This is a genomic window from Paenibacillus sp. JJ1683 (genome assembly GCF_053006485.1).
The window spans coordinates 1,336,201-1,566,886 of the sequence record NZ_CM129820.1; the positions used below are offsets into that span (position 1 = coordinate 1,336,201).

The following is a 230,686-nucleotide window of genomic DNA, read 5'->3' on the forward strand; positions in this document are numbered from 1 at the left end:
ATTTTCGGCCGCAAGCTGATTGAAACCAAATTAGTGAAGATCACCTATAACATGATTTATCGAAAACGGATGGAACTCATTCAACGAGTGCTGCACAGCTCTTATGACAAATTAGAACGCATGGACAATGGCAAAATTTTAGCCACTTTAAATAATGATACGGAGATGGTCGGCTTCTCGGCTAATGTGGCGGTCGGGTTCGCAACCAGCTTGCTGACTGTCATCTGCTGCTTTGTTTATCTCGGTACGATTTCGTTTTGGGGAACAATTCTCTCGCTGGTCGTGATTGCGGTGATTGCCGCATTTTATAGCCTTGTCAGCGGTACGGCTAACCGTTATTGGGAAGAGGCGAGGGATACCCAAAACGTATATTTGGGGTTTATCGATCACATGCTCAAAGGCTTTAAAGAGCTTAGTATGCATGGTCGCAAAAAGGCGGAGTTCGGGAGCGATTTTCAGGATAGCTGTGAACAGTATCGGCAAAAACGCTCGGTGTCCCGTATTAAATTTACCAATGCGCTGGTGCTGGGCGAAACGCTGCTGATTTTAATTTTAGGTGTAGTAACCTTTGTGTTCCCGACGATTTTCCCGAACATAAAGGATTACACATTAATTCAATTTGTTGTCGTGTTTCTATATTTGATTGGACCGATCAACGGGTTGTTGCAGGCTGTGCCGGAGTTGTTCCAGATTCGGACCTCATGGCGAAGAATTAAAACCTTTATTGCGGAAATGCCAACTAATGACAGTGGAGAAGTACATGATACTGCGAGTGTGGTGGATGAAGAGGTTGCTGTGGAACGCATTGGTTTTCACAATCTTAGCTTTGAGTACAGCAACGTGACTGGAGAGTCCAGCTTTGTGGTTGGACCTATTACGCTGGAGGCCGCTAAAGGACAGATCATTTTTATTACAGGCGGCAACGGCAGTGGTAAAACAACGCTTGCCAAGCTAATGACCGCTCTTTACCCGCCACAAACGGGATACATCACGATCAATGGAGAAGCCATTGACCCACGTACCTCGGGCGAGTATTTCTCCACCGTGTTCTCTGATTTCCATTTGTTTGAGCGTTTGTACGACATTGATTATAAGGAAAAGCAATCTGACATTGAGCGTTATCTGAAAAGGCTGGGATTGGAGGATAAAGTAACGGTTAAGGATGGATATTTTAGCACGCTCAAGCTATCTGGCGGCCAGCGGAAGCGGCTTGCGCTGTTGATCTGTTATCTGGAGAATCGACCTGTATATTTGTTTGACGAATGGGCTGCGGATCAAGATCCAGAGTTCCGAAAGTTCTTTTACCATACACTTCTGCCTGAAATGAAGGCGGCAGGCAAAATTGTTTTCGCCATCACGCATGATGACCATTATTTTCATACCGCAGACCGCCTGTTGAAGATGGAAATGGGACAGATGAAGGAACTGGAAGTACTGAGTGCTGAAGTCAGTGGCTCATAACCAATCCATTCAAATTTATAAAAAAGTGTGGGCTTAAACATGCAAAACTACATTGTTGTCAAAGGCGCTAGACAGCATAACCTGAAAAATATCTCTATGCGGATTCCGCGGGATCAATTGGTCGTCTTCACGGGAGTAAGCGGCTCAGGGAAATCGTCACTAGTGTTCAATACACTATATGCAGAAGGACGGCGACGCTTAATGGAGTCGCTGTCCGCATATGAGCGAATGGGCTTGCGAAAAACGGAAGATGCGGATGTGGACTTGATCGAAGGGCTGTCTCCAGCAATTGCGATGGAGCAAAAGACGTTGTCCCGGAACCCAAGGTCTACTGTGGGAACATTGACCGAGCTTTCTTCTTATGTGCGGTTATTGTTTTCTCGAACAAGTCAGGCCGTTTGTCCCTATTGCCGGGAAGCATTGCCTGTTCAGAACAGAAAGAAAATCACAGAGCAGGTACTCCAATATCCATCTGATACATCTATTGATGTATATGCGCCAATTCTTTCCATGCCACATGGCGGGCCTGTAGCGTTGCTGAAGGAAATACGAAAAAAGGGCTATACCCAGTTAAATTGGAACCAAAAATTGCTGGATGTACAGCAAGCAGAAGTTTTGTTCTCCAGCATGTCTCCACAGGTAGTACACCTAGGAAAAGAGTACAACCGGCTGGAGGTACTGGTTGGTCGAGTGACGATTTCAAATTCCGTGGAGCAAGTCAAAGATATTCAAGTTTTGGTAGACAAGGCGCTGGATGTGGGAGACGGATGGATGCAAATTCGACCTATGGTCGATAAACGATCTGCATGTACTCCAAACTCCGGGTGTTGCCGTTGCGGAATGATGGTCAGTGAAATCTCGGCAGGAGCTTTTTCATCCAATAGTCCTCTGGGTGCTTGTCCGACATGTACAGGACTTGGCACACATTATGAAGTGAATCTCGAACGTGTGATTCCTGATCGATCCAAAAGTGTGGCCGAAGGAGCGATCCACCTGCTTGGCTGGCAATGCGAGAAAGAGAAATTTCATAAAAATCGAAAAATTTTAGAGGGACTGGCGACCCGGTATCATTTTGACCTGAATACGGCGGTAAAGGATCTGCCGAATGAGGCGTTATACGCTGTGCTATACGGTACTCAAGGGGAAAAGATTGCCATTGAGAATCCTGCTACAGGTGGCAAGTCAATGCATGAAAAATTTGCGGGCATTGTGAATCTCATTTATGAGCGCTTCAACGCTAATGCCAAGGACGAAATGAGCGCCATGAAAGCGGAAGATAAGGAAGTCATGAGAGAACAAGTATGTCCGAGCTGCGGAGGAGCCCGTTTGAAGGCAGAACGTCTTCTGTATCGTGTAGGGGATCAAACAATCCGTGATTTTTCGAATATGCCGTTAGTTGAGCTGCATGCATACTGCGATGAACTACTGCGAGCGGCCCCCCGATTTTTCCAGAGTCTTGCGGCTGTGGCACAGCCTATTTTACAGGAAATGAAGACTCGTCTGGCATTGCTGCTCGACATGGGACTGGACTACTTGAGTCTGAACCGTCCGGTGACGATGCTCTCGGGTGGTGAATCGCAGCGCGTACGCTTGACCACTCAACTAAGTTCAGGACTGATGGGGATGATCTACATTTTGGATGAACCCAGTGTCGGATTGCACCCGAAGGATACCGGCAAAATGATAGCCATGCTTCACAGGCTACGGGATTTGGGAAACACCATCTTGGTCGTCGAACATGATGAAGAGATTATGGCCCAAGCGGATTATCTTGTGGATATTGGACCTGGTGCAGGAGCGCTCGGTGGTGAAATTGTGGCACAGGGGACGGTGGAACAAGTCATGAGCAATCCCAATTCTTTGACGGGACAATATTTGGCCGGCCGGCGAGGTATTCCATTGCCCTCAAGGCGGAGAAAGGCTCGTGACGGGAATTATCTGGAGGTGCTGGGAGCGAGGGAAAATAATCTACAGAACCTGAACATACGCATACCGCTCGGTTGCTTGGTTTGTGTCACAGGGGTATCCGGATCAGGGAAAACCACGCTGGTTCATAACGTTATATATGAAAAATTGCGTGCTCTTCTGGATGGTAAGCCTGCATATCTGAAGCACGATGTAGAGATGAAAGGAGAAGCGTCGATTGATCAGGTGATTTGTATCGATCAGAAGCCAATTGGACGAACATCGCGATCCACTCCGGCTACCTATGTGGGGGTGTTTGACGCTATCCGTAAGTTGTTTGCCAGGACTGAAAGAGCCAGACAGCTGCAACGGAAGGATGCACATCTTAGCTTCAATTCACCGGGTGGACGCTGTGAAGTTTGTTCAGGACTCGGGGTGATCGTCACTGAAATGCAGTTTATGTCTGACGTTGAAATGATGTGCGAGACGTGCCGGGGCAGACGCTACAGCGAAGATATACTGGCCATTACATATCAAGAGAAGAATATTGCGGATGTATTGGAGATGAGTATTGAAGAAGCTGCAGTTTTCTTTGCTGACCAGCCTGTTATTTACAGCAAGCTGAAGCTTATGAACCAACTGGGTCTTGGTTATATGAAGCTGGGTCAGTCTGCAACGACATTATCTGGCGGGGAAGCCCAGCGTATTAAGCTGGTGGAGGAGCTAGGTCAGTTAAAAAAGGGGCGCAGCCAGTTATACATCTTGGATGAACCGACCACAGGCTTGCATCCTGACGATATCCAGCGTCTGCTAACCATCCTTCAACAGCTCGTAGATGAGGGTAATACCGTCCTCATCATTGAACATAATCTGCATTTGATCAAAACGGCAGATTATGTGTTGGATCTTGGTCCCGAGGGAGGGACCAGAGGTGGACAGCTGGTGGTGGCTGGAACCCCTGAGCAGGTTGCAGCCTGTGTGCATTCCCATACCGGCTCATTTTTGCGTAATGTCGGAATGGATTTCAACGAGGACGAGGTGAGAGCATGAGTAACAGATTGGACCATTTACGAATTCTTCCGACAGGCCCCTTAAATTATTATTTGCAAAAGCGATACAACGATCTGCCATGGGTGCACAAGTTTGGCTTGGATCATATCAAGGTGAAAGGTGATTTTCTGCTCATCCATGCGTGGAAGCCTGGGTATGTGAAGCTAACACGGGAGCAGGCGAGTCACTTCAAAGCAGCCATTGAAAAAGGAGAGAATCCAGAGGACAAGCTTCCTAAGTTGCCGGAAGCCTGGTTAGTGGACGGGGAAGATGAGCCTGATGTAGAAGGACTCTTGGCTAAGGTTATCGTGCCCGAGTTGTTTGAACTTCTCTCCCCGGAAAATCTTAAAGAGGACGTAACCAGTCCGCAATCTATCCGGTTAAGAGCTATTTTGGAGCAGGTCGCTGAGCATGTACCTGTTTTTCCAGCCATTCAGAATCCCTATGAGCTGCGTCGTTTTCTGGAGGTCGTGAAGCGCCAAAAGCCTAAAACAGTCGTTGAGATCGGGACAGCCAGCGGCGGCGTATTTTATTGCTTGAGCCAACTGGCCGACCCGGAAGCCCTGCTCGTCAGTATTGATTATCCGGGTGGACCGTATGGAGGTGGTCAGGATGACAATGAGGTGCAGCTTTACTCCAGTTTCGGCAGCGCGAAACAGCAGTTTTCTTTTATTCGCGATCGTTCATTTCACTGCTCGACCAAACAGGATTTAAAAAAGGTTCTGGGAAATCGCCAGATTGACCTTCTATTTATTGATGGAGATCATTCCTACGGTGGTGTGAGTTCGGATTTCCGCATGTATCAAGAACTGGTGGCACCGGGCGGCATGATTGCTTTTCATGATATCAGCATGCGACCTGAGACGTGGGGAAGAGGTTACGATGTTGGCGTTTTTTGGGACGAAGTGAAACAAAGTTATCCGTCCTTTCAGGAATTTGTAGACCCAACAGGCTGTCGAGAACCGTTTATCCGTCACCCGCAAGAGGGACTATTCGCATATGGGATTGGCACTATCATTCAAATGTAAGGGGGAACAACCATGAGCCACCGTCCATTGAACAAAACACGTGTGGAGGATGTTATTGGTTTGACTCCCATGCAGGAAGGGATGCTCTACCACTATTTGCGGGACAAGGACACAGGAGCTTATTTTGAACAATACAGCTACACGCTACGTGGCCAGCTTGATCTGTCTGTCTGCTGTGAGGCGTGGAAATGGACGGTTCAACAGCATGAGGTGCTGAGAAGCGTATTTCGCTGGGAAAAGATCCAGAACCCGGTTCAGATTATCTTAAAAGGACGCGTACTATCTTTCGCTTTCCATGACCTCACAGAAATGGAGGAGATGGAGCAAGAGACGATAATACAGGAACTGCGCGCAGCGGACCGTGCTGTAGGATTTGACCTGTCCGAGGGTCCACTACTGCGGATTACAGTGTTTAGGCTAATGAATGATCGTCATATCATGATGGTCAGCAACCATCATATCGTGATGGATGGCTGGAGTAATGGCATTGTGCTGGGTGAGTTTATCCGCGCATATCATACGCTGCGTGCAGGCCGAGAACCGGAACAGATAAGCAAGCCGCATTTCCGAGAGTACGTGAAATGGCTTGGAAAGCAGGATAAGAGCGGAAGGAAGGCATTTTGGCAAGCTTATCTGGCTGGATATGAAGCTCAGCCCCTGTACCTGCTTGATACCACTTCTGCCCCAAAAATAAGCGATACGGCTTGCGAATCGTATATATTGCCGCCAGATCTGGTGAATGAGCTGGAAACTGTCGCGAAGGAAGAATCGGTAACGATAGGTACCCTTTTTACAGCGGCTTGGGGCGTTCTGCTGCAAAAGGTTAGCGGTCGGCAAGACGTGCTTTTCGGCACAACAGTATCTGGCCGCTCCAGCAGCTTGCCTGGAATTGAACGAATGGTAGGTCTTCTGATGAACACGGTTCCTATGCGGTTGCAGTCTGGGAATAGCGATACGCTGCAACAAGCGCTGCTCGATGTTCAGCAAGCGAGTATAGCGAGGCAGCCTTACGAAACAACACCGCTTGTGGATATACAAACCTACGGAAATTTCAGAAGCACAGAGCCTCTATTTGATACATTGCTCGTGATTGAAAATTATCCGCTGGAGATCAATCGACAAAGTGAATTGACCTTGGAATCCTTTGCCGGGCATAGCGTAACGGATTATTCACTTCTAGTGAGTATTCATCAAATGGAGCAAACAGCCATCCAAATGTTGTATCAGCCTTCAACATATGAAACATCGACAATAGAACTCTTATGTGAACGTTATGTCGCTTTACTCAGGCTGATGGTTACAGAAAGAGATTGTGCTATTCAGGATATTCACTCCTTGACGGAGATGGAAAAGGGACTGCAAGAGGTCTGGGCGATTGAATTTGATTATAGCCCGGATACTTTGAAAAGGGGTGTATGAAGATGAGAAAGCCGAAGGACTGGGAACAAATGGATTCCTATCAATGGATGACTACGAAGGAAACTGCCCACTATTACCGACTCATTGCTAATTTAATGAAGGAAATTCACGCCAAAATTCCGGATGAACAGTATCATTTGGACAAAGTAGCGACAGAAACGGATATTCGTGAGGAAAACTTTCAAGGGAAAAACTACCAACGCGCAGTCATGTATTTAATGTCGAACGGATGCGAGTGGGCTCTGAAAAATGGAAACGGCTGCACCATGTGCGGTCATTTAGCCAAGCAAACGCGCAAAGACGGCCCTCTATCCGCCCATTATTATTTGGAGCAATTTCGGAAGGAGTTCAATCGGATTGATTTTACCAAATATCCTTTACTCAATCTGTATAATAACGGCTCCATTCTCAACGACAATGAAGTTCCAGCTGAAGCATTGTGGGAGATCATACGCATGGTTGGGGAAAAGCCCGAAATCAAAATGCTGGTTATTGAAACCAGACCCGAGTTTGTAACGCAGGAAAATATGGCGGAAATTAAGCGCCTTTTACCGGATAAGCATGTGGAAGTCGCCATGGGACTTGAAATGATTGATGATTTTTTGCGGTATGTATGCATAAACAAGGGCTTTTCATTAAAACAATTTGACAAGGCCGCCCGCTTGGTGACTCAGGAGCTAAATTTACGCAGCTATGTGTTGCTGAAGCCGCCTTTTATTACGGAACAAGAGGCTATCGAGCATGCCGTACAAACGATTGAACATGCTTTTGAGATCGGTACGACGACTGTTTCACTGGAAAGCTGTACCGTACAGGATTATACACTGGTGCAGTATTTAAGTGATCAAGAGGCCTATAAACCGGCATGGCTCTGGAGCATCGTTGAGGTGGTAAAACGGACGGCGCATTTGGGGAAGATCATCGTCGGATTGTTCCAATTTTATCCTTCTCCTGTCGGGGTGCCTTACAATTGCCCGCAATGCAGTGATCGAGTGATGGAGGCGTTGAAGGAGTATAATCACACTCTTGATCCAAGCGTTCTGGAGCATCTGGATTGCAGCTGCAAGGCGGAATGGGAGAAAGAATTGAAGCACGTGCATCCTCCTTTTGAGGAGAGACTGAGTATTTTGAATAGTGAATTAATCAAGTAGTCCACCAATTAAAGATTATGTGGATTCGTCAGCTCATGAAGGCCGGGAACGGTTGACAGAGAGGGGAGTGTGTATGGACAAGAGTACGCATCTGAAAGACCGGATCATTGAAGAATATTGGATGAAAAAATGGTCTCAAGATCTGCCGCGGGAATTATTGCCTGTAAGCAAAAGCAAGTCTAACTATCAACCGGGAGCACGCAGGGAAACGTTAGAACGGGTTATTCCCAGGGAGACAATCCGCCAACTGGATCAAATGTCGAAAGGCTCGGAGCTGGGACGTTTTATTTTGTTCCTGACGGCGCTGTCAGGGCTTCTTCATCGCTATTCGCAGTCAGAAGATATATGTATTGGCACGACGACGCTTGTACAGGCCCAACCCAAGCCAGGAAATCTACTTTTTCTCAAGCCTCGGGTTCAAGGAAGTCGAACGTGGCGTGAACTTAACGAAGACATGAAGGTCGAGTTTTCCCGAACATTGAATCATCAGGCTGATTCTTTGTCCCTTCTCTATGACAAGTGGACATCTCTTCATGGAAGAGAGCTGCAAGAACTGTGGCAACTGGCATGTGTCGATGAGGGATTACAAACGGCGGTCGATGACCTGGATCGATTCGATCTGATGGTCAAGCTTGTACCGAACGAAGAAGAAGGTCGGATACTGCAACTCGTTTATCGACCTGAGGTGTACTCGTTGTCCCTACTCGAATCCTTTGCTGCCAACTTGCTGTATGTTCTGGAACAGTGGCCTGAGAAATCGGCGGTTTCTCTGGAGGATGATGCGGCAGAAATGCTGGCTCCACAGCAACGAGAGCTTCTAGTAAAGGGCTTAAATCAGACGGCTGTAGAACTGACGGATGTGAATATGCTGCATCAGTTGTTCGAAGAACAGGTGGTACAAACGCCTGAGCAAGCTGCTGTAGTCGAAGCAGAATATTGCATTAGTTACAGAGAGCTAAATGCAAGAGCCAATCAACTTGCCCGTGCTTTACAACGTCATGGAGTGGGTCCAGATGATATTGTCGGCATCATGACTGAGCCGACGGTGGAGATTATCGTGGCAATCCTGGCGGTACTAAAGGCAGGAGGGGCGTATTGTCCGATAGATCCGGCGTTTCCAGCAGAGCGGGTACAGCAGCTTTTTACGGATAGTCGGATGGAGTTGCTGATCTCACCGCCACAGTATGTGGATGCCCATCCTTTTCAAGGAACAGTGCTTGATCTGTCCAATCCCGCCTTCTATACAGGCGAGACGTCCAATCTGCCAGTTCAAGGCAGACCTGATCATATGGCGTATGTCATATATACATCAGGCTCGACTGGAACGCCCAAAGGCGTGATGATAGAGCATCGACATATTGTTAATCAATTGGCTGGGCTGAAACGCAGCTATGATTTCCATGAACGGTTGAGGCATGTTTTGATGGCTCCATTCACATTCGATCCTTCTGTGCAGCAGATTTTTTTGCCTTTAGCTACCGGAGGAACATTGTATCTGGTTCCGAAAGAAGCCAAGACAGATCCAAGCGCCTTTTGGGGATTGGTACGGAAGGAACGGATTAATGTGTTAAATACCGTACCTTCACTAATGGAAGTGCTGTTGGAGCAGGCACCGGATATTGAGCATCCCTTTGCTTTTATCATCATGGCAGGTGAGGTTTGTAGCGGGCAACTGGCACAGCAATTACGCGATAAGCTGAACATAGACAAGCTGTTTAACATTTACGGCCCGACAGAAGCGGCTATTAATACGACTTTGTATGAATGCCAACCTGTAGAGCAACGGGCAACTCTACCGATAGGCAAGCCGCTATTAAATTATCAGGTGTATGTTCTAGATCCACGGCAACGCTTGCTGCCCTTTGGGGCGACTGGAGAGCTGTTCATCGCTGGAGCTGGATTGGCGCGAGGATACTTATACAATCCACGCTTGACGGACGAACGCTTTGTGCCGAACCCGTTTGGAACCCAAACAGATCGGATGTATAAAACAGGCGATCTGGTGAGATGGTTGCCAGACGATAATCTGGAATTTATCGGCAGATCGGATGATCAGGTTAAAATCCGAGGAATGCGTGTGGAACTGGGAGAGATTGAGTCTCTTCTCAGAAGTCATCCGTCTATCAAAGAAGCGGTGGTCATCCCGCATGGATCAGGGGAGCACACCGAGGAACTTGCAGCCTTTTATACATTGAAGAGGCTGAAGACCTCGAAAGAATCTCCGTTAGGAACCAATGACATCCAATTGTACCTGAAGCAATATGTACCGGACTATATGGTTCCGGCACATGTAGTTTGTCTGGAGTCCATGCCTGTCACGGCAAATGGCAAGGTGGATAAAAAGGCGCTGCCTTTGCAACGGATTGGAGTAGCCCATACTCGTGCATATGTGGCACCACGTAATGAGTTGGAGGAACAACTGGCGGATATCTGGAAGAAGTTGCTGTCCGTGCCTGCCGTTAGTGTGGAGGACAGTTTTTTTGAAGCAGGTGGCAACTCGTTGTCTATCGTGCGACTGCAAAGCAGAATCCACCATTTACTGAAGACTCAGCTGACCATTCCGCAGCTTTTTACACATCATACGATCGCGATGCAGGCCCAAATCATTCAGTCCGGCGGTGTGGAGAAACCTATCAAACCCCTTCGCGAAATGGATACAAGACGGCAACATATCCACAGGGCTGAGCTTGGAGCCAAGGGAAGACACGGTGATGTTGCTGTGATTGGCATGGCTTGTCGTTTTCCCATGGCGGACAGTTGCGATGCCTTCTGGGACAATCTGTGTCGTGAAGTGGATGCTGTTCGCGACATTCCAACTCATCGGTTACAAGATATAGTTCATGGTTCAGATAATGTAGCTGGACAGTTAGGCTCGTTGCCGCAAGGGGCATATCTGGAGCAAATTGATGGATTCGATGCATCATTTTTTCATATAGCTCCTAATGAAGCACGAATGATGGACCCGCAGCAGCGCCTGCTGTTACAAGTTGTTTGGGAAGCAATGATGAATGCGGGATACTCGGAAAAAGAGGTGTACGGGTCGAAGACGGGAGTATTTGTAGGAACAGGTACACCGCAATATTTGGACCTGATGCCACAGATTGAGCCCTCTGCTATACCGGGGAATTTACAAGCTGTGATTGCCGGTAGGATTGCTTATGTCTTTAATTGGACAGGCCCGGCAGAGGTCATTAACACGGCCTGTTCCTCTTCACTCATGGCTGTGCATCATGCGGTACAGGAGATCACGTCTGGTGGCTGCGAAATGGCTGTGGCTGGCGGTGTCAATTTGTACCTGTCGATGGTAGATGAAAATCTCTTCAACATGGGAATCGCCGCGCCTGATGGCAAGACGAAAGCGTACGACGCATCGGCGGACGGTACAGGTGGTGGCGAAGGAGTAGGTGCTGTTGTACTCAAGTCACTGGAGCAGGCCGTGGCTGATGGTGATTATATTTACGCAGTGATCAAAGGAAGCGCGGCTAACTCGGATGGGCGATCCAACGGAATGACCGCTCCTAATGCCGCTGCGCAGGCTGATGTGATTGAGGAAGCCTGGAAGCGCGCGGGGATTGATCCAGAGACAATTTCATATATCGAGACACATGGAACAGGCACCAAGCTAGGCGATCCTATTGAAATGGAAGGCATTGCGCGGGCTTTTGGACGCTATACAAATCGTAAACAGTTCTGTGCGGTAGGATCGGTCAAGAGCAATATCGGGCATCTGGATTCAGCAGCAGGGATTGCCGGGTTTATGAAGGCAGTGCTGGCCATGACCAAACGCCAGATTCCAGCATCCCTTCATTTTAAAGTGCCTAACCCGCATATTGATTTTGTCAATTCTCCGGTTTATGTCGCTCCGTCACTTCAGGAATGGATGCCTGAATGCGGGATTCGTCGTGCAGGTATAAGCTCATTTGGTCTGAGCGGAACGAATTGCCATGTTGTATTGGAGGAATATACGCTCCAAAGAGAAGCTCCGCCTCCGGGCGAAGAATATTTGTTCACTTTGTCTGCCCGGACCGAACAAGCGCTCTACGCTTATGCCGAGAGGTTTGCGGCTTATTTGGGAAATAACCACGAAGCTTTGGCAGACATTTGTTACTGCACCAATATCAGTCGTGGAAACGATGCTTATCGTTTGGCTACCGTCGTCAGCTCGCAGGAAGAATTACAGCGTAAACTCAAGCTGTTTGCAGAGCAGGGCGATCAAAATGCGGCTTCCATATTACTAGATCGCGAACGAATATACGTAAATACGATAGGCAAAACAGGGGGAAATCCAGCGCCGTACAGAGTCCAGCCTGCGGAATCACTGGAACGTTTGGTGGAGGCTTATATGCAGGGCAGTGAGCTGGAGTGGGATGACTATTATCGCGGACAGAACCGGGTGCGTGTCCCTCTTCCAGGCTACCCGTTTGAAGAGAAGCGCTACTGGGTTGAACCTAAAGTTCAGCAATCACCGGATGTACCAGCCAGTGCGGAATTGATCGCTGACACGCAGAAGGGAGCTCCTGATTTCTGGCAGGCTACCGAGATGGTTTTTCAATTCGGTGAACGGTTATTGGAGGAGAGCGGATTCGCGGTAGTCCAGGGATATAAAGAGGCGGTTGATGAATTTGCGGCCCAGCTTATCATCGAACTATTCAGGCAATGGGGGACGCTCACGGAACCTGGAAAAGTATACAAAGAGTCTGAAATGCTGCATACAATAGGGATCACCTCCACATATCAGCGTCTCTTCCGGTTCATGCTGCGTTTCGTAGAGAAGCAGGGCCACGTACGCTTGGACGGTGAAAATATAATGCTGACCGTTGATCAGTCAGTTCCCGATCTGTCGGTGTTATGTACCCAATACATCGAGCAATATCCGGCATTTGCTGGAACCTTCAAGGTGTTGAAGTATTGTCTGGACGCCTATCCGGCTGTATTAACGGGGAAAAGATCGCCTTTGAGTGTACTGTTTCCCGATGGCACACCGCAATTTCTGGCGGGCTTTGCCAATCAGGGACGTACCCTGGGCGATCTGTGTGAGACGATGGCGCTGGACGCATTAAAGCAGCATATTTTAGCACAAGCGGGAAAACGGCTCCGCATTTTGGAAGTCGGGGCTGGCTCGGGAACGGTGGGTAAGGTGCTTTTTCCAGCCATAGCAGGTCTCCAAGTGGAGTATTGCTATACCGATTTGGGACGAGGCATCATTTTGGAAGCACAAAAGCAGTTTGCAGCGTATCCGTTTGTTCAATATCAAACTTTTAATATTGAAGAGGATCCTTTGGCGCAAGGCTTTGTGCCAGAACAGTTTGATATCATTATTGGTCTGAATGTGATTCATGCTACGAGCCGTTTACGAACCTCCTTGTCTCAGTTGAAAAAGGTACTTGCCCCTGGTGGAGCCCTGTTTATGATCGAAAAGGTGCAGAATGAGCCTGCAGAAAATCTCGTGTGGGGAATGACAGAGGGATGGTGGCTGTTCGAGGATCAGGATATACGAAAGGATTCTCCACTGGTTCCGACGGAAACATGGGAGCAGTTGTTGAAGGAAGAGCAATTCACGGAAGTACGGACCTTCCCTGTGCGTTTGCCCAACCGGGACAAGGCAGAGACCGCATTGATTATCGGTCGAATGAGTGAACAAGCACAGGTAAGTACAATCGAAAATTTAATGTACCGTGTTCGCTGGACTCCAAAAGAACTGAAGAAGACAAGAGAAGGTGCACTGGCTCAGGGAAACTGGCTAATCTTTAAAGACAAGCTGGGGATTGGTGACGAGCTGGCGCTTCGCTTGACGCATTCTGGTCATCAGGTGGTGATCGTAGAGACGGGGCAAATGTTTGAAAAACTGAGCCATCATCAATACACCATCCGGGCAGGAGTAGAAGCAGATTACCTTCAACTCATGAGTGAACTGAGACAACGGAATCAGCGCTTGAACGGTATCGTTCATTTCTGGACCTGCACAGATCCCCCTTCAACTCCAGTCGATATCGAAACTGTTGATGTTGCTTTGGAGTCAGGTGTTTATAGCCTTTATTTTCTGACAAAAGCATTACTGCATCAGGGCTTACATGAAACGCTCGATTTGCGAGTGGTTTCGAACTTTACACAGCGGATCTCGGATGAACAGTATATATCACCTGAAAAATCTGCGATTCACGGTTTAGTCAAAGTCATTTCTCAAGAGCATCCACAATTGCAATGTTTCGGACTGGATGTTGATACGATCCATCACACAAGGGAGCAAGTTGCGGATCTGATCATGACCGAGCTGCAAGAAAATAAAACAGACTCGTTCGTTGTCATCCGTCAGGAACGATATATCCAAGGCATGGCCCGTCTGGAATCGGACATGGTAAGCACCCCGGATACTCGGAATCATCTGAATACTCCAGCTCGGCGTTCCGTCACCATTCGTCCGGGTGCGGTGTATATCGTGACTGGTGGTGCAGGAGGCTTGGGACTTGAGGTCTGCCGGTATTTGTCCCAGCAAGCCCCGATCCATCTGGTCATTCTGAATCGGACAGAGCTGCCGGAAAAAGAGCATTGGTCACAAATTATAAATGATCCGGTGGAAAGACAAGCTGATGCTGCAACTTATCGTAAGTTGTCAGCCTTTGTAGATATGGAAAAATACGGATCGCAGGTCCATTACTACGCGGGGGATGTGTCTGATTTTAGGCAGATGCAGCTGGTTTTTGACAATGTACAAGCTCGTTTTGGTCCCATTAAAGGAGTGGTTCATTGCGCAGCAGCTAGCGGCGATACCAGCCGGCCGCTGGAAGTTCAGAATAGGGATGACTTTGGGAAGGTACTTTGCCCCAAAATTCATGGCACGTTAGTACTGGATAAGCTTCTTGCTGAGCGAGAGACAGATTTCTTCGTTCTCTTCTCTTCGGTAGCTTCGCTATGGGGCGGAGCTGGCGGTGGGGATTATGCGGCTGCCAACACTTTTATGGATGCCTTCAGCGCACAGCGGAACATGCGGGGGCAAACGACGTTGGCAATCAACTGGTACGCATGGGAGGGACTTACAGGACCAGGCTGTATGGATTATATGCCTGTACCGGATGCACTGGCTGCTTTCCACATGAGCTTGTCTTGTCCGCTGGATCAAGTGGCTATCGGCAAGTTTGATACACAGAAGCTCCGTGAATGGGCGCCGATGATGAAAATTCAGCTTGCACCGGATATGCTGACGGATCGACATCGAGCTGTACCGCAATCCACTAAGGAGGTAGGAGCTCCGTCATTCGTCAAGCCTAACCGTTTGGTGACAGATGTGAAGGTCAGTCTAAAGGGGAAACCCACAGAACCTTACACAGAATTGGAACAGCAGATTGCTCAAATCTGGGCCGAGGTGCTGGGATACGAAGAAATTGATGTGAGTCAACATTTTTTTGAAATTGGTGGGGATTCCCTGCTTATTTTAAAAGTGCTGAGTCTTCTGAATGAACGGGTTGATCCTGAAGTGGAGGCCGGAGATCTGTTCTCGTACGGTACAGTTTCACAGCTGGCGCAATTTATAGAAGGCAGGCTTGCCGCCAGTACAAAAGAAGTGATAACCCAAGACCCGCAATTACAGGCCGAAGCTTCTGACCTTGACCATGCGGATGAGGATTTGCGGAGTCTGATCAAGCGGGTAAAGGAGGACGCTATTTCAGTGGATGAGGCTATGAAAGGATATGAAAGCATATGAGGGATACGTTTGTTGAAGCCATTTTGCAGCTTGTAGCCAAACAGGAATTATCTGAAGAGCATGCGTATTCTCTGATCAAGCAATATCAAGTTCAGCTCAAAGCTGCGTCATCGTCTGCAGTCCACGAGGGGATAAACCGCAACAGGGATATAGCCATCATCGGCGTAGCTGGACGATTCCCGCAAGCAGATACCAAGGAGCAATATTGGAACAATCTGGTCCATGGTCTGAATGGGATACGAACGTTTCCAAGCTCACGTTTGGAACTGATCCGTCCTTTTTTGGATGAACACAATCAAGGGCCGTATATGCCAGCAGGCTATCTAGACGAAATAGATACGTTTGACGCTGCATTCTTTAATATTCTTCCAGGGGAAGCCAAATATATGGACCCACAGCAGCGTATGTTTATGGAAACCGGCTATGAGGCCATTGAGGATGCAGGTTATGGCGGAGAACGTATCCGTGGCTCACGGATGGGCGTATATGTCGGCTATAGTGAAGCGAGGTACAAGGAGCTGATCGAAAGTGATTCATCCACCGCTTTTGTCGGGAATTTTCCGCCCGTGATCGCAAGCCGTCTGGCTTATGCCTTGAATCTATCTGGGCCTGCACTCAGTGTAGCGACCGCCTGCTCCTCCTCTCTTGTCGCTTTGCATCTTGCATGTGAAGGATTGCTTGCTGGAGATTGCAGTATGGCTTTGGTGGGCGGAGTAGCCATTGGCGCTTTACCCACCAGATTGGAACCGGGAGGGCTTGGGATCACCTCGTCGCAAGGACAATCACGCAGCTTCGACGCTGATGCCGATGGTACGGGATGGGGTGAAGGTTGTGGCGTTGTTCTAATCAAGCCACTGGAACAAGCTGAGAAGGATCACGATTATATTTACTCGGTGATTAAAGCAAGTGCTATCAATCAGGATGGTGCTTCCAACGGATTGGCATCCCCGAATGCCCGAGCCCAGGAAGAAGTGATTGTAGAGGCTTGGAAGCGTGCAGGCATTGATCCGTCGACGATCTCTTACATTGAGGCTCATGGAACAGGGACCAAAATTGGAGATCCGATTGAAATCAAAGGGATTACAAATGCTTTTCGCAGGTATACGCAAAAAAGACAATTTTGTGGAATCGGCTCAGTCAAAAGCAATATCGGTCATCTGGATTCGGCCTCGGGCATGGCAGGGCTAATTAAAATGATTCTGGCTTTACAGCATAAAAAACTTCCGCCTACCCTGCATTTTGCGTATCCCAATCCGTTGATGAACTTGCATAGTTCTCCGGTCTATATTCATACAAAGCTAGCTGATTGGCGAAGTGAGGACGGGATTCCACTGAGAGCGGGTATCAGTTCATGGGGATTAAGCGGTACAAATTGTCACGTGGTGCTGGAGGAGTATCAGGGCAGCAGAGCCTCACTATCATCGTCCTCCGATGCACCCTGCGGTGAGGAACGAGTATTTACGCTTTCGGCATATAGTGAGGATTCACTGCGAAGATTGACTGCCCGATATATTGATTTTTTGGAGAGTGACGATATTCCGTCTTTGGAAAATGTCTGTTATGTCCTGAACACGGGCAGAGAGCATCATGCTTATCGATTGGCAATTCCAGTTTCGGATCGGATCAGTCTTTGCTCAAAGCTGCGCCAGGCTTATAACGCATTGGTCTATCAGGATGGAACAGGGCTGGAGCAACAGGGGATTTTTTGCACTATATATAGCGAGCCCCTGCCCCTGGCAGAAATGACGCTGGATACAGATGCACGAATGATTGCCCGGCGATATGTTAACGGTGAGAACAGACGCTGGTTGGAGGATTATTCGGCAGACGAGAGTGTCAAAGTTCCTTTGCCTACATACGCCTGGGACAAGCAGCGCTACTGGGTAGAGCCGCCGATCCAACGTCGAAGCCGTGGTCGTAACGAACAGTTGACAGCCTATAACGAAGTACGTGTTTCCTTTCGTGATGGGTATGTTCCGACGGAAACGGAAGACAGGCTGGCACGCATTTGGGGACGGATTTTGGGTATTGACGAGCTCTCTATAGATGCTGATTTCTTCGAATTGGGTGGAGACTCACTGCTGGCTACGGATCTGATTACAGCCATCAGTCAGGTGTTCCACACGAGAATTACATTGGTTGATTTGTTTGGACACCCTTGTATTCGTGAGCTTGCCAAGCTTGTTTCAGGAGGAGAAACAACGGATTACCCGTCTATCGAACCAGTGTCTCCACAAGCATTTTACCCCGTATCCAACGCACAGCGGCGTCAGTTTATTCTGAAGCAGCTGGCAGAAGATAATTTGAGCTACAACATGCCCGGAGCGGCTATGATCACTGGGCGTTTGGACGTGGAGCGCTTAAAAGACGCATTTGCTGCGATCATTCATCGTCATGAATCCTTTCGGACAGTGTTTGATGTCGCAGAGGATGAAATTGTGCAAAGTGTTCTTCCGGAAGCTGAGCTTGCGATATCACTGGGAGTGGCTTCAGAAGAAGCCGATGTGCAAAAGCTGATGGAAGAATTTGTACAGCCGTTTTCCTTGGGAGAGGCGCCTTTACTTCGTGTATGCTTGCTGCGATTAACGGATCAGCGTGATGAAGAGGACAAGCATTTGCTGATGTTTGACATGCATCATATTGTTTCAGATGGTGTTTCCATGGAAATCCTCATTCGGGAATTTACCAGTCTTTATAGCGGGCAGAGCTTGCCACCGCTACGTATTCAGTATAAGGACTATGCAGTATGGCAAAATGCTTTTCTGCACAGCGAGCAGTTGCTGAAACAGGAGAAATTTTGGCTGAAGACGTTAACGGAAGGGCGGGAGGCAGGACTACCGGTTCTGAATCTGCCCAGTGATTATCCACGGCCGCCTGTGATGACTTTTGAAGGGGGCATGTATTCGTTCACGATTGACAAGGTAGCTGCTGACCGCTTGCGAGCCCTGGGACAAGAACACGGGGCTACGCTATATATGACACTTCTGGCTGTATACAATGTGCTGCTGTATCAATACACAGGGCAGGAGGATGTCATTGTAGGTTCTCTCATTGCTGGAAGACGTTATACGGGGGTAGAGCATACGATAGGTCTTTTTACGAACTATTTGCCTATTCGTAATACTCCGGCAGGAGAGCGCTGCTTTACAGACTTTTTAAAGGAGGTGGCTCATCGGACTATAGCTGCGTATGATCATCAGGATTATCCATTTGAAAAGATGGTGGAGCACCTGGATCAGAAACGTGATCTTTCGCGCAACCCTATTTTTGACACCATGCTTATTTTACATAATCAGGGGATGCAGAGGACCCAATTTACGATGGGAGATGTGACGCTGGACATGGTGGACTGGGCCAAACACAGCTCAACCATGGATTTGAAGCTCGACATTTTTCAAGGGATGCAGGGAGAGCTAAATTGCACCTTTGAGTATTATTCCCGGTTGTTTCACCAACAGACAATCACTACACTTGCAGGACACTTGCTCAGCCTGATCGACCAGATTCTGGACCAGCCTGAACAAGCTTTGGCGGAGTACCGGATTTTTTCACCTGAGGAAGCGGACAACATGAAGCGGAAACGACGAGCAAAGGACTCCACTTTTGCGATTCCTCCGATTTGCCCGCCACCAGAGATTGAGTGGCATCCTTTATCTTTTTACCAAAAGCAGTTATGGCGACATCGGGGATCAACTCCTCATGTGATCGTTCGTGCAGCGTGGACAGGCAAGGTGGATCAGACGTTATTTGTCAGGGTATTGGAAGAACTGCAAGCCGAACACAGTACGCTCAGAATAGTCTTCAGGGAAGAGACTTCCGAGCCGACTCAGCAGGTGAAGACACATCTTCCGTTGGATTACACATTCACGGATGTCATAGAGGAGGATGCAGCTTCTTGGGCGGATTCTAGTGTGGCTGCCGAGTATCGTAACCCGTTTGAGCCACGACAAGGGCCGCTGTATCGGGTTCGCTTGGGGTGTGACAACAACGAACGGTGCCAATTGATCGTGGCTGTTCATCCATTACTAATGGAATGTCTGGACATGAAAGATTGGCTGGAACGACTGTTTATCCGCTATTCCGCCGCTGTTACGGATTCGGTAGTGGATGCAGTCCACACATTTCAGCCCATACCGCAGATTGACTTTACCTATTGGCAGCATCAGTTGTTACAGGAAGGATATTTGGAGCCGCAAAAATCGTACTGGACTGAAGCTTTACGCAATCCGCTTCCTCAAATCGGATTGCCGTTCAAACGAGGAGAAGATGCTTCTGTAACGTCTGAGTGGGATTCCATTGAAGTGACTCTTGCCACAGAGGAGACTGAAGCTTTACACATTTTTGCCTCCAGTCATGATAGTAGTGTTACGGACATTTTATTCGCCTGTTATTTCCTGCTGCTGCGGCAATTGACGCAGGCGGAGGAGCTTTTGATCCATGTCGTTCATCCCGAGGGACATCCGGTGCAGGGGAGTGGAATACCTTTACGTATCCAGCATCCTGTGCCAGTCAGAGTTTCAATGGAGGGGCTTTCGTCGTTTAACCCTTTGCTAGACAAAGTGAAAGACAGACGTCAAGCTGCACTTCAAGCTGTTTTATATCCGTTTCATTTGCTGCTGGACCCTAATGTGTCGAAGAGCGGGGCGGAGGATTCATCCCGTTTTAACGTCATATTTTGCGAAGAGGACTGCACGAGCTCTTTACCGATGGTAGGGGAAGTGAGATTGCGTGTATATCCTGCAGAACCAGCAGCACTGCAACTGTCAGTCGTGAGATTAACAACCGGACTGACCTGTTCCCTGAGGTGGAATACCACTTTGCTGGAATCTTCCTATGTTCACTCTATGTTGGAGAGGTATCACAAAATAATCAAGACCATTGCGGGTAGTGTGTCTAGCCTGTCCAAAGTATCCCATTAACGTGCGTTTCATTCAAAGGAGGCAATTACAAATGGAATTGAGATCATCTATTGAATTTTATGACAATCGGTTTTTAATGTTCGTTCTGGATCAAATGGCTTATGAATTTGAGAAAAACGGCTCCAAGGAAGTCATTCGAATGACCTTGGGAAAATCCGAGCTACCTTTGCACGAGGATATTATTCAGTCGATGAAGGATGCATTAGATACCTTTGAAAAAAGCTCGCTTGTATTCCCACCGGGCTTGCCGGAATTAAAGGAAGCTTTGGCGGAGGAATACAAGAAAACCTACGATCTGGACATTAACCCTAACAATATCTTAATTAATGTGGGCACCAGTGCCTTATTCCGGAATTTGTTTTATTTATTAGCAAAAGAGGGGGATGAGGTACTGCTGCCGCGTCCGTATTATTCCCTGTATCATTTCTGCGCTCAATTGGTGGGGGCGAACGTTCGCTACTATGATATTAATCTGGATACGCTGGCACTCGATCTGGATTCCTTCAGGGAAAATTTCACGGATAAAACCAAAATTGTGGTAATTAATTCGCCCGGCAATCCGTTAGGCAATATTTTAACGAAAGAAGAACTGTACGCCATTGATGAAATCATCGACGGACAGGCTGTAGTCATTAATGATGAGATTTATGCCAATGTTTGCTTTGATGAACGAAGCACCTCGGTACTGGAGCTGACGGATACCAAATCAGCTTTTATTACGACGAATGCTTTCTCCAAAGGATACCGGATGTACAGTCGGCGCGTTGGCTACTGTATCGTTCCTGACGAGCTGGTCACACCGCTTACGGTCATACAGCATCATACCTTGTTGACAGCCGACCCTGTCGTGCAGTTTGGCGCGCTGGAAGCATTGGCGCATCCCGAAGAGATTGAGCAACTGGTCAGCCTGTACAAAGCAAGACGGGATTATACGGTAGAGCGGTTCAATGAGGTTCCACTCGTACGTGCCATTCCTGCTCAAGGCAGCTTTTACTTCACACTCGATTGTGAAAAGTACATGGACGAGCATGGTATTGAGACAAGTTTGGAGCTGGCGGAACAAATAATGAGAGCCAAACAAGTGGCGACAGTGCCGGGTTCTGATTTTGGATTACCGAAAATGCTGCGCCTGTCCTACTCTACAACGCGATACAACGAAGGCATAGACCGATTAGTGGACTTTTTCACAAATAGCTTGGTAGGTCAATCGGCTGGATCTGCTGCAATTCCGGTTCAGGAGTAGCTCCTATGGATCTAGATTTTGATGCATTTGAAATTCTATCGGCAGATGAGGAACGCGTCATTGCGGAGATGAATCAGACCAGCAAGGCTTATGAGGAACAGCTGACGATTCCTGATTTGTTTGTCCGTCAGGTCGCGAAAACCCCTCAGCATACTGCTATCGAAGAATATGGTTCTTCCATCACATATGCCGAACTGGAGGAACAAGCGAACCGAATGGCCCGCCTACTGTACGCAGTAGGTGTGCGGCCTAACCAGCGGGTAGCGGTGGTAGCGGAACGGGGAATTGAGCTTTTGGTGGCTGTTTTCAGTGTATTAAAAGCAGGGGCGGCCTATGTACCTATTGATCCGGATTATCCGAAAAAACGGATTCAATATATGCTGAGCGACAGTGCCTGCAGTGTGCTGATCACCGAGTCTGCCAAGCTGCAGACGATGCTGGAAGATTTGCCGGAGAGTATGACGACCGCTGTCTGCCTCGACGAAACAAAGGTGCAAACAGATAAGCTGACTGTGTATCAACGATCGGATTGGGAGCACCAGGGAAAGGCTTCATGGCACTGTCCTGCCTGTGAAAATGATCTGGCATATCTGATTTACACCTCAGGCTCCACGGGAGATCCCAAAGGAGTCATGATGACGCATAAGGCTGTGCTGAACACGCTTTTTTGGTTGCAGGATACTTTCTGTCTGGCCGCAGCAGATGTGATTGCGCAGAAGACTTCCGCCAGCTTCACCGACTCGGTATGGGAGTTCTTCTGGCCCTTGATTTATGGAGCCAAGCTGTCCATTTTCAGTTCGGATACGGTCAAAGATCCACAAAGGCTGTATGAACAGCTGCGAGATGACAAGGTTACTATTACCCAGTTTGTTCCAGCTCAGATGAGTCTCTTTTTGGATGCGATTCCGACCGATGAGACAGACCATCCGCTGCCGGAACTAAAGTGGGTATTCAATGGAGGCGAAGCCTTGCTCGTCAATGGGGTGCGAGACTGGTACAGCACGTTCCAGGAAGCCAAGATTGCCAACATTTACGGCATGACCGAGTCAGCTATTTATGCAACCTGTTACCTGATTGACGCATCTCCGGCTGAAGGTGAGTTGAGTATTCCATTGGGCAGGCCGCTTGCGAACACGCATGTCTATATTTTGGATAAGGAGGGGCAGTTGTGCCCCTTTGAGGTCAAAGGCGAAATTTGTATCGGCGGAATTGGTCTGACGGCGGGGTACTGGAATAAGCCGGAAGCCACTGACAAGGCTTTTACCCAGCATCCCAAAACCGGTGAAAGATTATATCGTACGGGAGATCTGGGCTTGTTACGACCAGATGGCATCCTGGAGTACAGCGGACGTAAGGATGATCAGGTTCAGGTGCGAGGATATCGCGTAGAGCTGAAAGAAGTGGAACGGGCTGTATCTGTCTTTCCAGGGATTAAGGAAACGGCTGTAGTTGCCCAAACTGATGAGTTTGGTGTAACCAATCTTTTATGTTATTTTACATCGCTGGAAAAAGGGCTTGAAGTGGATGATCTGACAACTCACCTGCGTGAATTATTGCCTGAGTATATGATTCCAGGATTTTTTATGGAACTGCTGGAGATGCCGCTTACTCCTAACGGAAAGATTGATCGCAAAAATCTGCCACAGCCGGAGCGGCGAGTTCATCGTTCAACCGCATATGTGGCGCCCCGTAACGAGAGAGAACATATGCTGGCCAAAATCTGGGCCGGAATTTTAAATATAAGTCCGGAGGACGTCGGCATTCATGACAGTTTTTTTGAAATCGGCGGCAACTCCATCTCGATTGTTCGACTGCATCGTAAGATGCAACACGCGCTGGACAGCAAGGCGACGGTCGCTGAGCTGTTCTCCTATCCTACGATTGCAGCGTATATGAATCATTTTGAAAATCAATCCAAGGATGACGAACAGCTGGATCAGGATCTCATGAGCCTGCTGGATCAAATTGAAGATGGCTCACTGGATGTAAGCCAGTCTATACGGGCGCTGGACCATCTGAAGGAGGGATAACATATGAAACGGGTTCAGAATTACTTGCTAGCTCAGGTGGCTGCAAAACATCTCTCCAAAACAGAAGCTCTGCCGATGCTAAAAGAGCTATTCGAAAATGAGGCCAAAACAGTAAAAGTCGATGATATTGCTGTTGTGGGGATGGCTTGCCGTTTTCCGGGGGCGAATGGAACGGATGAATTTTGGGATAATCTCGTAAACGGCATGGATGCCGTAAGAGAATTTCCGGAAAGTCGCAAGTCGGATGTAGATCGGCCTATTCGAGATTATTTTAAAGGCAAACGATATGCGCCTGAGATTAAGTATCGCAGAGGAGCGTATTTGGACCATATTGACCGTTTTGATGCAGAATATTTTAATATCACGCCAGCGGAAGCCCGTTGTATGGACCCTTTGCAGCGCATTTTCCTCGAAGTTACCTGGGAAGCACTGGAGGATGCTGGATACGCCGAAAAGGAATTGTATGGCTCACGTACCGGAGTGTACGTAGGGGATACGGATGCCGACTACTTGCAGCTGATTCAGAACATGGAGCCTTATGCTTTGCCCGGCAATACCATTTCAGTCGTAGCCAGTCGGGTGGCCTACCTGCTGAATCTCGCCAGCGGCAGTCATCTGATTGATACTGCTTGCTCGGCATCTTTGGCCGCTGTACATCATGCGGTTAAAGGGCTGATTACAGGAGACTGCGACATGGCTGTAGCTGGAGGACTAAACCTAACCCTGTTTCCTGTAGACGAGGGGCTGGTGGATATCGGCATTGCTTCTCCTGATTCTGTCGCTCGTACCTTCGATGCTGCAGCGAATGGAACTGTCTGGGGCGAGGGATTTGGAGTCATTGTACTGAAGACGCTGGAAAAGGCCAAGAAGGATCGGGATCATATCTACGCCGTTATTAAAGGGAGTTCCATGAATTCAGATGGAAAGTCCAACGGTATTACCGCCCCAAGTGCCTTGGCTCAGACGGAGCTGATGAAGGAAGCTTGGCGCAATGCGGGCATACCCCCTGAAACAGTAACCTACATCGAGGCTCACGGTACAGGAACTCGTCTAGGTGATCCGATTGAGATCGAAGGCATTACCAATGCCTTCCGTAGCTACACGGACAAGCGGCATTTTTGTGCTCTGGGTGCGGTAAAAACAAACATCGGTCATTTGGACACCGCAGCTGGTATTGCGGGTCTGATCAAAACGGTGCTGTTGTTGCAAAAGAAGGAGATTCCGGCAACCCTACATTTTAACGAGCCGAATCCGCACATTAATTTCATCGAATCGCCTGTATATGTGAATACAGAGCTGGTTCCATGGGAGACGGAGGCAGGAGTACCACGGCGGGCGGGGGTCAGTGCTTTTGGTCTGGCAGGGACCAACTGCCATGTCATATTAGAAGAATATGAGCAGGATGAGTGGAGCCGGTCCGCCAGTGTAGAAGACGTGCCGTACGTATTTACGTTGTCTGCCAAGAGCAAAGCTTCCTTCAATGCTTTGGTAGACCGTTACCGTACATTTTTGGACCGTACAACTCATACACTGCCAGATATTTGTTTCACAAGCAATCAGGGACGCGGGCACTATGCTTATCGGCTTGCAATTGTAGCTACAAGCCTTGATGAGCTTAGAGAAGGGATAGAGCGTTTTGCAAACGCAGATGAAGCTGTGCGTCCAGCTTTGGCGGGAGAGAGGATTTATTATACCCGTCTGACAACCCGTGAAGAGAAAAGCTTTAAGGTGCAGCCCGACACCAGTCTGGAGCAGGTTGTAGATGAATATATGCAAGGTAGCGAGATCAATTGGGCTGCCCTGCATGATTTGGAGCAAAGGCGCCGTGTTCCTTTGCCTGTCTATCCATTTTCAGGCAAGCGGCATTGGGTGGAGTATATTCCCGAGCATGCGCTAGAGCACGAAGCGACTTCTCCAGCCATGAAATCTGAACCGGAGAAACAGGTGGATCATTGGTTTTATGAACTGAATTGGATAGCCAGTCCTCTCACGGATTCTACCCTCCCAGAGCGGCCTTCTGCCGGGAAATCTTGGCTTATTCTGGCGGATGAAGAAGGGGTCGCTGATTCACTTGGTGAGTTGATGAAGGCCCAAGGAGAAACGCCGATCATTGTAGAGGCTGCATCTGCTTTTTCGGCCGTAGATCCGGGACATTATCGGATTCGTCCCGGCTTTGCGGAGGATTATGCCAAACTGCTTGCAGCCGTGGCAGAGACCGAAACGCAAGGAGGAGCAGAGCTTACCGGAATCGTGCATCTGTGGACATGTACCGAAATTCGCAGTCGCATGCGACAACTCGATGACTTGAATGAAAGTCAGGAGCAAGGAGCTTTAAGTCTTTTTTATTTAATGAAGGCAGTGCAAGCAAGTTCGATTCATCGCTCGTTAGAAATCAAAGTCGTCTCGAACTACGCACAGCTGGTCGTAGCGGAGGATACATATGTGTTCCCGGAAAAAGCGCCTCTGTGGGGATTGATGAAGGTCGTTTCACAGGAATATAGCCAGCACCGTTGTAGCTGTATGGATGTAGAAACGATCGGACGGGAGAATTCCGACATCGCTCGGGAAATCATGTTGGAATTGAATCGGGATGAAGCAGATCAAGGTTCAGCATGGCGTGGCGGTCAGCGGTATACACAACAGCTGGAACGGATGCGGCTTGCAGCCCTTCCACGCCGCAAAATTACGCTACGCGAGGGCGGTGTCTATTTGATAGCCGGGGGAGCCGGTTCGGTAGGACTGGAGACTTGCCGCTATTTTGCCCGCCAGGCCAATGTAAAGCTAGTGCTGGTCAATCGGACAGAGCTTCCAGACCGGGGAACTTGGCAGGAACGAGCTGTGGGACCGGACACTTCTGCGATTGCGAAGAAAATCCGCCGACTGTTGGAGATTGAAAGCCTTGGCTCCGAAGTTAGCTACTACGCAGCAGATATCACGAACCTGGCTTCCATGAAGAAGGTCGTTGAGGATATACATGCACGTTACGGTCCAATTCAGGGGGTTATTAATGCCGCGATGCATTTGGAGGAGGTTCGTCTGGAACAGATGGATACCGCCGCATTTCAGCGAACCATGGAAGCCAAGGTGACCGGAACATGGGTGTTAAACGAGGTGACCAAGGAGCAGACGCTGGACTTTTACATTCTGTTCTCGTCAGTGGCTTCGCAACTGGGAGGCGTAGGTTTGGGCAGCTATGCTGCTGCGAATGCATTTCTGGATCAGTATGCCCACTATCAGAGCCGTCGCGGCATGGAAGTGATGGCGATCAACTGGTCGGATCTGGAGATGGGGGATACACCGAACGAGCTGATGGATCAACGGATGTTATCTCAGCCGATTTCGTCCGAGGACTATGGAAAGCTGCTTGATCGGCTTTTGCAATATAAGCTGACCCAAGCGTTCATCGCCAACATTCGCAGCCAGAAGCTGGCTCAAGTGCTGACGCTGCTCAAGGTTCACTTTTCCCCAGACTTAACAAAGGAAATTACAGAGCAAGCACAGGGACATAACGAGCAAGAGTCAGAAGCCTACAGCCATCTGCTGGAGTCCTATCAGGAGCTGAAGCGGTTCATTACTTCTAATGAAGCTCTGAACGATATGATTCAGCGAAATGTGAAGCTGGGTGCTAAATTTGTTTCTTTTGAGGAAGAGCTATTTCATACGCTACAGCCCAAGTCACAGCTTGCGAACACTGGAGTGTACATGCAGTCTCACATCCAAGTGACCTTGATCGGCCGTGACGGAGAGGTCTATTCGGAAACAGAACGGAAGCTAGGTCAGATTTGGGGCGAGGTGCTAGGACATGAGGAAATTAGCATACACCAGGACTTTTTTGAAAATGGAGATTCACTGATGCTGATGAGTGTCATTGCTAAAATCAAAGACCAGCTGGCCATAGATGTGCCGATTCAGGTCTTTTTTCAGGAGCCGACGGTGGCCGGGCTGGGAAGTTGGATCGATGAATCCAATCGCAGCAGTTCTGAAGAGGAAGATATCATTCCGGTATTACCACGTCATTTTGCTGAGGCTGAACAATAAAACGGGTTTGTGTTGGGCTAACAGGTGAGGAGTGAAAGGAACATGTTATTCTGCGGACTGAAATTAACGCATGATGGTAGTGTAGCCTTGATTGAGGATAACAAGCTTATTTTCAGCTATGAAGTTGAAAAATTCAATAACAACAAACGCTACAGCGAAATTCCTGATTTAGATTTTGTTGAAGAAGCACTTAACCTGCATGGCTATACCTCGGCAGATGTGGATCGGTTTGTTATTGACGGCTGGGCCGGATTGAAGGAAAGCAGGGTGGATACGCGTTCTCATGGGCAGGAGTTGTCCCTTTCGGTTGCGCCTTACCGCGAAGTATCGCTTTCAGCGGACGCACTCCAAGCCTATTCGGGCAGTGGACTTGTTATTGGAGAGAAATCCTTCAATTATACCAGCTATATGCATGCAACCACACATATCGCCAGCACCTATTGTGCGAGCCCTTATGCGGTGAACAAGGAGCCGTCTTACGCGCTTGTATACGATGGAGGTATGTACCCGCGTTTTTATTACTTTGATCCAGCGAACGAAAGATTAGAAAACCTGGGCCCTCTCTTCATGTACATCGGCAACATTTATTCACTGTTTTCGCTGCACTTTGAGCCTTTCCTTCGCGGAGGACAAGGACCACGTGTGGATGATCTTTCGGTAGCGGGCAAGGTTATGGCCTATATAGCCAAGGGGCGGGTACGTTCAGAGCTGCTCGAACAGTTTGAGTTGACGTATGCGCGGCATTTTTCACCCTCCATGGAGTTTAACTGGACCTTTTCCCAGGAAATCAAGCGATATGTAGATGAGCATCATATTCCGCATGCAGACGCTTTGGCGTCTTTCCATCAGTATTTGGAGCAGCTTCTTGTAACCTCGCTGGAGGCGAGTGTGACCAAGCATGGGCGCAAAACAAAGAACTTTTGCTTTATAGGAGGCTGTTCTCTGAATATTAAATGGAACAGTGCGATTCGAGAAAGCGGGTTATTTGATGATGTGTTTGTTTCTCCATTTACGAATGACACAGGCTCGGCCATTGGTGCTGCTTGTTGTGAGATGATTCATCAGACAGGTCATCCCCATTTGAATTGGTCTGTATACAGCGGGCCGATGGTCATCCAAAATGATCCAGCGGAAGGCTGGGAATCACGTGCTTGTACGGTGTCACAGCTCGCAGAGCTGCTGCATACGACAGATGAGCCGGTTGTCGTGCTGAATGATCGGGCGGAACTGGGACCACGTGCGCTGGGGAATCGCAGTATACTGGCAGCTGCCGTTCGACCGGATATGAAAGACCGCCTGAATGCCATTAAGCAACGGGAGGACTATCGTCCGGTCTCACCAATCTGTATAGAGGAGCATGCGCCTGCTATTTTTTCGCCAGGAACCCGCGATCCGTATATGCTGTTTGACCATATGCTGCGTGACGAATGGGTGGAACGCATTCCGGCAATCCGTCATCTGGATGGCACAGCACGCTTGCAAACAGTAAGTCGGGAGGACAATCCGCTAATTTATGATTTGCTGCATGCGTACGAGAAATTAAGCGGCATTCCAGTCCTGTGCAATACCAGTGCCAATCTGCTTGGCAGCGGCTTTTTCCCGGATGTGCGTTCTGCAACCGAGTGGAACGGAACCCGATATGTCTGGTGCAATGAAACGTTATACGAAAAGCAGTAGCCTATCCTCGAATAATGTACAAGATGGAGGTTTAGACATGGGAGAGAAGCAGACCTATGATCTGTCTCATGGGCAGAAACGGTTCTGGGTTCAGTCCCAGCTGGACGCTCAGAGCAGCGCCTTTAACCAATCGGTAGCCGTTCGGATCAGACAAGCTGTGAATACCGCGTATTTACAGCAGGCCCTCCATATCATCGTTGAAAGGCATTTTATCCTTCGTACAGTGATTACAGTGGTCGAGGGTGTGCCGAAGCAAGTGGTGCTGGAGCAAATGACCTTAAACGTGCCTGTCTCGGATGTGTCGGACATAGGGGAAGAAACAGCGTGGGCAGAGGTGCAAAAAGAAATACAGACCATGATGAATCAGCCTTTTGATCTGGAGCAAAGCCCGTTATGGCGGGCACAGATCTATAAGCTGGCGGAAGATGACTATATTTTTCATATTTGTATGCATCACATAATTGAAGACGGTTGGTCTATGGATCTGTTTTTCCAGGAATTATTCCATATTTATCAGGCGTTGGAGCAAGAAACAAGCCTCCGTTTGCCAGATTTGCCAATTCAGTATATTGATTATGCACACTGGCAAAATCAGCAGGTGCTTACCGGAAAATTAAACTCACAGGAGCAATACTGGAAATCCCGATTGGATGGCGAATTACCAAGCCTTCAATTACCACTGGATTTCCCGCGTCCAACCGTCCGGAATGCTCCGGCAGCAGTAGAAAAGGTCACTCTGGATACGGATTTATGCACGGGCTTGGAGCAGTTGAACCGCAGGTACGGAACCACCATGTTTATGTCGATCGTGGCCAGTCTGAATGTGTTATTGGCTCGTCTAACTCAGCAGGAGGACATTATTATCGGTACTCCTGTGGCGGGGCGGAATCAAAAGCAGGTGCGCAATCTGATCGGTTTTTTTGTAAACACGCTTGTGCTTCGGAATCGACTTTCACGTGACATTTCTTTTTCCCAATTGTTACAGCAAGTCAAAGATGAATGCGCAGGAGCATATGCCCATCAGGACTATCCTTTTGATCAGCTATTGCAGGTATTGAACCGTCCGCGTCGCTTGAATCGTGCTCCGCTGTTTGATGTTCTGATTAATTTTGCAGCTGGGTCTAAAAGTGAAGAGAACTTCGGGGGATTCCCGATGGAGCGAATCAAGCTAGGGAATGGTGCGGAAGCGAATGAATTTGACTGGACTGTGATTGTGGAGTCGGTGAACGACGAAATGGTCATCTCACTCAGCTATGGAACGGATCTATTTACACCTTCAACGATGCGCAGGATTGGAGCATACTTCCGTAATATTATTGCAGGTGCCATTCAGGAGCCGGAGCAGCCCGTTTGGAAAATGGACTATATCGGGGTAGAGGAACGGACCGAAATGAACCGCATTAATGATACGCAGAAGACATATCCGGCTGGAGTCACGATTACATCCTGCATCCAGGAGCAGGCTGCCCGCACCCCTTATGCAGTTAGTGTCGTGGACGGTAGCAAAGCGGTGACCTATGAGGAAGTGAATCTTCGTTCCAACCAATTGGGCCAATTGTTTAGCCGTTATGGAGTTCGTCCCAACTCGCTGGTTGCCGTTATGGGAGATCGGGATGTTCCATTGCTCACCGTTATTTTGGGGATTATGAAGGCAGGCGGGGCCTATGTCCCAATTGATCCCGATTATCCGCAATCACGAATAGAGTATATGCTCAACGACAGCTCGTGCCGCGTGCTTGTTACGGATACACGCTATTTCGGGCGGATGTTAAACCATTTGCCTGCCAGCATTGAAACCGTCATTTGTCTGGATGAAACGGTATGGGGAGAATCGGAGTGGATCGTTAGGCTGCGTGAGGTGCGAGGACATGAAGCTTCATTTATTCCTGTTAAGGTGCAAGACATCCCCGTTCATGATCTAGGTTTGGAAAACATTCCAGGCGAGGATGATCTCGCTTATATCATGTACACATCCGGCTCGACGGGACAGCCCAAAGGGGTGATGATGACCCATAAGGCTGTGCTGAATACATTATTTTGGCTGCAGGATACCTTTGCTCTGGGGGCAGAAGATGTCATCGCACAGAAGACGTCTACCAGTTTCACAGACTCGGTGTGGGAATGGTTCTGGCCGCTGATGGTGGGAGCCAAATTAACCATTGTACCCACCGATATCGTCAAGGACCCTGCACAGCTATATCCATTTATGAAGCGGGAAAAGGTAACAGTCACTCAATTTGTTCCCGCGCTTATGAGTGTTTTCTTAAGTGCTGTCCGCAGTGCGGGAGAAGCTCATCCATTGCCCAATTTAAAGTGGATTTTTAACGGGGGCGAAGCGCTTCCGGTGAACGTCGTGCAGGAATGGTATTCCCTTTTTTGCACAGCTAAAATCGCCAATCTGTACGGCATGACGGAATCGGCTATCTATGCGACCCAGCATATCATTCAGCGCAAGCCAGATGAAGGTACATTACGTATTCCGCTGGGATTCCCGATTACGAATACTCGTGTGTATGTGCTGGATCAGGACGGACAGCTTGCTGGGTACCATGTTCAGGGCGAGATTTGTATCGGCGGGACAGGACTCGCGAGCGGATATTGGGGCAAGCCGGATTTGACAGCCAGGGCTTTCACTACGCATCCGTTGACTGGAGAACGGCTCTATCGGACAGGAGACTTGGGCTGTCAGACGCCGGACGGACAATTCCAGTATTTTGGGCGTAAGGACGACCAGGTTCAGGTACGTGGATTTCGCGTCGAAATGAAAGAGGTTGAGCAGGCGCTGGTCAGTCTTCCATGTATTCGTGAGGCAGCAGTGATTGCGCATATTGAGGAAACCGGAACCGGATTGATTGGATACTACACATTGCAGTCGTCCGAAATAACGGCAGAAGAGGTGCGCGAATATCTAAAGGAACGGCTTCCAGACTATATGGTTCCCGGTTTGTTGGTCCCGCTCGAAGCTATGCCTTTGACCCCTCACGGTAAAATCGACCGTAAGCATATGCCGGAGCCTGAGGGAAGAAGTCTCGCTGGAACAGAATATGTACCCCCAAGAGACGATATGGAGCAAGAATTGTCCGCCATTTGGGGAGAAATTTTGGACATAGCGCAAGTGGGTGTGCAGGACCCCTTTTTTGCATTGGGTGGACATTCGCTCAAGATGGCAAAAATGATTTACCGGATTCAGGAGCGCTTGCAAGTGAATGTGACGTTCAAAGAACTTTTTGACCATCAAACGATTCGTGAACTGGCAGATTTACTTCGTCAGAAGACTTCTGTTCATGCAGCTTCTATCGAACCGTTGCCTGAGCAGGAATATTACCCCGTTTCTGCCGCTCAAAGACGATTATATGTACTGCATCAGCTGGAAGGAGAAAGCTTGAGTAATCACGTGTTCACTGGCTGGCAATTGGAGGGTGTGATCCAACGAGAGCAGCTTGAGCGTATTTTTCATACATTATTACTCCGCCATGAGGTGTTTCGGACGGGGTTTACCTTGCTGGAGGGTGAGGTAGTACAACGGATTCACACAGACGTGGCTTGGAAAATGGAATATACCGAAGGATCGGCGGCTGATATGCCGCGAATTCAGCAATCGTTTTTGCGTCCGTTTGATTTGCAACAGCCCCCGCTTTTACGAGTAATGCTCGTTCGACTAGCGGAGCAGAGCCACGTGCTGCTGGATGTACATCATATTATTTTTGATGGTATATCTGCGACAGTGCTTATTGATGAGTTCATCTCCCTAATGGAAGGAAGCCATCTGGAGGTACCGCGCATTCAGTATAAAGATTTTACTGCATGGCAGCATACACAGCTCAGCGGGGAACATCTGAAAGAACAGGAAGCATACTGGGTGGGATTGTTCGATGAGCAGCACACTGGACAGGAAGTCCCGCTTCTGAATCTGCCAGGAGATTATCCAAGACCAAAACAGCGGAGCTTTGCTGGAGGCTCGTTAGAATTTAGCCTTCCTTCAGCAAGTGCAACAAGCTTGCGAGAGCTGGCCATGGAGAGTGGCGCCACGTTATTTATGGTTTTGCTTGCAGCATACAATGTATTTTTGTCCCGCTACAGTGGACAGAAGGACATCGTGGTGGGTACGCCAGTAGCCGGGAGATCACATGTTCAGCTGGAACGGATGCTCGGTATGTTTGTGAATACACTTGCGTTACGAAATGCTCCCGTACAGGAGAAGACCTTCCGGCAGTTTTTGAACGAGGTTAAAGACAATGCATTGAATGCGTTTGAACATCAGGACTATCCCTTTGATATGCTTGTCAATCGCTTGCATCTTCAGCGGGATTTAAGCAGAAATCCGCTGTTTGACACCATGTTTCGGCTGCAAAACTTTATGGATGTCAGCAGGGAGATACCAGGGCTACAAGTAAAGCCTTATCCGCTGGAAAGCTCTTTTGCTTCATTTGATTTGATGCTGACCGTCGTGGAGCCAATCGCCCAGAATGAAGGCAATGATGGACAGGCTGGTCTACATTGTACCTTTGAATACAGCTCGGAACTGTTCAGCGAGCAGACTGTTCGCCAGATGGCGCAGCATTTCATTGAATTGGCGGCTCAACTGGCTTCACAGCCAGACCGTCCTCTATATGCTGCCAGCCTGCTGACTTCTGCGGAGCAATCGCATATTCTTGTCGCTCGCAATGCGACTGAGTTTGCGCTTCCGGCTGACAAGCTGATGCATCATCTGTTTGAAGAGCAGGCTGCACGGATACCGGATGCCATAGCGGTAGAATGTGGGGACCGCCGTATAACCTATGGTGAGCTCGATATGCTGTCCAATCAGATGGCGAGAACCTTGCGTAGCAAAGGAGCGGGCGTGAATACGGTGGTTGCCTTGCTGCTAGAACGATCAGTAGATTTGCTGATAGGGATGCTCGGGATCTTAAAGGCAGGAGCTGCCTATTTGCCGATCGACCCCGATTATCCTGCGGCCCGCATTGCCTACATGCTGGAAGAGAGCGGAGCGAAATGGCTTATAAGTCGGGACACGTTACTGAAAGGACTTGATTTTAGAGGCGAAGTCATTTCATTGAATGATGAGAATATATATCGACAGGATGGAAAAAGGCTGGAGATTACACAACCGGGACCCAATGACTTGGCGTATATGATTTTCACCTCAGGCTCGACTGGAAACCCGAAAGGCGTGATGATCCGTCAGGAAGCTATCGTTAACTTGATCTATGGGATTACCGAGCGTATTCCGTTTGCTGAAGGACAGACCTTCTTTTCGGTAACGACAGCCGCGTTTGATATTTTTGTATTGGAAACGTTGCTGCCTTTGGCGAAGGGGCTACGGGTGGTGTTATCTACGGGAGAAGAGCAGGCTAATGCTGAACTGCTCCTGGAAGCTATTCGCCGAACAGGCCCGCATTTGCTGCAAATGACACCTTCGCGGCTCCAGCTTTTGCTTATGCACCCGGCAGCCCAAGAGGGTCTGCACACATTGCAGATCATGATGGTGGGAGGCGAGGCTTTACCACAGTCGCTGCTACGTCAGGCACAGGATATGACGACTGCACGCATATTTAACATGTACGGCCCAACTGAAACTACAGTCTGGTCAACTGTGCAGGAGCTTACCCAGCAGGAGCGAGTGACCGTGGGTACGCCGATAACGAACACACAAGTATATATCCTGGATGGTCAGCTTCAGCCTGTACCTGATCTTGTAGCGGGTGATCTCTGGATTGGAGGCAAAGGGCTGTCAGCCGGTTATGACAAGCGTCCTGAACTGACAGCGGAGAAGTTCAAAGCTAATCCGTTCCGATTCGGTGAGCGAATGTTTAAGACTGGAGATCTGGCGCGATGGCTGCATCACGGCGAGCTTGAAGTATTGGGCCGGATGGATGATCAGGTCAAAGTCCGCGGCTACCGGGTAGAGCTAGGGGAAATTGAACAAGCGCTGCTGGCTCATCCCAGCGTTCGGGAAGCTGCAGTCATTCAGGACAAATCGGATGAACAGGGGAGCAGCCCTCTTTGTGCCTATTGGATAGGCGAACAGACTTTATCGGTGAGTGAGCTGCGTAATCATTTGCTTGCCCGACTGCCGGAATATATGATTCCGTCGCATTTTATTATGTTGTCGGAGATGCCTTTAACGCCGAATGGAAAAATAAACCGTCGAATGCTGCCTAAGCCGGATCATAACCGCCCTCTTCTCGAAGTGGAATATGCGTCACCTGCTACAGAGGTGGAATTGCAGGTCAGCCGGATTTGGGAAGAAGTATTGCACAGAAGCGAACTTGGCATCCACGATAATTTCTTTGAGCTGGGGGGCAATTCGGTTTTGCTCATTCAAATGAATGTTCGTCTCCAGCAAATCTATCCAGGGAAAATCAATGTGGCGGACTGCTTCGCCTATCCGACGATTGCGAGACTTTCCGATTTTCTGGAACAACAGCAAAAAGAACAAGTATGGACAGATGCAGAACAAGAACGCTATGAGCGTCAGGAGCGCTACTGGCGTCGTTATTTGGTCGAACCGTTACCTTCTATTCCGTGGAATGAAGCGATGCGAGCAGCTGGAGGGGCAGATGGTCAGGCTACGTTCACTTTTACCTTACCTACTGACCTGCTGACCGTGTTGCAGAAAGCCGTTTGGAGTCAGGATTTTGCCCTATCAGACTTGCTACTGGCTGTTTATACGTATGTATTGTCACAAATGACAGGTCAGCCTGAGCTTATAGTGCTTATCGGGGAAGGACACCTATATCCCAATAAACCATCAATGCAACGTGAACCTTCTGTTTATCCGGCTGTACAGCATACCGGGGAGAGCTTGTATCCACTGCGTGTACGATTGATGGAAAATGATGATTTTAGCGTCCTGTGCAAAGAGGTTGCGAGTCATCGCCAAAAAGCGAAAGAGACAGATCTTTACCCAATCCCCGTCATGTTGCCGAATGGGGGAGGAAACGCCGATCCATCTGCTTTTCACACTTGTGTGTTTTTGAATCACACGCCATCGGGACATGAAGTGACCCGACAATTGGACTGGGTGATTTATATGGATGTGCGTGCAGAGCAGGTACGGTTCCTGTGCGAATATCAAGCTGGAAAACTAAACAAGACTTGGGCAGAACAATTGATGAAAGCCTATGTCCACGTCCTGCACAAGATTGCTGACCTACTATAAGGAGGATGGAACGATGAAAAAATTAGGTTTTTTATTCCCGGGACAAGGCTCCCAATATGTAGGCATGGGTCAAAGCTTATACGATGAATATTCAGTAGCGAGAGAGACCTTTGAAGAGGCCGAAGATGCATTAGGCTTTGATCTGAAGTCCCTATGTTTCACAGGTTCCATGGATGAGTTGACTCAGACCGCTAATGCGCAGCCCGCCATTTTGACTGTGAGCATTGCTGCTTATCGTGTACTGATGCAGGAATTGAAGCTTGCGCCATCCCTGGTAGCGGGTCACAGTCTGGGAGAATTTTCGGCATTGGTCAGTACAGGGGCGCTTGCTTTTTCGGATGCGGTGAAAATAGTACGTCAGCGAGGTATTCTGATGCAGGAAGCCGTCGCTCCCGGCGCAGGAGCGATGCTGGCGGTAGTCGGGAGTCATGAGCGTGAGGTGGAGGAGGTGTGCCAGCAAGCCTCTTCAGGTGGTGTGTCGGTCGGCATTGCAAATTATAATTCCTCCGAGCAGCTTGTAATTTCAGGCCATACTCCCGCGCTGGAAAAGGCCGAAGAGGAATTAAACCGTAGAGGAATCAAAACGGTTCGTCTTAAGGTGGGCTTTCCGTTCCATACGAATTTAATGCGGAGCGCTGCGGGCAAGTTTCGGGATGAGCTGGAGAGATATGATTATGGCCGTTTTCAATGGCCTGTTCTCTCTAATGTTACAGCGACACCCTATACGGATCGTCGTTATATCATATCTAACCTAACGTCGCAGATGGCCCAGCCTGTGCAATGGTATAAAAGCGTTCAATACATGTTGAATCAGGGCGTGAATCATTTTATAGAAATCGGTCCCAAAACTGTGCTGAGAAATTTAATGACAGGTATCACTTCCACAGCTCAATCCTTTGCCTTTGAGCATCCCTCCGGTCTGGAATTACTACGGAATGCTGATATGGAGTGCAAGCCGGATGGGTTGGGGCTGGTGACCTCCTGCATCGCGATTGCTGTTTCAACCCAAAATCGGAACTGGAACAATGATGAATATGAGCAGGGTGTAGTTGTTCCATATAAAGAATTGCAAAACATGCGCGAACAATTGATCGCGACCGGGACCGAGCCGACGATTGAACAAATGCAGCAAGCTCTGGACAAGCTAAAGTCCATTTTTGAAACTAAATTAACGCCTGCGGAACAACGGGCTGAGCGGTTTGAGCAAATTTTCAGCAATACGCATACACGCGAATTATTTCCCGCGTTTCAGGTCAGCTAATTGCAGCGAACATGAGGAACGGAAGGGGGTACGATGATGACCAAAACAGGATTCAATCTGGCGGCTCTTCAATTTAGTGAACAAGATTTTCTGGATGCAGGTCCGATCGCGGTCAATGAGCTGCGAGATTCGGATATTGCAGTCATCGGAATGAGCTGCAAAATTGCCGAAAGTGAAAATGTAGCTCAGTTTTGGGAGCTTCTACGGGCGGGGCAGGACGCTATACGTCCTTTTCCTGCCAGTCGCAAAAAGGAGCTGGAGAGTCTCTTCCAAGTCGGACTGTTGAATGAACAAACGGCACTAAATGAAGGTGGGTTTTTGGAGGAGATCGACAAGTTTGATTATCCCTTTTTTCAACTTTCTCCAGCAGAAGCACGGTTAATGGACCCGAACCAGCGGTTATTTTTGGAGTCTGCTTGGACTGCGATCGAAGATGCGGGATACGGGGGCAACAAGCTCTCTGGTAGCCGGACGGGAGTCTATGTGGGCTACAGTAGTGATTTTGGCGAGGAGTACAAGCGTTTTGTAGCAGAAATGGCGCCTTCCTTAGCTTCCTCAGCGATTCCAGGCAATATCCATTCTATGATTGCCAGTCGAATTGCCTATCTATTGGACTTAAAAGGACCCAGTCTGTTGGTGGATACAGCATGTTCTTCTTCTCTGGTAGCTATTCACCTAGCCTGTCGGGATTTGCGGCACGGGGATTGCGATACGGCGATTGCTGGGGGAGTAAAAGTTACACTCGTGCCTGTAAAAGAGGGAAAAGGCGGGGGGCTGGGGGTAGGCTCCTCGGATGACCGGACGAGAACATTCGATAGCATTTCGGATGGCACAGGCGGGGGAGAAGGTGTAGCTGCTGTTCTGCTCAAGCCCTTGAAGCGGGCCATTCAGGATCACGATCATATTTATGCTGTCATTAAAGGAAGTGCTGTGAACAATGACGGGACTTCCGCCGGGATTACGGCGCCCAATTCGCTGGCCGGAGAGGATGTCATTGTACGGGCCTGGAAGGATGCTGGGATTGACCCGGATACCATTACATATATCGAAGCTCACGGAACAGGCACCAAGCTGGGTGATCCAGTAGAGATTGATGGTATACGGAGAGCCTTTCGGCAGTATACCGACCGGAAGCAATTTTGTGCCATAGGCTCAGTCAAAACTAATGTGGGTCACTTGGATAACAGTGCGGGAATCACGGGCTTTTTGAAAGCAGTACTTGCTTTGAAGCATACAGAAATCCCGGCGAGCCTGCACTTCACTTGCCCGAACCCGAACATCAGCTTTATTGATTCACCTGTATATGTGAACGATAAGCTGCAATCTTGGCCTAAGGAGAATTTTCCGCGACGCTGCGGAGTAAGCTCGTTCGGTCTGAGTGGTACGAACTGTCATGTCGTTCTGGAGGAAGCCCCGGCTTGGGCTGATATGCAGGACGGTGGTCAGTTGGGACAGGGAACCGCAGAGACGATTCAGCTTTTTACGTTGTCCGCCAAAAATGAAACAGTGCTTGCAGCCTATGTGAAGCAATATCAGCAATATGTCACAGAACCCCAAGCCTATCCGTTACGCGATCTTTGTTACACCGCCAATACGGGACGGGGGCACCATAGCTATCGTTTGGCGATTTTGTGCCAAGACTGGGCTGATCTGGGGGCAAAACTGGCCCAGATTCAGACCTCTGCCTTCGGCTTCAGCGGACAAGCACAACAAGGAGAGCTTATACCGGGCGTATATTTTGGACGTCATAAGGTGGTATCTGCCCAAAAGGAAAAAGAAGCGGGTGAGCTTACGCTGGAGGAATCCAGAAGTCTGACAGCTGCAGCCCAAGAGAAACTGACCCAGTCCCCAATCGAATTTCACACCCTGAATTCTCTGTGCCGTATGTATGTTGAGGGGGCAGATGTGGAATGGGAGAGGTTATATGAAGGCAAAGCTTGCCACAGACGAAGCATTCCCACCTATCCTTTTGAACCTAAGCGATGCTGGGTGGAAGTAGAGGAAAAGGCTATAGCCTCGCAAGCTTCCCAAGTTCGTAAATTCACAGAGTTGGAAAAAATGCACCCGCTTTTGGATCGTTGTTTGGCAGAAACCGAGGGACAGGATATTTATCTGACACGCTTCTCTGTGGGGAGTCATTGGGTACTAAGCGAGCACAAGATAATGGAAAGCTGTATTGTACCGGGAACCACTTATCTGGAAATGGTTAGAGCAGGGCTGGAAAAATACAAGCGTCCAGGCAAGGTGCTGGAACTGTATGACGTTCAGTTTATTTCTCCGCTCATTTTGGACGTAGAGGAAGAAAGAGAAGTACACACCATTTTGCAGCAGGAAGGTGAGACGTTTTCGTTTAAGGTGATAAGCCGAACGGGACTCTCAACTCAGCCGTGGGAACAGAATTGGGTAAGACATGCACAGGGGCAGGCGATGTTTGTACAGGCTAGCCACCCTGTTATGAGTCTGGACGATATTCGAACTGAATGTAACGACCAGGAAGTAGTAGTGGGCGAAAATCACGCTGAAGCAGCCGCTGCCTTTTCATTCGGTCCGCGATGGGAGACATTGCGGACGATTGCAATTGGAACGGACCAAGTGCTGGCTGGACTGGAGCTACCCGCAGCCTATCATATGGACTTGAGCCATTACGTGCTTCATCCGGCTTTGTTGGATGTGGCAGTCGGGGTAGCAAGCCAGAGCTTGGGAAATGGTCTGTTCTTGCCATTTTCATATCAAAAGCTGCGTATTTACGACTCACTCCCACAGCACTTTTACAGCTATCTGCGTAAAAAAAGCAAGGTTAGAGAAAGTGGAGAAATTTTAACGGTAGATGTGCTCATACTGGATGCTGAAGGTCAGGTACTGGTGGAAATTGAAGACTATGCTGTCAAACGTGTGCACGAGGCGGATTTCAAACGAAATCGGTACACAGAACATCATAAATACCATCAGCTTGTATGGAAAAAGGAGGAAAAAGCATATGCCGAGCATGAAGCAGACACAGCAACCCGGACCACAAATAATTCGGTATTCTCCGCACCGCTGGAAACGATTTTATTATTCACAGATAACCGTCCGATCGGTGTAACGCTGCGTGGACAGTTGGCCCAAGAAGGGTATGATGTGGTCGAAGTAAAGCGAGGAGCCAGCTTTGCTAAACTGTCAGACCATGCTTACTTTTCTAATGGTACCGAGGAAGATCATATACACCTGTTGACAGAGGTGCGATGCCGGAACGCTAAGAACCTGATATATCTCTGGAGCGGGCAGTCTATGGTTCAGCTATTTCATCTGGCCAAGGCAATCACACAGACCAAGCCTGCTGTTCAGGAACTGACAGTGATCGCTGAGCAGGCTTATCAAGTGAACGGATTGGAAAATGAATTACAGCCGGAACATGCGGGCTTGTTTGGACTGGCCCGGGTCATCGGTCAGGAATATCCCGATTTGACTTGCCGTTGTCTTGATATAGATACGAACACCCGGATTTCCGACATCACTCACTCCTTATGGCACGGAAATGATGATACATTTCTGACCGCTTGGCGTAACGGAGAACGTTATGTAGAGCAAATTGAGCCCGTGGATTTGATGGAAAGTAAGGCTGACCCGATTACGATCAGACCGCAGGGAGTCTATGTTATTACTGGTGGTACTGGCGGGCTGGGGTTGGCAGTCGGCCAATGGCTTGCTACGAAAGGGAAGGTCACGCTGGGATTACTGGGTCGCACACCATTGCCACCCAAAGAGCAATGGGAAACCATTGCATACGCAGATTCGAACATCAGTCCAAACTTTAGGCAGAGTTCAAAGCCAAATATGAATACAAGAATGCTGAATACGATTACCGCCTTGCTGGAATTGGAGCGGCAGGGAGCTCAGGTAGAATATTATGCTGTCGATGTAGCTGACGAGGCGGCTATGAAGCAAGCCATGAATGAATTTCGCCACAAGTATGGGGCTATTCACGGCATCATCCATGCTGCGGGTGTGGCAGGAGACGGTTATATGGCGCTCAAGAGTCAGGACCGCTTCAACGAGGTATTGGCTCCCAAGATAACAGGCACACATGTGCTTGACCGAATTACAGCTTCGGATACACTGGACTTTTTTATTCTTTTTTCATCCGTCACTTCGCTGACGGGTGGACCAGGACAAAGCGACTATACGGCGGCCAATGCTTATCTGGATGCCTTTGCCGAGTGGCGGAATCAATCCGGCCATCGCACACTTTCCATCAACTGGGCTCCTTGGCAGGAAACCGGGATGGCTTTTGAGCACAAGGTTGATTTCCAGGAGAGCTTATTCCATGCTCTGTCCACACAAGAAGGACTGGCCGCTTTTGAACAATTATTGCTTCATCCCGTTTCGCGTGTCATTGTGGGCGGATTGCACTACGCTCAGGTGGCCGCGCTCGATTCTACTGCCATTCCTTTCGGCTTATCTCATGAAATGCGCGCTATTTTGGAACGTCATCGTCGGCTTCTACATAATCATGCGGTCATGTCATCCGATGCTGTGCGTCGTCCTGTACAGCTGCATGGTCGAGGGACAGGAGAATACAGCTCATCGGAAAAGGTGATCGCGAGCATATGGGCGGATGTGCTGGGGCTTGATGAGCTGAACATCTATGACAGCTTTTATGAGCTGGGAGGAGACTCCCTGATTGCCAGTAAAATGGTGGGACAGATGAATCAGAGCTTGTCTACAAAAGTGGATATCAGCGATATTTTCAATTATATGACGGTCCACGAATTAGCCCTGTATACGGATGGAGAAGCGAAGCAGCCCCTTCTGGCAGAAACGGAGCTGCCTTCACCCCGATCAGCCGGCTCAAATCTGATTATTCGTCCGCCGCAACAACGCGAGGTGTATCCTGCTTCATCGACACAGCGTCGATTTTATATGATGCGTCAGATGGCAGGGCACAGTACTTTGAACAACCTATGCAGTGCGATGACCATCACGGGTGATCTGGATCATCATCGGTTGGAGGAAGCCATATATGCGGTGATTCAGCGTCACAGTTCTCTGCGCACCGCTTATGAACTGCGGGATAACGAACTGGTACAGATCGTGTATCCAGAGGTAGATTTTTCGCTGGAATATAGTGAAGGGGATGGGCGCGAGTTGGAGGCGTATGTGGACGAATTTATCCGTCCCTTTGATCTGAATTGCGCGCCGCTTTTAAAGGCAAAGCTGGTCCAGCTGGAGGAGAATGTTCACCTCTTTCTGTGTGATGTTGACCATATTGCAGCCGATGGAGCCTCAATTGGTATTTTATTAAGTGAAATGATACAGGGCTATTCGGGATATGATCTATCGCAACTGCCTATGCAATATACCGATTTTATACTTTGGCAAAATCAGCGTCTGGACAGTGCCGAGATGAAAAAGCAGGAGGAATACTGGCTGGACGTATTTAAGGGAACGCTGCCTGTACTTGATTTGCCTACAGATGAGCCGCGGGCCGCGCAAATGAGCAATGCCGGGGATGTTTATACATTTGAGCTAAGCGAGGAACTAACAGCTTTGGCAAAAGAAACAGCGGTACAGCACGGGGTTACGCTTTTTATGCTTCTGTACGCTGTTTATAGTACATTATTGGCAAAATATGCGAATCAGGAAGATATCATCATTGGCACGCCAAGCGCAGGCCGTCAATCCGAAGAGACTCAGCACATGATTGGGCTGTTCATCAATACACTGGCCCTGCGGACTGTACCATCCGAAGATAAGCCGTTCTCGACCTATTTGCAGGAGGTTAAGAAACACGCGCTTGAAGCATATAAGCATGAGGATTATCCCTTTGAAATGCTGCTGAATCAGCTTGACGTGCCGCGAGACCGGAGCCGAAATCCGTTATTTGATGTTCAGTTTATTTCCCAGAACTTTAAGGGGGAACCGATGAGCATCGACGGGCTTTGCTTTACTCCGTTGGAAGCTAAAATGGAGGCTGTACAAGTTGATCTAACGGTCATATGGCTTGAAAATGAAGGCAGGCTGCGTTTTCACTTTGAATATGCGACCCAATTGTTCAAGGAAGAGACCATACGTCGACTTGCCACTTATTACGAAAATCTTTTACAAGAAGTCGTTGCGGATGCTACACGCCCGATTGGCCTCATTTCCATGAATCATGCGGAAGAAAAGCAGCGATCCCTGTACGAGTGGAATCAAACCCAGGTGGATTATCCGCAGGAAAAGCTGGTTCACCAGTGGTTTGAAGAACAGGCTGAACAGCACCCTGATCGGATTGCTGCCGTTTATGGGCAGCATTCACTGACATACAGACAATTGAATACTAGAGCGAATCAGCTAGCGCGGCACTTGCTTGCCTATCAGTTGGCACCAGACCAAGCTGTTGGTATTTTGGTCCCCCGTTCGCTGGATATGCTGACCAGCATGCTTGCTGTACTTAAAGCAGGAGCAGCCTATGTCCCTATGGACCCGGAACATCCGACGGAGCGGGTGGCCTACATGATGGAGGACAGTGGCGCAACTGTGCTCCTAACTTCTGTGGAAAGTGTCAGCATAACCTCACTTTGTTTTACAGGGGCTGTTGTTGATGTAAGTGATCCGGCCTTGTACAGCGGAGATGCGGATAATATAGCTTTGGCGGGCAAGGAGCTTCGGGCCTCTCACCATCTGGCGTATATTTTGTACACGTCGGGATCATCCGGTAAGCCCAAAGGTGTGATGGTAGAGCACAGAAATGTAACGAATTATATCACGGCTTTTCAGCATGAGTTCCACTTAACGGCTGAAGACGTGGTGCTCCAGCAGGCAGCCATTACCTTTGATGCATCCGTGGAGGAAATATACCCTACATTGGCAGCAGGTGGAACGCTGGCTATGGTTTCTCGGGATGAACTGAAGGACATCCAATTGCTCAATCAATTCATTCGCCGGCAGCAAGTGACAGTGGTCAGTGCCTCGCCATTTATTTTGAATGAGCTGAATCAACTGCCCCCTTTCCCGCATATTCGTGTTTATATTAGCGGTGGGGATGTGCTGAAAAGTGAATATGTTACCCAGTTGTTGCGCTCCGCAAAGGTCTACAATACGTACGGACCGACAGAAGCGACCGTCTGTGCGACCTATTATCGTGTGCCGGATACTCCAGATGTTCATCCGCTGCCTATCGGACGACCTGTTGCCAATGCTGCGGTATACATCATGAATCGCAATAGTACGGATGTTATGCCTATCGGGGTACCCGGTGAAATCTGTATCTCAGGCCGGGGGGTTACACGCGGCTACATGAACCGCCCCGAACTGACGGAGCAGCAGTTTGTAGCAAACCCATGGATACCAGGCGAGCGGATGTACAAAACGGGTGATCTGGGCAGATACCTCGAAGATGGGCAAATTCAATTTTTAGGAAGAAAAGATCAGCAGGTTAAAGTACGGGGCTACCGTATCGAACCGGGCGAGATTGAAAAATCGTTGCTCCAGCACCCGCATATACAGGATGGGGTTGTGCTGGTGCAGGAAGTTCTACCAGGTATGCAAGAGCTATGCGCCTACATCGTGACGGATCAGGAGTTATCGGTGGCAGAACTGAAGACCCATCTGTCGGCAACCTTGCCTGATTATATGATTCCGTCTTACTTTGTTCGAGTCGATGCAATCCCGTTAACACATCATGGAAAAATCGATCGTCATGCTTTACCGCAGGTAAATGAAAGCATCAAGGTCGGCACGACCTATGTACAGCCAGCTACACTTTTAGAAGAGCGCCTGGTTGAGCTTTGGTCGGAAATCCTGCACCGGGAGCAGATTGGTACACAGGATGATTTTTTCCTGCTGGGTGGACAATCCTTACTGGCAACCAAGCTGGTCTATCTTATTAATCAAGAATGGAATGTAAATCTGTCGCTGCGTGATTTCTTCCGGGCAGGCACGGTTCAAGGATTAGCGAAACGGATAGAAGAAATTCAATCAGGCCGTGAACATGGAGTATTAGTGGAACAAGACGGATTAATTAAGCCCTTTGATCTCCGGCAAAAGCCGTTGTTCCGCATTCAGGTTATTCATCAGCCCGCAAACCGTCATTTGCTGTTCATTGATATGCATCATATTATTACGGACGGTCTTTCTCAGGAGATTATCGTCGAGGAATTCGCCCGTTTATACGGTGGCATGAACTTGCCGGAATTGATGATCCAGTATAAAGACTACGCTGTGTGGCAACGTGAGTTTATGAACAGTACCGAATTCCGGCAGCAGGAGCAGTTTTGGCTAGAGCTTTTTCAAGGGGAAATTACAGAACTGCAATTGCCTACGGATTATTCACGCCCCGATGTGAGAAGAGGTGAAGGACGAGCCGTTCATTTTGAGCTGGATCAGGAATGGACGTGGAGATTAAAACGCTTTGCCCTGCAACAAAATGCCACAGTATTTATGGTTTTATTGGCGGTCTACAACCTATTGCTGGCCAAAGCCAGCGGGCAGGAAGATATTATCGTCGGTATTCCGGTATCCGGCAGAACCCATGCGAGTCTGAGTCCCCTGGTGGGTATGTTCGTCAATACGTTAGCCCTTCGCAACACGCCGAAGAAGGACATGACGGTGCAGGATTTTTTAGTGCAAGTCAAGGAACATTCTCTTCAGGCTTTTGAGCATCAGGACTATCCATTTGAGCAACTGGTTGAGAAGCTGAATTTGGCTGGTCGAACAAGCCGTAATCCGCTGTTCGATACCATGTTTGCAATATTGAACGAGTCTTCCCGTACCATCGTGGAATTACCTGGCCTGAAATTGACCCCATGTGATGAGGTGGAATATACAGGAGCACAATTTGATTTAACATTTACCGCAGCCATGACCGACCAGCATATCGAATGTATCCTTCAATACGATGTAGATCTCTTTACTGAGGAGACGGTTGAACGCTTGAGCCGGGAATATCTTCAAATTTTACGTTCGATCCTTATCAATCCACAGCAAAAGATTGGAGAGCTTCGAATAGAAGAGGTGGCTGTTAACCCGAATGAGCATTACCAAGAGAAAGAGCTTGAGCCCGCAGATATCCATAAGGAAGAGGGCTGGACGAATGAGCTTGCGGTTGCACTTTCGGATTCGGTGAGTGAGGCAGAATGGAAGACGCTCGTCCACGATTTCAACCAGACAGAGATGGATATGGGATCTATAAAGCTATTGCATCAATACTTTGAGGATCAAGCAAGTCGTAACCCTGAACAGATCGCTCTTATTTCCGGTCAACAGCAGATCAGCTACCAGGAAATGAATCGGCGGGCGAATCTGGTCGCACATACTTTACTAGACTCCGGCACCCAGCCAGAGCAAGTAGTAGCTATAGTTATGGAGCGCTCACCGGAAATGATTGTTGCTTTGTTAGGCGTGTTAAAAGCAGGGGCGGCATATCTTCCCATCCATCCAGCCGATCCGAAGGAACGGATTCGCTATATCCTGGCAGACGCTGGTGCCGAGTGGATTCTGACCCATCAGCGCTGCCATGACAACTGGATGGATGAAGAAATTCAGCGGGTCATCGACGTTGATTTATTGTGTCAGGATCAGCAAGAACGCGGTAATCCAGAGCTTGCCATTCAGCCTGATCATCTGGCCTATGTCATCTTTACCTCCGGCTCAACCGGGCAGCCCAAAGGGGTAATGGTGGAACACCACGCCTTTAGTTCACGAGTGGTATGGCTAGTACAACAGCTTGAATTAAGTGAGCAGGACACAGTGCTGCAAAAAGCATCCTATACCTTTGATGGTTCCATCGTCGAACTGTTCAGCTGGTTTATGGGCGCAGGACGATTGGTATTACTGGAGGCTGGTGCAGAAACGGATACCCGTCAAATGCTGGATACCATTCACCTGCATCAGGTTACGGTGGCTTTCTTCATTCCTACTGTGCTGCAGATGTTTTTGTCAGAGCTTTCAGTCGAGGATACGCTTCAGGCAGCCACTTTGCGTTGGGTCATGTCAGGGGGCGAACCGTTAGGCCAGGAGCAAGTGCGAAACTTTAATCTAAAGTTCCCGGAGGCAAAATTACTAAATCTGTATGGACCTACGGAAGCCAGTGTGTTTGCAACAGCCTATACGTGTACATCCGTATCCCCGGAAGGTCCGATTTCCATCGGACGACCCGTGGGCAATACTCGGGCCTATATCCTAAACCAGAAGCTGGCATTGGTAGGTTTGGGACAGGTAGGAGAGCTTTGTCTGGGTGGTTGCCATCTGGCACGCGGGTATGTACATCTGGATGAACTTACGGCAGAGCGTTTTATCCCCAATCCTTTTGTACCTGGTGAGCGAATCTATCGTACAGGCGATCTTGCCCGTATGCTGCCTAGCGGCGAGATTGTTTACTTGGGACGGTCGGATCAAATGGTGAAAATCGGGGGCTACCGAATTGAGACGGGCGAGATTGAAACAGCTCTTTTGCAAAATCCGGCGATTCAACAGGCAGCCGTGCTGGATTGGATAGATGAGCAGAGCAACAAGTATTTGTGCGCTTATCTGGTTGTGCAAACCGACTGTACCGTTCGAGATTTAAGGGCATTTTTGCTGGAACGATTGCCGGAATATATGATCCCTTTACGTTTTATGAGGGTCGAGAACATGCCCCTTGGTTCAAGCGGAAAGCTGGACCGTAAGGCGTTAGATGCCTTGGGGATAGAGCTGCCTTCCGGAAAAGAGCTTACACCGCCACGTAACGAAATGGAACGGAAGCTGGTCCTGTTGTGGGCGGACATTTTCAAAACAGGTGCAGTAGGTATAGATGATCATTTCTTTGAGTTCGGTGGAGACTCGTTGCTGGCTCACCAGTTTATTTTGCGTGTGCGTCAAACGTTGGCCATTGAGATGACTTTAAAAGATCTTTTTGCAGCTCCGACCATTCGACAACTTTCGGATCTCATAAGCTCCAGAAGAATTGAATACCATCACGAGGTTGAAGAGACGGTCTGTTCCTTGATTCCTGCCGCCGCTCCGAGTGCCTATTATCCAGCCTCATCTGCTCAAATGCGTCTTTTTATGATGCACGAGCTGAATCCAGAGGATCTGAGTTACAACCTACCAGGCGCTATTATGCTGGAAGGAGAGCTGGACATCGCCAAACTTCAAGAAGCCTTCCAAGCGCTTATTCAGCGTCATGAAGCTTTTAGGACGACATTTGATGTGATCAACGGTGAAATTATCCAGCAGATTCATGAATCTGTTCCATTAAATATTGAGTTTTTTAAAACAGAGGAAACGGAGATTAGCAACATACTTCGGGGCGCTGGAAAGCTAATAAAGGAAGTCGTCCCTGTACAGCAGCATGCACTGTCATCGGTAAAAGTAGAGAAAAAAGAACGCCGACGGAGGGAGATTTAGCATCATGCATTATGAAGGATATGAAACATCTTCGGCGCAAAAGCGGCTATATCTGATAGATGATCTTCTCGGACCTAACATCATCTATAACATGCCCAGCATTCGAATGATTAAAGGCCCGCTGAAGCAGGAGCGATTGTACAGGGCATGGTGTAGGCTGACAGAACGTCATGAGGGCTTGCGAACATCGTTCCTACAAAAGGACGGTGAGGTTTTGCAACTCGTCCATGAATCCATTGACGTATCCATCCCTTATAGAGAACATTCGGGTCAGAGTACGGATAAGCTTGTTAACGAGTTTATCCGTCCATTCAGTCTGCATGAAGTCCCTCTATGGCGGGCTGAGCTAGTATCCTTGGCTGATGAGGAGCTCCTGTTCCTGTTTGATATCCACCATATCATTGCAGACGCGGTAACCATCAACATTATATTTGAAGAGCTGATGGCTCTGTATCACGGGCAGGAGCTTGCTCCATTGGAGTTTCAGTATGTCGATTATACGATCTGGCAAAACGATCAATTAAGCGACATTCATATTCAGAAGCAGGGTGAATTTTGGTTGAACCAATTTACAGAAGATGTCCCGCTGCTGTCGTTGCCTACGGATGGAAAAGGGCTAAGATCCGATTACAGCGGCGGCGTTGTACCGTTTTCTATTAAAGCTGATACAGCTCACTCCTTGCGGGCATTATGCTTGCAGCACAATGTTACGTTGTATATGGTTCTACTCGCCGCATACAGCATCCTTCTGTCCAAATATGCCGGACAGGAGGATCTGGTCATCGGAACACCTGTCGCTGGAAGAACTCATTCAGAGTTTGAAGGGATTGTGGGCATGTTCGTGAACACGCTCGCCTTGCGCCAGAAGCCGCTGGGAAGCAAGCAGTTCTCTGCTTTTCTGGAAGAAGTGGCAGACCGAACCTTCGCTGCTTTTGATCATCAGGATTATCCCTTTGATATGCTGGTGGAGCAGGTCAATCCTGAACGAATCAGCGGCCGCAATCCCTTATTTGATGCATGCTTTGTATTGGAAAATGTACCGCAGCCTGTCGTGCAGGCAACAGAGGTCACGTTTTCTCCTTATAGCTTTGAGCATAAAATCTCAAAATTTGATATCACCTTGTATGCATACGAAATGCAGGAGGGTATAGGGCTGGAATTGGAATATCGCAAAGCGTTGTTTAAGGAGGAAAGCGCCAGCCGCATGCTGCGGCATTTTGCCAGAATTGTCGAGATCATTGGCGAACAACCCGATATTCGGATTGAAGATATTGATATGGTTACAGAAGAGGAACGCACTGTTCTCCTTCATACTTTTAATCAGACCAGCAGCAAAAATGCATATGAAAAAAAATTGCATGGAGTACCCATCCATCGTCTATTCGAACAGCAAGTGATACGGACGCCTGACCATCCAGCTGTGAACTGGAAAGAAAAGCAACTGACGTATGAGGAATTAAATGAACGTGCTAATCAATTAGCTCGGATTTTACGGCAAAAGGGGGTTCAGGCTGAGGATGTAGTTGGAATTTTAGCTACGCCTGCGCTGGAAATGATTGTCGGTATATTGGCTATTTTGAAGGCGGGGGCTGCTTATTTGCCGATTGATCCGCTCTACCCGGATGAACGAATTCAATACCTTTTACAGGATAGCCAGGCGAAAATATGCCTTCTACCAACTGCCAGCACCAGACGTTTTCCTCAGGCGGAAACGCTGCTGCTCACAGACCCGAGTCTATATACGGGAGAGTCCTGTAATCTGGAGGACAACAATCAGGCGCGCAATGTGATGTACATTATTTATACTTCAGGGTCAACAGGACAACCGAAAGGCGTAATGATTGAACATCAATCCTTTGCTCGCCTGGTACTGGAGCCGGGACCGCTGAAGATTACGCCAGAGGATCGAATATTGCAGACGTGTTCCCTGGCCTTTGATGTGTCGGTTTATGAATTGTGGGGAACGCTGCTGAGTGGAGCAACCTTGTATCTCATTGAAAAAGAAGAGCTTTTATCTGCCGACATACTCGGAATGAGGATGGCACAGTATCAAATCACCATGGCATGGTTTACAGCCCCGCTTCTAAATCAGTTGATTGATGATAAACCATCCATCTTCACCGGACTTCGTCTGATCATGACTGGAGGAGATGCCTTGTCTCCCCAGCATATGAAGCTCCTTCGTGCCGCACAGCCGGATTTAACGATTGTGAATGCGTACGGCCCTTCGGAGAATACAATTTTTACGTCGTTTCATACGATTCAAGAAGACTATGACCATAACGTGCCGATTGGCAAGCCTGTCGCCAACACGCAGGTCTATATCTTGAACGCGTCCAATCAACTACAGCCCATTGGTGTGCCGGGTGAGCTGTGTATTGGCGGTGAAGGACTAGCACGTGGCTATTTGGCTCGTGAGGAATTAACGGCATCCAAATTTGTTACGCATCCCTGGTTGCCGGAAGAGCGAATGTACCGTTCCGGAGATTGCGCCCGCTGGCTGGCTGACGGAACGCTTGAATTTTTGGGTCGCATGGACCACCAGGTCAAAATTCGGGGCTTCCGTATTGAAACTGGCGAGATTGAGGCTCGGCTTGCGCACATCGAGGGGATTCAGGAAGCAGTCGTTCTTGTTCGCCAACACAACGATGGGATCAAATACCTCTGTGCTTACTTTGTCTCTGATGTAGAAATGTCACAGGCGGAAGTTCGACTGGAGCTCGCTACGTATTTGCCGGATTACATGATTCCTGTCTGTTTGATTCGGCTTTCTCGTTTGCCACTGAATGTGAATGGCAAAGTGGATCGGAATGCTCTGCCGGAGCCTGATCTTGAAGCACTGCGGGAAAATGAATATGTCCCTCCTTGCAACGAACTGGAACAGGAGCTGGTTCGCATCTGGTCGATGGTTCTGCCCTCGAACCTACCCATGGATCGCATCGGGGTAATGGACAATTTCTTCACCCTGGGAGGGAGCTCGCTCAAGGCTACCAAGCTGGTTTCATTGGTTTTGCGTGAGCTGGGAATCGACCTGCCGCTTACCAAATTATTTACTTACCCTACCATCCGCCAACTGGCAGATGTATTGAATGGAAGGGCGAAAAGTGAGTTTCCGGCCAGAGCAGACACACTAGTCCTTTTAAAGCCAGGTACATCGCAGGATAAGCACCTTTTTTTCATTCATGATGGGAGCTTGGATGTCAGTTGTTACATGGAATTGGTAAACGAACTTACGGCTACATGGAATTATTGGGGCATAAAAATGGATGCTTCGATTCTTGCTGGAAATAAAACAGCTGGAATGAAGGAAGCCGCGCATCGGTATGTAGATCAAATCAAAAGTATTCAAGAGAAAGGTCCCTATTATGTTGCCGGGTGGAGTATGGGGGGAACGATTGCTTTTGAAATGACCCGCCAATTGGAAGAGCGGGAAGAACGTGTTGAACTCTTGACGATTCTGGACACACTGCCACCTTTGAAGTATGGCAAGGAAGATCATTGGGACCGTCATATTCAAGAGCTGGAAAGAATGGACGAAGATTTGGATTTATCGCTGTGGAAGCGCGCATTTCCAGCCAGTGTACTTCCCTTGCTGCCTGAATTCCATGAGTTGGGACGGAATGAATTACTAGAACGCTTTAAAAGCGTAAACCATTGGGTAAAAATGCAGCATGTTTACCAGCCAGATCGAGTTGTAACAGCCCCTGTATGTTTGTTTATTTCAGAACATACCTGGGAATTAGGATATAAAGGATGGGAAATGTATTGTAGGGGGGAAATGTATACCCATAAAGTGCCTGGCGATCATTTTTCCATCGTAAAAGGCGCTCAAGCCGTATCTGTAGGTTTGGTACTGAATACATTTTTGAGGTAAAAATATGCTCCTGCCTGAAGGTTGAGGACCACAGGCAGGAGCTTTTATTTGATATGAACGTGTGAGTTGATTTGTAATATTAATTAACATGATGTATAAAAACATATGGTAATGTATGAAAAAACCCCTTGTCTGCTTCCAGATTTTATAGTAAAGTATCCAATAATCAACTTTGTATGAAACTAATATTCACTACCTGTGAGTATTTATCACACATTCTCCATGACCTAACACAATCCTCTTCCCTTTTATGATATTACATCTATTCCATTACCCTACTGCATCTCTAACACCACTAGATTATAAATGCTTTCTGTGCCTGTATCCTTCAAAAAAAGCCTGTCCAGAACCTACATACCTTCCCTACTATTACACCTATTTGATGAACTCGGAACTTGGGACTACAGCTTGAGGACAAGCTTGTCATGCCAATCCAAAGGAATTGGTATTCATCCGGTATCAACGAATTAACAATATATAAGGTGCGAAAGGGGTTCGCTGCATGAGCAAAAAGTACGTAAAACACAAAATCTGGACCGTACTGCTGGTACTTGCGCTAGGAACGGTTTTGGTGCTTTCCGGTTGTGGGGGATCAGGTGAAGGAGCAAAACCAAAAGCAGGACAACCGCCAGGTGGAGCGGGAGAAGGCGCGCAAGACACGTTGATCTATGGGCGTGGTGGAGATTCCGTGGCATTAGATCCTGCCATTGTGACTGAAAGCGAGTCGTTAAAAATCGGAATACAGGTGTTCGATACACTACTGGAATACAAGGAAAGTACCACGGAGATTCAGCCGGGGCTCGCAGAGAGCTGGGAAGTATCACCGGACGGACTTGTCTATACGTTCAAGCTGCGTCAGGGCGTAAAATTCCATGACGGAAGTGACTTTAACGCAGAAGCAGTTGTATTTAACTTTGACCGCTGGGTTGATCCAAAAAGTCCATACAAATTTGAGGGTGACTCGTTTGACTATTATGATTCTATGTTTGGGCCTGATGGAAGCAGAGTGATTAAGGAGGTTAAAGCGGTGGATGCGAATACCGTCCAGTTTACACTGAACAAGCCGCAGGCTCCTTTTTTACAAAATATCGCTATGCCATCCTTTAGTATTGCAAGTCCCAAGGCTATTAAGGAGAAAAAGGCTGATTTTAAAAATAATCCGGTCGGCACAGGGCCGTTTGTATTTAAGGAATGGAAACGTAACGATACGATCACCTTGGAAAAGAATCCTACTTATTGGAAAGAAGGACAGCCAAAGCTGGCTAAGGTCATCGTTCGTTCCATTCCAGACAACACTGCGCGATTTAATGCTTTGCAAAACGGGGAAATTGACCTGATGGAAGATTTGAATCCGGATGATGCGAAGCAGTTAGAAGGTAACAGCGAGTTGGTAAAAATCGAACGTCCCTCCTTTAATGTGGCATACATTGGATTTAATTTAAAGAAAAAGACATTTAGTAATCCCAAGGTACGGCAAGCACTGAATCACGCAGTGAACAAACAGGCCATTATTGATGCATTGTTTGCGGGCGAGGCCAAGCCTGCGGTCAATCCGATGCCGCCTACGTTATGGGGATATGACGAAAGCATTCAGGACTACACTTATGATCTAAATAAGGCTAAATCTTTGCTAGCGGAAGCGGGTTTTCCTAACGGACTTCCAGAGCCGTTAACCTTCTATGCAATGCCTGTATCTCGTCCATACATGCCTGACGGCAAAAAGGTAGCAGAGGCCATTCAAGCTGATTTTGAAAAAATAGGAGTCAAAGTCAACATTCAATCTCCAGAATGGGCTACGTATCTGGATGATCTTAAAGCTGGAGAGAAGGATGATCTATACATGTTGGGATGGAATGGGGATAATGGCGACCCGGATAATTTCCTTTACACATTGCTCGACAAGGACACGATCCCAGGCAATAACCGCAGTTTTTATGTGAATGAGGAACTTCACAAAATACTGGTAAAGGCGCAGGTTGAGGTTGATCAAGATAAGCGTGCGGAATTGTATAAACAAGCACAAGTCATTATTAAACAAGATGCACCTTGGATTCCCTTGGTTCACAGCACGCCGTTGATGGCAGGCAAAGCCAATCTTAAGGGTTTTGTACCTTGTCCGGCAGGTATTGAAGCGTACGGTAATATTTATTTTGAATAGCTAAACGCAAGCGGGCGGTGAATAGCATATGAACTCATATATTGTAAAAAGGCTGGCCATATTGATTCCCGTATTGCTGGGCATGACGCTTATCGTGTTTTCGATTATTCATGCTATTCCCGGTGATCCGGCGGAAACAATACTGGGGGACAAGGCCACGGAGCAGTCCAAACAGGCGCTGCGTGAGCAATTAGGGCTGAATAAGCCGTGGTTACAGCAATATGGGACCTATCTAAGTGAGCTGGCACGAGGGGACTTGGGCGATTCGATTCGCACCCGGCAGCCGATTGCCCGGGAAATGGTCCCTTATCTGGCGGCTACGCTAGAGTTGACGGTAGCAAGCATGTTTTTTGCCGTTGTCGTGGGTATGAATGCAGGCATCGTAAGTGCCTGGAAGCGTAACTCTTGGTTTGACTATGTCAGCATGGTCATTGCCCTGGTCGGAGTATCGATGCCGATTTTTTGGCTGGGCTTGATGGAGCAGTGGATCTTTGCTAATAAGCTGCATTGGCTCCCTTCCATTGGACGTATGAATTCTCGTGATCCGGTGGAAGCTGTGACACATTTAGCCGTGATTGATGCGGTCATAGGTGGACGTATGGATCAGGTATGGACCGTCATCAAGCATTTGATCCTGCCCAGTATCGCACTGGGAACGATTCCAATGGCGGTCATAGCGCGTATTACCCGTTCCAGCATGCTGGAGGTGATGGATGCGGACTATATCCGAACGGCTCGGGCGAAGGGGCTGGCATCTTTTCAAGTCGTATACAAACATGCGCTTAAAAATGCTGCGATCCCTGTGCTTACTGTCATCGGTCTTCAGACAGGATCGTTACTGGGAGGCGCCGTACTGACAGAGACCATATTTGCCTGGCCCGGCATCGGACGGTACATTTTTGAAGCGATCAGTTCGCGTGACTATCCGGTTATCCAAAGCGGAATTCTAATCATTGCGTTCCTGTTCGTCATCATTAATCTGATTGTCGATTTGCTGTATGCTGTTCTCGACCGGCGTATTCGTTATCAGTAATCAAGTCGTCAATTGGTCAAGGGGGAGCATGTCCGATGTCACAATTTTCAATCGAACCCAATAACATACCGACAACACGCAATACATTGGCGCATTTGCCTGTGGTGTCGGGCCCTTGGAGAGACGCGTGGAGAGCGTTCCGTCACAATAAAATGGCGTTCGTCGGTCTCAGCATTATTATCTTCTTTGTCATCATTGCTTTGATCGCGCCCTGGATTGCTCCTTTTGACTATAAAGAGCAAAATTTGGTGAGCCGCTTGCAGCCTCCTTCCGCAGAGCATTGGTTCGGTACCGATGATCTTGGCCGAGATTTGCTGACTCGTACGCTGTATGGCGCCAGAATCTCGTTATGGGTCGGTTTCTTGTCCGTTATTGGTTCCATGATTGTAGGAACTGCCTTAGGATTAATTGCTGGATTTTATGGAAAATGGGCTGATATGATCATCTCACGCCTATTCGACATTTTACTGGCATTTCCGGGGATTTTGCTGGCAATTGCTATTGTGGCCATTCTGGGGCCTTCGTTGGAAAATGCGTTATACGCCATTGCCATTGTCAATGTGCCAACGTATGGACGATTGGTTCGCTCCAAGGTGCTGAGTGTCAAAACGGAGGAGTATATTACGTCTGCCAGAGCGCTTGGAGCTAATAATCGGCGAATCATACTCCGTTATATTTTGCCTAATAGCCTGACGCCGATCATCGTACAAGGAACATTGGGGATCGGAACGGCTATTATTGAAGCAGCAGCGCTCGGATTTCTGGGCTTGGGTGCACAACCTCCTGAGCCCGAGTGGGGCAAAATGCTGTCCGATTCGCGGCAATATATCCAAAATGCGCCGTGGACAGTTATTTTTCCGGGGATATCTATCATGCTGACCGTATTGGGCTTTAATCTGATGGGTGATGGCCTGCGGGATGTTTTGGACCCAAGAGCGAAGCGTTAGGGTAAAAATAGCGAGGTATATAAACAGCATCATTCCGTCTACACCGTTTTCCATACACATTTTTTAGTTTTACTTATATACTTCTATTTAAATAGAAGAAAAGAGGTGTTCCCTGAATCTGGTAGCTGGGGAACACCTTTTTATATGACTTTTGTTTACGTTTAGTGTACTTCGATTCATCCCGCTATGGCCTGCAATCTTCTCCGTAAGTCATGTGAACTTTCCTGAGGCGTGAAAAAAATGTATAATCACTCCAATTGAGTACGTAGGGAGTGGGCTTTATGACATGGCAAAATAAAAGAGAGCATCGACAATTTGCGGAGCAGACACGGAGCGACGCTTCACGGGCAGCATATGAACGGGATTATTCCCGATTGATCCATTCACCGACTTTCCGTCGGTTGCAGGGTAAATCACAAGTATTTGGCGCAGGCACAGGAGATTATTATCGCACACGGCTGACACATTCGTTGGAGGTAGCGCAAATTGCGCGTGAGGCAGCACGAAGCTTGCTGCGCCGTCATCCAGAGGTAGAGTTGGAACAGGCGGATAACGCAGGACTGATCATTGACCCTGAGGTGGTGGAGTGTGCTTCGATCGCGCATGACTTTGGGCATCCACCGTTCGGACACAAGGGAGAAGAGGTGCTGGACGGGATTTTGGATCAACTGATTGAGACGAAGGTAGAAAAGATATCAGCTGCTGGCGGCTTTACGCCAGAGTCCAAGCGTGGGCTTGAGGCCTATGCACGCGAGCGAAGAATTTATGAACATTTTGAAGGGAATGCGCACAATTTTCGGCTGATTATGTTTTTGGAGAAGCGTGAGAATGTGGACGGTTTGAATTTGTCGGACGCTGTATTGCTCGGAATCAACAAATACCCGTATCCAGGGATTCTGAACAAAAAAGGGTTGTACCTGCATGAGTGGGAATATATACGTTCTATCCGCGAGGATTGGGGCATCCCTGACGGTAAAAAAACGCTGGAGGCCCAGCTCATGGATCTGTGCGACGATATTGCTTATTCCGCGCATGATTTGGAGGATGGGATTAAGGCAGGGAAAATTGAGGTGCACGAGCATTTCTTATATGACCCATATTTAATTCGTCTGATTACGGAGAAAATCACCACGTTGGAGGATAGCTTTTGGCAAGGTTGGCAACTGGCTGAGATTGAGCAGAAGGTTGCGGCAGTGCTAAGCGAATTTTTGAAGGTGTGGAATGGGAAGATGCCGATATGTGAACACGATTATTCTCGCACCCGCCGGGAGGTCAAAGCATACTGGGTCAGCCTGTTTGTCAGCAGCTTAGGTGTAATTGATGATGGAAACTGGAAAAAGGTAACCTTCGTACGGGATGGAAGCGAGGATTTGGATATGCTGCGCACGGTGAGTGTATTAAAAAGCTTTGCTTGGGTCACCATGATCCGCGATCTGCGCGTACAGCGTCTGCAAAAACGCAGTGAATGGATGCTTAGACGGTTATGGTTGGCTTTTCTGGACCCTGAAACATCCAAGTCCATTATTCCGACCGATTGGCTCCAGCGCTACGAGCGGGACCAGGCCAAGGCCAAACCAATCTGGACATGGGAGCATATGGTCATTGACTATATTGCAGGCATGACTGATGCTTTTGCTGAAAAAATTTATAATGAGTTATATGGCCTGAAGGTAGGTTCCATTTATGACCTGGACTAACGTTTTTATTTAACCCTATATAGTAGAAGAAACTTGTTTAGAACGGATAGAAGGGAGAGGAGAAGGCGTATATGCAACCTCAGTCTTTAGCTACTAACTCGTTGAATCTCGGTGTGCTTGATATGGTACCGCTGCTGCCCGGCAATCGTCCGGAGCAAGCAGTTCAATGGGCGGCAAAGCTGGCGAAACAGGCGGAAGCATGGGGATATACACGCTACTGGACCTCCGAACATCACGATATGGAGGGGCTGGCTTCCTCCAGTCCGGAAGTGCTGTTGTCTCATATCGGGGCGGTGACGACGACCATCCAACTGGGGCGGGGGCTATATTGCTCCCGCATTATAGTCCAGTCAAGGTCGCCGAAAGGTTTCATCTGCTGGCTGCTCTATATCCAGGCAGAGTCGAATTGGGTCTGGGGAGGGCCCCTGGCGGGGGGCCTCATGCTTCGATGGCACTAAGCGGCAATTTTCTTCAACATGTGACTGAGCTGCCACAGAAGATGGAAGCTCTATTGGCTTTGTTGGAAGGCACATATGAATATGAACAGATCCCCGTGTTTGCCCGTCCAATGCCAGAACAGCCGCCAGCGCTGTGGATGCTGGGTACCAACCGAAAAAGTGCCGAATATGCTGCGCAGTATTCAACGGGCTATGTATTCGGCCAATTTATGAGTGAACAGCAAACGGAAGAAATGCTAAGCATTTACCGCTCTAGCTTTCAACCGTCCACACGGATGGACAAGCCCCGTACTATGGTTGCTGTAGGAGCAGTATGTGCGTCGACAGATGAGTTGGCGCAGCAATGGGCTGCTCAGATTTCATTAGGCGATCCAGCGATCCGAGCCAGTTGGCTGGTGGGAACACCATCGGTTATTGCCGAACGGTTGCGTAGCTTGCAGATCAAATATAATAATGATGAGTTTCTGTTGGTCACGCCCATTCCCGATTATGAGCAGCGGCTTCATTCCTACCGACTAATAGCGGAGGCTGTGAATGGTAGTCTTGATTCCAAATGAAAAGATGAAAAGAGAACTGACATGAATAAATACAAAATCGATACAGATAAAATGAAACCTCGCTACATATATACCTATGCGTGTCATGAGACCGAGCGTGAATTGTGTCTTTTGGAACTAAAGTGCTTGTTCGGTCAACAGCCTGTGCATAGTTCCATGCTGTCGTCCCATCTTCGGCTGGAGCCGGGGATCAGCCCGTTTATCCATCTTCGTCTGGATATCATCATCGAGGCGGACACGCTGGAGGAGCTATGCGAGGCAGCTTCCATGTTACAGCTTGAGGAAGGAAAGACCTTTAAGGTGCTGTGCCTTAAAGAAGGGGACAATGAGGCTGATTATGACGAGCGGCGCGGGATAGAACGCCGGATTGGTGCACGTATTCAGGGGCAGGCGCAAATGAAGACACCGGATGTCACCCTAGGGGTCATACGGGTAGGAGAACGGTGGCTGATGGGCATGTGCGAGTATAGCGACAGATCGTGGCAGGAGCGTCGTCAGAAGCCGCAAAACTATTCTACTGGACTACCCGTTCTGGTAGCTAGAGCACTTGTGAATTTAGCAGCAACGGATATAACTGCATCTAAGGGAAAGTCAGACTCCTTGAAACTGCTGGACCCGTGTTGTGGTATGGGCAATGTAATGATTGAGGCATTGAGTATGGGCAAGGATATTCGCGGCTGTGATATCAACCCGTTGACGGTGCGTGGGGCACGAGTGAATTTACGCCATTTTGGATATGAAGAAGATCTGGTGAAACTGGGGGATATGAACATGCTCACAGGTAATTATGATGCAGCTATATTGGATATGCCTTATAACCTGTGCTCCGTGCTCCCTGCTGACGAACAAAAAAAGATGCTGCGCAGTCTGAGACGCCTGGCCGCGCGGGCAGTGATTGTGAGCACGGAGCCGATGGCAACATTGCTATCCGAGTCAGGCTGGACCGTTATGGAGCAATGCCGTATCTATAAGACAGGTATGAGTCGGGAAATCTGGCTCTGTAAGTAGCTTGTTAATATTGAGTTTTGTAGTTAACCAAATTCAGCGGTAGCTTCTGACCAGTAGCATAGGCCTTCAAATTAGTAAGAAAAATATTTACCGCTCGTTCAGCATATCGGTCTGTATCCCCTGCAATATGCGGCGTAATCAGGACATGCTCTAGGCCCCATAGTGGATGTGACGCAGGTAGCGGTTCTTCCTCGAATACATCCAGTCCGGCAAAGGCAATATGTTTTTGTTCCAGCGAGCGTACCAGCGCATCTGTATGAACAGTCTTGCCGCGACCGACATTAATGAAGAAGGCGCCTTTACGCATCGCTGCAAATGCTTTTTCGTCAAAGAAGTGATGGGTCTCTTCAGTGAATGGCAAAATATTAACCACAATATCCGCAACGCCCAATGCTTCATGTAGTTGTTCGTTTGTGTACATGTGTTCTACATGGGGAGCTTCCTTGCCGGAACGGCGAACCCCGATCACTCGCATGCCAAAGGCTTCTGCAATCCGAGCGGTTTCACGGCCAATTTCGCCAACGCCTGTAATCAACAGCGTTTTGCCACGTAATTCCGTCAGTTGACCTTCCGGTGGCTGCCATGTTTTCTGACGCTGCAAGAGAGCCGCTTGCTGTAAATAACGGGTATGCGATAGCAGCATTCCAAAGATCTGCTCTGTAATTGGAATCGCATGTACACCACTCGTATTCGTGAGTGCAATGTTGCGCTTTTCCAGTTCGGTAAGCGGGAGCTTATCAATCCCAGCCGACCAGGTTTGTATCCACTTTAGCTTGCTGTCTGGATGTAATGCTTCCTCGGCAATATGCTTGGACCAGCCTAGAATAACCTCGGCCTCACGGATCTGTTCAGTCTCCAATTCCTGGGCTTTGCCAATAATCAACTCGTAGCCTGGAGCCGCTGCACGAACCTGTTTTTTTTGATCATCCGTCAGTTGATGTAAACTTAAAATGCTTCCCATGATTCATAGCCTCCTCGATGTTTGATTCCTTGGAGTTTCCAATATATTCTGGCGAACCATCCCTTCAAGGATAACAGATTGTCGGAAAATTTGCATAAGAAGGGTAGAAACAAGCCCGCGGTGTCATCATATATAACAACAAGTGGCTTTACCCTGATTGGGGACCAACCAAACAGCTACTTTTTGGGATATGTAAGGGATATTTATAAGAAAGGAGAAGAGATTGATGAAAGGTGAATCGCAAAGACTCTTTACAGCGATAGCTCTCCCGGACCAGCACAAGAAGAAGTTACGTCATTGGGTAGAGCAGGATTTGAGTAATTTGTCTTTCCGCAAATGGAGTGACTTCAGAGATTACCACGTGACACTTCAGTTTCTGGGTGATGTGGCGAATTCGGTTATTCCAAAACTTGAGCAGGCTCTAGTTCATGCTGCAGCTGAGCATCGCCCGTTCACGCTTGACATGGGTCAAGCAGGCTTTTTTGGACGCGAAGATTTTCCGCGTGTACTATGGAGGGGAGTGACCGGGCAGCGAGAGTCACTGGATCAGCTGTACCAGTCCATACTTCGAGCTACCGAACCGCTGGGTTTTAAACCCGAGGAACGACCTTATCGACCTCATATCACTGTAGCACGTTCATATACAGGAGGGGAGCCTGTTTCAGCGTCTGTGTGGCAGTCAGATGACCAAAGCGGCGAGCCTTGGGAAGTGGGGGAATTTGTATTATATGCAACCCGAATGGGACAAAAACCAATGTACCAAATAATTCAAACATTCCCATTAATGAGGTGAAACCCTTGATCTATCAGCGAATTTAGTGATATAGTGTTTCAGCGTTATTCAAAAAGCGCATTTTGGGTTACATATCTGAGGAATGTGCTTAAAGTTAACGGGAGGAACATTATGGAAATCGTTAAAGAACATCGTTGGTTTGCACCTCTTTTGAGTGTGCTGCTTGTTTGTATATTGGGGATAGGCCTCTACGCTGAGGTTCAGCAAACACAGAATAATCATAAAAATGCACCTATGCAATCTCTGAGCTGGTCAGGGAACACTTCGGTTCCTACATATGGCGACAGGATGGGGACCCATAACGGGTCAAACAGGACAAGCCCCATCTTTGTCGCTGCTCATGGGCAGCCAAGCTGGAAAGAAATCATGCCGACTCCGTTACCCGCTTCCCAGATGAAGCAGGTGGAACAAGCTCGGAATAACGCTGTTACAGGCAAGAAAAAGCCTGAGGTCCAGCATAGCAAGTCCGCAATCCTAACCCCTCCTACAACCATCTACTTTACGAAGACAAAAATGCTCACTCAGGATGACAAGGCGTTGTCTACCTGGAGCTATCCTGTCTCCGCTAAAGAACTGCTCCTGCTGCAAAAAATAGTGATGGCAGAAGCAGAAGGCGAACCGTACGAAGGCAAAGTGGCAGTTGCCAACGTTGTCTTAAACCGGCTGCGGTCAGCCTCATTTCCCGATACGATTCAGGCAGTGATTTATCAAAAAGCGCAATTTAGTCCGGTTGCGAACGGGCGTCTTCGTCGTGTTCAGCCTAACCAGGACTGCATACGTGCAGTTACGGCCGCTTTGAATGGCCATAAAGCCGTGCCTGATAACACCTGTTTTTTCCTTTCGCTTACGTTGGCCCAGGACCTTACGGTTCATCATTCGCGTACCAAGGTGAAAACAATCGGTCATCATACCTTTTATAAATGAGCATTTAGTATAAATCCCATGAGCGACAAATAACAGCCCTTTCTAAACAACAGGGTTCAGCTTTGTGAGCGTATTTTGTGTGCGCAGGTGAAGCCGGTATGCAAAAGAGGTATAATTAGGTAAAGGAAAGTAACCTAAATAATAAAAGTGACAAAGGAGGCGTAAATGTTATGAAAATCACATATTATGGACATTCAGTTGTGTTGGTGGAGGCAGAGGGGAAGCGGATTATTATCGATCCTTTTTTGACGGGGAATCCTAAAGCAACCGTACAGGCCGAAGATATTCAGGTGGATGCAGTGCTGTTGACACACGGTCACGCCGATCATTTTGGTGATGCAGTTGAAATTGCCAAGCGCAATGATTGCCCTGTAATCGCGGTGGCGGAATTGGCTGAATATTGTGCATCCTTGGGAACCAAAGCTCACGGTATGAATCTGGGTGGTGGTCACCAATTTGACGGTTTTCATGTGAAATTTACGCTGGCGTTCCACAGTTCCTCTTTGACAGTGAACGGACAGACCATCTACATGGGAGAGCCTGCGGGGATTTTATTGACTATGGGAGGCAAAACATTTTTCCATGCAGGGGATACCGGCTTGTTTGGCGATATGCGTCTCATTGGAGAAACCAACTCCATTGATGCCGCAGTATTGCCGATCGGAGATGGTTATACAATGGGACCGGAGGATGCTTTGCTGGCAGCGAAATGGCTACGGGCAAGCCGCGTGATACCGGTGCATTACAATACTTTTCCCGGCATAGAGCAGGACGGAGACGGCTTCTGTGACCGTCTTCATAAAGAAGGTATTGAAGGGAAAGCATTGAAGCCAGGCGAAAGTCTCGAATTTTAATACGGTTTGTCGATTTGCGGGAATGTACATGATGGTCAGTATGTATATTAAACTCCTTTGTCAGCCTTTTCTGTTTCTTAGGAATAGAAAAGGCTGACTTTTTTAATGAATATTTATACATAAAAATGATATATTTTTGCATTGGTACGTTGAAGCTGTAATGTAAAAGATTTATTATCACAACCATAAAAACTTTGAATTGCTAACACAATAGGTCAATGATAAAATGATAGAACTAATTAGATTCATCAGTGGAATCGACGTGTTTGTCAAGTCAAGCCATTGCATAATTATTGAAAAACATACGCATTCGGCGGACCGTACCGCCTTGAATACGTCTTATGTTTTTTGTCCCCCATTCCTCGTAGTTGTTCTTTGATTTACCTCTTGTTGCCACTGTCTTCTATTCGGCCGCCTGTATTTCAGGCCAGCATGACTTTATAACAGAAAGGTTGCGTTCCATGAGACAGACAGGTTTACCACCCAAACAGGGACTATATGATCCCCAATTCGAAAAAGACGCCTGCGGCATGGGCTTTGTTGCCCACATCAAGGGAAAACCATCGCACGATATTGTAAGTCAGGCTTTGACCATGCTCGTAAACATGGAGCATCGGGGCGGTCAGGGAAGTGAACCAAACTCCGGTGACGGAGCAGGGATCATGATTCAGGTTCCGCATCTGTTTTTTCAAGAGGAAGCGGAGCGATTGGGCTTCAAATTGCCAAAGGCCGGACAATATGGCGTGGGTATGCTTTTTGTATCCAATGATCCAAAAGTTCGTGAGCTGCATGAGCAGAAGCTTAGAGAAATCATTGTGGACGAGGGCCAGAACTGTCTGGGCTTTCGCGATGTTCCAACTTATGACGAAATGCTGGGTAAATCGGCAAAAGCAGCTAAACCTGGCGTACGTCAGGTGTTCATCGGCCGCAGTAGCGATTTGAAGGAAGAACTGGATTTTGAACGGAAACTGTATGTCATTCGTAAACGTGCAGAGCTTGCTATTCGCTATAACCAAGAGGATATGAATGGTGAGTCGTTCTATATTCCAAGTTTGTCATGTCGCAAGGTTGTATACAAAGGAATGCTGACAACCGAGCAGGTAGGTAAATTTTACCTGGATTTGCAGGATGAGCGGGTGACATCGGCGATCGCGCTGGTCCATTCCCGTTTTAGTACGAATACGTTCCCGAGCTGGGACCGTGCGCATCCCTATCGTTTTATGATTCACAACGGTGAAATTAATACCATGCGCGGCAACGTAAACTGGATGCATGCACGTCAGGCACAATTTGAAAGTGAAGCGTTTGGCAACGATATCAAGAAGGTTAAACCTGTCATCAACCCAGATGGCTCGGATACAGCTATGTTTGATAATACGCTGGAGTTTCTGTATCTGAGTGGACGTTCGCTTCCTCATGTAGCCATGATGATGGTACCTGAGCCTTGGAACAAGCATGAGACCATGGACCCGAAGAAGCGGGCATTTTATGAATATCATAGCACCATGATGGAGCCGTGGGACGGACCTGCTGCGATGGCGTTTACAGACGGTATTCAAATCGGGGCGATTCTTGACCGCAACGGCCTGCGTCCTGCACGTTACTATGTGACCAAGGACGATCTGATTGCACTGTCATCTGAGGCGGGCGTATTGGATATTGCTCCTGAAAATGTGCTTTATAAGGATCGTCTCCGTCCAGGGCGTATGCTCCTGGTGGATACCCAAGAAGGTCGCATCGTTTCTGATGAAGAGTTAAAGGAGCGCATTGCATCCGAAGAACCTTATCAGCAGTGGCTGGATGAGCATTTGATTGATCTGGATGATCTACCTGAAGCACTGGAGCAGCCAGAGCCGAAACATGAAAATGTAAATCAGTTGCAGCTCGCTTTTGGATATACGTTTGAAGAACTACGCAAACTTCTGGAGCCGATGGCACTTACAGGTGCGGAACCGATTGGCTCAATGGGGTATGATGCTCCACTGGCGGTATTGTCTGACCGTCCGCAACGTTTGTACAATTACTTTAAACAAATGTTTGCTCAGGTTACCAACCCGCCGATTGACGCCATTCGTGAAGAAATAGTGACGTCAACTGCAACGACGATTGGACCAGAGCGCAATTTACTGCACCCAGAACCGGAAAGCTGTCGCCAGATTCGGTTGGATTCTCCGGTGCTGTCGAATGAAGAGTTTGCCAAAATTCGTCACGTACACCGTCCAGGCTTCAAATCCATGACCATTCCGATCTTCTTTGAAGCAAAAGAAGGTGCTGAGGGCCTGTACAAGGCGCTGGAAGGACTGTTTGAGGCGGCTGACCGTGTCATTGACAAAGGTCATAACATTCTGATTCTGTCTGACCGTGGAGTGGACGCAGAAAATGCAGCCATTCCGGCGTTGCTAGCTGTTTCCAGCCTGCATCACCATCTGATTAAGCAGGGTACACGCACACGTGTGAGCATTTTGCTGGAATCCGGGGAGCCAAGAGATATTCACCATTATGCGGTGCTTTTGGGCTACGGTGTGAGCGCGGTTAATCCGTATCTGGCGTTTGAAACGCTGGATGTCATGATTCAACAGGGCTTGCTGCGCGGCATCTCGCACGAAAAAGCAGTTAAAAATTATATTAAAGCGGCAACCAAGGGTGTCGTTAAAATATTGTCCAAAATGGGTATTTCCACGATTCAGTCGTACCGTGGAGCGCAAATTTTCGAGGCCGTAGGTCTGAAGCAGGATTTCGTTGACCGTTATTTCACATGGACGCCTTCCCGCATTGGCGGTATTGGTCTGGAGGAAGTGACGATGGAAGCGCTGGCCCACCATAACCGTGCTTTCACTGATAAGGACGGCAATGACAAGGTGCTCGATTCGGGCGGCGAATACCAATGGCGCAACGATGGAGAAGAGCACTTGTTTAACCCGCAAACAGTGCATTTACTCCAGCAGTCGGTTCGCTCGGGAGACTACGAGCTTTACAAGAAGTATACCAAGCTGGTACAGGGTGAATCTGAACAACATTTGACGATTCGTTCCATGCTTCAATTGAAGCCTGCTGGTGAGCCTGTGCCGCTGGATGAAGTGGAATCTGCTGCATCGATTATGCGTCGCTTTAAAACAGGGGCTATGTCTTTTGGCTCCATTAGCCAGGAAGCGCATGAAGATTTGGCGATTGCGATGAATCGGATCGGTGGCAAGAGCAACACGGGTGAGGGCGGGGAAAACCCTGCGCGTTTCATCCCGGATGCTAATGGTGATTCACGTCGCAGTTCGATCAAGCAGGTGGCATCTGGCCGATTTGGTGTCACGTCGAACTACTTGGTGAATGCTGACGAAATTCAGATTAAAATGGCGCAAGGCGCGAAGCCGGGCGAAGGTGGGCAATTACCAGGACGCAAGGTGTATCCTTGGGTCGCCGAGGTACGCGGTTCAACGCCAGGAGTAGGCCTGATTTCGCCACCACCGCATCACGATATTTATTCTATCGAGGATTTGGCAGAGCTCATCTATGATCTCAAAAACGCCAATCCACGTGCTGATATTAACGTAAAGCTGGTATCAGAGGTAGGTGTAGGCACGATTGCTACAGGGGTAGCCAAAGGCCGTGCTGACATTATTCTGGTCAGCGGTTATGACGGTGGTACAGGCGCTTCCCCGCAAGGCTCCATCCGCCATGCGGGTATGCCTTGGGAGCTGGGGCTGGCTGAGACGCATCAGACGCTCATGCTGAACAACCTGCGCGACCGCGTGGTACTGGAGACAGACGGTAAGATGCTGTCTGGACGTGATTTGGTCGTAGCTGCCCTGTTGGGTGCGGAAGAATACGGCTTCTCCACAGCGCCGCTCGTAGCGTTGGGCTGTATTATGATGCGGGTATGCCAAATGGATACCTGTCCGGTGGGTGTGGCTACGCAGAATCCAGAGTTGCGCAAAAATTATATGGGTGATCCAGCCCATGTGGTGAATTTTATGCGTTTCATCGCAGAAGATGTCCGTGAAATTATGGCGGAGCTGGGATTCCGCACGATTCAGGAAATGATTGGCCGTACGGATTGTCTGGATACCGTGAACGCCGATTCGCACTGGAAGAAGAAGGGCGTAGACCTGAGCTTGCTGCTGCATGTTCCTGAGTTGGAAGATGGAAGTGTACGTTACCGTGTACAGCGCCAAAACCACGGTCTGGAAGAAACACTTGATATGCAGAAGCTCGTACCGATGGCTGCGGAAGCACTGGAGAGCGGAACGCCTGTGGAGGGTACCTTGCCTATTACTAACGTGAATCGGGCGGTAGGTACGATTCTGGGCAGCGAGGTTACACGTAAGTATGGGGCGGCAGGTCTGCCTGAGGATACGATTCGCTTTAACTTCATTGGATCGGCAGGTCAGAGCTTCGGAGCCTTTATTCCGAAAGGTATCACGTTGAGCGTCGAAGGCGATAGCAATGACTATGTCGGTAAAGGGCTATCTGGCGGTAAAGTTATTGTAAAGAAATCTCACAAAGCGACCTTTAAGGCTGAAGAGAACATTATTATCGGAAATACAGCCTTGTATGGAGCGACCAGTGGTGAAGCTTATATTAACGGAATCGCAGGCGAGCGCTTTGCCGTTCGGAATTCCGGCGCACGTATTGTTGTTGAGGGCGTTGGTGATCATGGCTGCGAATACATGACGGGCGGACGTGTAGCTGTATTGGGTGGAACCGGACGGAACTTTGGAGCCGGGATGTCCGGAGGTATTGCATACGTCTATGATCCTGAAGGAACGTTCCTGAGCCGTTGTAATCTGGAGATGGTGTTGCTGGAAGATGTGGAGGACCCTGCAGAAGCAGCGGATTTGCGCGGCTTAATTCAGCGCCATGTCACTTACACGGGTAGTGAAGCAGGACAACGTATTTTGGATGAATGGCAGACTGCGATTCAGCAATTTGTACGGGTGATTCCAAAGGATTACAAGCGTATGGTTGAACAGATCCAAAAAGAAGAGGCGACCGGTTTGAGCGGGGATGAAGCTCTACTGGCAGCATTTGAAGCCAATATGCGTGAGTTGGCGCGTACCGGGGGCTAAAAAGCAGACCGCCAAATTCACTAAAAAGGACTTGCTGAATACCGCTGTTATAGTCACGGCGGTGCCAGCAAGTCCTTTTTTTAGGCTGATAAAAATGTGATTTATTACCTTGACAAACGTCATAAATTCTGACATTACCCCCAAAATGTTTTCCTGAAACGGTAAATATGTTATAAAAAGTACCAAATTTTTTGGAATGTAACCGTTTACGTAAGAGTTTATGTCTTGTTATTTATTTTTGGATTGGTTATGATTTTTTTAGAGTACGCAAACAAACCTAATATGCCCATCGTCCCTTCAAAACACAGAATAGGGTGACAGGATGAAGTTGAAGAAGTCAGCAGAAGACAAAATGATTTTTTTATACCGTTATGTATCATTATCTTTAACATCACTTGTTTTTCTGTTCGAAACATCTAGATTAATGGTATGGCAAAAGCTATTACTGATTGTTTTTCTATTTTTATCCGTTACAGCATTTACTTGGATTTACCGTAAATACAGACTTCATGATATGGTATTGAAATGCAGTATTGCACTAGAAACCGCAGGGATCATTTTGCTGTTATTCCCGACCGGAGGGATCAATAGCCCGTTCAAATGGTATGTGATTACTCCCATGCTGGTAGCTTGTGCTCATCTATCTATGAGGTACAGCTGGACGCTCCTACTTTCTTATATCGGTTTGGTGCTCACATTTTGTTATATCTTTTTTACACCAGGTCAATATTTTTTGTGGGATCTTATATTGCAGAACATTAATCTGTTTCTGGTATTGATCGTAACCACTATGGCAATGCAGGTTATTCGCGTCATGAAGGACGAACTGAAGGTGGCTAAAGAACAAGCCAATGAGACGATGGATCATATCAAGTCGATTTACCACATCATGGAGACGACCAGCCATAATGAGGCATTAAATCTAGGTCAGGTCATCTCGGATTACACTGTCAAGTTAACCAAGCAGAGCCGTGCATTTTTCTGGCTAGATAGTCAGGAGGAAGATGCGCCGGCAAGCAGCCAGACAGGCTGGACGGTAGAGGAAGAGGAACAGCTATTCGAGGAACTGGAGAATTACCGGGAGGAGTTCAGGGAAGAGCGCGAACCATTTTTCAGACATCTGCCGGAATGGGGCGACTTTCTCATGATCACCGTACCGATGACGACCCGCTTTGTAGCGACGATTGGCCTCAAGCTGGGACCGGATCAAAGTTTGACAGGAAGACGCTGGCTTGTGCAACAACTGATATTCTTAGCTGAGCTGAGTGCTGTGTTTTTGGAACGCTATGAGCTGGAGCGTATTGAGAATCAGTTGATTGTGACGAATGAGCAGAACCGGATTGCAAATGAAATGCATGACAATGTTTCACAAAGTCTTTTTGGTATTGTGTATGCAACGCATTCTCTCCGGCAGACTTGGTGCCATCAGCCTAAGGAGCAGGTGGAGGAACAAATTGATCTAATTCAGCAATCGGCCAATCAAGCGGTTAGAGAGCTGAAGGGGGCAATTCATAGTCTAAGCTCGAAAAAAAGCGGAGGATCAACTTGGTTGGGGACGGTGAAAAGTCATCTGCATACACTCTCCAAACTGAACCATGTACAAATTGATTTTGACATTCATGGTGATCATTATTCACTTCCGTATTTGTACCAAAAGGCTTTGTTCCGCATCATTTCCGAAGCGGCGGGGAACGCAATCCGTCATGGATTGGCCAAGCGAATTGATGTGAAGTTAAAATTGACGCCCCAAGTGATTAGACTGTCTATTCATGACGACGGAGTAGGGTTTGAGACGGCGAGAATGGTAGCAGGAGGTGAGGCGGTCAGTGCAGGCGGGGGCCTGGGCATGATGAATATGGAATATTTAGCTCAATCGATGGGAGGCGAATTTGATATTTCAAGTCGAATCGGAGAGGGAACACAGATCCGATTGTCCATTCCGGTAAATGCTTATGAATGAGGATTTTACAAAATCCTTAAATAAATTGTGTGAACATTCTGCAATACAAAATCTGCGGTAACAATCGGATACATAGGGATTATGCAAATCCTGAACTGTAGACAGGAGGCCGAATCATGAAAATTGTCATTGTCGATGATCATCCTTTAGTACGGAAAGGACTCGCTGCGGTTATATCCATGCAGCCCAATGTTCAGTTCGCGGGAGAGGCCCAGAATCAACAGGAAGCACTTGCGGTGATCGAGGAAACGGATCCGGATTTGGTGCTGCTGGATTTGAAATTAGCTGATGAATCAGGTCTGGATATTATCAAGATAGCGCGCGGACGCGGGTTCAGAAGCAAATTTATTTTGCTGACCTCTTCTGCAACACGTGAAGATTTTCTGAAAGCGGAGGAAGCCTCTGTGGACGGTTACGTGCTTAAGGAGGCTTTGCCTGAGGAACTAATTTACGCGATTCATCTTGTCAACAAAGGACGCAAATATTATGATCCGGCTATTCTCGAAAATAAGCTGCGTGAAGATGCTGGCAATCTCACGGACGACCTGACACCCAAGGAAAAGGAAGTGCTGGTCGAGCTGGGACAAGGGGCTTGCAATCGTGAAATAGCATCCCGGTTATTTATCAGTGAGTTCACCGTCAAAAAGCATGTCAGTCAGATCTTGGCCAAGCTGCGACTGGCAGATCGTACGCAGGCAGCATTATATGCCAATGCGATTGGTCTAGCGAAGTACGAGCCAACCAATATGATGATGCGCTAACCCCATAAGCTACGCAGTAGTTTCAATATGCGAGTGGTATAGAGAAATCCTCAAAATCACCAACTTTGGTGGTTTTGAGGATTTTTTCTTGTGTATTTACCATAATCGACAAAGTATGGTACAAAAGTATACCATGCCGTGTCCAAAAGTATACATCCCCCTTCCTCTGTAGTGAGGGAGAAAGTGCCGTTCGGTTCCATGTCGTTAATACAACGGATTGTTACAATTAGATCATACTTAAAATAAGAAGAGAAATTGTATGGGAGGGAGGATTTTTGTGGAGAAAACCATTTTGGATTATCTAGTCCTGATCAAAAAAAGATTGTGGTTGATTGCGATTTTTGTCATTCTCTCATGTGTAACGACTTACATTGTGAGCGACAATGTCGTAAAGCCAGTCTACTCCGCTTCAAGCCAACTGCTGGTTAATCATATTTCCGCCAAGCAGGGGAGTAACAATCTGAATGACGTCAACACAAGTCTTAATTTGGTGGAAAGCTACAAGCAAATTCTCACTTCACCTAAAATTATGGACGCTGTGGTAGCGACTCATCCTGAGTTCAATTTGACGTCGCAAAAGTTGGCAGAGAAGCTGCAAATTAAATCCTCGGATAAAAGTCAGGTAATCGGCTTGACGTTTGAGGCAGGGAATTATCCCCAGGCCGCAGCGGTTGTAAACGCAGTAACCCAGAAATTCGTGCAGACGGTTCCGGGATTGATGGAATTAAATAATGTGAAAATTTTAAATGAAGCGGACCCGCAAGCCAATCCTGACCCGATTAATGGGAATCCGCTCATGAATATTGCGATTAGTTTTCTCGTATCGCTGATGATTGCGCTGGGCACGATTGTGTTCCTGGAAAGCATTAACGGCACGCTGCGCACGGAAAAAGAAGCGGATGCAGACATCGGCATTCCGGTAATTGCATCGATTCCCGTCATTCGCAAGAAGGACATCGATGGAGTGGCCGGAAATTCCAAAGAACGGGTAGGGGAGCGTAAATATGCTGCGATTGAATGACATGTTGATTACAGAAAGTAATCCATCATCGTATATCTCGGAATCATTTCGATCCCTCCGTACATACATCCGGCAGCAGGTGGTCGGGCAAAAGGACCGTGGGACGGTTCTTTTGTTAACCTCGCCGGAAAGCGGAGCGGGGAAAACAACAATGATCGCCAACATCGGAGTTTCCTTTGCTCAAGAAGGCAAGAAGGTGGCTCTGGTGGATTGCAATCTGCATAAACCAGCGCTGCACGAGATATTCGGAATGGAGAATACCGGAGGTCTATCGGCTTATTTGCGCGGTGGGGCTTCTTCCAAATCTATCGTTAGGCATGGTGGGCTGGAACTATCGGTTGTTCCTGGTGGGGACAGTCTGTATAACGCAGCAGATCTGCTCGGTAGCGAACGTATGGCAGAGCTGTTGGAAGAACTCAAACGTGAATATGACATCATATTACTCGATTCGGCGCCAGCGCTGAATTATACGGATGCTCGCCTGATTGCAGGCTTGACGGATGGTGTGATTCTCGTTGCCAAACATGGCCGGACCAAACGGGAAGATCTACGCAAAACAAAGCAACTCATGGAGCAGGCTAGCGCGACGCTGGTTGGAATTGTGATGAATCAGGTGAAGTAAGCAACACCAAAATTCGATGAAGCAAGGAGAATGAGTGCGATGATGAAAAAAGTGAAAAAGGCCATTATTCCAGCAGCAGGATTGGGAACGCGCTTCCTCCCTGCCACCAAAGCAATGCCTAAGGAAATGCTCCCGATTATCAATAAGCCTACGATTCAATATATCGTGGAAGAAGCGATTGCTTCTGGTATCGAGGACATCATTATCGTTACGGGTAAAGGTAAACGTGCCATTGAGGACCACTTTGACAACGCATTTGAGCTGGAATCCAAACTGCTCGAGGACGGTAAGCTGAAGCTTCTGGAGGAAGTACAGCGTTCTTCAGGCGTGGAAATTCATTACATTCGCCAGAAAGAACCCAAAGGTCTTGGACATGCGGTATGGTGCGCAAGACGCTTTATCGGGGACGAGCCATTTGGTGTGCTGCTGGGCGACGATATCGTAACAGGTCAAAAACCTTGCCTGCGCCAGCTGATGGATCAATATGAGGAAACACAAAACTCTGTGATCGGTGTGCAGCGGGTACCACAGGAATTCACGAACCGGTATGGCATCATTGAACCGGACCAACAGGACGGACGATTGTACCGAGTGAATAATTTTATTGAAAAACCGGCTCCAGGCACAGCCCCATCCGATTTGGCTATTATGGGTCGCTATGTGTTCTCGCCGAAAATTTTCAAATATCTTGATCTTCAGGAAAAAGGAGCTGGCGGCGAAATTCAGTTGACGGATGCGATCCAAAAGCTGAATCAGAGTGAACGTGTGTACGCCTACGACTTTGAAGGCACGCGTTATGACGTAGGTGAACGTCTTGGATATATTTTAACCACTCTTGAATTTGCACTTGCCAGCGATGATTTGAAGTATCCGGTTATGGAGGCCATGAATGAATGGCTGAAAAAAACCGAGAAAGCAACCACAGCGGGTTGAGAGGAGGTACGTCAGCATGAGCATGGAAAATTTACCGGAGGATGGCGAGGCTGTCATGTCAGGTAAAGCGTTTTACATGCCATACGGAAATACACAAATTCAGGATAAAACGTCCTACCTGGTCACAAAACGCCTCCTTGATATGCTGCTGTCTTTTGTGGGTTTAATCGTATTGCTTCCATTGTTTGCAGTGGTGGCCATTCTGATTAAGCTCGAAGACCCAAAGGGAAGTGTGTTTTTCAAGCAAACTCGGGTGGGCAAGAATGAGAAGTTATTCGATATGTATAAATTCCGTTCAATGGTGTCCAATGCCGAGGAACTGAAAAAGGACCTGATGGAGCTGAATGAAGTGAGCGGCGCCATGTTCAAAATTAAAAACGATCCTCGGATCACGAAAATTGGCAGTTTTCTGCGCAAGACGAGTATTGATGAGATTCCGCAGCTGTGGAATGTGTTGGTTGGAGACATGACTTTAGTCGGTCCGCGTCCGCCGTTGCCCAGCGAGGTTGAGCAATACTCCGATTATGACAAGCAGCGCCTGATTGTAACACCGGGATGTACGGGTTACTGGCAGGTGAGCGCACGTAACAGTGTAGGCTTCGAAGAAATGGTGCAAATGGATTTGAAGTATATTCATGTTCGCAATACGTGGCTCGATCTGAAAATCATCATGAAAACAGGCGTTAAAATGCTGTTCTCCAAGGATGCTTACTGATGGATGCATTTAAGCGATGTCCCGCAGTGTCCGTCGTTATTTGCACCTATAACCGGGCGGACCTGCTGGAGAAAACGTTAATGTCTCTACTGAAGCTGGAAGACCTTGCACTGGCTGAGATCATTGTGGTCGATAACCGATCCACCGATCATACAGCAGCGACGATCAAAAGATTCACCGTTGCGCATGGTCAGCATATTCATCTTCGGTATCATTATGAGCGCGAACAAGGACTGTCTGCCGCTCGTAATGCTGGCATTACGTTATCAAAAGCAGACGTCATTGCTTTTCTGGATGATGATGCAATTCCGTGTGTTACATGGCTGCAAACGATTATGTCGGCCTTTGGGAACAATCCCGAGCTGACGGCTATGGGTGGGAAGATTGATCCTAAGTTTGAGACGGAACGCCCGAACTGGTTGACAGGACCGCTTGAACTGCCTTACACGATTATTGATCTGGGGAAATCCGTTCGGGAATATCCAGCGGGCCTGAATCCATTTGGAGCGAATATGGCTATGCGCAAAACGGCTTTCGCCGCCGTCATGTTCCCGCTTCACTTGGGCAGAAAGGGAGATATCCTACTATCTGGTGAAGAATCGTGGGTATTTGAGCAAATCCGTAAAAATGGTGGAACGATTATGTATCATCCGCACATGGCTGTAGAACATTTTGTTCCGGCTTCACGCTTAACGAGAGAATGGATTTTGAATCGCTACTATTGTCAGGGCATGTCTAATGCTGCTCAAGCTACAGGTCTGCGCGGCAACGCGGTGCTGATGGCAAAAGTGGCAGCCAAAGTGTTATACATCACGGTGGATTCCCTGCTGGCACGTACTGAGGGCAGGAAGCTGTTGAACCGGTGCAGGCTTGAAAATATCCGCGGAACGCTGGATACACTGCGCAACCGGAAAAGCGAGTCAGCTGCGGGGTGAAAGATTGAACATGAGTAACTATCCTTGGACTTCCAGAATAAACACGATACAGCATGTTTTTATTTTTCTACTAGGCGCTCTTGCTGTAGGAATTGCAGCTACCTATCAACCTGTGGTCAGTATTGCGGCGGTATGCTTACTGCTTTTGTTGGCTGTCTCTATCCATCATCCAGAGCGCATTAGCTATGCGGTTTTGCTAAGCACAGCGGTCTCGGTCGATTCTCTGTATCAGGGTGGCGTGTTCGGCATTGAGATATTGTCATTGTACAAATTGGGCATTTTGGCTCTGCTAGTGCCCTGCATGCTTGTGTATGGCATTCGTCTCAAGTTCAGTTATCCAGTCTGGGCATTGGTGATCATGCTGGGGATTACATTTGGATTTTCAGCATGGCTGCCTTTGTTAACGACCTCGATTGCCGTCAAGGCGTTCGTAGGACTATCACTGCCCTTCTTTTTTTTACTGATCCAGTGGAAAAAGGATGTGGCGGAAAAGCATATTCGACTGATTAGCCTGTTGCCGATTATTAGTGTGGTCATTGGATTAGGCTTGCAGGTTTTAGGATTGCACTCATTTACGGATGTGGAATTTACGGGCGCAGTCAGAGTACAAGGAGCGAATATACCGCCGCATTTGGCAATGCTCTCCTTTCTCGGAATTGCCGTCTCTCTGATTGAGGTCAAGCGCAAACCTAGGCAAGCTGCCTTTTATTACACGGTGTTGGCCCTGAATTTTTTAATCCTGATCGCCACCGGTACACGTGGGCCGATTCTGGCATTGTTATTAATGTTTGCTGTGTATCTGTTTGATATTGCCCGTCAGTACCTCAAGGGAAAAGTCAATTATTTGCTACCGCTGGCCGGATCGTTTTTGGTTGCTCTGGGGGCGGTGGCCCTACAATGGAACAATTTAAAAAAACGCTCCTTCGAACGGGAGACCGACACAGGCATTGACCTATCGGGACGCTCGGAGGCATGGGAATATTTTTTGAACAGAGTACATGATTACCCTTGGTCAGGCAGAGGCCTTGGCGCGGTAACGGTTGCGAACGACGGGACGTTATTCAATGGTTTTGTTGTACCGCATAACGAGTATATACGATTTTATTTTGATACCGGATATATCGGTTGCGGGCTATTAATGCTTTCATTACTGATCGTGTTCGCTCTCATTTACCGGTCACTTGCCAAGTCTATCAAACCTTATTTTGCAACTTTAATTGCAGGTTTTTTGATCTACTCGTTTTCAGATAATACGTTGTCGACGGTTCAGATGATTATTCCGTTTTGCTGGTATTTGAACGCATTATACCAGACATCTACTCAAACCGATTTTCGCAAAGAGAAGTGATACGATGAGCAGAGTGAACATGTTCGATGTCAACTTTGATAATTACGATTTTAATGATCTACTCGAATTTATAGATACTTCTATTGAGCATCAGCGTCATTCCTACATTTTGACCTGTAATGTCGATCATGTGATCAAGCTTCGTAAGGATGATGAATTCCGCAAGGTGTATTCGGATGCTGGAGCTGTAGTGGCCGATGGAATGCCTATTATTTGGGCGTCTAAGTTGCTGAAAAAGCCCCTCAAACAAAAAGTGTCAGGGTCCGATTTGTTCACCCGGCTGGGAGAGGCTTTTGAGAATCGGGGCTATCGCTTGTTTTTTCTGGGTGCAGCTGACGGTATTCCTGAGAAGGCTATGCTTAATCTCCAGGAATCCTATCCAAACATGAATGTGGTGGGCTGCTATTCTCCTTCTTATGGCTTTGAGAAAAACGAAGAGGAGAACAGATACATTATCCAGTTGCTTCAAGAGGCTCGCCCAGACATCGTTTTTGTAGGTGTAGGAGCACCGAAGCAGGAAAAATGGATTTACAGATATTATGAGACTTACCGCGCTCCAGTTTCGATTGGGGTGGGAGCGACCTTTGATTTCCTGTCGGGAAATGTAAAGAGAGCACCGGAGCTGATGCAGAAGACAGGATTTGAATGGTTTTGGAGGTTGTCTCAGGAGCCTAAACGATTGTGGAAAAGATATTTGATTGAGGATTCCCAGTTCCTCGTTCTGCTGTTTAAAGAGATGTTCAAGCGGAAGCGGATGAAGGGAGGCCAGGGGTGAGAAACATGAGTCGGTTGGCAGATCAGCAGATTTCCTTCTGGCTAGGAAGTCGGCGTGGAATCGGCATGATCGGCATGGGGGTGCTGGCTTGTATGCTACCACTCGCCATCGGATTTGTCAGCGCCAAGATGAATCCCACCACGAGCCAGCAGGGGGTCATATTGCTGGCGATCGTTTTTCCAGCCTTCCTGCTGGCGATCTTGCAATCACGGCTATTGATTTCTTACACATTGGTGGTGTGGGCAGTAGGCCCGGAAATCCGCCGCATTGCAGATTGGTTGGAGGGAACGTATCACTCGGTTTCCTTATTGAGCGTGGCGCCGCTGCTGGCAAGCAGCATGCTGATCATTCCTGTGCTGCGGGGTATTCATCTGGCGGAAAAGCCATTAACCCGGATTGCTGTATTTTTCGGCATAGAGTTGGCCTACGGAAGTGTGGTCGGGTTATTCAAAAATGGTATTGTTTTTGCTTATGATTTGGCCAATTATGTGGTTCCATTGCTTCTATTGCCTTATCTTGCGATTAAGCCTATGAAAGCCAAGGAGCTGGACCGACTGCTGTATTCATACGCCAACATTGCTGTTCTAGTAGCGATATACGGCATTATTCAGTACTTGACGGTGCCTCCTTGGGATGCATTTTGGATGAATCATGTGGAAATGAATTCCATTGGCGTGCCAGAACCGCTTCAAATTAGAGTGTTTTCTTCCATGAACTCGCCCGGCCCATGCGCTATTTTCCTGGCAATGGCACTTGTACCAATGCTGATGGAGAAACGGTGGCGAGGCACATTGGGATGGATTGGAGTCCTGCTAACAGTCGTTTGTCTCTTGGTCACGCTCGTACGTTCAGCCTGGCTGATTGCATTCGTCATGTTGCTGGCTTACATCCTCAGCTCATCCTCCAAAGGAAAGTGGAAGACCCTGTTTCAACTTGCTATCGTCGGTCTTCTTCTCTATATCATCGTTCCAAAACTTCCGGGGGCAGAAGGTTTGGTGGCTCGCATGCAGACGTTGACAGATATTCAACAGGATCATTCGTACAATGAACGTTTGGATCTACTGCATACAATGCTTCCGGCGATTACTAGCAATCCGGTCGGGCAGGGGATCGGGAGTGTAGGTATCGGAACCAAGCTTGATAACGGCGGCGATCTCGGTGAACTTGGGATTATGGATAATGGTTATATTGCTATTTTCCTCACCTTCGGTATTTGCGGAGCATTCTTTTTCTTCGGTGGTCTGTTCGTTATCATCAAGCGCCTTCTCGTCCGTATTGCCGAACGGAATTCCAGTCAGCCTTATATCAGACTGGCGTTGGCTACATGGGCCGGAGCTGTAGCCAGTCTCATATCGGATAATGGTTTCCCCGGTATGCGCGGCTATTTGATCTGGATGATGATCGGAATAGGACTATGGGCAAAAGATGTCATCGCGGAAAGAAGGTAAAGGCTGTGCAAAACTTACAAGCATTATCCGCACCTGTCCGGACACTATGGTCCACGGTGATTCGGTTTGCCAAAAGCAAGGATAACAGCTCTGCAGCAGTAAAAACGATGATATTCAGTATGCTGATTCTCGTCGTGAATATGCTGACTGGTGTGCTGACGGCACGATTCTTGGGTCCTACTGGACGCGGGGAACAGACAGCGATGGTGAACTGGTCCCAATTTCTTGCCTTCTGCATGAGCTTCGGTGTTCCATCTGCATTGATATACAATGCCAAAAGGAAACCTGAGGAAACGGGTAAGCTGTATGGTCTGGCCTTGCTGCTGGCTACGGTATTCGGGGGAATGGCGACACTCGTCGGAGTATTTCTAATTCCTTATTGGCTGCGCTCTTTTTCTTCATCGGTCATACTTTTCGCGCAGTGTTCTATGATGATGTGTCCGCTCATAGCGATTTCACAGATCAATAATGCATTGCTTCAAGTTCGCTCGGAATATAAACAATACAATTTATTCCGGTACCTGGTACCACTAAGTACACTGCTGGGTCTGGCGATTCTGATCCTGACGGGGACGATGAATCCGTACACCTCAGCATTGGCTTACTTACTGCCAGGCTTGCCGATCTATATCGGTGTCACGATACGAATGATTCGGCTGTACAAACCAAAGGTGAAGAACAGCTGGACGCAATTTAAAAATCTCTTTACCTACGGTATGGGTTCATACGGGAATGATCTCATGGGGCAGGTTTCTACTTACATTGACCAGATTTTGATTGCAGGTCTGCTCAGACCTGCTGATCTCGGTTTATATGCGGTAGCGGTCAGCCTGGCCCGGATGGTGAATGTATTTTCAACCTCGATCATTGTCGTGTTGTTTCCCAAAGCCTCTGGTCTGGATAAGGAAGAGGCAGTGGCCATAACATTCCGGGCATTTAGAGTGACTTCAACGGCAACCTTTTTGGCTGCGGTGATGTTAATGCTGGTTGCTCCGTTCGTATTTACATTGTTATATGGTCAAGAGTTTAAACAAGCGCTTACGGTATTCCGGTTTCTGGTGCTTGAGGTTGCTATCAGTGGAGGTACCATGGTGCTGGCACAACAATTTATGGCGCTGGGTAAGCCCAAACTGGTTACCATTCTACAGGGTGTCGGATTGGCGCTCGTCATTCCATTGCTGTCCATACTCGTGCCGAGATATGGATTGACGGGTGCAGGGATAGCAATGCTGTCTTCGGGGATTTTACGGTTCGTTTTCATTTTATGTAATGTTAAGTTCGTTCTAAAAATGAAAATTCCAAGACTGCTTATTTCCAAACAAGATTTTCAATGGCTCCGATCAACGATGTCACACTACATCCGGAAAAAGCCAGTTAACGGTTAGATAAAGAAGGAGGCACCCGCTAATGAACCACATGTCTAGCGTTCCCGCGGACAACCGGATATCCGTAGTTATTATCGCTCAGGATGATGGCACTCGAATTACAGCCGCCATTAAATCCTGTCAGCCCTTTGCGGACGATATCGTCGTCATTGACGGAGGGAGCAAAGACAATACGATTCAGGTAGCTGAATCATTGGGCTGTCGGGTGTTTTCCAACCCATGGCCTGGTTATGCCAAACAGCGCATGTTTGGTGTTGATAAAGCGGAATTTGATTGGATTTTCCTGATTGATACAGACGAAGTAGTGGATGCAGAGTTGCTTGGTGACTTGTTGAAAGTAAAGGAAACGCTCCACGATCCGGCCAAAGCCTATTCTGTATTTCGCATTGGCGATTTTCTCGGCAAATGGATGAACAAAGGCGAGTATTTGGTTCGTTTGTACAATCGGCGAATTTATGGCATTACGAATAGTCTTGTTCATGAAATGCCGGATGTAGCCTCTTCCCAGATCATCAATCTGGAGGGCGTGTTATGGCACTATGGCTTCCGCAGCATCAGCGATCATATGACCCGTTTTAACAAATATACGGATCTGGAAGCAGAGACGGCATTTAACAAAGGAAGATCCTTTCGGATTACCAGACTGTTGTGGAGACCGCCTGCCCGCTTTGTACAGAAGTATTTTGTTCAAGGCTTATACCGCAAGGGGTTGGCGGGTTTTGCCGTAGCCGTTTTCTGGGTGATGTATGAGTTTCTCGTCTGCTTCAAGCATTATGAGTTAACCAAGCGGCGAAAAAAGATTAAAGTCGTGGATGGCGGACAAACCGAGCAGAAAGGAGAAACCAGCTATGTCGTACAATAACGGATTTCGTATTGCGGCAACCGGGCTGAGCTGGCCGTCCTTGCAGCCAGGAGGTCTCAACACATATTTCAAATCCATCTGTGAGCAGCTTACGCTAGAGCGCAATACGCTGGATGCTTTAATCTGTAGTGATGAGCAGCCTCAGGCGCCTGAACGTATTCGTATTCATTCAATTGGTAGCAAGCAGCAATCCATCTGGAAGCGCCGAGAGTTGATGCAAAAATATGCAGCAGAACTGTTCGACAAGCAACCGATAGATGTGCTGTATTCCCACTTTGCTCCCTATAGTGTCGGACCGGCACTGGAGGCGAAAAAAAGAGGAATCCCGGTCGTTACCACCTTCCACGGACCGTGGACGGAGGAAATGAAGATTGAAGGACAGGGAATTAAGCATTTTCTTAAAACGACGTTGGCCAAATCCATTGAAATGAAAGCTTATGGTTTGGCGGATAAATTTATAGTGCTAAGCGAGACTTTTCGGGATATTTTACACGAGCACTATAAAGTTCCACTTAGTAAAATTCATATTATTCCTGGTGCGGCGAATGTAGAAAGGTTCCATCCGGCAGAGGATCAGGAGGCCGTACGGAAGCGGCTGAATTTGCCGCAAAATGCGACGATTGTGCTAACCGTTCGTCGTCTTGTTAATCGCATGGGACTGCTACAGCTGCTTGAAGCATGGCGGCGAGTAACCGAGCGACACCCTGATCATCTGTTGCTGATTGGTGGGAAGGGCCCCTTGATGGAGGAATTGGCTTCCAAGGTGGCGGAATACAATCTTCATAATCACGTAAGATTGCTTGGTTATGTGTCGGATGAGGAGCTGCCCCTGTACCATCAAGCCTCGAACCTGTTCGTTGTGCCAACACAGGCACTAGAGGGTTTCGGTCTGATTACAGTCGAGGCGATGGCCTCGGGACTACCGGTGCTGGCCACTCCTGTAGGCGGCAACAAGGAAATCTTAAGAGGATTCCGTCCTGAGCTTTTGTTCCAGGGGACGGACAGTGAAGCCATTGCTGCTGGGCTGCTGCGTGTGCTGGATCATCGTGAACTTCTACCGAATGCACGGGAATGCCGGGACCATGTCCTGAGCAGATACACATGGGGACATGTAGCAGAGCAGGTAGAAGAGGTGTTCCGACAGGTCCTTGACAGAAAGGCGGCGGCGAAATGATGAGAGTAGCTTATATTGACCATACGGCAAGATGGAGCGGCGGCGAAGTCGCTTTGTATAACATCCTGACGAATATTGGGGAACATATCGACCCGCTCGTTATTTTGGCGGAGGAGGGCGATTTGGCGGATCGGCTTCGGCAGCGTGATATTGATGTGCGCATCGTTCCACTAGATGATTCGATTCGCAATCGAGGACGAAATGCTGTTAATCTGGGTGCGCCTGCAGCTGCCTTTCGGTTGCTGGCTTACGGCAGAAAACTCGCGCCGTTGCTGCGTGAGGAAAAAGTCGTGTGTGTGCACACAAACTCACTCAAGTCTGCACTGTATGGTGCAGTAGCCGCCAAATCGGCGAAGCTACCGTTGATCTGGCATATCCGTGACCACATCGGTCCGCCGTATCTGAAGCCGATTGTAGCCAAAGGGATTCGGCTCATGTCTCGCTTTTTGCCTAACGGTGTGATTGCCAATTCCAAATCCACGCTGAGTGCATTGGAATTACCCCCGGACAAAAAGACGCTCGTCGTCTACTCCGCTTTTGCCAAAGCAATTACGGCTCGTGATTCGGCTGCGCATTTGCGTGGCGATGACTCGTTTAACGTCGTATTGGTTGGCAGATTGGCGGAATGGAAGGGACAACATATTTTATTGGAAGCGGCACGTTCTTTTTTACCAGATCAGCGTGTGAAATTCTGGCTGGCTGGAGATGCGTTGTTCGGAGAAGAGGAATATAAACAACGATTGGAATCCACGATGCGCGAATATGGGTTGACCAACGTCAATCTGATGGGACACGTCGATGACATTCAGGGACTGATGCAGCGCTGTGACCTGCTAATTCATACTTCCATTACACCGGAGCCATTCGGTCAAGTCATTATTGAGGGCATGGCTGCAGGTTTGCCAGTGATCGCTTCAAACGAAGGTGGTCCCAAGGAAACGGTGGTACCTAATGAAACCGGGCTGCTCATTGAACCGGGAGACCCGGCCAAGCTGGAAGAAGCCATCCGCTGGATGCTGGAGCATCCACAGGAACGTCAGCAGATGGGTGAGAGAGGGATGGAACGGGTCAAGAAGCATTTTGTCATCGAGAACACTGTTAAGGATATAGTTCATTACTATAAGGGTTTGTTGGCAGGAGTCTGACCGACATTCGCGTTAAAGGATGATTCAGATGAAAATAGCGATAGCACATGATTACTTAATCCAAATGGGCGGAGCGGAAAGGGTAGTAGAGGTATTCCATGATATGTATCCAGAGGCTCCCATCTTCACAACGGTGTTCAGCGACGAGCGCCTGTCGCGCAACTTGAAGGATGCGGACATTAGAGCCACTTGGCTACAAAACGTCCCAGGAGTGAAGACCAATTTCAAAGGAGTGCTGCCGCTGTATCCCATCGCTATCCGTGATTTTGATTTTAGGGATTTCGACATTGTTTTAAGCTCCAGCAGCGCATTTATGAAAAGCATCCAGGTGCCCAAACATACGTTTCACATTTGTTACTGTCACACACCGATGCGGTTTGCCTGGGATTACGATACATATATGGCCCGGCAGTCCAAATCCAACCTGCTCAAAAATATGCTAAAGCTGTACATGAACAGGCTGAAAACATGGGATGCCAAAACTTCTCGCAACGTAGACCAGTTTATCGCCAATTCTTCCGTCGTCAAACGGAGAATTCTGCACTATTACCAACGGGAGGCAGATGTTATTTTCCCTCCTATCAATACATCCCGTTTCAAACGTGCTACAAGCATCGGTGACTATTATCTGATCGTATCCCGATTGGTGTCTTACAAGCGCATTGATCTCGCGATCGAGGCATTCAAACGTAACGGTCTCAAGCTGCGCATCGTTGGCGAAGGACCAGATCGTAAACGACTCGAAGCCATGGCTGGCCCGAACATTGAGTTCCTCGGCAGGCTTGAGGACGAAGAGGTTAACAAGCTGATGGCCGAATGCCGGGCGCTTGTCTTTCCGGGGGAAGAGGACTTCGGTATTACGCCTTTGGAGGCGAATGCGGCTGGACGGCCAGTTATCGCTTTTCAGGGCGGGGGAGCGCTGGATACGATTGTTCCTCATGTGAACGGCGTATTTTTCCGCAAGCATCAGGTAGACGATGTGCTGGAGGCCGTCGCAAAGGTCGAGCAACATGCATGGAATGTGGACGATATCATTACCCATGCCCGCAAATTTGATGAAGATAACTTCAAGGATCAATTGAAAAAGTATGTAGAACAAGCCTATGTGAACTTTCTAAAAGGAGGATGAACGAATGAAGCTGGCTGTAATCGGTACTGGATACGTTGGACTCGTCTCGGGTGTGTGTTTTGCGCAAAAAGGTAATGAGGTGATTTGTGTCGATCTGGAGCAGTACAAAATCGACATGTTGAACCGGGCAGAATCTCCGATTTATGAACCGGGTATTGAGGAATTGATCGCGTTGAATCTGGAAGCTGGCCGTTTGGAGTTCACCTCGGATTTGGCCGATGCGGTACGTCGCTCGGATATCGTTATTTTAGCGGTAGGTACGCCTTCACTGGCTAACGGCGAGGCGAATTTGTCTTACATTGAACAGGCGGCTGCCGATGTCGGCAAAGCCATGAACGGGTACAAGATTATTATGACCAAGAGTACCGTACCTGTCGGAACGAACGAAAAGATTAAGGACGTAGTGGCTCGACATACGAGTTTGTCTTTTGATATTGTATCCGCGCCGGAGTTCCTGAGAGAAGGCTCAGCCATCAATGATACGCTTCATCCAGATCGCATCATTATTGGTTTGGACAATACAGGTTTGCGTGAAACAATGGTCACTCTGCATCAGGTATTCACGGATAAAATCTATGTGACCGATATCCGCAGTGCTGAAATGATCAAATATGCCTCCAATGCGTTCTTGGCAACTAAAATTTCGTTTATTAACGAGATTGCTAATATTTGCGAAAAGGTTGGCGCGGACGTTACCTGTGTGGCTGAAGGTATGGGCATGGACAAACGGATCGGTTCCTCTTTCCTGCAAGCAGGGATCGGATACGGGGGCTCTTGCTTCCCGAAAGATACGAATGCGCTCATCCAAATTGCGGGTAATGTAGACTATGAATTTAAGTTGTTAAAATCGGTGGTCGAGGTGAACACTGACCAGCGTTTTATGATTGTATCCAAGCTGCGTGAATCGCTGGGTCAGCTAAACGGCGTATCGATTGGCATTTGGGGCCTCGCCTTCAAGCCTAATACAGATGACATCCGCGAAGCTCCAGCACTGGAAATCGTAGAAACGCTCATTCAGGCAGGTGCTATTGTCAAGCTGTATGATCCCATTGCGATGGATAAATTCAAGGAGCGCGTGGATCACCCGCATATTATATGGTGCTCCTCCCCGCAGCAAGCCGCCGAAAGAAGCGATGCTGTGTGCCTGCTGACGGATTGGGAAGAGTTCAAAGAAGTTGATCTCGTGCAACTGGGCTCTATTCTACACAAGCCAGTTCTGATTGACGGTCGTAACGTATTCACCGAGGAACAGATTCAAGGCTCTGGACTGGAATACTACTCCGTGGGTCGTCCGCGGATGAGTGGGTGGAACAGAGATAAAGTGGAAGTTTAAAAAGTGACTGTGGGCGGTGGGGAGACGCTATGCGTTCCATTTGATCTTCTGAGCGCTGTTGCAGTGGGATTCTCTGGATTATATAAAACATTCCAAGGTAAGAATCCCGCTGCAAAGGAGAACGCTAGCGCTTCTCCAGATTCAAATGGACCGCTTCGCTGCTTTTGCCGCATAGAGTCACGGTTTTTAATCTCCCATCTTAGGGGATGGGAGTAGTAAGGGCGTATCGGAAGGAGCGGCACAGTTGAAGCCGCTCCTTCCGATTAAGGCGCCATGCGCTGTACCGCGGCGCCCCTGTGGAGCAAGCCTACCATGTGGATACGCTATGCTGCTCCTGTAGAGCAAAGACGCCATTGCGGTTGTCGAAGGCAATCTTGGCAAGGCGTTACGAAGCCTTGATTACTAGAAGCTTGCAAGCAAGGCAGGCAAACGCCGAACTCCCGAACGTTTTTTACAGGCTGACCGGACTTAATAATGTCCGGTCGTGCCTTTTGCACCACAAGGTATGATCGATATGATGCATTTTTGAGTAGCGTAGGATGGATTTGAAGCTGGAGAAGCGATAGCGTTCGCCTTTGAACCGGGATTTAGACCTTTATACGATTTTATACAATCGAATGAATCCCAGTCCAACAGCGATCGTAAGATCAAATCCAGCCCGTAGCGGGCTACTCAACCTTGCCTCATCCGATCGCCCACACATTATAGAGAGGAAGTGGAGAATTATGAAGCTCGTACTTTTGTCTGGTGGTTCCGGTAAAAGATTATGGCCGTTATCCAACGATTCCCGTTCCAAACAATTTTTGAAGGTACTGGAGAGCCCGGAAGGTATTTCGGAATCCATGGTGCAGCGGGTATGGAGACAATTGGGAGACAACGGATTATCCGAATCCTCGTTTATTGCGACAGGGAGAGCGCAGGTTGAAATGATCCAGAGTCAGGTCGGACCGAATACGCGCATCATAGTTGAGCCGGAACGCAGAGATACCTTTCCTGCGATTGCGCTGACAGCGACTTATCTATATTCCATTGCGGGTGTTTCGCCTGATGAAATTATAGCTATATTGCCTGTAGATCCTTATGTAGAGGATGCTTTCTTTGCTTCCGTTGCCCAACTGGAACATACACTTCAGGAGAGTGAAGGCAAGCTTGCATTAATCGGGGTTGTCCCTTCCTATCCTTCAGAGAAATACGGTTATATTATTCCGAAAAACGATGCCACTCAAGGTAGCACAGGCTACCGCGAAGTGAGCCATTTTCAAGAGAAACCCGACCGGGAGCAGGCGGAGCGTCTGATTGAACGCAATGCTCTATGGAACTGCGGGGTTTTTGCATTCAAATTAAGCTATTTGCTGGATATCCTGGCATCCAAGGGTTTGCCGCTGAATTATGAAGAAATGCAAAAGCAATATGCGTCTCTGGAAAAAATCAGCTTTGACTACGAAGTCGTTGAGAAGGAAAAAGACATTGTGGTGCTTCCGTACGATGGTTTTTGGAAGGATTTGGGCACCTGGAATACGCTCACAGAAGAAATGTCTAATCAGCAAGTGGGCAGAGGTGTAGTAACGGAGGATTGTGTCAATACAAGCCTTATTAATGAGCTGGACATTCCGGTAGCGATCATTGGGACGAATGATCTGATTGTAGCCGCTAGCCCAGATGGTATTCTTGTGACCAATAAGGCAGAAAGCCCACGCATCAAGGAAGTGCTCAAGGCTCATGATCAGCGTCCAATGTATGAAGAACGTCGTTGGGGGCAGTATCGAGTTGTAGACTATGTAAAGTATGACGAGGGTAATGAGGTACTGACCAAACGAATCCGCGTACACAAAGGTAAAAATATCAGCTACCAGCTTCACTTCAAACGAAGCGAAATCTGGACCATTATTAGCGGCGAAGCGGAAATTATTTTGAATGAGAAGCTGCACAAAGTGAAGGCCGGTGACGTAGTCCGTATCCCTGAAGGAACCAAGCATAGTATTTTGGCTGTAACCGATGTGGATTTTATAGAGGTGCAGACTGGCTCTGAGTTGGTTGAAGAGGATATTGTACGCTTTTGCATGGATTGGAATGAAATTGCCCGTCATCAATTTATCTCATAATCGTTTTCGTAAAAACGAAATAAAGAAGATTTGATGAAAATTTATAGCCCAAACTGTCGAAATTGGGCGAAAACCTGTAAATTCATGAACATGACCTATTAAATTTTGGTAAAAAAAAGTCGATACTTAGGTTAAGAAGGAATCCAAACTCCTTCCAACGATAAACGCAGCCCTGTCGAAAGGCAGGTACGCAAAGCTAAAGGGCCTTCCCGTAAGGATGGCAGCCTGGCTACCGAAAGGAAGAGCAAAAGTGAGATTCAATTTTATTCCTCTGTATCGACTGATACGTCATGTACTCCCCGTAGTTATAATTTTTTCTTTGTTTCCCGTCGGATTTGGTGATTCTCTGTCTGTGGTGAATGCCGCTTCATTACAACCTGTTAATTCGGACGCTTGTACTCAGGCCCGTGAACTATACAATTATTTACTCAGCATCTCTGGAAAGAAAACAGTCACTGGTCAGCATGATTATTTGGAAAGTCCAGATGAATTAAGCAACAAGGTCCAAAAAATCAGCCAGGCGTATGTGGGTCTGCACGGCTATGAGATGGGAGCCATCTCTGGTCAATCTGACGCTACAGAAGCAGCACAACGTAAAAATGTCGTCGATAGCGCTATTCGTTGGAGCAGAGCAGGTGGCATTGTGACGATGACTTTTCATGAAGCGCTGCCGGGTAGACCGCTGACTTGGGCCAATGTGCAGGCCAAAGTAAGTCAGGCGGAGTTCAATAAATACGTCACGCCAGGCACTACGCAGTATAACCTCCTCATTGCCGATCTGGATAAGGTCGCTGTATCGTTAAAGCAACTTCGTGATGCAGGGGTTCCGGTATTGTGGAGACCTTACCACGAAATGAATGGTGACTGGTTCTGGTGGGGAAACAAAAACAATTTCAATCAGCTATGGAATATCATGTACGACCGTTTTGTTAACACGCATCAATTGAACAATCTGCTGTGGGTGTGGAGTCCCAATGCTCCCAATTCCTACACTGTCCCGTATACCCCAAAATATCCGGGGGATGACAAAGTGGATATTTTGGCAGTAGACATCTACAACAATGATTTTAAGCAAAGTCATTATGAAGGACTGCTCGAGTTGGCACGGAATAAGCCGATTGCCATTGGCGAGCACGGTGAGATACCTAGTTCTGAGGTGTTGCAGGCTCAGCCAAAATGGGTGTATTCCATGACTTGGGGCAAGATGCTGACCGAGAATAACACAACCACTCAAATACAGGATTATATGAACGATGCGAAGAGTTTGACACGGGATGATGTGAAAAATGGGCTGGAGGCCATCCAACAACCTGGAACAGATGTACCGACCTTACCGGATGAGGGACAAAGTGAGCCTCTCCCAGCTCCACCAGTAGTGATTGCTCCTCCAGCTCCGACTCTTCCTTCCGTTCCTGATGAAGTATATGTGAACGGGCTGCGGGGCGAATATTTCAACAATATGAATTTGAGCGGCAGTCCTGTTTTGATCCGTACAGACAGTAAGCTGGACTACAACTGGCGCGCCATTGCTGCTGATCCAAAGGTAAATGCCGACCAGTTCTCGGTTCGCTGGACGGGTAAAATCAAGCCACAATACTGCGAGACCTATACGTTCACAACTATATCCGATGATGGTATTCGTGTATGGGTAGACGGCAAGTTAGTGATCGATAGTTGGTTCAAACAAAGCTGGACAGAGCGAAAAGGCAGTATTGCTTTGGAAGCAGGTAAAATGGTAGATCTAAAAGTGGAATACTATGATGAAAAAGGCGATGCGATGGCACGTCTGATGTGGGAAAGTCAGCATGAAGCGAAAGCGGTGGTTCCCGGAAACGCTTTGTTTCTTCCTTGATAGATACTCTTTCCCGGTCAAAAATTTTGAGGAGAGAGGGTGTATCATATGATGAAAAAATGGTTGACCCATAGGTATACGGTCGTATTATCCGGATTACTAGGGGTCGCAGTTCTAGCCATGATCGCTTGGTTTATATACACGCCTTCAAAAAGTGTAGAATTGCAGACAGATAAGGTAGCGGCGGCCAGTCCAGTATGGAAGCTGGGTCAGAGGGATGACTCCTCAGCGGAATTTAAAGGAGTGGTCGGTAGGGATAATATCGATATTTCTGCAGCATCAGCTTCTTTCGAATCATCTGCTAAAGCAGCATTTTCGGCGTTGTCGGAAGCAGAGAGTACAACAGTTCCGGTATTGCTCAGCAGTGGAGATATTCCTCCCGGTTTGAATGCATCCACAAATCCAGAACTAACACTTCAATATAAGCTGAATCAGGTTCCTCCCAATGGTATGATATTCCGTGTTCGGATTTTGGATGCGGGCAAAGCTGTGCCGCAGATGGCTGTCTTCTCAAATCATCAGCTGTCCGGAATCATTCAGATTGCCGGGGTATCCGGTACTGGGAGTACCTATAATTTCAAAAACAACTACGAGCTGTATATCCCCAAAGAACAATTGCAAAGCGGTGTTAACGTACTCAAGCTAAAGACAGCGCGCTGCCTATACTGCTCCTCTGCGGAAGATAAAAATGTGTGGTGGACTTGGGATGACTTGAGCTTGGAGACGTTAGCTTCCCCTGCGGCCGAACCGGTACATGGGAAATATATAATGACTGGTACGAATGTGAATAATAAAGAATTTTATTATGATCAGGGTGCAGTTAAGCATCTACCATACGTTCTCAAATGGCTGGGAATTGCCTATAGCGGCAACGTCATGAGGGTAACCTGTGCCAGTAATGTAGGGAAGGCATGCACAGACGTGGACGATTACTATCAAACGTTAAAGCAGTATAATATGCAATCGTCTGCTTTGTATCTATACACAGGTGATATTAAGCTGCAAAAAGATGGTACTCTGCCAGAGACGGCCAAGCAAAAGTTGCGTGATTATGTAAAAAAATACGGTTCATACCTTCAATATTATGAAGTAGATAACGAACCTGGATTGTTTAATCGCTCCAAGGCGGTAGACCTAGCTGTGGCTAAATGGTTGAATACGGAAGGCAAGCAATTGGCACCGCATCTCAAAACCGTAGCGCCGGGCTGGGCCTACTGGCCGACATACTCTACCAAGGCGTGCAAAAATCAAACCGGAGGTACGCAAAAATGCGGTGATCCGGATGGATGGGAACGGGACCCAGCGCAGCGTAAACAGCTGGAGGAAGTCACCGACCTGACCAACGGACACGCCTACGGTGAATCGTATAATGAAGAGGGCGGGGGCAGCTTCGTTCAGAATTTGAAAACCTTCGGTGGTTCGAGCAACGGACTGGCGAAAAAGATGCTAAACACAGAGTTCGGTACTAACGATACGCATCGAGACAATCCTGATTACGGGGCTAGTCAGCCACAAGCAGCTGCATTCGATCGGATTATGCGATCGCAAATCGGGTTTGCCGATATGTTTATACAGCACGCTGCTTTTTATAAGGATTACACGCTGTTTAAAACGGGTTTTGATCTGCAAAGTCACAATCCGGCTAACACGGAAATTTATCCGTTTGGGCAAGGACAGGACACTCGCGTTAAGATTATGAGACGCTTGAGTCTAGCCTATGCCACGCATGGTAAACCGCTGACTTATACAATGTTGAATCCAGAGGAGACCAAGGACAAGATGGTCTATGTTCGCGCGGTGGATACGTCCAAGCTTAAACCGCTGGCAGGTAGCGGCGCTACCTCGAACAAATTGCTGGTGAACCTAGTGAACTTCGAATCCACTACGCAGACCGTTCGTGTACGGGTGACGATGCCGAAAGCTGGCTTGTACACGGGGGAACGTTTTGGGGCGGGTTCCACCTACAGTCAGGCGCAGCGTTCCATATCAGGGCTGAAGGCTTCTCCTGCCCTTGATTTTGAAGAAAAGCTGGGCCCTGGCGAATCGGTACAATATATTTTGGAATTAAAAAGTACAGATCAAACCACGGCCTCTGCCCCAACTGAGGTGAAAGCAGCCTCTATTCAGGATGGGGTGGTAAAGATTAATTGGCTTCAAGCAGAAGGCATATCTTCCTATGATGTGCTGCGTGCTGATCGGACAGATGGTGCCTATCAGGTGATTGCCTCGCAAGTAGAAGGAAGCACGTATACGGACCGCACTGTAAAAGCTGGAAGTCATTACGTCTACAAAGTCCGAGCGACCGGAGGTACTCAGGTTTCTCAGGCAGCCGAGGTCGCTTAGTTACACCGGAATGCATGTAGGACCTTACCTAATGAATATCTAACACCATTCCGAAAGAAAGCAAAAAAGAACCTATCAGGAGAAAATAGGACCTGACAGGTTCTTTTTTATTTGTAAATCGTTCTGAATTGCCAATACTTTACGTATAATGGAGAAAAAAATAAGAAAATCCTTTAATATTCTCGTCATAAGACGACAACATTGCAGGTATGTATTCATATATAATAGTTTTGTTCATGACTATACATACATGGTTTGTAGGGAATCTCTTTCTTTCCGGCGACCAAGACTAATAAAGTGAGGTTAGTGCTGAATGAACAAGGAAACAGAATTAGGGGGGAATGGCCCTCTTCTTCGAGACAACGCACGGAAAGCAGGCAAAGCAGCCATCCACTTGGACATCCGGAACATTTTGCTCCAATGTGGTATCACGACACCAGAATGGATGGAGGGCGACGCTGATAGAACTAAGTGCCAGAAGGACAAGCGCGTGTAATTTCAGTGGCTGGTCCTACTTAAGCCAAACATCAAGCAGCGGCGCTTTCTTTATTCCATCATTCGTTCCATTCGAACAAACGCGATAAAACGTTTGGCTTCTTCCTCAGACAAGGTGCGTCCGTCAATCGTCAGGTTAAAACGTTGCAGGATATCCTCGTCTGACAGTTCAAGCTGATCCACAAATTCCCTCACATCTGAATCCAATATGGCTGTCGGGTGGCTCGTACGTCCCACCAAATAATCGATGGTTACCTCGAAAATATCAGCGAGCTTGGTCAGGGTCTCAAAGTCTGGCTTGCGTCTATTTTTTTCATAGTGAGAAAGAGCCGCCCGCGTAATTCCGAGGGATTGCGCTAATTCCTCTTGTTTTAATCCCTTATGTTCTCGTAATTCAGCGATGCGGGTTCCATAATTCATCTGTTTTTCCTCCTGAAGGCAAGGTTAAGAAAGGTAAGAAAAGCAATTTTGCGCTTGACAAGATACAATTTGTATCATAAATTAATTATGTAAGTTACATAACGTATCCTTATTTCATAGTTTTCACTTATATCTTCATTTATATACCCTTAAGAGGCCAACGATGATTGAGCATTGTGTGCTTATTCGCTGGCTAGACCTTCTATGCGCTATTATACAACATTTTACTATAGATTAGAGGGTCATGCATCGTTCTTTTCCCCGTCATGCAGAGGATCAGTACAAGCGTTATTCATCGAAAACAAGTCAAGCAGGGAGGACTGGTCTTGTGCAGTTGAAAGAGTACATCCGTTTGATCCGCAAAAGAATGTGGTTGATTGGTAGCATTGTACTGCTGGTGTGTACTGTAGTAGGCATAAAAAATGTATATTTTACCCCGCAGGTTTATGAAGCTACCGCCAAGCTCATTATTAATCAGACGCCACGACCGGACCGTGCAGGTGTCGTCGATTACAGTGTGGTGCAAACCAATATAGCTCTAACGAACTCCTATAAGCAAATTATGATCTCCTCGGCGATTATGGATCAGGTGGTCGCCAGCTTCCCCGATCTTAAGGTTACTCCGTCAGCTTTGGCGCAAAAATTAAGAGTAAACACCGCAGGTGATTCACAGGTCATGGATGTTACAGTCCGCGACTTATCGTATACGAAGGCTGTGAAAACCGTCAATGCGGTAGCCAAAGTATTTAAACGGCAAATCCCCTCTATCATGAAAATGGACAATGTCACCATCCTAAGCGAAGCCAGTCTGAATGACCCAGCAGTTCCCGTGAACAATAATCCCGCCATACAAATTTTTATTGCTTTTACCATTTCTTTATTACTGGGCATAGGCTTGGCGTTTTTGCTGGAGGTATTGGATGATACATTTAAAAATGAGGAGGATATTGAAAAAGAACTCGGTCTGCCTACCCTATCCCTGATTACAAAAATGAAAAAAGAAGATAGACGCTCTGACAGCTCTACTACAACTCCTAAACAGGTAGGTGAGGGACAATATGCCGCGATTAATCAATAATCAGCTCGTTACATCCTTGCATGCTCAGTCTTCCGTGTCGGAGGAGTACCGCATGCTTCGCACTAACATCCAGTTTTCTTCTATAGACGAGCCGATTGAGGTGATGATGGTGGCGTCCGCTCAGGCGGGTGAAGGCAGAACAGTCACGATTAGCAATTTGGCTGTAACCTATGCGCAAGAGGGAAAAAAGGTGCTGGTTATGGATATGGATCTGCGTCGGTCCTCCTTGCATCATATGTTTGGTTTGCGCAATCATACAGGGCTGACACGGGTACTTGCCAATCAACAGACATGGCAGGATGTGGTTCAGGAAACCGGGATTGATCATCTGCATGCAATCACAGCTGGACCGAATCCACCCAATCCGTCCGAGATGCTCAGTTCCCGTAGAATGAAGGCTCTACTAGTTGAGCTAAAAGAACATTATGACGTGATTCTGATGGATACGCCACCCCTGCTGCCTTTTCCGGATGGCCTCATTGTAAGTGCCATGTGTGATGGTGTCATTTTGGTAGTACAGGCAGGGAAGGTCAAAAAGGATGTCGTTAAGAAGGCGAAGGCAAATTTAGAAAGAGTTAAGGCGCGCATTCTGGGTGTAGTGCTCAATAACGTGAAGCGTCGCGCCGAGCGTGGTATGGAGGAACGCAATCTGACATGAATAAATCGGGGAAAATAAAAGTATATAAAATTCTTTTAACAATGAATAAATAATATTTATAAATAAGGAGTGAGGTGATGAGACGTGTCTTCTTCCCGCTCGAACGAGGCCAAAGTGCTGGGCGCGTCAGTAGATGTATATTCGGTCGCTCATGGGCTTGAACGACGACAAGGATGGAGCGTATATCCGTTCGTGAAGCGAAGTATGGACATTATCCTGTCTTTTATTGGAATCATCGTACTGTGCCCGGTATTTCTGCTCGTCATTTTGTTGATCAAGCTGGAGGACCCCAAAGGAAGTGCATTATTTTATCAAATACGTATCGGTAAACATGAGCGACCGTTTCGCATGATCAAATTTCGTTCCATGGTGTCTGATGCCGAAGCCAGATTGTCTGCATTGCTGGTGGAAAATGAAATTGAGGGTGCGATGTTCAAAATGCGGGACGATCCCCGAATTACCCGTGTGGGTCGCTTTCTTCGCAGAACGAGCATCGACGAACTACCGCAACTCTTCAATGTACTGCGTGGGCATATGAGCCTTGTAGGACCCAGACCCCCATTGCCAAGAGAAGTCCATGATTACACCATGAGGGATAAGCTGCGTCTGACGGTTACACCGGGCTGCACCGGACTATGGCAGATCAGCGGTCGCAATCATCTAAGCTTTGACCAGATGGTAGAACTGGATTTGGAGTACATATCTAGACGCAGTTTCCGCACGGATATGATCATCATGCTGAAAACATTTCGTGTGCTGCTGGGCTCCAAGGATGCTTATTAAAGTCAATTTTAATAAAGAGGGGTAGGAGAGAAGGATGGAGCTACATTCTAACATCTATGTGGCAGGACACAATGGGCTGGTGGGTTCCGCTATTGTTCGAGCGCTTCAGAAAGCGGGATATCGTCATATTATTACTCGCACAAGCCGTGAGCTGGATCTGCGCAATAAAGAGGCCGTAGATCATTTTTTTGATACAGAGCCCGTGGATTATGTATTTCTAGCAGCAGCCAAGGTAGGCGGGATTTTGGCGAATAACGAATATCCGGCCGATTTTATCCGTGACAATCTACTTATACAAACAAATGTGATTGATGCGGCATACCGGAAGAATGTAAGCAAGCTGTTATTTCTAGGCTCTACCTGTATCTATCCCAAATTTGCTCCACAGCCGTTGCGAGAAGAATATCTGCTTACAGGTGAGCTTGAGCCTACCAATGAGGCCTATGCGGTTGCTAAAATTGCCGGGATTACAATGTGTCAGTCCTACAACCGTCAGTATGGAACCCGTTTTATTTCGGTGATGCCTACGAATTTATATGGTCCGGGCGACAATTTTGATCTCCAAACCTCTCATGTGCTGCCTGCGCTGATCCGCAAGTTTCATGAGGCTAAGCTGAATCAATCTCCGACTGTAGAAGTGTGGGGCTCCGGTACGCCTCGGCGAGAATTTCTTCATTCGGATGATTTGGCTGATGCTTGTCTATTTCTGATGAATAACTATGAGGGAAATGAGATTGTAAATATCGGTGTGGGTGAGGATATTTCCATCCGTGAGCTGGCTGAACGAGTCAAAAATGTAGTCGGCTTTGAGGGCGAAATTACTTTTAATACATCCGTTCCTGACGGAACGCCGCGTAAGTTGGTAGATGTATCCCGGATTTCCGGGCTGGGCTGGTCGGCGCGTATTTCACTAGAAGAAGGATTAAGGTCTGTATACCAGGCATTTCAAGGTCTGGATCTGGTTGAACAATAAATAACGGTGGGGGAATTGGAATGAAAAAAGCGCTGATCACTGGGATTACCGGACAAGACGGGTCTTATCTGGCTGAGTTGCTGCTGTCCAAGGATTATGAGGTGTACGGGGTGCGCAGACGAACCAGCACACCGAACTTTGAAAATGTAGCGCATATCCAGAATGACATTCACTGGCTTTCCGGTGATATGACCGATCTGGCTTCGCTGATCGAAGCCGTCCGTCAGTCCGACCCGGATGAGGTCTATAACTTGGCTGCTCAATCCTTTGTAGCGGCCTCATGGCCGCAGCCCTTGGCTACAGGGCAAATCACAGCATTATCTGTTACCAATATGCTGGAGGCGGTTCGAATTGCCAAGCCGGATGCACGCTTTTATCAGGCTTCAAGCAGCGAGATGTTCGGTAAGGTACTGGAGACGCCGCAGACAGAAACGACCCCATTTTACCCACGTAGTCCTTATGGTGTAGCCAAGGTGTACGGCCATTGGATTACAGTCAACTACCGCGAAAGCTTTGATATGTTTGCTTGCTCCGGTATTTTGTTCAATCACGAATCACCTCGCCGAGGGCTGGAGTTTGTAACACGCAAAGTGTCGGATGCAGTAGCTCGTATCAAGCTGGGATTGCAGCAGGAGCTGCGCATGGGGAATTTGGATTCACTGCGAGACTGGGGTTTTGCAGGGGATTATGTAAAGGCGATGTGGCTGATGCTTCAGCAGGATCGACCAGATGATTACGTGATTTCTACAGGAGAAATGCATTCTGTGCGTGAACTGCTGCAAATTGCTTTTTCTCATGCAGGTTTAAATTACGAAGATTATGTCGTGATTGATCCGCAATTTGTTCGACCGGCAGAGGTAGATCTATTGCTTGGCGATTGTGCCAAGGCGAAAGAAAAGCTGGGCTGGCGATTGGAAGTCGGCTTCGACCAGCTCGTTCGTATGATGGTGGATGCAGACTTGGAGCGTGTAAAAAGGCAGGCTGCAGTTGAAGCTTCTGTCGTCGTGTAAGAGGTGGAGAGGCCGCCCGCCTGGCCGGGGGGTCTCTTCGTTGTACATGATTTCAGCTGTATGACAGATCAACAGATCATAAAGCAATGTTTAAGGTCATTTTTCAAGATGGAGTAGAACCTATGACATTAGTCAAGAAACGTGCCAAACCGCGCAGAAGCTTGCTGGTGAATACATCCTGGCTATTCGGTGACAAAATGATTCGCATGGTGTTCGGGCTGGCAGTCAGCATCATCATGGCGAGAGTGTTGGGACCAGAGGAACTGGGAAAATGGAATTATGCGGAATCCTTTTTCGGGATGTTCCTGATTTTCACGACCCTTGGCTTTGATTCTATATTAGTACGCGATCTTGTCAAACACCCCAAGGATGAGCACGAACTATTGGGTACGGCGGTTCTGCTGAAGTTGTTAGGTACTTTGGTAGCCATTGTACTGTCCTATTCCTTTATTTCACTGCTCAGACCGGAAGACAGTTCAGTACGGCTAATCAATCTGATCCTGGCTACGGCCTCGGTATTTCAGTTGTTTGATATTATCGACTACTGGTTCCGTGCGCAGATGTTGTCCAAATATACGGTTGTTGCCAAGAATACCGCCTTTGTCCTCGGTTCCACCGTCAAAATCATTCTATTATTGTCCGGTATTCCAGTTTGGGCAGTGGCGTTGTGTGCTCATGGAGAGTTTCTGCTGGGAAGCCTGCTGCTGCTGTATTTCTTCCATAAGGAAGGGCGGCGTGTGAACAAGTGGACGTTCCGCTTCACAACTGCTCGGCGAATCATGAATCACAGCTGGCCGCTTATTTTGTCCTCCTCCGCTGTATATGTACAGGCACGAATTGATCAGGTCATTATCGGAGAATTGTTGGGAAACGAAGCGGTCGGGCAATACTCCGTTGCACTCCGACTCATCGAGGTGCTGGGCTTTATCCCGGTCGTGCTAACGACAGCTTATGCCCCGGTGGTGACGCGTTCCAAGCAGAAAGGAAGCGACGAATACAGACGGACGTTGTCTAACGTGTATCGGCTGATGTTTATATGCTTTCTTGTGACCTCAGTCCCCTTATTTTTTCTATCCCAATGGGTAGTCGTTGTGCTGTATGGGAGAGAGTTTGCTGAAGCAGGCTCGCTGTTGTCACTGTTTGCGATTCGTCTATTTTTCACCAACTTTAGTGTCGCCAAAAGCTTGTTTATCACCAATGAAAATTTGTTCAAATACACGCTGCTGACCTCGATAATAGGTGCGGTTACGAATATAGCTTTCAATTACGCTCTGATCCCATGGCTTGGTGTCCGAGGGTCCTTAGTGGCGACGATTTTGTCCTTTACGATATCTGTATTTCTATTGGATTTGTTGTTTAAGGAAGTCAAAGCCAATTTGGGTTGGATGATGAAGTCAATCCTGACCTTCTGGCATGTTCATATTACAGTACCGAAAGTTGGAGAGAACAATCATGATACCGATTAAACCATTTGTTCGGCATGAGGAACAGTGCCCGCATTGTGGAGACACGTTACGTGCTGGAGAGGTGCTGTGGCAGGGAATCCACGTATGTGTCAGTACTAAGTGTGAGGGTTGCGGACGTGAATATCTCGAGGACATGAGGGTTGGTCATGCGACGTATTCACCTTATCGTGTAGAAATGCCTGACTATATCCTGACCGGTAATGCGAAGTCAAGAAAATGGCTCGGAGAGCCTCTGCGGCAATCGTTGATGAATCCTTCCTATGATTTGGCAGTTGGTATGACCGTGCATAAAAAGAAAGCTTCTTCGCGTGTGATCATCATCAACACTATAGATTATTTATATGGTCATGCGTTGCTTAAGCTGCTTAATGTTCAGCGTGAATATGAGCAATCGCCGGAACTGGGGATCATCGTTATTGTGCAAAAGTCGCTGGAGTGGATGGTGCCGGCATATGTGTCAGAAATTTGGACTGTCGATGTCCCGTTCAACAAGGCGCGAAACTTTTATCCTCTGCTACATCATCGGATGATTGAGGAATTGATACGTTTTGATGAGGTGTATGTCAGTCCGGCATATTCACATCCCAGCCAATTTGAGATTGAACAATTTACAGGGGTCTCCCGTTATGACGAGGAACGTGAGCGGAAGCCACGCATTACCTTTGTATGGAGGGAAGACCGCTTGTGGAGCGGCAGCCATCATATTGCCAGAGCAGTGCAAAAATTTCCGAAGCTCAAACGTGGCCTGAAACCGCTAATTTATCATCAACGCAGCAAAATCATTGGACTGTTCCGCAGACTGAGAGAAAGCTTCCCTGATCATTGCTTTACAGTTGCGGGACTTGGGCGCACGGGAAGCTTCCCAGCATGGATTGCTGACGAGCGCGTCTCACGCTTCGATCGGGATAGTGAAAAGCGGGTATGCGAGGTATACGCAGCCAGCCGATTAGTCATTGGTATTCATGGCTCCAATATGCTGCTGCCTTCTGCACATGCAGGTATGACGATTGATTTGATGCCTAAAGACCGATGGGGAAATTATGCCCAGGACATTTTATTTCACGAAACGGATCATCGGCTTACAGCCTACAAATATCGCTTTGTACCGATGGAATCGAGCGTGAGCTTGGTGGCGGATATGGCAGCGGCCCAGCTTAAAGGGGCAGACCATTTTAATATGCAGATGATGGAGGAAAGGCAGCGGCAGGGGGAACATTCAAGTTGGAGGGGAAAGGCCGCTTCGGGGCGGGTTTGATCTTCCGATCGCTGACGCTTTTCCAGCTTCAAATCCTTACTCTCCGCTACCCGCTACCCACCGTCGCCAAAAAAGATTTTCCCCCAGCCTATAAGGTGGGGGAGGGTAAGAGCCGCCTGGCAATAGCTTCGCCCTATCGCCGCGAACTTCACGCCGGGCATGTGTGCCGGTGTATTAATGCTCTGTATAGTCCTCTCTCAAGGTGAGAGAGCTTGATGAATAGTACTCACAGCAAGCAACAATCAAGCCTAGTTAGGGCATCTTGGTCAGCCTAGCAGTAGTATAGCCATGCTTGCTTGTGAGCGTGCCATAACGTGCCAAGCTTACAAGTCGTTTGACGAAGTCAACGCCCTGCATGCATTCGCTCACGTATTATCCGTGCAGCGATGGCACTTCATGCCCAGCATTCCCTTTTTTAAGATGGGGTGACTTTATGGAAACGGCGGTCAGCAGCGGAGTGGATGGAATCGTTCTGAAGAAGCGATAGCGTTCGCCTTTATCCCCGGATTTTACCCTTTAAAGGGTTTATATAAATCAGATGAAATCCGGGGATAACAGCGATCGGAAGAATGATCCATCCGCGTAGCGGACTCTAACCCCCGCGTGCCATAACTCACCCAATATGAAATGGCAGGAGTACTGATGATGATTCCAAAAATATTGTATCTTCGCAACTTTGCCAGCAAGGTGAATGGAGCCTCATACAATTTGCAGGAAGTCGGCTTGGGCAAAGCGCTCGTCCGTAAAGGTTACGATTGCGATATTGTTTACTACAACGATCGTAAGGAGACCCATCTGGAACAAGTCTATAGTCACGCAGGCTGCACCTTGCGCATTATCTGGCTGCACGGTTTCAAGTTCTTAAGCAACAGCATCTACAGAGATGTTCTCAAAGATTCTTTTCTGGCAGCTTATGATCTGGTTATTACTACAGAATACAACCAGATCATGACCTACCTGCTTTCCCGCAAATGTCCCGATAAGCTGGCGCTGTATCACGGTCCATACCGGGATAATACGCATGCGCTGATCCGCAAACTGTACGATGTTATGCTGCTGCCTAAGGTGACAAAGTCTCTACGCCGAACCTATGTCAAATCCGATCTTGCCAAGCGCTATCTGGAGAATAAAGGCTTTGACAACGTGATAACGATTGGGGTCGGACTGGACCGCAGCAATGTAGAGAAAGGATTCAACAGTGACGACCAAAGCGGAGAGCGTGAGGAAAACCGTGAGGTTGCGAATGAACTGCGTCGGATCGGTAATCGCCCGGTGTTGCTGTATGTCGGTGTGCTGGAGGAACGGAGAAATATACGTTTTATGCTGAATACGTTCAAAAGAGTACTCCAAAAGCATCCCGGCTGCCTTTTGTTAATGGTTGGGGATGGACGAAAGATAGATACGGATCGTTATTGGGCTTATGCTGAGCAACTGGGGTTGACGGATAGTATTATACATTTTCCAAGAGTGGAGCAACGTCATCTGTGGCAGATTTACGGAGCAGCGGATGTGATGCTGTTTCCGACCCAATACGATATTTTTGGCATGGTGCTGCTGGAAAGCATGCTGTTCCGCGTCCCGATTATTTCTTCGGTGAACGGTGGCTCGGTTACCTTGATTGAGGACGGAGTGAGCGGAGTGATGCTGAGAAGCTTTTCGGAGGAGGAATGGGCTGGTCGTATAGGCACATTGCTGGATGATGCTGGGCTTAGACGAAGTCTGGCCGAGCAAGCGTTTCTTACGCTCGAGCGTATGTCGTGGGATCGGATTGCGGATGAAATCATAAGCCAGCAGCGGATCAAACCCATAAGCTCCAATCACGCTATGCAATCAACACAGGAAAGTGGGGCGGCCACGTGAGTCAACAGGTTAGCAGACGAATGACCCCGCCTGTAAGCAAAGTACTGATCATCCATAACTTTTATCAGCAAAGTGGGGGAGAAGACAAGGTTGTCGAGCAGGAATCGGCTATGCTGCGTTCCAGAGGAATAGAGACGGAGCATTACTATGTGCATAACGACAGCATTCAAAGCAAAGGATTGGCCAACATGGCAAAGCTGGCGGTAGAGGCAGCCTGGTCCTTCCCAGAATTCAAAAGAATCAAAGAGCTGCTTTTACGGGTGAAACCGGATGTGGTACATGTGCATAATTTTTTCCCGGTCATATCCCCATCGGTCTATCATGCCTGTGAACGGCTGGGGGTTCCGGTTGTCCAGACACTGCATAATTACAGGCTGATTTGTCCGGCGGCAACCTTTATGCGAGGGAATGAAGTTTGTGAAAAATGCCTGCACGGCACGCTGCTGCACTCCATCCGTCATGGATGTTACCGAGGCTCACAGCTGCAGACGATTCCGGTGGCGGCGATGATTAAGTTCAACGAGCTGATCGGCACATGGCAGCACAAGGTAAGTCGCTATATTGCGCTGACGGAGTTTGCACGGGACAAATTTGCTGAAAGCGGCATTCCGCTGGATCGCATCGCAGTAAAACCGAATTTTATCCATCATCAAACAGTCAAAGCCAAGTATGACCCCAATGATCGTTATTTGTTGTTCGTGGGCCGGATTTCAGCTGAAAAAGGGGTTCGCAATCTGTTGCAAGCCTGGTCACAGCTGGAAGATCGAGGTGGATTGATACTGGTCATCATTGGCGATGGTCCGGAAAAGGCTGAACTGGCTGCTGCTTATTCGCAGGAAGACATTCAGTTTCTGGGCAAGCAGGATGGAGACACGGTGCTGGATTGTATGAGCCGAGCCATGTATGTGATGGTGCCTTCCATTTGGTATGAAGGTTTTCCGATGACGATTGTAGAGTCCTATTCCGTGGGAACGCCGGTATTGTGCAGCCGAATTGGCGCATTGGAGGAAGTCGTGGAGGACGGAGTGACGGGTTTCCATTTTCAACATGATGATCTGGAAAATATAAAGACCGTGATTCGCCGTGCAGTAGCCTATGAGAACTATGCAGCTATGAGACAGAAAGTGGAGGAAAACTATGCAGCACACTATACGGAAGAAGTGAATGTGAAGCAACTGCTGGCGATATATAGCGAGGCCATGGAGGAATGTGATTATGAAGCAGCTGCCCCAGTATAGAGTCGGAAGGATTGCGAGCACAGATGTTGCAGCGCTGACGTTTCAGGAGACGGTACATACGCTGGAACAATGGGCAGTCGGACGAAAGGACAGCTATGTATGTATTTGCAACACCCATTCCATTGTCACGGCCGGGAATCATCCCGAGTTCCACGAAGCGCTCACTCAGGCTGATTTGTGTACTCCAGATGGTATGCCACTGGTTTGGGCCCTTAAGCTGTATGGGTTCGAGCGTCAGGATCGAGTAGATGGTCCCAGTTTGATGCTCACGCTGTGCGAACGTGCGCCACAAACGGAGGTGAGCGTATATTTTTACGGCAGTACGCCGGATACGCTGGATAGCTTAAAAGACAGGGTAGGACAGGATTACCCTGGAATTCGTATCGCGGGCAGCTTTTCACCGCCATTTCGTGAACTTCAGCCAGAGGAGGAGAAGCGGATCATTGAGGAAATCAATGCTTCAGGTGCGCATCTCATATTCGTCAGTCTGGGCTGTCCGAAGCAGGAAATCTGGATGCATCGCAACAAGGATCGTATCCGTGGCGTGATGGTTGGAGTAGGGGCTGCCTTTGACTATATTACAGGCAAGGTTCGCAGACCGCCGCTAATGATACAAAGGTTGGGACTGGAGTGGCTGTACCGTCTGCTATGTGAGCCAAAGCGTTTATGGAAGAGGTATGCCTATAACAATCCAATGTATATCTATCGTTTTCTCAAATCCTATCGGCATAATAAAAGGCTCACGCTCTATCATAATCGGCATACAGGGAGAGGCGTAGAGAAGTGAAGCAGGGCAAAAGTACAGTGAAATGAGACAGCATGTAAAAGGGGGAATTGGTTTGAAACTATGTGTTATAGGTGCCGGGTATGTCGGACTGGTGTCAGGGGTCTGTTTTGCCGCGCTTGGCAATACCGTCGTCTGTATCGATCAGAATGAAGACAAAATTCGTCAGCTGCGTGCAGGTGGAGTACCGATTTATGAACCAGGCTTAAAGGCTCTAATTAAAGATAATGTCGAGCAGGGCCGGCTAAGCTTCACAACAGATACCGCAGCTTCAGTGCAGGCAGCTGAAATTGTTATTTTGGCGGTGGGTACGCCTTCATTGCCGAGCGGCGAAGCCAACTTGTCTTATATTGAAGAAGCAGCGTGCGAGGTGGCAGCTGCCATGAATGGCTACAAGATCATAGTTACCAAAAGCACGGTGCCTGTCGGAACGAACGAGCGTATTCAAAATTGGATCGCTAGCCGCACGAACTATCCTTTTGGTGTCGCTTCGGTTCCTGAATTTTTACGAGAAGGCTCGGCGGTCATGGACACCCTACAGCCTGATCGAATCGTCATTGGAGCTTCCGATCCGCATGTATCCGCAGTGCTAACTACTCTGCATGAGCCGCTGACCACGAATATTTTAACCACGGATATCCATTCGGCCGAGATGATTAAGTATGCGTCGAATGCTTTTTTGGCGACCAAAATTTCGTTCATTAATGAGATTGCGAATATTTGTGAAAAGGTGGGTGCAGACGTTACACGCGTGGCACATGGTATGGGGCTGGATCAGCGGATCGGTTCCTCCTTTTTGTCTGCTGGTATCGGCTATGGTGGTTCGTGTTTTCCCAAAGATACGCAGGCTTTAATTCAAATTGCAGGCAACGTGGATTATGAATTTAAGCTGCTGAAATCCGTGGTAGAGGTGAATCAGGGACAACGTTTTAACGTGATTCGCAAGCTGAAAGAGGCACTGGGTGAGCTGGAAGGGGCTACGATTGGCATATGGGGGCTGGCCTTTAAACCAAATACAGATGACGTAAGAGACGCCCCGGCGCTGGACATCATACAGTCGCTGCTGGAGGCAGGGGCGCACATTCGTGCATATGACCCGATCGCTACCACTAACTTCCGCCGATTGCTGGACAGCCCGGAAATAAAGTGGGCCGATAGCGCACGAGAAGCAGCAGAAGGATGCGATGCACTATGTCTCTTAACGGAATGGGAGGAGTTTGGTGAGGTCGGACTGGGTGAGCTGAACGAGTTGATGAAGTATCCCATTATGATTGACGGGCGCAATGTGTACAGCGAAGAACAAATCAGACAATCTGCCTTTGCATACTATTCTGTCGGCAGGCCACAGATGAACAATCTGGATATAGATCGTCATCAATCTGTAGTGAATCCGTAAAGGGAGGCTGCGTATGAAACGATGGCTGAAGGTGACATTGGGGGCTGTGGCGTTATTGGTTGTAGGAGGTGCCGCCTATACCGTCTATGTGTATCATTCCTTTAAAACAGCGGCAAATGCGATGTATCATCCGCGCAGCATCGTGCAGCCCGGAGCGGTCTCTACCCTTGCAACGGGCGGAGCAGGGCGCTCCGTAGGTACAGACACTGGATCAAGTACACCCAATCCGGCAGCCATCTCTCAGTTCAAGCCGTTCACCGTGCTGGTGCTGGGTGTTGATCGGCGACCGCACGATCCAGGACGATCGGATACGATGATCGTTCTATCTGTGAATCCCGCCAATGGTTCGATGTTGATGTTCAACATTCCGCGTGATACGCGAACAGAGTTGGTCGGTAGAGGGCGTGAGGACAAAATCAATCACGCGTTTGCTTTTGGGGGCGTGGATATGTCGATCCGTACGGTAGAGCATTTTTTGAACCATCCGATAGATTACTATGTACAAATGAATATGGAAGGGTTTGCGAAAATGGTGGACCTTGTGGGAGGAGTGGAGGTCTACAATCCACTTGATTTTCAGTATGAGGGGCATCATTTTGCGCAGGGGAATTTGAACTTGAACGGAACTGAAGCATTGGCCTATGCCCGTATGCGATTTGATGATCCGCGTGGGGATCTCGGAAGGAACGCCCGCCAGCGAGAGCTGCTCAAGCAAATTCTTGCCCAGTCCATCAGCAAGGAAGGGCTATTGCGAGTAAAACCGATACTGGAGGCAGCGGGGGAGCAGATTCGCACAGACATTAGCTTTGACGATATGAAGACCTTCCTGACCCGGATCGGCCCGTCTCTTAAGCAGACGGATACCGTTGAGATAAAGGGACATGGGAGCAAAATTAACGGTGTGTATTATTACATCGTAGATGAGCAGGAACGCCAACGTATCCATGGAGTGCTGGAGAAGCATTTGCTCACCACTCCCGCATCACCTTAGGCATCCCTTATATAGGCGAATGTCCTTTAGGGAGACCCTGTTATTCTCTTCTAAACTCCTCTTGTCCCACATACATCTGTAGAGTATTCGGTACAGTCCGACAGAGGGAGGGACAGATGTGCTGCTTAGAAGGAGAGCGGCTTCGGCGTTCGTCCGTAAGCTACTGTATTTTGCAATCATATGTGGATTGCTATGGCTGCTGTGGATGGGTCTGCGTGGGGTGATGTCTACAGGGGAAGGGGATCAAGCCGTAGAAGCGCTGAACGAGTTCTACACGATGGAGCAATCGGGGAATTTTGGCGGCTCATGGGAGCTTTTTCATTCCCAAATGAAGAAGAAATTCGAGAAGTCCACGTATGTGCAGCAGCGTGCGCACGTTTTTATGCAGGATATGGGGACGGATACGTTTACGTTTGAACTGGGGGAGCCGCAGGCTGAATATGACATTCGTACCGATTCGAATGGGGAAGATTTAGGGAAGGTCTACCGTATTACAGTCACTCAGCACTACAAGACCCGATTCGGTACTTTTGATATCGTACAGCCTTGTTATGTGACGCAGGAAGATGAGGAGTGGAGAGTGCTTTGGATATACAAGGAGAAGGAACAGACGTGATAAGGTGCTCCCAAAGGTGTTTCTGACAGGATAAATATGGTACAATACTTCCAAAACCGGAAATGTACAGTAAAATGGATGACAGCTTCACTCCGGGTGGAAGGAGTTTCATAGCATGCAGCAAGCGACAGGGCAGGTTCCCGTCATACGGATGGAGGGTGTGAGTAAAATCATTTCCTCAAAAGCGATCGTGGACAATCTGACACTGGAGGTTCCGGCAGGACAGGTATTTGGTTTCCTCGGACCGAACGGTGCAGGAAAAACGACCACCATTCGTATGATGGTTGGCCTGATTTCGATCAGCAAGGGTGATATTCATATTTGCGGAGACAGCATTAATACCGATTTCGAAAAGGCTGTTTCCCATGTCGGTGCGATTGTTGAGAACCCGGAGATGTACAAGTTTTTGACAGGCTATCAAAATTTGCAGCATTTTGCGCGAATGTCTCCCGGGGTGAGCCAAGAGCGTATAGACGAAGCGATTCGTCTGGTGGGACTCGGAAACCGAATTCATGATAAAGTCAAAACCTACTCGCTCGGGATGCGGCAGCGACTCGGGGTAGCTCAGGCGATTTTGCATCGACCGAAGCTGCTTGTGCTGGATGAGCCGACCAATGGCTTGGACCCGCAGGGTATTCGTGAACTGCGGGATTATTTGCGTCAATTGACCCGTACCGAAGGAATTACCGTGTTTGTATCAAGCCATTTGTTGTCCGAAATGGAGCTGATGTGCGACCGCGTGGCCATTATTCAGAGCGGACGATTGGTTGATATTAAGCAGTTGAAGAATACAGAGGGAGAAGTGCAGACGGCGGAAATTGCTTTTGAAGTCAATGATGCTGAGCAAGCCTATACGCTTGCTGGAGCCGGGCGCGTCGAAGGCAATCAACTACTGCTTCACCTGGAGCGGGAACAGATTGCAGAGATGAACAGCCTGCTGGCTGCAAATGGAGTCAAGGTGTATGCGATTCGCCCGGTTGCCCGTACGTTGGAAGATCAATTTTTGGAAGTGACGGGAGGCGGGTCCATTGGCTGATTTCTTCAAGCTGGTACATAATGAAAATCTTAAAATCTACTTGCGTGTGCGCACATGGATCATGCTGGGGCTGCTGGCGGTCATCACCGCTGTGATTCCGATGCTGATTTCTCTAGTTTCTGATCAGGTTAGTGTGTGGGATGGCATCGCATTGACAACGTTGTTTACATTTTTCCTCAATACGACGTTTACGGTCATTGTAGCTGCTGATTCGGTGGCTGGCGAATTTACATGGGGAACGATTAAGTTGCTGCTCATCCGCCCTTGGACTCGCAGCAAAATTTTGTTGTCCAAGTATATATCGGTGATTTTGTTCAGCTTGCTTGGAACAATCGTTTTGGTCTTGATGGTTACGCTATCCTCCTGGCTGATGTTATCGAAGGACGCACCAGCGGGCTCTGTTCCGCTGTTCAGTGATCCGATATCTTACGTAACGCTGAACTTCTTGTATAGCTATATCGCCTTATTCGTGACCATGGCTTTTGCATTTATGTTATCCGCTGTGTTTCGTTCGAGCGCTTTGGCGATTGGTTTGTCCTTGTTTATGATGTTCACCAAAACGGTGTATAACTCTATTGGCTTGTTCAGCACAGATCGTTTTGAATGGACCAAATACGTACTCTTTACGCATATGGATCTGAAAAAATATCTAGATATGCCGCCGGGTACAGTAAGTTCCAATCTAACCTTTTCGCTCGCCGTGCTGGCCGCTTATTATGTGGTTTTTATCGCGATTGCCTGGGTGGTTTTCGTAAAACGCGATGTCTCCACCTAAACACGTATCTCTTAACATGTATGATTGAATAACACGAGGATTTTGGCAAAATGCTGAGATCACAAAAAGGAAGTCCAATGCCTAGCCATTTGGACTTCCTTTTTTGCTATGTTGGCACTGTTTTATTCAGTATCTATGTCATTTTTGCTACATATTCTGTAAGTGTGGGTATATTGTAATCTATTTTCAGCAAGAATCAATCAATAGGGTCGGTTTGCGTTTAAAGAAGTAGAGAGAAACAGAACAGGGGGGCGTATGATATGCTGCAAAATAATCGTTTTTTTCGCCTGACTTCAGGAATCGTCATGCTATTGCTCATTATTTACTTGGGCACCAAAGTAAGCTTTATATTCAGTCCTCTTGTATCCTTGGTCAGCTTGCTGGTTGTACCGTTGATGCTATCTTTTTTCCTCTATTATTTATTGAGACCGATCGTAGATGTCATGGAACGGAGAAAAATCAAACGATCAATTTCCATATTGCTGATTTATTTGGTTATTGGCGTGTTACTGTTCCTCTTCTCATGGGGAGTGTGGCCTACGCTCCGTGATCAGGTAACCAATTTATTTGAGAACGCGCCGAAGCTTATTAAAAGTCTGGTTGATCAATTGAGCCAATGGCGGCATAATCAATCCTTGAGACAAGTACTGCCTCCGGGTGAAGACCCGCTGTCACAACTGTCAGATACGTTAAACGAAGCTTTTTCAACGCTGTCAGATTACTCGGTAAAGCTGGTATCGTTCGTATCCTACTTTTTTATCGTATTGGCTACCTTTCCCATATTGCTCTATTACATGTTGAAGGAAGGGAGCAAGTTTGGTCCCAAAATGCTTAACTTCTTTCCTAAAAAGTATCATAAGGACGCGCTGGAAGTTATGGAGGATATTGATAGTGCGCTCAGCAGCTTTATCGTCAGTCGAGTGCTGATCAATGTCGCGTTGGGCTTGATGATGTTCCTTGGATTTTTGATTATTGGTTTGCCATATGCCTTGCTGCTTGCCGTTATTTCGATTTTCCTTAATTTTATTCCCTATGTGGGGGCAGTAGCTGCTTCTATACCTGTGGTTATCATTGGATTTCTCGAATCGCCTTCCATGGCGCTCTGGTCGCTGGTGGTGGTGATCGTTGCACAGCAAATTCAGGATAATTGGCTGTCGCCGATTGTCTTTGGCAAGCAGCTGGACATTCATCCGTTGACTGTCGTCATTTTATTGCTAGTTGGTGGCGACCTGCTCGGGATCTTGGGTATCATTTTGGTTATTCCATTATATATGTGCGGCAAAATCGTCATACGCAAGGTGTACCATTTATTTTTGGAACGCAGAGTGGAGGATATTATGGAGTGATTGGAGGATGTACTGGATATATAGGAGTATAAGCCGGCCCTATCCCGCTTCAGGTTGTAGGGAGGCTTGGCTGTCCTCTATGTCTTGGCTGAAACTGGATTGATTTTCATCCTCTGATTTCTCTATAGCAGCTGGCGACTCTGCATCCATAGTTTGGTTCATTTGACTTGTGCCGTTCAGTACGCCGCCTTCAGAAATGACCAATGTAGGGGTCGCCGTATTTCCGTACAGTTCGCCTGTCGATGTAATGGTCAGCCGTCCTTCTGTGGTGATGCTGCCGAATACCTTGCCGGCAAGAATGACGTCCCGTGCAATGATGTCCGAACGTACAACTGCTGATTCTCCAATGACGATAGTGCGAGTGCTGTAGATATCGCCCTGAAAATGACCGTCAATGCGAATGTTGGCCTCTGCCTCAATCGTACCTTCAAAGCTGGTGCCGTTCGCGAGCAGTGTATCCGTCGCCGGGGTGGAGAGCTTTTTTTTGGATTCCTTGAACATGATCGTTTTCCTCCAATCCTTTATTGTCGGTATTTTGCAAAACCCTTATTGTACATACAGCAATGGATCGACAGGTTGGTTATGCTTGACGATCTGAAAATGAAGATGAGGTCCTGTGCTTCTCCCGGTACTTCCCAGCAGGCCAATGGTCTGTCCTTTGTGAACACGGTCCCCCGGAGCCACCTGCATACCGCTTAGGTGCATATACCAGCTTTGGAGTCCGTCAGGATGCTGAATGATGATGCACTTGCCGCGAGCTCCGCTGGAAGCGGCCTCCAGCACAGTGCCTGCCCCTGCTGCATAGACAGGATCACCGGATTGACCGGCAATGTCCACACCTGAGTGAAAAGCGGATTTCCCTGTAAATGGGTCGCTGCGATAGCCGAAACTGGAGGTCATGCGCCGCGAACCAACAGGCCAAATGGAGGGCCTGCCTTGTTCAGCAAGTGCCAGTCTTCGGGTCTGGAGCAGCTGCGCGGCTTGTTGGCGCTCCAGGTTCTGCTGTACGGCGTTTGCCTGTTGAATAGAGCGCGGAACCGTGCGCTCCACTGTGTCCAGCAGAGCTTCGATTTCCTGAAAATCATCCATGGCCTGGCGGGCTAGAAGAGCTGTATTGTCATGCACTGCGATCAATTCACCGCCGGTATGGCCGGAAGCATCCCAGGAGAGGGGGGTGATGGTTGATTTATTGCTGCTTGCGCTGGAGGAATTTCCGTGTTTACGAATGAATTGCTGCATTTGCTGTTCCAGCTCTGTTATACGCTGGAGACGTTCGCGAATACTGGTGGCTTGATTCGTCAGCTCCATGACTTCCTGCCGCAGTCGCCCAATGGCTGCGTCTTTGTTTGCTACCGTAACCTCCATCTGCAAACTCTGGACAGCAAGATTGGTTTCCATTTGGGAAATAATATGGGAAGAACGGATTTGCAGCCCGATCACGAGCGTAGAGATTGATGCGATCACAAGGGTCGGGACGAGAATGACAGCGGCTGCGGAGCATTGTAGCTGCTTGGGCGGTTGCTGTGCATCCCGAATGACAAGCAGGGTCATCCGGCGATTTAGGCTTCCTTTTTTCATAATCGCTCCTTTCCGGACATCGCTCCTATAGTGCTTGGTTACTATCTATTCAGCTTAAGAGGCAAACATGTCAAAAAATTGGAGCTTTGTATAAAACGTAGATTTATAAGGAGGCTTAGACATGCTGTGGTTGCTGTTGGTTTTAATTATTTTTATTTTTCAGACCGGGACGATTCTGCTCTTTGAATTTCGCAAGCCGTCCAAAGCGGTAGCCTGGCTCTTTATTTTGTTTTGCTTCCCGCTTATTGGTTTTGTAGTGTACTATTTTGTTGCTCAGGATTACCAGAAGCGTAAAGTGGTTCGTAAAGCAGGATCGCAGCTATTTCGTGAATTCCGTGAACATCTGTGGGCGCAAACCAAGGTGATTGAAAATGTAGAGCAAATGCACAATCCCCATTTCAAGCATCAGGAGCGTCTGTTTAACCAGTTAATTCGTATGTCGGAAAACCCGTTGACTGGCTGCAACCGTACACGTGTGCTGACGAACGGGGAAGAGACTTTCGACGCCATGCTGAAAGCGATGGAACAGGCACAACATCATATCCATGTGGAGTTTTACATATTTCGGGCAGACGAAATCGGGAAAAAATTTCAGGAGGTCATGATCCGTAAGGCACGCGAGGGAGTTAAGGTACGATTCATTGTGGACGGCGTAGGGAGCTACCATTTACCCTATTCATTTATTCGCACCTGCAATGAGGCTGGGGTCGAATTTCATTATTTTCTACCGCCGTTTTTCGCCACGCTGGACCGCCGGATTAACTATCGCAATCACCGGAAAATCGTGGTGGTGGATGGCACGATCGGATTTGTGGGGGGAATCAATGTAGGCGACGATTATCTGGGAAAGTACCCCAAAGTGGGATTTTGGAGGGATACGCATTTGCAGATTGAAGGAGATGGCGTTTATTTTCTGCAAAATGTGTTTCTTAGCGATTGGAAGCTGGCTTCGGGAGAGAGGCTAATGGACGTGAATTTATTTCCTCCACATACCTGCAAAGGGGATGAGGAAGTACAGATTTTGAGCAGTGGGCCCGATCAGGTATGGGATACGATTCAGGAATTGTGCTTTGGAGCGCTTACGGTTGCCAAAAAGCGGATTTGGATAACGACGCCGTATTTTATTCCCGATCCGGGGATTTATGAGGCACTGAAGCTGGCGGCCGTCAGCGGCATAGATGTGAAAATTATTATTCCCTACCAATCAGATTCGAAACTGGTCCACCTGGCGTCACTGTCTTATGTGCAAGAACTGCTGGAGGCAGGAGTGGAGTTCTACCAATATCGAAAAGGATTTATTCACGCTAAAGTGGTGATTGTGGATGATTTGCTCGGCTCGGTTGGGACCGCCAATATGGACATGCGTAGCTTTTTCTATAATTTTGAGTTGACCGCTGTACTTTTTGCAACTTCGGCGTTGAAACGGCTTTCGGCAGATTTTGTAGAGGACATTTCCAACTCTTCCAAAATAGATTTGAACGTGTTCCGCAGACGCCCTCGATCTCAAAAAATAGCTGAAATTCTAACTCGCATGCTCTCTCCCCTCCTTTAGAGGCGGTTTTCGCCGTTTTTATCAATATAATCTCGCTTTATTGTGATTTATGTGCTCTTTGCTAACTTTTTTGCGCAAAATCACAGTTTTATGATATACTAATCACATAACTAAGCGCCGTAAAGGAGAGGGGACTGCGGAGAGCAGCCCCTTTTTCGGTCCAATATACCATACTGTAACGGGGGGATTTATATATGAGTGTAGTGAGCAAGGAAGTCCAAAATCTGTCTGAGATCACAGATGTAACCGGAGAGTTGACCAAGATCAGCAAAATTCCAGCTAATCCAAAGAACAAAGTAAAACGCTTATTGCAGCGTGCAGCCATGATCGTGGTTGGTGCAGCGCTGATGGCCGTGGGATTGGAAATATTCCTGGTTCCTAACGGCGTTATTGACGGCGGCGTTACAGGTATTTCCATTATGGCCTCCAAGATTACTGGTTATCCGCTCGGTATTTTCCTGACCCTGTTGAACCTTCCATTTTTACTTATCGGCTACAAACAAATCGGTAAAACCTTCGCCTTATCCACATTATTCGGCATCGTCGTTATGTCCATCGGAACTGCGTTACTTCACAATGTAAGTGCATTGACGCCTGGGGAACCGCTGCTTGGCGCTATCTTCGGGGGTGTCATTCTCGGCGTTGGGGTGGGTCTTGTGATTCGGTCCGGCGGCTCGCTGGATGGGACAGAGATCGTGGCTATTCTTGTCAGTGAAAAAACTCCCTTTTCGGTCGGTGAGATCGTATTGTTCGTTAATATTTTCATTCTGGGAAGTGCGGGTTTTGTATTCGGTTGGCCGAATGCCCTGTATTCCATGATTGCTTATTATATTGCTATGAAAATGATTGATATTACAATTGAGGGTCTGGATCAGTCCAAATCGGTCTGGATTATTAGTGATAAATACCGTGATATCGGAGATGCCCTGACGGACCGTCTTGGACGGGGGGTAACTTACCTGGAAGGTGAAGGCGGCTTTACAGGCGAGAGCAAAAAAGTGATTTTCGTCGTCATTACCCGACTGGAGGAAGCGAAGCTCAAGAGCATCGTTGAGGATTGGGACCCGCACGCCTTCATTGCAATTGGTAATATTCACGATGTGAAGGGCGGACGTTTTAAGAAAAAAGGAATACACTAGCGCAAGGGGACAATTTCTCAGCCTATGGCTGCGGGGTTCGTCCCCTTTTTTGTGCTTCAAAGCATGGATCAGGTTGGGTGTGTTTTGGAGCGCATATGTTTGAGGAGGTCCTCTACGGGCTGGGGAGGCACCTTGTCGATCAAGTCGCCTACCTGGTTTAACCGTTCCTCAATATTCAGCAAATGGTAATCAAGTGGTGACACATCTTGCCGTACCTCTTCCCAGGTTAGCGGAGTCGAGACCGTAGCACCGGGACGTGCCCGAGGAGTATAAGGAGCGGCTAGGGTTTTTCCCTGATAATGCTGCAAGTAATCAAAATAGATGGCTGTTCCACGATCCTTCTTTAACCGTTCCAGTGTGAACAGATTCGGGTGCTTTTCCGTCACAAATTGTCCAACCAACAGTCCGATGCTGCGTAGCTCGTCAAAGGTGATGCCTGTACGGATCGGGACGATAATCTGTACACCTGTGGCCCCGGAGGTTTTGGGGACAGAGTCCAACCCAAGCGAAGCCAATACTTCGCCTACAATGGAGGCGGCCTCCATAATACGTGGCTCGACTTCTCTGGATGGATCCAGATCAATCATCCATTCACAGGGCAGTTGGCTTCCTGTTCTGTGCAGAGAGGGATGAAATTCCAACGCAGCTTGATTACCGAGCCAGAGTAGTTGGGGCAGCTTGCCAAGCACGATATACTCAATGCCATCATGCAGAGCGGTTTCAATATAGTCTGGCCGAGGATGTGGGGCATTTTTCTGATAAAAAAAATCTCCATGGATACCATGTGGCCAACGGATGACAGTCAATAGACGCTGATGACAATATTTGAGCAGGTAGGGGGCCAATACCGCAAGCTTGCGAAGATATAGCGCCTTAGTTACACCTGCTTCGGGCCACAGCGGTTTATCCGGGTTTGTGATCGCAATTTCATGACCTTCAATCGTAATCGTACCTTTAACAGCTCGTCCCATAGTGCTATGCTCCTTTGGTTAACATGCAGCAAGATCATTATTTACAGACAACTGGCAGCATTTCTACATCTACATAAGGTTTAACATGAGCGTGCAGCACAGAATTTATCCATCAAAGGGATTGACAAGATACATTATGTATCATAAATTATAATAAAAATACGATATGTATCTATTAAAACGTCTTGAGCAGAGGTAGAGGAGGAGTGTGCTTGATTGAAAAGCAGGGCGGAAAGCTAGTATTTCTGTTGAGTGTCCCTCGAAGTGGAAGCTCGCTGCTAACTGCCATTTTGCAAAACCATTCCCGTCTGTTTGCCACGCAGGAAATGTGGTTTCTGCTCAGTTTATATGATCTTCCTCAGTCACATGCACGGCCATATGGAGGAACAGGAATACTCCGGCAATTTTTTAAAGGTATGGTCCCTCCACATGTATTGGAGCAGGCCGCTCGTTCGTATGCACTTGAAATATATAATGGCCTGCTTCAAGGGACGACCGCTGATATGCTTATCGACAAATCACCGCGTTACTATACAGTGCTTGAATTTGTAGACCGTTTGTTCCCGGCTGCCCGTCGAGTGTGGCTTATCCGCAATCCTTTGTCCATCGTGGCCTCGTTTAAAAAGGTCAATCAGCTCCGAAATGGGAACTTTCACCTGCTGAAGGAACTGGGAAGTCCGCATTTTAATATGAAGATGACAGATATTACGGTTGGTTTGTTCCGGTACGCTCATTATTTTGCCACACCTCATCCACTTGCATACCCGCTGATGTATGAACAGCTCGTAGCCAATCCAAGGATGGAGATTGAGAAGCTGTGTCATTTTCTGGAGATCCATTATGAGCCGGGGATGGAAAGGTACGGGAACTTCGCGGATACGCCCCAATCCAATCTTTTTTATAGCATGGGAGCGGGTGATCCGTTTGTTATGGAGCATGAACAGGCGCATCAGAATTCGGTACATAGTTGGCAACATCTGTTGAGTACAATGGAAATTGAACTGTATTGCAGAAGTATTGGAGCTCGCTTGTTTAGGCAACTTGGTTACGGAGAAGCGCTGGAACAGGCTGAGCAGATGACTGGAGTCCGCTTTGAGGATGACCCGGATGTAGAGCTGTTGAGTCGGCGTACACACCAGTTCCTCCAACAAAGTGGCTTTGAATGGAAGACAGCTTATCGGATGCTGGAAGAACAGGATGCAGATAACAAAGGATTCATGACAAATGCAACCTGTCATGCTGCACCTCACAACCCGGCAAGGATGGATATGGCACAGATCGTGAGTGATCGACGAATTCAATCACTGGAAAACAGACTGGCACATAGCTTTGAGGAACGGAACCGGCTGATCGCGCAGCTCCAAAGCTATCAGCGCCCAAGCCAAGGATTCCGGTCCCATTTATTGGCCCGTAAGTTCGGGCGCTGGGCGTCTGAAGTATTATCAAGTATCGGAAAAGAAAAGGGGGGAGAACGTGAGTGCAATTGCCGGAATCTATAGATTTGGGCATGAGTCTGTATATGCTGAAGAAGGCGAAAAAATGATGCAAACTCTGCAAAAATATCCCGCTGACCGCGTGTGCGCTTGGTGTGAAGGTTCCATTTTTTTGGGATGTCATGCCCAGCATGTGACCCCAGAATCTGTTCATGAGCGTCTTCCCTTTTATGATGAGCTAAGAGATTTGGCTATAACGGCCGATGCGATCATTGACAACCGTTCTGAGCTGTTTGAACGACTAGCAGTTGAGCAGGGGCGGCGGATAGATATCACGGACAGCGAGCTGATTTTACTGGCATACGACAAATGGGGTGTTGATGCAGCAGGTTATCTGATAGGTGATTTTGCCTTTGTCATTTGGGATGCTAAGAAACATCGGTTATATGGTGCTAGAGATATGACAGGCAATCGTACGCTGTACACCTACCAACATGACGGAGGATTTGCGTTTAGCACGGTAGTCGCTCCGCTATTGGTTCTGTCCTCTCTGCGAAAAGAACTGCATGAACCATGGCTGGCCGAATTCTTATCTATCCGTGCAATGCAGGAATCCGTCGATATCGGGACAACCGCCTACAAGCATATCAACCAGCTGCCTCCTGCACATTGGTTCACTATGGAAGAGGGAAAGCAATCGCTCTGTAAATATGCATGTCTGGATGAGGTAGAGCCGTTGCGGCTCAAAACAGGCGGCGAATACATAGAAGCTTTCCGCGAGGTATTCTCCCAGGCGGTAACTGCCCGATTACGGACGCATCGCGCTGTAGGGGCTGCCCTGAGTGGGGGATTGGATTCCGGAGCGGTTGCCAGCTTTGCCGCGCCATCGCTGCACTTACAACACAAGCCGCTACATGCCTACAGCTATGTACCTGTTCAAGATTTTACAGATTGGACACCGCCTACATTGCTGGCAAATGAACGCAGCTATATTCAGTCCACCGCTCGCTATGTGGGCAACATTCGTGAAAATTATATGGATTTTGAGGGGAAAAGTCCGTTTTCTGAAATTGATATTTGGCTGGAGTTGATGGAGGCTCCCTACAAATATTTTGAAAACTCCTTCTGGATTAGAGGTTTTTATGAGAAAGCACAGGAACATAATGTCGGAGTTCTATTGACTGGGGCACGCGGCAACTTTACCGTTTCGTGGGGGCCTGCACTGGACTATTATGCCCGTCAGTTTCGCCGTTTGCATTGGCTGCAATCTTGGCAGGGAGTGAGGCGGTATAGCAAGCTTACAGGCAGTCGTATGTCTCATTTACTGCCCGTGATGTTGAAAAAAGCCACCTCACTTGACGCTCGCACATGGTGGGGACGTGGCAAGCAAAGTCCGATTCCTTCACTGATTCACCCGGAGTTTGCCAAGCGGATGAATGTAGAAGATATTCCCGTATTGAGTGGAACTGGCTGGAGGAAAAATGCCGATCAGACAAGAAAAGAGAAGTTTTCAAATTTGGCGATTGCCAACAAAAATGGTGTCATGGCGACCAAACTTTCACTCCGTTATGGCCTGTGGGAACGTGATCCGACCGGGGACAGCCGTGTCATTCGCTTTTGCTTATCGGTACCTTTTGAACAATATGTACAAAATGGCCGGGACCGTGCCCTCATTCGTAAAGCTATGCGTGATCATCTCCCTGATGATGTTCGGTTGAACCAGCGAGTACGCGGCGTACAGCCTGCGGATTGGCTACATCGTATGCTTCCTTGCTGGGACACGTTTATGGGAGAGCTGCAAGTGATGTGTCATGATTTACGAGCTGCCGACTATCTCAATATGGACTACATTAAGACGGCTATGGCGAAATACCGACATCCCCGTCCGGACCAGGCATCCGATCCGAATATACGACTATTCATGCACAGCCTGATCGTGTACCGTTTTCTCTGTGGTTTGAACTGATTTGGATCTAACCGATCAGACGGTGTGCCATTCGTGGGAGGGGAGGTGATGAGATGAGTAAAAAAGAATGGCAGGAACCGACGATTGAGGTGCTGGATATTAACCAGACTATGGCGGGTAAAGGCTGGAAACAGATTGATTGGGTGTCAGACCATGATGCCGATCTGTATAATCCGAGCTAACGGAAGATAATTATACATGAGCCGATGTTGGGCTGAGATCCAGATAGCTTACTGATCACGAGCCGTCTTTATTTCATTCGGGTTAGGTTGGACCGGAAGAAATAAAGACGGAATTTTAAGAACAGGGAGTGAGTCCTATCGCGCATGACAGGAGTGCCCATAACAGTTGGGTGAAATATACAGCCTTTGGACTCAGGATTGCCAGTGAGCTGACTCTGCCTGAGCTGATCCCAGCAGAACCGGGATTGGTAGAGGATGTGGTCATCCGGCAGGTTGATTTGTCAGCATGGAGGGACCAACTGGAGCAGGCCAATTTTGTAATGCAGGGTGAACGCTTTATGTTCCTAATACCGGACACGGCCATTTATGCCATCAGGGGAGGCAAGGAAATCGAGGTAAGTATGTTGCCTGGGGCTGATCCTGACACCGTGCGGTTGTTTGTACTGGGCACATGCATGGGTGTTCTACTGTTGCAAAAACGGGTTTTACCTATTCACGGAAGTGCGGTCGTCATCGGAGGTCGGGTCTATGCATTTGTAGGTGAATCCGGCACGGGAAAATCGACGCTGGCTGCTGCCTTTAGACAGGCTGGCTATCAGATGATCAGTGATGATGTGATTGCTATAAACGTGACAGCTTCCGCAGCCATCGTATATCCGGCATATCCGCAGCAGAAGCTGGGACTGGAAAGCTTGCTTCAATTGGAGGCATTACGGGAGAACAAGTATGTACGGCAAAGAAAGCATGTTCTTTCCCTAACTGACGGTAATCCTGTAAGGGCACAATACCAAGATTTGCGTAGGATTGCAGGTGAGCTCAATAAATATGCCGTGCCTGCTGTGGACGAATTTTATAACGATCCGCTTCCCCTGGGCGGTGTATTCGAGCTTGTGAGCGATTCTCCCAACCGTGAGTCGATGCGTGAAGGGGAGCCAGTGGTGGTTACGGAACAGCCCTTGAACAAACTGGAGTGCTTGCATACATTACTACAGCATACATATCGTAGGGCGATCATTTCGCGAATGGGTTTGGGTGAATGGTATTTTGATACAGCGGCCCGGATGGCTCGGAAAGTGGAAGGCTGGCGGCTGCTGAGGGATAGCTCCTTCTTTACGGCGTCCGAGGTTGTACAACGCGTACTTGAACTCATTCATAAGGAGGAAAAGAGTTATGGCAGCCATTAATCCAGCTAAGGATCATTATCGCATCACGTATGGTGAAGAAGTCTATGTAAGTGATATGGACGGAGAAAAAGTGATGATGAGTATTCATACGGGAAAGTATTATAATTTAGGCTTCACAGGAGGACGGATCTGGGAACTAGCTGAATCCAGTCCTTCACTTGGAGATATTGTAACTGTCCTGACGAATGAATATGAAGTGGACGAGGAACAGTGCAGACAGCAGGTACATACCTTTGTAGCTGAATTGGAGCGGGAAGGATTGCTGAGGCTCCTACGGGAGTTGGACTAACATGCGGATACAACGGCTTCTTCTCTTGTCTCCTGAGGTCGGGAGATTGTTGCCGGAAGCCTGGCTGGAGCTGGGATGCGCGAGATTTCGCCAGCGTCGTTCTTTTGGAGATTACTCAGGGGCTTGGGGGACATGTATGGAAGAAACTTCTTGGCAGTGCGAGATCGGGCAGGAGAAGTCTATCCGTCACATTTCACAAGCTGTGGATTTGGCCAGCCGTTATACTCCTTGGCGCAGTAGCTGTCTTGTACAAGCCGCTGCCGCTATGACGTTGCTGGTACGCAGAAAACTGGACTGTACACTGTATCTGGGCACAGCCAAAAATGCTGCGGGACAATTGGCAGCACATGCATGGGTACGGAGTGGGCCGATCTATGTTACGGGAGAACGGGAGATGGGAGCGTTTACCGTGGTGGGAATATTCGGGAGACGTGCTGGGACAGCTACAAATACGAGGACAGCGGATAAAGGCAGTTCTCTGTTTTAGTTTTAGTGCGATATAAAAGGAACAAAGAACGTTCAAAGAATCGAAGGAGAAGAATCCATGACCACCAAGTCTATTTTGGAACTTGCGAATTGGAATGAGGATCAAGAATTAACGTTGTTACTCTCTCTACTTCGTAAAGACGTCAATCTATGGCAGAATACGATGACTGCTTCCCAGTTGCAGGAGATCGATTGGTCCCGCTTGCTGCGTCTGACAGAACACCATCGTGTGATACCTACGGTGTATCTCCAGCTGAAAACGTTGAATCACCCGTTCATTCCCGCAGAATTGCTGCGAAACCTTCAGGCGCAATATCATCGAAACACGCTGCGCATGCTCCATCTTCAAGCAGAAGCCGAGCGTCTGACCAGGCTGCTCACAGCTCATGGAATCCGTGTGCTGATGTTGAAGGGTCCTGCTCTGGCGCAGCAATTGTACGGGGATGTTTCCCTGCGTACCTCTAAAGACATTGATTTACTTATTGCCCCGAATGACATGGATGAAGCGGAGCACTGGATGAAGGAAGCTGGGTATGCGTCCAAAAGCGGAGAAGTGCGCGTCCTTGGTAGCTGGAAGTGGAAGGATCATCATGCCTCCTTCCTACAACCGCAAAAGAGGGTCGAAGTCGAGTTGCACTGGCGGCTTCACCCGGATGGGGGGCGGGAGCCCTCCTTTGACGAGCTTTGGGACTGCCGGCAAATGGGTAAAGCCCCAGCAGTGCGAGCCAGTCAGATGGCACCAGCGACTTCTGCCGACAGCAGGAATGTGACGACATCCTGTATGTATACGCTTGGCAGCGAGCATCAATTTCTGTACCTCAGCGCACACGGAGCGCGTCACGGCTGGTTCAGGCTGCGCTGGTTGGTTGACATCGACAGGCTTGCGGTACGCGCTGTCGATTGGGGGGCGCTACTGCCGCTAATGCGCCGTTACGGGGGCCTGCCTGCGGGCGGGCAGGCTTGGGCACTGGCCGCTGCGCTGTTGGGTACGCCAACCCCGGAGCCGATGCGTCCGATATCGGCTACCCGGCAGGCGCACAGGCTTGCGCTGAGCGCGCTGGCCTTTATGCAGGCCAGCGTCCCTGCGCCGTACCCGGTTGCCAATGGGGCGGGTACAGGCAGACTCGTTCGGCCAGAGCTATTGCCTAACGTAGCTTTGACCGAGTTAATGAATACCGCCCCTTCGGATGGCGGTATTTCAGCTAACGGAACCTCGGGCGAAGCTGTTCTGTACGCCGTCAGTAGTGCTGCTGGCATATCGAAAGATGCCAGCAGCATCCTTGGTGATCCGGTGAATACAGTGAACACTGCTGTAAGTAGCCTTGCCAAGCCTGTAGGTGCTGCTACAGTCGCCTCCAGTCCAGCCATTGCTGGAGCTACAACAACAGCGTTTACTCCTCTGCCGGTTAGCCGCGCTTACTTGCTTTCCTTAAAGGAGCCAAGACACAGACTATGGTATCTCATCAGCCGTTTGTTTCCTTCTACGAGGGATTCAGTCATTTGCCCACTGCCTCGCCAGCTGCATTTTTTGTATATTCCTTTACGTCCATTTCTTTGGCTAAAACGTCGATTTTCAAAGCACTAACCCGATAAGGAGTGTACATGATGACTCACCTGCGATTATATATGACCAAGCTGTATAGCGTGAACGGCGGGGCGTTATTTCTTAATATTGGATGTATGATGATCGTCAGCCTACTGGAGGGTGTCGGCATTTATATGCTTGTTCCTATGCTGGCGGCCATCGGCGTATTTGGCGGTCATTCAGAGATGCCATTTCTGTCGGATGGATTTGATTATTTTTTGCCGTACATTCCTAAAAGCTGGCTGTTGCCGGGGATGCTAATGTTTTTCGTCGTGCTGCTTACCGGGCAGGCTTGGCTTCAGCGTTACCAGTCCATTCTTAACTCACGGATTCAGCAGCGTTTTATGCGTTCCCTTCGAATAGACGTATACACTTCCTTTATGAAGACGCAGTGGGCTTTTTATTTGCGTCAGCGCAAATCTGATTTTAGTCATGTGATGACAACCGAGCTGGCGCGTGTCAGTCAGGGAACGAATTTGCTTCTTCAACTGACCACGGCCGTCATGTTTACGCTAATCCAGATTGCGCTGGCTTTTTGGCTATCCCCTTCTTTAACCGGGCTGGTGTTTCTGAGTGGCTTGACGCTGTTTGTCGTGTTCCGTCGCTCCATCCGAAATGCCAAACAATTAGGTGACCGTACCACTGAGCTGTCACAGATTTATTTTGCCGGAATTACGGATCATATGAACGGGATGAAAGATATTAAAAGCAATCTGCTGGAAGCAGCGAATATCCATTGGTTTCGCTCCCTGACGCAGCGCATGGAGGATAATACGACTCAGTTTGTTCGGCAAAATGCAACCACACAGTTTTTTCATCGCATAGCGGCAGCTGTTTTTGTCGTTGGTGTCCTATTTGTGTCGCTCCAATGGCTGCATGTTACACCTGAAAAACTGATCGTGCTCATCCTTATATTTTCCCGCTTATGGCCCAGGTTTGCCCTTATTCAAGCGAGCCTGGAATATATTATGTCTATGATCTCTGCTTTTGAGAGTGTAACTAAAGTGCAACGGGAATGCGAGGCTTTCTCAGATCCTTCTTTAATTGGGCTTACATCCTCTGAGAATCATGTCCCATTCGATTCATCGGTAAATCATTTGTCATCTACATCTGCACGGCAACCCCTATCCCTTCGTAATGGAATAGAATGCAGCCATTTGGATTATTGCTACGAGGGTGCAGCAGTGCCTGCACTACGTCATATTAATTTGTTGATACCCGCCCGGGGAATGACCGCCATTGTAGGGAAATCAGGAGCAGGCAAAAGCACAATGGTCGATGTTCTAATGGGTTTTTTACGCCCAACGGGGGGACAGATTAAAATCGATGATCATGTGCTGGACGACAAATTGCTGCCGCTGTGGCGGCAGTCGTTTGGCTATGTGTCACAGGACCCGTTTTTGTTCCATGCGACCGTCCGTGAAAATTTGAAGCTGGCCGATAAGGATGCTAGTGAACAACAGCTATGGGAGGCGTTACATTTTGCAGCTGCAGACAACTTTGTATCCAGACTGCCAGAAGGGCTGGACACAGTCATTGGTGATCGCGGGATTCGTCTGTCCGGGGGAGAGCGTCAACGGCTGGTATTAGCGCGGGCTATTTTGCATCATCCTCCTGTACTCATCCTGGATGAAGCGACAAGTGCACTGGATGGTGAGCACGAGGCTGCAATTCAGGCAGCATTGGAACGGATGAAAGGTCAAATGACGTTGATCGTGATCGCTCACCGTCTGTCAACGATCAGACATGCAGATCAAATTGTTGTTCTGGATCAAGGCGAGGTCATACAGCAGGGGAACTACCACCAACTGGTAGAAGAGGAGCGGGGGGCGTTCAGTCAGCTACTTTCGTATCAAAGCACTGTCAGCGCCGCCCCTTAGTCATAAGAGAGTCACCCTCCATAAATATACTAAAAATTTTGCAACAAAAAGGCGTTAATATTTTTTATTCTGATCCTTATGTTCCTGAATATAAAGTAATAAGAAAACAAAGCTTTAGTTTGAAGAGTATTGAAATTAATGAGGTCAAATCTTTATCCATTTTGGCATACCAATGTCTAATCCGTAAGCCTCATGGGGATCTTTTCGCACAAGAAATGAAGACGATTTATAAAGACTTGATAAATGATTTTGAACTACGGAAAATGACAAAAAGCTAAATAACAACCCCCCTTTTTAACAAATGGCGTGCATCGATATTAATATCGATGCACGCCTTTATTGATGGTACTGCTCCATACTAACCGCACAGCTGTCATCTTTGTCATCAACATGTCATCATTTTCTTTGTGACATGTTGGCGCTGATCAATACGTTAGCGAACATTGCATGTCACGTGAAATAGTGAAGATTTGTAACTAGCTTAAATGATAGTGAGTGAGTGACAATTGGATTACTGAAGACGACCCAATATGCTTGTATGCAGAAAGAGTCGCACTTCAAAAAAATCCATGAGGTGAATGCCGAATTTTAAATTGATGGTTAAAGGGGATTTTTAGGGGATTTAGAAAAATAATAAGTAAGTATTTCAGGAGGTTTTTATGAAAAAGAAAATGATTATTGCACTTGGTGCTTCTGCTATAATGCTGGCTAATTTTGTAGGAAGTACTTATGCAGATTCGAAAACAGTAGTTCCTGTTACAGCTCCCTACAATACAAATCAAATAGCAGAATGGTTAGAAGCGCATGCAAAGCCTTTAAAAACAACGAATCCAACTGCACCTCTTAATGATTTAAAACCACTTAAGAATATGGTAGGTTCAGCTTCAATTGTAGGTTTAGGTGAAGCTACACATGGGGCTCATGAAGTTTATACAATGAAACACCGCATTGTTAATTATTTAGTATCTGAAAAGGGCTTTACCAACTTAGTTTTAGAAGAGGGATGGGACAGAGCTTTGGAACTTGATCGATATGTTCTTACTGGTAAGGGAAACCCAAGCCAACATCTATCACCTGCATTTAAGACGAAAGAAATGTTACATCTACTTAGTTGGATTCGGCAATATAATGCTAATCCAAAACATAAATCTAAAGTGCGTGTCATTGGGATGGATATTCAATCAGTAAACGAGAATGTTTATAATAATATAGTAGAATATATAAAAAGAAACAATTCAGATCTTGTGCCTAGAGTCGAAAAGAAGATAAGAGGGCTTATTCCTGTAACAAAGGATATGGATACCTTTGGCAGCCTTACGCAAAAGGAAAAAGAAAAGTATATTTCAGATGCTAAACAAATCAGTGCTTTATTAGAACAAAATAAAAGCTATCTAAATGGAAAATCCAGAGAGTTCGCATGGATAAAACAAAATGCCCGTATTATTGAACAATTTACTACAATGTTAGCGTCACCACCTGATAAACCATCCGACCTTTTTTTGAAACATGATATTGCAATGTATGAAAATGCGAAGTGGACTGAAGAACATTTAGGAAAAACCATTGTTTGGGGACATAACGGACACATTTCGAAAACAAATATGATTCCTTTTATATACCCTAAAGTAGCTGGGCAGCATTTAGCGGAATATTATGGGAAACGGTATGTATCTATTGGAACATCAGTTTACGAAGGGCAATATAATGTCTACAATAATGACGGTGAATTTGGCCCATATGGAACATTAAAATCAGATGATCCCAACAGCTATAACTACATCTTTGGACATGTCAAAAAAGATCAATTTATTATAGATTTACGTAAGACGAACGGAGTGACAAAAACTTGGTTAAACCAACAACATCCAATTTTTGCTGGAATAACTACGGAAGGCCCTGATATACCCAAAACTGTTGATATATCATTAGGTAAATCGTTTGATATACTTGTTCAAATTCAAAAAGTGAGTCCATCTCAACTACATCAATAAATTTGTAATAATGTGGCTCAACGAAGTGTAGTATTGATTGTAGTGTAGTGTAGTGTAGTGTAGTGTAGTGTTATGTCAATAGAGTTGATTAAAAATGTCAGTCATGTTATTCCATTAAAGGGTCATTAGATGGAATAAGTGTTTTCAAATTAAAGGGGATGTGGGGTAGAAACACATCGCATCCCCCCTAAATAAAATTTTCTGTCTCTACATTTAGTTATTTCCTTTCCTGTAAAGCTCACGTTTCTTTACGTTTAGCAGGGCTCCTTTTCTTTTTGACTGGAGCAGGAGAGATGGCGTCGCCTGCCACAGCTTGTTGTGCTGTCACGGCTGCTGGTTTACGCGCAGGACGTTTTTTCGCAGCAGGACCAGGATCGGTAACGACAGGCTTCACTGCCTCAATACTGGCTTGGAGGGCAGCCATTAAATCAACCACATTGGTCTGAGGCTGTGTTGGGGCAATTCGCACCTCTTCGCCAGCTACTTTATGCTGGATAAGATCCAGCAGACGCTCGCGGTACTGATCCGTATACTTTGCTGCATCAAAAGGGGTAGATAGCTGCTCAATCAACATTTTTGCCATGGTCAGCTCTTTCTCTTTAACCTCCTCCTGTCCAGGTAAGTTGGGAACTTGAGCAATGGGACGGATTTCGTCCGGGTAAAACATGGTCTCCACCGCCAAGCATTCATCCAGCACGCGAATGGCTGCCAGACTGCTTTTCGAGCGGATGGAGATTTGGGCAATCCCGATTTTTCCGGTATCCTTCATTGCATTCATGAGCAGCTTATACGCATTGGAGCCGGCCTGATCCGGGGACAAATAATACGTTTTCTGAAAGTAGATCGGATCAATTTCCTGTAAATCCACAAAGTCCAAAATCACGATATTTTTATCGGCTTGTCCGCTAACTTGCTCCAGTTCCTCCTTGTCGAACATGACAAATTTTCCTTTTTCATATTCGTATCCTTTTCCAATTTCCTCCCATTCAACCTCCTTATCACAAACAGGGCACTTCCGTACATAGCTCAGTGGACTCCCACATTCCTTGTGAATATAACGCATGGAAATATCCTTGTCCTCAGTAGCTGAAAACATTTTAACTGGCACATGAACCAGCCCAAAGCTGATCGCGCCTTTCCAGACTGTATGCATACCGCCAGTCCTCCTTTTTTACCCGCATATTTCATATTTCGATTCCGGACACCCGGGCTGTGAGCATTTCCTTTTTCACTTAGTATGCTTCGCACAAAGGATTGTATGAGGTGCAAATGTAGGCTGCGAATTGCTTTCACTTGCGCATGGTTTCGGTTTTATTGGTGAATGTTAAGTCATATCCGATTCAAAAGGAGGTACACCATTGATGCCTAGAAAACCTTATCCTCAGAAGATCAGTCATCGTGTGGGGCAAAGTCAGATTGCCTTTCGAGGGCCTGTTGCAGGCGAACAGGATGCATTGCCACCCGAGTTTGCTCTTTCACATGGAACGCCGCCGCCTTTTCCCGTAGCTGTCGCTCATGTGGATTTGGAGGCTGTAGTTTCAACTTCGCCTTCTCATAGCTTTCCTTCATTGGATGTTGAACGGATTATAGACGAAGACTAGGTGACCTTTCTAAATATTGCACAAAAACAAGGAGCAGGAGGAGCACAGTATGAATGTGGAACGAGCAAAAGCCATTTATGATTCATCCGAAACGATTGCCGTCCAATTGGATGGCAAACCGATTTGGATTGAGCATGTAGATGAAGCGAACGGTATGGCAACGATACAGATCGGCAGCAGACCCGGCAATACACAAACCGTTCGTGTGGATCGATTGGAAGAACAATAGGAGAGGGAATCCAACCTAAAAAGGCTCGCAATTGCTCAATGAGCAATTAGCGAACCTTATTTTATATAATAAGTGCGATTGGGGAGACAAGTTAAACGCAAGACAAGTTAATTTGAAGGTGGAACTGGTTTTTACACTGCAATGGTCTTCAAATGTGGAGAAACCATCAACTCAGCCTCTGTTGCCATTTGAACATCTTCCACTGACAAACCTGGAGCAATTTCCTTGAGCATCAGCCCTTTACCCGGAATAACATCGATGACACCCTTTTCGGTTACGATGGTCTTTACCACATTTACAGCGGTTAGGGGCAGCTTGCATTGTTTCAGTATTTTCGGCGCCCCATTTTTGTTCACATGCTCCATAGCTACAATCACTCTCTTGGCTCCAACCACCAAATCCATGGCTCCGCCCATGCCCGGCACCTTTTTCCCTGGGATCATCCAGTTTGCAAGGTTGCCTTTCTCATCGACCTCCAGAGCACCCAGAACGGTAACGTCCACATGCCCTCCACGTATAATGGAAAATGAAAGCGCACTGTCAATATAGCAGGCTCCTTTCACGGTTGTAACGTAGTTTCCGCCTGAATCGATACAATCAAGTCTTTCTTTTCCCGGAGCTGCTTTGGGACCAACGCCGACAATTCCGTTCTCCGCCTGCAGCATAATATTAACGTTTTCGGGGATATAGTCCACTGCCATGGTAGGCAATCCTATACCCAGGTTGACCACTTCGCCGTCTTTGAATTCCTGGGCTATTCTTCTAATAATCAATTCTCTGTTATTCATTGTCTCCACCTACCTTTACAATCGCATCGACAAATATTCCAGGAACATTGATATGATTGGGGTCAATTTCACCGGCCTTAACGTATTCATCGGTCTGAGCAACTACATACTCGGCTGCGGTAGCCATCACCAAATTGAAGTTGCGTGAAGAGCCGTTGATGACAAGGTTCCCTGCTTCATCAGCTTTATGGGCTCTGATAAGCGCCACATCGGCTTTCAGCGGCAGTTCGAGCAGATATTCTCTTTCGTCAATTTTGATTTTCTTTTTTCCTTCCTCTACAATGGTGCCTACACCCACAGGGGTTAAAATACCACCCAAACCAGCACCACCTGCGCGTATTTTTTCAGCAAGCGTTCCTTGCGGGAAGAGTTGAACGTCCGCTTCTTTTGTCATCAAGAGCCTTCCTGTTTCGGGATTGGAGCCAATATAGGATGCGAAAATTCGCTTGACTCTTCCACTTTTTACAAGTCTATAAATAGATAATTCCGGTGTGCCTGTGTCATTGGAAATAATCGTAAGATTGTCAGCGGAATTTGTATCGACAAGCGCACGCACCAGTTCTTCTGGAATGCCTCCTTGCAGAAAACCTCCGACCATCACCGTATCTCCGTCTTTGATTCTCTTAACAGCTTCTTCAGCGGAGTTTACTTTTTTATTCATGGTTCCGTCTCCTTATCTATTTTTTAGGAAAGCATACTTTATTGGAGATAATCGTAGAGGACTCTTCCATATGGAAGTGTTAGGTCGGCAATAAAATGTTTTCCGCCAACATAAGCTCTAACCGGCAAATCTGCCACCGGAGCGTTGACATGGGGGATCAGGCTTAATCTAGCAGGTCCTGACCAGGCGCCTTTTACAGTAATATCTTCGAGATTATACGCCACTAACTGAGCAATTTTAGGGGTGCCGTCCACATCAGGGATTAATTTCAAATTAACTTGCGTTTTTGCAATGGCTTTAGCCGTTTCCTTTTCATCAAGAACGTTATATTTGAAAGGGGTGGTTCCCATGGCTACCAGGGCGTTATTATAATGCAAGGTACCCGTCAGCGTCTCTGTATCCTCAACGATCAGGCGAGGTTTCGCCCATTTTTTCGGAAATCCCCAGATTTCACGTCCCCCCAGAATAGCAGGTGCGTTATCCAGATACATTTGGGCAACAAAATTACACGGTTCTCCATTATAAGTACACGGAATGACAATGCCGCTTTCCTCATAGCTTCCTAAACCGGATGAATCGGGCATTTTGATCCATTCATAGGAAACCGTATTACTTCCATCTGGCTGGAGAGGTTCAGGGACCGCCTGTCTAATCGCGGCGGGATCGGATTCATAGGTAATAATAAAGAATTCCCGGTTGATGAACCGGCATGGCGGGCGTCCATAACTGCCGCTGGCCGCAGGCATGGATTGGAGTGAAAGTACATCTTTTTGATTCATAGCGATCTCCCTTCCTTTTTAAGAGGTATTTCAACAATTATCTTGAACAAGCACTTTAAATGAGAGCATTTTCAACCAGCATGGCTATTCCCATTCCCGTTCCAATGCATAACGAGACTACGCCATAACGTGAAGATCTGCGTACCATTTCATGAACCAACGTAACCAATACCCTAGCACCGCTTGCACCAACAGGGTGACCGATTGCGATCGCGCCGCCATTGACATTGACTTTCTCTGGATTAACTCCAAGCTCTTTTTGCACCGCTAGAGCTTGTGCAGCGAACGCTTCGTTAATTTCAAAGAGATCAATGTCATCTATAGACATTCCCTGTTTCTTCAGCAGTGACGAAATGGCTTTTACCGGTCCCATTCCCATATATGCAGGGTCAACACCAACAAGCGAGTAACCTTTGATATATGCCAACGGCTTTAACGCATGTTCCTTACATTTGTCTTCCGACACGACTAGCATAGCCGCCGCACCATCATTGATGCCCGAAGCGTTTCCCGCAGTAACCGTTCCGCTCTCCTTAAACGCAGGTTTTAACTGAGAAAGTTTTTCTTTCGTCGTATTTCCTCTTATGTGTTCGTCCTCTGTGAAATAAGTAGTTTCTTTTTTGTTTTTGATCATGACCGGAACAATTTGCTCTTCAAAAACCTTGTTGTTTTTTGCTTCGACAGCCTTTATCTGGCTTTCATAAGCAAATGCATCTTGCTCAAGTCTTGAAATTCCATATTTTTCGGCAACATTTTCGGCGGTAATTCCCATATGGTAATGGTTGATCGGGCATGTTAGGCCATCGGCCACCAAGGAGTCTACCAATTCACCGTTACCGAGCTTGTAGCCGTTTCTAGCATTTTTTAGCAGATAAGGGGCGTTCGACATGCTCTCCATGCCACCGGCCAAGACGATGTTTCCTTGTTCTGCCAATATGGAATCGTAAGCTAACGCGACGGCATGGAGTCCTGAACCGCAAACCGTGTTTATCGTTGATTCGGGTACATCAATGGGGATACCGGCTTTTAGTGCCGCCTGTCTGGCAGGATTTTGACCATTGCCCGCTTGAAGAACATTTCCCATAAAAATTTGATCAATCAAAGAAGGCTCTAATTTACTTTGCTGAAGGCATGCTGTCATCACGGTTGCTCCCAGTTCAGGAGCGCTCAGGGGGGCAAGAGCTTTATTAAATGAACCGACCGCTGTTCTCAACGGGCTTACTATAGCTACTTTTTTCATAAAAACTCACATTCCTTTCGCTGTGTTCAAGGACACAATACATCCATGACTGCACTTCCATTCGTAATTCCGGTCCTAACCTACGAAACGTAAAAACTGCAAGATACATTTACATGCGGGCATATCATGGTGCCTAAGACAGTGAGTATGACGGTCCGATCGCCTTCTTTCCTTTCTGGAAATTAAAACCAGAATTATCATAGTTCTAATACAGATTTTGCTCAATGTTCAAATCTTTACATAGATCCAAATACAGATGTTTATAGAGCCATATCGTCCACAATAAGTAGGTCATTCTAATGTTTTCTGTTAATTTCTTGATTTTTCTGAAAATAGTGATCAAAAATTGAATTTTATGTTAAATACGAAAGTGCAAATCAATCTGTGAAAAAAATTTCTTGGTAAATTTCATTTAGCTCATCGCAGGGGAAAACTCCCTCTATATGTAAATTCGCAACCGACTTATAGCATCTAAAAAAGCAAAGTAGGTTGCCAATCCAAATGAATACATTTGGAATTCGGATAAATATCAATCCATATATGTCTGGGCCACCTATAGCATTGACGTTATAACGTCAGTGTTTTTTTATTTGCTCGGGTGAACAAAAAAGAAGCCGACTGCTTGAAAGCAATCGGCTTGGAACGTAAAAATTTTACTTCAACAGCTCACGAAAAATGTACGTCTGCCGTCGTGAGCAAACGCGCAAAACGATTACCTAGCACTGCGTTGTGATGAGCTACGATTTGTTCGCCGCATAGTACCTTGCTATCAAATGTACTATGCGCATCCGATACGAGCACGTTGTTCTGGTATCCCAGACTATAGGCACTTCGGCAAGTCGTGTCGAGACAAAATTCAGTCTGCATTCCGGCAATAATCAGCTGGCTTGCCCCCAATCCCTGGAGCACATCACGCAATTCAGTTTGGTAGAAGCTGTCCCAGGATGATTTTCGGACAATTCGTTCCTGAGGAAGAGGACGCACCACGTCTGCGATGGCCCAGCCTAGACTGTTTTCCCGGAAATCCTCATCCGCTTCATCGGTATGCTGCACGAAAATGACCGGTGTACCAGAAGCTCTGGCTTCGGTTAAAAGCTGCTGCAAATGCGCCATAACTTCCTGTTCACGATACAGCTTCTCATCATACATGAACATAGCCTGCTGAACATCAATCAAGAGTAAAACGGTTTGTCTCATCAGTTCGATTCCCTCCCTATGTGTAACACTTAACTTACAATAGCATGTCTTCATGCCTTGCGGCGACATAAGGTGAACTATATAATAAAGAACAAGTTGGAACGGTCCGATTCGGACGAAAGGTGATTAAAAGAGATGACAATTTCGCAGGAACAGTTTGTATTCCGTTCTGTCTCAGAGGCACAGACCGGGACATTAGCAGGCTTTTTGGCAGCCCAAGTAGTTCCCGGAACCGTGATTGTGCTGGATGGAGATCTGGGAGCGGGCAAGACTGCTTTTTCCAAGGCTTTTGCCAGCCATTTAGGGGTGCCGGGTATCGTAAATAGTCCAACCTTCACCCTCATTAAGGAGTACGAGGGCCGATTGCCTTTGTATCATATGGATGTATACCGTATCTCTCAGGACGAGGCGGAGGATCTGGGGCTGGACGAATACTTTTACGGGACTGGAGTATGTCTGGTGGAATGGGGTAGTATTATACCGGATATGTTGCCGAATCAGCGGCTTCACATGTATATAGAAACAACGGATGTAGGGGAGCGCTTGATTCACCTGACCGGGTACGGCGAGCCTTATGAACAATGGTGCCGCAGCTTGCGGGAGAATGGAGTTTGAACCATGCAAAGAGAGCATACAGATGTAAATGAAAAGCCGCGTGAGCGGTTTTTGACGTTAGATACAGCGACGACTGTAATGGCGGCCGCCCTGATGAACGGAAAAGAGCTGCTGGGAGAAAGTAATGTTTATGGCGAACGCAATCACTCGGTGCATGTCATTACTGAGCTGGAACGGCTTTTGAGCGAAGCAGGACTGACACGCGATGATGTGGACGGTCTTGCAGTAGGTGTTGGACCGGGATCTTACACTGGCATCCGAATCGCGGTGACCGCAGCCAAGACACTAGCTTGGGCCTGGGGGGTTCCGGTGACATCCATTTCCACTTTGCAGGCTTTGGCTTGGGGTGGATGGAATCATGGTATCGAAATGAAGGGGCAAGAAGGTAAACATGAGTCTGCGAATAACGACTCGTCTGGGACGCAGGCAGCAGATTGGATTGTGCCTGTGCTGGATGCCCGCCGTGGTCAGGTGTACACGGGGCTGTTCACTGCGAATTCAGTTAACGACAGCGGTAGCCCGCAGCGGTTAGAGGCGGATGCTATCCGGTTGATGACTGCGTGGACCGATGATCTGCTGCAACGTTTGGAGGTTTTGCCTGTCGAAGAGCGTCCCGCGGTGATTTGGCTCGTCGGTGAAACGACGATTCACGCCGAAACAGCGGAGCGCTTGCGTGCATGGAGCGAGCTTCGTATTGTACCGTATGAGCTGGAAGGAAAATGGGTTGGCCGCCTTGGGGCGGATAAGCTGCTTCGTCAGGAATATGACGAGCTACATACGCTGGTTCCGAATTATACCCAGCTGGCGGAGGCGGAAGCCAATCTGCTTCGTCAGCGCTGAAGAGGCGGTGAGCAACATGGCAAAGAACATACAGCGGGAAGAGAAACTTGAGTTTCGCTTAATGCAACTGGATGACATCCCCGATGTGCTGGAGATTGAGCATGAAGCGTTCACGCTGCCGTGGACGGAGGAAGCCTTCCGCAATGAGCTGACGATGAATCATTTCGCTAAATATATGATTATGGAGCTTAATGGACGAGCTATTGGTTACGCAGGCATGTGGACGATTATGGATGAGGCGCATATTACAAATATTGCGGTTCGTGAGGCTTATCGTGGACGCAAGCTTGGAGACAAGCTGTTGGATGAGCTGATGCAGACTGCCTCTTATTTAGGGATGGAGCGTATGACCCTAGAGGTCCGGGTAACGAACCGGATCGCTCAGGGCTTGTATGAGAAAAAGGGCTTTAAGCCTGCAGGTGTACGCAAGGGCTATTATTCGGATAATAACGAGGATGCCGTGATTATGTGGGCGGATCTTCCCGCACACGGGGCATCCGGTGAACAGGAAGGAAGCGTGCAGGAGCAATGACGCAAGCGGAAAAAGCAGGTACAGGCTCTGTCTCTAGCGAGCCTTGCTATATACTGGCAGTGGAAACGAGTTGTGATGAAACAGCTGTTTCCGTCGTGAAAAATGGCACAGAGGTGCTTTCGAATCTGATCTCCAGTCAGATTGAAACACACAAAGCCTTTGGCGGTGTTGTGCCAGAGGTAGCGTCGCGCAAACATGTGGAAAGCATTACCTATATGCTGGACGAGGCTATGCAAACATCGGGAATCAGCCCCCGCGAGATTTCGGCGGTTGCCGTGACGCAAGGACCAGGACTGGTTGGCGCATTGCTGGTTGGTATAGTCGCCGCCAAGAGCGCTGCTATGGCGTTCGGCAAACCGTTAATCGGAACGCATCATATTGCGGGACATATTTATGCAAATCAGTTGGAGCATGATATTGTATATCCATGCATTGCTCTCGTGGTGTCAGGAGGGCATACCGAGCTAGTGCTGATGGAGTCCGAAGGTCATTTTCAACTTATTGGTCGTACAAGGGATGATGCGGTTGGAGAAGCCTACGACAAAGTAGCGCGAGCCATCGGATTTCCATATCCCGGCGGTCCGCATGTGGATCGTGTAGCCCATGAATCGGAGGAAGTGGTTACTTTGCCGCGTGCATGGCTGGAGCCGGATTCTTATGATTTTAGCTTTAGCGGCTTGAAATCGGCGGTGCTGAATGTAATTAACCAGACGAAAATGCGCGGAGAAACCGTTCATGCGGGAGCGATTGCAAGAGGCTTTCAAGAGTCGGTCGTAGAGGTGCTGGTGGAAAAAGCGATTCGTGCTATGCGTGAATACGGTGCGAAGCAGCTGCTGCTTTGCGGCGGTGTTGCTGCTAATCGTGGACTACGTACAGCATTGCGGGAACGCTGTGAGCGTGAAGGCATCGAACTGCTTGTACCCTCCATGAAATACTGTACAGATAACGCAGCGATGATCGGTGCCGCGGCATACGCCAAGTGGAAGCGCGGAGAATTCACCTCATTGGACATGAAAGCTGATCCAGGGCTGTCTCTGGAAGAGTGGTCTGTTCAAACTTAATTGAGCGAATAGGAAGGACACGACACATGCAGGGTCGTGTCTTTTTTTATTCCGCGCTATACATATATATAAATAGAATTTCAAGAGGATAAAATACAGGAGTTTGAGCGAATGATTGCCAGCATCTTATTTCCTCGCATGATTCGTCACAATTGTTCACGATTTTTCATGTTCCACCAAAAAAACATGAAAATTTTATACTGCCCGAATAATGATGTGATTTGTCAAGTTGTGAACAAAGTTATCCACATATACCGTTCAAAATGTGGATAAACAGGCTCGAAGCAAGCAGGCTAAGACTTTTAGGTGATAGTAGAATGGGGGATATTTCATAGCTATATTGATTGTGAAATCTGTGGATAATGTGGATAAAAGAGTGGATAAATTTGGTTTTCATTTGAAGGTGGCGTTTTATCAATAAAAAAATGGCCTAGAAGGCCATTTTTCAATATCGTCCATACACAAATGTTGTGGATATTCTTGTGTACAAAAAATAGAAGAGGGAAATGTGAAATTTTTATGGCTAAGATTTTATGCAGCAGCTTTATGCCTCAAGCAGTTCCTCCCAGGATGCATAGGTTTCAGTCAATTCCTGTTTATGGGTGTCGAGTTGTGCCTGAATATCCTGAAGTGCCGTGTAATCCTGATAAATTTCAGGCATGGTCATTTGTTCCTCCAAGCCTACAATTTGTTCTTCCAGCGTTTTAATCTTGTTTTCCAATGCCTCCAGCTTGCGTTGACGACTACGTTCCTCGCTTTTGGCTTGTTTGTCTGCCGCATAGGTGGCCGCGCGTGATTTGGGAGTGACCTCGTCTGTTGCGGACGCAGAGGCAGATGGGGCCTTACCACGATTGCTCTGATTTGCCTCGAGCGCTTCCTGTGCGATTTCCTCCAACTCTTGTTTCTTGGCTACATAGTCATCATAATTCCCCAGGAAATGTTCTATTCCTTCAGGATGAAGCTCAATGACACGTTCAGCCATTTTGTTAAGGAAATAACGGTCATGGGAGATGAACAAGAGCGTACCGTCATAGTCCATCAAAGCCGCTTCCAGCACTTCCTTGCTAAATAGATCCAGATGGTTGGTAGGCTCATCGAGAATTAATACGTTGGCTTCGCGCAGCATTAGCTTGGCCAGGGATACGCGGGCTTTTTCTCCTCCGCTTAATGAAGCTACCTTTTTCAGTACATCGTCACCGCTAAATAGGAAATTACCCAGCACTGTCCGAATCCGTGCTTCTTCCATATGAGGGTATTCGCTCCACAACTCCTCCAGTACGGTATTGGCGGGGTTCAGGTTTGTCTGCTCCTGGTCATACAGACCGATTTTGATTTTCGTACCCCAGTGGATGGACCCAGCAGCAGGTTTAAGTGAGCCAGTCAGGCATTTGAGCAAAGTCGATTTTCCGATCCCGTTCGGACCGATCAGTGCCACCGTATCTCCACGTTTTAAGTCAAAGGATGCATGCTGAAATAAAGGCTTTTTCCCCTCATACGCTACGGAAAGGTCACGCACCTCTAATACTTCCTTACCCGACATATAGGCAGTTTCAAAAGAAAAGTGGGCTTTTTTCAAATCGCCCATAGGTCGATCCATGCGCTCCATTTTGTCCAGCTGCTTGCGGCGGCTCTGGGCACGTTTGGTTGTAGAGGCTCGCACGATATTGCGTTGTATAAATGCCTCCATCCGTGCGATTTCCTCTTGTTGCTTTTCGTAATGCTTGATGTTTGTTTCATACTCGGCAGCCTTTAGTTCCATATAGCGGCTGTAGTTGCCTGTATAGCGGGTGGAGCGATGGCGCTCAATTTCAATAATCGTCGTCACCAGTCGATCCAGAAAATATCGGTCATGTGATACGACCAGCAGCGAGCCGGAGTAGCCGCGCAAATAGTCTTCCAGCCACGTCAGTGTTTGAATATCCAGATAGTTGGTAGGCTCATCGAGCATAAGGACATCTGGAGCGAGCAGTAGGATGCGCGCTAGCGCAAGTCTGGTTTTTTGACCTCCGCTTAGGGTGGCTACAGGCGTTTCGGGTGCAAATGAACTAAAGCCCATGCCGTGCAGCACGCTGCGAATACGGGTCTCCATTTCATAACCACCGTGATCCTTGAACCAATCTGAGCGTCGTGCATAGCGTTCGAGCAGATCGGCATAACGCTTTTCGTTCTGCGCATTGGCCGGATCGGCGATTTCCTGCTCCATTTGCCGAAGTTCCCGTTCTGCTTCAATCAGCGGTGTGAACACCAGCATCATTTCATCCCAGATCGAACGGTCAGAATTTAAGCCACTGTTTTGCGCCAAATAACCGATGCTGGTTTCCTTCGCTTTAAAGATTTGTCCACTGTCATAGGATATTTCACCAGCAATGATTTTGAGCAGGGTCGATTTGCCTGCACCGTTCACACCTACCAGCCCAATACGTTCACGTTCCAATATTTGAAGGTTAATCCCGTCCAGAACGGGCTCAATTCCATAGGATTTAGTAATTCCGGTTACTTGCAATAGCATAGCGTATCGTTCCTCCATTACATTTTGCACAGTTCTTCCTGCCTTTTTCGCAGGTACCTTCCTTCCAGTTTACATGAAATTACCCACTATTGCACTGCTTTCACCCCCCTAAACCCTTGAGCCTCGTATAGTCAATTTGTATAAACAATGATAAACTTAAACGAGAAGTGAAAAAGAATGAAAAAAACTTGCAACGTACAGCACTTACTGACAAATGGGACAATTGCAACGTTTTGATGATTATCGACGATTGTGCGGGAGGGCGGATGTGTGGATGTCTGTAATGTGAAGAACGCGCTGCGTGTACAGCAACGGGAAGCGCGTGACTCCATGGACCCGCTGACAAGGCAGAAGGCATCGGCTGTGGCCTGTCGGCATGCAATCGAGGCATGGGAGCAGCTTAGAATAGACAGAAACGGGGATAAGCTAACATTATTTAGTTATCTCTCTTTTGGCAGCGAGATTTCTACGACTCCCCTCATTGAGCATTGCTGGTCACAGGGAGATCGTGTCTTGGCCCCGAGAGTGGATTCGGTAACCCGAACCATGGAGCTGAGGGAGATGGATCAGTATGAAAATATGGTGCCCGGCGTATGGAACATCCCTGAGCCTGCATTGACATGCAAGGAATGGTTGCCTGAAATGTGGACGGGAATCGACTGGGTTGTTGTGCCCGGCTTGGCCTTTGATCGTCGTGGAGGCAGAATCGGCTATGGCGGAGGCTACTATGATCGCTTTACCGCACAGGTAGAGGCAGAGAAGCGTAATAACGGCTCTGTAGGTCCGCTTTATGTCTCGCTGCTGCTGCCGGGACAATTGTTGGCACAAGTACCCATGGAGCCAGGAGATTTGCGAGTGGACGTGCTGTTTACACCTGAAGGACGCTTAGATTGTAACCATGCAAAATCGACAAATGATGAATGAAGTAAAGTTGGGTATGTGAAAGGAGCTGTGAGGGAGTCGTGGATTCCTTTACTCATTTTAACGAACAGGGACGAGCTCGTATGGTAGATATTTCGGGCAAAACGTCTACGGTTCGCACAGCAGTCGCCGTGACTCAGATTACGATGAACCCGGCTACATTGACGGCTGTAAAAGAAGGCAGAATCGGCAAGGGTGATGTTCTTGCTGTGGCCCAGGTCGCGGGGATTCAAGGCGCGAAAAAAACGTCAGACTGGATACCGATGTGTCATCCGCTGGCTCTGACAGGCGTGAACATTACTTTTTCCGATAATGGACATGATGTGCTTCATATTGAAGTTGAAGTGAAGACCGAGGGTAAGACGGGTGTAGAAATGGAAGCTTTGACAGCGGCTTCAGCCGCAGCGTTAACCGTGTATGATATGTGCAAGGCGCTGCAAAAAGATATGATCATCGGCCCTACCATGCTGCAATCCAAAACGGGTGGCAAGCATGGGGATTTTCAAAGGGAGGACCACCGGAAACCTTGACATAGACAACATTGTCGCCGAGAGGGTACTGTGATGTGATGGAGGATGCAGCGTGGCTGTTTCTGATTTTCAGAAGAGAAAGTATTCTTTCATGATAGGAGAAGGGTGATCTTATGGTGTGGAAAACGGCGATCCTAACAGCCAGTGATAAAGGGGCAAGGGGAGAGCGTGAGGATACAAGCGCACAGGTCATCCGGGAACTCGTCGAAGAAGAACTGGGCGGAGAGATTGTGGAATACCGGATCGTTCCCGATGAACCGGATGAGATTATTGCGGCTTTAATCGAAATGACCGATTATTTTCATGCAGACTTGGTGCTAACTACGGGCGGAACCGAACTGGCGATCCGTGATGTGACACCTGAGGCGACCAGACGGGTCGTGGAGCGGGAAGTGCCAGGTATGGCGGAAGCCATGAGAATGATCGTGATGCAGAAAAATCCGGCGGCCATGCTTTTTCGTGGAATCGTGGGGATACGCGGACGTACATTGATTGTTAATTTGCCAGGAACGCCCAAAGGCGTGCATGAAAACTTGGCAGCAATTATGGATCAGCTCCCGGAAGCGCTGCTCATGGTGACAGGTCAGTTCCGGTAGAAGGCAGCCCGTGTGTGTGGTATGATACCTGTAAGAATTTATATGGCCGTATATGGACAGAGGTTCTCATTTTGTCCGTCAACATAAGGAGGATTACTACACATGCCCAATATTGGAGCACCGGGTTATATTTTGTTAATTATTCTGGCGCTACTGCTATTTGGTCCGAACAAGCTGCCTGAGCTGGGCCGAGCTGTAGGGCGTACATTCCGTGAATTTAAAAACGGGGCACGCGATATTTTATCTGAAGATGAACGGACTGGGCGTAAAGAAAGCAAAGATAGTGTGGTCCAAGCATCACAGACGACGTCAGAAGTTCAACCTCAGCCTGAGGATAAACGCTTGTCATAGATTTAGTTATTCATTTTTGCTGCTTGTATAATAAACATGAGCCTCTTCTTCAGTGAAGGGCTTTATTTTTTAGGAGGCGCTGCTGCGTTCCGTTCAGAAAGGAGGAATAGGCTTGACTCCATCAGAGCATGAAATGCCGCTAATGGAACATCTGGGTGAGCTTCGTCGACGAATAATTTATGTGCTGATTGTATTTGTATTGGCGCTGGTTGGTGGATTGTTTGCGGCGGGTTCTGTCTATAACTGGCTTATTCGCTCCGGTTCGGCGCAAGCTTTTCAGTTAAATGCATTTTCCTTTTGGGACGGAATCGGTATCTACATGAAGATCGCCATGATCATTGGGATTGCAGTGGCGTTACCATTTGCATGCTACCAATTGTGGAAGTTTGTCAGCCCGGGATTAAGGCCGCAAGAACGAAGTGCAACCTTGCGATATGTGCCTTATGTGCTGCTTTTGTTCATTATTGGCGCAGCTTTTGCTTATTTCATTATTTTCCCGATGGCGATTCAGTTTACATCGTCCGTCACCAAAAGTATGGGATTGCAGGAAACGTACGGTATTGCGCAATATTTCACCTTTATGTTTAATATTGTGTTGCCTGTAGCGTTGCTGTTTGAACTCCCCCTGCTGATCATGTTTCTGACAGGGATTCGTGTATTAACCCCGATGAGGCTTCGCAAATGGCGGAAGATTTCTTATTTCCTGCTTGTTTTTGTCGCTGTTGTTATCACTCCGCCGGATTTTATATCCGATTTTTTGGTGGCGATTCCGTTGCTGGTGCTGTATGAAGCGAGTGTATACTTGTCATCAGTCGTGTACCGCAAGCAACTGCGTGCACAGGAGGAACGGGAGGCCCAATTGCGTGTAGCTGCGGAATAATAAGCAGGGCCTGAACGGCTCAATAACTAATTTCTCTAAAATTGATCAACATAGCTGTCTTAAAAATAACCATTAGCCTTGAGTTAACGGTTATTTTTAGGATAGGTGGATATAATCGAGAATGGCTGCCCATAAAAATTCCCATAAAAAATACATTAGGGACTTGAAATTCAATCTCAAGTTGAGTATCATAAAGTTGGTTGTTAGCACTGACGACTGTTGAGTGCTAATACATACAACATAACAACCAAATTACAGGATAAACACTTAATAAGGAGGCTATTTTTCATGATCAAACCTTTGGGTGAACGCGTATTGGTGGAAGCAATTGAGCAAGAAACAACGACTTCCTTCGGAATCGTACTTCCTGACTCTGCCAAGGAAAAGCCGCAAGAAGGCAAAATTATCGCGGTTGGCGCAGGCGCATTGAAAGACGGTGCCCGTATTCCTCTGGAAGTAAAAGAAGGCGACCGTGTCATTTTCTCCAAATACGCTGGAACGGAAATCAAATATGAAGGTAAAGAATATTTGATTATGAAAGAAAGCGATATTCACGCGATCATCGGTTAACCGGAACCCGGACAAGACCTAAATATAGGAATTGAAACAAATCATTCATAATCCATAGGGAGGTTTATCACAAATGGCTAAAGACATTAAATTCAGTGAAGACGCTCGCCGCTCCATGCTGCGCGGGGTAGATGCATTGGCTAACGCTGTTAAAGTAACACTCGGACCGAAAGGCCGTAACGTTGTACTGGAGAAAAAATTCGGTAGCCCGCTCATCACTAATGACGGTGTAACGATTGCAAAAGAAATCGAGCTGGAAGACGCGTTCGAAAACATGGGCGCTCAACTGGTTAAAGAAGTAGCAACCAAAACAAACGATGTAGCTGGTGACGGTACGACTACGGCTACTGTTTTGGCTCAAGCCCTCATCACTGAAGGTTTGAAAAACGTAACTGCTGGCGCAAGCCCAATCGGTATCCGTAAAGGGATCGACAAAGCGGTTAAAGCAGCAGTTGCTGAACTGCAAGCTATCTCCAAACCAATCGAAAGCAAACAATCCATTGCTCAAGTAGCTGGTATTTCCGCTGCTGATGATGAAGTAGGCGAACTGATCGCTGAAGCTATGGAAAAAGTGGGCAAAGACGGTGTCATCACTGTTGAAGAATCCCGCGGTTTTGCAACAGAACTGGAAGTAGTTGAAGGTATGCAGTTTGACCGTGGCTACATTTCTCCGTACATGATTACAGATACGGACAAAATGGAAGCTGTACTGGACAATCCATATATCTTGATTACTGACAAGAAAATCACAAACACACAAGAAATCCTGCCATTGCTTGAAAAAATCGTACAACAAGGCAAGCCACTCGTTCTGATCGCTGAAGACATCGAAGGCGAAGCGCTGGCTATGCTCGTTGTCAACAAGCTGCGTGGTACATTCAATGCTGTAGCTGTTAAAGCTCCTGGCTTTGGTGACCGTCGTAAAGCAATGCTGCAAGATATCGCTGCCCTGACAGGCGGCCAAGTAATCACAGAAGAACTGGGTCTGGACCTGAAAACAGCTTCTGTGGACCAACTGGGTACAGCACGTCAAGTGCGTATTACAAAAGAAAACACGATTGTGGTTGACGGTGCTGGAAACAAAGCCGACATCGACGCTCGTGTTAGCCAAATCCGCACGCAACTGGAAGAAACTACTTCCGAGTTCGACAAAGAGAAACTGCAAGAGCGTCTGGCTAAATTGTCCGGCGGCGTAGCAGTAATCAAAGTCGGTGCGGCTACTGAAACAGAATTGAAAGAACGCAAACTGCGCATCGAAGATGCTCTGAACGCAACCCGTGCCGCGGTTGAAGAAGGTATCGTATCCGGTGGTGGTGTAGCGCTCCTGAACGTATACAATGCAGTTGCTGCTGTTGAGCTGCAAGGCGACGAGCAAACAGGCGTCAACATCGTGTTGCGCGCTCTGGAAGCTCCAATCCGTACAATTGCTGCTAATGCAGGCGAAGAAGGCTCTGTTATCGTTGAGCGTCTGAAACGCGAAGAAGTAGGCGTTGGTTTCAACGCAGCTACTGGCGAGTGGGTAAACATGATTGACGCAGGTATCGTTGACCCTGCGAAAGTAACTCGTTATGCATTGCAAAACGCTGCTTCCGTAGCGGCTATGTTCCTGACTACTGAAGCAGTGATCGCTGACAAGCCAGAACCAGAAAAGGCTGCAATGCCTGACATGGGCGGCATGGGCGGAATGGGCGGCATGATGTAATAAGGGTCTCAAAACCCTGTAATACCGCTATTTAAAGGGCTCCCGAGAGGGAGCCCTTTTCTATACCATTGCTACACCATGAGTGCTCAAGCAGCTTACAGCAGAGTTTATGTAATTCAGCAGTTTACATTCGATCATTTGCTCTAATAGCTTCTATACATATTGTGGTGTAGTATATATGCAAATTATCCAAAGGGGGAAGTTGTGTGGAGCTTCAAACTATATTAGCTTTTCTGGGAGCGGCAATTGTTCTCACCATTATGCCGGGTCCCGACAACGTGTTCACTCTGACACAGAGCATAGCAAAAGGTAGGAATGCAGGGATATTTACTACTTTAGGCCTTTGCACGGGATTGTTGGTTCATATTTTTGCAGCAACCTTCGGCCTCGCAGCAATAATTTATCAATCTTCCTTGGCATTTGCAGTAATCAAATACGCTGGAGCAGCTTATCTATTATTTTTGGCGTATAAGTCATTTAGAGCAAAAGATACGAGTTTTGAACTCAAGAGTGGTGATACCTTGAATTACAAATCATTGTATAAAAAAGGTGTCATCATGAATGTGTTGAATCCAAAAATATCACTTTTTTTCTTGGCTTTTCTTCCTCAGTTCGTAAACCAAGAAAGCGGTAATGTTTCTATTCAAATGCTAGTTCTTGGAGTGGTATTTTTAATACAAACTTTAGTGCTTTTTATTTTGATAAGTATTTTTGCTGGAAAAGTAGGCTCCTTTCTACGGAGAAATCCATCCTTTTCTAAAAAAATCAATTATATTCAAGGCTCGTTATTTACACTCATCGGCTTAAAAATCGCATTTACCCAAAAATAATAGAAGGTAGTACTTTTCAACCCAATCATTAAGGACTAGCTGTTGAGCTAGTCCTTTTTTTGTTGGAAAAGCATACAACACACGCCGAGAACAGGTGGGCGGTCACAGAGGTTTAAGATCATGACCAACGAGTTGGAGCATACGGACAGACCTATGCCTATCTTTTCCTAGATGAAGTCAACAGCCCAATCTTTTTGGTTAATTGCACAATAAGCTAATTTGACTAGACTTTGGAGGTGACCATTAATTATGTTTAGACATTATTGTTGGCAAAAGAAAATGCATCGGAGAAAATTTAGAAGATGTTCAGTTAAAAAATTCAAAGTTTTGCCGAAGGTCATTGTTAAAGGAATTCAAGGGCCTCAAGGACCTCAAGGACCTCAAGGACCCCAGGGACTGCCAGGTCCACAGGGAGTTCCAGGTGCTCAAGGTCAGCAAGGGCTACAAGGTTTCCAAGGAATTCCTGGCCCTGCAGGGCCAGTAGGAGCAACGGGACCGGCAGGAGCAGTAGGACCAGCAGGACCGGCAGGAGCAATAGGGCCAGCAGGACCAGCAGGAGCTACGGGGCCAGCAGGGCCTGCAGGCGTCGGGATATCAGACTTCTTAAGTGTTTTCAGAGCAGATCCTGGTACGGGGACTGACACAGTTCCGGGTAACTCACCCATTACCTTTACTGGGGTTTTAGCGAATGTTGGTGGTGCATTTACTTTTACTCCTCCATCTCCAACGATAACGATTAACGAGACGGGGAGCTACTTCATCTCATTTTCTATCCACAACCAAGGTGATGCGGACTTCAATCTCACTGTTAACGGAACTCCTATAACACCCTTACCTTTTTCAGGCAATGGTGGGGGACCTACCGCAGCTGAAGTTATTATAACCGTTACAACAGTTCCAACTACAATACAACTGGTAAATGCCAATGCAACTCCTGCTCAGTTGCACAATAATATTAATACAACTATGACAATATTAAAGTTGACGCCTTAATATTGTTGCTTAGTAGTAGCTTATTCAGTAAAAGGTTTAAGGTTTATGTCTTTTATCCGGTCAGTTTGTCTAATTATTCAGAGACCTGAGATATGGAAATGCCAGAGAGAGAATCCCTGAACGGGACAAAGCCAGACAGATGTGGTTGGAGAGCAGCGGGGCGATGCGACTGAAGGACATCGCCGCTGCTCTTTCTGTTCCTGAAAAGTCTGGTTCGCAAATGGAAGTTCATGAACCGCTGGTAGGATACTTTGATTATTTTCTATTTACAAAAAAACATTATTTACAAAAAAATCTTATTTTCAGAAGATTCTTAAAATCGTACGAGTGGCGCATTAGCTTCAAACGGATGAATGTTAGGCATTGAAATATAGCTGATAACGCGTTAGTATTGTGTATCTGAAATTTCATCTGGAGGCACATTATGAATGATATATTGGCATTTACGATACTGCTCATCTTTATTGTCATGTCACCAGGGATTGATTTTGCATTAATAACGAAAAGAACTCTCACTGATGGCAAGAAGGATGGTTTCAAAATTGCACTAGGTTTAACTAGCGGAGCTCTCGTTCATACATTGGCAGCCGCATTGGGGCTTTCTTTCATATTAATGAAGTCGGCTGTAGCATTTGAGGTAGTCAAATATGCAGGGGCAGTTTACTTGATATATATGGGGCTGTCTTCCTTTATAAAAAAAGGAAAGAGTAATTTGGTTCAAGAGAAGCAAGAGAATTCTAGAAAATCAGCGTTTACACAAGGATTGGTTTCCAATGCACTCAATCCGAAGGTTGCTATTTTTTTTCTCACGTTCTTACCGCAATTTGTTCTACCGGGCTATAATCCCAGTTTGCAGTTTTTACAGATGGGCTCTCTTTATGCTCTACTTTCGATTATATGGTTTACTACAATCGTATTATTGTTAAGTTACATAAGAAGATGGTTAATGTCACCCAAAGTTCAAAATATGATCGATAAGGTCACGGGACTCGTGCTGATTGGTTTTGGTTTAAATATGATCTTCAAAGTTCAAAAAACAGGATCATAAATAAAGGAACGGGCTATGGAAGCTCGTTCTTTTTTGTTAGGGGAGACGACCAGAAAGAGATACCGAGCGGCATAAGGCAAAACAGATGTGGCTGGAGAGCTACGGGCATATGAAGCTAAAGGACATCGCCGCTAGTTGAGGGTTAGACGCCTTAAGTGAAAGCGTTGACATAAATTTCAAGCCTCTATATACTTAGCTTAGTTAATTGAAAATGAATAGCACTGGGATTGTTACTGTTACGCAGGCAAAACCTAAGGAACCAAATGCTAAGATCCAAGGATCTTATGTATTTGGTTATCTTAGGTTTTTTTGTTTATAGAGAGAGGAAGATTAAATATGGCGGTTTTGGCAACCTATTGAAGCCGTTTCTTCTAATATGATGTTCACATCTGAGAGGAGCGACAAACTTGGAATACAAATATGAGCTAGTTCAGGCAGACAATCATTTTCCATTAAAAATTATAGCTCATTCCTCCAATGAACCAGCATACATACCTAGGCATTGGCATGACAGCATCGAAATATCCTATGTACTCTCAGGAAGAATCGACAATATCTATATAGATGGCATGAATTATAGCTCCAGAGAAGGAGATATTGTGCTCATTAATTCGAATGCTATTCATTCCTTTTCTGTGGCTAAGGGCCAAGGTAGACAGGCTATAACCGTTCAGATTCCTTCAGGATTTATTCGAGAAAATATAAAGGATAGTAATCCCATTTTATTTGATTGTATATCCATTTTCGAAACCAACGAGCAGAGATTACAGCATTTTGAGGAGCTGCGTGATCTGTTAAACACATTATTTGTGGCTTACCTCAACCAGCACAATGACCCTTTAGTACATATTCACTTAACGTCCCTATCTTATAGATTGGTGTACCTTTTATTAATGCATTTTAAAATTGACAACGAATCGCTCCCTGGCTTTAACACGAATAAATATTTGGAGCGGCTGACATTGATAACTGATTATATCAAAGATAATTACGATCAGAGCCTATCCCTGGATTCCATCGCTCAGGTTTTTGGATTGTCTCCCGAATATTTGTCCCGTTTTTTTGTAAAGCATGTAGGGTTGACGCTCTTTCAATATATCAACGCCATCCGTCTGGAGAAATCTTTCCGTGTTCTTATGAATACAGACCATTCTATTATACAAATTGCGCTGGAACACGGATTTCCGAACGAGAAGTCTTTTGCCAGGGTATTTAAAAAGGTTTATCACGTGACGCCTCATCAATATCGTAAAAAGCACAAGAGGCTTTCTGAAGCAAGGAGTCAGTAATTGACCTGAATTAGGCTAATAAAAGGCAGGATGCAAATAAAAAAATCGTTAAAATTAATAATGTAAGCGTTTTATTAATGGATCTAGGAGGTAAGACATCATGTTTAAACAGTTTAAAAAGGTTGCTAAAACATCTATGTTATTCACTTTAGCTGTCAGTACGACCTTTGCTTTCAGCTCCGGTGCATGGGCCAAGGATGCCAAGGTACAGCCCACCTCATACCGGACGGTTGCGGAGGTGAAGGATTGGGGAGCAGCCATTACGAAGATCATTGTTAACCTGGGTAAGCCGGTACCCAAAGATGCGATAACAAAGGATACATTTAAGGTACATGTGGAAAGAAGCGACAATAGGTTGGTAAATTCCTTTATTGAAAAAGGTAACAGGAAGGTCACCAAGGCCTATGTATCGGACAAAAGCGGCAACCCTGTAAAGAAAACCGGAAGCTACGTTGTGCTGGAAATGGAAATCGGTCCGTCCTTAACATTGGGTTCCGCTATTCATTATGATGCAGGTTCCGGGTTTAACGGATGGAATGATAACAAATATACGATCACGCAGCAAAAGGCTATTAAAACCCAATCAGGAACAATTTCCGGATTGAAGATTGATACTTCCTCAGGTGAAATCCGGAAGCTTGTTGATCAGTTTACAACTGGCAAAGCTACATTTGATGGGGTTACTTTAACTTACGCGAACTACGCACCAGCAAAAGACAAAGTGAAGAACCCTTTGGTGATCTGGCTGCATGGTATGGGAGAGGGAGGTACAGATCCGACGATTCCAATTTCGGGAAATAAGGCAGCGAATTTTGCTTCTAAGGATATTCAATCTTATTTTGGCGGGGCTTATGTGCTGGCACCTCAGACCCCAACCTACTGGATGGATGGTTTTACAGGCTTTGGAGACGGAACCTCGAAGTACGAGCAAGCATTGATGTCCTTAATTAAGGAATACGTGGCCCAAAACAAAGACATTGATACAGATCGAATCTATATTGGCGGAGACTCCAACGGTGGATACATGACTATGCTGCTGATCCGTGATTATAAAGACTATTTTGCAGCAGCTGTGGTGGCGTGTGAAGCCTTGAAGGATAGCCTTATCACCGATGAACAAATTAATGACATGAAGGACCTGCCGATCTGGTTTGTCGCCGCCAAAACCGACACCGTAGTTCCACCCAACGATTACATGATTCCGACCTATAACCGTTTGGTGAATGCGGGAGCAAAGGATGTCCATATGTCGTTGTTTGATAATGTAGTGGATACTTCTAGTTTGTACAAGAAGAGCGACAAAACACCGTATGAATATAATGGCCACTGGTCCTGGATTTACGTATATAACAATGAAGTATCAAAGCTGATTAACGGAAAGAAAACAACAATGATGCAATGGCTGGCCTCCAAAACATTGGACTGAGAAGTATAGCTATGTAAAATAAGATGCGGTACTCACTATTCAGGTTGCGATTTCTCCTCTCACAAGTTAAATAAACTTGTGAGAGGTCTCTTGTATTATCTAATTCCCATGTCGATCCTGCATATTTTTTGCATAGTCAACGGCGAGCCCACTTTAATTCTTCTTGAAATATTTGTGTTTAGTTCATGTTATTTTGCTCTTTCACTTATTCACTTCAATCAGCCCATCCGGCTTTTCTCGATTAGAGAGTAATTCAGATACAGTGACGAAGGAATAACCTCTTTTCTTGAGCTCAGGGAGAATAATCTTCAAAGCTTCAACGGTTTGTGTGCTTTGATGTACATAATCGTGCATGAGGACAATATCGCCGTTACGGGCATTGCGAAGCACCTTATCAGCGATACGGTGTACACCGGGCTTTCGCCAATCTAGGGTGTCCTGATGCCAGGACCATAAAATAATTTTCAGTCCCTTCTCTTTGGATAGCTTGACCAGTGTATCGTTATAGGAGCCGCCTGGTGGTCTAAATAGATGGGTCCCTGCTCCAGTTGCCTGAACGATACTGGCCTGACCTTGATTCAATTCGGACAGAGCTTTATTGCGGGAAATATATTGAAAGGATGAATGAAGGAAGGTATGGTTGCCAACTTCATGTCCTTCCTCTCGTTCCCGTTTTACAAGGTGTGGCAGCTTTTCTACGCGGCTGCCGACGACAAAAAAGGTCGCTTTCGCATCATATTTCTGAAGTAAATCAAGAATGGCAGGCGTATTGCTTTCGTCCGGTCCGTCATCGAATGTGAGAGCGATAAGCTTACGATGGGTAGGAACTTCCCATACAATGTCGCCCCGTTCTTCGTAATAGGCTCTTCCCTTTGTAGGAGCGGGAGAGGCGTATGATGTGTCTTGTGCATTCGTATATGGAATGGGACAAGGACTAATACTCAGCAAAGAAATAGCGATTCCAGCGCATAGCAAACGGTTATATTTCATCAGGCTTCTTCTCCGTTCTGACGTATTCTCACATTAGCTTGCCAAGAAGAAGCGTATACCATTCCTCATTTCTGAAATTCACATTACCAATCACCTAAATAAATCACCAAAATACTATCTAGTGTATAAGGTACAGATTGCTGATTTTTGCTCAATAACAGTGCTCGCTTGCTTGTTGATAACATCCTGTGCCCATGTTAAGTTGTACATATCCATCCTTGGTTTTAATGTGCAGTGGAGATCAGTCATTGTCCAGTTCTTATTCTGACGAAAAATGGAAGAGGTCGACGGGGCAAGCCGCAAAAGCTGATTTGAGGTCATGGAGCTGCGACTCGTTCCTGAACTTCGAACAGGAGATGAGACGGGATGAAAACAGATGAAAAAGAGCTACGAGCCATTAATCTGACGTTAGAAGCCGGCGAACACATCCGATCCTTTATTAGGTGTACGTATGATTTGCAGCAAAGCTCCGAGAAGATACCGCTTTGTGGAATGCTGGCAGTAACGTCCCAACGAATCATCTTTTATTCCTGCACTATGGGTATTCCTTGGATCAAATTCATTAATTATCACCATATTTCGCTGGCTAAGCTGGAAAAGGAATTGTCGGATACTAAGGGGAGCATCCTACTGATCAATCAGGGGGTAAATGAGGTGTTCTGCCACCTGCCGAATGAAGAACGTATAGAGCGTTTTATAGCTATACTAGAGCAGGAAGCAGGCATCTCCTGTGAGAACTAATGATTATAAGAACACAAATAAATAAAACCTCCAACTTCGTAATGTGCCAAGGGTAGGCTCCTTACGGATTTGGAGGTTTTTTGTCTTTTAGTTAGACAGACTGCATGGATCGAGCGCTAGCTCAACAGGACTATAACCAACAAATTAAATAGCACCAGCGGCAGAATGACATTGTTGTAGGCATAGGAACGATCAGGGGTAGGGGTTCCTAAGGAGGATGAGTGATACTGCTGAGGCACTCTCAAATACAAATGATCCGCATCAATATGCGCAATCGTTCCTTCATATACCTGATGATCCATCGTTTGTACCCTAACCGTGTGGTTCATGTAGGGACTCAATTGATAATGCAAATGATCGTGGACTTTTTTGAGTTCTTGTTGGAATTCCGGTCTAGCTTGATATAAGGTTTGCGGACTGACGGTGTTGTACGACATTCGCCTCTGACCTCCATACTCATATAATGATATATCGTATGCAGGAGCCTGTGCCCTTGTGCAAATACCCAAGTAAGACAGGTTTTACAAAGAGTCAAAACATTAACATTTTACTCCAGTTCACTTGATGTTCCCTTTACATCAAAACGATACACTTACTGAGGTTGGTTTGAAAAGAAAGGGGCGTTCCGTTTTGGGTGAACTTAACAAATCTTTGGGACTGGGGACGAGGAGCCAGCAACGGACATCGTCTAAAGCTCGCATACGCACGGGTTCGCTAAAAATTCAAAGACTGCGCGAAAACGCGCTGGCGTATACCTTTTTGGCTCCATCGCTTATTTTGTTTGCTGTATTTATGTTTTATCCGATGATAAAGTCCGTTTATCTCAGCTTGCATTCTACAGATCCCGCAGGAAACGTTGCAGATTATGTGGGGTTAGATAACTTTGCTATGCTGTTCAGCTCAGGTCAGTTTCTACAGGGGATTAAGGTCACGCTGCTTTTTGCACTATTGACGGTACCTGTGGGTATTTTACTGGCGCTGGTACTCGCTGCCCTTACACACAGTAAATTACGTGGAATGCGTATCTTCCAGTTTGCCTTCTCGCTACCGATGGTGTTATCGGTGGGTTCATCTGCGGTCATTTGGAAATTCCTTTTCCATCCTACACTGGGGATGTTCAACTATGTGCTTTCTCTATTACATATCAATCCAGTTCCATGGTTGACCAGCCCAGATTGGGCGTTGTTCTCCGTAGCCATAATGACCATCTGGATGAATCTTGGCTTCAATTACATTATCTTATCAAGCGGACTTCAAGGGATTCCAGATGACATGTACGAAAGTGCCAAAATGGACGGAGCCGGACCGTTGGTCACGTTCTGGCGTATCTCTATGCCGCTGCTATCACCGACGATCTTTTTTGTGACCGTAGTTTCCATCATTGGTGCCTTCCAGTCTTTCGCTCAAATTAATATCTTGACCAAAGGTGGTCCGGTGAACAGTACGAATGTATTTGTATATTCCATTTATCAGGAAGCTTTCGTTAATTTCCGGTTCGGAACAGGGAGTGCGCAGGCCATTGTCTTGTTTGCTGTCATTTTGCTGCTTACGATGATTCAGTTTAAGTGGGTGGAAAGAAAGGTGCATTACCAATGAAACAACACCTGAATTCAACATTATTGTATGTGCTGCTTACAATTGCAGCTGCTCTGATTTTGTACCCAGTTATTTATACATTTTTTATGGCGGTCATGTCACCGGAGGAAGCGAGCGCTTACCCACCAAGCTTTTTCCCGCATTCCTTTCATATGGCCAATTTTTCTGAAGTGTTTGAAATCGTTCCGATTGCAGCCTTTATCGGCAACACCTTTCTCATTTCGGGTCTGACAATGATCGGGCAACTGATTACAGCCAGCTTGGCGGCCTATGCCTTTGCCAAAATGGAATTCAAGGGAAAAAACCTCATTTTTAGCATGTTTGTCGCGACGATGATGATCCCTTGGGAAGTTACTATTATTCCCAACTATCTGACGGTACGAAGCTGGAACTGGCTTGATACATATCAAGGGTTGACGGTTCCATTTCTAGCGACGGCGTTCGGAACGTTCCTGTTAAGACAATTTTTTCTCCAGCTTCCCAAGGAACTGTTCGAGGCTGCTCGTATGGATGGGTGCGGTCATATTCGATATTTCCTGTTTCATGTGCTTCCGTTATCGCGCCCTGCGCTCGGAACACTGGCTGTGTATTCGTTCCTGAACATGTACAATTCATATCTCTGGCCTTTACTGGTCACAAATAGCGAGAATATGCGTACCGTACAGATCGGCATATCTATGCTGGAGTTTCAGGAATCGACTTCATGGAATCTGGTGTTTGCGGGTACGGCACTTGTCATTTTACCGTCTCTACTCCTGCTGATCTTTGGATTAAAACAGCTGGTGCGTGGAATGGCAGCGGGTGCGCTTAAAGGCTAATTATAGAAGCAAAAGACAGCAACACCTGCGCAAGCAGCCTATATACAAAGCTTTAACACACAAGAGTACAAACATTTCATTCAAGAATCATTTAATCAAAGGGAGAGAAGAGAGATTATGAGATTTTTTCGTTTGAAAAGTGCTTTGACCCTGCTTATTCTGACTGCTATGGTCGTTGCAGCAGGCTGTAGCAACAATACAGCGGCGGAGAAGCCGAGTAATGGTAATGATACAGGGGCAGCAGCAACTTCACCTGTAAAGCTGACTTGGTGGCATTCAATGTCCGGCAACGGTGAAAAAGCGATCAAGCAGATTGCTGCTGACTTTAACGCTAGTCATAAGGACATTCAGGTAGAGCCAGTATATCAAGGTAAATATGATGACAGCTTGAACAAGCTGAAAGCGTCGCTTGGTTCTAATAGCGGACCAGACATCATTCAAGTATACGAAATCGGCAGTAAATTCATGATCGACTCCAAAATGATCACGCCTGTACAACAGTTTATTGATGCGGATAAGTTCGATTTGTCGCAGCTTGAACCGAATATTACACGATACTACACGATTGATGGCAAATTGAACGCCATGCCGTTCAATACGTCAAACCCGATTTTGTATTACAACAAGGATGCTTTCAAAGCCGCAGGACTTGACCCAGCTAATCCTCCGAAAACGTATGATGAATTCGAAAAAGCTGCCAAAGCCTTAAGTAAGGATGGTAAATCTGGTGCATCCATTGCCATTTACGGCTGGTTTATGGAGCAACTGTTTGCCAATCAGAACGCGGACTATGTGAATAATGGCAATGGACGCGAGCAAGCAGCTACGGAATCGTTGCTGAATTCGGATGCCGGTGTAAAAACGCTGACATGGTGGAAGAAAATGATCGATGAAAAGGTCGTATCCAATTTGGGACGTAACTCGGACGATACAGCGAAAGCCTTTTCCGCAGGACAAATTGCGATGACGCTGGATTCTACCGCTTCGCTGCGTAATATTGTGGAGCAGGTTGGCGATAAATTCGAAGTAGGCACAGGGTTTCTGCCAAGAGCCAATGAAGCAAAAGAAGGCGGCGTAGTTGTAGGCGGCGCGAGCTTATACATCATGAACAACAAACCTGAAGCCCAGCAAAAGGCAGCATGGGAGTTCATTAAATTCGTCGCCTCCCCAGCAGTACAGGCACAATGGAGTGTGAATACTGGGTACTTCCCAATCACGAAAGCGGCCTATGACGAGAAGGTACTCAAAGATAACATGGTAAAATATCCGCAATTCCAGACAGCTGTTGACCAATTGCATGCATCGGCACAATCTACTGCTACACAAGGCGCAGTGATGGGCGTATTCCCAGAAGCGCGTCAGATCGTCGAAGGTGCGATTGAGGCTGTTCTGAGTGGCCAGCAACAGCCAAAACAGGCTCTGGATCAAGCTGCACAAGAAATTACAGGCAAAATCGCGCAATACAATCAAACGGTGAAGAAATAGTCGGCCCTCCCTTAAAATCGGCTGATAATTCGTAGATGTGCCTCCTTATTAGCCGATTTTATGAAATAACGGATCGAATGAGTGACCCCCTCACTTTTTCGATCCGTTTTTGCATTTTTAATTTAGAATAATCGTTTAGACGAAGTGTCTAAAATGGCCATTTTTGCACATTTCCTATTGCTGGATAACTGAAAATGGGCTTATAATAAATACATAATTTTTGTACTGGACGGTCAGTTCAAAAAAGGAGGAAGCATGAAACAGCAAACGAAGGAAATTATTTTTAACGGCGCACTCAAGGCTTTTTCCGAACGAGGATTTAATGATACAAATATGGAGGAAATTGCCAAGGTATGTGGCATAGCTAAAGGAACCCTGTACTACAATTTTAAAAACAAGCAAGAATTGTACATTTACATTTTGAAGATGGGAATGGAACGTTTTGTCCAGGATATCCATGAAGCGATGGCTCAAATTCCTATGGATCAGGTAGAAGTGAGGGTTCGCAAGCTGATCCAAGTACATATTGAGTTCATTGGAAGAGAGCCGGATTTTTGCCGTCTACTGGTCAGTAAGGGGTGGGTCTCGCAGGAACAGCATTTTAATATTAGGCAGGTGCTGGCAGACTATTTTGATTTTATGGAGGCAGAGATTGATTCCGGCAAGTTCTATGGAAAAATTTCGAGTAAGCTGGATGCAAAAACGACTGCAAATTGTTTATTCGGCATTTACATTTTTACTCCAATGCGGTCGATGGTATGGGGCGAAACGATGAATCTGCAGGAAGTTCGCGAAAGTACCGAAGTATTTGTATGTAACGCGCTGGGTATGCAACATTAAATAGACAAGTGGAGTGATGAGAACATGAAAGCCAAAAAATATGCGATTTACATCATACTTATTATTTTAATCGCTGTAGGAATCTATGCTTTGACTGCTTTCCCACGAGGGAGCAGCAGCTTATCCGCAGATGAGTCTTCTTCTATCCCTACGGCTTATGTAGAATCCGATACGCTCAATGCCAGCTTTAAGATGGCGGGACGTATTGATCAGATGCTGGTGAATGAGGGCGACAAGGTAAAAAAAGGGCAGGTGATAGCCCATCTGGAAAGCCGTGAGCTGGAAGATAAGGTGAAGCAAGCACAGGCTGCTTTGCTGGCAGCCAAGAGCAATGTGTCCAAAGCGAAAGCCAGCGTATTGCAGGCTCAAGCAGGCGTAGGCCAGGCACAGGCTACCGTGAGCGCCGCTCAGGCCAAGAAGAGTCAAGGTACGACAGCGGTCAGTGTGACTGCTGAGGCTTCCTCCAGCCAGATAGAACAGGCTCAAGCGGCTGCGAACGCCGCCAAAGCGAAACTGGATGCCCTCAAGAGCGGGGCAAGACCGCAGGAGATTGAGCAATTGCAAGCATCTGTGAAGGTAGCGAAGGAAACGCTGGACCTGACTGTTAAAAATCTGGAGCGTGCCAAAAAGCTTCAAGAAGCCGGTGCAGCAACTCAGGCCTCACTGGATCAAGCGACATTGGAACATCAACAGGCAGTAGCCAAGTATAATGCTGAGTCGCAAAAATTGGATATGGCGCGGGAGGGAAGCCGTAAGGAGGAAATTACGGCGGCTGAAGCCCAATACCGTCAAGCCTTGGCTGCAGTGAAGGAAGCACAGGCAGGAGCGGGCAAAGTGGCTGTGCAACAGGAAGATGTCAAAGCTGCTCAGGCTTCGGTAGAGCAAGCGCAATCCGCTGTGAAGGCGGCGCAATCGACGGTAGAGCAGGCACAATCTGCGGTTGAAGGTGCCAATGCACAGGTAGCCCAGGCGGAAGCTGCACTTCAGGAGGCTCAGACCTATTTGGGCTATACTACGCTGCGTGCGCCTGAGGATGGGATCGTAAAATCCAAGTCGCTTAGCTTGGGTGAGATGGCTAGCGCAGGATTTCCTGTCTATACAATTGAAACATCCACACAGCGTTGGGCTAAATTCTATGTACCAGAAACGTCTCTGAACGGTCTTCAAGCAGGGGATACAGTTCAAGTTAAATTACTGTCAGGCGGTAAGGAGCTGAAGGGCAAAGTCATTCTGTTAGAATCTGCTGCGGACTTTGCCATTCAAAAACCGAGCCAAAGCTCAGGTGATAAGGATGTCCGTTCCTTTGGTGTGAAGGTAGCATTACCGGATCTTGCGGCTTCCGTTCCAACAGGCTCCACGGTTCTGTTTACAGGCAAAGGGGCGCAGTAATATGCAGGGTTCACAGGAAAGACTTCGTATCCGCGATGTGTTTCGCGAGGAATGGCTGAGTATCTTCCGGGACCGCCGCTTTATGGCTATTCTGCTGATTACGCCAATTGTGTATACGATACTGTTCGGCTTCCTGTATTCGCATCAGCGGATTACCGAGATGCCTGTTACGGTGTATGACGGAGATAATTCGCAGCTTAGTCGCCAAATCATTCAGGCGTTCGACGCGACTGATTCATTTGCCGTTACACGGCAAGTGACCAATCAGGATGATGTAGTCCGCCAGGTAGAGACTGGGGAGGCCAAGGTCGGAATTGTCATTCCAGATAACTTTACCACTCGGCTTAAGCATGGGGAAAATCCACCTGTGCTTACGCTGATTGACGGCAGTAATATGATGTATTCCAATAGTGCCAGTCGGATTGCCAATCAGGTCATTAGTAGCGTGAGTGCCGGAGTATCGCTCAATTCCATGAAGCAAAAGGGAATGAACGCCGATCAGGCCGCCTCGACGCTGACTACCATCCCGTTCCGATCCAGAGTGCTATTTAACCCGGTATATGATTATAAGCTTTTCATGCCGTTGGGGGTTATTTCTGCGGCTCTCCAGCAGTGTTTGCTGCTAGGTATTGCGTTGTCTTGCACGCGTGATAAGGAAGCTGGGACTTGGGGAAGATTTGGCGCATGGAAAAACACCCCTTGGCGCTTGGCTATTGCCAAGCTAGCACCCTATTATGCGGCGGGAGCTTTTAATGTGCTGACTGTATTCAGTATTAGCGCTTTATGCTTCGATATTCCGTTTAGGGGACAGGTACTGCCATTGATTTTGGTTTCGCTGGTCTTTAACTTTGCTTTGTGTGGATTAGGGTTCCTGTTCAGTCTCTTTTCCAAGACCAGAGTGGATGCAACACAAACTCTGATGCTCATTGCTGTTCCTTCCTTTATGCTGTCAGGTTATACGTGGCCATTAGAAGCAATGCCCGGCTTCTTGCGAGGGCTTGCTGAAATATTGCCGCTGACGTATTATTTGGACGCAGTACGGAACATTACGCTCAAGGGTCTGGATATCACATACATCTTTAAGGATTTGATTGCTCTGGGCGTCATTGGTTGTGTGAGTCTGCTGGTGGCCTTCGTGATCTATCCGTTATTCTTTAGACAACATCAGACGACAGCACAGTATGCCGATGTGCCCGCTCAAGAAGGGTTCACAATCAAAGGCTGAGAGCAATTTTAAATTTGGATATCAAAAAGGCAGATCGGGAGTAGTCCTGATCTGCCTTTTATTTATTAGTATGGTTTAAAAGTGAAGTATTATTGCGTTTTGAGATCCTCAATAGAATCAATGGGTACATAGGATGGAACGACAAGTCCGGACATAACGCCAGTCATGCTGGTTCCGATGTCATCTACTTTATCCTTGTACTGAGCCCAATAATCAGCATGCGTCAATGGAAGCCAAGCGGCTGCGGTAGCATCTACACTTCCGCCAGCCACGCCTGTCCACATTGGGCCGATTTCCACTTGCAGCGCGGTTACTTTATAGCCCAATTTTTGTTCTAATACATATTTCAATACGTTCGTACTGGCAATTTCCGAATCCCAAGCAGCGTAGCTCAGCTTCAAAGGATTTCCATTGACGGGCTGCAAACCCTTGATCCATTCCTGTACTTTATCAGGATGCTTATCAGCCCAGTTCTTGGCAGCCTGCTGTGGGGGAGTACCATCTTGAATTGCGATCATCACTTCACCCATATCTTCAGCAGTCCACTTGAAACGGCTTAGAAATTCATAAGCCACAGGAGCACCCTGTTTCAACCCTTTGCGGGCAATGGTATGAATTTCTTCTTTATCACCATAAGCCTTTTTAGGATCTTTTAAGTATTTCAAATCATACTTGTTAAACATCCAGTGAGGAGTCCAACCGGTTATAACGATAGGCTGCTTGGCTTTGATAGCTTTATCCAGTGTAGCGGTCATTGCAGCTCCAGAGCTTTCAAGCAGTTTCCAGTCGGACAATCCATAGTCACTGATAGCTTTTGCAGTCAGCTTCATCAGTCCGGCACCAGGGTCGGTACCGACAATGCGGTAGCCGACCTCCTTGCCAAAGTCCCCAGTAGCGGCGGAGGCTGGAGCCGCTTCGGCTCCGTTCCCCTGCAACTCAGTAATTGATTTAACATTCATGTAAGCTGGAACGACCAACCCAGTTTTAACACCAGTCATATTTGCACCTAGGTCGTCGAGTTTATCTTTGTATTTAGCCCAGTAATCCGCATGCGTTAACGGCAGCCATGCAGCCGGTGAGGCATCTACATCGCCACTAGCGACACCCGTCCACATAGGACCTGCTTCAACTTGCAGTGCGGTTACTTTGTAACCCAGATTATTTTCCATAATATATTTCAGCAAATTTGTACTCGCAATTTCCGAATCCCAAGCTACATAGCTTAGCTTGAAGGTATCGCCATTGACAGGTTGCAGTCCTTGAGTCCATTCCTGAACCTTGTCGGCATGTTTCTCCGCCCAATCCTTGGCAGCTTGCTCAGGGCTGGTCCCTTCTTGGATAGCAACCATCATTTCACCCATATCTTCAGCTGTCCATTTGAAACGTTTTAGAAACTCATAAGCAGTAGGAGCGTCCTGCTGCAAACCTTTACGGGCAATCGTATGAATACCCTCAGCTTCACCATAAGACTTTTTAGGGTCTTCCAAATATTTGAGATCATACTTGTTGAACATCCAGTGAGGAGTCCAACCGGTAATAATGATCGGTTTTTTCGCTTTGATGGCTTTGTCCAATGTGGCCGTCATGGCCGCACCGGAACCCTCAACTAGCTTCCAATCAGACAAGTTGTAGTCTTGAATTGCTTTAGCCGTCGACTTCATAATGCCTGCCCCGGCATCAATACCAATAATTTTATAATCAACCTCTGCGCCAATCGGATTGGCAGCAGCACTACCTTTACCAGCAGCGGAATGATCTGTTCCAACAAAATATTGAGATGCGCCAGCGATCAGAATAACCGCTGTAACTGCAGAGGTGATCCATACTTTTTGCTTGCTGGATACACGACTTTTGCTTTTTTTTGTCGGTTTGAACAGATTTTGTGTAAAGCGGTCAAGTACAATAGCCAGAACGACCACTGCCAAGCCGGCTTCAAAGCCTTTACCAATTTGCAGCTGGGTCACAGCACGATACACAACCGCACCGATACCTTCCGCACCGATCATGGAAGCAATAACAACCATGGACAGTGACAGCATAATCGTCTGATTAATACCAGCCATTAAGGTAGGCAATGCCAGTGGCAGCTGTACTTTAAACAGCTTTTGCGCCGATGTTGAACCAAAAGCATCAGAGGCTTCAATAAGTTCATCCGATACTTGCATAATCCCCAGGTTGGTCATGCGAATGGTTGGGGGAATCGCAAAGATTACAGAGGCGATAACACCTGGTACAACACCCAAGCTGAAAAAGGTAACCGCCGGGAGCAAGTACACGAACGCTGGCATCGTCTGCATAAAATCAAGTAAAGGCGTGATAATGCGTGATGCTGATTTACTGTATGCACACCAGATTCCGATCGGAATCCCGATAACAATGGATACAAGCGCAGACGTGATGACCAGTCCGAGCGTGTTCATCGTTTCACTCCAATAGCCGAGATTATCAATCAGCAGGAAGCCGATGACAGTGAACAGTGTAAGCTGCACCCGCCCGATCATAAAGGCGATAATCCCGATGATCACGATGAACACCAGAGGGTGCGGAAGCATGAACAAGCCAGAGAAAAAGCCTACTACCGCTTCAATTACCGAAGAAATAACATTAAACAATCCAGCCAGATGAATACCCATCCAGTCTACAATGGATTGAATCCACTCAGCGATTGGCAGTTTCGGTATCATGGGCATTCACCTCCTTTGTAGTAGGTACATCTCCACTTAGTGCACCCAGTAAAGCTCCACGGACGATAACGCCCAGCAATTTCTGCTTGTCATCGACGACAGCCAGTGGCACCTTGGACGAGCTTGTAATTTCAAACAAATCATTAATGACAGTTTCAGCAGGAACCTGCGGTCCGTCCGTGATCAAAATATCTTCAATCTTCAAATTGTTGCGCAGTGCATGAACAGCATCCTCGGCATTAATAACACCCAGTAGCTTTTTGGTGCGGTCAATGACGAATAGATTGGAAATCCCACGCTCCCGCATCAATTCCAGAGCTACACGCGGACCGCGGTCCATAGTGATGGTTTCTGGACGAAGCATGACATGAGCAGCCGTCAATACTTTGGACAGATCCACATCCTCGACGAAGCGGGCTACATAAGAGTTAGCTGGTTGGATCATAATTTCTTCCGGTGTACCAATTTGTACGACCACTCCGTCCCGCATCAATGCAATCCGGTCACCAATCCGCAGCGCTTCATCCAGATCATGGGTGATAAAGACAATCGTTTTCTTCATTTTATCTTGAAGCTCCAGCAGCTCATCTTGCATGTCACGGCGAATGAGAGGGTCCAATGCGCTGAATGCTTCATCCATCAGGAGAACTTCAGGGTCATTTGCCAGTGCCCGTGCCAGGCCGACACGCTGCTGCATACCGCCACTCAGCTCATCGGGCATTTTATCGCCCCAGTTTTTAAGACCAACCAGTTCCAGCGCTGTTTGTGCCTTTTCCTGGCGTTGTGCTTTATCTACCTTTTGAATTTCAAGACCGTATTCTACATTTTCCAATACAGTTCGATGTGGGAACAGGGCGAACTTTTGAAAAACCATGCTGATGGTTTTACGACGAACCTCGCGGAGTTGTTCTTTGTTCATCTTACGGAGATCTTTGCCGTGGACCAGAATTTCACCGGAGGTAGGCTCAATCAAGCGATTTAGCATTCGCACCAAAGTGGACTTGCCGCTACCTGATAACCCCATAATTACGAAAATTTCACCTTGCTTAATTTGCATGTTGGCCTTGTTAACACCAACAGTAATCTGTTTTTCTTTGGCCAGCTTTTCTTTGCCCCAGCCTTGCTCCAGGAGCGGAACACCTTGCTCTGCGTGAGGACCAAAGAGTTTGCTGACATTTTTGACTTCCAAAATCGTCATACATACACCTCTTCTTTCTATACTTTGCTTGGTATTAACCCCATGTTGCATGATGGATTGAGTATAAAAATCATAATTCTGTACATCCTGAACGGTTAATGACAAAATTAATTGTAACAGAAGCATCACTTACATTTCAAACAAAAAAACTGTTCGTAAAGTACGTACAGAAAAAACTGTACAAACTTTCCTTCGATATGCTCCTTCGTTCTTTAGAATGCTCAAACATTCGGAACTTTACAACCGATAGTGCTTTTTTTAAAATAGACAATGAAATATGACCATAACAAAAAGATTTATGTATATCCATAATTTTAAAAGTTTACTATCATTAGCAATTTTGCGAATTATGATTTTGAACGATCATGCTGTTGTAATATAGACAGAAGCTTTGCTTTTGAAACATTTCATTCAGTATTGAAAGATTTCATATATTGCGTCAAAGCTAATCCTTTACGGGTAAGTCGTTCATACTAGGTTGTGCAAAATGCTCTAAAATTAGGAGGTTGCAAGCATGAGCTTGTACCAGTTAGGTGATGAGCAGCAGGCGTCGCTGCAAAAAATTCGCAAACGTGTCATAGAAGCTATAGGTAAAAACATGGACCTATATGGGATCACTCTGTCTGCGGGGCATTTGTACGGTTTGCTTTTTTTTGCGGATAAACCGATGACACTGGACGAGATGGGCCGTGAAATGGAAATGAGCAAAACGAGCATGAGTACAGGAGTTCGAACGTTGTTGGATCTGAAAATGGTGAACAAGGTATGGAGCAAAGGCTCACGCAAGGACTTGTATGAAGTCGAATATGACTGGTACCAAACTTTTACTGACTTCTTCGCTATTAAATGGAGAAAAGCAGTAGAAACAAATTTACTCGTACTGCGCAAAGCCATTGACGAACTGGACAAATTGATGGCGCAGGGTGAAGAATACGAGGAATTTAAGACCATTCTTCAGCAAGACCGTATGAAAATGAAGCAGGCCGTGGCTTATTACAAGTGGCTAGACCGATTGATTGATTCGATGGAAAGCGAAGAAATTTACAAGCTGATTCCGAAAGAAGAGGTTCAGGATTAAGCAAGATCCACTCATTCTGTCTACAAAATGCCGGAGCGCAAAAGCGCTTCCGGTATTTTTTGGTTTGGTCCTGCGCAAAGGGTATAATAGAGATATGTAAAGATTGATAGTATACCGTTATGTTGAACATACAAAATAAAGGAGGGTTCATGATGGAGAGTAATACAGTACATACTCGTCTAGGTCAATTACGTGGAGAAACGGGGAATGGATATCATGTGTGGAAAGGTATTCCATATGCGCAGCCTCCTGTTGGAAAACTTCGTTTTCACGGACCACAGCCTTTGGAGCCTTGGGAGGGTGTACGGGCTGCGACGAGTTTCGGACCCATCTGTCCGCAACCCATGCCCTCCGCTGAAAGTATGACCGGAAATCTGGTGGAACCGCCGCAGCAGTCCGAGGATTGCTTGTATCTGAACATTTGGACACCGGCTTCGAAGGCTCCTGAGAAGGGACGTCCGGTGCTGGTGTGGATTCATGGCGGTGCCTTTGTCACCGGGTCTGGGATTATACCTTTATATGACGGGGAACGCATGGCGAAGAATGGCAATGTTGTTGTAGTTACGATCAACTATCGGTTAGGACCGTTAGGATTTTTGCATTTGACTCCAAAGGGGAATGGGCTGACCTCAAATGCCGGACTGTTGGATCAAATCGCTGCGCTGGAATGGGTTCGGGATCATATTTCTGCCTTTGGCGGCAACCCGGACGAAGTAACGGTGTTCGGTGAATCGGCAGGCGCGATGAGTATTGCCGCTCTATTGGCGATGCCAGCCGCTGAGGGGCTGTTCCAGCGTGCAATTTTGCAAAGTGGAGCATCGCAGGTGTTGCCAACTGCACAGGCAGAGCAAGTGACGGCTGTGTATTTGCAGCAACTGGGTGTGGACACTCAGCATCCTGAGCGATTGTTTACGCTGCCGACGGAAGCGCTGATGCTCGCTATGGCCAAAACACATGAAGTCATCGGACCAGGAATGGCGATGATTTATCAACCCGTTGTAGACGGGGTGACCTTGCCGGATCTACCCCTGTCTGCAATCGCCCAAGGTTCAGCAAAACAGGTATCTGTTATGATTGGAACGAACTTGCATGAAGGGAACTATTTTATCCGCAAAGAATCCCATCTGATGAACAAGCTAACAGCACGTCAGGCATTGGAAATGATGACAGGTATGTCCGACATTGGCGACCTGATAGAACCTTTTCCAGTTACTATTGAGGGACAGGCACAAATGTTGACCGATCTCATTTTTTGGCGTCCCGCGTTGGCTCTTGCCGCTGCACAGTCGGTGTATGCATCGGTATGGATGTACCGTTTTGATTGGACACTGCCGGGCCATCCTACCTTTGGACAAGCGGTTCACGGTGCAGAAATTGCTTTTGTTTTCGATAATCTGAAGCTGCTGGGTAAGCTGGGATTAGAGATTCAACCTTCTATGGAGAAGCTTGCTCATGATATGCAGCAGGCATGGGTTGCTTTTGCACGTGATGGGGAGCCTATGCTACCTGAGAGAGCATGGCCGATGTACGACAGGCAACAGCGAGCTACAGCCATTTTTCATCAGGATATTATGGTGGAACATGATCCAGAAGGGCATAGACGCCGCCAGTTAACGGGGCAGATGAGCATATAGGTAAGTACGAGGCATCGTCTAAAGGAATCAACGAAAAAGCCTTCGCCCGTATTTTCTATGCGGGCGAAGGCTTTTGTTACTAAACAGATGCAGTGCTGTTGAGCTTTCGTTGGTGAAATTTCAATAATAGCTGTGGAAGCTAAATCTTAAATCGCTTAACAAGCTCTTGCAGGTCCTGTGCCATGTTGGACAACTCCTGTGAGGAAGAGGCGATTTCCTCCATGGCTGCCATTTGCTCTTGAGCGGCAGCAGAGGTTGTCTGCGAACTGTCCGCCGAATTGCGGGATAGGCTTGCCAAATGGGTGACAGTGGCTGAAACTTCCTCTGTACTGGCAGAGATTTGTTCAGCAGCAGCGGACACACTTTGAATTTGTTCCACGATATGAGAAGTAGAGCGTTCAATATTCGTAAAAGCACCTTCTGCATCTTGGCTGATTCGTAATCCTTCACCTACCTGATTACGAACATTACCGTTCATCGTGGCGGTAGAGCGCTGAATCAAATCGAGCATTTGCGTAATGATCTGACTGATGGAATCGGCGCTTTCCTTGGACTGTTCCGACAGCTTGCGTACCTCTATAGCGACTACAGCAAATCCGCGCCCAGCTTCGCCTGCTCTGGAGGCTTCAATAGATGCGTTCAGGGACAACAAATTAGTTTGCTTGGCAATGGCAGCTATAGCCGCGTTCATTTGCTTCGCATCGTCCGAGAGCTGGGATAGCTCATCCATCAGGCTAGCCGTTTGGCTTACAGCTTCCAAAATGCGGTCCATTTGTGTCCGCACATGGCTGATCATTTGACTGCCTTGAGCTACGTCCTGCTCGGTTTGTCCTGCTGAATCCACGATGGAGCTTGCCGATTCGGCAATCGTGCTGACACCCTTCGCCATTTCTTCAACAGCATTGGCGGTTTGCTCGGATGCCTCGGCGCTGGTCACTGCATTTTCCGCGGATTCCATAACTGTTTCCGCTACGTGTTGTACGGACTCCGTCGTTTGCTCTGTGCTCTCCTTGATTATCAGGGAAGAGGAAGCAAGTCGGGAGGAGGTTTGGTTGACCTCGGAAACCATCGAGTGCAAGGAATGCGTCATCTGGTCAAAATTCTGTGCCAGCTCGCCGAACTCGTCCTTTCTAGACAGGTTAACACGTTCGGTCAGATTTCCATCCCGGACGATCCGTGTTCCTGCTTGCAGCTTTTTGAGTGGGATCAGGAATGAGCGGACCATAAGCACTATGATGATCGCAGCGGCCAGTATGGAAATAACAATTACAATCAGGCTTTGCTTCAGAATCGGTTGGGCTGCATCACTGTAATCCTCCAGATCCGATAGTGCAACAATGTTCCAGCCAGTGAGAGGGTCCTTAAGTGTAAAGGCCAGTACATCCCGATTCATAAATTGAATTTGCGACACGGAAGGAGTATCATTTTCTCCGGTTGCCGCCACTTCGGGAAGTCCCTCCATGGTGTCAGCCGGTTTTTTGCCTGTCTTGGTAAAGGCTGTTCCAGTCCCAGATACAACTTTATGATCAGAATCAACAATGATGAGTCCTCCGCGTTCACCTATCTTCACAGATTGGAGACTTTCACCCATCTTGTCCAGATTCAAAGCCAATGCAACAGCTCCTTCACCGTCCTTGAGCGTTGCCGATACATTAACCACTAAGTTCCCTGTCGTAACGCTGGCAACTGGAACGCCGACGAATACCTTGCCCTTATGTAGCATTGCGTTTTTGTACCATTTTCTCTCCCTAGGATCATAATCAGCCTCCTTTTTTATCGGAGAACGGATATATTGTCCTTCCATATTGCCAAGGAGCGCGGCATCTAACTCAGGATGAGCTTTGACGATGACGTCCAACTTTTTCTGAAGTGCTTCTTGGTTGGAACCAATGGAATCAGATTCGATCTCACTGGTAAGCACGTCTACGTCTTTTATAATCGGTGCTACATACTGATTAACATTGCTTCGGATCAGATACAGATTCGTGTTTACGGAAGCAGCCATCTGCTGACTGAGCTGTGTCGTGGCCCCCTGGTAAGAAAAGTATCCAATAAGTACGCTTGGAATCAATAACACAGCCAAAAAAGATATTATTAATTTTGTCCTCATTAAATAAAACTGCTTGAGAAACCTGTTCCACCACGGAACTGTTTGTTTTGCTTTAGTCATCGTTTTTTCTCCTCTGTGTCAGATGATCACTACATAGTTTTATTCGACATAAATCGACTAATTTTATAGATGTAATCTTTAAAAACGAGGAATAGTACACTTTTTTTGAAAAAATAGGTCTTAGGAACTAATGTTAATATGAATATGAATACATAAAAAGCCAAATCAGAGATGCAAAAGCATCTTCACGATTTGGCTTGGATGAGCATGAAAGAAGATTAAGCTATTAATTTTTTTGCTGACGAGAAATCATAAAGAGTGTAATCCAGATCAGCATAAAACCAGTCAATTGCGCTACGGTAACGATTTGCTGGAAAGCGATCCAGTTAATTACGACACCAACCATGGGGAAGCTCAATTCTGCCATCGTAGCATAAGAAGCTTTGGTTGTACTTAAGCCTTTGTAATACAGTAATAAACTGAGAAGACCCGGAAGCAATGCTTGCAGCAGCAAGTTGATCATTACAGCTGCGCCCGCCCATGTACCTGTAGGCATATTCCACGGAGCATGCTCCACCGAGGTGAGAACAATGAGCAGAGGGAGCGCCACCATGAAGCGGAGGGAGGTTACTGTCTCATATTTCATCGAACGAAGCAAGTAGCTCCCCATAACGGTCGAACCGCCCCACAGAACCGCTGCACCTAGTGCGAGCAGACTACCAATGTGAACAAAATCATGAACATGCCCAAAGGGAAGCGACCAACCGAAGGTTAGAAGATACGTTCCGAACAGAGCGATGACAATTAATATTCCAAAATGACGCGGTAGCATTTCTTTCAATATAACGCGGGCCAGAATAATAGCAACCAAAGGCTGAAGCTTCTGGAGCAAAAGAACTGCATTCAGATCACCGTTGCTGAGTGCCATGGTGAAAATCACACTGGCCAGTGCCGAGCCGCCCCACGAGACGAACAAAATAGCAAAAACCTGACGAAATCGTATCGTTTTGAGCTCCTCGCGATGCTTCCACAGCATCGGCGTCAGAGCGATAAAGAGCAGCACATGCTCCATCAGTACGATTTGTGCTGAGGTAAATGACTTTAACAAAATAATACGAAACAGCGGGTCTGCACCCCACAAGGCCGCTCCGATCGCGACTAGCCAAAAACCGCTTTTCATGTGGGAGCTACGATCAAAACCTTTGGATGATAGTACAGTTGATGATTGACTCATACTTATTTAGCTCCTTGCGAATACAGGACCGGTGGCACAAAAACCCCCGTTCATGGCGAAAGCCATGCAAGACGGGGGTTGATCAAATAAACTTGCCGTTTGATACAAGTTAAATGAAGTTACTGCAAAAACTATAGCGCAGCATTCATTCACTTTGCGGCATGTTCATACTTCGATCTTCTTCCATCCGGACTTTACCGTCGGCTTTGGCATCTCACCAAATCAGTCCGTATCCTGTTGCCAGATACAGAGTCGCGGGCTTAGCTCCATGAGCCATACCGCCGGTTGGGAATCTCACCCTACCCCGAAGATCCTTATTCCGTTTTTTAATTTCTCCTATAGGATATACCTGTTTTAGAATGAAGTCCAGTGAAAAATGTGTGTATATCTAACAAGGATTTTCATCTTTTTTTGAAAGCGTTTCACTAAAATCTATATTACTAAGCAATATCCTTATACTCAATGCGCCGAATTGCCGCATAAGCCACAATCATTCCCAGCACAGAGAAGCTGATTTGCACGGGGGCAATGGAGCTAAGTGTAGCGCCGTTATTATTGGAGAAAAGCAAGGCTACAACCAGAATTGAGGTCACAATAGTCGTGGGTACTGAGTATCTTCGCATTCCCATATACAGCGGAACCAATCCCATAAAGCTGGCGGCCACGGCATTGATTAGCGTCCGCGCGGATTGTTCGGCCAGTATGGAAAGAGTAAGCTTATCCGGTACAATCATGACAAACTGGTTGAGCAAATGAATCGCAGCCGTAATGATGATTTCCGATATAACAACAGACAAGAACGTAAACAGCAGCACAATCAAGAGTTTGGCGATCATCAGCTTTTGACGATGAATCGGATACATGAACAAGATTGTAATCGATTTGGACTTAAATTCTCCTACAATAAAACGGCATAGCAGAACGGAGGCAAATACAATAAATGTGGCTCTCACCATATTGTCCATGAGATCAAGAAGCTGAGCGTACTGTGTAAATTCGGGTACTCCTTCATTTTGGCTATCCAGCGCAATAATACAGAGCAACCCCAAAATACAGGCGTTGGCGATCAGTGCTGAACGGATATAACCCGCCAGATGAAGCTTTTTCATCTCCAACTGTATTAATCTAAGCATGGGGCTCACCTCCATGTAACAGACGTAAAAAGTAGTCTTCCAGCGTACTGCTTTTCTGATGAATGGAATCGACTTCTACATCATTTAAAATGAGCGTTTTCGTAATTTGCTTCTGCGGTACACTCATATCGTAAATACGTATACTCTGTTCATTGAGTACCTTTATATTATTCAGACTCAGATGATGGGAGAGGACGTAGGTCGCTTTTTTACAATCGTTGGTCGTAAATTCGATGTATTCTGTATTGGTATCCAGTACCTGTTCCATCGAAACTTCCTCAATCAGCCGTCCGTGATTAATCACGCCTATTGTATCCGCAATCTGCTCTATTTCCGCTAAAATATGACTGGATACGAGCAGCGTCATCCCATATTCCTTGCATAACATGTGGAATAACTGCCGAATTTCCTTAATTCCCACTGGGTCCAGACCATTAATTGGTTCATCCAAAATGAGTAGCTCTGGCTTGGTCGCAATGGCTCGGGCAATCCCGAGACGCTGCTTCATTCCTAGTGAAAAGTCTTTTACTGGCTTGTCACCCGCATTCCGCAAGTTCACTAATTCTAGCGCATCCCGGACAGCCTGTTTATTATAATAGCCCATGTATTCACAATGAAGTTCGAGATTTTGCTGAGCCGTCAGTCTATCATAAAAAATCGGGTATTCAATAATCGAACCTATCCGTCCGAGCAGATGATAAGACTGTGGCGTTAGCTTTTCACCGAACAGTTCAATCTCACCCGATGTCGGCTTGAGCAGGTTGGTAATCATTTTCATGATCGTTGTCTTGCCTGCCCCATTGGGACCGAGAAAGCCATAGGTTTCCCCCTTGCGCACATTCATACTGACCCCTGCTATAATTTCATTGCCCTTCATGGCTTTGGTCAGATGATGTGTACGTATTATGTAAGTCATGGGTGTTCTCCCTTCGTATACTGTTGATAATTCAAGAATACAGGGCGAAATGTTCATTTTTCTTTCGTAATCCTTACAAATTTATTAAGTTGAGCAGCTCGCTTAATAGTTGATCTTCTTCAAGGTAAAAGAGAAGACGGTCTGCTCATAAGGTTTGCTGGTCAATTGCATCTCTCCATTCATGCATTCAACCAGGCGCTTGGCAATCGTAAGACCCAGTCCACTGCCCTGTACCGCCTTATTACGGGAATCCTCAAGTGTGTACATGCGTTCAAAAACCTTATCCTGCTCCGGCTCCTGTATGCCTTTTCCACGATCCCACACTTCTATACGCACTGTATCCTGCTGTTCTGACAGCGTCAGGCCTAGCGTTCGACCCTCTGCCCCGTAGCGAATGGCATTTGAAATCAGATTGCTCAGCACCCGCCCAATGGCTCCTTCGTTCCCCAAGGCATAAATGGGATGCTCCGGAATGTCAATATGTACCGTAAAACCCTGAGCCGTCAGCAGATCATAAAACTCCAAAATGCTGCGTCTGCACAGTTCTCCTATCTCCAGTCGGGTCAGTGGAATATCCGTATCGTTGGCTTCCAGCTTCGCCAAACTAAAAAAACTTCCGATCAGCTCAATCGCTTCGCTTGTCTTTTGATGAATTCTGGATAGCAGCTTTATACGTTCTTCTGACGAAATATCTGGATCGCCATCCAGCATCTCGGCATATCCAAGCACAACGGTAAGCGGGGTCTTGAGGTCGTGGGAAATATTCGAAATCATTTTACGCATAGCGATTTGGCCTCGGTTGTAATCGGCTGATACTCTCAGATTTAAGTCTAGTAGTCGGTTAATTTCCGTCATGAGTCGTTGCAGTTCAACATCACCTGTGACATATAGCAGCTTTTCGGCATGATTCACGGTGACGATCCGCTCTAGTGCGGTTCGGATATCCTTTAGTTTGCGCTTGTAGGCTACACGTTCCCGCCAAAGCCATATGATAACGACTGACATCATGAGGACGACAATCCATTCGGAAATGATTTCGATGTTCATATCAACCATTCTCCCATTTGTAGCCGATGCCCCACAGCGTCTTAATGTGGACAGGGTGGGAGGGATCTTCTTCAATTTTCTCGCGCAGGCGACGAATATGGACGTTAATCACGTTCTCGTCACCCATATAATCGTCTTTCCAAATAAATCCGTATAATTGAGCTTTCGTAAATACCCGATTCGGATTGGATGCAAACAGCTTCAGAATATCAGATTCTTTGGCTGTTAGCTGAATTTCATTTTCATTGCGGATGACTGTAAAATGATCAAAATCAATGCGTAGATTTCCATAGGTCAACACTTGTGCTTGCGGCTGTTCCTCCTGCTGTTGCAGACGAGCATAGGTAGTCGATCTGCGGATTGCGGATTGAATACGCGCCGTCATCTCAAGCATCGAAAAAGGTTTGGCAACATAATCATCTGCCCCGAAGCCCAGTCCAAGCGCTTTATCCACATCACTGTCCTTAGCCGACATAATCAAAATCGGCACGGCGCTGCGGGTACGAATTCGGCGGATTACCTCCATACCATCAACCTTTGGCATCATCAGATCCACGAGTACGAGGTCATAGTTATGCCGTTCAAAGGCATTAAGTCCTTCTTCTCCGTCATAGGCGGTGGTTAAATTGTAGCCCTCCTTGGTGAGTGCTTTGAGCAGCATTTCAGCAATGGATAGATCGTCTTCAATAAGTAAAATATGCTGTGACATAGGTGTGGAACACCCCTAATTTTTAGATTAAGCTCGTGTGACGAACTGTACCTGAATTATATAGAGCGGTGAAGGGGATTTCCATAAAAAATATCCACTAAGAAAACGAAAATGCCCTGGATTGTCCCGAAGGAGCTACGTTCAACAGTGTCAGGTAATTAATCATTCCCCTATTCTATACTGAAATAGTCTATAATCCGATGTTTGGAATACGGTGTTATAATTTCCGGGGCAAGCCTAGTGTGAGAGATTAGGGATGTCAGATCACGAGCTACGGTACAGAACCGTCAATAAAGGAGAGCAATGATGTTTGTTATACGGGGAACCCAAAAACTGCTGAAGGAATGGGAGACTGAACCACTTCAAGTTGATATTTATCCGCCTTTGAATAGTTGGCATGCCAGCTTGTTTTTATTGAACCGGAGAAAAAATATTGTGTTTATGCATGATATTTCCCGCTTAAGCGTCACGCTGTTTGGGATTAAAAAATCGCAGTACAAAAACCTGCCGTCTCTTTTTGTACAAACCTTGATGGAATTAATGATCAGCGAAGGGTTTGATGAACAGATCGTTAAGGCATACATACAGGAAGGCGAGCAGATGCTTGCGACTACGACGAATAGACATAGTGTGATGGTAACCTTAGATGAGATTATATTTATTATGAAGGAACTGGACATGGAGCATGGGTGCGAGCTGGAAAAGAACCAGTGGAATAACCGGATTGTGTTCAAAACGGATCAATACAAGTACCCGATTGACGTTTTTAAAGAACTGCTGGAAAAGCATTATAAAGTGGAGAGTAGTTGAGAGTATAAGTGCTTACATATGGATAATTTGTTGTTCCAAGCTGTCCTGATTTCTAAAGGATTTCTGCTGATTAGGACATGCCAAAAGAGTATCCTCAAAGTTCCTGCGAGCAGGGGATGCTTTTTTTATAACTCACAGGATAGTCATGCTTGCGATGAAATGAATCATAGCGCAATAAACCGTACACTTTGGTAGAATAAAATGATAAAGGGTTCGACACCATGGGTCAGACTTATAAAACGGGGGGTACATAACGAAAGATGAAGAGGATTATTGATATAGCCAAAGAAGCAGGAATTGAAGAAGAGCATCTGGAGACGTATGGAAAATATAAAGCGAAGCTGAATCCATCTCTGTGGGAACAGTTAAAGGATCGCCCGAATGGAAAGCTGGTGCTGGTTACAGCGATGAATCCCACTCCGGCTGGAGAAGGAAAAACGCTGACAACCATCGGGCTGTCCCAGGCACTCAACGCGATGGGGCATAAAACCGTTGCTGCGCTGCGTGAGCCGTCCCTTGGACCTTGCTTTGGGATGAAAGGTGGAGCCACCGGGGGAGGACAGGCCCAGATTGTTCCGGCGGAAGACATTAATCTGCATTTTACAGGGGATATACATGCGATTTCGGCAGCACATAATTTGCTGGCAGCGATGATTGATAACCATTTGTTCCATGGAAATGCTTTGCGGCTGAAGCCAGACCGAATCGTGTGGAAACGGGCTGTCGATATGAATGACCGGAGCTTGCGAAGTATTGTGACTGGATTGGGAACGGGGAATGGAGCGGTAAGAGAAAGCGGCTTTCTGATTACCTCGGCATCGGAAGTCATGGCGGTGCTATGCTTAAGTGAAAATATGGACGATCTTAAAGTACGGTTGGGTCGGATGGTGATTGGATATAACGAATCCGGTGAAGCGGTAACAGCAGAGGAGCTGCACGCGGTGGAAGGAATGGCTGTGCTGCTTCGGGAAGCATTAAAGCCTAATCTAGTGCAGACGTTGGAAGGCACTCCGGTTATTGTGCATGGTGGACCTTTTGCTAATATTGCCCATGGATGTAGCAGTCTGATCGGTACAAAGCTGGCGTTGAAGCTGGGAGAGGTCGTCGTCACAGAGGCGGGATTTGGGGCTGAGCTGGGAGCGGAAAAGTTCTTTGACATCAAGTGCCGCCAGTCCGGCTTGCAGCCGGATGCGGCTGTGCTGGTTGTAACCGCCAAAGCGCTGAAATATAACGGCGGTGTAGCTAAACAGGAGCTGGATGCGGAAAATCTGGAGCAATTGCAACTCGGATTAGCCAATATGAGCCGGCATGTACGGAATTTGCAAAAGTTTGGTGTGCCTGTCTTGGTGGCGATTAACCATTTTGTAACAGATAGCGAAGCTGAGCTGGATTTGATTTTCTCAGAATGCCGCAAGCTGGGTGTACCCTCAGAGCTTTCACAAGTATGGGCGCAGGGAAGCCAAGGGGGAGAAAAATTGGCCCAAAGCCTGCTGAACTTACTTCAGAAGGACAAAGCCCATTTTGCGCCGCTATATGATCATACGCTTGATTTACAAGCGAAAATTAGTGTCATTGCCAAGGAGATTTACGGTGCGGCAGAGGTGGCTTACACGCCTGCAGCCAAACGGGCGTTGGCTGGTATGGAGCAGCTTGGTTTTGGACAACTGCCTGTATGTATGGCCAAAACGCCGTATTCTTTCTCAGATCAACCTTCCTTGCTAGGTGCGCCGGAGGGGTTCACCATTCACGTGTCCAGCGTATCATTGTCCGCAGGCGCAGGCTTTGTAGTTGTGGAAACAGGTAATACCATGACGATGCCAGGATTGCCCAAATCTCCAGCAGCTGAGCATATGTCGCTGGAGGCAGATGGGACTATTCAAGGACTCATGTAGCTTTTGAAAAATAGCAGCATTTCAGCATCAATGAACGAACAGTTTGGGCAGTGCAGTGAGCAGCTTTTGCCGAGTCATGGCATCGCTCCAGTTCCAGCGGTCTGCTTCTACGAAATATACCTGGCCTTGACGCACAGCAGGGAGGCTGTGCCAGAGAGGGCTGTTGAGCATGCATTCCAGCGTATGCTTGGAGTCTGGTGCCGTAGGGACGAGCATAAATATGCGATCGCCAGCGTAATCAGGCAATTCGTTTGGATTAATTTCTGCGAAGCCCAGTCCCTCATCAAGCATTTTTTGGATTGGCTCGACAGGCTGGAAGCCGTGCGGGTGGTAGAGGGCCGATGAGAATCCGGACATGCCCATGACAAAGAGTCGATCGCCATGGTCGTAGATAAAAACAGAGGCGGTTTCTCCGGCTGTGATATGCGTGCTGAGCTGCTGCCACATCGCCAGATTACGAGCGGTGAAGGTCGCTAACCAGCGTTCGGCCTCTTGTTCCTTATCGAGCCAGGCGCCAAGTGTACGCAGTCGTTCCTCCAGGGCGGCAAAGGAGTTGAAGGTGACGGTGGGCGCGATGCTTGCAATACGCTCATATTCCTGTTCATCCGAGTTGGCGATGATAATCAGATCAGGATCAAGAGCGCTGGTCAAGCGGGTATCCAGCGGAAGTCCCACGTCAGTTACGTTCTCAAGACGATGCTTATAGACGCTGTATTCACTGAGCCGCAGGCTTCCGCCGATGGCTGTGGCTCCTAACGCGAGCAAATCGCCCATCGTTTCTCCGTGATAGATGATGCGGCTCGCTCGACGAGGGATATGAATATGGTGGCCAGTCCAATCCTTAACGCACACAGAACCGGGAGCGGAAAGCGCATATTTACCCGGCGGAACCCCGGTCATTTGCCTAAAACGCCGATTAAAATAATATTCGTCAGAGAAACCCACCTGACGGGCAATTTCACGTAAAGGCCGTTTGCATTCCAGCAGCAGCCGCTTGGCATGGTTCAAGCGCAGCTCAGTGAGGTAATGCAACGGCTTTTTGCCCGTTATTTTGCGAAACAGCTGGGAGTATTGCCATATGGAAACGTTGGCCTGTTCGGCAAGCTGCTTGACGGTAATAGGCTTTTCGTAGTGGTTTTCCATATATGCAAGGGTGCTTTCCACCGATGCAGGCAATGTCGGATTAAAGCCCTCGTTATGCTTAATAGGGACGTGGGCTTCCTGCCACAGTAAGAGCAGCTCTTGAAACATGATTTGCTGACGCAATGCAGTGGTTTGTCTATGAGGCTGTATTGTTTGTTGGGTGCTATAAAATAACTCTTCGGCCAACTGAATAGGCTTGAAGGAAGAGGAAACGATGTATTCACGCGGGTCTGGCAGGACAGATCCGTGATATATGGATGGCATGCCCGTTGCGTTTTCAACCAAGGTCGCGTCCGATTGTGGCTCCAACGGCATGGTAATGACCTTGAACGTGATTTTGTAGTATTCAGGAGCAGTTCCATCCAAGGGAGCGATGCGATAGGATTCGCCAGGAGTTAACCAATACCCATGACCTGAATGGAATACATATTGTTCTTGACCCACATCCATCCTACCAGCCCCGCCGATGAACATAAGCAGACAGTGATCGGAATTTGATTGAGATATTAGTCCAACGGTAGGCTCACTAACCAGCACAATTCCTTTAAAATGAAAAAGCAGTGTGTTGGGTGGAGGTGAATTTACAGACGACGAAGGCTGATTCACGGTGTAAAGCTCCTTTTACTGAGAATGGTTATCATATATGCATAAGTATACCTCCTTTAGGTTCAACAAAAAAGAAGCCTATCAACAAGGACGATAGGCTTCTCCAATCTTATTTTATGAGCTTGGGTAATTCCTCCAGCAACCATTCCCGAGTAGATGCATCACTTTCGGTTTTGCCAATGTCCTGCATGTACACATGTCCCTGCTTGACAGCAGGGAGCTGAAGCCACAGCTTGCTTTTCATTAATTGTTCGGTGGATTGCTGGGCTTCTGAACTTGGAGTGCTTAGTATGAAAATCCGATCTCCAGCGTATTGTCCGATTACTTCCTGTGATAATTGCACGAATCCTTTGTCCTCATCCAGCGCTTTCTGAATAAGAGGAGTAGGCTTGAGACCATTCTCTTCATATAGTATCTGTGACAGGCCTGTCCGTGCCATGACGAACAAACGGTCACCGGGATAGTAGGTAAAGACCGAAGCTGTTTCACCCGACTTAACACCTTGCGCATGAAGTTTGGTCCACATCTCTGCTTCCTTGATTTTATATTGGGCAAGCCAGTCCTCAGCAGCCTTTTTCTTGTTCACAATGTCTCCGAGATGTAGCAAACGATCGTTCAGTGGAGCGAAGGTATCGAACATAATTGTAGGTGCAATTTTCGTTAACGCTGCGTATTGTTTTTCATCCGTATCGGCGGTGATGATTAGGTCTGGTTGTAGAGCCAATGTTTTTTCTAAATCAATGGGAAATCCTAGGTCCGATACATTCTGAACTTTTTTCTCATATATCTTTCCCTCGATCATAGAAGTCGATGTACCAACAGCCTGTACGCCTAAAACCAATAGATCCCCATAGTTTTCTCCGAAGTAAGCAATGCGCCCAGGAGTCGTGGGAATGTTTACTGTATGTCCCTTATAGTCTGTGTAGGCACGAGTTGTGGCAGCTTCCGAGGTTGTAGATGCTGTTGTGTTGCTGCTTGCAGTCTGCTTATCAGATGCGCCGCATCCTAGTAGCAATGCCCCCATAAGAGAGAATAGACAGATCAGAGCAGTGTATTGCCGAGTAGATTTTTTGTTGGTCATAGCAGCCTCCGTATAATATAATAGTTCATAAATTTGCAAATGAGAATTATTATCACAAAAGCAATGATAAGTCCTGGAACCTCAATACTCAATGGACAAACTTGGTCAATGAATCCGATTTTGTACAAAATAAGTTTCATGTGTTTTAAGCTCATACAGGCTTCAACATTTTATTGATTTGTCATTTTTTATAATATAGAATAACGTTTTTATACATTTGAAAGGGGTTTTGAAATGGCATTGTTTATTACATATGTTTTACTAGGTTTCTCCATAGCATTACCTGTAGGTACCATTACGGTTGAAATGACGAAGCAAGGGCTAAAGAATGGATTTATGCATGGATGGATTGTGGGGCTCGGGGGGATGACCATCGATTTGTTATTAATCATTGGTTTATATTTTGGTCTGGCCTCTGTTCTGTCCTTACCTGTTGTACAGGTGATCATGTGGCTCGTTGGAGCCATATTTCTGTGCTACGTGGGGTACGACAGCATTAAAAATGCGGATCATGATATTGCACTAGAAGGAGAGAAAAAGACGAAATCATTATTTTCTTCCTATAAAAATGGGCTGCTTGTAGCTGTTTCACCAGGGAATTTAGTGTTCTGGGTAAGTGTTTTTGGGACTGTGCTGGCAAGTTCATTTGATCGGTCAAATACAAGTCAATTTTTGATTGTTGGCTTAGGTATTTTGTTTGGTATTCTTATTCATGATTTAGGTTTGATGACCCTCGTAGCGACAACACGAAAAGCCATGAACCGAACCGCCATCAAGTGGGTTACAATCTGTGCCGGTGTGGTTTTGATTGGTTTTTCAGTTTATTTCTTGTATGAATTTATGATCAGTCTCCAAAAGATTTTATAGCATGACACAAGGATACGCTCAAGCTTGTCATGCCAGTCTGCATAAATCGAACAAGTCCTTCATAGACATGTACTAATTCATTTAAAACATGTGCTGAAGGGGTTGATGACATGCGCCGGATTTCATGGATGCTTGCCATGGTCATGTGTGTAACGTTGCTGCTGGCCGGGTGCGGCAAGAAGAGCGCAGACGATGTGGTTAAAGATTTGAGTGACGTGGTGAGCGACCTGAACAGCTACCACGGTACAGCTTTGATGACGCTGCATACCGGCGACACGCCGCAGGAATACAAGGTGGATATTTCCTATCGCAAGCCGTCCTATTACCGAATTGCCATGACGAACGAGAAAAAAGATGTTACGCAAATTGTGCTTCGTAATGATGAGGGTGTATTTGTACTGACCCCCAGCCTGAACAAGAGTTTCCGTTTCAAGAGCGACTGGCCAAACAATCAGGGTCAGGTATATTTATATGAGACGCTGGTTCGCAGCATTATCGGTGATTCTTCCCGTCAGTTGGCTACCGACGATAAATCCTATGTGTTTGATGTGGCCGCGAACTACAATAGCCATGCGCTGGTAAGGCAAAAGATTTGGCTATCCAAAAACAACTATGCCCCTACTCAGGTACAGGTATCTGATGCGAATGCCAAGGTGGTTGTCGATCTGAAATTCGATCAATTTGCTTTTGATACGAAGTTTGACAAGGATTCCTTTGATATGGAGCGGAACATGGCTTCCGGAAAAACGAATGCAGGTAGCGAGGGATCGCCATCTTCAGGGGCAGTGGATTCCAGCGGTCCGCTTGATACGACCGGTACGTTAGAAGGGACGACTGGCGTGACGTCCGGTGAAGCCGGACAAGAGCAGGGAACCGTAGGGGACGATGTCCAGCAACCGTCTGGTGAAGCGAAGAGCGACGGAGCTGTCACTGGCGATACGTCCAAGTCGCAAGCAGCAGCTAACGCAGAGGAGCAGCAACAAACACCGGGCACAGCGGATGCTGCAACTGGAACGTCAGCGGGAACGGATGCCGCAGAAGCTGTGTTGGGTGAGTTCGGCTTGATTGAACCGTCCTACACGCCAGCCGGAGTACAAATCAAGGATACGCCGGAGCTGGAGGATAATGGTACACATGCAGTGATGCTGCGGTATAGCGGAACGTATAACTATACCATTGTAGAGGCGCGTCCAAAAGATCGGGCGGTCGCATTGACGGCAGGCGAACTGGTTGATATTGGAGGAAGTTTTGCCGTGCTGACAGGAAGTGAACAGCAGACGATGACCTGGATGAATGATGGAATAGAGTTCAGAATCACTAGTGCTGACCTGCCTGTGAGCGAAATGATACAAATTGCCGCTTCTATACAGGAACAATCGGGTAAATAAAATTTTATAGACGGATGCAGACGGTCTAGAGTGTAAAGTGCTCTGCTACCGCCCGTATCCGTCTTTTGTTCATTCGCAGTCTAAGATGTGCATCGCTTGTATATCTTGTTCTATTGTAAAGATGGTAGAGGAGGCTGGCAGAGCCCCCTGCCATTGACAGCCACGTCTCTGAACATTACCATTAACCTTTGGAAGCAAGGATTTTGCTATATCCAAAATGGTAAAAGGTTACGTTACAGGCTAACAATTGAAGAAGGTGACTGGATTTTGCAAGCACAATACAGATCGACCCGGGCCGAAATCAACCTGGATCACCTTGGCGCCAACTATGAGGCCTTTCGCAAGGCATTGCCTGCGGATAAGCTGATGCTGGTCTGTGTCAAGGCTAATGCCTACGGTCACGGTGCCGTAGAAATTTCAAAGGAAATGGAACGCCTTGGTGCGGATTATTTGAGCGTCGCTTTTCTGGATGAGGCTCTGGAGCTTCGTCATGCGGGGGTTGGACTGCCGATCCTGGTGCTCGGCTACACCTCACCTGAAGCTGTCCAAACAGCTTGGGAGCATGATATCTCATTGACTGTGTTTAGTGAGGAAGTGCTGGAGGGTATCCGCAGATTGGACCGCCAAGGAAGCGAACGCAAGCTGAAGGTGCACATCAAAATAGACAGCGGTATGGGAAGACTCGGTTTGCTGCCTGGAGAAGCAGCTTTGGCTTTTGTCCGGCAGGTTCACGAATTAGAGCAGGTGCTGCTGGAAGGCATGTACACCCATTTTGCCCGTGCGGATGAAGAAGATAAAAGCTATACACTGCTACAATATGATCGGTTTCGGGGCGTGGCGGATGCGCTAAGGGAACAAGGTATTTCTATTCCCATTATACATACGGGCAACAGCGCGGCCACCATTGATACCCCTTCCCTTTCCCCCAATATGGTGCGGATTGGCATCAGTATATACGGTCTGTATCCGTCTGATGAGGTTAACCGGCAAGTCATTGAACTGTTGCCTGTATTGTCATTAAAGACGGCGGTGGTTTATACCAAGACGCTTCCTCCCGGCTGGGGGGTTAGCTACGGCACCCGGTATGTGACCTCTGATGAAGAGCGGATCGGCACACTGCCAATTGGTTATGCGGATGGATACTCCCGCATGCTAAGTGGGAAGGTCGAAGTGTTGATACGCGGTCGTCGCGTCCCTGTACTCGGTACGATCTGCATGGACCAGTGTATGGTATCCTTACAATCTTTCGCAGAGGATGCGGAAGAAATCCAAACCGGCGAAGAGGTTGTTCTCATCGGCCAGCAGTCCGGCGAAATCATTGCGGCGGATGAGCTGGCATCCAAGCTTGGTACAATCCACTACGAGGTGATCTGCATGATCGCAGACAGGGTACCGCGTGTTTACATGCGAGATCATGTTCCTGTCGTTCGGGTGAACTCGCTTCTTCCAACCCGCTGGAATTAATTTCATAACGCAAATTACCGGATAAAAGCAGGAGTTTTCGTAGAACGTCCCGAAATATGTACAAAGGAAAGAAAAGAGCGCTATAACTGTCAAAAGACGCACTAGGCTCCGCTGACACTTGTATTTCGGGGATCAAACGCCTGTACGAAAACGAACTGCGTAGTTTATAATGGAATGCAGCATAGATGATATACGCATATCATATACATTCTCTTATATTCCGTTTGAATAAATTACCGGGAATAACGTTATAATGGTACAATGGCGACAAGGTTTTGGGGGTGGAAGAGAAGTTGGCCAATTTGCAGAACACCAAAAGAATAATGATCAGTTTGCCAGATCATCTCTTGCAGGAAGTGGACGGGATCGTAGCTATGGAGAATTCCAACCGCAGTGAATTTATCAGGCAGGCAATGAAGCTTTATGTAGGTGAACGTAAAAAACGTTACATTCGTGAAGCTATGCAGCGTGGATACATGGAAATGGCTAAAATTAACCTGACCATGGCATCTGAAGCCTTTCACGCGGAGGAAGATGCAAACAGCACCTTGGGCCGTACAGTTAGCGGGGTGTAATCCATATTGATCGTAAAGCGCGGCGACGTTTTTTTTGCAGACCTTTCACCCGTAGTCGGTTCCGAGCAAGGTGGCGTCAGACCTGTGCTGATCATTCAAAATGATATCGGCAACCGGTTTAGCCCTACCGTGATCGTAGCAGCCATCACAGCACAGATTCAGAAGGCAAAGCTGCCTACACACGTGGAAATCGACGCGGCGACGCATGGCTTTGATCGTGATTCTGTTGTTCTTCTGGAGCAAATCCGGACGATCGACAAGCAAAGGCTTACCGACAAAATCACCCATTTGGATGAAGAAACCATGCGCAAAGTGAGCGATTCGCTACAGATCAGTCTCGGTTTGATTGATTTTTAGTATGATGGAACGACGAGTGAAACGGGAAAGGACAGCGCTCTAGCGCTGTCCTTTTGCATGTCCGAAGAAAAATACAGGTAGGGCTTGCTTTTACGTCACCTGCTGGCGCTTTGAATCATTTTTTGTGATAATAAAAGACATGATGTATGACAAGAGCTGTGAGGAAGAAGGGATAGGTTTGTCTAACGAGGAAATGAAGACGGAAATTGGGCAGGAGCCGAACGAAGCAGAACGCCAAGAACGGATTGTCAAACAAGTGGCGAGAGAGCTGTCGCTGGCACTCAAGCAAATCCGGACAACGATCAGTTTATTGGATGAAGGAAATACAATTCCTTTTATCGCGCGTTATCGTAAGGAAATGACAGGAGAGCTGGATGAAAATCAGCTGCGTGAAATTGAAGATCGTGTGCTGTATTTACGTAATCTGGAGGATCGTAAGGTAGAGGTCATCCGCATTATTGATGAACAGGGCAAGTTGACTGAAGAGCTGCAGGCTGCTATCACCTCTGCGGTTAAACTTCAAGAAGTGGAGGATCTGTATCGTCCATATCGGCAAAAGCGCAAGACTCGGGCCAGTGTGGCAAAGGAACGGGGGTTGGAGCCGCTATCCATCTGGATTTGGGGTCAGCCGAAGCAGGGTGATGCTTTGAAAGAAGCTGAATCCTATGTGAATGCTGAGCTGGGAGTCGAAACCCCTGAGACAGCTATCCAAGGAGCTATGGATATTTTGGCCGAAAATATAGCTGATGATGCGGCTATTCGCCAATGGGTGCGCCGTTATACGCTGGATCATGGGATGCTGACCTCTGAAGCGAAGGATACCGAGCAAGAGTCTGTGTATGAGAATTACTACAGCTATCGTGAGCTGGCTAAGAAAATGCCACCTCACCGTATTCTGGCGATTAATCGCGGAGAGCGGGAAGGCATTCTCAAGGTTGGTTTGGAGGTAGCACCGGATTCCATCTACAATTATGTGGCAGGTCAAGTGATTAAAGGATCGTCTGTGGTGGAAGACCTGCTACGCAGTGTCATTGAGGATGCGTATAAAAGACTTATCGCGCCATCTATCGAACGTGAAGTGCGCGCTGAAATGACAGAGAAGGGCGAACAGCAGGCCATCTCTATCTTTGCAGGCAATTTGCGCAGCCTGTTGCTACAGGCTCCGATCAAGGGGCGTCGTGTGCTTGGAGTCGATCCGGCCTATCGGACAGGCTGCAAGCTGGCAGTTGTCGATGACACAGGCAAGCTGCTGGAAGTGGCTGTGACATATCCAACACCGCCGAACAACAAGAAACGTGAGGCTGCCGAAACGTTCAAGCAGCTGATTGCCAAATACGACATCGAGTTGATTGTCATTGGTAACGGAACCGCATCACGCGAGACAGAGCAATTCGTAGCCGAAGTTATCGCGGATATTGGTGACAACAGCCTCGCGTATCTGATCGTCAATGAGGCAGGTGCGAGCGTATACTCTGCCTCCAAGCTGGCACAGGAAGAATTTCCTGATTTGGACGTAGCTGAGCGCAGTGCGGCGTCCATCGCGCGTCGTGTGCAGGACCCGCTGGCTGAGCTGGTCAAGATTGAGCCGAAGGCCATTGGTGTAGGTCAATACCAGCATGATGTGTCGCAGAAACATCTGGATGAGAGCTTGAAGGACGTTGTGGAATCGGCTGTTAACCACGTCGGTGTGGATGTGAACACGGCTTCCTCGGCGCTGTTGTCCTACGTAGCAGGGATCAACGCTACTATTGCTAAAAACATCGTTAAGTATCGTGAGGAAAACGGTAAATTCAGCAACCGTCGTCAGTTGCAGAAGGTGCCGCGACTTGGCGCAAAAACCTACGAGCAATCCGTTGGCTTTATCCGTATACCGGGTGGAGAAAATCCACTGGATCGCACACCGATTCACCCTGAATCGTATGCTGTCGTAGACCGTCTGTTGGCGGAGCTAGGTATCAGTGCCCATGATCTGGGTTCGAAAGTTGCAACAGAAGCGCTGAATGTGTCTAATATTGATCAGCTGGCTGCGAAGCTGGAAGTTGGTGTACCAACATTGCGGGATATTTTGGACAGCCTCCAGCGACCAGGTCGTGACCCGCGCGATGAGTTGCCATTGCCTGTATTCCGCAAGGATGTGTTGAAGATCGAGGATCTGGCACCGGGTATGGAACTTCAGGGAACGGTCCGCAATGTCATTGATTTCGGTGCATTTGTGGATATCGGTATTAAAAGTGACGGGTTGGTTCATATTTCACAGCTGCGCAGTGGTTTTGTTAAGCATCCGATGGATGTTGTATCTGTTGGTGATAACGTAACCGTGTGGGTGTTGAATGTTGATTTGAAAAAAGGCAGGGTAGGTCTGACTATGAAACCTCCCGCAGATGCGCAGTCACAGGCATAGTGCTTTAAATAAAGCTGTATAACCTTTTGTGAGAGTAAAAAAAGCCGGAATCTCCGAATCATATTGGAGACTCCGGTTTTTCATTTCTGGAACTTTTCTGCTTCTACCCGTTGTTGGCGTCAAATTCTATACCAGGTGCTTTATGATAAAAAAACCAACAATCGTTCAACAGTTTAATTTGGCGTCGGTCCTTCTTGTAAAAGGCCCGCATGAGCTGGTTGCTGAGCCATTGAGGCAAGCCGATCTCCTCCTCTGCGTTACATCTGTATGTTTAGCATATGGGGTGGATACCTAAAGTGTGCTTATGAACCAGGGTTAGACTTCGGCCGTCATTTTATAATATGCTTGTCAGTATGAAGCAAAGGAGGGAAACCATAAGGATGGAGTCCAAGTCTCTGAGCAATTCAATGAACCCTTCCATGAGTAATAAAGAACTTCAAGAATGGGTAGAGCGCATCTCGCTGGAGAGCTTTGGCGTGCCGTTTCAACATCAAGCCACCTTTAATGCGCGCCTGTCTTCTACAGGCGGTCGATATTTTATGAAAAGTCATCATATTGAAATTAATCCACATCAACTCGCGGCTTATGGACGTTCTGAGGTGGAAAGAATTATAAAGCATGAGCTGTGCCATTATCATCTACATCTGCGCGGAATGGGCTACCAGCATCGTGATGCTGATTTCAAAGCATGGCTGGCTCGCGTAGGAGGAAGCAGGCATTGTCAGACCCTACCGGGAAGAGTGGGAAGAAAGCCTCAGCCTTATCGTTACAAGCTTGTGTGTGTTTCCTGTCAACAGGAGTATATGCGTAAGCGTAAAATGAATCCACAGCGATATCGCTGTGGGAAATGTGGAGGTAAACTTCGCTTGTTGGCACTTGACGAGGCCCCCTGATTCATGGTAAATTAACCATACTGTATGATAATCTACAGTAATATTCCCTGATAGCTCAGTTGGTAGAGCACTCGACTGTTAATCGAGTTGTCACAGGTTCGAGTCCTGTTCGGGGAGCCATGGAGAGATACCCAAGTGGCTATAAGGGGACCCTCTGCTAAGGGGTTAGACTGCGTAAGCGGTGCGAGGGTTCGAATCCCTCTCTCTCCGTTGGTATTTCAAACAGAAAAAGACGCTCGTATGCATGGTAACCATGCTTGCGAGCGTCTTTTTCGTCTAGATCTGCTTTTTAAGAATTGTTATATGTAAGACGGACATGTTGCGTACAGCATGAAACAGCGTTAGCCTGAGTTGTACGCAGTACGCAACTAATCCCTTCTATTTTACAGTGTCAGCCTCGACGGTGTTGAGGAGGTTCAACAGAGCATGAGCAACGCCATCTTCCACATTGGTCAGGGTAACTTCGGAGCAGACAGCCTTAATGTCGTCATTTGCATTGCCCATGGCAATACCTCTTCCGGCCATCGTCAGCATGGAAATATCGTTATAGCTGTCACCGATCGCTACGGCTTCCTGCATAGGGATGTTCAGATAATTCGCGAGATAAAGCAATGCATTACCTTTAGACGCATCCTTATGCTCGACTTCAAAGTTGCGATCTGAGGAGATGACCATGTTTAGACCTTGAAAATCTCGGTAACGTTTACGCCCCCGTTCCAATTTGGCGTGATCAAAGGAGAAACAGAGCACATTATATATCTCTACATCCAGTGGAATCTGCTCATATGAAGCGATGCGGGTATGCCCGGTCTGTTCATATTGTTTTTCAGCTGCATGTAATAAAGTATCCAGCGAAATATCTGGGTTGGCGCTCAGCAAGCGGTCCATTTCAACAGCAAGTAGCTGATGCCCCTTTTGTGGAGAATAAATAGCCCGGTCTGTCATGACCTCATAGTAGAAGTCGTTACCCTCGAGCCAGCTTAGCACTTCAAATGTTTCGCTCCGGCCCATAGGAGTAGAGGTTAGCTGGCGACGATGCACATCGTGCACAGTGGCGCCGTTTGCCCCGATGACGGGAGTAACCAGCTCTGCTTCCTCTAGCTTTGTCCAGGCATCATAAGCGGCTCTGCCAGTGGCAATCGTCACTTGAACACCTTGCTGCTGTGCCTTGCGGATTGCCTCTGCGTTGGCTTTGCTTATTTTTCCTTCCTCGTTCAATAGCGTTCCATCCATATCAATCGCAAACAGTTTCATTTCTCTCCAGCTCCTGTCTTCTGATATCTCTGTTATACATATTGCGCCTAGTTAGAGCGATTGGTTTCAAGTTTATGAGGGGACAACAACTTCGATATCATGGTGTTGCAAAATTTCCAGCATCGCCGGTTCTGGTAAGCGATCTGTGATCACGATATTAACCTCAGACAAATCAGCAAAACGATACGGGAAATTGATTCCGAATTTCGAATGGTCCGCAAGGATGATCACCTGATCTGCCTGTTTCATCATCTGATGCTTCAGCATACCGTCCTCTTCATGAATCAGGCTTAGTCCGTGAGCAGATATGCCTCCAATCCCGATAAAAGCTTTGTCTACAAAATAGTGAGACAAAGTGGCGATTACGGACGAGCCGTATACATATCGGTGTTCTTTTTGGAGGCGGCCCCCCAATAGATGAATGGAGACACCATCTTTTCCAGATAGTACGTCAGCCTGATTGATTGAATTGGTGATAACCGAACATTCCTGCACATTCAGTCTTTCTGCACACGCCTGTACGGTGGTAGAGGAATCCAATATAATACGATCCCTATCTCGTACCATACTGGCAGCCAATTGTCCGATCACTTGTTTCTCCTCAGATACAGTAAGCAGTCTTTCGTTATAATTTCCAATTGGATCGTGATGCAGTTTAGGGAGAAGGGCACCGCCGCGGGTACGAATAATTTTTTGGTGCTCTTCAAGTTTTACCAGGTCTCGGCGGGCCGTATCCCGTGAAACATTAAAAATTTCACAAATATCATCCACCGAAATACGCTTGTGAAGCTGTAAGTAATCAACGATTTTTAACATTCGTTCTTCCTGATACATAAAAAGCTCCTCTAATATATAATCATTTCGGTATCTCGTAAGTGATTATAAGTAAATATAAGTGATTTTGCAATCATTTATCGTGATTTTTCAGGGTTTAGATGATAATAAATAAGTTAATGTAAGTAAATATGCATTTTACAATTATATAAAATAGCTTTTTTGAAAATTTTAAAAATAAGTATTGCCATTTACTATTCTATTTGATATACTCTTTCTTGTCGCCAAGTTGGTGTACATTCATAAGGCCCGTTGGTCAAGGGGTTAAGACACCTCCCTTTCACGGAGGTAACAGGGGTTCGAATCCCCTACGGGTCATTGTTGTCTTTACAGACTACATGTTGCATGCTTAAGGGGAATTCCTGAGGTCTGATCTAATGGCGGACAGCTAGGATGAACAGCATGAGCCATTAGCTCAGTTGGTAGAGCACCTGACTTTTAATCAGGGTGTCGAAGGTTCGAGTCCTTCATGGCTCACCATTTATATTTTGTTATGCGGTCGTGGTGGAATGGCAGACACGCTATCTTGAGGGGGTAGTGAGCGTACGCTCGTGGAGGTTCGAGTCCTCTCGACCGCATCAATGGAATAAACGGAAAAGTCTCTCGCGTTAGAGGCTTTTTTTATTTGTGCATGGATGCAATTAAACAATGATTATGATGAAATAATGATTCCATAGTATAATATAACGCCATAATGTTATAGAATAATAAATATATAAACTTATGAAGTGACGGTGAAAAATATGGACACTCAACTGTTAGGAAATATATCAGAAAATATTTTGGGCTTGTTTCCGATTGTGAAGAAGAAATTTTTCACCTACGGTCCGCTTGATTTTCCGTTGCATTTGTCGCCTAATAACTTTCAGGTACTCTTGCTTCTGCGTGAAGTGCGTTCGTCTACGGTATCCGATTTGTCCAAACAACTAAATGTCTCTCGTCCAAACATGACTCCTCTTCTGGATAAGCTGGTGGAGCATGGGTTGGCTGACCGCCAATCGTGCGACTCGGATCGTAGAGTCGTGAACGTAGCCATTACAGAAGAAGGCGACGCTTTTTGTGAACAGGTGTTTCATACCTTCTCTAATAAAATTCAAGAGAGACTGGTGTATCTGCCGGAAGAAGATTTATTGCACTTAAGTGAAACGTTGAACGAATTGAAGCGGATTTTACTTAAAATCGACAACTCTGCTACGTGATTGGCGAAAGTGAACTGACTTAAAGACCGCCCTTTCTTCGGAAAACAGGCGGTTTTTGTTGCATATTGTGGTATAATGAAAACCAACATACATAATTCGGTAATTTTAGCACACGTGATCTTTGAAAAGGGAACAAGGGACATGATATCGTTATTTGGAGAGCCTGCTAGGGAGGAAGGAACTTCTATGCAATCTATTTACCAACGCATTGAGGAGCTCATTAAGGAACGAGGTATGACGAAAAAGGCGTTTTGCCAGCAGTTGGGCATTAGTACAGGGAACTTTGGAGATTGGAAAAGAGGAAAAACGACACCAGGCACGAATAAACTCATAGAAATCGCTTCTTTTTTTGACGCTAGTCTGGATTGGATTATGCTGGGTCGAGACGTGCAGAGTAAGGTGCTGAAGGAGTCGCAGGACCCTTATTTTTTTGGAGCTTCAGGGCAACTGAATTGCCAGGGGGGATCGCTAAGTGAGGCGGAAAGAGATTTTATACTTGAGTATATTGAATTTACCCGCTTTCGTAAAGAGAAAAACCAGCCCAATTCAACTACTGATTAATGTTTGCTGTGGGATTTGATAAGGACATTCTAATGTGTACAATTGAAAATTAATTAGAAAAAGCTACAGTGTCGGAGGGGAAACGTTGTGGGAGATCAAACTATTTATCAGCGGATTGAAGCTTTAATTAAGGATCGAGGAATGACCAAGAAGGCATTTTGTGAAAAGCTTAAAATTAGCTCAGGGAATCTCGGTGATTGGAGAAGGGGAAAAACAACGCCAGGTACCGCCCATTTGATTCAGATTTCGGACTTTTTTAATGTATCGCTCGACTGGTTGATGAAAGGGATTAAGCCAGGGGAAGGCGTGCTTCAGGAGCAGAAGGCTGCTTATTTTTTTGGGGTGATGGGGCCACTGAATTGCCAGGCTGAAGATCTTGAGACAGAAGAACAGAACTTTATTTTAGAATACGTTGAATTTGCGAAGTACCGTAAGCAAAAAAGAGAGAAGGACAAAACAAAACTTGAATAATCTATGGCTAAACGCCTGGGTGATAACCCGTAAAACGAACTGAGGGTTCGGTTTACGGGTTTATTTGGTTTCCTGATAATATGGCGACGCATTGGTTGCTGAAATGCTTGTTCGGTTTAGTGTGGTGTCGCCTCCTTATAATCGTTATCGTCGATATTCAGAATTGCAGCAACTTGTTTTCTGTACCTTTGTGCTTTGCGGGTGCCGTGAATCAGATTGGACAAGCGTGAAGGCGGAATATTATGTGTCTCGCAAAATGTTTTCTGATCCAGCCGAAGCTCGACAAGCCTTTGTTTGATGGCCCACCCGAAGGAGGTGACAGGCATTTTGTTGTTCAAGAGAAATCGCCCCTTACGGATTCTTACGGAATAATTGGTGTGATATAATAATCATCAGTAAACATGTTAGAATTAACCATCTAAAACTATGATACACTTTTATACGTGTTTATACAATCTTAAATACGGTATTTTGTTAAAATAATTACTTAATTAAGTGCAAAAAGTGAAAATAATCCGATTGTAGTCTGTTAGTGGTGTGAATTTGGGATACATGAATAAAAATACTCTGCCGCTTGAGAAAAGGGCAGAGTATTTTTATTGTGACTGCTAGATTGGTAAACGACGCATCAGAGGGATGCTGGGAGGCGTTTAAATAGGACGGAGGAGGAAAAGGGTCTGGATGCATTCAATTGGCTGCTATGGCTCATATAGGGTGGCTGAGTGATGTAGGAGCTGGTCCGATGGCTGTGGAAAAGATGGCGCTGATATGAGCTTGGCGTAGGTTTGTTAATCTTCTTCCAGGTGGTAAGCAACTCGCTGGTCATATGATCGATAAGAGGATTTTTTTCCTCATAAGGAGGATTGAGCAGTCTGAAGGCATCTTCGATACAGAAGGATACCGCTGTGGCAAAATAGCCGTGAATGGTCTGTTCTATATCGCTTCCGAGGAGGGAGTTAATCCAAGTGTGGACAGTAGCGAGTGTGCCAATTGCATTGTATTGAGTGAGTGTGTCTTCCAGTTGGTCAAATGCGAGCCAAGGATAAAGAGCCTTGGTGAGCTTGAGCAGTCGCTGGCCAGAAAGTCGCGACTCTTTTACATGCTGCGAGGAAGGATGTTGGGTGTGCAACATTTTATCAATAAGGGCGATCCGCCAACCGTCATTCTGCTGGATGGCTGCATACAGACTTTTAATGGCCATGCCGTCAAGGGTTGTGATTTGAGGATACCAATCGTCTCGCATGTAATGTTTCAGATCCTGAAGACTGTTCAGGTGTCCGGCGCGGAAACGCTCCTCCAATCCGTAGAAACGGGTGAAACCACCAATAGGTAAGGAAGGGTCCAACAATAATGCGTAGTTTAGCAACCGGTTACCTTTATGCAGGACGGTTCGCCTCCTTGAAGTGAATATTTGTGTGATGTTATTTGACTTGAATATTGATTTGTAATAAGAAATCGAACATTTATGTAATATATTTTTACACTTACAGCTCTATTGTGTCAAATTAAATAATTTTATTGCTTATATATGTTATATAAAGTTACATTAAAAATAATTATAATATTCTTGTTTACAAATTGTTGCTGAGAGAGTATAATAAATCTGTTGCCTCAATACATTATGACATGCGGTCGTGGTGGAATGGCAGACACGCTATCTTGAGGGGGTAGTGGGCGTACGCCCGTGGAGGTTCGAGTCCTCTCGACCGCATTATATGCAATACCCAGTTGAAAAAGCATCCTGACACGTTTTACGTGAAGGGATGCTTTTTTTGTTAAATACTTTTCGTCATATCCTCCCGTCACAGAAGCGGTCGTATGGACAACGGACCGCTCGTTAACTGTAATGCATAAAGATTGTCAGTTTTTCTGCAAAAGCTTCTTAATATCTCCTACAAGCTTGTCTGGAGTGGTTTGCGGCGCATAACGCTTAAATACGTTACCTTCTCGTGTAATTAAGAATTTAGTAAAATTCCATTTGATCGCTTTGGAGCCTAATACGCCTGGAGCAGTGTGGGTCAGGTAGCGAAATAGAGGATGTGCCTGATCACCGTTAACATCTGTCTTGGCGAACATGGGAAAAGTCACTCCGTAATTGAGTTGGCAAAACTCGGAGATCTCCTCGCTGGAACCCGGCTCTTGTTTGGCGAACTGGTTGCTGGGAAATCCCAAAATTTCGAGCCCCTGTTCATGATACTGGTCATATAGCTCTTGTAGCGCCTTGTACTGGGGGGTTAACCCACATTTGCTGGCAGTATTCACGATAAGAAGAACTTTCCCTTCGTATGTGGATAACGGAATTTGTGCCCCTTGTAGGGTCTGTGCATCATATTTATATACACTCATGATATCCCTCCTAATTCAATATTCTACAATTAAATTGTGAACAATTCAACAAGGGGTTGCAAGTCCAGAAGAGTCTACAGACATTGTGCATTGTAAAATCGTCTTTTGTTCAAAACGGTAAATCACACTTCAAATGGAGCAAATTGAGGTGTTTCTTCTTATAAAAGAGGGTTCATTCGATAATTATCTAGTACATATAGCGCATTTTCTTTCTTTTTTATAAATAAAGGGCAACCGTACCATACCCTACGCCAATATTGACATGCCTTTCATTTTCAAAAAGAGGTGAAATACAGAGTTTTAGAGAGATACGAGAAGCATAGGTTGGTTGTAAGCGTTATCCTTAATCTTCTATGCTCTAAAGGGTGATTTATAGCCTTGCCGTTGAGCTTTACAGTCTTCCTTGCACGGGTGTATGATTCAAGACGTAATTTCAAATTAACAACAATGAAGCAACAACGAATTGTCTAAAGCGCTGAATTTTGCAGTTGCAAAAGCGGGGGAACCAACGAGTATATACGGCTCTGCAAGCCGTGTGTCTCATGGGGTGAATTTTCCGGCCAAGTGCCGTAAATAGGGCGACTCTCACGTCCGAATCCGACAGCTAACCTCGTAAGCGTACAGGGAGAGGCAACAAACCGCCGTGTGCAGCCATGGTTTATTTTATCATGGAATGTATGAAGCCGGAGGAAGCCTTTTTCCTTCGGCTTCTTTTTGTTGTCTTTTTATACCGGGAGAGGAGCTACTGATGGAAGGTCGGTTAATTATTGTCACTGCACCGAATGAAGCGGGCAGAAGTTTTGTGAAATTGCTTATGTTCAAAAAATTGGCGTTTGCAGTTCTCACAAATAGCACCCAGGAGGAACGACAGCTCAAAAAAATGGGTGTGGAGCACATTGTGCGCATCAATACGATGCAAGCGGGAAAATGGAATTTTCCTAAAAAAGAAATTGGTAGTGTGTATTTGTTCGAAAACAGCTTGAATCTAACTTGCCGTTTCCTGCAAATATGTCGGCCACTAACATCAGAATTGATCTATGTTATTACGCACGGCTGTAATCCACAAGGAATTTATCGGGGATTGGGAGCGGACCATGTGATCTACACATTGAACGGAGAGGTGGGTTTCCTGCTGAACGGATAAGCACTTATAACATAGCTGGTTTATGATTTTATGATGGAATCAAAAGGGCAATCTGAAAAGCGATACGGAGGGTATGAACATGATGGATTTATACATGCTGCTCGTAATGGCTGTGAGTTATGGAGTGATACTGCTGTTTGTACGCTGGTGTGATGCGCAGACCTCAAAAGGAGGGCGAAGAGGATGATCGTTGTGCTAGGACTTACGGCTATTGTGTTCGTGTATTTAATCTACGCACTCCTGAATCCTGAAAAATTCTAGTCAACTATAGGATCGAGCAGGCGGGAACAGCAGATCAAGAATGCAGCATCAGAGATGCAGATTTTCGCAAACGTGTGCACTCAATGGATGGTCTGAATCAGGTCTGTTGTTCCAAATGCAGGAGCCTTTTAAGGAGGAATAGAGGATGGAGCTACTGCAAATTGGGATTGTGATCATCATATTGTTGCTCTTGGTAAAGCCGATGGGCACCTATATGTATCACGTATTCTCGAATGAACCGAATCGGACGGATCGGATTTTTGGTGGAACGGAAAAGCTGATTTATAAGGCTGTAGGCTTGAAGAAACAGGACAGCATGCATTGGACCACGTACGCTATGAGTTTCATTGCAACCAATGTGGTGCTTGTGGGGATCAGCTACCTGCTATTGCGCTTGCAGGCTATACTTCCGGGCAATCCGGTTGGGAACAGTAATATGGAAGCATCATTGGCATTTAATACAGTAATCAGCTTTATGACCAATACGAATCTCCAACATTACAGCGGAGAAAGCGGGCTTACGTATCTGACGCAGATGGCGTTCGTCACGATGATGATGTTTACTTCGGCTGCTTCGGGGTTTTCGGTTGCTGCGGCTTTTATGAGGGGATTGACGCGGCGCGGTGAAGGGCTGGGTAATTTTTTTCAAGATTTTATTAAAGCCAACATACGGATTTTCCTGCCGCTTGCCTTTGTACTTACGCTGGTGCTGGTGGGATTAAAAGTACCACAGACGCTACAACCCACGGCGGATATTACGACTTTAAGTGGTACACAGCAGCAGATTGCTATGGGACCCATTGCCTCATTGGAATCCATCAAGCATTTGGGCACGAACGGGGGCGGTTTTGCGGGAGCTAATTCTGCACATCCTTTTGAAAATCCAAATCCTTGGACGAACGTACTGGAAATTTTGGCAATGTGGGTAATGCCGGCTTCGCTGCCGTATACATTTGGATTGTTTGCCCGTAATCGCAAGCAGGGCTGGATTATTTTCAGCTCGATGATGGTCTTGTTCCTTATTTTTCTATCCATAACGTATGTGTCGGAGAAAACAGGTAATCCGTTAATCCAGGCACTGGGTATGGATGCATCTCAGGGAAGCATGGAAGGGAAAGAAGTTCGTTTCGGTATTGGCCAATCGGCATTATTCACTGCGGTCACAACGGCGGCAACGACAGGTTCGGTCAATAATATGCATGATACATTGACCCCGCTAGGTGGTATGGCTGCTTTGGGAGAAATGATGCTAAACGTCATTTTTGGCGGCAAGGGCGTCGGGCTGATGAATATGCTGATGTATGCGATTCTGGGAGTGTTTATATGCGGACTGATGGTCGGAAGAACCCCGGAATTTATGGGTAGGAAAATTGAAGGCAAGGAAATGAAACTGATTGCAATTGCTATTTTGGTACATCCGTTTCTTATTCTTGCTCCCACTGCGCTTGCGTTTATGAGTCATTGGGGATATGATGCGGTCTCTAACCCCGGATATCACGGGTTGACTCAGGTGCTCTATGAATATGCATCATCTGCGGCAAATAACGGCTCGGGATTTGAAGGTCTTTCGGATAACAACGTGTTTTGGAACGTTACAACAGGAGCGGTTATGTTCTTTGGACGATATGTATCCATGATTGCATTGCTGGCTGTGGCGGCTTCGTTGAATGCCAAAGCGCCGACCCCGGTGACGATGGGTACACTGCGCACGGACAACAAGCTGTTTGGAGCCATCCTAATCGGAGTGGTCCTGTTGATTGGTGCGTTAACCTTTTTGCCGGTGATCGTACTGGGTCCTGTAGCTGAATTTTTGACCATGTGATGAAGAATGAGCATAGAAGGAAAATGAGAATGGATGAACGGGGTGCTTGATCATGAAGGAACAACGCAAACGCATGCTGGATAGAAGCATCTTGAAGCAGGCGGTCAAGGATAGCTTTATCAAATTAAATCCGATGATCATGATGAAAAATCCTGTCATGTTCGTCGTGGAGATCGGCACATTGGTCGTACTGCTCATGCTGCTGCTTCCCGGTTATTTTGGAACCGGCAAGGAAATGGGCTTTAACTTGGCTGTATTTATTATTTTGTTGTTCACGCTGCTTTTTGCTAACTTTGCTGAAGCGCTCGCGGAGGGACGGGGGAAAGCACAAGCAGCTTCCTTGAAAAAATCCAAGCAGGACTCACAAGCTAATAAGCTCGTTGGGAATGAGATTCAGGTGGTCAGCTCAACAGCATTGCGTAAAGGTGACCTGGTAATCGTCTCTCAGGGCGAAATGATTCCAAGCGATGGTGAGGTTATTGAAGGCCTGGCCTCGGTGGATGAATCTGCAATTACGGGAGAATCAGCTCCGGTCATTAAGGAATCGGGCGGTGATTTTTGCTCGGTAACTGGCGGGACGCGGGTAGTCAGTGACCGCATTAAGGTGCGGATTACGACTGAGCCGGGTGAAACGTTTATTGATAAAATGATTTCGCTCGTGGAAGGTGCACAGCGGCAAAAAACGCCAAATGAAATTGCGCTGAATACATTGCTGATTAGCTTAACGATTATTTTTCTCATTGTGGTGGTGACACTGGCCCCGATAGCCCGTCATTTTAAGATTGATTTGCCTGTCCCCGTGCTGATTTCGTTGCTGGTCTGTCTGATTCCGACCACGATTGGCGGGCTTTTGTCGGCCATTGGGATTGCTGGTATGGACCGAGTTACCCAGTTTAACGTGCTGGCCATGTCAGGCAAGGCGGTAGAAGCATCCGGGGACATCAATACGATGATTCTAGATAAAACGGGTACCATCACCTTCGGTAACCGGATGGCGAGTGAATTCGTGGTTGTAGATGGTATAGAAAAGGCAGAGCTAGCGAAATGGGCAGCGATGAGTTCACTAAAGGATGAGACGCCTGAGGGACGCTCGGTACTGGAATTGATGCGTAAGCAGGAATACACGCTGGATGAATCCTTGGCAGCAGGTGGAACCTTTATCGAGTTCAAGGCAGAAACCCGGATGAGTGGTCTGGATCTCGTCGATGGACGAAAAGTACGCAAAGGCGCCGTGGACTCTGTCCGGCAGTGGGTTGTATCGCAAAAAGGCAGTGTTCCGACCGATTTGGAGGAAAAAGCGAATCAGGTAGCCGCAGAAGGGGGGACACCGCTGGCAGTGGCGCTGGATGATCGGATATACGGCATTATTTATTTGAAGGATACGGTGAAGCCGGGCATGAAGGAGCGCTTTGATCAGCTCCGGGAAATGGGCATCCGCACGATTATGTGTACAGGTGATAATCCGCTGACAGCAGCTACCATTGCACGGGAAGCGGGAGTGGACGACTTTGTAGCTGAGAGCAAGCCGGAGGACAAAATCGCGGTTATCCGCCGTGAGCAGGAACAGGGCAAGCTGGTAGCCATGACCGGGGATGGTACCAATGATGCGCCGGCGCTGGCGCAGGCAGATGTCGGTCTTGCCATGAATAGCGGCACAGTCGCGGCCAAGGAAGCTGCTAATATGGTGGACCTGGATTCTGATCCGTCCAAAATTATTGAGGTGGTCGCTATTGGCAAGCAGCTGCTTATGACACGTGGGGCATTGACAACGTTCAGTATTGCGAACGATGTGGCTAAATATTTTGCCATTATCCCGGCGATGTTCATGCTGGCTATTCCGCAAATGGGTGCATTGAACGTCATGAGGCTGGGCTCCCCGTTATCGGCTATTTTATCGGCGCTTATTTTTAATGCAGTCATTATTCCACTTCTGATTCCGCTGGCAATGAAGGGTGTAAAGTATAAGCCAATGAGCTCGGATCGGCTATTGGGACGGAATTTACTGATTTATGGTCTGGGCGGTATGGTGGTACCGTTTGTCGGCATTAAGGCCATTGATTTGCTGGTACATTTGTGGATTTAGTGCAGAAAGGGTGAGCGACATGAGTGGTTTTTATCGGATGTTATCTGGACGCAGGTTTGCTGCACATGAGAAAGCCGGGTCTGGCGGACAAGGTCATAACAAGCGTACAGGGACGGAGGCAGTGCCGGAAAATCAACCGGAGAGACAAGAGATGCGAGGAAGCACGGTTATTGGAGTGGCTTTGCGAACTTCTGTGCTAATGATCCTATTGTGCGGTTTGGCATACCCGCTGGTCAGCACAGGAGTGGCGCAAGTCCTGTTTCCACAGCAAGCAAACGGCAGTATGCTTCGTGACACGGGGGGGCGGGTGATCGGCTCTGAGCTGATTGGGCAGTCCTTTACCAATCCAGCGTTTTTCCAAGGCCGGGTATCAAGTATCGATTATAATGGAGCTGGTTCAGGCTCAAGTAACTACGCACCCTCGAACCCGGCATTGGTGAAGCGGATCAAGGATTCTATTGCGGATTGGCAGAAGCATAACCCGGATGTACCCATCAGTCAGGTTCCATTGGACCTGATTACGAACTCCGGCTCCGGTCTGGACCCGCACATCTCGCCACAGGCGGCACAGGCTCAAATTCCGCGTATTAGCGGCTTGACGGGGATTAGTCAGGACCAGCTGAAGGCGCTGGTGCAGGAGCAGACAGAAGGCCGCAGCGCCGGAGTGTTCGGCGAGCCGCGTGTGAACGTGCTCAAGCTGAATCTTGCGCTTGAAGCGCTAATGAAGGTAAAGCCAGTTAAGTCATAGATGGTGAAAAAGGTATCCCTGAGCGATAAGCTTGGGGGATACCTTTTTCTATGGATTAGGATGCTCTGGGATGGATAGCTGCAAAGGAAGTATTTTATTTCTTATAGGTGATATGAATTTGTTGTTCACTTATTTACTTAGCTTTACATTGTTTGATGAATTTTTGGTTTTCCTTAAGGCTGAAGCGAGTACCAACATGTATATTAATACAATCATACCAATGACTAAGTAAGATAATTGAATATTCATTAAATCGGTGAGAGTACTGCTCAAAATAGGGCCGATCATTAGACCAATCGAGTATGCCGTGTTATAGAGTGCAAAAGTAATTCCATAAGAATGAATGCCACTTCGTTGAGAAATATCAGCAAGTTGAGGTAAGCAGGGAGCAAGAACCATACCCATGCTAACTCCTAAAACAGCTAAAATAACAGCTTGAAGTGATAATATTGCTGGAAGTGCAGTTAGAGGAAGAGCAATGGATACCATAAGTAGACCGAGGAGAATTCCATTTTTATAGCCGATCTTGCTGGAGAATTGACCTATAAAGGGTGTTGCCAGGCCATAAGCAAGTGTGGGAATAGCAAATAACAATCCGATAACTCCTGGATTAGCGCTAAAATTGTGCTGCAGGTGTAACGGTAATGTTGGCTCAAGTACGCTTGGGACAGATGCCCCGATAATTACAACCCCGATAACCAAAAGCAAATCTTTATTTTTCATGAACGAAAAAGGAGATACGTACTTTTCATTTTTCTCTTCCGGAATATCGTGCAGGAGTACTAATCGAAGTATAGCATCAACGACAGCCAATGCGATGGCAAAGTAAAAAGGGAGTTGGTAACTTCCCCATTGATACAACCAACCGCCAATTGTCGGTCCGAGAAGGGTTCCAGCGGCTTGCCCAGATAACGCCAAGCCCATGGCTTTGCCGCGTTCTTCAGATGGGTATAGCTCAGCCAGCAGAGCGAGCCCTGCTGTCCAGGTCATTGCGGCTGCGACCCCTTGAAGAGCACGTGCCAGTACAAGCAGCCAGAAGGTGTGGGCTATGGCGAACATTAAAGTGGAAGCTATGAGTCCAATTAACCCCCATAACAGAGGAGTCTTTCTCCCAATTCGATCCGTTAACAGACCAAAAATAGGAGTAGCTATAAATAGTGCAATTGCATAACTACTGAACAAAAATCCGATTTCGGTTTGAGTGGCTCCGAGAGAATCTGCGTATCTTGGCAAAATGGGTACGACTAATCCATAGATTAACATGTCAATGAATACAGCTAATCCGACAACGATTAGAGCAGCCTTTTGCTTATTGTGTACCCCTTTACTCATTTTCATTACTACATCCTCCTTATGAATTTCTTCTGATTTCCTCTTTAATTTGCTTAACAAATTTTAATTGAAGCTCGCATTGATCATAAATATTTTTGAAAATTAGCATGACGTTTACAGGGATATCCATAAGTTCAGCTTTTTGCTCTTGCCCTAGTTTCATTTCTTTATAGATTTTTTCAATGGCTTGATGCTGAAAACTTAAAGCTTCTTCTATTTCATGGAGGCCAGCCTCATCCATAAAAGTCAAAGCTGTGTACAGGGCTGTTGGAAACACAACAGAAGTTTCTTTAAATGATTCGATTAAAAGCCGACTAAACTCGCTTTTCCCAGCCTCCGTAATAGCATATATAGCTTTAGACCGATTCCCTGTCTGTTCCAATGTTTCTAAACGCACAATACCTTCTGAGTCCAGTTTTTTTAAGGCGTGATATATGGAAGCTGGTTGCACATAAGCCCATTTATCCGTTTGTGCTGATTGCATTTTCTGTTGTATTTCATATCCAGACATTGCTCCGTATTGTAGCAAGAGCCCAAGAACCATTACACGTGTCGTACTCATGATGATATCTCCTCCATAACTTTATTGCTAAATGTTTTATACTAAATATTTAGTAAAGGATTATAGTCGGATTATATCATTACAATCCAATGATGTATAGGTTTACAAAAACAGAGAGCTGTAAATATACGAAAGAAACGATAGACCTTATGTTAGAAAAATATTCACACTTGCAAAGGGAAGGAGAACTTTTTCATCTCCATGTTGGCGAGAAGATTCAAAGATACGATGCTTATTTGGATAATTTAATGAATTCTGGGAATCCGAATGTGGGAGCATTCGACAATTGGGGAGTATTCTCTTTGTAATGGATACGGGGATCATGAATAAAAAGAGGTATTCCGGGGCTATTTTGCTCACTGGAATACCTCTTTTTTATTGGTTACTTGCAAACAGTCTGTCAACCCGTAATCGTCTGAATAATGAGGACTACATTCAAGATAATGATGACAGCAGTCACGATCCAGGTTATTATTTTTTGCCACATTTTATTTGCAAATTCACCCATAATCTTTTTGTCACTGGTAAAGAGCAGTAATGGAATGATGGCAAAAGGGAGCTGGATGGATAAAATAACCTGACTTAGCACAAGCAGCTCTTCTGCACCTTTTTCACCTGCAATCGCAGTGACGATGACTGCCGGAATAATTGCAATAAGGCGGGTCACCAAACGACGCAACCAAGGTGAGAGACGAAGGTTCAAGAAGCCCTCCATCACGATTTGTCCGGCTAAAGTACCTGTCACGGTCGAGTTTTGACCTGAGGCGAGTAATGCCACTCCAAACAGTATGCTCGCAAGTGTGGTTCCCAGTAATGGCGAAAGCAGATAATAGGCATCACTAATCTCTGCTACATCTGTTCTTCCTGCTGTATGGAACACGGCAGCTGCTACGATCAAGATGGCTGCATTAATGAATAGAGCGAACATGAGCGCTATACTGGAATCCCAAGTTGCAAATGTAATAGCTTCCCGTTTACCTGCTGATGTCTGCTCATATTTGCGAGTTTGTACAATAGAAGAATGCAGATACAGGTTATGTGGCATTACAGTAGCTCCCATAATACCGATGGCAATATACAGCATGCTTGGATTCGTCAATATTTGTGAGTCCGGTACAAAGCCACCCAATACGCCGCCCCATTCCGGTTGTGCCAAAATGAGATTAATGCCAAAACAGCCGGCAATCGTGGCCATTAATACAATGACGAGTGTTTCCAATGCCCGGAAACCTTTATTTTGCAGCAGCAAAATGAGCATAACATCAAATGCGGTAATGATGACTCCGTATAGCAACGGGAGACCGAACAGCAGCTTCAGTGCAATGGCTGAACCGATGACCTCGGCCAAATCCATGGCTGCAATGGCAATTTCGCATAAAAGCCATAAGCCGATCGCGACAGGACGACTGTAAGCATCACGGCACATTTGAGCCAAATCTTTACCTGTAGCAATACCGAGCTTGCCAGATAAGGCTTGCAGCAGAATGGCCATCAGGTTGGAGATTAGAATGACACTAAGCAGTGTATAGCCGAATTTTGATCCCCCAGCGATGTCTGTAGCCCAGTTGCCAGGGTCCATATAGCCGACAGCGACCATATAGCCTGGTCCAGCAAAGGCAAGAAACTTCCGAAACCAGGTGCCATCCTTCGGGACGCTCAAAGAACGATTCACTTCCGATAGTGAAGCGATTTCCGCGAAGTTGCCCTTTGAATTTTTCATACGCTTCACCTTCTTTGTTCATATTGAAATATATTATTAGTGACATAGCGATTGCGTTATCCCTATTGTACACCCACAATAGTTTTTGTCTAGTGCAACTTTTATGTGGTTAAGCAAATTTATCGTATTTTTGAAGCAATTGGCCATCCTAATTAAAACTAAACAATGGAAAAAACCAAGCTATATTGCTCTCAAGGGGCAGCTTGGTCGTTTTGAATTTTCTAAGTGTAGGCGGCTCATCAAGTTAGGGGTTTATAACATATAGTGTAAACACAAAAGAAGTGGAACTAAACGGTAAATAAAAGGGTTATTATTCCTTTTAAAATGATTCATTTTGCGTGGCTCGTTTAAAGTACATACGAGAAGGAAATCATGTATTAACATGACGAGGATTCCTGCGGAATGTAAATAAGATGGAGAAGGAGAGATGAAATCATGGAAGCGTTATACACAGCATCAGCAACGGTACATGGTGGAAGAGATGGTTCAGTGGCTTCTTCAGACGGGGTATTGAAGCATAAGCTGAGCACACCGAAGGAACTGGGTGGCGCAGGTGGAGATGCTACGAATCCGGAGCAATTGTTTGCGGCAGGCTATGGCGCATGCTATGAGAGTGCGTTGGCGAATGTGGCCCGCAAAGCCAAGGTAAAGGTGGACAATGTAGAGGTCACCAGCCACGTATCGATCGGTAAGGACCCAAGCGACGGCGGCTTCCAGTTGGCAGTGCGTCTGGATGTAAAGATACCGGGGATTGAGCGTTCTCAGGCGGAAGATTTGGCACGCCAAGCACATGATTTTTGTCCGTACTCCAAAGCCACTCGCGGTAATATTGATGTTGAACTCAACGTCATTTGACCGCATTTTTTAAAGATTTCACACACGGCCGCCGATGGATCGGCGGCTTTTGCACCTAAATCTTGATCCGCTGATATGTGCAACCATTTGACATCACCGCCAAAATTCATTAAGATGTCATAGGTGATTCTGGTCATCAGGTACGAAACAAATTTGAAAAATACGGGTGATATGATGTCTTACAGACCGAATATTGTTAATTTCACGCTGGCTGGTAGCAACGAAAAGGAAGGGCTTTATGAGTTTAAAATGAGTTTGGCCGATGGAACGGAGTGCCGCGTTTTTTCTCAACGTAATCCGGAGTGGACTTTGACGAATATTAGTCGACTGCTAACGACACCTTGCCCGGTATGCCATAAGGATTTTATCTGCAAGTGTATGGATCAGTTCCATGAAGAGTTTTTAGAGCAAATTAATGCTAAACAGCTGTTTGAGAAAGCATTGAGCTAGTTTTTCGAACAGGTAAGGATTATACAGTTCTAGACAAGCGTCGGATATTTTCGACGTTTTTTTGTTTATAATTAAATCGTTGCGTTTTCATGCCGTTGATTTCTCTGTGGAGGTGAAGTACGTTGATGAACCAGTCTAGTCATATCCATATCGAACATTCCATTGTATTGGTGGATGGTGTATGCCACTTTTGTCAGGGAGCAACCCGCTTCATTATCAAACGTGATCCTAAGGGAATATTCCATTTTGGTTCCCTGCAATCCGAGGCAGGACAAGAACTTTTACGTGCAGGTGGACTGTCTACAGATCAACTGGATACATTCGTGCTGATTGAAGACGGTACGTATTATACAAGGTCAACCGCAGCTTTACGGATTGCCAAACGCCTTCGTTTTCCATATCCGCTGGCTTATGTATTCATCTTGATTCCCCGCTTTGTGCGCAACGCAGTCTATAACTGGGTAGCTCGTAACCGATATCGTTGGTTTGGCAAGGATGAAGAGGATCAATGTCAGATCCCCCCACCAGAAATTAGGCAACGATTTTTTTAGTTGCTTCTTTTGTGTTTATTTTTGCGGCGATCATTACGAATCAGTAATATTACAGCTACTGCGATCAGTAGAAGACCCGTAACCGATACATACACGATATGGCGTACATTGGGTACGTTGACCGACAATTTTAGCTCGTTAGACTCTAATGGAGCAATGTCCCAATAGAGTGTCTTTCCGTCATCCGACACACGGTCCGCATTACTGGAAGCAGGCTGGATGGGTAGGGATAGGCTGAAGTTAAGATCCAGTTGCCGCTCTAGTAATTTGCGTGCGAACACATTCATTTGTTCTAATTTATCACTCAGGCCACGAGCTTCTTCAGGAAGCATCCGAGGTAGATCGAGCTTAAGCGTAAGATCCATATTGGTTGTGAAAAAATGCTGGCTCACTGCGCGATTTATTTCTAATCCCTCAGGCAGATTTGAACCCTGATCGGGATTTTTTTGGTTTGTACTCCAATCCCCTTGATAATGCCCCATTATTTGATAACCTTTTCTCCCCTGCTCCGATAACGGCTGTACGTCTACATTGTTGCTTTGTATACGTTGAATTAATCGATCGAGCAGCCCCGGATTGTCCAACATCATCAGTGTCTGGTTGTTTACGCTGAACGTTGCATCCATATCTACACTTTGATCCAGATGAACATCTACATGAATGTCACCCCGAGCACAGGAAGTTAGGGTAAGCAGACAACATACCAGCATAAATATGAGCATTATTTTTCGTAACTGTATTTGCCGACGTTTGTTCCGATGAGGGCTGTATCCTGTTGGGTCCATGACCTGCACCTTCTTTGTATGGTTTCTTTGGTATAGCGACTGGATATCTTCTATATATTACACATTCGGAGAGCCAAAATCGAACGATATAAAAGAATAGTTAAGATTTATATCTCAAAAATGTTTCCTTAGGTAAAAACTTTAGTGTATACTCTAAAATATAGCGTAGTTAAAAAATAATTGTCTCAAGGAAATAGTTTGTCCCAAAACAAATATTAAGAGGAGGATTTTAAAACATGAACAAGCAGTTTAAGAAGGCTTTGCCGCAATGGGTAGCGACGGTTGGAGTGTTGTCTCTGGTTCTAGTCCTAGCGACGGCGTGTACAGATGCCAAGAAGACAGAGCAGGGAGCTGCGAAGGAGGCTGGGCAAAAAATAAAGGCTACAACTACCATCGGTATGATCTCTGACATTGTCGGGAAGGTCGGCGGTGCTCATGTGGAGGTCACGGGAATTATGAAGTCAGGTGTTGACCCACATTTGTACAAGGCGTCTCAGGGAGATATGCGCAAACTGGATGAAGCCGACATCATTTTTTATAACGGGTTGCATCTGGAAGGAAAAATGCAGGACATTCTGGAGAAAATCAGCAAGCAAAAGCCCGTCATTCCCGTGTCCAAAAACATTGCTCAAAATCTATTGCGTGCAGCTAGCCCAGAAATGGGGTCTGAGTATGATCCGCATATTTGGTTTGATGTACAAAACTGGGTGTCTGCGGTAGAAACGGTCAGAGATGAATTGTCGGAACTGGATGCTGCTCATGCGGAGGATTACAAGGCCAATGCCGAAGCTTATCTCGCTGAGCTACGAGAACTGGACGATTACACGAGAGAGCAGATTGCCAGTATACCGAAGGCTCAGCGCGTACTTGTCACAGCACATGATGCCTTTGGCTATTTCGGAGACGCTTACCAGATTCAAGTAAGAGGCCTTCAAGGTATGAGTACCGAGTCAGAGGCAGGCTCACAAGATGTGACCAAGCTGAGAGATTATCTGGTGGAGCATAAAATTAAAGCCATATTTGTAGAATCAAGTGTGCCGAGAAAGGCCATCGATGCCGTTATCCAGGGTGCAGCTCAGCAAGGTCATACCATAAAGGTTGGCGGCGAGCTGTATTCGGATGCTATGGGTGAAGAGGGTACAGAAGATGGAACATATATTGGAATGGTCAAGCATAACGTGAATACGATCGTTAGAGCTCTTAAATAAGGAGGCGTAGACACATGGGACATTCACCACTTGTTGTTCGTAATTTATCGGTAGCATATCAAAAAAAGCTCGTTTTGTTCGATGTTTCCTTTGAGGTGCCGGAAGGCAAGCTGATTGGTATTATTGGTCCCAACGGAGCTGGCAAATCTACACTGATCAAGGCCGTGCTTGGGCTAATTCCAAAGCTCAGGGGTGAGGTGCTGGTATACGGCAAGCCCTATAAGCAACAGCTACTCAAGGTTGGATATGTACCGCAGCGGGAGTCGGTGGATTGGGATTTTCCGACGAATGCCCTGGATGTGGTTATGATGGGACGGTACGGCAGACTGGGCTGGTTTAAGCGTCCGGGAGCAGCAGATCGTCAGGCTGCGATGGAGAGTTTGGACAAGGTTGGAATGAGCAAATTTGCAGACCGGCAGATTAGTCAATTGTCAGGCGGGCAGCAGCAACGTGTTTTTTTGGCGAGAGCACTTGCGCAGGACGCTCAGCTTTATTTTATGGATGAACCGTTTGTCGGTGTGGACGCTGCAACAGAAAAAGCTATTATTTCATTACTTAACGATCTAAAACAGCAGGGGAAAACCGTGCTTGTCGTCCATCATGATTTATCTACAGTTACGGATTATTTTGACCAGGTTATGCTGTTGAACGGGCATCTGATGGCGTTTGGAGAGACCGCAGATATTTTTACCGAGGGAAATCTGCAACGTACGTATGGTGGACGTCTGAGTATACTCAAAACAGGCTCGGAATCCGGCACGATACTCGGAGTGAGGTGAGCAGTATGACAAGCTTGGTGGCGCTTTTGACAGACCCGAACATGCAGTGGATTCTGCTAGGATGCATTTTACTCGGTTTAAGCAGCGGGGTGATTGGCAGTTTCATGTATTTGCGTAAGCAATCGCTTATGGGAGATGCTTTGGCCCATGCGGCTTTGCCGGGGGTATGTGTGGCTTTTATGATCACAGGCACAAAATCCATGTTTGGATTTATGATTGGGGCAGCCATTGCAGGGATTGTTGCTACCTTTGCCATCAGTGCGTTAACCCGGTATTCGCGAATTAAAAGCGATTCGGCGATTGCAGCGGTGCTGTCCGTGTTTTTTGGCTTCGGCATTATGTTGTTGACCGAAATTCAGCATAGTGGTGCAGGCAACCAAAGTGGGTTGGATAAATTTTTATTTGGCCAGGCTGCGGCAATGGTGTTGTCTGATGTCTATACGATGGCGGTAATTTCGGTGGTGCTCATCGGAATATGTATATTATTTTTCAAGGAATTTAAGCTGCTTAGCTTTGATCCCGGCTTTGCCCGTGGACTTGGTTTTCCGGCAGGTTTACTGGATAAGTTATTGATGCTGTTGATTGTTATTGCGGTGGTGGCTGGTATTCAAGCTGTGGGCGTCATTATGATGGCTGCTCTGCTAATTACCCCGGCCGTGTCGGCAAGATACTGGACAGAGAAGCTGGGTGTTATGGTATGCCTCTCAGGCTTGTTTGGTGCTATAGCGGGTCTGGGTGGGACCGTTATTAGCTCTCTGGGACAAAACCTGCCTACAGGACCATTGTGCGTGTTGTGTGCGACTGTGGTATTTGGTGTAAGTCTGATCTTTGCACCACAGCGCGGAATGATTTCCAAGGCTATCGTTCGGTTGAACGCCAGAAAAAGTCTGGAGCAGGGAGTCGGAGCACAGCCAAGGGAGGAGCGCGCCCTATGAGTTCATTTTATGTGATTCTGACGGGAATGTTAGTGGCAGGGGGATGTAGTATCGTCGGATGTTTTCTCGTGCTTCGGAAAATGGCTATGATTGGTGATGCAATCAGTCATGCGGTACTACCTGGTATTGTCATTGCCTTTCTAATCAGTGGATCGAGGGATTCGGTGTGGATGATGTTTGGTGCAGCCGTGCTGGGGCTTCTAACCGTGTATCTGATTCAGCTATTCCAACAAAGCGGTCTGCAAAGTGATGCTGCCATTGGCGTGGTGTTTACGACATTGTTTGCTATCGGTGTACTGCTGATCAGCGTGTTTGCTTCCAATGCCCATCTGGATATGGACCACGTTTTGTATGGGGAAATTGCTTATGTCCCGTGGAATACGATAGAGATTGCTGGCTTCGATATAGGTCCGAGGGCTGTGTGGATTACGGGCGCGATGTTTTTGATCAATCTGCTCGTGGTAGGGGGCTTTTTCAAGCAATTTAAAGTCACTTCCTTTGATCCTGCATTGGCAGCTTCATTAGGCATTCCGGTTGTTTTTTTTCATTATCTGCTAATGAGTCTCGTATCGCTAACAACAGTGGCGTCATTTGAGAGCGTGGGTGCGATTCTAGTGGTTGGCATGCTCGTTGTACCGCCTCTTACCGCTTATTTGCTGACGGAGAAGCTGTCCCGTATGATTGCATACAGTGTCGGAGTTGGAGCCATTAGCTCGATCGTAGGCTTTTATACAGCAACTGTATTGGATGCTTCTATTGCGGCTTGTATGCTGTGTGTGTCGGGTGTGTTGCTGCTTTTGGCTTTTCTATTTTCCCCGTCTCATGGTGTAGTATGGCGAAAGTTATTTCAACAGCGAGGAATCGTTGGCGAAAATAGCAAGTGAGTCTCGTAGGAAGTGATCCTATATGAATTACTCAAAATAGCGTGCAGACGGGCATAAAGTGCCTGAATGCACGCTTTTTTACGCTTATGCTAAATTGTGCTGCTTTTTTTGAAGCAAGCTTGTTGGGTCATCTTGAATTAACCGGGACACGGGAGTACATTCTTTACAACCACACAAAAGGGTTCGGAACGAGCTGTTACGCTGCGGGGAGGAACGAAATTGGAGAGCTTCAAACGTAAATCACCAGAGGAAATACTGGATTCCATTAACAAACTGCATCGAGGCAGACTCAAAATATACATTGGTGCGGTCAGTGGCTCGGGCAAAACGTATCATATGCTGCAGGAGGGACAATCGCTGCAGCATGAAGGGATTGATGTTGTAATTTGTGCGGTATCGACTCTGCAGCGGCGTGAGACCTTGGAACAGGTCGGTTCCCTAGAGCGAGTACCCAGTATTCATTGGATGAAGGATGGCGAGGAGCAAAAGGATCTGAATGTGGAAGCTTTGGTGGCACGAAATCCTGAGGTGGTGCTGGTGGATCATTTGGCACATCATAACCGAAAAGACGCCTCATTTCCAACAAGGTTGGAGGATATACGCTATTTGCTGGAGATGGGAATTAGCGTCATTACGACGGTCAATGTTTATGAACTCGAAGGGATCACGGAGTGGGTATATCAGCTGACAGGCTTTGAAGCGGAGTATACGGTTCCGGTTGATACATTGGAGCTAGCGGATGAAATTCGTTTAATTGATGCCACCCCGGAGATGATTCTGGAACGGCTGGCGAAAGGTTACATGCATACGCCCAATCCTGAGATGTTTCACCGGGGAAATCTGGGTAAATTGCGTGAGCTCGCTCTGCGATTGGTGGCAGAGGATGTGAATGATTCGCTGGAACGTCACCGGGAGGAGCTAGGCTTACACGGGGCGTCAGGAGCAGCAGAGCGTATTTTGGTGCCTGTCCAGTATCATTGGAATGGGTCCATTTATGTACGCAGGGGGGAACAGGTGGCCAAGCGGTTGGGTGGAGATATGCTGGTGGTCTCCTTTGTCAGCTCGAATAGCAAGTTGTCCAAGGAATCAGCAGCCTTCAAGCGCTCCATTGAGCAGTTGGCTGACAAGATCGGATCGACATTTGAAGAAATCCCGCTCCTTTCCCGTAGAAGGCTACCACGTCAACTTATCCATTATGCGGTGACTCACAATGTTACCCGAATTGTTATGGGTCATTCTCGTCAGACTCCATGGCAGGAACTGGTTAGAGGATCACTGGTGAACGGAATTTTAAAACGAATGAAAAATATGGACCTGCTGTTGATTGCGGACCGAGCCGAGCAGGAGGGTGAACGGATTTTGCCAACGATGAGACAGGAGGAAGGAGATACTGACCCGTATCATCGTTTGAGTGTTGAGGAAGTACAGGCTGAGGAAGCCAAAATCCTTAGGGGCAAGCTCAAAGTATACATTGGTGCTGCTCCGGGGGTCGGCAAAACATACACCATGCTGAGAGAGGGAAATGATCTGCTGGAAAGCGGGATTGATGTGGTGATCGGATTGCTGGAAACGCACGGAAGAGCAGAAACACTAGCCCAGGTAGGCTCTCTGGAGATGATACCCCGCCAGTCCATCGAGCGTCATGGTGCACATTTGGAAGAGATGGACACTGAAGCCATTCTCAGGCGTAATCCTGAGGTAGTGCTAATTGACGAGCTGGCACATACCAATGTTCCGGGAAGTCTGAAATTTAAACGTTATGAGGATGTACTGGCCATTTTGGAGCAAGGTATTTCTGTTATATCCACAATGAATGTGCAGCACCTGGAGAGCTTGAATGACGCCGTAGAACAAATTACTGGCATTCGGGTGAGAGAGACTGTCCCCGACCATATGATGCGTCTGGCCGATGAAGTACAGCTTGTGGATGTGGCTCCCAAATCGTTACAGCAGCGTATGCGTGAAGGCAAAATTTACGATCGTGCAAAGGTGGAGCAGGCACTTAGCCACTTTTTTAAGCTGGGTAATCTAATTGCGCTGCGTGAACTTGCTTTGCGGGAATTGGCAGATGATGTAGATGAGCGGCTGGAATCCTGGGATCGGCATGAGTCACTTCGGGGACCGTGGCGCAGGGAGGAAGTGATTTTTGTAGGCGTGACGCTAAGCGAAAATGCTGAACGGTTGATTCGCCGCGGTTTTCGGATCGCCTTTCGCCTAAAGGCTGTATGGATTGTGACTTATGTTCATGTTGGTGAGCGTATAACGGAGAGGTTACTCCCTCGTCTGGAACAACTAAAGTTGCTGACCCACCGACTGGGGGGAACCTTTGAAATTCGGCTTGTTTCCAGCCGCCGCGAGATTGCCGACATTTTGATTGCTCCAGTGGAAGGATATTCAGGCACGCAGCTCATTGTGGGGCAGTCTTCCCGAAGTAGCTGTTGGGGGAAGAGTGCGGTCGTGCCGAGGATTCTCCGTCAAGCACGTCATATGGATGTTCTTATCGTGGCGGATTATGATCCGGATATTAAGCTGGAGACAGATTATTAAAATGCCCAATCCATTCATAAATAGTCATATGCTGGTTACCGGTTGTTCACTGCTTCCATAGTATATTCTATCTCAAAGAAATGGAGGCGAGTTTGAATGTATAAACATCGTAAACATGATTGTCATTTTCCAAAGCCAAAAAAACGTGTTTTTAAGAAAATCATTAAGGTGACTGTCATTAAGTTTAAACCAAAATTTAAACGTGATCACTGGAAACATGAAGACTTTGATAAGAAATGTCATTGCCGGAAACGTCGTCATCATCGTCATCATCGCCATCATGACTGTCATCGTCGTCACCACAAATTCTACTAAGTTGAAGATCGTAGGAGGCGGGGCTAGACTTGCCCGCCTTCTCCTAGTACCAGGATTCTAGGAAAATACGTGCGCAAAAAATACTTGCTCTAACATAGGTGCTATGCTATTCTACCAGTAAATAGATTGCACGTGACGGAAGCACCGTTCACCAACCGTATGTACTTACGGATGGATGAACGGTGCTTTTTTGCGTTGTTGTGTTGGGAAAGGGGATGAGCGTATTGGTTCCGGTAAAAGTGGTATTGGCCGTAGAAGGTCGGGATTATATTGAGCCTCTGCTGAATTATGTTCACGGAAGCGAGTACGCCAGAAGGCTCAGAATAACGGCTTTTTCGCAGCCGGAGGCATTTCATCAATACATGATGGAAACCAGCGGAATGAAAAGGCCAGATGTGGTAGTAGGTGAAATGTCTTTTCTGAGTCTATGGACAGCTCGGGAAGATGCAGATATTCCTTGTTTGGTATTACATGAGGGAGAACAAGTAAGCGAATATGGGCAGCCTGTATTAAAATATCAGCCTTTATCTGAGCTGGTCGGTTTTATTTTGGAAACGGCGAGACAGAGGTCGAATGGTCGGAAAAGCGTAAACAGTCGGGAAGGTGGAATGATTATCGGCATGGTGGCAGCTTCAGGCGGATTGGGCAAGACAACGGCCGCGCTCAATCTGTCCAAGCAACTGGGGAATGAGGGATATTCGGTATTTTATTTGAATCTGGAAACGGTGGATTCAAGCTCGTTGTTTACTGGTTCAGACAGTTCTAGCGGAGCACAAGGAGAAAGAGAAGGACTGTCCAGACTACTGTATGACCTCAAGTCGGAGGGAAATAAGGGTACTTCGTTATCTGTGGCTTCCTATTGTGTACGTCGTGCTGAAATTCAGGCTGATACGTTTCAACCTGTCTATAATCGCAAGGAATTGACGGATATGACTTGTGTTGAAGCGAAAGAGCTCATTCGAACGATTGGTGAAAGCGGGCAATATGATGTAGTGATCGTAGATAGCGATTCTGAACATGGTGAGCGGGCTCAAGCCGTGTTTGAAGCTAGTCATAAGCTAATCTGGTTGCTCGCTGACGATTTAATGAGTATGCACAAGTGCGGATTATGGCTGGATGTTTTAGAAACTACGCAGCCTGAGGGGCTTGAAGCCATGATATGCAAAACCAGCTTTGTGGTGAACCGCTACATGGGAACTATGATCAACTCGTTACCTCGTGACTTTATGGAGCTGAACGGTGCGTTACCCTATATACCTTCATGGAAACAGATGCAGCATCGTGAACTGCTGCTAAGTTCACCGATTTATCAGCGGGAAATCCGCCATTTGTGCCGCGAGCTGCTGGATATGGAGAGCGCTGCACAGTCGACGGCTGCTTGGTCTTAAGGGGATGATGAACATGAATGAGGAACAATTTAAGGCATTGCGCGCAGATATTCGTAACGGGCTGGACGTAACGTCCTCAGTAAAGGATACAGATCTAGTACGGCATATCGAAAAGCGAATTTTACACGACGTAGAGCTAGCGAGCTTAACTTCCCGAGAGAAGCATGCACTTGTCCGCAAAATTTTCAACTCTTTCCGTGGGTTGGATGTGCTCCAGCCATTGATTGATGACCCGACCGTTACGGAAATCATGATCAACAGTCATCGGGAAATCTTTGTGGAGCGGGCAGGTGAGGTGATTCAGGTGCCCGATCAATTCGAATCCCGCGAACGACTGGAGGATTTGATCCAGACGATTGTAGCCGGGGTGAACCGAATTGTGAATGAGGCTTCTCCCATTGTGGATGCCCGATTAAAGGACGGATCACGTGTGAATATTGTGCTGCCGCCAGTTGCTCTCAAGGGGCCGACAATGACCATACGGAAGTTCCCCGAGCGTCCCATGACGATGGATGATTTGATACGAATAGGTGCGCTCAATACAGAAGCCGCCGCTATGCTCAAAGACTTGGTACGTAGCAAGTACAACATTTTTATAAGCGGTGGAACGGGTTCTGGTAAAACAACTTTTCTGAATGCATTATCCCAGTTCATCCCTTCGTCTGAACGGATTATTACGATTGAAGATTCGGCAGAGCTGCAAATTGTGACTGTCCCCAACCTGGTTTCCATGGAAACACGGAACGCGAACACCGAGGGAAAGGGAGAAATCACGATTCGTGATCTGATTCGTTCCTCCCTGCGTATGCGGCCCAATCGCATCGTGGTGGGTGAGGTCAGAGGGAGTGAGGCGTTGGATATGCTGCAAGCGATGAACACAGGACACGATGGAAGCTTATCAACTGGGCACGCGAATAATATCCGCGATATGGTCAGCCGGCTGGAAACGATGGTACTCGGAGGAGCAGAGCTTCCGCTTGGAGTAGTACGGCAACAGATCAGCTCGGCCATTGATATATTCGTTCATCTGTCACGACTACGTGACAAATCCAGAAGGGTGCTGGAAATTAGCGAAGTGATTGGCTTTGAGAATGGTGAGGTAAGATTGAATCCCCTTTATCGCTTCCAGGAACGCGGAGAAAGTAAAGGACAAATCGTAGGGGAACTGGAGCGTTGTGGTGTGGGGCTGCAACATACATTGAAGCTGCAAATGGCCGGAATCAAGCCGGAAAGCTGGCACAGAGAAGGAGTATCGGCATGAGAACAGAAAAGGCGACTGGCAAGCAAGTGTCGCGTGAGGTCCCTTCTCTGCCGAATTATACGGTGTATACCTTATCGACTGTACAAAAAAGTATGTGCATTCTCTTTAGTGGAGTGTTGTTCGCGATGATCGGATATCTATTTTATCACCAATGGATATTATCGTTGCTGTGTGCTGCTGGAGCTGTGGTGATGCCTCGTTATTTTAGAAAGTTTTTGCTGCAACGACGTAGGTCTGCTTTAAGCATTCAATTCAAGCAGGCTTTATACTCGCTTTCTTCTTCTCTTTCAGCGGGAAGGTCGGTGGAGAATGGGTTTCGTGAGGCTGTAGAGGATTTGAGGTTGCTTAGTCCAGATGGAGATCACGATCTGATTTTTGAATTTAACATTATTACAGCCTGCCTTGAAATCGGACAGCCTGTAGAGGCTGCTTTGCAGGATTTGGCTCGTCGGGCCCAGATGGAGGATATTACGAATTTTGCGGACGTATTTGCGGCTTGCAAACGAACCGGAGGTGATCTGGTGGAAGTCGTACGACGGGCTTCAAGTGTCATTGGGGAGAAGCTGGAAATTCAGCAGGAGATCGGTGTAATGATTGCGCAGAAGCGCTTTGAATCAAGGGTTATGTTTGCAGCACCTTTTTTGTTTGTTTTGTTTATGACAGTGACAGCGGGAGACTACATGATGCCGTTATACAGCGGTACAGGTAGGATTTTATCAACCTTTTGTCTTCTGGTGCTTGGTGGTTGTCTCGTGTGGATCAACCACATTATGAAGATTGAGGTGTAAGGAGTGATGGGTGTGGTGATGTTGGTTTGTCTGGTCATGCTGGTTCTGCAAGTGGGAGGTTGGGTGGTGCTGAACCAAATGTACGCTGCTAAGTATGCACATTTTCGCCATATGAAACTGGAAGGAATGCGGCTGCAAAAACTTTCGGTGCCTTTTGTACACATGCTTCATGTTTCACGTGCCACTCATAGGCTGCCTTTGCTGATGTTCAAGCTACAGCGTTCGATACAGAAGCTGTATGGTATGCGCCACAGCGGAGAAAAAACGATGCTTTTTCTGGCAGAAATGTTGGGTTACGGATATATGGTGGCTGCTGGTGGAGCTTTAATATCGCTTATGATGGGCGGGGAAGCGACTGGGCTGGTGCTTGGCTTGGGGCTCGGTATTCTGGTGCCAGTTGCGCTGGTCAAGGATTTACACGGGAAAGTACAGAAGCGGGATCAGCAAATCTTAATGGAATTGCCTGAATTATTGAGTAAAATGATGCTTCTAGTTGGTGCGGGAGAGACGGTACAACGGGCTTTGCTTCATTGCGTGGAACGTAAAGGGGCGGATACGGTACATCCATTGTATCGGGAATTGCGGCAGACAGTGGGGGAATGGGAAAGTGGCTATTCCTTTCAACAGGCATTTGAACATCTGAGCAAACGTTGTGGTATTCAAGAAGTGACGATATTTACAACGACAGTTTTATTGAATATGAGGCGTGGTGGGAGCGATTTTGTAATGGCTTTACGTGAGTTATCTCAGACGTTATGGAGCAAGCGGACTTCAATTAGCCGCACAAGAGGGGAACAGGCTTCTTCAAAGTTAGTCTTCCCGATGGCACTAATTTTGCTAACGGTCATTGTGCTGGTGGGTGCTCCGGCTTTAATGATGATGAATATGTAGGAGGAATAAAATGATGATGACAATTGTAGCAGGTAGTATTCGTAAATTGTACAAGAATGAGGATGGTTTGGGGACGTTAGAAATGATCTTGATCATTGCGATTCTGATTGCGGTGGCGATTATCTTTAAAGATCAGATTAAGAAAATTGTAGAAGGGCTGTTGAAAAAGGCAGATAAAAAAAGTAACGACTTTATGGATTCATAATGCTGCGCAAATTGGTACAAAAAGAGGACGGGAGCTTCTCCTTGGAGGCTTCCCTCGTCTTTCCCATTCTGCTGTTGGTCATTTTTATAATGTTATTTTTTTGCCTGTATATATATCAAAAATCTATATTGGTGCAGGTTGCTTCTACTGCTTCGGAAAGAGCCGCTTACAGTTGGGATAACAGCTTTAAGGACCCACGTACGGGAGCATTTGCGCAAGGGCAACGGGATTCTCTCTATTGGCGCTTGAAGGATGATGTTATGTTAGGCGCCCTGTTTGGCTGGGCCGGAGCCAATAATCAGGAAACTGTACAGGTACCGGGCGGCAATGAAGGAGGCTCGTTACCTGCTCAGAAGTTGTCCAATGCAGAAAATAGAATGCCTGTGGGCATGCATGGGCAGATGACATATGAGAACAGTATGATTCACCGTAAGGTGATCACTGAGCTAAATAAAATCGTGGAGGTACCTTTGTTGAATCAGTTTTTAGATCATACAGATTTACAAGGAAAAATGAGCTCGGGTGTGGTGGAACCTGTGGAATGGATTCGTACAGTGGAATTGGTCCGTTATTATGGTGCGAAGTTTATGGGGAGAGGCTCAGGTGAAAAGGTAGATCCGGCAATTGTAGGGAAAGTATTGATGCAATATGGGCAAAACGGTCAGTAAGGAGTAGGTAACGGGAATGTAACTGGAAAGGAGGAAGCGGGTGTTTGGTAAGGGACGTAATACAAAGGACAGGGAATCAGGGGCTGTCACGGTTTTCCTCATTCTGATTTTGGCGGTCATGTTTGGTTTTATTGCTGTATTTATTGATTATGCGAGAATTGCTGCGCTGCATGTACAGACTGAACGGCTGACCCATGCGGCGGTTCGGTCAGTGATGTCTGCTTATGACCCGGCATTACAGCAGGAATACGGTTTGTTTGCTTATGGTGAAGGTGGCGGAGAACAAATAATAGTCAAAGTGCTGAATGACAGTACACGGCGTACGGCGCGCGCGGAAACGCTGCCGCTAATGAATATGAAGCTGGATTCCAGTTCACTGCAAATGGAAAGGGAGCTTGGTAAATATGCCATATTTAACGAGCAAATCCGTGAAGAGATGAAGTATAAAGCACCTGTCGATTTTACGATGGAAGTGCTAGAAAAGCTAAAGCCGCTCTCTCAAAATATGAAGGAGGCTTCACACACGGTAGATTTACTGAAACGGCTGCAAAAGCTGTACGACAGACGAGAGGCCAAACTGGATGACATGCTGGAGAAACAGCGTAAGGCAGGAGCTTATATGGAAGAGGTTCGCAAACGGATTATTAAACAGAGTGGGACATATATGCCCAATCAGTATATATGGGACCCACTTGAAGTTGTAGCCGACATTGCTGCTCAATATAAGCATTACGTGCATGTATATGAGGACAACAAGAAGAGTGTGGACGATGTTAAAATCATGCAGATGGAGAAATATGCAAGAAGGGCAAGGATAGCGCTGGATCGCCTGCGACAGGTCATGGTTCAGACTGGAGAGGAGCATGATAAGCTGCTTCTGGAAGCCAAGGAACCTTTGAATGAAGCTCGGCAAATTAATGAAGAAATGCGCAAAGTCATTGTCCAATATAAACAGAGAGCGGCCAATGCAGGTTATGACGAGGTTTCCGCAGCCCCCCCCCCAAGCGGAGCAGGCTCCAACGCCGATCCGTCTGTAGGCAGTGCCCGGCAAAGGGCAGAGGATTTGTTGGTTCCGAACAATGAATTTGAGCAATGGGAAGCAGAAATCGAAAAGCAACGGACTGCAATAAATGCTGCTAACAATAGAGTAACGAGTATGATGCGTACGCTATCTTTCTATACAGATCCATTTTTGAATGCAGACATGCTCAAGCAAGAAGTTGCTTCAACGCTCAAGGAGATAGATAGATACTTAAATACGTATGCTTGGGCGGGACCCGCCAATGTTCTCGATGGTGAGGCTAGAACGATGGATACGCGACGCGGACCGGACAAAGAACGCAAGAAAATGGAAAAAGAGGCGAAAAACAAGCTCAAGCAAGCTTATCGGATCATTGAGGTTCTTTCTAAAGGTAAACAAAGTGCTGAGCAATTCCGAGTGGTGGAGCAGTATTACAATGAAAGTATTTCTTTTAATCAGTCTTCATCCAGTCCATCTGTATCCGCTGATTTGTCCTATGACACCTATGATGCAGCGGGGGATTCCATGGATAGTATGGATGGTCTATACGAGGCGGCATCCAACTTACTGACTCAACTGGGAGACGAGTTTTACCAGAATGAATATGTGCTTTCTTACTTCCATCATGTGGATTTCAGCCGATTTGGCAATTTGGCTGGATCAGGTGGAAATGTGGGTAATGCTGCACAGATTTTAGGGGACCAGTTGGAGGTGAATAATCAGGAAGTTGAGTACATTTTGTATGGGTTTCATAATCCGACAGGTAACCTGGCATCTGCCTATGCGGAAATTTTTGCTATGAGGCTTGCCATTCGAACGATGGAGGGACTGGTCAAAAACAGTTCAAAGGGTAACCCGTTGGTCGTTTTGGCGGCAGCTTTGTTATATGGAGTAGAGAAGGCGATTGAAGATATGATCATGCTGGCACAAAAAGGGGATGTGCCTTTGTCTGACTTTCTGAAATTTCGAATGACTTACAAGGATCATTTGCGATTGTTCCTGATGCTTCATAGCAATAATGAACGAAAAATGTCTCGTATGCTTGCTTTGATTCGCTTGAATACAGATGTCAATCCCGCTGAGCGACGGACGTATGCAAAGGGTGAGGTCAAGAATGGGATGAGGCTGTGGTTTCTACCTGGAGTAATGAAGATGCTCGGAACCGCCTCCAAAGAAGGCGAGAGTATTAAGGGAAGTGTGTACTATGTCACGAAAACAGCGCATTTTTCCTACTAATCAGTATCTACAACAGGTGTGTGGACAGAAGCAGCGTGAACAAGGAAGTATTGTTTTAGAAGCGTCATTGGTGCTGCCATTGTTTTTGTTTTTTATTATTTTTCTCATTTATATGGTCCAAATGACACTGGTCTCCACAGCTTTGCAGACTACTGCTTCAGAAACAGTTAAGCAGGTTTCGGCTAAAATCTACCCAGTGTCTCTAGCCGTGGAGGCGGCGTCCGCTAAAATAGATGCAGTCCACAAACCGCTAGATGAACTTCCTAAGTTATCTGTGAGTGAATATGCAAGCCAATTCGCTGCCCAACTGCCACCTCCAATCGGTGATTGGGTAGAAACTGCTATTCAAGGCGGCAAAAAGCCGCTGGAGGAGTTACAGGGACGCTTGACGGAGGCTGCACTTGATCCTGTTCTGAAGCCGATGCTAAAGCCTTTTATGGAGAAAAGTATTCTGGAGTATGACCGTATTCACATAACGAGCGTACATGTACCCTCTCTTACAGAAACTAAGGACCCTTATTTTAGAGTAGAGCTATCGTATGAACTGCCGATGAAGGTTCCCTTTTTGTATCGCAACATTGTGCTCCAAGCGGCAGCTGAGGAACGTCTTTGGATTGGTGATACAGGAGAGGGAGCAGGTACAGGTGATGCAACAGGGGAGAAGGATGCGCAGCATTCCATACAGTTGCTCGTCAAGCCTGAACCTGCTGTGAAGGGTGTATACAATTTGATCAAGGCCAAGGTTGAACCTGGGACGAATGCTGCCCTTTCTGTACTCTATAAGTCAGGTGAAAGCACAGCTCAGCACTTGGGCTGGACCTCGGCCGATGCAGACGGGATTGTTGAATGGAACTGGTTTGTGGGAACAAACACAACACCAGGTCAATGGAGCTTTGTAATTGAAACGGAGGATGGCCAACGTATTGAGGTTCCGTTTTCTGTGCAGAAGACAACTGATGGATAGGCTAGATATAGATATATAGAGATAACTACAATGAAAAATGATTTAGCAGGCCTGTTAATTTTCATTGTTATAAGGGGGAAGATCGCATTGACGTGGATGTATATTGTGTGCGGAGTTCTGCTGGCGATCGCGCTAGTGACAGATTTACGAAGCATGAAAATACCTAATAAGCTTACATTGCCCGGCATAGCGGTAGGCTTGCTGTTCAATACTCTGTTCGGAGGTTGGCACGGTTTTTTATTTGCTATTGCTGGTCTTGGCACCGGCTTTGGATTCATGCTGATTTTGTACTGGATGGGAGCAATTGGTGCAGGAGATGTAAAGCTGTTCGGCTTAATTGGAGCCTGGACAGGAGCTGCTTTTGCATGGCAATCGGCTCTATATTCGATTTTTTTTGCAGGCATTATTGGTATAGGGATTTTGCTATGGAGGAGAGAAACCATCATGAGATTGCGACGCGTGGCGTTTAATTTGGGAGGATTTTTCCTGTTTCGCAGCGGCAAAGCGCTGACAAGCGGGAGAGAAGCACACCTCAGGTTTCCTTTTATGACAGCAGTTATTCCGGGAGCGGTCAGTGCTTATCTTTACTTCTTGTCATGACGTGTCCGATTCGTGAGATCATGCTACCTCAGGGAATAAGAATTTGTAAGGAGGTCATGAATTGTTTGGTTTAAGTAGGGATTTTGTTCGTAATGGCGGAACGTTTATGATACTAAACAAGGAAGGCGGGCTCAAGACCGATGATTTAAATTCTGTACAGACCCGAATGATGACTGGCAATCGGATTCCCGGTCTACTGGAACTTAGAATCAAAGAAGTCGATTTTCAGATCGAGTTACATTACGATATTTCGGGGCGACGTATGCTTTCCCAAGTATGGAAAGGTGGGAATGTGTCGATTTCTGATTTCTACCGGATTCTTTTTGAAATAGTAGATGCTCTTCATCGTAGCCCACAATATATGTTAAATATCCGCCAGTTTATTTTGCACGAGGATTACATTTTTATAAGCGGTTTAGGTACAAGGGAAAGAGTCAGTTTGACCTATGTTCCTTTGTGCAGTGTACAGTATACGGAACAAACAGGTAGTTATTTTAAACAGATGGTTATTCGCTTGATGACTCGTGTGGCTCACCCTCAGGGAGAATCTATACAGCGCATACTCGATCTATGCGAGAGAAATGAATTTGAGTTGGGCGCGTTGAAGGAACTACTGTTGCAAGGGATGACGGCCAGTGAACAGAGCGTCGGCGGTCAGGATAAAGGTAGATCATCTGTTCATTCCTCTCATACCATACAGGGTAACGATACAGATCGTGGAGGAAGAACGTACGGGCAAGAACATCGGGAGACTCTGCAGGAAATTCAGGAGCTTAAGCGAGTCAATCGACTCAAGCAGTCCACAAAATCAGAGGAGAATGTCGAGTTAGGAGCCGACAACGAAATGGAAGATGAACAGGCGGAGCCTAAATTACAAAAATATAAAACATACATTGCTCTCGGATGTCTGCTCGCTTCGGCCATTGTTTGGCGTTATATTTATTTGGATCATCCTGAGACGGTGTCCTTGCTTATTTCAATTGTGCTGACTTCGGTACTTGTCGCTGTTGCTTATATAAGCTGGACGGGGAAATTAGAGCGCAATCGAGCTTCATCTCATTTTTATAGTGAAGCAGTACCTGTATTGGATTCGGAATGGTTAGGAACTACTCCTCCCGCACAACGAAAAAATGACCGTTATCAGGTAGATAAGCTGACTGGGTTTGTAGCGGGACGCCATCATCAAGACAAGCCATCAACTGATTCAAGTGATCAAGCACAGGAGAGCTGGCGTTGGACTTTTCCAGACTTAGAACCTAAAAGCATGGGAAGCCGAACGACGGAGGATAGAGGGAAAGTAAGTACAAATTATGACTTGCACGAGCCTTCGAGGAAAGGTTCCGCGCCGGGAAATGAATTGGACGACAGCGATACCAGCGAGGCTTATTATAAGTCCTTGTCCGGGGTAACGGAGCTACTCAATACGGTATCCAAGCAGGAAACCGTGCTGCTTCGTCCAGATCAAGACATACAGAGTCCAACTGTTCAGCACTCGCCAATTGCTTGCTTGGATCGTAAGTTACCTGGGAGTGGAGAAACCGAGCGCATACGGTTGCAGCCCGACCAATTCGTTGGAGGCAGCTTTATCATCGGTAGAGATCCGCAATTGGTCCAGTTTGTAGAGCATACGGATGGAGTTTCTCGTTCTCATATTGAGATTTGTATAGTTACAGGAGGGCAAAGCCACATTGTAAAGGATTTATCCTCGACGAACGGAACTGTGCTGAATGGAGAGCCTATGGTGCCTTATAAGGAGTATACCATGCAGGATGGAGACACTTTTAAAATCGCTGGAGTCTCTTATACTTATCGATTGGACTCTTTTAAATCCTCTAATGCATCTTGAGTAAACGTTAAATGGATATATGTTAAGAAGAGGCCTGTTATATTCTGGGCTTCTTTTTTATAAATAGAAGATTATTCATAGGCCTGAAGCAAGGCAACTCAAAGATCTCAAGTTTAATTGATAAATTATGTCTAAATCAAAAATGAACCCTAAGCTGGTAGAGATACAAAGATATTATCTATCCTCCATAGAGTTCATTTTTTAATTCAACGCTGCTTGTGAGGAGAATGAAGTTCCTCTAGCGCCTCCTTCAGTGAAGAATACTTAAACTTAAATCCGTGCTCCAGCGCTTTACGCGGTATTACCTTTTGGCCGTCTAATACAAGCGTACTCATCTCACCCAATAGCTTTTGAACTAGAAAGCCAGGAACGGGAAACCAGTGTGGACGACGATATACCTTAGCTACTGTTTTCCCAAATTGGTCGTTCGTCATAGGGTGTGGTGATGAAGCGTTCACTGCCCCGGAAATCTCTGGTGTATGAATGCAATACGAGATCAGACGAACGATATCGGCAATATGAATCCAACTTATCCATTGATGGCCGCTCCCTATTTTTCCACCGAATCCGAAGACGTAAGGCATCTTCATGAGTGAGAATGCTCCTTTTTTTCTGTCCAGCACTAGGCTGATGCGTAACTTAATTAGACGGACATCTGCAGGGTAGGCATTGGCAGCTTCCTCCCATTGCTCAACCACCTGAGACAGAAAATCTTCCGAACGGCGCGGACTTTTTTCGTCAAATGTTTCGGTCAAGGAGGTACCATAGGCGGCAACAGCCGAAGCCTGAATGATAACTTTCGGTTTTTTTTGCAGAGCATTCAACGCTTGAGCCAACCGGGCAACGGAAAGCAGTCGTGATTGAAGAATTCTTTGTTTGGACTTGTCCGTCCAGCGCTGATTCAGCGTCTCACCTGCTAAATTAACGACCGCATCTGTACCTTCTAGTAATTCAGGCTTTTGTTTTAATTCGTTCCAGCTCATATACTGCAAGCGGGGGCTCGCTTCGTGTCCAACCAGCGGCTTGCGGGTAATGACTTTCACCGTATATCCGTCAACTAGCAAGCTTTTGACCAGCGCACTCCCCACCAATCCAGTTCCTCCGCATACGATGATGTTCATGGAGTCAGTTCTCCTTCCAATTCGAAAAAATAGTTCTGTTATAAAATATAACCCTTTTTGATACAAAAGCTTCATATTGAACATATCTGTGTACGCTAAGAAGGTCCATTCACGCTTTATTCTACCTACATTTCAATAACATCTACTCTGATGTGTGCTATGCCTGTATGTTTCATAAAGGGAGTCATTTAAAAAAGTTGCCATAAACGCTATGTTGTTTGATTTCAATAATCACGTTAAAATGATTAAATTAAAATAAGACAAGCATAACAGGATAGGGGGATGAATCAAAATCATGCTGAAAATTGGTTCTCATGTGTCCTTCTCGGACAAGGGTCTGCTCAGCGCTACAAAAGAAGCGTCTTCTTACGGGTCCAGCTCGTTTATGATATACACGGGGGCACCTCAAAACACGCGCCGTAAGCCGATGGAGTCCATGTATTTGGAGGAAGGCAAGCAGCTAATGGCGGAAAAGGGAATGGAAGATATCGTGGTGCATGCTCCATATATCATCAATCTCGGTTCCTACAAAGAAAATACCTATGAGCTTGCAGTCAGTTTTCTACAGGAGGAAATTCGGCGCACACATGCGATTGGTGTGAAAAATATCGTGCTGCATCCGGGGGCTTTTACAGATAAAGATGCAGAGTACGGAATTGGACGCATTGCTGATGGTTTGAACGAGGTACTGAACGGTGTGAAGGAGACAGATGTCAATATTGCACTTGAAACGATGGCAGGCAAGGGCACAGAAATGGGTCGTAGCTTTGAGGAAATTGCCTCCATTATAGATAAAGTAGAGCGCAACGAGCGTCTAACGGTTTGTATGGATACTTGTCACATTCATGATGCGGGTTATGACATTGTCAATGATTTGGACGGTGTACTGGAGCAATTTGACCGTATTGTCGGCTTGGATCGCATCGCAGTTGTTCACATTAATGACAGCAAAAACCCGGTTGGCGCTCATAAAGACCGCCATACGCCGATTGGATCGGGTTGGATTGGTTATCAGACTATTCATAACGTGGTACATCATGAAGCACTTCAGGGACGTCCGTTTATTTTGGAGACGCCGTGGATCGGGAAAGAAGCCAAAACTCAACGACCAATGTATGAGGTTGAGATTGCCTTGCTTCGCGGAAATGTAAAGGAACGCTTTGGAGATGAGTTTTTGAGTCAGGTGGAACAGTTGCATTCGTTTTTCAAAAAACAGGATGTGGATGTCCGTGAATTTGTACTGGATACCTGGACTCTGCTGAAAAATGATGCTAAAGCAAGAAAAGCAGATCCACGTGAGCCGCTGGAGCGTCTGTATGACATGATAATGGAAGCAGCACTCTTTCCAGAGATGAGCGAAGAACACATTAATCAACGGTTGATTGCCTGGTTTGCCGGTAGTCATCTGCCTGTGACAGTATAAGATAAGGGGGACTAATAGCTACATGGAAATTCACGTAAAACATCAGCCAAACAGCACTGTATCTACACATGAAAACCGTGCGCGCATGCTTGTATCTTGTCCAGATGGGCCAGGTATTGTAGCGACCGTGTCCCGCTTTTTGTACGAGCATGGGGCCAATATCGTCCAATCTGACCAATATACAATGGACCCGTCCGGCGGTATGTTTTTTATGCGGATTGAATTTGATTTGCCTAATTTGAGTGCAGCTCAGTCGCAATTGGAACAGGACTTTGTCGCTGTTGCCGAGCAATTCCGTATGGAGTGGACGATTTCTGCGGTCAGCCGCAAGAAAAAATTGGCTATTTTCGTTTCCAAAGAAGATCACTGTTTGGTAGAATTGCTGTGGCAGTGGCAGGCAGGGGACCTGGATGCGGATATTTCACTGGTGGTTAGTAATCATCCGGATATGAAGGAGTATGTGGAATCCTTTGGCATTCCGTATCACCATATACCAGTGACAGCCGACACGAAGCCAGAGGCAGAGCGTCGTCAGCTAGAGGTCATTGGCGAAGAGATTGACGTGATCATTTTGGCCCGGTATATGCAGATTATTTCGCCTAAGTTTATTGAGCATTACCGCAACCGGATTATCAATATCCATCATTCCTTTTTACCTGCATTCGTGGGTGGCAAGCCGTATGCCCAAGCTTATAATCGCGGTGTGAAAATTATTGGTGCTACTGCGCATTATGTAACCGAAGAATTGGACGGTGGTCCGATCATTGAGCAGGACGTGCAGCGGGTGAGCCACGGAGATGATGTAAATGAGCTAAAACGGATCGGTCGCACGATTGAACGGGTCGTGTTGGCAAGAGCCGTGAAGTGGCATACAGAGGATCGTATATTGGTTCATGAGAACAAAACGGTCGTTTTTAATTGAACTTAACAATTTCAAATTCATGAAAACTTGTGAGTTTACATGTCAGATTAAACAAAGCCCAGTGCATAATGGGCTTTGTTTTTTTGTGTGGGGTAGGTATTTGCATTATATCTGGAACCTATAAAAATTTTTTTGCGATTTCTTTATTTTTTAAATGATGTTAATACATAACGGGTATATTGATATGAGGGCTGTACTACAATTCGACCATTTCGACAATCATCTTTATAAACGATCTGGCAAACTTTCACGGCAAATGGTACAATACTTAAGAATGTATAAGTCATATTGAAACATTCAAGCAGATTCACTCACTTCGATAGCCCTGTTTCTATATCGGACGGGAGCATTGGAGAGTATGACGGAATGCAATTGACATACTTTATACAATATGAGGAGGCAAACCATGACTGACCAGAATCAAGCGATTCAAAAGGATGAAAACTCCACCATTGACAATTTGTCCATCACAACGATCCGTACGTTGGCAATTGATGCCATCGAGAAAGCGAATTCGGGACACCCTGGTATGCCGATGGGCTCCGCGCCAATGGGCTACCAACTTTTTGCTAAAACAATGAACCATAACCCAAATCACCCAACATGGGTGAACCGTGACCGTTTTGTACTGTCTGCAGGACACGGTTCTATGTTGCTATACAGCCTTCTTCACCTGAGCGGATATGATCTACCTATGGAAGAGCTGAAGCAATTCCGTCAATGGGGCAGCCTTACACCGGGTCACCCTGAGTTTGGACACACTGCTGGTGTAGATGCTACAACTGGACCTCTGGGACAAGGCTTGGCAATGTCCGTAGGTATGGCTATGGCAGAAGCACAACTGGGTGCAACATATAATAAAGATGACTTTAAAGTTGTGGATCACTTCACATATGCTATTTGCGGCGATGGCGATCTAATGGAAGGTATTTCGCATGAAGCCGCTTCGTTGGCTGGTCGCCTTCAACTGGGTAAGCTGATCGTATTGTTCGATTCCAATGATATTACACTGGATGGCAAGCTTAATCTGTCCTCTTCCGAAAGTGTTGCCAAACGCTTTGAAGCATACAACTGGCAAGTGCTGCGCGTAGAAGATGGAAATGATCTTCCAGCGATCCAAAAAGCAATTGAAGAAGCACAAGCCGATTCGACACGTCCTACATTGATTGAAGTAAAAACAGTCATTGGTTACGGAAGCCCGAACAAACAAGGTAAAGGCGGACACGGTGGTACTCATGGTTCCCCGCTGGGATCAGAAGAAGCTAAACTGACTAAAGAATTCTACAAATGGGTATACGAAGAGGATTTCCATGTACCACAAGAGGTTCGCGAGCACTTTGCTAAAGTAAAAGAGCGCGGTATCGCAGCTAACAAAGCATGGGATGAACAATTTGCGAAATACAAAGCGGCTCACCCTGATTTGGCAGCTCAGTTTGAAACTGCTGTAAACGGCGATCTTCCAGAAGGTTGGGATCGTGACCTTCCGAAATACTCTACAGAAGACAAAGCGGTTTCAACTCGTGTAGCTTCTGGGAATGCACTGAACGGATTGGCTCCAAACGTTCCTTTCCTGACAGGCGGATCTGCTGACTTGGAAAGCTCCACAATGACACACTTGAACAACCTGACGAACTTTACGCCAGAAGACTACGCTGGCCGTAATATTTACTTCGGTATCCGCGAGTTCGGTATGGCTGCTGCGATGAACGGTATGGCGTTGCACCAAGGTGTAAAAGTATTCGGCGGTACATTCTTCGTATTTACAGATTATCTGCGTCCAGCCGTTCGTCTGGCAGCTCTGATGGGATTGCCTGTAACCTACGTTCTGACTCACGACAGTATTGCTGTTGGTGAAGATGGCCCGACTCATGAGCCGATCGAACAATTGGCTTCTCTGCGTATTATCCCGAACCTGACGGTCATTCGTCCGGCTGATGGTAATGAAACTTCTGCTGCTTGGGCTTACACGCTGGAAAACAAGAAAAACCCGGTTGCACTGGTATTGACTCGTCAAAACCTGCCAATCCTGGCTGCTACTGCTGAGCATGCACGCGAAGGTATCAAACGCGGTGCTTATGTGGTTGCAGATGCAGCAGACGGCAAACCGGTTGCTCAAATTCTGGCTACAGGCTCCGAAGTACAACTGGCTGTTAAAGCACAGGAAGCACTGGCAGAAGAAGGTATTCAAGTACGCGTTATCAGCTTCCCAAGCTGGGATCTGTTCGAAAAACAAGACAAAGCTTACAAAGATTCCGTTCTGCTGCCTGAAGTTAAAGCTCGTTTGGCTGTAGAAATGGCGTATCCACTGGGATGGGAAAAATATGTTGGCGACCAAGGCGACATTCTCGGTATCAGCACATTTGGCGCATCCGCACCTGGTGACCGTGTAATTAAGGAATACGGCTTTACAGTAGAGAATGTTGTTAGCCGTGTCAAAGCATTGTTGAAATAAAACATTGGAGCATCAGTAATTAGGAAGAGTTTGTCCATAAAGCAATGATCGTGTATTGCTGGCAAACGACTTACCTGCTGTGGCAATCCATGTATCACAAACAGTCGTAACCTGAGTAAGGCTTACGGCTGTTTGTTTCATACATTTGTTTTTTGCGATAAAATGTCTTTGAATTATCAGTGGATAGAGTACGCAGATACAGTGTGTATTTTCATACTGAAGCTCGAATCCAAATTATGTTATGATGCACCATATTCATTCACCATTGAGAGCAGATGAGGGGATAACGAATGACACAGTTCGATGGAGTAAGCGTAGTTAAAAAAGCAAATGTTTATTACGATGGTCAGGTTACAAGCCGCACAGTTATCCTAGGTGATGGTAGTAAGGTAACACTGGGGATTATGTTGCCGGGAACATACGAGTTCGGTACGGATTCCCGTGAGATTATGGAGATTTTGGCAGGGGACCTGAGAGTGATGCTTCCAGGTACTGAGGAATGGCTGGAGATACATGGCACATCGACCTTCCATGTACCTGCGAAGTCTTCCTTCAAGCTGGAAGTACGAAGTGTAACGGATTATTGCTGTTCTTATCCGGAATAATGAGCTGAAAAGGATAAGAGCACTCAAGCTACAAGCCGAGTGTTCTTATCCTAAAGCTGTGTTATAAATACAAACACACAGCAGCATGGTTATAAAGAAAAGTACAGCTTACTCAATAGGCTGACCACCAATGGTGCGGCCAATCCATGCTTCGTATGTCTTTACAACAGCAGATAGATCCT

173 protein-coding genes, 6 tRNA genes, 2 pseudogenes and 3 riboswitches (2 of these 184 running past the window's edge) are annotated in these 230,686 nt (G+C 47.0%); of the genes and pseudogenes, 145 read left to right on the forward strand and 36 right to left on the reverse strand.

Going from position 1 to position 230,686, the window contains the following annotated elements; translation table 11 throughout:
- The 21 genes and pseudogenes from ACUC6J_RS05770 to ACUC6J_RS05870 all read left to right on the forward strand — a co-directional run.
- Nucleotides 1-1,461 carry the 3' end of a cyclic peptide export ABC transporter gene (locus ACUC6J_RS05770; protein ID WP_447249903.1) on the forward strand. Its footprint begins 1,635 nt before the window's first position, so 1,461 of the gene's 3,096 nt are visible here — the last part of the coding sequence; the start codon falls outside the window, past its left edge; the stop codon is at nucleotides 1,459-1,461.
- A 39-nt stretch (nucleotides 1,462-1,500) separates the two neighbouring features.
- A complete protein-coding gene (gene uvrA, locus ACUC6J_RS05775; protein ID WP_447249904.1) occupies nucleotides 1,501-4,416 on the forward strand; it encodes an excinuclease ABC subunit UvrA in 2,916 nt (971 codons plus the stop codon).
- Nucleotides 4,413-5,444 (forward strand): class I SAM-dependent methyltransferase, encoded by a 1,032-nt coding sequence (locus ACUC6J_RS05780; protein WP_017426431.1) that lies wholly within the window; start codon nucleotides 4,413-4,415, stop codon nucleotides 5,442-5,444. Before uvrA ends, ACUC6J_RS05780 begins: the two co-directional genes overlap by 4 nt.
- Nucleotides 5,445-5,456: 12 nt before the next feature.
- Complete coding sequence (locus ACUC6J_RS05785) at nucleotides 5,457-6,863, forward strand: condensation domain-containing protein (RefSeq protein ID WP_447249905.1); 1,407 nt, start codon at nucleotides 5,457-5,459, stop codon at nucleotides 6,861-6,863.
- A gap of 2 nt (nucleotides 6,864-6,865) precedes the next feature.
- Nucleotides 6,866-8,014: an archaeosine biosynthesis radical SAM protein RaSEA gene (locus tag ACUC6J_RS05790; protein WP_017426433.1), complete on the forward strand. Its 1,149-nt coding sequence runs from the start codon at nucleotides 6,866-6,868 to the stop codon at nucleotides 8,012-8,014.
- Between the two features lie 73 nt (nucleotides 8,015-8,087).
- Complete coding sequence (locus ACUC6J_RS05795) at nucleotides 8,088-15,713, forward strand: amino acid adenylation domain-containing protein (RefSeq protein WP_447249906.1); 7,626 nt, start codon at nucleotides 8,088-8,090, stop codon at nucleotides 15,711-15,713.
- On the forward strand, nucleotides 15,710-20,632 hold the full coding sequence (locus ACUC6J_RS05800; RefSeq protein ID WP_447249907.1) for a condensation domain-containing protein: 4,923 nt from the start codon (nucleotides 15,710-15,712) through the stop codon (nucleotides 20,630-20,632). The genes ACUC6J_RS05795 and ACUC6J_RS05800 overlap by 4 nt, the downstream gene beginning before the upstream one ends.
- 31 nt (nucleotides 20,633-20,663) lie before the next feature.
- The gene (locus ACUC6J_RS05805) at nucleotides 20,664-21,875 is read left to right on the forward strand and encodes a pyridoxal phosphate-dependent aminotransferase (RefSeq protein ID WP_019686386.1); all 1,212 of its coding nucleotides are present in this window, start codon (nucleotides 20,664-20,666) and stop codon (nucleotides 21,873-21,875) included.
- 5 nt (nucleotides 21,876-21,880) lie between these two features.
- A complete protein-coding gene (locus ACUC6J_RS05810) occupies nucleotides 21,881-23,905 on the forward strand; it encodes a non-ribosomal peptide synthetase (RefSeq protein ID WP_447249908.1) in 2,025 nt (674 codons plus the stop codon).
- 3 nt (nucleotides 23,906-23,908) lie between these two features.
- Nucleotides 23,909-27,943 (forward strand): type I polyketide synthase, encoded by a 4,035-nt coding sequence (locus ACUC6J_RS05815; protein WP_447249909.1) that lies wholly within the window; start codon nucleotides 23,909-23,911, stop codon nucleotides 27,941-27,943.
- Nucleotides 27,944-27,985: 42 nt separating this feature from the next.
- A complete protein-coding gene (locus tag ACUC6J_RS05820; protein ID WP_447249910.1) occupies nucleotides 27,986-29,620 on the forward strand; it encodes a carbamoyltransferase N-terminal domain-containing protein in 1,635 nt (544 codons plus the stop codon).
- Between the two features lie 37 nt (nucleotides 29,621-29,657).
- Complete coding sequence (locus tag ACUC6J_RS05825; RefSeq protein ID WP_447249911.1) at nucleotides 29,658-36,782, forward strand: amino acid adenylation domain-containing protein; 7,125 nt, start codon at nucleotides 29,658-29,660, stop codon at nucleotides 36,780-36,782.
- A 13-nt stretch (nucleotides 36,783-36,795) separates the two neighbouring features.
- A complete protein-coding gene (gene fabD / locus ACUC6J_RS05830) occupies nucleotides 36,796-38,043 on the forward strand; it encodes an ACP S-malonyltransferase (RefSeq protein WP_123796869.1) in 1,248 nt (415 codons plus the stop codon).
- A gap of 36 nt (nucleotides 38,044-38,079) precedes the next feature.
- Nucleotides 38,080-49,392: an amino acid adenylation domain-containing protein gene (locus ACUC6J_RS05835; RefSeq protein ID WP_447249912.1), complete on the forward strand. Its 11,313-nt coding sequence runs from the start codon at nucleotides 38,080-38,082 to the stop codon at nucleotides 49,390-49,392.
- A gap of 4 nt (nucleotides 49,393-49,396) precedes the next feature.
- Nucleotides 49,397-53,266: a non-ribosomal peptide synthetase gene (locus ACUC6J_RS05840; RefSeq protein WP_447249913.1), complete on the forward strand. Its 3,870-nt coding sequence runs from the start codon at nucleotides 49,397-49,399 to the stop codon at nucleotides 53,264-53,266.
- A 502-nt stretch (nucleotides 53,267-53,768) separates the two neighbouring features.
- A complete protein-coding gene (locus ACUC6J_RS05845; protein WP_257126782.1) occupies nucleotides 53,769-55,424 on the forward strand; it encodes an ABC transporter substrate-binding protein in 1,656 nt (551 codons plus the stop codon).
- A 28-nt stretch (nucleotides 55,425-55,452) separates the two neighbouring features.
- Complete coding sequence (locus ACUC6J_RS05850) at nucleotides 55,453-56,457, forward strand: ABC transporter permease (protein ID WP_025364249.1); 1,005 nt, start codon at nucleotides 55,453-55,455, stop codon at nucleotides 56,455-56,457.
- Between the two features lie 35 nt (nucleotides 56,458-56,492).
- The gene (gene nikC / locus ACUC6J_RS05855) at nucleotides 56,493-57,404 is read left to right on the forward strand and encodes a nickel transporter permease (protein ID WP_019686396.1); all 912 of its coding nucleotides are present in this window, start codon (nucleotides 56,493-56,495) and stop codon (nucleotides 57,402-57,404) included.
- A 281-nt stretch (nucleotides 57,405-57,685) separates the two neighbouring features.
- Nucleotides 57,686-59,101 carry a deoxyguanosinetriphosphate triphosphohydrolase family protein gene (locus ACUC6J_RS05860; protein ID WP_016821269.1) on the forward strand — a complete coding sequence of 472 codons (1,416 nt, stop codon included), beginning with the start codon at nucleotides 57,686-57,688 and terminating at the stop codon, nucleotides 59,099-59,101.
- A gap of 71 nt (nucleotides 59,102-59,172) precedes the next feature.
- Nucleotides 59,173-60,116: pseudogene (locus ACUC6J_RS05865) on the forward strand (MsnO8 family LLM class oxidoreductase).
- Nucleotides 60,117-60,137: 21 nt separating this feature from the next.
- Nucleotides 60,138-61,124 (forward strand): RNA methyltransferase, encoded by a 987-nt coding sequence (locus ACUC6J_RS05870; protein WP_447249914.1) that lies wholly within the window; start codon nucleotides 60,138-60,140, stop codon nucleotides 61,122-61,124.
- Nucleotides 61,125-61,128: 4 nt separating this feature from the next.
- On the opposite strand, the gene ACUC6J_RS05875 is transcribed toward ACUC6J_RS05870, so the two are convergent.
- Entirely contained in the window at nucleotides 61,129-62,085 is a 957-nt protein-coding gene (locus tag ACUC6J_RS05875) for a D-2-hydroxyacid dehydrogenase (RefSeq protein ID WP_447249915.1), read from the reverse strand.
- A 226-nt stretch (nucleotides 62,086-62,311) separates the two neighbouring features.
- On the opposite strand from ACUC6J_RS05875, the gene thpR reads away from it, so the two are divergent.
- From thpR to ACUC6J_RS05990, 23 genes are all read left to right on the forward strand, one after another.
- Nucleotides 62,312-62,878 (forward strand): RNA 2',3'-cyclic phosphodiesterase, encoded by a 567-nt coding sequence (thpR, locus tag ACUC6J_RS05880; RefSeq protein ID WP_447249916.1) that lies wholly within the window; start codon nucleotides 62,312-62,314, stop codon nucleotides 62,876-62,878.
- A gap of 111 nt (nucleotides 62,879-62,989) precedes the next feature.
- Nucleotides 62,990-63,802: a cell wall hydrolase gene (locus ACUC6J_RS05885; protein ID WP_016821264.1), complete on the forward strand. Its 813-nt coding sequence runs from the start codon at nucleotides 62,990-62,992 to the stop codon at nucleotides 63,800-63,802.
- A gap of 170 nt (nucleotides 63,803-63,972) precedes the next feature.
- Nucleotides 63,973-64,656, forward strand: a complete 684-nt coding sequence (locus ACUC6J_RS05890) for a metal-dependent hydrolase (RefSeq protein ID WP_017426450.1) — start codon at nucleotides 63,973-63,975, stop codon at nucleotides 64,654-64,656.
- A gap of 461 nt (nucleotides 64,657-65,117) precedes the next feature.
- The gene (gltB, locus tag ACUC6J_RS05895) at nucleotides 65,118-69,716 is read left to right on the forward strand and encodes a glutamate synthase large subunit (protein ID WP_044785745.1); all 4,599 of its coding nucleotides are present in this window, start codon (nucleotides 65,118-65,120) and stop codon (nucleotides 69,714-69,716) included.
- A gap of 322 nt (nucleotides 69,717-70,038) precedes the next feature.
- A complete protein-coding gene (locus tag ACUC6J_RS05900; protein WP_013369810.1) occupies nucleotides 70,039-71,676 on the forward strand; it encodes a sensor histidine kinase in 1,638 nt (545 codons plus the stop codon).
- A gap of 116 nt (nucleotides 71,677-71,792) precedes the next feature.
- Nucleotides 71,793-72,437: a response regulator gene (locus ACUC6J_RS05905; RefSeq protein ID WP_013369811.1), complete on the forward strand. Its 645-nt coding sequence runs from the start codon at nucleotides 71,793-71,795 to the stop codon at nucleotides 72,435-72,437.
- A 277-nt stretch (nucleotides 72,438-72,714) separates the two neighbouring features.
- The gene (locus ACUC6J_RS05910) at nucleotides 72,715-73,458 is read left to right on the forward strand and encodes a YveK family protein (RefSeq protein WP_013369812.1); all 744 of its coding nucleotides are present in this window, start codon (nucleotides 72,715-72,717) and stop codon (nucleotides 73,456-73,458) included.
- Complete coding sequence (locus tag ACUC6J_RS05915) at nucleotides 73,442-74,080, forward strand: CpsD/CapB family tyrosine-protein kinase (RefSeq protein ID WP_016821260.1); 639 nt, start codon at nucleotides 73,442-73,444, stop codon at nucleotides 74,078-74,080. Before ACUC6J_RS05910 ends, ACUC6J_RS05915 begins: the two co-directional genes overlap by 17 nt.
- A 42-nt stretch (nucleotides 74,081-74,122) precedes the next feature.
- On the forward strand, nucleotides 74,123-75,013 hold the full coding sequence (gene galU, locus ACUC6J_RS05920; protein ID WP_025364257.1) for a UTP--glucose-1-phosphate uridylyltransferase GalU: 891 nt from the start codon (nucleotides 74,123-74,125) through the stop codon (nucleotides 75,011-75,013).
- 16 nt (nucleotides 75,014-75,029) lie between these two features.
- Nucleotides 75,030-75,728 carry a sugar transferase gene (locus ACUC6J_RS05925; protein WP_013369815.1) on the forward strand — a complete coding sequence of 233 codons (699 nt, stop codon included), beginning with the start codon at nucleotides 75,030-75,032 and terminating at the stop codon, nucleotides 75,726-75,728.
- Nucleotides 75,728-76,663: a glycosyltransferase gene (locus ACUC6J_RS05930; protein WP_019686405.1), complete on the forward strand. Its 936-nt coding sequence runs from the start codon at nucleotides 75,728-75,730 to the stop codon at nucleotides 76,661-76,663. Before ACUC6J_RS05925 ends, ACUC6J_RS05930 begins: the two co-directional genes overlap by 1 nt.
- A gap of 10 nt (nucleotides 76,664-76,673) precedes the next feature.
- Complete coding sequence (locus tag ACUC6J_RS05935; RefSeq protein ID WP_013369817.1) at nucleotides 76,674-78,011, forward strand: O-antigen ligase family protein; 1,338 nt, start codon at nucleotides 76,674-76,676, stop codon at nucleotides 78,009-78,011.
- A gap of 4 nt (nucleotides 78,012-78,015) precedes the next feature.
- Complete coding sequence (locus tag ACUC6J_RS05940) at nucleotides 78,016-78,786, forward strand: WecB/TagA/CpsF family glycosyltransferase (protein WP_016821256.1); 771 nt, start codon at nucleotides 78,016-78,018, stop codon at nucleotides 78,784-78,786.
- Between the two features lie 5 nt (nucleotides 78,787-78,791).
- A complete protein-coding gene (locus tag ACUC6J_RS05945) occupies nucleotides 78,792-80,234 on the forward strand; it encodes an O-antigen ligase family protein (RefSeq protein ID WP_447249917.1) in 1,443 nt (480 codons plus the stop codon).
- A 5-nt stretch (nucleotides 80,235-80,239) separates the two neighbouring features.
- Nucleotides 80,240-81,619, forward strand: a complete 1,380-nt coding sequence (locus tag ACUC6J_RS05950) for a lipopolysaccharide biosynthesis protein (protein ID WP_016821254.1) — start codon at nucleotides 80,240-80,242, stop codon at nucleotides 81,617-81,619.
- A gap of 22 nt (nucleotides 81,620-81,641) precedes the next feature.
- A complete protein-coding gene (locus ACUC6J_RS05955; protein ID WP_447249918.1) occupies nucleotides 81,642-82,481 on the forward strand; it encodes a glycosyltransferase family 2 protein in 840 nt (279 codons plus the stop codon).
- A complete protein-coding gene (locus tag ACUC6J_RS05960) occupies nucleotides 82,468-83,655 on the forward strand; it encodes a glycosyltransferase family 4 protein (protein WP_013369822.1) in 1,188 nt (395 codons plus the stop codon). Before ACUC6J_RS05955 ends, ACUC6J_RS05960 begins: the two co-directional genes overlap by 14 nt.
- Nucleotides 83,652-84,800, forward strand: a complete 1,149-nt coding sequence (locus ACUC6J_RS05965) for a glycosyltransferase family 4 protein (protein ID WP_016821251.1) — start codon at nucleotides 83,652-83,654, stop codon at nucleotides 84,798-84,800. Before ACUC6J_RS05960 ends, ACUC6J_RS05965 begins: the two co-directional genes overlap by 4 nt.
- A 28-nt stretch (nucleotides 84,801-84,828) precedes the next feature.
- Complete coding sequence (locus tag ACUC6J_RS05970; protein ID WP_025364260.1) at nucleotides 84,829-85,929, forward strand: glycosyltransferase; 1,101 nt, start codon at nucleotides 84,829-84,831, stop codon at nucleotides 85,927-85,929.
- A gap of 4 nt (nucleotides 85,930-85,933) precedes the next feature.
- Nucleotides 85,934-87,262 (forward strand): UDP-glucose dehydrogenase family protein, encoded by a 1,329-nt coding sequence (locus ACUC6J_RS05975; protein WP_447249919.1) that lies wholly within the window; start codon nucleotides 85,934-85,936, stop codon nucleotides 87,260-87,262.
- A 725-nt stretch (nucleotides 87,263-87,987) separates the two neighbouring features.
- Nucleotides 87,988-89,364 (forward strand): sugar phosphate nucleotidyltransferase, encoded by a 1,377-nt coding sequence (locus ACUC6J_RS05980; RefSeq protein ID WP_016821248.1) that lies wholly within the window; start codon nucleotides 87,988-87,990, stop codon nucleotides 89,362-89,364.
- Between the two features lie 155 nt (nucleotides 89,365-89,519).
- Nucleotides 89,520-89,601, forward strand: a riboswitch (cyclic di-GMP riboswitch).
- A gap of 13 nt (nucleotides 89,602-89,614) precedes the next feature.
- On the forward strand, nucleotides 89,615-91,216 hold the full coding sequence (locus ACUC6J_RS05985; protein WP_447249920.1) for a glycosyl hydrolase: 1,602 nt from the start codon (nucleotides 89,615-89,617) through the stop codon (nucleotides 91,214-91,216).
- 48 nt (nucleotides 91,217-91,264) lie between these two features.
- Complete coding sequence (locus tag ACUC6J_RS05990; protein WP_447249921.1) at nucleotides 91,265-93,559, forward strand: hypothetical protein; 2,295 nt, start codon at nucleotides 91,265-91,267, stop codon at nucleotides 93,557-93,559.
- 546 nt (nucleotides 93,560-94,105) lie between these two features.
- On the opposite strand, the gene ACUC6J_RS05995 is transcribed toward ACUC6J_RS05990, so the two are convergent.
- Nucleotides 94,106-94,474: a helix-turn-helix domain-containing protein gene (locus ACUC6J_RS05995; RefSeq protein WP_016821244.1), complete on the reverse strand. Its 369-nt coding sequence runs from the start codon at nucleotides 94,472-94,474 to the stop codon at nucleotides 94,106-94,108.
- 328 nt (nucleotides 94,475-94,802) lie between these two features.
- Here ACUC6J_RS05995 and ACUC6J_RS06000 point away from each other — a divergent pair, with 328 nt between their 5' ends.
- The 16 genes from ACUC6J_RS06000 (at nucleotide 94,803) to ACUC6J_RS06075 (ending at nucleotide 111,739) form a co-directional block, all read left to right on the forward strand.
- Nucleotides 94,803-95,552 (forward strand): YveK family protein, encoded by a 750-nt coding sequence (locus ACUC6J_RS06000; protein ID WP_016821243.1) that lies wholly within the window; start codon nucleotides 94,803-94,805, stop codon nucleotides 95,550-95,552.
- Nucleotides 95,533-96,210, forward strand: a complete 678-nt coding sequence (locus ACUC6J_RS06005) for a CpsD/CapB family tyrosine-protein kinase (protein WP_016821242.1) — start codon at nucleotides 95,533-95,535, stop codon at nucleotides 96,208-96,210. Before ACUC6J_RS06000 ends, ACUC6J_RS06005 begins: the two co-directional genes overlap by 20 nt.
- 84 nt (nucleotides 96,211-96,294) lie before the next feature.
- The gene (locus tag ACUC6J_RS06010; RefSeq protein WP_016821241.1) at nucleotides 96,295-96,993 is read left to right on the forward strand and encodes a sugar transferase; all 699 of its coding nucleotides are present in this window, start codon (nucleotides 96,295-96,297) and stop codon (nucleotides 96,991-96,993) included.
- 34 nt (nucleotides 96,994-97,027) lie between these two features.
- Nucleotides 97,028-97,966 (forward strand): GDP-L-fucose synthase family protein, encoded by a 939-nt coding sequence (locus tag ACUC6J_RS06015; protein ID WP_045244087.1) that lies wholly within the window; start codon nucleotides 97,028-97,030, stop codon nucleotides 97,964-97,966.
- A 20-nt stretch (nucleotides 97,967-97,986) separates the two neighbouring features.
- Nucleotides 97,987-98,976, forward strand: coding sequence for a GDP-mannose 4,6-dehydratase (gene gmd, locus ACUC6J_RS06020; RefSeq protein ID WP_016821239.1), 990 nt, complete (start codon nucleotides 97,987-97,989; stop codon nucleotides 98,974-98,976).
- 122 nt (nucleotides 98,977-99,098) lie between these two features.
- Nucleotides 99,099-100,442 carry a flippase gene (locus ACUC6J_RS06025; protein ID WP_017426465.1) on the forward strand — a complete coding sequence of 448 codons (1,344 nt, stop codon included), beginning with the start codon at nucleotides 99,099-99,101 and terminating at the stop codon, nucleotides 100,440-100,442.
- Entirely contained in the window at nucleotides 100,429-101,697 is a 1,269-nt protein-coding gene (locus ACUC6J_RS06030) for a zf-TFIIB domain-containing protein (protein ID WP_031463072.1), read from the forward strand. Before ACUC6J_RS06025 ends, ACUC6J_RS06030 begins: the two co-directional genes overlap by 14 nt.
- 645 nt (nucleotides 101,698-102,342) lie before the next feature.
- The gene (locus ACUC6J_RS06035) at nucleotides 102,343-103,557 is read left to right on the forward strand and encodes a glycosyltransferase family 4 protein (RefSeq protein ID WP_447249922.1); all 1,215 of its coding nucleotides are present in this window, start codon (nucleotides 102,343-102,345) and stop codon (nucleotides 103,555-103,557) included.
- Nucleotides 103,554-104,795 carry a glycosyltransferase family 4 protein gene (locus ACUC6J_RS06040; protein ID WP_447249923.1) on the forward strand — a complete coding sequence of 414 codons (1,242 nt, stop codon included), beginning with the start codon at nucleotides 103,554-103,556 and terminating at the stop codon, nucleotides 104,793-104,795. Before ACUC6J_RS06035 ends, ACUC6J_RS06040 begins: the two co-directional genes overlap by 4 nt.
- A complete protein-coding gene (locus tag ACUC6J_RS06045) occupies nucleotides 104,773-105,582 on the forward strand; it encodes a WecB/TagA/CpsF family glycosyltransferase (RefSeq protein WP_243208114.1) in 810 nt (269 codons plus the stop codon). Before ACUC6J_RS06040 ends, ACUC6J_RS06045 begins: the two co-directional genes overlap by 23 nt.
- Nucleotides 105,583-105,634: 52 nt before the next feature.
- Nucleotides 105,635-106,975, forward strand: a complete 1,341-nt coding sequence (locus tag ACUC6J_RS06050) for a UDP-glucose dehydrogenase family protein (protein WP_025364268.1) — start codon at nucleotides 105,635-105,637, stop codon at nucleotides 106,973-106,975.
- 13 nt (nucleotides 106,976-106,988) lie between these two features.
- Complete coding sequence (locus ACUC6J_RS06055) at nucleotides 106,989-107,966, forward strand: LCP family glycopolymer transferase (RefSeq protein ID WP_016821232.1); 978 nt, start codon at nucleotides 106,989-106,991, stop codon at nucleotides 107,964-107,966.
- Between the two features lie 118 nt (nucleotides 107,967-108,084).
- A complete protein-coding gene (locus ACUC6J_RS06060) occupies nucleotides 108,085-108,582 on the forward strand; it encodes a hypothetical protein (RefSeq protein ID WP_016821231.1) in 498 nt (165 codons plus the stop codon).
- 115 nt (nucleotides 108,583-108,697) lie between these two features.
- A complete protein-coding gene (locus tag ACUC6J_RS06065) occupies nucleotides 108,698-109,618 on the forward strand; it encodes an ABC transporter ATP-binding protein (protein WP_019686420.1) in 921 nt (306 codons plus the stop codon).
- Nucleotides 109,611-110,393 carry an ABC transporter permease gene (locus ACUC6J_RS06070; protein WP_016821229.1) on the forward strand — a complete coding sequence of 261 codons (783 nt, stop codon included), beginning with the start codon at nucleotides 109,611-109,613 and terminating at the stop codon, nucleotides 110,391-110,393. Before ACUC6J_RS06065 ends, ACUC6J_RS06070 begins: the two co-directional genes overlap by 8 nt.
- A gap of 260 nt (nucleotides 110,394-110,653) precedes the next feature.
- Nucleotides 110,654-111,739, forward strand: a complete 1,086-nt coding sequence (locus ACUC6J_RS06075; RefSeq protein ID WP_025364270.1) for an AI-2E family transporter — start codon at nucleotides 110,654-110,656, stop codon at nucleotides 111,737-111,739.
- Between the two features lie 39 nt (nucleotides 111,740-111,778).
- On the opposite strand, the gene ACUC6J_RS06080 is transcribed toward ACUC6J_RS06075, so the two are convergent.
- The gene (locus ACUC6J_RS06080) at nucleotides 111,779-112,240 is read right to left on the reverse strand and encodes a bactofilin family protein (RefSeq protein ID WP_019686423.1); all 462 of its coding nucleotides are present in this window, start codon (nucleotides 112,238-112,240) and stop codon (nucleotides 111,779-111,781) included.
- Nucleotides 112,241-112,285: 45 nt separating this feature from the next.
- Nucleotides 112,286-113,317 carry a M23 family metallopeptidase gene (locus ACUC6J_RS06085; protein WP_447249924.1) on the reverse strand — a complete coding sequence of 344 codons (1,032 nt, stop codon included), beginning with the start codon at nucleotides 113,315-113,317 and terminating at the stop codon, nucleotides 112,286-112,288.
- Nucleotides 113,318-113,438: 121 nt separating this feature from the next.
- On the opposite strand from ACUC6J_RS06085, the gene cls reads away from it, so the two are divergent.
- Nucleotides 113,439-114,869 carry a cardiolipin synthase gene (cls, locus tag ACUC6J_RS06090; protein WP_447249925.1) on the forward strand — a complete coding sequence of 477 codons (1,431 nt, stop codon included), beginning with the start codon at nucleotides 113,439-113,441 and terminating at the stop codon, nucleotides 114,867-114,869.
- Between the two features lie 194 nt (nucleotides 114,870-115,063).
- Complete coding sequence (locus ACUC6J_RS06095; RefSeq protein ID WP_013369852.1) at nucleotides 115,064-116,008, forward strand: YitT family protein; 945 nt, start codon at nucleotides 115,064-115,066, stop codon at nucleotides 116,006-116,008.
- A gap of 68 nt (nucleotides 116,009-116,076) precedes the next feature.
- Here ACUC6J_RS06095 and ligD read toward each other — a convergent pair whose 3' ends face one another.
- Entirely contained in the window at nucleotides 116,077-116,979 is a 903-nt protein-coding gene (gene ligD / locus ACUC6J_RS06100; RefSeq protein WP_017426476.1) for a non-homologous end-joining DNA ligase, read from the reverse strand.
- Nucleotides 116,980-117,191: 212 nt separating this feature from the next.
- On the opposite strand from ligD, the gene ACUC6J_RS06105 reads away from it, so the two are divergent.
- The 9 genes from ACUC6J_RS06105 (at nucleotide 117,192) to ACUC6J_RS06145 (ending at nucleotide 127,975) form a co-directional block, all read left to right on the forward strand.
- Nucleotides 117,192-118,478 (forward strand): sulfotransferase family protein, encoded by a 1,287-nt coding sequence (locus tag ACUC6J_RS06105; protein WP_316562495.1) that lies wholly within the window; start codon nucleotides 117,192-117,194, stop codon nucleotides 118,476-118,478.
- The gene (locus tag ACUC6J_RS06110; RefSeq protein ID WP_447249926.1) at nucleotides 118,453-120,378 is read left to right on the forward strand and encodes an asparagine synthase-related protein; all 1,926 of its coding nucleotides are present in this window, start codon (nucleotides 118,453-118,455) and stop codon (nucleotides 120,376-120,378) included. Before ACUC6J_RS06105 ends, ACUC6J_RS06110 begins: the two co-directional genes overlap by 26 nt.
- A gap of 53 nt (nucleotides 120,379-120,431) precedes the next feature.
- Nucleotides 120,432-120,560 carry a paeninodin family lasso peptide gene (locus ACUC6J_RS06115; protein ID WP_013369856.1) on the forward strand — a complete coding sequence of 43 codons (129 nt, stop codon included), beginning with the start codon at nucleotides 120,432-120,434 and terminating at the stop codon, nucleotides 120,558-120,560.
- A gap of 128 nt (nucleotides 120,561-120,688) precedes the next feature.
- Complete coding sequence (locus ACUC6J_RS06120) at nucleotides 120,689-121,744, forward strand: serine kinase (protein ID WP_447249927.1); 1,056 nt, start codon at nucleotides 120,689-120,691, stop codon at nucleotides 121,742-121,744.
- Nucleotides 121,731-122,033, forward strand: coding sequence for a lasso peptide biosynthesis PqqD family chaperone (locus ACUC6J_RS06125; protein ID WP_016821221.1), 303 nt, complete (start codon nucleotides 121,731-121,733; stop codon nucleotides 122,031-122,033). Before ACUC6J_RS06120 ends, ACUC6J_RS06125 begins: the two co-directional genes overlap by 14 nt.
- A gap of 1 nt (nucleotide 122,034) precedes the next feature.
- Nucleotides 122,035-122,520, forward strand: coding sequence for a lasso peptide biosynthesis B2 protein (locus tag ACUC6J_RS06130; protein WP_039276904.1), 486 nt, complete (start codon nucleotides 122,035-122,037; stop codon nucleotides 122,518-122,520).
- Nucleotides 122,521-122,577: 57 nt separating this feature from the next.
- Nucleotides 122,578-124,104, forward strand: a complete 1,527-nt coding sequence (locus ACUC6J_RS06135) for a nucleotidyltransferase family protein (protein ID WP_447249928.1) — start codon at nucleotides 122,578-122,580, stop codon at nucleotides 124,102-124,104.
- A gap of 20 nt (nucleotides 124,105-124,124) precedes the next feature.
- Nucleotides 124,125-125,984, forward strand: coding sequence for an ABC transporter ATP-binding protein (locus ACUC6J_RS06140; RefSeq protein WP_447250287.1), 1,860 nt, complete (start codon nucleotides 124,125-124,127; stop codon nucleotides 125,982-125,984).
- A 659-nt stretch (nucleotides 125,985-126,643) separates the two neighbouring features.
- Entirely contained in the window at nucleotides 126,644-127,975 is a 1,332-nt protein-coding gene (locus ACUC6J_RS06145) for an erythromycin esterase family protein (RefSeq protein ID WP_447249929.1), read from the forward strand.
- 238 nt (nucleotides 127,976-128,213) lie between these two features.
- Here the strand turns inward: ACUC6J_RS06145 and ku are convergent, their stop codons facing one another.
- Nucleotides 128,214-129,128, reverse strand: a complete 915-nt coding sequence (gene ku, locus ACUC6J_RS06150) for a non-homologous end joining protein Ku (RefSeq protein ID WP_019686435.1) — start codon at nucleotides 129,126-129,128, stop codon at nucleotides 128,214-128,216.
- A 208-nt stretch (nucleotides 129,129-129,336) separates the two neighbouring features.
- Here ku and ACUC6J_RS06155 point away from each other — a divergent pair, with 208 nt between their 5' ends.
- On the forward strand, nucleotides 129,337-129,576 hold the full coding sequence (locus ACUC6J_RS06155) for a hypothetical protein (protein WP_019686436.1): 240 nt from the start codon (nucleotides 129,337-129,339) through the stop codon (nucleotides 129,574-129,576).
- Nucleotides 129,577-129,625: 49 nt separating this feature from the next.
- The gene (locus ACUC6J_RS06160) at nucleotides 129,626-129,805 is read left to right on the forward strand and encodes an H-type small acid-soluble spore protein (protein ID WP_025364276.1); all 180 of its coding nucleotides are present in this window, start codon (nucleotides 129,626-129,628) and stop codon (nucleotides 129,803-129,805) included.
- A gap of 131 nt (nucleotides 129,806-129,936) precedes the next feature.
- Here ACUC6J_RS06160 and ACUC6J_RS06165 read toward each other — a convergent pair whose 3' ends face one another.
- From ACUC6J_RS06165 to ACUC6J_RS06185, 5 genes are all read right to left on the reverse strand, one after another.
- Nucleotides 129,937-130,593, reverse strand: coding sequence for a 3-oxoacid CoA-transferase subunit B (locus tag ACUC6J_RS06165; RefSeq protein ID WP_039276907.1), 657 nt, complete (start codon nucleotides 130,591-130,593; stop codon nucleotides 129,937-129,939).
- Nucleotides 130,586-131,254, reverse strand: coding sequence for a CoA transferase subunit A (locus ACUC6J_RS06170; RefSeq protein WP_447249930.1), 669 nt, complete (start codon nucleotides 131,252-131,254; stop codon nucleotides 130,586-130,588). The genes ACUC6J_RS06165 and ACUC6J_RS06170 overlap by 8 nt, the downstream gene beginning before the upstream one ends.
- A 38-nt stretch (nucleotides 131,255-131,292) precedes the next feature.
- Nucleotides 131,293-132,033: an acetoacetate decarboxylase gene (locus ACUC6J_RS06175; protein ID WP_031463089.1), complete on the reverse strand. Its 741-nt coding sequence runs from the start codon at nucleotides 132,031-132,033 to the stop codon at nucleotides 131,293-131,295.
- 55 nt (nucleotides 132,034-132,088) lie between these two features.
- On the reverse strand, nucleotides 132,089-133,273 hold the full coding sequence (locus ACUC6J_RS06180; RefSeq protein WP_164964711.1) for an acetyl-CoA C-acetyltransferase: 1,185 nt from the start codon (nucleotides 133,271-133,273) through the stop codon (nucleotides 132,089-132,091).
- Between the two features lie 666 nt (nucleotides 133,274-133,939).
- On the reverse strand, nucleotides 133,940-134,470 hold the full coding sequence (locus tag ACUC6J_RS06185; protein ID WP_447249931.1) for a cysteine hydrolase family protein: 531 nt from the start codon (nucleotides 134,468-134,470) through the stop codon (nucleotides 133,940-133,942).
- Between the two features lie 135 nt (nucleotides 134,471-134,605).
- Here ACUC6J_RS06185 and tsaE point away from each other — a divergent pair, with 135 nt between their 5' ends.
- Genes tsaE through tsaD form a run of 4 tightly spaced genes read left to right on the forward strand, consistent with a single transcriptional unit; the run spans nucleotide 134,606 to nucleotide 137,518 of the window.
- Nucleotides 134,606-135,085, forward strand: coding sequence for a tRNA (adenosine(37)-N6)-threonylcarbamoyltransferase complex ATPase subunit type 1 TsaE (gene tsaE / locus ACUC6J_RS06190; RefSeq protein ID WP_045244068.1), 480 nt, complete (start codon nucleotides 134,606-134,608; stop codon nucleotides 135,083-135,085).
- 3 nt (nucleotides 135,086-135,088) lie between these two features.
- Nucleotides 135,089-135,925 (forward strand): tRNA (adenosine(37)-N6)-threonylcarbamoyltransferase complex dimerization subunit type 1 TsaB, encoded by an 837-nt coding sequence (gene tsaB, locus ACUC6J_RS06195; protein WP_290402892.1) that lies wholly within the window; start codon nucleotides 135,089-135,091, stop codon nucleotides 135,923-135,925.
- Nucleotides 135,926-135,941: 16 nt separating this feature from the next.
- A complete protein-coding gene (gene rimI, locus ACUC6J_RS06200; protein WP_013369872.1) occupies nucleotides 135,942-136,457 on the forward strand; it encodes a ribosomal protein S18-alanine N-acetyltransferase in 516 nt (171 codons plus the stop codon).
- Nucleotides 136,454-137,518 (forward strand): tRNA (adenosine(37)-N6)-threonylcarbamoyltransferase complex transferase subunit TsaD, encoded by a 1,065-nt coding sequence (tsaD, locus tag ACUC6J_RS06205; RefSeq protein ID WP_017426493.1) that lies wholly within the window; start codon nucleotides 136,454-136,456, stop codon nucleotides 137,516-137,518. Before rimI ends, tsaD begins: the two co-directional genes overlap by 4 nt.
- A gap of 544 nt (nucleotides 137,519-138,062) precedes the next feature.
- Here the strand turns inward: tsaD and ACUC6J_RS06210 are convergent.
- A complete protein-coding gene (locus ACUC6J_RS06210; protein ID WP_103042277.1) occupies nucleotides 138,063-140,027 on the reverse strand; it encodes an ABC-F family ATP-binding cassette domain-containing protein in 1,965 nt (654 codons plus the stop codon).
- Nucleotides 140,028-140,297: 270 nt separating this feature from the next.
- Between ACUC6J_RS06210 and ACUC6J_RS06215 the strand changes: the two genes are divergently transcribed.
- From ACUC6J_RS06215 to ACUC6J_RS06280, 14 genes and pseudogenes are all read left to right on the forward strand, one after another.
- A complete protein-coding gene (locus tag ACUC6J_RS06215; RefSeq protein WP_038978109.1) occupies nucleotides 140,298-140,951 on the forward strand; it encodes a 5-formyltetrahydrofolate cyclo-ligase in 654 nt (217 codons plus the stop codon).
- A gap of 38 nt (nucleotides 140,952-140,989) precedes the next feature.
- The gene (moaC, locus tag ACUC6J_RS06220) at nucleotides 140,990-141,478 is read left to right on the forward strand and encodes a cyclic pyranopterin monophosphate synthase MoaC (protein WP_017426496.1); all 489 of its coding nucleotides are present in this window, start codon (nucleotides 140,990-140,992) and stop codon (nucleotides 141,476-141,478) included.
- Between the two features lie 113 nt (nucleotides 141,479-141,591).
- Entirely contained in the window at nucleotides 141,592-142,074 is a 483-nt protein-coding gene (locus ACUC6J_RS06225) for a MogA/MoaB family molybdenum cofactor biosynthesis protein (RefSeq protein WP_013369877.1), read from the forward strand.
- 102 nt (nucleotides 142,075-142,176) lie between these two features.
- The gene (locus ACUC6J_RS06230; protein WP_016821198.1) at nucleotides 142,177-142,425 is read left to right on the forward strand and encodes a twin-arginine translocase TatA/TatE family subunit; all 249 of its coding nucleotides are present in this window, start codon (nucleotides 142,177-142,179) and stop codon (nucleotides 142,423-142,425) included.
- 112 nt (nucleotides 142,426-142,537) lie between these two features.
- Nucleotides 142,538-143,305 carry a twin-arginine translocase subunit TatC gene (gene tatC, locus ACUC6J_RS06235; RefSeq protein ID WP_016821197.1) on the forward strand — a complete coding sequence of 256 codons (768 nt, stop codon included), beginning with the start codon at nucleotides 142,538-142,540 and terminating at the stop codon, nucleotides 143,303-143,305.
- 288 nt (nucleotides 143,306-143,593) lie between these two features.
- Nucleotides 143,594-143,875, forward strand: coding sequence for a co-chaperone GroES (gene groES, locus ACUC6J_RS06240; protein WP_007429271.1), 282 nt, complete (start codon nucleotides 143,594-143,596; stop codon nucleotides 143,873-143,875).
- A gap of 73 nt (nucleotides 143,876-143,948) precedes the next feature.
- Nucleotides 143,949-145,577 carry a chaperonin GroEL gene (gene groL, locus ACUC6J_RS06245; protein WP_016821196.1) on the forward strand — a complete coding sequence of 543 codons (1,629 nt, stop codon included), beginning with the start codon at nucleotides 143,949-143,951 and terminating at the stop codon, nucleotides 145,575-145,577.
- Between the two features lie 206 nt (nucleotides 145,578-145,783).
- Nucleotides 145,784-146,407, forward strand: a complete 624-nt coding sequence (locus ACUC6J_RS06250; protein ID WP_016821195.1) for a LysE family translocator — start codon at nucleotides 145,784-145,786, stop codon at nucleotides 146,405-146,407.
- A gap of 249 nt (nucleotides 146,408-146,656) precedes the next feature.
- Entirely contained in the window at nucleotides 146,657-147,400 is a 744-nt protein-coding gene (locus ACUC6J_RS06255; RefSeq protein ID WP_019686536.1) for a collagen-like protein, read from the forward strand.
- 139 nt (nucleotides 147,401-147,539) lie between these two features.
- Nucleotides 147,540-147,767, forward strand: coding sequence for a phage terminase small subunit-related protein (locus ACUC6J_RS06260; RefSeq protein ID WP_447249932.1), 228 nt, complete (start codon nucleotides 147,540-147,542; stop codon nucleotides 147,765-147,767).
- Between the two features lie 57 nt (nucleotides 147,768-147,824).
- On the forward strand, nucleotides 147,825-148,448 hold the full coding sequence (locus tag ACUC6J_RS06265; protein WP_447249933.1) for a LysE family translocator: 624 nt from the start codon (nucleotides 147,825-147,827) through the stop codon (nucleotides 148,446-148,448).
- Nucleotides 148,449-148,512: 64 nt separating this feature from the next.
- Nucleotides 148,513-148,587 (forward strand): annotated as a pseudogene (locus ACUC6J_RS06270) (phage terminase small subunit-related protein); the annotation flags it as partial.
- Nucleotides 148,588-148,855: 268 nt separating this feature from the next.
- On the forward strand, nucleotides 148,856-149,737 hold the full coding sequence (locus ACUC6J_RS06275; protein ID WP_420539918.1) for an AraC family transcriptional regulator: 882 nt from the start codon (nucleotides 148,856-148,858) through the stop codon (nucleotides 149,735-149,737).
- 100 nt (nucleotides 149,738-149,837) lie between these two features.
- Nucleotides 149,838-151,163 (forward strand): prolyl oligopeptidase family serine peptidase, encoded by a 1,326-nt coding sequence (locus tag ACUC6J_RS06280; protein ID WP_447249934.1) that lies wholly within the window; start codon nucleotides 149,838-149,840, stop codon nucleotides 151,161-151,163.
- A 201-nt stretch (nucleotides 151,164-151,364) separates the two neighbouring features.
- On the opposite strand, the gene ACUC6J_RS06285 is transcribed toward ACUC6J_RS06280, so the two are convergent.
- Nucleotides 151,365-152,153, reverse strand: coding sequence for a polysaccharide deacetylase family protein (locus ACUC6J_RS06285; RefSeq protein ID WP_447249935.1), 789 nt, complete (start codon nucleotides 152,151-152,153; stop codon nucleotides 151,365-151,367).
- A 366-nt stretch (nucleotides 152,154-152,519) separates the two neighbouring features.
- Between ACUC6J_RS06285 and ACUC6J_RS06290 the strand changes: the two genes are divergently transcribed.
- Nucleotides 152,520-152,894, forward strand: coding sequence for a hypothetical protein (locus ACUC6J_RS06290; RefSeq protein ID WP_257126788.1), 375 nt, complete (start codon nucleotides 152,520-152,522; stop codon nucleotides 152,892-152,894).
- Nucleotides 152,895-153,010: 116 nt separating this feature from the next.
- Here ACUC6J_RS06290 and ACUC6J_RS06295 read toward each other — a convergent pair whose 3' ends face one another.
- Complete coding sequence (locus tag ACUC6J_RS06295; RefSeq protein ID WP_016821188.1) at nucleotides 153,011-153,331, reverse strand: hypothetical protein; 321 nt, start codon at nucleotides 153,329-153,331, stop codon at nucleotides 153,011-153,013.
- 193 nt (nucleotides 153,332-153,524) lie between these two features.
- Here ACUC6J_RS06295 and ACUC6J_RS06300 point away from each other — a divergent pair, with 193 nt between their 5' ends.
- The 6 genes from ACUC6J_RS06300 (at nucleotide 153,525) to ACUC6J_RS06325 (ending at nucleotide 160,247) form a co-directional block, all read left to right on the forward strand.
- A complete protein-coding gene (locus ACUC6J_RS06300) occupies nucleotides 153,525-154,490 on the forward strand; it encodes a carbohydrate ABC transporter permease (RefSeq protein ID WP_016821187.1) in 966 nt (321 codons plus the stop codon).
- Entirely contained in the window at nucleotides 154,487-155,308 is an 822-nt protein-coding gene (locus ACUC6J_RS06305) for a carbohydrate ABC transporter permease (RefSeq protein ID WP_090888011.1), read from the forward strand. Before ACUC6J_RS06300 ends, ACUC6J_RS06305 begins: the two co-directional genes overlap by 4 nt.
- A gap of 117 nt (nucleotides 155,309-155,425) precedes the next feature.
- Nucleotides 155,426-156,793, forward strand: a complete 1,368-nt coding sequence (locus ACUC6J_RS06310; RefSeq protein ID WP_019686542.1) for an ABC transporter substrate-binding protein — start codon at nucleotides 155,426-155,428, stop codon at nucleotides 156,791-156,793.
- A 255-nt stretch (nucleotides 156,794-157,048) separates the two neighbouring features.
- On the forward strand, nucleotides 157,049-157,633 hold the full coding sequence (locus ACUC6J_RS06315; protein ID WP_016821184.1) for a TetR/AcrR family transcriptional regulator: 585 nt from the start codon (nucleotides 157,049-157,051) through the stop codon (nucleotides 157,631-157,633).
- Between the two features lie 24 nt (nucleotides 157,634-157,657).
- Complete coding sequence (locus tag ACUC6J_RS06320) at nucleotides 157,658-159,022, forward strand: HlyD family secretion protein (protein ID WP_103042289.1); 1,365 nt, start codon at nucleotides 157,658-157,660, stop codon at nucleotides 159,020-159,022.
- Nucleotide 159,023: 1 nt separating this feature from the next.
- Nucleotides 159,024-160,247: an ABC transporter permease gene (locus ACUC6J_RS06325; RefSeq protein ID WP_447249936.1), complete on the forward strand. Its 1,224-nt coding sequence runs from the start codon at nucleotides 159,024-159,026 to the stop codon at nucleotides 160,245-160,247.
- A gap of 89 nt (nucleotides 160,248-160,336) precedes the next feature.
- Here ACUC6J_RS06325 and ACUC6J_RS06330 read toward each other — a convergent pair whose 3' ends face one another.
- Nucleotides 160,337-162,931 carry a glycine betaine ABC transporter substrate-binding protein gene (locus ACUC6J_RS06330; protein WP_447249937.1) on the reverse strand — a complete coding sequence of 865 codons (2,595 nt, stop codon included), beginning with the start codon at nucleotides 162,929-162,931 and terminating at the stop codon, nucleotides 160,337-160,339.
- Nucleotides 162,906-164,129 carry a quaternary amine ABC transporter ATP-binding protein gene (locus ACUC6J_RS06335; protein WP_017426515.1) on the reverse strand — a complete coding sequence of 408 codons (1,224 nt, stop codon included), beginning with the start codon at nucleotides 164,127-164,129 and terminating at the stop codon, nucleotides 162,906-162,908. Before ACUC6J_RS06335 ends, ACUC6J_RS06330 begins: the two co-directional genes overlap by 26 nt.
- A 514-nt stretch (nucleotides 164,130-164,643) precedes the next feature.
- On the opposite strand from ACUC6J_RS06335, the gene ACUC6J_RS06340 reads away from it, so the two are divergent.
- Together ACUC6J_RS06340 and ACUC6J_RS06345 are read left to right on the forward strand one after the other, a co-directional pair.
- A complete protein-coding gene (locus ACUC6J_RS06340; RefSeq protein WP_038978111.1) occupies nucleotides 164,644-165,207 on the forward strand; it encodes a GbsR/MarR family transcriptional regulator in 564 nt (187 codons plus the stop codon).
- A 152-nt stretch (nucleotides 165,208-165,359) separates the two neighbouring features.
- Nucleotides 165,360-166,841, forward strand: a complete 1,482-nt coding sequence (locus tag ACUC6J_RS06345) for a carboxylesterase/lipase family protein (protein WP_447249938.1) — start codon at nucleotides 165,360-165,362, stop codon at nucleotides 166,839-166,841.
- A 139-nt stretch (nucleotides 166,842-166,980) separates the two neighbouring features.
- Here the strand turns inward: ACUC6J_RS06345 and ACUC6J_RS06350 are convergent, their stop codons facing one another.
- The 6 genes from ACUC6J_RS06350 to ACUC6J_RS06375 form a co-directional block, all read right to left on the reverse strand.
- Nucleotides 166,981-169,011 carry a methyl-accepting chemotaxis protein gene (locus tag ACUC6J_RS06350; protein WP_017426517.1) on the reverse strand — a complete coding sequence of 677 codons (2,031 nt, stop codon included), beginning with the start codon at nucleotides 169,009-169,011 and terminating at the stop codon, nucleotides 166,981-166,983.
- Between the two features lie 226 nt (nucleotides 169,012-169,237).
- Nucleotides 169,238-170,185, reverse strand: a complete 948-nt coding sequence (locus tag ACUC6J_RS06355) for a DMT family transporter (RefSeq protein WP_016821176.1) — start codon at nucleotides 170,183-170,185, stop codon at nucleotides 169,238-169,240.
- A gap of 171 nt (nucleotides 170,186-170,356) precedes the next feature.
- A riboswitch (FMN riboswitch) is annotated at nucleotides 170,357-170,501 on the reverse strand.
- A gap of 124 nt (nucleotides 170,502-170,625) precedes the next feature.
- Entirely contained in the window at nucleotides 170,626-171,318 is a 693-nt protein-coding gene (locus ACUC6J_RS06360) for an ABC transporter permease (protein WP_016821175.1), read from the reverse strand.
- A complete protein-coding gene (locus tag ACUC6J_RS06365) occupies nucleotides 171,311-172,234 on the reverse strand; it encodes an ABC transporter ATP-binding protein (RefSeq protein ID WP_447249939.1) in 924 nt (307 codons plus the stop codon). The genes ACUC6J_RS06360 and ACUC6J_RS06365 overlap by 8 nt, the downstream gene beginning before the upstream one ends.
- A gap of 102 nt (nucleotides 172,235-172,336) precedes the next feature.
- Nucleotides 172,337-173,281, reverse strand: a complete 945-nt coding sequence (locus ACUC6J_RS06370; RefSeq protein ID WP_447249940.1) for a sensor histidine kinase — start codon at nucleotides 173,279-173,281, stop codon at nucleotides 172,337-172,339.
- A 1-nt stretch (nucleotide 173,282) separates the two neighbouring features.
- Nucleotides 173,283-173,990 (reverse strand): response regulator transcription factor, encoded by a 708-nt coding sequence (locus ACUC6J_RS06375; RefSeq protein WP_447249941.1) that lies wholly within the window; start codon nucleotides 173,988-173,990, stop codon nucleotides 173,283-173,285.
- A 306-nt stretch (nucleotides 173,991-174,296) separates the two neighbouring features.
- Between ACUC6J_RS06375 and ACUC6J_RS06380 the strand changes: the two genes are divergently transcribed.
- Nucleotides 174,297-174,800 carry a DUF6933 domain-containing protein gene (locus ACUC6J_RS06380; RefSeq protein WP_016821171.1) on the forward strand — a complete coding sequence of 168 codons (504 nt, stop codon included), beginning with the start codon at nucleotides 174,297-174,299 and terminating at the stop codon, nucleotides 174,798-174,800.
- Between the two features lie 260 nt (nucleotides 174,801-175,060).
- The gene (locus ACUC6J_RS06385; protein WP_447249942.1) at nucleotides 175,061-176,692 is read left to right on the forward strand and encodes a formate--tetrahydrofolate ligase; all 1,632 of its coding nucleotides are present in this window, start codon (nucleotides 175,061-175,063) and stop codon (nucleotides 176,690-176,692) included.
- 27 nt (nucleotides 176,693-176,719) lie between these two features.
- Here ACUC6J_RS06385 and ACUC6J_RS06390 read toward each other — a convergent pair whose 3' ends face one another.
- Entirely contained in the window at nucleotides 176,720-178,441 is a 1,722-nt protein-coding gene (locus ACUC6J_RS06390; RefSeq protein ID WP_447249943.1) for an ABC transporter substrate-binding protein, read from the reverse strand.
- A 109-nt stretch (nucleotides 178,442-178,550) separates the two neighbouring features.
- A complete protein-coding gene (locus ACUC6J_RS06395; RefSeq protein ID WP_016821168.1) occupies nucleotides 178,551-179,522 on the reverse strand; it encodes an ABC transporter substrate-binding protein in 972 nt (323 codons plus the stop codon).
- 234 nt (nucleotides 179,523-179,756) lie between these two features.
- Between ACUC6J_RS06395 and ACUC6J_RS06400 the strand changes: the two genes are divergently transcribed.
- The 6 genes from ACUC6J_RS06400 (at nucleotide 179,757) to ACUC6J_RS06425 (ending at nucleotide 186,574) form a co-directional block, all read left to right on the forward strand.
- Complete coding sequence (locus ACUC6J_RS06400; RefSeq protein ID WP_016821167.1) at nucleotides 179,757-180,389, forward strand: LysE family translocator; 633 nt, start codon at nucleotides 179,757-179,759, stop codon at nucleotides 180,387-180,389.
- Between the two features lie 110 nt (nucleotides 180,390-180,499).
- Nucleotides 180,500-181,777 carry a DUF4367 domain-containing protein gene (locus ACUC6J_RS06405; protein ID WP_447249944.1) on the forward strand — a complete coding sequence of 426 codons (1,278 nt, stop codon included), beginning with the start codon at nucleotides 180,500-180,502 and terminating at the stop codon, nucleotides 181,775-181,777.
- A 267-nt stretch (nucleotides 181,778-182,044) separates the two neighbouring features.
- Nucleotides 182,045-183,241 carry an alanine racemase gene (alr, locus tag ACUC6J_RS06410; RefSeq protein ID WP_025364305.1) on the forward strand — a complete coding sequence of 399 codons (1,197 nt, stop codon included), beginning with the start codon at nucleotides 182,045-182,047 and terminating at the stop codon, nucleotides 183,239-183,241.
- Between the two features lie 293 nt (nucleotides 183,242-183,534).
- The gene (locus ACUC6J_RS06415; RefSeq protein WP_007429334.1) at nucleotides 183,535-183,816 is read left to right on the forward strand and encodes a CopG family ribbon-helix-helix protein; all 282 of its coding nucleotides are present in this window, start codon (nucleotides 183,535-183,537) and stop codon (nucleotides 183,814-183,816) included.
- A 6-nt stretch (nucleotides 183,817-183,822) separates the two neighbouring features.
- A complete protein-coding gene (locus ACUC6J_RS06420) occupies nucleotides 183,823-184,173 on the forward strand; it encodes a type II toxin-antitoxin system PemK/MazF family toxin (RefSeq protein WP_007429335.1) in 351 nt (116 codons plus the stop codon).
- A 178-nt stretch (nucleotides 184,174-184,351) separates the two neighbouring features.
- Nucleotides 184,352-186,574: a Tex family protein gene (locus ACUC6J_RS06425; protein WP_447249945.1), complete on the forward strand. Its 2,223-nt coding sequence runs from the start codon at nucleotides 184,352-184,354 to the stop codon at nucleotides 186,572-186,574.
- 103 nt (nucleotides 186,575-186,677) lie between these two features.
- On the opposite strand, the gene cmpA is transcribed toward ACUC6J_RS06425, so the two are convergent.
- Complete coding sequence (gene cmpA / locus ACUC6J_RS06430) at nucleotides 186,678-186,812, reverse strand: cortex morphogenetic protein CmpA (RefSeq protein ID WP_016821163.1); 135 nt, start codon at nucleotides 186,810-186,812, stop codon at nucleotides 186,678-186,680.
- A gap of 142 nt (nucleotides 186,813-186,954) precedes the next feature.
- Here cmpA and ACUC6J_RS06435 point away from each other — a divergent pair, with 142 nt between their 5' ends.
- The 3 genes from ACUC6J_RS06435 (at nucleotide 186,955) to ACUC6J_RS06445 (ending at nucleotide 187,677) form a co-directional block, all read left to right on the forward strand.
- Entirely contained in the window at nucleotides 186,955-187,467 is a 513-nt protein-coding gene (locus ACUC6J_RS06435) for a SprT family protein (RefSeq protein ID WP_447249946.1), read from the forward strand.
- 44 nt (nucleotides 187,468-187,511) lie between these two features.
- Nucleotides 187,512-187,587: transfer RNA gene (locus ACUC6J_RS06440), tRNA-Asn, on the forward strand.
- Nucleotide 187,588: 1 nt separating this feature from the next.
- Nucleotides 187,589-187,677, forward strand: a tRNA-Ser gene (locus tag ACUC6J_RS06445).
- Between the two features lie 168 nt (nucleotides 187,678-187,845).
- On the opposite strand, the gene ACUC6J_RS06450 is transcribed toward ACUC6J_RS06445, so the two are convergent.
- Both ACUC6J_RS06450 and ACUC6J_RS06455 read right to left on the reverse strand, forming a co-directional pair.
- Nucleotides 187,846-188,721: a Cof-type HAD-IIB family hydrolase gene (locus tag ACUC6J_RS06450; RefSeq protein ID WP_031463111.1), complete on the reverse strand. Its 876-nt coding sequence runs from the start codon at nucleotides 188,719-188,721 to the stop codon at nucleotides 187,846-187,848.
- Nucleotides 188,722-188,793: 72 nt separating this feature from the next.
- Nucleotides 188,794-189,555 (reverse strand): DeoR/GlpR family DNA-binding transcription regulator, encoded by a 762-nt coding sequence (locus tag ACUC6J_RS06455; protein ID WP_017426528.1) that lies wholly within the window; start codon nucleotides 189,553-189,555, stop codon nucleotides 188,794-188,796.
- 246 nt (nucleotides 189,556-189,801) lie between these two features.
- Here ACUC6J_RS06455 and ACUC6J_RS06460 point away from each other — a divergent pair.
- The 6 genes from ACUC6J_RS06460 (at nucleotide 189,802) to ACUC6J_RS06485 (ending at nucleotide 191,786) form a co-directional block, all read left to right on the forward strand.
- Nucleotides 189,802-189,873, forward strand: a tRNA-Glu gene (locus ACUC6J_RS06460).
- A gap of 86 nt (nucleotides 189,874-189,959) precedes the next feature.
- Nucleotides 189,960-190,035: transfer RNA gene (locus ACUC6J_RS06465), tRNA-Lys, on the forward strand.
- A 15-nt stretch (nucleotides 190,036-190,050) separates the two neighbouring features.
- Nucleotides 190,051-190,133: transfer RNA gene (locus ACUC6J_RS06470), tRNA-Leu, on the forward strand.
- Between the two features lie 165 nt (nucleotides 190,134-190,298).
- The gene (locus ACUC6J_RS06475) at nucleotides 190,299-190,754 is read left to right on the forward strand and encodes a MarR family winged helix-turn-helix transcriptional regulator (RefSeq protein ID WP_017426529.1); all 456 of its coding nucleotides are present in this window, start codon (nucleotides 190,299-190,301) and stop codon (nucleotides 190,752-190,754) included.
- 186 nt (nucleotides 190,755-190,940) lie between these two features.
- Nucleotides 190,941-191,315: a helix-turn-helix domain-containing protein gene (locus ACUC6J_RS06480; RefSeq protein WP_016818372.1), complete on the forward strand. Its 375-nt coding sequence runs from the start codon at nucleotides 190,941-190,943 to the stop codon at nucleotides 191,313-191,315.
- Between the two features lie 87 nt (nucleotides 191,316-191,402).
- Nucleotides 191,403-191,786, forward strand: coding sequence for a helix-turn-helix domain-containing protein (locus ACUC6J_RS06485; protein ID WP_016818371.1), 384 nt, complete (start codon nucleotides 191,403-191,405; stop codon nucleotides 191,784-191,786).
- 116 nt (nucleotides 191,787-191,902) lie between these two features.
- Here the strand turns inward: ACUC6J_RS06485 and ACUC6J_RS06490 are convergent, their stop codons facing one another.
- Nucleotides 191,903-192,124, reverse strand: coding sequence for a Rha family transcriptional regulator (locus ACUC6J_RS06490; RefSeq protein WP_013369935.1), 222 nt, complete (start codon nucleotides 192,122-192,124; stop codon nucleotides 191,903-191,905).
- A gap of 290 nt (nucleotides 192,125-192,414) precedes the next feature.
- Nucleotides 192,415-193,152: an urease accessory protein UreF gene (locus tag ACUC6J_RS06495; protein ID WP_447249947.1), complete on the reverse strand. Its 738-nt coding sequence runs from the start codon at nucleotides 193,150-193,152 to the stop codon at nucleotides 192,415-192,417.
- Between the two features lie 262 nt (nucleotides 193,153-193,414).
- Between ACUC6J_RS06495 and ACUC6J_RS06500 the strand changes: the two genes are divergently transcribed.
- A tRNA-Leu gene (locus ACUC6J_RS06500) sits at nucleotides 193,415-193,497 on the forward strand.
- A gap of 149 nt (nucleotides 193,498-193,646) precedes the next feature.
- Here ACUC6J_RS06500 and ACUC6J_RS06505 read toward each other — a convergent pair.
- A complete protein-coding gene (locus ACUC6J_RS06505) occupies nucleotides 193,647-194,132 on the reverse strand; it encodes a glutathione peroxidase (RefSeq protein ID WP_016820704.1) in 486 nt (161 codons plus the stop codon).
- 463 nt (nucleotides 194,133-194,595) lie between these two features.
- Nucleotides 194,596-194,767, forward strand: a riboswitch (cyclic di-AMP (ydaO/yuaA leader).
- Between the two features lie 113 nt (nucleotides 194,768-194,880).
- On the opposite strand from ACUC6J_RS06505, the gene ACUC6J_RS06510 reads away from it, so the two are divergent.
- From ACUC6J_RS06510 to kdpC, 5 genes are all read left to right on the forward strand, one after another.
- Nucleotides 194,881-195,276, forward strand: a complete 396-nt coding sequence (locus tag ACUC6J_RS06510; protein WP_016820703.1) for a hypothetical protein — start codon at nucleotides 194,881-194,883, stop codon at nucleotides 195,274-195,276.
- Between the two features lie 183 nt (nucleotides 195,277-195,459).
- A complete protein-coding gene (kdpF, locus tag ACUC6J_RS06515; protein ID WP_080561203.1) occupies nucleotides 195,460-195,537 on the forward strand; it encodes a K(+)-transporting ATPase subunit F in 78 nt (25 codons plus the stop codon).
- Between the two features lie 145 nt (nucleotides 195,538-195,682).
- Complete coding sequence (gene kdpA, locus ACUC6J_RS06520; RefSeq protein WP_016820701.1) at nucleotides 195,683-197,359, forward strand: potassium-transporting ATPase subunit KdpA; 1,677 nt, start codon at nucleotides 195,683-195,685, stop codon at nucleotides 197,357-197,359.
- Between the two features lie 52 nt (nucleotides 197,360-197,411).
- On the forward strand, nucleotides 197,412-199,442 hold the full coding sequence (gene kdpB, locus ACUC6J_RS06525; RefSeq protein WP_277507444.1) for a potassium-transporting ATPase subunit KdpB: 2,031 nt from the start codon (nucleotides 197,412-197,414) through the stop codon (nucleotides 199,440-199,442).
- Nucleotides 199,443-199,461: 19 nt separating this feature from the next.
- A complete protein-coding gene (kdpC, locus tag ACUC6J_RS06530; RefSeq protein WP_153794870.1) occupies nucleotides 199,462-200,190 on the forward strand; it encodes a potassium-transporting ATPase subunit KdpC in 729 nt (242 codons plus the stop codon).
- 129 nt (nucleotides 200,191-200,319) lie between these two features.
- Here the strand turns inward: kdpC and ACUC6J_RS06535 are convergent, their stop codons facing one another.
- The 3 genes from ACUC6J_RS06535 to ACUC6J_RS06545 all read right to left on the reverse strand — a co-directional run bounded on the left by ACUC6J_RS06535 (nucleotide 200,320) and on the right by ACUC6J_RS06545 (nucleotide 203,804).
- A complete protein-coding gene (locus ACUC6J_RS06535; protein WP_031463116.1) occupies nucleotides 200,320-201,528 on the reverse strand; it encodes an MFS transporter in 1,209 nt (402 codons plus the stop codon).
- Between the two features lie 13 nt (nucleotides 201,529-201,541).
- A complete protein-coding gene (locus ACUC6J_RS06540; RefSeq protein ID WP_016820697.1) occupies nucleotides 201,542-202,084 on the reverse strand; it encodes a PadR family transcriptional regulator in 543 nt (180 codons plus the stop codon).
- A gap of 400 nt (nucleotides 202,085-202,484) precedes the next feature.
- The gene (locus ACUC6J_RS06545; RefSeq protein WP_413985760.1) at nucleotides 202,485-203,804 is read right to left on the reverse strand and encodes an Nramp family divalent metal transporter; all 1,320 of its coding nucleotides are present in this window, start codon (nucleotides 203,802-203,804) and stop codon (nucleotides 202,485-202,487) included.
- Nucleotides 203,805-204,239: 435 nt separating this feature from the next.
- On the opposite strand from ACUC6J_RS06545, the gene ACUC6J_RS06550 reads away from it, so the two are divergent.
- The 3 genes from ACUC6J_RS06550 (at nucleotide 204,240) to ACUC6J_RS06560 (ending at nucleotide 205,660) form a co-directional block, all read left to right on the forward strand.
- Nucleotides 204,240-204,659 carry an organic hydroperoxide resistance protein gene (locus ACUC6J_RS06550; protein WP_013369947.1) on the forward strand — a complete coding sequence of 140 codons (420 nt, stop codon included), beginning with the start codon at nucleotides 204,240-204,242 and terminating at the stop codon, nucleotides 204,657-204,659.
- Between the two features lie 123 nt (nucleotides 204,660-204,782).
- Nucleotides 204,783-205,109: a hypothetical protein gene (locus tag ACUC6J_RS06555; protein ID WP_017426537.1), complete on the forward strand. Its 327-nt coding sequence runs from the start codon at nucleotides 204,783-204,785 to the stop codon at nucleotides 205,107-205,109.
- Nucleotides 205,110-205,234: 125 nt separating this feature from the next.
- Nucleotides 205,235-205,660, forward strand: a complete 426-nt coding sequence (locus ACUC6J_RS06560) for a thiol-disulfide oxidoreductase DCC family protein (protein WP_025364320.1) — start codon at nucleotides 205,235-205,237, stop codon at nucleotides 205,658-205,660.
- Here the strand turns inward: ACUC6J_RS06560 and ACUC6J_RS06565 are convergent.
- Nucleotides 205,657-206,445, reverse strand: coding sequence for a DUF3153 domain-containing protein (locus tag ACUC6J_RS06565; RefSeq protein WP_447249948.1), 789 nt, complete (start codon nucleotides 206,443-206,445; stop codon nucleotides 205,657-205,659). The genes ACUC6J_RS06560 and ACUC6J_RS06565 overlap by 4 nt on opposite strands.
- Before the next feature lie 236 nt (nucleotides 206,446-206,681).
- Here ACUC6J_RS06565 and ACUC6J_RS06570 point away from each other — a divergent pair, with 236 nt between their 5' ends.
- The 15 genes from ACUC6J_RS06570 (at nucleotide 206,682) to ACUC6J_RS06640 (ending at nucleotide 223,981) form a co-directional block, all read left to right on the forward strand.
- Nucleotides 206,682-207,653, forward strand: a complete 972-nt coding sequence (locus ACUC6J_RS06570; protein WP_016820692.1) for a metal ABC transporter solute-binding protein, Zn/Mn family — start codon at nucleotides 206,682-206,684, stop codon at nucleotides 207,651-207,653.
- Nucleotides 207,654-207,667: 14 nt separating this feature from the next.
- On the forward strand, nucleotides 207,668-208,432 hold the full coding sequence (locus ACUC6J_RS06575; protein ID WP_447249949.1) for a metal ABC transporter ATP-binding protein: 765 nt from the start codon (nucleotides 207,668-207,670) through the stop codon (nucleotides 208,430-208,432).
- Between the two features lie 5 nt (nucleotides 208,433-208,437).
- The gene (locus ACUC6J_RS06580) at nucleotides 208,438-209,367 is read left to right on the forward strand and encodes a metal ABC transporter permease (protein ID WP_025364323.1); all 930 of its coding nucleotides are present in this window, start codon (nucleotides 208,438-208,440) and stop codon (nucleotides 209,365-209,367) included.
- Nucleotides 209,364-210,251: a metal ABC transporter permease gene (locus ACUC6J_RS06585; protein WP_016820689.1), complete on the forward strand. Its 888-nt coding sequence runs from the start codon at nucleotides 209,364-209,366 to the stop codon at nucleotides 210,249-210,251. Before ACUC6J_RS06580 ends, ACUC6J_RS06585 begins: the two co-directional genes overlap by 4 nt.
- Before the next feature lie 219 nt (nucleotides 210,252-210,470).
- Complete coding sequence (locus ACUC6J_RS06590; RefSeq protein ID WP_447249950.1) at nucleotides 210,471-212,798, forward strand: histidine kinase; 2,328 nt, start codon at nucleotides 210,471-210,473, stop codon at nucleotides 212,796-212,798.
- Between the two features lie 530 nt (nucleotides 212,799-213,328).
- Nucleotides 213,329-214,501, forward strand: a complete 1,173-nt coding sequence (locus ACUC6J_RS06595; protein WP_340864430.1) for a ParA family protein — start codon at nucleotides 213,329-213,331, stop codon at nucleotides 214,499-214,501.
- A 13-nt stretch (nucleotides 214,502-214,514) separates the two neighbouring features.
- Nucleotides 214,515-215,762 carry a CpaF family protein gene (locus ACUC6J_RS06600; RefSeq protein ID WP_017426545.1) on the forward strand — a complete coding sequence of 416 codons (1,248 nt, stop codon included), beginning with the start codon at nucleotides 214,515-214,517 and terminating at the stop codon, nucleotides 215,760-215,762.
- Nucleotides 215,759-216,550, forward strand: coding sequence for a type II secretion system F family protein (locus tag ACUC6J_RS06605; protein WP_017426546.1), 792 nt, complete (start codon nucleotides 215,759-215,761; stop codon nucleotides 216,548-216,550). Before ACUC6J_RS06600 ends, ACUC6J_RS06605 begins: the two co-directional genes overlap by 4 nt.
- Before the next feature lie 6 nt (nucleotides 216,551-216,556).
- Nucleotides 216,557-217,441 (forward strand): type II secretion system F family protein, encoded by an 885-nt coding sequence (locus ACUC6J_RS06610; RefSeq protein ID WP_017426547.1) that lies wholly within the window; start codon nucleotides 216,557-216,559, stop codon nucleotides 217,439-217,441.
- 10 nt (nucleotides 217,442-217,451) lie between these two features.
- Entirely contained in the window at nucleotides 217,452-217,646 is a 195-nt protein-coding gene (locus ACUC6J_RS06615; protein WP_016820682.1) for a Flp1 family type IVb pilin, read from the forward strand.
- Nucleotides 217,646-218,314: a TadE/TadG family type IV pilus assembly protein gene (locus ACUC6J_RS06620; protein WP_031463123.1), complete on the forward strand. Its 669-nt coding sequence runs from the start codon at nucleotides 217,646-217,648 to the stop codon at nucleotides 218,312-218,314. Before ACUC6J_RS06615 ends, ACUC6J_RS06620 begins: the two co-directional genes overlap by 1 nt.
- A 40-nt stretch (nucleotides 218,315-218,354) precedes the next feature.
- The gene (locus ACUC6J_RS06625) at nucleotides 218,355-220,571 is read left to right on the forward strand and encodes a hypothetical protein (RefSeq protein ID WP_447249951.1); all 2,217 of its coding nucleotides are present in this window, start codon (nucleotides 218,355-218,357) and stop codon (nucleotides 220,569-220,571) included.
- Nucleotides 220,540-221,535 (forward strand): pilus assembly protein, encoded by a 996-nt coding sequence (locus ACUC6J_RS06630; RefSeq protein ID WP_447249952.1) that lies wholly within the window; start codon nucleotides 220,540-220,542, stop codon nucleotides 221,533-221,535. The genes ACUC6J_RS06625 and ACUC6J_RS06630 overlap by 32 nt, the downstream gene beginning before the upstream one ends.
- An 87-nt stretch (nucleotides 221,536-221,622) precedes the next feature.
- The gene (locus ACUC6J_RS06635) at nucleotides 221,623-222,135 is read left to right on the forward strand and encodes an A24 family peptidase (protein ID WP_013369967.1); all 513 of its coding nucleotides are present in this window, start codon (nucleotides 221,623-221,625) and stop codon (nucleotides 222,133-222,135) included.
- 61 nt (nucleotides 222,136-222,196) lie between these two features.
- Nucleotides 222,197-223,981 carry a DUF6382 domain-containing protein gene (locus tag ACUC6J_RS06640; protein WP_447249953.1) on the forward strand — a complete coding sequence of 595 codons (1,785 nt, stop codon included), beginning with the start codon at nucleotides 222,197-222,199 and terminating at the stop codon, nucleotides 223,979-223,981.
- A gap of 206 nt (nucleotides 223,982-224,187) precedes the next feature.
- Here the strand turns inward: ACUC6J_RS06640 and ACUC6J_RS06645 are convergent, their stop codons facing one another.
- Nucleotides 224,188-225,102, reverse strand: coding sequence for a TIGR01777 family oxidoreductase (locus ACUC6J_RS06645; RefSeq protein WP_447249954.1), 915 nt, complete (start codon nucleotides 225,100-225,102; stop codon nucleotides 224,188-224,190).
- 295 nt (nucleotides 225,103-225,397) lie between these two features.
- On the opposite strand from ACUC6J_RS06645, the gene ACUC6J_RS06650 reads away from it, so the two are divergent.
- The 4 genes from ACUC6J_RS06650 to ppnP all read left to right on the forward strand — a co-directional run bounded on the left by ACUC6J_RS06650 (nucleotide 225,398) and on the right by ppnP (nucleotide 230,504).
- Nucleotides 225,398-226,525 (forward strand): deoxyribonuclease IV, encoded by a 1,128-nt coding sequence (locus ACUC6J_RS06650; RefSeq protein WP_016820676.1) that lies wholly within the window; start codon nucleotides 225,398-225,400, stop codon nucleotides 226,523-226,525.
- A 22-nt stretch (nucleotides 226,526-226,547) separates the two neighbouring features.
- Complete coding sequence (purU, locus tag ACUC6J_RS06655; RefSeq protein WP_025364333.1) at nucleotides 226,548-227,447, forward strand: formyltetrahydrofolate deformylase; 900 nt, start codon at nucleotides 226,548-226,550, stop codon at nucleotides 227,445-227,447.
- A gap of 406 nt (nucleotides 227,448-227,853) precedes the next feature.
- Nucleotides 227,854-229,899: a transketolase gene (gene tkt, locus ACUC6J_RS06660; protein WP_016820674.1), complete on the forward strand. Its 2,046-nt coding sequence runs from the start codon at nucleotides 227,854-227,856 to the stop codon at nucleotides 229,897-229,899.
- A gap of 290 nt (nucleotides 229,900-230,189) precedes the next feature.
- A complete protein-coding gene (ppnP, locus tag ACUC6J_RS06665; protein WP_016820673.1) occupies nucleotides 230,190-230,504 on the forward strand; it encodes a pyrimidine/purine nucleoside phosphorylase in 315 nt (104 codons plus the stop codon).
- Nucleotides 230,505-230,612: 108 nt separating this feature from the next.
- Here ppnP and ACUC6J_RS06670 read toward each other — a convergent pair whose 3' ends face one another.
- Nucleotides 230,613-230,686: the final stretch of an NAD(P)-dependent oxidoreductase gene (locus tag ACUC6J_RS06670; protein WP_447249955.1), read on the reverse strand. 826 nt of this gene lie beyond the right edge of the window; the window shows 74 of its 900 coding nt (coding positions 827-900); its start codon lies beyond the right edge, outside the window; it ends in the stop codon at nucleotides 230,613-230,615.

Excerpts from the sequence above, each read along its gene's own strand:
- uvrA (WP_447249904.1), top strand. The coding sequence starts at position 1,501 with ATGCAAAACTACATTGTTGTCAAAGGCGCTAGACAGCATAACCTGAAA.
- ACUC6J_RS05780 (WP_017426431.1), top strand. The coding sequence starts at position 4,413 with ATGAGTAACAGATTGGACCATTTACGAATTCTTCCGACAGGCCCCTTA.
- ACUC6J_RS05785 (WP_447249905.1), top strand. The coding sequence starts at position 5,457 with ATGAGCCACCGTCCATTGAACAAAACACGTGTGGAGGATGTTATTGGT.
- ACUC6J_RS05790 (WP_017426433.1), top strand. The coding sequence starts at position 6,866 with ATGAGAAAGCCGAAGGACTGGGAACAAATGGATTCCTATCAATGGATG.
- ACUC6J_RS05795 (WP_447249906.1), top strand. The coding sequence starts at position 8,088 with ATGGACAAGAGTACGCATCTGAAAGACCGGATCATTGAAGAATATTGG.
- ACUC6J_RS05800 (WP_447249907.1), top strand. The coding sequence starts at position 15,710 with ATGAGGGATACGTTTGTTGAAGCCATTTTGCAGCTTGTAGCCAAACAG.
- ACUC6J_RS05805 (WP_019686386.1), top strand. The coding sequence starts at position 20,664 with ATGGAATTGAGATCATCTATTGAATTTTATGACAATCGGTTTTTAATG.
- ACUC6J_RS05810 (WP_447249908.1), top strand. The coding sequence starts at position 21,881 with ATGGATCTAGATTTTGATGCATTTGAAATTCTATCGGCAGATGAGGAA.
- ACUC6J_RS05815 (WP_447249909.1), top strand. The coding sequence starts at position 23,909 with ATGAAACGGGTTCAGAATTACTTGCTAGCTCAGGTGGCTGCAAAACAT.
- ACUC6J_RS05820 (WP_447249910.1), top strand. The coding sequence starts at position 27,986 with ATGTTATTCTGCGGACTGAAATTAACGCATGATGGTAGTGTAGCCTTG.
- ACUC6J_RS05825 (WP_447249911.1), top strand. The coding sequence starts at position 29,658 with ATGGGAGAGAAGCAGACCTATGATCTGTCTCATGGGCAGAAACGGTTC.
- fabD (WP_123796869.1), top strand. The coding sequence starts at position 36,796 with ATGAAAAAATTAGGTTTTTTATTCCCGGGACAAGGCTCCCAATATGTA.
- ACUC6J_RS05835 (WP_447249912.1), top strand. The coding sequence starts at position 38,080 with ATGACCAAAACAGGATTCAATCTGGCGGCTCTTCAATTTAGTGAACAA.
- ACUC6J_RS05840 (WP_447249913.1), top strand. The coding sequence starts at position 49,397 with ATGCATTATGAAGGATATGAAACATCTTCGGCGCAAAAGCGGCTATAT.
- ACUC6J_RS05845 (WP_257126782.1), top strand. The coding sequence starts at position 53,769 with ATGAGCAAAAAGTACGTAAAACACAAAATCTGGACCGTACTGCTGGTA.
- ACUC6J_RS05850 (WP_025364249.1), top strand. The coding sequence starts at position 55,453 with ATGAACTCATATATTGTAAAAAGGCTGGCCATATTGATTCCCGTATTG.
- nikC (WP_019686396.1), top strand. The coding sequence starts at position 56,493 with ATGTCACAATTTTCAATCGAACCCAATAACATACCGACAACACGCAAT.
- ACUC6J_RS05860 (WP_016821269.1), top strand. The coding sequence starts at position 57,686 with ATGACATGGCAAAATAAAAGAGAGCATCGACAATTTGCGGAGCAGACA.
- ACUC6J_RS05870 (WP_447249914.1), top strand. The coding sequence starts at position 60,138 with ATGAATAAATACAAAATCGATACAGATAAAATGAAACCTCGCTACATA.
- ACUC6J_RS05875 (WP_447249915.1), bottom strand. The coding sequence starts at position 62,085 with ATGGGAAGCATTTTAAGTTTACATCAACTGACGGATGATCAAAAAAAA.
- thpR (WP_447249916.1), top strand. The coding sequence starts at position 62,312 with ATGAAAGGTGAATCGCAAAGACTCTTTACAGCGATAGCTCTCCCGGAC.
- ACUC6J_RS05885 (WP_016821264.1), top strand. The coding sequence starts at position 62,990 with ATGGAAATCGTTAAAGAACATCGTTGGTTTGCACCTCTTTTGAGTGTG.
- ACUC6J_RS05890 (WP_017426450.1), top strand. The coding sequence starts at position 63,973 with ATGAAAATCACATATTATGGACATTCAGTTGTGTTGGTGGAGGCAGAG.
- gltB (WP_044785745.1), top strand. The coding sequence starts at position 65,118 with ATGAGACAGACAGGTTTACCACCCAAACAGGGACTATATGATCCCCAA.
- ACUC6J_RS05900 (WP_013369810.1), top strand. The coding sequence starts at position 70,039 with ATGAAGTTGAAGAAGTCAGCAGAAGACAAAATGATTTTTTTATACCGT.
- ACUC6J_RS05905 (WP_013369811.1), top strand. The coding sequence starts at position 71,793 with ATGAAAATTGTCATTGTCGATGATCATCCTTTAGTACGGAAAGGACTC.
- ACUC6J_RS05915 (WP_016821260.1), top strand. The coding sequence starts at position 73,442 with ATGCTGCGATTGAATGACATGTTGATTACAGAAAGTAATCCATCATCG.
- galU (WP_025364257.1), top strand. The coding sequence starts at position 74,123 with ATGAAAAAAGTGAAAAAGGCCATTATTCCAGCAGCAGGATTGGGAACG.
- ACUC6J_RS05925 (WP_013369815.1), top strand. The coding sequence starts at position 75,030 with ATGAGCATGGAAAATTTACCGGAGGATGGCGAGGCTGTCATGTCAGGT.
- ACUC6J_RS05930 (WP_019686405.1), top strand. The coding sequence starts at position 75,728 with ATGGATGCATTTAAGCGATGTCCCGCAGTGTCCGTCGTTATTTGCACC.
- ACUC6J_RS05935 (WP_013369817.1), top strand. The coding sequence starts at position 76,674 with ATGAGTAACTATCCTTGGACTTCCAGAATAAACACGATACAGCATGTT.
- ACUC6J_RS05940 (WP_016821256.1), top strand. The coding sequence starts at position 78,016 with ATGAGCAGAGTGAACATGTTCGATGTCAACTTTGATAATTACGATTTT.
- ACUC6J_RS05945 (WP_447249917.1), top strand. The coding sequence starts at position 78,792 with ATGAGTCGGTTGGCAGATCAGCAGATTTCCTTCTGGCTAGGAAGTCGG.
- ACUC6J_RS05955 (WP_447249918.1), top strand. The coding sequence starts at position 81,642 with ATGAACCACATGTCTAGCGTTCCCGCGGACAACCGGATATCCGTAGTT.
- ACUC6J_RS05960 (WP_013369822.1), top strand. The coding sequence starts at position 82,468 with ATGTCGTACAATAACGGATTTCGTATTGCGGCAACCGGGCTGAGCTGG.
- ACUC6J_RS05965 (WP_016821251.1), top strand. The coding sequence starts at position 83,652 with ATGATGAGAGTAGCTTATATTGACCATACGGCAAGATGGAGCGGCGGC.
- ACUC6J_RS05970 (WP_025364260.1), top strand. The coding sequence starts at position 84,829 with ATGAAAATAGCGATAGCACATGATTACTTAATCCAAATGGGCGGAGCG.
- ACUC6J_RS05975 (WP_447249919.1), top strand. The coding sequence starts at position 85,934 with ATGAAGCTGGCTGTAATCGGTACTGGATACGTTGGACTCGTCTCGGGT.
- ACUC6J_RS05980 (WP_016821248.1), top strand. The coding sequence starts at position 87,988 with ATGAAGCTCGTACTTTTGTCTGGTGGTTCCGGTAAAAGATTATGGCCG.
- ACUC6J_RS05990 (WP_447249921.1), top strand. The coding sequence starts at position 91,265 with ATGATGAAAAAATGGTTGACCCATAGGTATACGGTCGTATTATCCGGA.
- ACUC6J_RS05995 (WP_016821244.1), bottom strand. The coding sequence starts at position 94,474 with ATGAATTATGGAACCCGCATCGCTGAATTACGAGAACATAAGGGATTA.
- ACUC6J_RS06005 (WP_016821242.1), top strand. The coding sequence starts at position 95,533 with ATGCCGCGATTAATCAATAATCAGCTCGTTACATCCTTGCATGCTCAG.
- ACUC6J_RS06015 (WP_045244087.1), top strand. The coding sequence starts at position 97,028 with ATGGAGCTACATTCTAACATCTATGTGGCAGGACACAATGGGCTGGTG.
- gmd (WP_016821239.1), top strand. The coding sequence starts at position 97,987 with ATGAAAAAAGCGCTGATCACTGGGATTACCGGACAAGACGGGTCTTAT.
- ACUC6J_RS06025 (WP_017426465.1), top strand. The coding sequence starts at position 99,099 with ATGACATTAGTCAAGAAACGTGCCAAACCGCGCAGAAGCTTGCTGGTG.
- ACUC6J_RS06030 (WP_031463072.1), top strand. The coding sequence starts at position 100,429 with ATGATACCGATTAAACCATTTGTTCGGCATGAGGAACAGTGCCCGCAT.
- ACUC6J_RS06035 (WP_447249922.1), top strand. The coding sequence starts at position 102,343 with ATGATTCCAAAAATATTGTATCTTCGCAACTTTGCCAGCAAGGTGAAT.
- ACUC6J_RS06045 (WP_243208114.1), top strand. The coding sequence starts at position 104,773 with ATGAAGCAGCTGCCCCAGTATAGAGTCGGAAGGATTGCGAGCACAGAT.
- ACUC6J_RS06055 (WP_016821232.1), top strand. The coding sequence starts at position 106,989 with ATGAAACGATGGCTGAAGGTGACATTGGGGGCTGTGGCGTTATTGGTT.
- ACUC6J_RS06065 (WP_019686420.1), top strand. The coding sequence starts at position 108,698 with ATGCAGCAAGCGACAGGGCAGGTTCCCGTCATACGGATGGAGGGTGTG.
- ACUC6J_RS06075 (WP_025364270.1), top strand. The coding sequence starts at position 110,654 with ATGCTGCAAAATAATCGTTTTTTTCGCCTGACTTCAGGAATCGTCATG.
- ACUC6J_RS06080 (WP_019686423.1), bottom strand. The coding sequence starts at position 112,240 with ATGTTCAAGGAATCCAAAAAAAAGCTCTCCACCCCGGCGACGGATACA.
- ACUC6J_RS06085 (WP_447249924.1), bottom strand. The coding sequence starts at position 113,317 with ATGAAAAAAGGAAGCCTAAATCGCCGGATGACCCTGCTTGTCATTCGG.
- cls (WP_447249925.1), top strand. The coding sequence starts at position 113,439 with ATGCTGTGGTTGCTGTTGGTTTTAATTATTTTTATTTTTCAGACCGGG.
- ACUC6J_RS06095 (WP_013369852.1), top strand. The coding sequence starts at position 115,064 with ATGAGTGTAGTGAGCAAGGAAGTCCAAAATCTGTCTGAGATCACAGAT.
- ligD (WP_017426476.1), bottom strand. The coding sequence starts at position 116,979 with ATGGGACGAGCTGTTAAAGGTACGATTACGATTGAAGGTCATGAAATT.
- ACUC6J_RS06115 (WP_013369856.1), top strand. The coding sequence starts at position 120,432 with ATGAGTAAAAAAGAATGGCAGGAACCGACGATTGAGGTGCTGGATATT.
- ACUC6J_RS06125 (WP_016821221.1), top strand. The coding sequence starts at position 121,731 with ATGGCAGCCATTAATCCAGCTAAGGATCATTATCGCATCACGTATGGT.
- ACUC6J_RS06130 (WP_039276904.1), top strand. The coding sequence starts at position 122,035 with ATGCGGATACAACGGCTTCTTCTCTTGTCTCCTGAGGTCGGGAGATTG.
- ACUC6J_RS06135 (WP_447249928.1), top strand. The coding sequence starts at position 122,578 with ATGACCACCAAGTCTATTTTGGAACTTGCGAATTGGAATGAGGATCAA.
- ACUC6J_RS06140 (WP_447250287.1), top strand. The coding sequence starts at position 124,125 with ATGACTCACCTGCGATTATATATGACCAAGCTGTATAGCGTGAACGGC.
- ACUC6J_RS06145 (WP_447249929.1), top strand. The coding sequence starts at position 126,644 with ATGAAAAAGAAAATGATTATTGCACTTGGTGCTTCTGCTATAATGCTG.
- ku (WP_019686435.1), bottom strand. The coding sequence starts at position 129,128 with ATGCATACAGTCTGGAAAGGCGCGATCAGCTTTGGGCTGGTTCATGTG.
- ACUC6J_RS06155 (WP_019686436.1), top strand. The coding sequence starts at position 129,337 with ATGCCTAGAAAACCTTATCCTCAGAAGATCAGTCATCGTGTGGGGCAA.
- ACUC6J_RS06160 (WP_025364276.1), top strand. The coding sequence starts at position 129,626 with ATGAATGTGGAACGAGCAAAAGCCATTTATGATTCATCCGAAACGATT.
- ACUC6J_RS06165 (WP_039276907.1), bottom strand. The coding sequence starts at position 130,593 with ATGAATAACAGAGAATTGATTATTAGAAGAATAGCCCAGGAATTCAAA.
- ACUC6J_RS06170 (WP_447249930.1), bottom strand. The coding sequence starts at position 131,254 with ATGAATAAAAAAGTAAACTCCGCTGAAGAAGCTGTTAAGAGAATCAAA.
- ACUC6J_RS06175 (WP_031463089.1), bottom strand. The coding sequence starts at position 132,033 with ATGAATCAAAAAGATGTACTTTCACTCCAATCCATGCCTGCGGCCAGC.
- ACUC6J_RS06180 (WP_164964711.1), bottom strand. The coding sequence starts at position 133,273 with ATGAAAAAAGTAGCTATAGTAAGCCCGTTGAGAACAGCGGTCGGTTCA.
- ACUC6J_RS06185 (WP_447249931.1), bottom strand. The coding sequence starts at position 134,470 with ATGAGACAAACCGTTTTACTCTTGATTGATGTTCAGCAGGCTATGTTC.
- tsaE (WP_045244068.1), top strand. The coding sequence starts at position 134,606 with ATGACAATTTCGCAGGAACAGTTTGTATTCCGTTCTGTCTCAGAGGCA.
- tsaB (WP_290402892.1), top strand. The coding sequence starts at position 135,089 with ATGCAAAGAGAGCATACAGATGTAAATGAAAAGCCGCGTGAGCGGTTT.
- rimI (WP_013369872.1), top strand. The coding sequence starts at position 135,942 with ATGGCAAAGAACATACAGCGGGAAGAGAAACTTGAGTTTCGCTTAATG.
- tsaD (WP_017426493.1), top strand. The coding sequence starts at position 136,454 with ATGACGCAAGCGGAAAAAGCAGGTACAGGCTCTGTCTCTAGCGAGCCT.
- ACUC6J_RS06210 (WP_103042277.1), bottom strand. The coding sequence starts at position 140,027 with ATGCTATTGCAAGTAACCGGAATTACTAAATCCTATGGAATTGAGCCC.
- ACUC6J_RS06225 (WP_013369877.1), top strand. The coding sequence starts at position 141,592 with ATGGTGTGGAAAACGGCGATCCTAACAGCCAGTGATAAAGGGGCAAGG.
- ACUC6J_RS06230 (WP_016821198.1), top strand. The coding sequence starts at position 142,177 with ATGCCCAATATTGGAGCACCGGGTTATATTTTGTTAATTATTCTGGCG.
- groES (WP_007429271.1), top strand. The coding sequence starts at position 143,594 with ATGATCAAACCTTTGGGTGAACGCGTATTGGTGGAAGCAATTGAGCAA.
- groL (WP_016821196.1), top strand. The coding sequence starts at position 143,949 with ATGGCTAAAGACATTAAATTCAGTGAAGACGCTCGCCGCTCCATGCTG.
- ACUC6J_RS06255 (WP_019686536.1), top strand. The coding sequence starts at position 146,657 with ATGTTTAGACATTATTGTTGGCAAAAGAAAATGCATCGGAGAAAATTT.
- ACUC6J_RS06260 (WP_447249932.1), top strand. The coding sequence starts at position 147,540 with ATGTGGTTGGAGAGCAGCGGGGCGATGCGACTGAAGGACATCGCCGCT.
- ACUC6J_RS06265 (WP_447249933.1), top strand. The coding sequence starts at position 147,825 with ATGAATGATATATTGGCATTTACGATACTGCTCATCTTTATTGTCATG.
- ACUC6J_RS06280 (WP_447249934.1), top strand. The coding sequence starts at position 149,838 with ATGTTTAAACAGTTTAAAAAGGTTGCTAAAACATCTATGTTATTCACT.
- ACUC6J_RS06285 (WP_447249935.1), bottom strand. The coding sequence starts at position 152,153 with ATGAAATATAACCGTTTGCTATGCGCTGGAATCGCTATTTCTTTGCTG.
- ACUC6J_RS06290 (WP_257126788.1), top strand. The coding sequence starts at position 152,520 with ATGAAAACAGATGAAAAAGAGCTACGAGCCATTAATCTGACGTTAGAA.
- ACUC6J_RS06295 (WP_016821188.1), bottom strand. The coding sequence starts at position 153,331 with ATGTCGTACAACACCGTCAGTCCGCAAACCTTATATCAAGCTAGACCG.
- ACUC6J_RS06305 (WP_090888011.1), top strand. The coding sequence starts at position 154,487 with ATGAAACAACACCTGAATTCAACATTATTGTATGTGCTGCTTACAATT.
- ACUC6J_RS06310 (WP_019686542.1), top strand. The coding sequence starts at position 155,426 with ATGAGATTTTTTCGTTTGAAAAGTGCTTTGACCCTGCTTATTCTGACT.
- ACUC6J_RS06315 (WP_016821184.1), top strand. The coding sequence starts at position 157,049 with ATGAAACAGCAAACGAAGGAAATTATTTTTAACGGCGCACTCAAGGCT.
- ACUC6J_RS06320 (WP_103042289.1), top strand. The coding sequence starts at position 157,658 with ATGAAAGCCAAAAAATATGCGATTTACATCATACTTATTATTTTAATC.
- ACUC6J_RS06325 (WP_447249936.1), top strand. The coding sequence starts at position 159,024 with ATGCAGGGTTCACAGGAAAGACTTCGTATCCGCGATGTGTTTCGCGAG.
- ACUC6J_RS06330 (WP_447249937.1), bottom strand. The coding sequence starts at position 162,931 with ATGATACCGAAACTGCCAATCGCTGAGTGGATTCAATCCATTGTAGAC.
- ACUC6J_RS06335 (WP_017426515.1), bottom strand. The coding sequence starts at position 164,129 with ATGACGATTTTGGAAGTCAAAAATGTCAGCAAACTCTTTGGTCCTCAC.
- ACUC6J_RS06340 (WP_038978111.1), top strand. The coding sequence starts at position 164,644 with ATGAGCTTGTACCAGTTAGGTGATGAGCAGCAGGCGTCGCTGCAAAAA.
- ACUC6J_RS06345 (WP_447249938.1), top strand. The coding sequence starts at position 165,360 with ATGGAGAGTAATACAGTACATACTCGTCTAGGTCAATTACGTGGAGAA.
- ACUC6J_RS06350 (WP_017426517.1), bottom strand. The coding sequence starts at position 169,011 with ATGACTAAAGCAAAACAAACAGTTCCGTGGTGGAACAGGTTTCTCAAG.
- ACUC6J_RS06355 (WP_016821176.1), bottom strand. The coding sequence starts at position 170,185 with ATGAGTCAATCATCAACTGTACTATCATCCAAAGGTTTTGATCGTAGC.
- ACUC6J_RS06360 (WP_016821175.1), bottom strand. The coding sequence starts at position 171,318 with ATGCTTAGATTAATACAGTTGGAGATGAAAAAGCTTCATCTGGCGGGT.
- ACUC6J_RS06365 (WP_447249939.1), bottom strand. The coding sequence starts at position 172,234 with ATGACTTACATAATACGTACACATCATCTGACCAAAGCCATGAAGGGC.
- ACUC6J_RS06370 (WP_447249940.1), bottom strand. The coding sequence starts at position 173,281 with ATGAACATCGAAATCATTTCCGAATGGATTGTCGTCCTCATGATGTCA.
- ACUC6J_RS06375 (WP_447249941.1), bottom strand. The coding sequence starts at position 173,990 with ATGTCACAGCATATTTTACTTATTGAAGACGATCTATCCATTGCTGAA.
- ACUC6J_RS06380 (WP_016821171.1), top strand. The coding sequence starts at position 174,297 with ATGTTTGTTATACGGGGAACCCAAAAACTGCTGAAGGAATGGGAGACT.
- ACUC6J_RS06385 (WP_447249942.1), top strand. The coding sequence starts at position 175,061 with ATGAAGAGGATTATTGATATAGCCAAAGAAGCAGGAATTGAAGAAGAG.
- ACUC6J_RS06395 (WP_016821168.1), bottom strand. The coding sequence starts at position 179,522 with ATGACCAACAAAAAATCTACTCGGCAATACACTGCTCTGATCTGTCTA.
- ACUC6J_RS06400 (WP_016821167.1), top strand. The coding sequence starts at position 179,757 with ATGGCATTGTTTATTACATATGTTTTACTAGGTTTCTCCATAGCATTA.
- ACUC6J_RS06405 (WP_447249944.1), top strand. The coding sequence starts at position 180,500 with ATGCGCCGGATTTCATGGATGCTTGCCATGGTCATGTGTGTAACGTTG.
- ACUC6J_RS06435 (WP_447249946.1), top strand. The coding sequence starts at position 186,955 with ATGGAGTCCAAGTCTCTGAGCAATTCAATGAACCCTTCCATGAGTAAT.
- ACUC6J_RS06450 (WP_031463111.1), bottom strand. The coding sequence starts at position 188,721 with ATGAAACTGTTTGCGATTGATATGGATGGAACGCTATTGAACGAGGAA.
- ACUC6J_RS06455 (WP_017426528.1), bottom strand. The coding sequence starts at position 189,555 with ATGTATCAGGAAGAACGAATGTTAAAAATCGTTGATTACTTACAGCTT.
- ACUC6J_RS06475 (WP_017426529.1), top strand. The coding sequence starts at position 190,299 with ATGGACACTCAACTGTTAGGAAATATATCAGAAAATATTTTGGGCTTG.
- ACUC6J_RS06480 (WP_016818372.1), top strand. The coding sequence starts at position 190,941 with ATGCAATCTATTTACCAACGCATTGAGGAGCTCATTAAGGAACGAGGT.
- ACUC6J_RS06505 (WP_016820704.1), bottom strand. The coding sequence starts at position 194,132 with ATGAGTGTATATAAATATGATGCACAGACCCTACAAGGGGCACAAATT.
- ACUC6J_RS06510 (WP_016820703.1), top strand. The coding sequence starts at position 194,881 with ATGGAAGGTCGGTTAATTATTGTCACTGCACCGAATGAAGCGGGCAGA.
- kdpF (WP_080561203.1), top strand. The coding sequence starts at position 195,460 with ATGATCGTTGTGCTAGGACTTACGGCTATTGTGTTCGTGTATTTAATC.
- kdpA (WP_016820701.1), top strand. The coding sequence starts at position 195,683 with ATGGAGCTACTGCAAATTGGGATTGTGATCATCATATTGTTGCTCTTG.
- kdpB (WP_277507444.1), top strand. The coding sequence starts at position 197,412 with ATGAAGGAACAACGCAAACGCATGCTGGATAGAAGCATCTTGAAGCAG.
- kdpC (WP_153794870.1), top strand. The coding sequence starts at position 199,462 with ATGAGTGGTTTTTATCGGATGTTATCTGGACGCAGGTTTGCTGCACAT.
- ACUC6J_RS06535 (WP_031463116.1), bottom strand. The coding sequence starts at position 201,528 with ATGAAAATGAGTAAAGGGGTACACAATAAGCAAAAGGCTGCTCTAATC.
- ACUC6J_RS06540 (WP_016820697.1), bottom strand. The coding sequence starts at position 202,084 with ATGAGTACGACACGTGTAATGGTTCTTGGGCTCTTGCTACAATACGGA.
- ACUC6J_RS06545 (WP_413985760.1), bottom strand. The coding sequence starts at position 203,804 with ATGAAAAATTCAAAGGGCAACTTCGCGGAAATCGCTTCACTATCGGAA.
- ACUC6J_RS06550 (WP_013369947.1), top strand. The coding sequence starts at position 204,240 with ATGGAAGCGTTATACACAGCATCAGCAACGGTACATGGTGGAAGAGAT.
- ACUC6J_RS06560 (WP_025364320.1), top strand. The coding sequence starts at position 205,235 with ATGAACCAGTCTAGTCATATCCATATCGAACATTCCATTGTATTGGTG.
- ACUC6J_RS06565 (WP_447249948.1), bottom strand. The coding sequence starts at position 206,445 with ATGGACCCAACAGGATACAGCCCTCATCGGAACAAACGTCGGCAAATA.
- ACUC6J_RS06570 (WP_016820692.1), top strand. The coding sequence starts at position 206,682 with ATGAACAAGCAGTTTAAGAAGGCTTTGCCGCAATGGGTAGCGACGGTT.
- ACUC6J_RS06575 (WP_447249949.1), top strand. The coding sequence starts at position 207,668 with ATGGGACATTCACCACTTGTTGTTCGTAATTTATCGGTAGCATATCAA.
- ACUC6J_RS06580 (WP_025364323.1), top strand. The coding sequence starts at position 208,438 with ATGACAAGCTTGGTGGCGCTTTTGACAGACCCGAACATGCAGTGGATT.
- ACUC6J_RS06585 (WP_016820689.1), top strand. The coding sequence starts at position 209,364 with ATGAGTTCATTTTATGTGATTCTGACGGGAATGTTAGTGGCAGGGGGA.
- ACUC6J_RS06595 (WP_340864430.1), top strand. The coding sequence starts at position 213,329 with ATGAGCGTATTGGTTCCGGTAAAAGTGGTATTGGCCGTAGAAGGTCGG.
- ACUC6J_RS06600 (WP_017426545.1), top strand. The coding sequence starts at position 214,515 with ATGAATGAGGAACAATTTAAGGCATTGCGCGCAGATATTCGTAACGGG.
- ACUC6J_RS06605 (WP_017426546.1), top strand. The coding sequence starts at position 215,759 with ATGAGAACAGAAAAGGCGACTGGCAAGCAAGTGTCGCGTGAGGTCCCT.
- ACUC6J_RS06610 (WP_017426547.1), top strand. The coding sequence starts at position 216,557 with ATGGGTGTGGTGATGTTGGTTTGTCTGGTCATGCTGGTTCTGCAAGTG.
- ACUC6J_RS06615 (WP_016820682.1), top strand. The coding sequence starts at position 217,452 with ATGATGATGACAATTGTAGCAGGTAGTATTCGTAAATTGTACAAGAAT.
- ACUC6J_RS06620 (WP_031463123.1), top strand. The coding sequence starts at position 217,646 with ATGCTGCGCAAATTGGTACAAAAAGAGGACGGGAGCTTCTCCTTGGAG.
- ACUC6J_RS06630 (WP_447249952.1), top strand. The coding sequence starts at position 220,540 with ATGTCACGAAAACAGCGCATTTTTCCTACTAATCAGTATCTACAACAG.
- ACUC6J_RS06645 (WP_447249954.1), bottom strand. The coding sequence starts at position 225,102 with ATGAACATCATCGTATGCGGAGGAACTGGATTGGTGGGGAGTGCGCTG.
- ACUC6J_RS06650 (WP_016820676.1), top strand. The coding sequence starts at position 225,398 with ATGCTGAAAATTGGTTCTCATGTGTCCTTCTCGGACAAGGGTCTGCTC.
- purU (WP_025364333.1), top strand. The coding sequence starts at position 226,548 with ATGGAAATTCACGTAAAACATCAGCCAAACAGCACTGTATCTACACAT.
- tkt (WP_016820674.1), top strand. The coding sequence starts at position 227,854 with ATGACTGACCAGAATCAAGCGATTCAAAAGGATGAAAACTCCACCATT.
- ppnP (WP_016820673.1), top strand. The coding sequence starts at position 230,190 with ATGACACAGTTCGATGGAGTAAGCGTAGTTAAAAAAGCAAATGTTTAT.